Here is a 227350-nt window from a genome sequence, read left to right as displayed (position 1 = left end):
GCGGTCTCCAGCGCCAAACGCTCATCGTTCAGTGCAGCGGGGAAGGCGCAACGCTGGTTAATATCCTCTTCGGTCAGTTTCGCCGTCAACTTCCGGAGGACCGTTGCAGCGCTGCTCTGCGCGTGCTCTTCCGGGATGATGGGCAGTTTGCTGGTGAGCTTGGCGGCGCGGGCCTTCAATCGGGTGGCGAGATCGTCTGAGATGTGGATGAGCATCCCGACGAACCGCATCGCCCGGGGAAGATGGGTGGCGGTGGTGGCGCTGTCTCCGAACTCCAGCGCTGTGGCTGAGTCGAAGACCGGGACCGCTTTCAACGTCGAATGGGCACCGTCGGATGCTTGCCAAGTGAGATCAGCAGACGATGTCGTGCCGTCGGATCGGGTCGCCGTGACTTTGATCAAGGCAGAGGCAGCATCGGGATTCTGCTTGAACACGTTGCCGTGGATAGATCCCTTGGCCCGCGCGCCACAAACGTGCTTCATCAAACGGGCGTAGCCCGATTTCCCGGCCCCGTTGGGTCCGTAGACCACGGTCATCTGGCCTTGGCTGAGGTCCAATGCCGCGTCCTCGCCAAGGGCATTGACGCCGCAGATGGAGGAGACCGAGTCGATGCGAAGCTCAGCGGCGGTGGGTGTCCCCAAGATGGTTCCCGGTGCCAACGCCGGGTGGGGAGCATCCAGCTTCTTGGCTGCCTCGGCCAGGCAGTGATCCGCCAGCGCCTCCATCTCCTCTTCGTTCGGCATGCGGCGGTGCTGGATCACCGTGGAAGCGGCCATGCGCAGCCAGCTTGGGCGGCCATTCAACCACTCTTCCAGAGTCGTAGGCGCAGCGGCCCCATTCTTGTTCGCCATCGGTCACTTCCCCTGTGAATGGCCAGAGCCAGGAAGGCTCCGTTCCCCTTCCGCAATAGTGACGCGGGTCACATTTGGAGGCAAGTCGGTGATGGTCGTAGGGGATGGGGAAATGGTTTTCCCGAACGGTAGGGATCAGGCCTCTGAGGGGGCATCGATCTGGGCGGCAGCCAGGGCGGCTGCCAGATCACGGTTCAGTGCTCGCGCTTCAGCCCGCAGTTCGCTCCAGTTCGGCGTCCCGACCGGGCCTTGCCCACGCATCGACGCGAGCCAAGCATGGGATCGCAGCCTGGCCGCTTCCGCGGCTGGCGTCGAGGACTTGAGGGCGTCCAACGCGGCCAACTGGATTTCCAGAAGGTTGATGTCCATCAGCGCCTGCAACTGCTCCGGTGCCATCGGGCTTGGCGCATCCCGCTGCAGCCACCAGCGTCGAAGTCGTTTCAGCATGTCTTCTCTTCCCTGAGATCGTTGTCGCTACTCGGGAGGATGGCCACGCCACGGCTCTGGGCGTAATCCCTCACCTTCGTCAGCAGCTCTCGCTGCTGTTCGGGTTCAAGCCGCGACATCACCAGCAACGTCTCTGCCACTAGATCATTTGTGGCATGGAAATAGGCGACCGGCATGCCAAGTGCTTGGGCCAGCTTTTCCATCGTTGCAGGATCCGGCACGCGATCTCCTCTCTCGTAACGAGAAACCCTGGGAGCGGCGGAGTTTTCCTCGTCCAACCCAAGCACGGCCCCCAACTGTGCTTGCGTCAGGCCCTTGGCCAGCCGGGCCTCGCGCAAGCGGCGGCCAAACGTGTGAGCTGGGGCGAGAGGGGCAGGCATGGGCGATCACGAACCGGGAACAATCCCCAAGTCTGCCGCTTCCCATGCTGCACCGCATTTGCCAAAATGGCAAATAAGGCCATGGTGGCCGGGATCAGGGGGATGCATGAAGCAAGCGATTGCAGCCGTGGCCGTGTGCCTGGCGTTGGCCAGCGGGACGGCCACCGCCCAGGACGGCATTTTGGGAAGGATTGGCAAGGGGTTGATGCAGGCGGGCAAGGACGCCGCCTCGGCCCCGGCGACCAAGCGTTACCTGGAGCCGGCAGGCACTTACTGGGACGACGGCGACCCTCCAGTGCTCGACGGCTACACCCGGATCCGGTGGGGCTTGGCGGCCACCGCGTCGGCCGGTTTCGGCATGTGCGAAGACAACCTCTTTGCCCAGGCCAAGGCCGGCGCTGCCCTGGCACCGGCGATGCGAACCCACTGCATTGGCTCATGGGGGCACCAGTTCAAACGCGTAGGCCTGCAAGGCGATCCGGCCTCTGCGTTTGAGGCCAAGGCGCGGCAGATCGCCTCTACCGATGCGTTCTACCTGCGGCCCTACATCGACGTGGAGATCGACCCCAAGACCAACATTCTCCACGCCTACGTGCTGGTCATGAACCACGACTGGTATCCCCGCTCGCCTGACTTTCTTCCGACGGCCGTTATCGGCCCTTCGCCGTTGGGCAAGGGCAGTGCGGTGGTCGGGGTCGAGCATGGCGGGCGCTACCACGCCGCGCTGCGATTGAAGCCGGAAGACGCGGCCGAGCTGCGACGGGTGGGGCGCGACGCCGCGGGAGACCGAATCTTTTTCAAGGTCGTGGAGGGCAGGTTGAAGCCCAACGGCCTGCCCGACATCGTTCTCCAAATCGACCGGCTGGAGATCGGCTACAAGACCCAGAACATCGGCATCACCCCCTCCAAAGACAAGGACGCATGACATGAAGCACGCACTGATCGTGGCCGCAGCAGCGGCACTTTTGACCCTGACCGCCTGCTCTGGTGACAAGGGCCCCTCAAAGGAGGACGGGGTGAAGGTCGTGGAAGGCTTTTTCACCGAGCAGGGGAGGCAGGCAACCCTCCAGCGCTCTTGGCGGTTTGAAGTCACCGACGCGGGCGGCTTGGATCTCGACTGCGAGAAGAAGCCCAATGGGGATCAAGAATGCATGGTGGGCGGGTCGGTAAAAGCGCAGGGGTCCATCGGTGGCCAGCCCACCAAGCCCGAGCCAAGCACCCTCAAGCCGAAGCTGCGTGCACTGTTCCGCCCGCAGGGCGAGGGCTGGCAAGTGGTCGAAGTGACCGACGAAGGGACGTCTGCGGGCTAAACGGGCCGCAGTCCGCCGCTTGACTGCACGCCGGTCCCGATCAAGCGTGCAGCCATCCAACAGGGGAGGACCATATGAACCGCTATCCGCCGCAGCAAGTTGTGTATGCGCCGCCGGGCCCATCCGCGCTGATCCTCCCTAGCGTCATCTTGGGCCCGTTGGGCCTGGTTGGGCTGGCGGCCGGCCTGGAGGTGATGAAGCGCGACTTCTTCATTGGCCTGGTCTGTTGTGTGCCCGGTGCGCTCGTCTTCGCGTTCTTGGCGTTTTGCCTGGCGCTCCACATCCGGGCTCAGCAGCTCTGGGACTGGCACGTCCGCACGGGGCGGATGCCGTATTTTCGGAAGCACGGCTTCCTGAAAGGGGCGCTGCTCGGGGGCGGATTGGGCGTGGTGACGGTGGTGGCGGCCGCCGTTCTGGGGTTCAAGTATGCGGAGCATCCCCAGTTTGGGGAGATCGCTACCGCAGCGTTTTACTTGGTTTGGCTCTGGGGCGTGCTGTTGATCGGCGTGCTGGCCGTAGTGTTCGGGTGGGTCAAGCGGGCGTGGGATAGAACGGCCCTCCCCAGATGATGCTCTCTGCAACTGGCCGCCTAGTCTGAATGATATATTCGCCTACCTAAGCAGCACCACGCCGGACTTACGACCGCGCCGTTCATTGGGTCAGGAAGACCAGCTGGTGCCGCCTAATGTCATTTGCAACGCGCTTAGGTAAGCGTGCGGAAACTCAATCAGGGGGAGTCATGAAGGTTATCCGAATCGTAGTCTCAGCATTGGCTCTAGTGCCTATTGCATGTTTTGCCAAGGGGCCTATAGGTATTGGAAAGCTTGAGGTTGGAGTGTCGCGCAGCGCCGTTGAGGGCCTTTCGCCCACTGACGGGGTTTACCTTGCCGCTCCTCTGGAGCCTTACGAATACAAACATTCAAGTCCAGTGTCGGGCGAGGATAAGTTTAATACGAAGATCGTCAGTCCTTTGAGTGACCAGCCTCAAGAGGCGGTTCTTACGTTCGTCGCAGGGCAGTTGCAATCGATAAATATTGATCTGGGTGATTCCAATCGGATCGTGGATAGCGTCAAGTCGTTGATCACCAGCAAGTATGGTGAGCCCAAGGTGGACAACTCCATGAAAGAAGAGCAGTGCGTCTACAAGGGCGGGCAGAACTTCAAGGTTTCTTCGGGAGCGATTCGCTACGAGTGGAAGCAGGATCGCCCAAATGCAGAAGCGGTCACAGCTTCGCTGTCGGATGTGGTGATGGACATGTGTCCTTCCAACCTGCGCTATGCGATTGGTGCGATCAAGGTTAAGAGTTTGACGATTGGTATTGCCAAGCCCGAGAAACCAGTGGTGAATCCCTTCTAAGGGCAAATCACCTGTTCTCGGGCTCTAGCTCGATGTCAGGTTGGCCCCCGGCACGTCAACGTAATCTCTTGATAGTCCACCCGCACCGGGTTGTAGAACTGGCGATACCAGTTGAACGCCAAGGTCTGGCCCACGTTGTGCTCGTTGCACGCCGGCAGGCCTTGCTGGGTGCCAAACCCACCGTTGGGCGTGCATCCGGGCTGGCCCGTGCAGGTCGTGTAGGGCGTCGAAGCCACCACGGACGACTCGGGCCACTCCCAGCGATAGGGATTGTTGCTCTTGCCCACTAGGTCGGACGCGCACGCTTGCCGGCACACGGCCAAAGAGGTGCCGCCGCTGGTCCAGTTGTAGTCGCAGTAATGCATGCCCATGTTGGAGACGCATTCGAAGTCGTAGGAATAGGCGTAGCGGATGTTCCCGGCGTCCGAAAGCGCGTTGCATTGCTCTTCGTAGAACGCCGACTCGCTCACGTTGGCGGGCCAGTTGCCGGGCATCGGTGCGGGCGTCTCCACCCGGTGGATGGGCACGTTGGCGATGGCCCAGTCCAGCTTTGCTTTCTCCGCTGGCGTCAGGCGCACCACCGCATCCGGATACCAGTAAGAAATGCCACTCGAACCCGAGGTGGGCGGAACGTCCTGCCCATCGGCGGAGTGCCACGCCACAACCTGCAAGCTGCCATCGCTGCAGCGAGCAGCCGTGGGCTTGCATGTGTTGACCTCGTTGCGACGCGCACCTGTATCCACCCAGTTGGACCAGCCCCCGTAAGTCGGGCTGGGCAGGGCGGTGGTGCCAAACGGGCAATGGGTGAACACGTCTCGAGACCGCACCTGCTGGCGCTCCCAGGTGTGCGTCCCAGCTTGGCCCGACGGGCAGGGTTGAGAAGTGGGCAGCCATTGATCGCGTTCCTCCTGGGAGCTTCCAGGGCAGGCCTGGCAATGCCTCGCCGTCACGGCCGCCACCGTCTGGGCTTGAACCCACGCCTCGGGATGCTCCCACGCGGCGTCTGAGTTTGGATCCACGTCGCCGGGAGCGCAGACCTGGCGCGTGCGCACCGTCTCCGTGCCCCAAGTGCCCGCCGGGCAGCTGGCCCGAGCCACCGAGCTTTCCGATTGCCGGCACGGCACCAAGGCCGGCGGAGCCGGGGTGGGGACCGGCGTTGGGAGCGGCTGAGGCACCGGAACGCTGGGCGCAACAGGAAGCGGTGGAAGAGCCGGGGAAGGAGCAACCCCAGGGCTTGGCGACACGCTCCCAGGAACGCCCGGCACTGCATCGGGCACGCTGGGAGCGGTGGATACGGGGCCAGCCGGGGTTGGCGTTGAAGGGGCCGGGAACGCGGGCGTGGAGGGAGTGGGAAGCGTGGGCACCACGGCCACCGACGACCCGGCGACCAGGCCTGAGTAATAGACGACGTCGACCACGGCCCCATCGGCCCCGCACGCCAATCCCAGCCCGGGGACGTCCAGGGTTCCGCCGTTGCCCAACAAAACACTGGTGTTGCCCACGATCACGTCCCGCACGTTCGCGTCGCCCGCAAGGGCGGAGACGAACGGCACGCAGGCCCGCGCAGGAAGCCCGGACAGCCCCACGGAAAAGGCATCCCCCGCCAAGCGCACCGTGGCCGGGGACACAGTCACTGCACCACCCCACGCGTTGCTCATGGTCGCTGCGCTGGCTTGGCGGAAGTCGGCGGGGGCCAGCCCATCTTCAAGCACGTTCAACGTGCTGACGCCGCGGAACGAGCCAACGACGCCATGGGACCGATCAACGCGGTTGGCCAGGTCCCGAACGTTCTCGACGTCCGATGCCACGTTCACCCGGGTGGTGACGCGGGGGTAGACCAAAAACGCGGCGGCCCCCATTGCCGTGGCAACCCCCAATGCGAGCAGCAACTCGACCAGGCCAAAGCCAGGGGCGGGCAAACAACGGGGAGGGCGAGCATGCAGTGTCATGCATTTGAGCATGCGACACAAATGCATTTTGACAAGCCCTGAGAGCAGTTCCTTATTTTAGTCAAAAATGTTTTGAATCAATGGGTTGACATCGGTTGGCGATGTGGTTGGATCGTGGTGTAGGAGCGGTTTAATGGGTAAGCCGACCTACCCATAAAAGAGAGTGAAGACATGAAGATTCATCCCGTCGAGCCCGCCAGCACCGACCTGGCGCATTTCCAACTCCACACCGCCGCGCGGTTCCTGGACCGCACCAATGGCCTCAATCAGCTGGCCGACAAGCACCGCAGGATCCAGCGCTTGGCCACCCGCGCCCGCCATGAGCGGCGTTGGAAGAAGGAAGAGGAGCGCTTCGTATGAGCCTCTTGAACATGGCCCTGCTGTTTGTCGGTCTCCTGGGCACCGCGGTGTTCTACCGGGACCTGGTCGCCAACCCCATCTCCGCCGGGCGCGCCCTGGTGCGCTTCTATCAACTGCCGGCGGAGCATCGCCAAGGAAGCGTTCTGCAAGAGGTTTCGAAGGCGTGGTGGAGCATCGTGCTGGTGCCGTTCTACGTGCTGGTGGCCTTGGTGCTCATCGGGGTTCTGGGAGGTGGGCAATGAGTGCCGGGACCGAAAGCCTCATCCGAGCCATCCAAACCAACGACCCGCTGGCGTTCTATGGGTGGCTACACACACTCAAGGGAACGTCCGACCTCGACGCTGGCGTGGCCGGCGATCCTGGCATCACTGCGTTGGCCGTCGCCTCCCTCATGTATTCCAAGGCCATCCAGTCGGACCCGGTCCTGGCGACGCGTTATGCGGCAATGATTGAGGCGCTTATGGACGCCGGGGCCAATCCGCTGGTTCAGATCGGGGAGCGGTTCGTGGTGCGACGGGGGCACACCGGGAAGCTGGAGCGGCGCCGGGTGGACGAAGGCCGAACGCTGGCGGAGGTCTGCGGGGGCGTTCTTTGCCCGGCCATGCAGGCATGGTTCGCACGCCATACCGCGGATTTGATGAACACCCACCTTCACCGCTACCACCCAGCGTTCATCAAGACTCAGCAACCGGTCGCTGAAAAGGTTTGAAGCACGTGCCGGCGGCTACTCGCCGCCGAAAGGCGTCGTGGGAGAAGGGGCGGGGAGGGCCACGGCTCCCGCCGCGGCCTGGGTCGCTGAATCCCGGACGTCTGCACGGCGAAAACCCTCTGGATGCAGAGGCCCTTGCGGGATTAGGTTTGCAGCCTAGTGTGTTGCATGACCTACCCATAAAAGGATCTCTATCATGCGTCTCGTCGTCTGTTGTTTCAAAGGGGGCGTTGGCAAAACGACGCTTTCGCTCAATCTTGCTGCGCTCTTCGCCTCCCAACACCGAGTTTTGGTGAACGACCGAGATCCGCACTGCTGTTCTGTTGCCTGGGCCGCGCTTTCCGACGAAACCCCATTCACCGTGGGCCGTTCGGCCTCCCCCGGGTTCGACTTGGAAATCCAAGACCTGCCGCCCAGCGCCCCAGTGAAAGATCAGCTTCCGGATGGCGACCTCTACATCGTTCCCACTCTGCTCGACGGCGGGAGTTACGTCGTCTACCTGCATACCATCGAGACCCTCCGGAAGCAGGGCAAGGCCTTCCTACCGGTGGCCAACCGGGTCAACATCAAGCGGGCTGAACACCGCCGGCGGCTGGAAGACCCGGAGCTGGCCGGGGCCATCGTCATCCCCGAGCGCGCTGCGCTGGGAAGCTTCTATGAGCTGGGGGAGACCGTCTTTTCCATGCGCGGCGCGGGCGTGGCTAACGCCCGAGAAGATATATTGCGGGTAGGTCAGGCTATCCAAAAAAGATTGGCCAACCCGGGCCGGGGGAATGCATGATGGACATCCCAATGCTGCCCCTGCCGGACCTCATGGCTGCCAAGAAGACCCCCGCCAAGAACGCCGTTGCCAAAGCCCGCAAAGACCTGTCCACCGCCGCGAAAGTGGTCCACGCCAAGCCGGAACGCACGTATGCGCCGCTCATTGATCTGGACCAGTTTTCCGAACAGCAGCTGGCAGAGCTGATGGTGGCTGCAGGGGATGCGCCAGGACGAAAGACCTACTTCGATTTCCAAGAAGAGCGGCCCTACTTGCGGGACGGCCAGAGGGTTCATCTGGAGGTGGGACGCGACTCCACCATGTTTGACTACCGCGACGAGAACGGGGCGCGTGTGGAGCGAACGATGGTCACCGTGCCGCCCAAGCTGCGTGAGCAGATTCAGGACGTCACCGGGGAAGAGCAGCCGATTCTCACCACTGCGCTCATCGCGCTGGCGTCCTGGGCCTGCCAAGAGCTCAAGAAGTCGAAGAGGCGCTTGGTGGTCACCACGGCAACCGACGACCTGGATCCGGTGCGGAAACAGGTCCGGAAGGCGATTGTGGGGCGGGCTCGGAAGAAGAGGTAGGGCCGATGCGGCCTGACGAGAGAGAGGCGGCCATGGGCCGCCTTTTTTATGGCTGGCGGCGGGTCGAAAGAGCAACGGCAAAAGCGTGTTGGGGAAAGGCGGGTGGGGCCTCGGCTTCCGCCGGGCCCGGCGCTTGGCTGGAAGTGTGAGGCGTTTCAGGGTTTTTGTGTTTTCTGCGGTTGCCGTCAGTTCTGCACTTTAGTCAAATAAATGTGTTGTTTTCGGGTTTACATTTTTAAGCCCTGTCGTAACCTGGATTCATAGGGAAGCAATGCCGCTGACCTGAAAGCCAAAAAGGTAACCGCCATGCAAAACAACACTTTCACCATTCAAGCCAACTACTCAACCAACAGCTGGAGCACCAACTGGGTGCCCATCGACAACGCGGAATACTCGACGCTCGCCGAAGCCGAAGCCGGCATGGAAGATCTGGAGCAGAACCTGGGCTGGCGCAACATGCGCATCGTAGATGAAACCCGTTTTGTCTGGGCCTACGGACAGGAGCGCGAGTATGAGGACGAGGACGAGGAAGTTGCTTAACCCCTACGCCATCCAACCCAAGCAGCCGGCCCCGCGCCGGTTGCCCACGGTTCGCATTGCCCCGGACAAGGTCGCTCAGTTCCGGGCTCTAGCTCGCCAGAAGGGGCTTACTCCCACCGCCGCCCTTGCTGCCCTGGTGGCCACCCATGCCGACATCCGGCAGCCGTTCGGGCCCCGAGTCCGTGCCAAGCATGGGCCGGATGGGAAGCGTTACGGCGCGATTTTGCCGGACCCGAAGGTGTCTGAAGAGGTGGCCAAGGGCCTGATCCAGGACGCACGAACGGCGGGGATCTCGCTGGGCGAGGCGATGCGGCAACTGGTGGACCGGTGCCTGGAGCAGAGCCGGTGAAGAAATGGAAAGGAAAAACGGCGGCTCAAGGGTCGCCTTTTTTATGCCTAGGGTTTGGCAATGCTGCTGAAAAAGGGGCGCCTGCCCCTTTGCTGAGTTGTTGGGCTACTGGGGCGTGGGAGAGTTGGGCGGTGGCTGGGGCGGAAGCCCCGGCCTATGTCCTAATCTCCCCGGAGGGGGCTTTTCAGACGCGGCCCGGGGCCGCGTTGTTTCAAGAGCAAAAGCGGCCAAAGCCGACGGCGCTGCCGCCGAGTTTTGGAAGAAAAGGCGGGGATGGGCCGTGGCTTCCGCCAGGCCTTGGATCCGCTGAAGCGTAGAAGTGTGAGCCGTTGCAAAGGTTGTTCAAATCTGCTTTTTGCCCGTCATATTTTATCTTTAGTCAAATTAATGTGTTGTTTTCTGGTTTACATTTTTCGGCCCTGTTGTAACCTGGATTTGTAGGGGGGCATAACGCCGACCTGAAAAAAAGAAAAGATAACCGCCATGCTCATGCGTCATTTTTACCACTGCTCCCGTGATGCCAACCTGGCCGACCAGCCCCTAAATCCCTTTGACGGGCAAACCTCTGAAATCCGTGGCCTCTGCTTTTCGGATGGCGAAGAGCAGCATTTCGGGCCCCACAGTTACCAGATCAGCCTCCCAGACGACTGCGATTTTCTCACCGCCAACTTGGTGTGGAACATGAAGCTGGCCGTGGAAGAAGGAACCCGGGCGGTGGGCAGGAATGGCGAACAGCTCCAGTTGACCCTCACCATGGCCGAGCAAGCCTGCAAGGAAGCCATGGCAGAGATGGGCTATGACCTGGACGATGAAACCGTTGAGTTTGTTTTTTGCCGCGCCATTGAGTTCGACGATTGCGATGAGAGCATCGGCGGTGACGATAACGACTGTTGCGACCCCTGGGATGAGCAGATCGACGGCTGGGGCCTGCAAAGCGTTCGGGCCCTGGTGGCGCACAAGTTGGGCTTGGTGGGGGCCGCCATCGATGATGAAAACGGCCAGTGCTACATCAGCGCCAACCCGGACCTGGTGCTGAAAAAGGTGGAAGAGGAAGAGGTGTCTTGAAAGTAAGGGCGGATCAATGGCCGTCCTTCTCTTGTCTGCTCCCCCGTCACCGCCCACCCCATACGCTCCTCCCCATGGAACCCCTCACCACCCCAGACGGCCGCTACCTCATCGTCCGAGGGCGCCTCTGGCGCACCACCAACCCAGGCCTCAGTGAGCAGGAGAGGCAACGCCTGGTCCACGAGCTGATGGACGCCCGGCGTGCCGTCAAAGCAGCGAAGGCCAACAGGGACGAGGACGCACTCGCCGCCGCCCGGTGCGCCGTGGACAGCGCGAAGAGGGGCCTGGGCGAACGAGGCCCGGTGTGGTGGACAGATGGGGAGAGGGATTGGAACCGGTGCTTGGTGAAGAACACCCCCTATGCGGCCTGGCATGCCTCCCAGGTCAACGTCCAGCGTTAGCCCCGGCTCTCGTTCACCAACCGAGCCCAAGCCACCCCCAGCTGCCGCACCTCATCGGCCCACGCCCGGTAATCGTCCAGCGGCATAGGCTCTTCCAATCCGCGTTTCACACGTCCTAGGTGTTTCGACTTCCTCGCCATCGCTTCTCGATACAAAAGTTCCGCTGACTCCAACTTGTCAGCCCGCTTGGCGGCCTGCAGTTGGGCCAGCCGCCGAACCGAATCCGGGTTGCTGGACAGCACGCGGGGGGCATGAGGCAGGGCAGGACCGCCGGTCATCGGAATCCGCTTGTGGTTGCTCACCGGGTCCATCACACGGTGGCGCCAGCACTCCCGCCAGTCGTCATCGTCCACCTGGCCACCGCCCGGCACCTCAAGCGGCACGACGATCCCATGGGCCTCAATGAGCGCCCACACGGCCCCCAGGAACCCGTTTGCCGGAAGCCGCAGAAGGGTCACCTGGCCCTCTGCCACCACCTCGCCCCCGTCCCTCATTCGTAACGCCAGCAGGGCCTCGCTCAGTGCCAAGGCATCGCCTGACCGGGTGCTCCAGCCCACCAAGCACACGCGCTCCCCATCTACCTCACCCGACCAGGCATAGACCCTGAAGCGGGGCTTGTCGAAACGGGCGGACAGGTGTGCTAGCAGCCGCTCACGCTTCGAGTGACGGCTCAACGGGGTGAAATGGTTCTCCGCGTAGAGCAACGCAGAGCGCCGACGCTCCAGCAGCAAAGCCACCCGGTCAGGGTCCGCCGACGCTTGCCAGTCCGACCAGCTCACCACATCGCGCAGGCCTTTCCTCGACGCGCAGGAACGGCAGGCAGGCACCCAGTTCTCCACCACGCCAGCGGGGCCACCCAGTTGCGCGGGGACCAGTGACGTAGCCGTCCAGGACTTGGGAGAGGACAGGTCCAGTGGAGCGGAGCAGAAGGCGCAGGCGTTGCCGAACTCTGCCAGCCCTGCTTTGCGTTGCCACCCGTTGGCCTTGCCTTCCAGCGGGGCATCGGCTCGGGCGATGGCGTCCAAGAAGGGGGTCAGCTCAAGCACGGAACACCCCCCAGCCGTTCAACGCGGGCCCAGCAACCGGATCGCGGAACGGGGGCAGTGGGGCGTTGCAGAAGCCTGAAAAAGATTTGACTAAAGCGCCTTGCCGAGCCTGTCGAACCACCCCAGCAACCGCCGATCCAAAACCCTGGACCTGCTTGCCCGATCCATTCCCAGCCCAGCACTGGACCGCCAATCGCTGATCGAAGGCCCGGGGACAGCGAACGAGAGCAAGGTCAGCCCGCTTGACTAAAACGGATGGGGTCAGTGTTTCCAGGGCATGCGAACCGAGCGCGAGAACCCCCGCACTCGACCATCCAAACCCCCAAGCAGAGTTGACTAAAACGGATGGAGACAGGGCTTTCCGAACACCCGAGCAGCGTGACTGAAACCAACCACTCACGCGATCCCATGCTCGCCTCCGCTTGACTAAAACGAACTGGGGCGGGGGGCGGGAGTGAGGAAAACGGCGGTCCCCGATTTCTGATACAGGGGGTGCGGAGTCGGTGGGGAGGTGGGGAGCTGGCTGGGTGGGGAGGGAGGCTGCGGGGGTTGGCGAAAACTTTTTTGAGCGGCGGGGCGTGGCGGGGGCGAGGGGCATAGGGGTCTCCGGTTGGGTTGAGGATTGGGGCTTTCCTTAACTTCTACCGGGGAAAAGCGGAAGGGCAAGAGCAGGGGAGCGAAAACTGGGGAGGGACTGCGGGGGAAGATGTTGGCTGCCCATTCACCGTTCAGGGTTGTCCGAAGGGTGAAGTGAGTAGGCCATACACAAGTCGCACCTCCGATGGGTTCCGGCTTGGCTAGAAACGCTGCGCGTTTCCACCCGCCCAAGCCTTGCTGCGCCTTGTTTTCAGTCTTGGCTAACAACTTGGCCAACCGTTCGGCTGAAAAAGTGCGGGAGGCGCAGAAAAACAAAGGAATACCGGCTTAGCCCCCTTGCGCTTCAAAAAACTCCTGCTAATCCATTGGGTATGGATTTTCATTGCAGGGGGTTAAGTGGGTCGTCCGTCGCTTCTAACCAAATCTTTCAGCATCGCTCCCGATGAGTTGGAGAGCGCGCGGTATTGCGCGAAAGAGCAAGGCGTTTCCTTGAACAAGTATTTGCGCCTGGCGGTCTTGGAAAAGAACCGGGGCGTGGTTCAGGGGCTGGAGGCGTCCGATGCGTTGGGCGACATCCGAGCCACGGTCCGCGAATCCGAAACGCGGAATGCCCTTGCCCTAGAAAGCGCGCTGGCGGACTTGCGAGCGGAGCAGAGCGCGGCGCTTCAGGCCAACGAGGACCTGGTGGTGAAAACCCTTCAAGCGTTTTCCCAGTTCCTGGCGCAGCAAGAACCCGACGCCGAAACCCTCTCCAAGCAACCGGCCACCAAAGCAGCAAGCCGTGGGCCGGTAGCCAATCCGGCGTTCCTGCCTCCCAAGCCCTACTAACCCCTTTCCCAACTACCTCATAAGGAGGCATACCCATGAAGCGTTTCATCCTCACTCTCACCATCGCCGCGTTGCTGGCTCCGGGGCTTTCGTTTGCCCAGGACACCCCCCAGCCCGAACCCCAGAAGAAGACCGACAAGCTGCGCCTGTTCAAGGCGGGCGGGATTGGCTGCGCTGCCGGTGCAGGCATCGCTCTGCTGACCGGCAAGAAAGACAAGGCCCTGACGGCGTGCGCTGCAGGCGCGGTCGTTGGCGGTTTTGCGTCGTATCGCGCGCAGGTCCAGGAAGCCCAGGAAGTGGCAGACGCCGCCCGCGCTGCGGGGCTGGACGCCCAGGTGCATACCAAGATCGTCCAGGCCAACGACAACGATGGCCCGGTTGAGGCCCTGGACAAGCTGGTCATCCGTTACCCGGCCGCTGACATGCAGCAGGTGAGTGCCAAGACCGCTGCCACGCTGGACAAGCTGGCCGCGTTGCTCAAGGCGAGCAAAGAAAAGCTGACGGTTGGCTTCAGTGGTGCCGATGCCGCCGTGTGCCAGGTGCCGGTCGTTGAGCTGGCAAAGCGCGGCGCGCTTCAGAACGCCACGGTCGATGACCAGTGCGGCCGGGGCGATTACGCCATCACGGTTTCGCCGATCCCCGACGTTCGCTAAGCCAACCGAGAGCTGGGGGGCGAGAGCCCCCTGGCTCAAATCTTTTTCAAGCGCCTGGGAGGAACCATGACACCCGAAGAACTCATCAAACAACGCAAGCAGCGCGAGCTGCTCGCCAAAGCAGCACAAGCCAAGACCACCGCGACCACGGACGCGGAGAAGCTCGTCAGCGATGCGACAAAAGAAAACTTGAAAACCGCAGGCCGGCTAGCTGCAAGTTTTGGCAAAGCCTTGGCAGACAAAACCAAGCAAGCGGCCTCGGTCGCCGCTGAGAAGGGGCGAGAGGCGCAAGAAGCGTTGGCCCGGCGTGCGGAAGAGGCCAAGGCGCGCAAGGAAGCCGAAGCCGCAGAGAACGCGCGCCTGGAAGTCGAGCGCGCCCAGGCGTTGGCCGAGCAAGAAGCGACTGCCCAGCCCGAGCCGCGGGTGGTTGAGCCCGAGCCCGTTCAAACCGATTCCGCTCCCGAAGCGCCCGAGCCGGTTGTTGAGGAGGTGGTTCCCGAGCCGACACCAGAACCAGAAGCAGGCCCCGCGCCTGTCATCAAAGAGCCGGTCAGCGCTCCTGCGCCTGCCGTCAGTGAAGCCGTGGACGCAACGCCTGCCGCTCCAGTGCCGGCCGAGCTGGTGGCCCCGTCTGTTCCGAACCCCGAACCGAGCAAGTCAGCTCAAGCCCCGGCACCGGCCCCCAAGGCGACGTCGACCCGGGCCCCGGTGAAACCGGAAGCCCTCAAGGCCAATCCGGCCGGTGAGGCGTCGGCGAAGGCCAGCAACAAGAAGGGCTGGCAACTTCTGGCTGGGTCGGGCGTGGCCGTCCTTGTGCTGGGTGGGGCGTTGGCGTGGTGGACCACTCACCGCTCCAGCGAAACCGTTCCGCTCCAAGACAAACCGGCTGCAGCAGTGACTGCCCCGGCCCCCGTCGCCGTGCCAGTTGCTCCGGTTGTATCCGCGCCGCCCCAGGTCGAGGAGCCCAAGCCCGTGACTGCCCCGGTGGAAGAGAAGGCCGCGGTCGCTGCCCCGGTTGTGGAAGCCCCGGTGCTGGCAGAGCCACCTAAGGCCCAGACCCCGGCAACTGCCCCGGCGTCAAAGCCGGTGCCGGTTTCGAAACCAGCTGCAAAGCCCAAGCCGGCCCCCAAGCCTGTTGCTAAACCCGAGCCGAAAAACGATTGGCAGGACCAAGCCAACAGCGATATCGACGCGTGGGCAGAAAAGATCAGGTGAGGTGCTTGCGCTTATCGAAAGCCTTGCTAGAAAGAATGTGTATCCATGAAAGATGGGAGGAAAAATGTTTGGGTGGTTGTTTACGCAGTATCGAAAGCCCGGAAAGCTCCACTTCGGATCGAAGTGGCTCAACCTGCATGGGCGATTTTTCATTGGTAACCCAGAAAGATTTGGGCTCTCCGATTGCCGAGAGAACGTCCTGACCTCGTATTACTACCTGCGGGCGGACCGGAAGATGCCGGTGGCAAACGATGGGGACTTTGATGCCTGGAGGATGGACGCCCTGCGCGCCAGCCAGGTTCGGCACGCCAGCGAAAAACATGTGTCCAAAGCCGGCTTTCTTGTCACCTCGGCCGCGTGCGTGGCCCTTTGCTTTGGGGCATTGGTCGTCAACAAAGTGAAAGGAACACGCCCTTCGCCGGCGGCGATCCAACTCGCGCCCTCGTTGTCGTTGAACGAGTGCAAAAAGAAATGGACGAGCGGCACCATCACGCCTCAGGAAATCGTGGCGTGTCAGGCGCTATCTCAAACCAACAACAACAACAACGGGAGGCACTGAGCATGTTGCTATCGCTGATGGATTGGACGGTCGGTATTGGCCGCAAGCTGTTCAAGAAGGACGATCAAGCGTCGAGCACGCTGGAGCAAATCATTCTGGACGGCAATGACCGCTACGAAAACTTGGTCGGGCGCTTTGACGTGAGCGACCGCGTGAAGAGCCGCGTGCTGGACGTTCCCCCAGAGGATGTAGATATGGCGGTCCAAGCGGGCGCGGTTTTCGACGAGAAAGAGATGGCACTGGTTGTGCCCGAAGAACTGGATCTGGACCAGTTCCATCCGTGGTGGCCGAAGGTTCCGGAGGATCTGCGCAACACCCAGGCCCGCATGATCATCACCAAGGAAGGACGTCGTGCCGAAGGCTTCGTGCTGGGGGACGACATGGCGCTGGGCGGCGACAGCACTGCAACCTCGCTGATGTATCTGGCCTTCCCGCTGATTGGTGCGGTTCAATACTTCTTGGGCTCGCTCATTGGCGTTTTTAGTTACGTGGTGCTGCTGGCTGCCATTCCTTACTTTGTTGCGTTGAAGCAAGCGGAAGGGATGAAGGAAGCCTTCAAGGGCCTGGCCCTGATGGTGCTGCCCGTGCTGATTGCAACCGCTTCGGCGGCGTTGTCGTCCGCGCTCCACGTGGACGCGGCCAGCATGGGGCAAGCAGCGGTTGACCCGATGAACACGGGAGCGGGGATGATGGCGGTCGCTGCGGGCTTTGCCAAAATGGCGGGCATCGTTCTTCTGATCTTGACCATTCCTGGCCTGCTGTTGTTTGCGGCCTTCCTGAGTGCGGCCTCGCATCCCCACCGGGGCGTGCTGGGGGGGACCGCCGAGCGCTTCATTCAGATGATGAAGTGGATGGTGGTGATCTTGGCCCTTGTTGGGGTTGGCTCCCTTCTCCCGGACGGAATAGGCGTGGCCGTGGCGTTTGTGATCGCGGCCATGTATGCCCTGCAGTTCACGGAAGGCAACTTCGTTCAAACGGCCGCTCGCCTCTATCTGCAGAACTTGGACAACAACCTGGCGACCCAGGGGGCCCTGTCCAAGTCCCACGTGAAGGCCCGCGAGCAGCAGGCTGCCGAAGCGTTGCGCGACAAGACCCCGCTTTTGAAGGTGGGTCGAGCGTCTGGTCACCTGAACGACCGCGGCCATGGCTTTGCGCCGGACAAGGGCACGGTGATGATGCTGTCCTGGCGCGACCTGACCCAAGGCCTGATCGTCTACGGGCGTATCGGTTCGGGCAAGTCCTTCAGCGTGCTGCGGCCGTTGGCCCGTCGCTATCGCGAGTCCGCATTGGCCGTAGGACTGCGGAATGAACTGAAGGGGAGCGCCGCGGGCGAGACCGTTCTTGATGCGAAGCGCAGCGGGGGTGGAGCACTCATCCTCGACGCGAAGGACGGCGCGATCATCTCCGATTTGGGCAAGGACGCGTTTGATATCGTCGTGCGCGCAGGCATGTCGGTGGCCCCCTACGAGGGCCTGGAGCCGGATCAAATCACCAAGGCCCTTCGCGGCGCGACCGGTGGCAAGGTCGATGAGAAGTCCAAGCTCTGGAGCGATGGCGGCGACGCTTTCCTCTTCCACACCGGCATCGTCCTGAAGGCCGCATGCGAGCACGAGCAGGCCTACCGAGACTTCTGCATCGCCAAGCTGGAAGGGTTGGAGCACGCCCGGTTGATGATGCTGCTGGAGCGGGAGGAGCTGGAGAAGCGTGGCTTGGGGTTGGAAGACCTGGAAGCGGCGCTGGCTCGCGTGGAAGAGCAAATGGGCACTTACGCGATTGTGGCGGAGGCTTCCCGGAACTGGTTCTACACCCCATTCCACCATGCCAAGCTGTTGGCGATGGTTGAGCAGGTGGTGCCGACGCCGCGTGGCGGGGAGATTGCCAGCGCTCGCGTGCTGGAGTTGGTGAACTGGTTGGGGTTGGAGCGCCCGGATACGTCTAGCACGGACGAAGAGCGTGAGGCCTATGCCGCCTACTCCCGGGACTACCACAACCGCTTGGCCACCCGGTCCGAGACCGTCCATCCCGACTTGCTGCGTCCCATGTCCCAGCTGCAAAGCTCGCTGGAATGGGCATTGCTGGGCGTTCCCGCAATGCATAAGGAGCAGCGCCAGTCCTTCACGTTGAACTCGCGGGGGCTCATCGAAAAACTGCTTCGGGGTGAAAAGCTCCGGACGGCGGATGACATCCCGTGGCATTCCGTCGAACGTGGGGAAGTGGACGTCTCTCAGGCGCTTTACGGGAAGTTCGTGGGCTTGTTCCTGCCCCCCACCCAGTTCGGCGAAGCGGGCGACATGATGCAGCGGTTGCTCAAGCAGCGTGTCATGAACGGCATTCGGGCACGTGGGGCGCACGGGGACAAGTGGCGCGAAATGCTGCCGGGCCAAACCGACGTGCTGCTGATGATGGACGAGGCGCATTTGCTGCTGACTTCGGACGATGTGCTGCTCTTCAGCACCTCCCGAAGCCTGGGGTTGATGCCGGTGATCGCGGTGCAGGGCCACGACAGCCTTATCAACACCTACGGGTCGGAGAACGAAGCCGATTTGCTGGCCAACACCATGCAATCGGTCGTCGCGCTCAACCACTCGTTTGTCACACGCAACTACTTGATGAAGCGGCTGGGCAAGGCTCAGTTGACCACCTTCAAGGAGCCGACGCGTGGCATCGATTTCTCGGGTGGCTTGACCAACTTCCGCCACAGCGTTCTCAACGATCCGAACCACCCCTACGCAGCGGCCTACGAGCAAATGCTGATGCAGGGCGCAGGCCGCTTGAGCGCGCTTCGCGTGGATCCGGCGACGGGGCGCAAATGGCGCGTCGGGGCTGAAGACACGGTGGGCCAAGAGGAGCTGGCACGGGACATCGACATGCCCACAGGGGGCAAGCGGGAGGTCCTGCCGCTCTTCCTGGAAGAGGAATACCCGGCCCTGACCGCTGCACGTGGCAATGCGATTGTCTCGCTCTGCCGAGCAGGCGTGAGCCGCACGGACTTGGCCGAGATGATGCCCAACGACTGAGCCCCAAAAGGGCAAGGCAACCCTTGCCCTTTTCCAAAATCGATCAATGCTGACCTAACCATCCATTTCCTTGAAGGAGGACTTTATGAGCAATGCCCACTTCGACGTCTTCAACGACCTGCTGGGCGCTCGCGATAAACGGCGAGCCAAGCTGGCCGGAGAGCGTCCAAACGACCACCAACCGCAGAAGAAAGCCGTCTTCGACCAGTCGCTGGCGAAGGACCAGGCCGATATCCAGGAGAAGCAACAAGCCGTGTTGGACTGGGCCAAGCAAGCCAAGCCCGACGAGATCACCGACGCGCGAGAGCGGTTGCACGCACAGGTGCAGCAGCGCGCTGAAGACGCGCCCAAAGACAAGCACGCCCAAGTGGTGTTCAGCACCGTGGACGAATGGCGACAGAAGCGCCAGCAGAAGGACGGGGGGCAATCCTTGGGGGAAAACATCCCCATGCTGACTGCGGCCCAGCGGCAGCAAACCATGGGGCCTGGTAAGTTGGGCTACGCGCACTACGCCGCCAGCGCGAAGAAGGAAGCGGACTTCATGAAGCGCTATGAGGCAAACTTCGACTGGGATAAGCACGAGGCCCAAGTCCAGAAGAACATCTACCGTCAATGACGGTCCATTCCCCGTGTCGCATCCAGGGCCCTTCGGGGCCCTTTTTGTTGGGCACGTTCCCTTGTTTGTGAGTGGATCGATCTACCCATAAAAGCAAACGTCAAACGCGGCTCAAAGCAAGAGGCGGGATGGGGGTTGGAAAAGAGAAGAAAGGTTTTGACTAAACATCAAAAGTGTCGATCAATCGAGATTTTTAGGGTTGCCAGTTTTGTGAGATGTGGTTGACTGTAATCATTCAAACACAACCGGGGGAGGCCCCTATGTATATTTTTGCCGATGCTTACGAGTTCGCCGTGGACAACGTGGGGAACCTGCTGTTGACGTTGGGTGCGTTTTCGGTGGTGAGCTACGTGGCCGCCAACGTGGCAGGGTTGCTGGCATGATGGCCTGGTTGAGGGAGGATTTAGAGCAGATGGATCTGCACACCGTCTCACTTTTCCTACAAACCGGGGTTTTGGTCGGCGCGGCTTTCATCCTCAAGATCGCTTGCTGATTGCCAAAACCGAAAAAGACGGTATGCAAAGGGGATGGAACCCCAACACGACAACCCAGCAGGCAACCCAGGTGGGGGCGATTTCTTGAATCGTCCCCACGAGCCGTTGCTTCATCCCATCCTCCACCCCCTGACGCTGGCCCAGTTCTACGGGAAGCATCACGAGGCCGCCGCGGCCGCCGATGCGCGGGAAGTGTTGGACCTGGCCACGCGGTTTTGCCGAGAGGCCCAGGTTTGCGGGTTGGACACCCACACCGACGCGGGCTTTGACTGGGTGATGACCCCCAGCCGTTTCTCCAACCGCATTTCCCTGGAGCTGGGGCAGGGTGGCCACACCGCGTTGCTTCAGGTCGATCCGGACCTGTCCGCTCACCCGCTCGACGCAGCCATCCATGCCGGCGTGCTGGGCCACAAGCCCCTAGCCTCCGCCTACGCCTTGCTCCCGGCCGAGCAGCGGGATGGGCTGTTAAGAGAACTGAGGGAATCCATCGGCCAGGTTCAGTCGAACCGCTCCGCAGCGAAGCAGCTTCAGGCCCTCCGAGCCCTGCCTGAACTGCCGGTGCCGTCTCAGCCGCCTCTGGACATCGCCCAACTGCTCCGGCGGTTTGAGGTCCCCGATGCCCAAGCCCGCTTGGCGGCTGACCACATCAAGGCGACCTATGGAGAAGCGCTAACCACAATGCATGGTAGCCAGGTGCTGGCAGCAGCCCATGCGCATGCCCCGCACTTGGGGCTATACGGAGCCCCTTGGCAGACGTGGCTTTGCGAGAGCGCAACGACCGGCAACCTGGATGGGGTGGAGGCCTGTTTGCGCATGCAGGCCGAGCCCAATGTGCCCGACGCCAACGGCGAGACGCCGCTACACCTCGCCGCGCGCCACGGCCACCCCGGCATCGTTCGTCGGTTGATTGAGGCCGGCGCGGATCCAGCGTTGGGGAACCCCCGCGGGGAGACTCCCCTGCATGTGGCGGCCCAACACAAACGCGCGCAGTGCTGCCTGGAGCTCATGGCCGCAGGCGCGGACCCTGGGCAGTTGGATCGTGAGGGGCGCAAGCCGGGCGACGCTCACCGGGAGAAGGCACGTGAGCAAGTCCACGGTTTATGACTGCTGGAGCTGGACGGTCCCGTCGAGCATCGAGCCAAGCCGGGCCGTCCGCTATTGGCCCCAGGCCCTGCTGTCTGGGGCATGCGTCGCGGCGCTGACCTATCCCGCGGCTCTCTGGCTGGGCTGGCAAATCCCATCATCACATTCACTGATGAACTTCGGTCAGGCACTGACTGGCAGCCTGGCGGCGCTGGGGAACCTTGCCACCGGCACGATCTCATTCCGAGAGCCTGCCGCCGCATTCTGGGAGGTGGCCAAGGAGCAGGCAACGTTTGGCACGTTGGCACGGGTCGGCGTTGCGGCGGGCTTGGCAGGGTGGGCGTCGATTTGGGCGACGCGGCGTGGGCTCATCCCGCGCTCAAATACCTGGCATGTGTCCGGCGCTCAACTGTTGCAGGGGAAAGAGGCCCTGACTGAAGCCCGGCGTCGTTCGCTTACAAAGAAGGAGCAGAGGGGCGAGCGGCATGCGTTGTCACTACATCCGGCTTGGGTGGTCAGCAAGAAGCTGCTGGCCCGTCACATGTTCATCTATGGAGCCGTGGGAATGGGCAAGTCAGTCATCCTGAAGCACCTGCTGGAACAGGTTGTTCGGCTCGACAAGAAGGCTTTCATCTACGACATCAAAGGAGACTTTACGTCGATCTTCGAGCGCCCGGTGATCGTCTGCCCCTTCGACAAGCGAAGCTGGATCTGGGACGTGGGCCGGGACGTAGCGACGCAAGCCCAAGCCGCCGCGTTCTCCCAAAGCATCATCCCCCCGGAGGAGGGCAGCGGCGCATTCTGGGCGTCTGCGGCGCAAGCCTTGCTGGAAGGGTGCGTGCGCGAACTCCAGGCCACGAAGGGCAAGAACTGGGGGTGGGCAGAGTTGGCCGCGTTGGTTGCCCGTCCCGCTGAACCGATGGCTAAAGCACTGTCGCTCTACTACCCCCGAGCCGCCGCTCTCATTTCCAATCCCGATTCGAACACCACCAGCAGCTGTATCGCCGTGCTCGCCAACGGCACCGCGGTTATCGAGCGCCTAGCCTTGGCATGGCCCGAGCGCACGCCTGGGCAGATGTTCTCCATGCTGGACTGGATCAAGGACGACTACACGGGATGCAAGCAGGTCATTGTTCAATCAGGTCCTGATGAGGTGCTAACCAAGGCCTACATCTCCGCCATGATCAACGTCGCGGTGCCGGAAATCATCGGCCCCTCGCTGCCAGATGACGAAACCGGGCGATTCCTGGGGTTCTTCTTCGATGAGCTTACCTCCGCCGGCAAGCTCAACATCGAGCTGTTGCTGGCCTTGGGACGCTCAAAAGGCGTGGTGGCCTGCATGGCCGTGCAGGATTGGTCACAGGTCGAGAGGGTCTATGGGGACAAGACCGCGCAAGCCTTTTCAGGGTTGGTCGGCACACACATTATTTGCCATCTCCAAATCGGCGAGACCCGGGAAAAAGTCTCCCGGAACCTGGGCAAGCGCACCGTGGCGTGGCGCACGCATGATGACAAGGCGACCGTCCACGAGGAGTCGAAAGCCGTTGTTCCGCCGGGGCGGCTCACTGACGACTTGGGCCCACGCAATGGCAGCGCCTATGGCTCCGAGAGTTGGGGCATCCGGGCCATTGTGCAGACAAGCCGGGACCCACTCTTGCTGGACTGGCCGGGCGTCAGCTACCCGCACGCGCGCGACGGCCAGGAACGCGCCGCGTGGACCCAACAGGGGGCGCGCCCGGTGGAGCAAAAGCCCATGCCACCGAGCGACGCGCAGAGCGCTGCAGAGGTCCAGCGGGTCTTGAAGATGACCGCCGACCAGGCCGCCGCGGAGCTGCGAAAACGTGGTGCCACGCCGCCGAAGCTCCGCGCCGTTTCAGACGACGAACTGGAAGCCATCTTCCGCAAGTAGTGGGGTTGTGGAGTCGCTGGGTTTTGGTAGATCTGAAGGGATACCCATTCCTGGAGAACTCCATGTTCAACGTCACCGCATTGACCGCTCAAGGCACGGACAGCAAGTCCGGCGCGGCGGTGGTCGAGTATCTGATGCTCACCGAGTATTACCTCGACAAAGACGGGAACGCGCAGGGCACCATGGCCTGGGGCGGCAAGATGGCCGCGCACCTCAATCTCTTGTCCACGGCGGTAACACGGGAGAGCATGAGCAAGCTGGCCGAAGGATTCGACCCCCAGACAGGGAGGGCGCTTTGCCAGAACGCAGGCCAGAAAGGCAAGGTGCGGCCAAAGGTGGACAAGAACGGGGATCCCGTCCTGGACGCCCAAGGCAAGCCCGAGGTCGTGGTGGTCGGCGGCCACCGGGTCGGCTACGACGTCACGGTGTCGGCGCCCAAGGACGTTGGGATTCTCTTTGCAATGGAGTCGCCAGAACGGCGCGATGCCGTGCTCAAGGCGCACCAAGCCGCCTCTACAGAAGCGATGAACCGGCTGGAACAGATGGTTGAGACTCGACGGGGAAAGGGCGGCAAGGACGTGATCGGCGTGAAGGGCCTGGTGTGGTCAAGCCACCAGCACTTCGCCGGGCGTGACCTCGACATGGATCTGCACACCCACCATCTCGTTTATGGGGTGGCGCTGGGAGCCGATGGCAAGGAATCGACCTTCGATGCCGTCGAAATCTATCGCCATGCCCGGGCCATGGATGAAATCTACAAGCTGGAGCTCTACAAGAACCTTCAAGGGTTGGGCTATCAGGTCGAGCACGTCCGAGAACTGGACGACGACGGCAAGGAGACCAACCGATCCTACGCACGCCTTGCGGGCATCGACCAGGACGTCATCGACCACTTCAGCAAGCGCCGGAAGGCCCTGCTCGAATACGCGGAGCAGCATGGGGTCAGCACCCAACAGGCGAACAAGGCCACGCGGAAGCACAAGAACGAGCCCACTTACACGGAGTTGGTCGAGCACTGGCAGGAGGCTTTGAAGGACTTCGAGCTGACGCCGGAGACGTTGAAAGCAGCGCGGGGGAACCTGAACAAGGTGGAACACAAGAGCGACGCCGAGCTGCTGGAACTGCTCCACGAGAACGAAGCCGTGTTCAACGACATTGATTTGGTGCGGGTGCTGGGAATGGAATACGCCGGCAAGTTGGACGCGGCCGGACTCCATGCCCGCATTGAGCAGTTCAAGCAAGACAATGGGCTGGTGCTGGTCAACGCCGAGCGCTTGGCAGACGAAGACCGGGGGCAGACACTGGCCCGCAAGCACACGGAAGACCGGTTCTGCGCGCCATGGATGTTGCAAGCGGAGCAAGCGGTGGTGGACATCGCCAACCGCCGGGCCAACGAGACCCAGCACCATGCTTCGCAGGCCACGGTGGATCGCGTCATTGAGGACTACCAGAAAGCCAAGGGCTTCCAGCTCTCGCAAGAGCAGTTGGTGGCCGTGAACCACATCTGTCGCGGCAGTGGCGGGGTGGCAAACTTGAGCGGCTTAGCAGGCACCGGCAAGACCACGATTTCCGAGCTCTACAAGGAAGCGCTGGAATCTGAGGGGATGGTGCTGCTGGGGGTGTGCGTGTCGAACAAAGCCGCCCAGAAGTTGGAAGTGGAATCAGGGATGCCCTCAACCTCCATGGCACAGATGCTTCACGACTTGGCCGAAGGCAAGCGCGAACTCCAGCCCAACGACGTGCTGGTCATTGACGAAGCCGGCATGGTGGACACGCGGGACACCCGAGCCTTGTTGGCCTACGCAGAGAAGGCGAAATCCAAGGTCATCCTTCAAGGCGACGCCGAGCAACTGCAGCCCATCGGGGCCGGGTCCGGTTTTCAGCTCACCAAGCAAGCGGTGGGCGATGTGAAGTTGACCGAGATTCGCCGACAGGCGCGGCAGGAGGACCGCGAGACGGCGATGGGGTTCTACGCCAAAAACGAGAACGGTGAAGTGGTCGATCTGAAAAAGGGCACCCGCAGCCGGCGCGAAACCTTGGAGCTGGGCGATGAGCAGAAGGAGCGCCTGATGGACTCCATCGTGGAAGCCCACTCGCAGGAGAAATGCATCGAGCGCCTGGTGAACGACTACTTCAAGAATCCAGCGGCGCTGGACGACAAGCTGGTGCTGGCCCACAGCCGGGCCGAGGTCGGCGCTCTCAACGCAGGGATTCGAAAAGGCCTCAAAGAACGCGGCGAGATCGGCACGGATGAGGTGGTGGTGGAGGGGCGCGTCAATGGACGAAAGTTCGATCTGGCCTTGGTAGAGGGAGATCGGGTGATGTTCACAGCCAAACGCAAGGACTTGGGTGTGGTCAATGGCACCCAGGCCACCATCCAATCCATCAAAGCGTCGCGCTCTGGCGGCTACGATATCGTCGGCACCTTGCGTTCGGAGAACCCAAAGGAGAATGGGCGCAAGGTGGTGTGGAACACGCACGAGCACAAGGCGGTGGTCCACGACTACGCGGTGACCGTCCACAAGAGCCAAGGGCAGGGCAAGCGCGAAGTGTTCCACCTTATGAACCTTGGGATGATGGACAACGCCAGTTCGCTGGTGGCCTTTACCCGTTTGACTAAAGGGAGCTACAAGCTGTATGGCACCTACGATGACGTGGAGCAACTCAACACCCGCTTGGGGTTGGAGCGATTGAAGGCGACCGTTCTGGACGCGGGGCTAAAAGACGATCCGCAACGGCCGGTTGTCCAGCGCCTTGGGGCAGCTGCACGCCCCACCGCTCAACGCCCAGCCGCTCAGCGAACGCGCATCCAAGGCAAGCTCGACGCGCTGCTGAAGGAGCACGCGGAACGCCCAAAACCGCAGAGGAGCGAGGGCGAGCGCAAGGCCCGTTGGCTGCTGGAAGTGCTGGAGCCGTTGCGGCGGGCGCGCAAGGCGTCTCCCAAGCTGCCGGCGCAGTCCCCGAAACACACGCAGGGCTTCTCGTTGTGAGCAGCAGGCTGGGCGGCCATGCCGCCCATGTGCTTTTCTCTCCAAACCGCTTTTGCTTGGAGGGGCGGCCCGCGGCTTCCGCCGGGGCCCTTGCTTTACAGGGTGGCCATGACCACGGCCTGCAGCACTATCACCGCCACGCCGAAAAGGAAGGGGTAGAGGAACAGCCATTTGAAGAACCCCCAAGCCAGGGACGACGGAGCCCCCGCCGAGCGGCGCGGAACCGCCTCGGGCCACGCATACCCCGCCGCCAAGGACTTCATGTAACCAGTGGTGCGCCTGCGGGGATCGCGGATAAGAATGCCCGGTGGCTTGCTATAGATTCGCCAGCCATGCTGAAAGGCTTTGTAACGCCAAGCGTATTCGTGAGCCTCCGCATCGGCCTGGGTGCCCGTCATGCTCGACAGCGGCACGAACGAGAATCGGCGCCCCTGCCAGCCCCCACGAGCGCTGCGGTGCTGCTGCTCGCGTTGGTTTAAGTCGACGGTCTGCCCCACGTAGCAGCACCCGTTGTCAAAGAACAAGCCGTAGAGATGGCGTGGGCGGGACAGGTATTTCTGATTGCGTTTCCAGTTCAAAGGTCCTCCCAAGATGGGTATACCTACATACCCATAAAAGAAAGATCCGATTCGTCAAGGCTCGCCACGAACAAAGGCCCCGAAGGGCCCTTGCCGAGATACGATCACCTCCTTTTCCACCACGCAATCGTTTAGCGCCCCAAGTTGATGCTCAACCCGAAGCCGGCCACCGGCTTGTTGCCAGAGCCAAAGGACAGGCCAGCAGAAATACTGGTGCGCTCAGACACCCGAGCACCCCAGCCCACGGCCATTGCAGCACTGCCCCCCGAGAATCCCACGCCCACGTTCAGGTTCACCTGGCCAACGGCCGTGCCCCCGTTCTGGGCCGCAGCGGTGGCCATCTGGCTCATCGCGCCGAGTTGTGCGCCCAAGCCGTTGACGCGGCGATCCTGGTGCCGCAAACGGCGGTCCGTATCGACCCAGCGGTCATCCCACACCTGCTGCATTTCGTAGACCTGCCCACCGTTCACAGCATCCGTGGACCCGCGTTCGATGCGCCCCGGAGCCACGCCGGTCACGCGCTGATTGCCCGCGTTGACGCCCGCAGTCGTCACCGAAGGGCCGCCTTGAATCGTCACGCCTTGGCCGTTGAGCGTGGTGGTGCCGACCTGGACGGAGCCCGCGTCAGACAGTTGCACGTTGTCGCTGACCGCCACGGTTTGGGTGCCGTCCGTGTTGTCGGTCACCTCGACGTTCTTGCCCGCCCTTACAGTCGAGCCCGCGCCGGTCCCGGCGGTTCCATCCACCCCATCGGTGCCGGCAGGTCCTTGGACCCCTGGCTCCCCTTTCAGGCTTGCCAGCCAATCTTGTTCATTGCCTTGGAAGCCGTTGGCCAACGCCACCTCGTAGGCGCTTAACCCATCTGCGCCGCGCGGGCCGGGCGTGCCCGAACCGCTGCCTGGGTTTTGTTCAAGGAAAGTCACCCGTCCATCTAGGTCGTCCAAAGCGGCTCCCACAGTTTGATGCGTGGCACCGCTGCGGAACTGATAAATGGGCGCGACAAAGTTGCCGTTGACGAACGTGGCGCCGCCGCCCAACGCTTGGGCCGCCTGACGGACCTGACCGAGGTTTGCGACGTCGGTGTCTGAGGTGCCGGCCCGAACGTTCGTGATTCGGCGGGTGCTCTGGCCTCCGTCCTCAAAAGTGGATCCCACGCTGACTTCGTCGCTGGCCCAGCAACGGCTATGAGAACCCAAAGCGACGCAATCCTGCGCTCGGGCCTCAGCCCCAACGCCTAGTGCAAGTGACTGAAATGCATCGGCAACGGCAGAACTGCCTATGGCGACTGCATGGTCAGCGTTTGCCTCTGCCAAGATGCCTTGAGCAATCGATGCATTGCCCCGCGAACGGCTGAAGTAGCCAAAGGACATGGAAAGATCCCCACTGGCTTGTGACTGGACACCAACCGCCAAGGAATGGGCTCCGGTAGCCGCGGATTGCGCGCCCAGGGCTATGGACGCTTCGCCCCCCGCGTAGCTCAGCGTGCCTACCGCGACGGCGCTCACCGCCGCGGCATTTGCGGCTTGGCCCGTCGCAATGGAGTTCGCGCCGGACGCTTGGGCATTCGTCCCCGACGCCACCGCGTTGTCTGCGGAGGCATTGGCTTGAACACCCGTGGCGACGGCCCCGTTCCCGGAGGCATTGGCATAGGCGCCCGTTGCAGTGGCATTCGGGGCTGAGGCTTGGGCGTATTCCCCGGTCGCCGTCGAGTTGTCTGCGGAGGCGTTGGCTTGAACGCCCGTGGCGATGGCCCCGTTCCCGGAGGCATTGGCATAGGCCCCCGTTGCAGTGGCATTCGGGGCTGAGGCTTGGGCGTATTCCCCGGTCGCCGTCGAGTTGGGTTCCGAAGCCGTGGCCCCGGTTCCCGTGGCGGTTTGAGCAAACGATGGGGAGGCAAACAACGAGGCCCCCATCAAAGCCGTTAAGATCGAAATGCGAAGCGAAGACATGAAAACCCTCCCGAGTATGGATTGATACTTCATCCATAGCAGGCGATTGCATTTCCGCAAGGCGATCAGGCGATCTTTTTCAAGGTGTTAGGGAAGGTGCCGACACAAACCCGAGCCGGGAGCGTCCAGTTCCAGGTCATCCGGTTTTCATTGCCCCACGCCAGACACGACGTTTCCATCCCCGCAGGGCACCAAGCCGGCGCCAGCGCACGGGCCAGCACTTCCGAAGAGGGCTCTCCGGTCACCGAAGGAAACGCGCCCGGCTTGCGCCCCTGCCGGTAGGCCCACTTGGCTTGGCCGCACTCGGCTTTCATCTCGACGTGCGGATAGTCTTTCGGGCTGGTCCATCGGCCGCCCCAGTTCAGCCCCACGATCTCCGCCAGCTCCCCAAAGCGTTGATAGCCGGCCATCACATGGGCATCGTCCAAGTTCCAGCTGGGCTCCCCATTGACGAACACGGCGGCATCCAAGGCCAGTCCGAAGTTGTGGCAGCTGGAGAATGCCCCAACGCTGGTCACGCCAGACCCGGAGGCAAGCAGGGCCGCCTGGCGCTCGGGGCTTCGATACCCTTCCACGGGCCGCACATCAAACCCTTCCGCGGCCAGTTGGGCTTGGACGGCTTCGACCTTTTCCCGCAGCGCTGGGGAAACCCCTTTCCACGTCCTTTCGCTTTTCGGGTGGAAGAATCGGTAAATGGCGCCGTGCGGCTTCGGGGTTTGGAAAACCCAGGGGCTGCTGGGCTTGGGTTTGGATTTGGGTTGAACGGTCGAACACCCGGCCAAGGCCAGGCAAGCCAGAACGGCGGCGATGGTGAAGCGGGGCTGCATGCTTTCCTCCCAGAAAGAACAATGGATGCTTTCAGGGGTAGTGGATTTTCGGAAAAGCGCAAGCGGGCGAAAACAAAAAAAGCCCCCGAACAACCGGGGGAGGAGGCCTGCAGCTCGGGGGCTTAGTGGGGCAGGGAAAAAGGAGTAAGAAACCCCGTCCCGTTGAAAGCCATAGCACACACCAAGGCGAAGTCAACTGCCTTTTTTCTTCCTCGTCTTTTTCAAGTAGTCCCGCTGGGCTTTTTCAGCCGCTGCTTTCGTGACCTCAAAAAGCTCGCCCAAATCTTGCATGTCAGGGTTGTAGTAACGGGTCAGCATCTGGGTGGTCTTGTGCCCCGAGAGTTGCATGACCTGGTGCATGGGCAGCAAGTTGGCCAGCTCGGTGATGCGGGTGTGGCGCAGGTCGTGCAGGGTGGCGTCGGTCACCCCCGCTTGTTCGCGGGCGCGTCCCCAGGCCTGGGTGAGCGTGTCCGAGGCAATCGAGGTCTTGCCCTCGTCCAAGCTGAAGACAAAACCGGAGCTGGGGCGCACGGCGGGCGGGTTCTGGGGAGAGGGCGGGATGCGATCCTTGCGCAGCTTGGCGGCGTGGAGCTCCTTGGTCAGGGTGTCCAGCACCGCAACCGCTTCAGGAGTGAGGAAGATGGTCCGATGGATGGGCTTGCCACCCTTGGGGTTCTTGGTGTCCCGGAACGTGGCCTCGGGGCGCTGCTTGCTGTAGTCCAAATCTTCCCAGCGCAGCTTGATGGCTTCGCTGCGGCGGGCCGCGGTCCAGCGCAGGAAGGCAATGGCGCCCCGGGTGGCCGCGGACATGGGGGCAAGGGCGGTCAGGATGTCCGCCCACTCCTTATCAGTGACCACCCGCTCGCGCTCGTTCCTCACCTTGGGCTTGAGCGTGGCGTGGATGGGGTTGTCCATCTTGAAGCCCCAGCGCTTGATCGCTGCCGTGAAGACGCTGGAGAGAACGGCGAGTTGGCGAGTGATGGTGGCCGGGGCGAGGTAGTAGTCATCTTCCAAAGACCGGGCCATGCCGCCGTTGGCGAGGCCGAAGTCCTGGGGCGTGAGCTTGTCCACCGGCTTGCTGAAGGTGGCGGGGAAGCGCTTGGCGAGCAGGCGCAAGAGGCGCGCATCGTTGTCGCTCCCCTTCTTCTTGCCATCCTTGGCCTTGAGTGAGAGCACCTCGGCGATGTAGCGCTCGATCCAGACCCCCAGGCTCTGGCTGCTCATCAGGTTGGAGGCGGGTTGCTTCTCTTCGTGGAGCGCGGCGCGCTCTGCAGAAGCGAACGCCTCGGCCTGGGCGAGGGCCTTGGCTCGGGTCGCTTCGCTGTAAGGGAAAGTGCGGTTGATGGCGTGCAGGTTGCCCGCTGCATCCTTGCGCTTGATCTTCACTTGGAACGCCGAACCGCGGTCGTAGACGCCCTTTGTGCGGGCGGTTTTTTTGGGACGGGCCATTCGTTCAGTCCTTGATTAGAAGAATGGATTTTCCCAAGGTTTTCCCTTGAGTTCAATAAGTCATTGTTTTTAAATGACTAAAATGAGAATCGTTCGCATTCGTAATGCGTAGGTCGCAGGTTCGACTCCTGTTTCCGGCACCAGTTGTAGAAAAGCCCCGGCCTTTGGTCGGGGCTTTTTGTTTGGGCTGTGCTGGCGCCGGCCCAGGGCCCGCGCCAGCGTCCGATGGAACCGCGGGCATGTACCTGCTTGGTCGGGGTTAACATTGCCAAGGTGTATTGCTTGCGGCGCTGGACCGGGCAACACAGTTTCAATAAACGGCGGATCTCATGAAGAAGATCGTGCTGAGTCTGATTGCGTGCGTCGTTCTTGCCGGCTGTGCAACCCGCCAGATCAGCTCCGAACAGGCGCAACCGGTGCCCGCCGAGCGGGTTTTCGCCTTCAATGGGATCGGTGACACTGCTTCCGGACAGGTAATTGTTACGCGCGACGTTGGCGCGGTTGGTGGGGCGTGCCCGATTGCACTGTATATCGACGGCACCTTGGCAGCCCATCTGCAGCGGGGAGAGTCTGTCTCGCTGCCTGTTCCCGCCGGGAATCGCATTGTCAGCGCAAGTTTCGCAGGCAAAGGTCTCTGTTCGTGGGGGGATGAATCGGCGCATAGGCGAGAGATTTCCCAAATGGTCACGGCGGGTGGCAGAACCAAGATCCGTCTCGCGTTGGCCCATGATGGCGTGATTCAGATCGGTCCGACCGCGTTCTAGGCGCGCTCCACGTAAGGCGAGCAGGTCCATCAACAGAACGCCCCGGCCCTCGCGGGGGCTTTCTGTTTCTGCCCAAGGAACAGGGTTGGTCGGCAACGTCACCGATCGAAACGCGCCTTCATTTGCGTCCAGCGACCACCGCATCCTGTGCCAGCCACCACGCCAGCTGCCGGAGATAGCCACCCGCTGCTCCCGCCGATGCACCGATCAGCAGGCGTGCGAGCACTCTGATTCCGCGCCCGGCCCGCTCCCGCACCCAAGGCAGGACCGCCACCACCTGCGCACCCAGCAGCAGCATCAGCACGTCCAGCCCCAGCGCATCCACCACCGGCAACAACGGCAGCAGATCCGGATTGCAGGCGAGCACGATCACCAGCGCGGCACCCAGCACGGCCATCAGGCGGCGCCCGGCGGGCAGGGTGGTCCAGTGCAGCAGTCGGTTGATCAGGTGCATGGCATTCCTTGTGTCATGTGCCGGAATCCTCATCAGGCTTGATCGGCCGCACCGGCTGCCGCAGCACGGTTTTCAACCGCGCCGCGTTGGTCCTGCGCGGGTCGCTCAGGTAGATCTCATGATGGGGGCCGGCGAAGGTGTAACCCAGTGCGGGCATCACTTCGTCATGCAGATGCGCCAGGACGGGGCCTTCGTCGTCGTAGGCGCCCACGTGCAAGGTCTGCAGGCTGGGGCCCTCGGCAAGGATTTCATGGCGGAGGCTGGGCGGCGCATCCCCAGCTTCGTGCGCGCCTTGCTGATCGCGGCCTGCCACTGCGTAGGGCCGATGCCCTCGGGCGTGCGGATCATTACGGTCCAGGCCCACTCATCCTTGCGTCGCGCGATGAAGCTGGCCGGGTCCTCGGCGCTCCACAGCGCCTCCAGCGGTGGCACCACGTAGTCGCGCCCTTCGGCCTTCAGCGCGAACTTCAATGCATAGCTCACCGAATACAGCCACTGCACGGCCTGCAGGTAGGCGGGGGCCGTGTTCGGGTCGCCGCGACCATCGACCATCACGTAGGGCAGGGGCGGCACATCGACCGGTACGAACCTGCCGGCGGGCGGTTGATAGAGCGCCCGGTCGCGCTTCTTGAAGTCGATCTTGTCCATCGGGGGCTTCCTCCTGTGCAGAGCATCCCACGCCAGGCACCCGCCAGTACGCTGAACCGGTTCAGGTGACTTTGCCGAACGAGGGCGAATGGCCCCACGAGCGCGCGGGGCCGGCACGCAGTCCTGGGTCATGGGCCCGTCACACCCGTGCGGTGCGACAACGTGTCGCAGCCAGAATCGGGCCTTTCCTGCGCTCGATCAATGTCAATGCCTTTCTTAAATGGTGGGTGACGGCCTAAAATTGAAAGGCTGACTCGACCCCACCTCCCTGCCTGTCTTCCGGACCGGTGGGACCGGCTTTTGGCCGGAACAGGCAGGGACGGGGAACGGCATTCCCTCGCAATTGGATCGACCGATGATTCCGTTGAAAACCCTTGGGCGCTGGTTGCGCCCGGGCCTGCTGCTGTCGTTGCTGGTGATGCTCACCGGTTGCGATGCGGTGGCCATCCTCAGTCCGAAGGGCCAGATCGGCCAGGATGAGAAGACCCTGCTGATCACGGCCACCGTGCTCATGCTGCTGGTCGTCATCCCGGTCATCATCATGACCCTGACGTTCGCGTGGAAGTATCGCGCCTCCAACACCAAGGCCCGTTACGAGCCGAAGTGGTCCCACTCGACGGCGATCGAGGTGGTGGTGTGGTCCATTCCCTGCATGATCGTGCTGGTGCTGGCGGTCCTGACCTGGCGTTCGTCGCACGCACTGGACCCGTATCGTCCGCTGGATTCGGACGTCAAGCCGGTCACCATCGAGGCGATCTCGCTGGACTGGAAGTGGCTGTTCATCTATCCGGAAGAGAAGGTGGCGGTCGTCAACGAAATCAAGTTCCCGGTCAACACGCCGCTGAACTTCAAGATCACGTCCGATTCGGTGATGAATGCGTTCTTCATCCCGCACCTGGGCAGCATGATCTACTCGATGGCTGCGATGGAGACCAAGCTCCACCTGATCGCCAACGAGACCGGCGAATTCCCGGGCATGTCCTCGCACTACAGCGGCGCGGGCTTCGCCAAGATGCACTTCACCGCCTACTCGGTCACCGATGCCGAATACCGCCAGTGGCTGGACCAGGTCCGCGCCGGTGAGCAGACCCTGGACAAGGCCTCGTTCAAGGCGCTGGGTGAAGCACGCAACGCCGAGTGGTATCCGGTCACCTACTTCGGCAAGACCGAAGAAGGCCTGTTCGACTGGGTTATCGCCAAGCACATGGGCGACAACAAGCATTACGGCATGAAGCACTCGCATGCTGGTGCCGCCGCTGCCGATGCCGCCACCCATGAAGCGCACGAGGGCCATGCCCCCAGTGACGCGCATGATTCCAAGGAATCGGGTGAAAACCTGGATGCCAACGAACACGAACACGCAGGCCATGCCGGCCACGCGGGTTCGGGAGAATGAACATGTTGGGAAAACTCTCTCTTGAGTCGATCCCCCACGATCCGATCGTCCTGACGACGTTGATCGGCGCGGTTCTTGGTGGCCTGGGCGTCGTCGCCCTGATCACCAAGTTCAAGCTGTGGGGCTATCTGTGGAAGGAGTGGTTCACCTCGGTGGATCACAAGAAGATCGGCGTGATGTACCTCATCGTCGCCTTCGTCATGCTGCTGCGCGGTTTCTCCGACGCCATCATGATGCGTACCCAGCAGGCCATCGCCGTCGGTGGCTCCGAGGGCTACCTGCCGCCGCACCACTACGACCAGATCTTCACCGCCCACGGCGTGATCATGATCTTCTTCGTGGCGATGCCGCTGATCACCGGCCTGATGAACCTGGCCGTGCCGCTGCAGATCGGTGCGCGCGACGTCGCGTTCCCGTTCGTCAACTCGCTCAGCTTCTGGCTGTTCGTGTCCGGTGCGGTGCTGATCATGCTGTCGCTGTGGATCGGTGAGTTCGCTGCCACCGGCTGGCTGGCATTCCCGCCACTGTCGGGCATCGAATACAGTCCAAGCGTCGGCATGGACTACTACATCTGGGGTCTACAGGTCGCAGGCCTGGGTACCACGCTGAGCGGTATCAACTTCTTCATCACCATCCTGAAGATGCGTACCCCCAGCATGAAGCTGATGCAGATGCCGGTGTTCACCTGGACCGCCCTGGTGACCAACGTGCTGATCGTCGCTGCCTTCCCGGTGCTGACCATCACCCTGGTGCTGCTGACCCTGGACCGTTACCTGGGTACGCACTTCTTCACCAATGACGGTGGCGGCAACGCCATGCTGTACATCAACCTGATCTGGATCTGGGGTCACCCGGAGGTGTACATCCTGGTCCTGCCGGCGTTCGGTGTGTTCTCCGAAGTCATCGCGACCTTCTCGCGCAAGGCGCTGTTCGGCTACAAGGGCATGGTCTACGCCACCGCCTGCATCGGCGTGCTGTCGTTCATCGTGTGGCTGCACCACTTCTTCACCATGGGCTCCGGTGCCAACGTCAATGCCTTCTTCGGCATCACGACGATGATCATCTCGATCCCGACCGGCGTGAAGATCTTCAACTGGCTGTTCACCATGTTCCGCGGCCGCGTGCACTTCACCACCCCGGTGCTGTGGACCATCGGCTTCATGGTCACCTTCGTCATCGGCGGCATGACCGGCGTGATGCTGGCGATCCCGGCCATCGACTTCGTGCTGCACAACAGCCTGTTCCTGATCGCCCACTTCCACAACGTCATCATCGGCGGCGTGGTGTTCGGCATGTTCGCCGGCATCACCTACTGGTGGCCGAAGATGTTCGGCTTCCGCCTCAATGAGTTCTGGGGCAAGTGCGCGTTCTGGTGCTGGTTCATCGGCTTCTACGTGACCTTCATGCCGATGTACGTGCTGGGCTTCATGGGCATGACCCGTCGCCTGCAGAGCACGGTCAACCCGGCCTATGAGCCGCTGCTGCTGATCGCCGCCGCAGGTGCCTTCATCGTTGGCGCCGGCATCCTGTGCCAGATCATCCAGGTGGCCGTCTCGATCCGCGACCGCAAGAAGACCGTCGACCTGACCGGCGACCCGTGGGATGCCCGTACGCTGGAGTGGGAAACCTCTTCGCCGCCGGCCTTCTACAACTTCGGCACGCTGCCGGAAGTCACCGAGCTGGACGATTTCTGGGAGCGCAAGCAGCGCGGTGAAGCCTGGCCGAAGCCGGCCAAGTACACCGACATCCACATGCCGCGCAACACCGGCACGGGCGTTGTCATCGGTGCCTTCAGCCTGGTGTTCGGCTTCGCGATGATCTGGCACATCTGGTGGCTGGCCATCGTCGGCTTCGTCGGCATGATCGCCACGTTCATCTACCGCACCTTCGACCAGGACGTGGACTACTGGGTCCCGGCCGCCGAGGTGGAACGCATCGAGAACGAACACCGCAAGCACCTGGAAGCCCAGGGCCTGGTGAAGTCGGAGCTGAAGGCATGAGCACCAATACCTCGACCCTGAGCCACGGGCACGCCGCGCACGCGGCGGCCCATGGCCATGACGACCACGAGCACCACGACACCGGCGGCAACACCGTCTTCGGTTTCTGGGTGTACCTGATGAGCGACTGCCTCATCTTCGCCTCGCTGTTCGCCACCTACGTGGTGCTGGCAGGCGGTACCGATGGTGGCCCGACCGCGAAGGAGCTGTTCGAACTGCCGTTCGTGGCGTGGGAAACCGCGCTGCTGCTGACCTCGTCGCTGACCTTCGGCCTGGGCATGATCGCCATGCACCGCAAGCAGGTTGGCCAGATGTTCCTGTGGCTGGCGGTTACCTGGCTGCTGGGCTTCGGCTTCATGTGCATGGAAGTCTATGAGTTCCAGCACCTGATCCATCAGGGCTACGGTCCGGACCGCAGTGCCTTCCTGTCGGCGTTCTTCGCCCTGGTCGGCACCCACGGCCTGCACGTCAGCGCCGGCCTGCTGTGGCTGCTGGTGATGTTCGTGCAGCTGAAGAAGTACGGCCTGACCCCGACCAACAAGACCCGCATGGCGTGCCTGAGCCTGTTCTGGCACTTCCTGGACCTGATCTGGATCGGCGTGTTCTCCGTCGTCTACCTCAATGGAGCGCTGTAATGGCACATGACAACCACGCACACGACCACGGCACCGGCGGCGAAAGCCACGGCAGCGTGAAGTCGTACCTGATCGGCTTCGTGCTGGCGGTGGTGCTGACCGTCATCCCGTTCTGGATGGTGATGTCGGGTGATTTCTCGCGCACCGTCAACGGTGTGGTGATCGCGGTCACCGCGGTGCTGCAGATGCTGGTCCACCTGGTGTTCTTCCTGCATCTGGACCGCTCTTCGGAAAGCCGCTGGAACGTCAACGCTGCGGCCTTCACCGTTGTGGTGATCGGCATCATCGTGATCGGCACCCTGTGGGTCATGCACAACATGAACGTGCACATGATGCACTGACGTCCTCGCGACGTTGCCACGCAGAAAGGCCGCCCTCGGGCGGCCTTTCTGTTTGCTGTGGTTGCGCGTTTCATGCACCCACCAGGCTGGTAGTGCCGGCCGCTGGCCGGCAATTACGCGAAGCCGGCCAGCGGCCGGCTCTACCAGGAGATCCACGCCATGCGTGGATGGGGTCAGAGCCCTTGCCTGTGCAAGAGATCCCACCCGGCATGGCCGGCACAGGGTGGTAGTGCCGGCCGCTGGCCGGCAATTACGCGAAGCCGGCCAGCGGCCGGCTCTACCAGGAGATCCACGCCATGCGTGGATGGGGTCAGAGCCCTTGCCTGCGGCAAGGGATCCGACCCCGGACCTGGCGCCTCACCCCACCCGGCGCAGGAATTCCTCGGCGTCCATCGGTCGGCCCAGGTGGTAACCCTGCAACTGGTCACACCCCAGTTCGCTCAGGTACTCGCGCTGCGCCTGCGTCTCCACGCCCTCGGCCACCACCTGCAGCTGCAGGGTGCGGCCCAGCGCGATGATCGACGAGACGATGGCGGCGTCCTCGTCATTGCGCTCCAGGTCGTGCACGAACGCACGGTCGATCTTCAGTTCGGTGGCCGGCATGCGCTTGAGGTACAGCAGGCTGGAATAGCCGGTGCCGAAATCATCGATGGCGATGTGCACGCCCATCGCGGTCAGGTCGTTGAGAATCGCGAGGCTGGCATCGACGTCCTTCATCGCCGTGGTCTCGGTGATCTCCAGGGTCAGCCGCGCCGGTTCGATCCGATGCCGGTGCAGCACCTCGCGCACGCTGTCCAGCAGTGCCGGCGAGGCGAACTGCAGCGGCGAGAGGTTCACCGCCATCGACCATTCCGTATGCCCGGCCTGGTGCCATGCCCGCAGCTGCGCACAGGCGCGGTCCAATACCCAGTCACCGATCGGCAGGATCAGGCCGCTGCGCTCGGCAATGGGGATGAACACGTCCGGCGCCAGCAGTCCCAGCTCCGGGTGCTGCCAGCGCAGCAGCGCTTCGGCCCCGGTGGCCGGTGCGCCGGCGGCAGGGAACTTGGGCTGGTAATGCAGGATCAGTTCGTCGCGGGCGATGGCCTTGCGCAGGTCCTGCAGCAGGCGCAGCTGGCGGTTGGCACTGAGCTGCATCGAGGGGGTGAAGAAGGTGTAGCCGTTCCGCCCGGTTTCCTTGGTGTGGTACATCGCCGCATCGGCGTGGGCCATCAGCTCGCGCTCGTTGCCGGCGTCATCCGGGTACAGGGCAATGCCCAGGCTGGCGCTGACCTGCAGTTCGGCCGCATCCAGCAGGAACGGTTCGCCGGCCGCGGCGATGATGCGCTCGGCCACCACCACCGCATCGTCGGGAATGTCGATGGCCAGCACGATCACGAACTCATCGCCGCCGAGGCGGGCCAACGTATCCTGCGGTCGCAGCTGGCCGCCGATGCGCTGTGCCACCGCCACCAGCAGGCGGTCGCCGAGCTGGTGGCCGTACGCATCATTGACCGCCTTGAAGCCGTCCAGGTCGCAGAACATCACCGCCACTGCATGGTTGCGGCGCCGCGCCTTCTCGATGGCCTGCTCGATGCGGTCCTGCAGCAGCATGCGGTTGGGCAGCTGGGTCAACGGGTCGTGCAGCGCGGCCTGGATCAGCTTGTCGTTGGCGTGCGCCAGCGAATCGGCCAGCAGACCGGTGCGCACGCGCATCTGCCGGTCGAACAGCGAGGCGACCAGGGCGATGCCCAGCGTGGCCACGGTGGTGACGATCACCAGCACCGCCAGCCAGCGCGTGTCGATGCCGCCACTGCCGACGGCGCCACAGATGCTGCCTTCGGGGAAGCGCGCCGCCGCCATGCCGGTGTAATGCATGCCGACGATGGCCAAGCCCATCACCAGCGAAGCAAGCGCGCGCAGCAGCAGGGTGTTGCGCCGCTCGGCGCGCAGGCGGAAGGCGATCCACAGTGCGGCGCCGGCGGCACCGATGGCCACCGCGATGGAGGCGGCAAACCAGCCCGGGTGGTAGTCGATGCCCGGCTGCATGCGCATCGCCGCCATGCCCAGGTAGTGCATGGTGGCGATGCCCAGGCCCATCAGCACGGCCCCGGCCAGCAGCCGGCGCCAGGGCAGGCTGGGCCGCGACACCAGCCACAGCGCATAGGCCGAGGCGCCGATCGAGACCGCCAGCGAGTACAGGGTGATGCCAAGGTCGTAACCCACCGGAATCGGCAGGTCGAAGGCGAGCATGCCGATGAAGTGCATCGACCAGATGCCCAGGCCCATGGCCGCCGCGCCGCCGGCCAGCCACCAGCGGGCCACGCGACCCTCGGCCGTGGCCAGGCGCCCGGCCATGTCCAGCGCCGTGTACGAAGCAAGAATGGCCACCAGCAGGGAGATGATGACCAGGCTCTGACTGTAGCTGCCAGTCATGATGAATCCAGTGGGGGAGGGAGGGGCGCCCGCAAGGCGCACGCCCGCGACCCCTATCGGCGCAGGTGGGCAGGACTTGAGTGGTCGCAGCACCTGCGACCCGGCTCGGCTATCCTGCCACGCCTGTTCCCGTTGCTGGAAATCATCCGATGGCAAAAGCCCGCACCGCCTACGTCTGCAATGAATGCGGCGCCGAATTCAGCAAGTGGCAGGGCCAGTGCACCGAGTGCAACGCCTGGAACTCGCTGTCGGAGATCGTGCTGGAAAGCGCGGCGGCGGCCAAGGCGCCGGCTTCGCGCCGGGCCGGCTGGGCCGGCAAGATCGACCCGCCGAAGATCACCGCCCTGAAGGACGTGGAGCAGACCGAGCATCGCCGGGTCTCCACCGGCATCGGCGAGTTCGACCGGGTGCTGGGCGGTGGCCTGGTCGAGGGCGCGGTGGTGCTGGTCGGTGGCGATCCGGGCATCGGCAAGTCGACCCTGCTGCTGCAGGCGGTGGCGAAGATGGCGGCCGAACTGCCGGTGCTGTACGTCACCGGCGAGGAATCGCTGGCGCAGGTCGCCGGCCGCGCGCACCGCCTGGAGCTGCCGCTGGACGGGGTCAACGCACTGGCCGAGACCGGGGTCGAATCGATCCTGCAGCATGCGTCCAAGGCCGGCCCGCGGCTGATCGTGGCCGACTCCGTGCAGACCCTGTGGACCGAGAGCCTGACCGCTGCGCCGGGATCGGTCAGCCAGGTGCGCGAGAGCGCGGCGCGGCTGGTACGGTTCGCCAAGGAGACCGGCACCGCCGTGTTCCTGGTCGGCCACGTGACCAAGGAGGGCGGCATCGCCGGCCCGCGCGTGCTCGAGCACATGGTCGACGCGGTGCTGTATTTCGAGGGCGAGAGCGGCAGCCGCTTCCGCCTGCTGCGCGCGTTCAAGAACCGCTTCGGTGCGGTCAACGAACTGGGCGTGTTCGCGATGGGCGACAAGGGCCTGAAGGAGGTCTCCAACCCATCGGCGATCTTCCTGTCCGGCGGCAGCACCCATCAGCCGGGCAGCTGCGTGATGGTCACCCGCGAGGGCACCCGGCCGCTGCTGGTGGAGGTGCAGGCGCTGGTCGATGCGTCGCCGCTGTCGAATCCGCGCCGTGTCGCGGTCGGCCTGGAGCAGAACCGCCTGGCCATGCTGCTGGCGGTACTGCATCGCCACGGTGGCGTGCTGGTCGGCGACCAGGACGTGTTCGTCAACGTGGTCGGTGGCATCCGCGTGCAGGAAACCGCCGCCGACCTGCCGGTGCTGCTGGCCGTATTGTCCTCGCTGCAGGACCGGCCGCTGGCGGAAAAGACGATTGCGTTCGGCGAGGTGGGCCTGTCCGGTGAGATCCGACCGGTGCCCAATGGCGAAGACCGCCTGCGCGAGGCCGCCACCCATGGCTTCAAGCGCGCCATCGTGCCCAAGGCCAATGCGCCCAAGGGCGGATCGGTGAAAGGCATGGAAGTGATCGCGGTGGAGCGCCTGTCCGAGGCCATCGACGCGGCGTGAGGCATGGGGGGCTGCTGCGGGGCCTGCCTCTACATACGTCATATACGGCAACGGTCAGGCTGGCTGTGCTAGTTTTTCCCGCTCGACGAAGGCGCCCTCTGGCGCCTTTCCGTGCCCAGGAGTAAACGATTACATGCAGGACACCGCGCTCACCGCCCCCAACGCCGAGATCCGTCGTGCCGGGGTCGATCTCAATGGACTGATGACGGTGCTGGGCAAGCACCTGTATTCCACCCCGGTGGTGGCGCTGCGTGAGCTGGTGCAGAACGCGCACGACTCGATCATCCGCCGCCGCATCGAGCAGCCCGGCGTCGAGGTGCCTTCGCGCATTTCGGTGCAGGTCGATGCCGGTGCCGGCGTGCTGCGCATCACCGATACCGGTGCCGGCCTGACCCGCCAGGAGATCCACGACTACCTGGCCACCGTCGGCGTCGGCTATACCCGTGGCCTGCGCCAGGGCGGCGAGGATGATGAAGGCCTGATCGGCATGTTCGGCCTCGGCTTCCTGTCGGCCTTCGTGCTGGCGCGCCGGGTCAGCGTGCGTACCACCTCGTACCAGACGCCGGAGCTGGGCCATCTGTACGTGTCCAGCAATGCCGAGCAGTACACCGTCAGCGAAGTGCCGGCACGTGCGGTCGGCACCGAGGTGGAACTGGAGCTGCATCCGGACTTCCTGCCGCTGGCCAACGAGGCGCGCCTGCACGAGGTGCTGGGCCGCTACTGCGCGCTGCTGTCCGAACCGATCTTCATCGGTGCTGCGACCGAAGCGCTCAACCCCGAGCCGCCGCCGTGGCGGGGGCAGGGTGACGTGGCCGTGCACCCGGTGCAGGCACGCCGCCAGGCACTGCAGTTCGCCGCGCGCTTCGAGCACGATTTCGAGCCGATCGTCACCGTGCCGCTGCGTGCCGACGGCAACAGCGATGCCACCGGCCTGCTGTGGGTGCAGGATGGGGCCACCTATGGCACCAGCGACAACCGCAACCTGTCGGTGTTCGTGCGCGGCATGCTGCTGGATGACGATGCCCGTGACCTGCTGCCGCCGTGGGCCGGCTTCATCGGCGGGGTGATCGAATCCTCGCGGCTGACTCCCACCGCCAGCCGCGAAGACCTGCAGCGCGATGACCAGTACCGCGCTGTGCAACATGCCTTGCTGGAGGCGCTGATCGATGGTCTGGCCGACGTTGCGCGGCAGCAGCCGGAGGCGTGGCGACGCGTATTGAGCCGCCACAACGAGGCGCTGCTGGGCGCGGCGCTGTGCGATGACCGCCTGTTCGACCTGCTGATGGAGCATGTGCGCGTGCCGACCTCGCAGGGCGACCTGCCGGCCAGTGCCCTGCCGGCGCGCGGTGCCGTGCATGTCATCCTCGACAATGGCGGTGGCTTCGAAGAGATGCTGTTCCGCGCGATGGGGGTGCCGGTCGCGCATGGCCATCGTTACGCCGTGGTGCCGTTCCTGCGGCGCTGGGCCCAGGCCAAGGGCCTGCGCCTGGTTGAACTCGGCACCGAGCAGGGCAATCGCGCACTGTTCCGCAGCGATGACAGCCTCGACGACGCGCAGCTGGCCTGGCTGCGCGAACAGCTGGGTGATGGCGAGCAGCTGCTGCCGGCGCGTTTCAGCCCGGAAGCACTGCCGGTGGTGGTGGTGCCCGACCGCGAGGCCGAACTGAAGCAGCGCCTGGAAGACGACGAGAACGACAAGCGCGTTTCGATGGCGGCGCTGCGCCTGGCGCGCCAGTTCACCGCACGCATCGAATCGCGTGCACCCTCGCGGCTGTACCTCAACCTCGACAACCCGGCGGTGCAGGCGCTGCTGCGCGCCCAGCGCGAGGGCCACCCGCAGGCCGAAGCGGCGGCACGCCTGCTGCGCTCGCTGAAGATCATCGTCGCTGCGCAGGGCCGTCCCTTGGCCCGGGCAACGACCGCCACGCAGGGCCCGGATCTCAACGGCGCCTTTACCGATATCGCCGGTGCCCTGCAGCAGATGCTGCGCTGAGCACCGCGCCCTCTCATCCAGCCTTCGCTAGACAGGAGTACTTACCCCATGGACATCTGGAACTGGGTCGAAAAACTGCAGGGCGACCTGCGCCAGGCCGGCCAGGCGCAGAACGCGCACCTGCTGAACCGCCTCGCCGACGAGGTCAGTGAACTGCAGATCGACCGCGTCGATGCACTGCTGCCCGAAGCACGCGCACTGGGCAAGGCGCTCGACAACCCCTGGGTCGACGTCTACGTCGGCCACTGGGCGCTGCGCAACCGCGTCGGCAACCGTGTTGAAGGCGAGAGCGCACTTGGCGAAGCCGTTTCGCTGTTCGAGCGGGCACACCGCGAAGACACCCTGGAATGCCCGCAGTCGATCTGCGTGACCCAGGACCTGGCCGCCTGCTACGGCAACATTGATGGCCCGGGCTGGGTGCCCGAGCGCATCGAGGTGTGCGACGAGACCCTCGGCCGCATCGATCCCAGCTGGGCCTGCTTCCAGTGCCTGAGCTGCGAGAAAGCCGATGCGCTGCTCGACGATGGCCGTGGCCAGGAGGCGCTGGATTACCTGCAGGCGCAGGCCGACGCCGTGGAGGCCTGTGGCAAGGAAGTGTTCGACAGCTTCCCGGAGATGCAGATCAAGATCCTGCTCGCTGTCGGCCGCGCCGACGAGGCACTGGCGCTGATCGAGAAGCGCGAAGCCGAAGTGGCCGCCTCCGGGGAGTACGAGCCGGCCAACTGCACGGTGCCGCGCCGCTTGTCCAAGGCATGGGCGTTGGCCCAGCTGGGCCGCGACGAAGAAGCGCTGCAGCAGCTGGTGCCGTGGAGCGAGCTGACCCCGAATTACTGGCGGCTGTGGGCGAACACCGCCGCAGCGCTGTGCCAGCGTGACCCTGCGCGCAATACGTGGGACCTGGGCACGCGCTTCAACACGATCATCGAGCACTTCGCCCGGGTCGGTTCGCATCGCCTGCTGATCGAAGTGGCGGCGCTGAGCCTGGAGCTTGCGCTGCAGCGTGGTGCGCGCTGGGTGGCGCTGCGCCAGCTGGAACTGGCCCGCACCCATCTGGCGCAGCTGCGCCAGGACCGGGGGGCGGCAGCGCTGGTGGCCGGCCTGGCGGCACGCATCGATGCATTGCCGGATGTCGCACCGCTGCCGGTGCCGGCCGGCGAGCTGCTGGCATGGCTGGACGCGCAGGGCGAACAGAACCAGGCGCGCGACCCCGAGCGCGAGGCGCAGTGGTTGCTGCAGGCGCAGGCGCAGCTGCCCGATGACGAGGCCTTGGCCGAGATGGCCGCCTCGGCGCTGAGCGCCTGCGGCGCGCAGGCCGAGGCGCGAGCGCTGTTGTGGCGGTTCGTACGCAGCCATGCGCAGAACGATGGTCCCGCAGCCTACACGCTGATGCGCTGGCTGGCCGAGCAGGGGGACGACGACGGCCTGCGCCAGCTGGCCGAGGTCTACCGCAGCAGCGTGCCGGTGTTCGCGCACTGGTGCGACGTGCAGCGCGCACGCCGGGTGTCCGACTGGCCGGCGCTGGAGCAGGCGGCCCGATCGCTTCTGGAGCTGTCTCCGGGCTCGCACGGCGCGCGCGGCACGCTGGCGCGCATGTACATGGAAACCGGCCGCTTCAGTGAGGCCCAGGCCTGCTATGCGCAGTTGGTGGAGCTGCTGGACGAGCCGAACGCCGCGCATTGGGACCACATGAGTGCGGCCAGCGCGGCGCGCGACTGGGACGCGGTGCGCCGCTCGGCCGCGGCGATCGGCATGGAGCTGTCCAGCCAGGAAGGTGTGGTCGAGGAGCCATGGGGCTGGGTGATCATCCGCAGCGAAGAGAACGGCGAGCCGATGGAGTACTACGCCCGCCGCAGCGGCCCGGTGACCGCGCGCATCGTCGAGAATGCGCCGTCCAACCGCGCCCAGCAGGTGGGCGACTGGGTGGTGTTCGATGCCGCACTGGTGCATCCGGCACCCGAGGAGGAGGAAGCGCGCGAGCATTTCATCCCGACCTATGCGCAGGTGCATGTGCTGGAGCGCGGCGGCTTCGCCCGCAGCTGGATGATCGATGGCGCGCACCCGGGCGAAGAGGCGTGGAATGCCTTCGTCGAGGCGGCCGAAGCACAGGGTTGGAAGGTGTGGTCGCACAGCCGCCCGGACTACACTGTCACCGACCCCGACAGGGAGGAGGGCACGCTGCCCGGCCTGCTGTTCACCGTCGCCCAGCCGCAGGACCATGCGCCGCTGGCGCTGCACCGCTTCCTCCAGCAGCACACCGCGACGTGGCCGCATCCGCATTGCTGGCTGCGCCTGGCTGAAGCCTGTGACCAGGATCGCCAGCCGCATCTGGACGTGATCGAGCGTTACGGGCTGTAAGCTGCACGCTCCTGTAGAGCCGAGCCTGCGCTCGGCCCACGCGGAAAGCAGCCGAGCATGGGCTCGGCTCTACAACGGATCATCATCACCACCAGGGAATGGAATACATGCGAAAGACAGGGATGTTCGTGATCGCCGGGCTGCTGCTGGCCCCCACCGTGCAGGCCGCACCGGCCTGCCAGGAACCCATGGCCGTTGCCCGTGCCTTCTTCGAAGCCACGACCGGCAATGGTGACCTGCTGGAGCCACCGCCCGCGCTGGTCAGCCCGGCGTTCGGCAAGGCACTGCGTGGCGAGCGTGCCTGCCAGCAGCGCGAAGAGGGCATCTGCACGATCGATTCCGACCCGTGGCTGGATGCGCAGGACGGCGACATTGAAACCCCGGTGCGTTACCGCTGGAAAGAGGCCTCGGCCACTGCCGGCCAGGTCGAGATGCGCTATGCGGTATGGAAGAAGGCCTACGTGACCCGTCTGCCGATGGTGCGCCAGGGCCAGGGCTGCTGGCAGGTCGATGACATCCTCACCAACAGCGGTCGCTCGGTGCGGAAGATCCTGGCGCAGTCGATTCCCTGATCGGCGGCAGCATCCGCGCAGGGTGCGGTTCAGTTGCCGGCCAGCGGCCGGCACTACCCGGTGATGTTGGGGTGGGTGCCGACCGTTGGTCGGCATGCCTTTATCGCGAATGCCCGAACACCAGTTCGATCACGAACTGGCTGCCGAAGAACGCCAGCAGCAGCAACAGCATTGCCGCCAGCGTCCAGTGCACCGCCTTCATGCCGCGCCAGCCGTAGCGGCGACGGCCGATCATCAGCACGCCGAACACAATCCACGACAGCACGCTCAGCACGGTCTTGTGCACCAGCTTCTGCGCCAGCAGGTCGTCGACGAACAGCACGCCGGTGACCAGGGTCAGGGTCAGCAGCGCGAAGCCGACCGTGATCACCCGGAACAACAGCGATTCCAGGTCGGCCAGCGGTGGCAGCGCGCGCAGCCACGGGCGGAACTCGCGGCGGCGCAGGGCGCGTTCCTGCAGCCACAGCATGATCGCCAGCAGCGCGGCGATGCTCAGCGTGGCGTAGGCCAGCAGCGCCAGCCAGGCATGGCTGGCCAGGCGCCAGCCCAGCACCTTGCTCGGCTCGTGGCCGTAGCCGTGATAGGCCAGAAGCAGTACCGCGGCCAGTGGGAACACCACCACGCCCAGCGCCGACATGCGGCCGCGCGCGCCCACCAGCGAGGTCAGCCAGGCCATGCCTAGGCCGACCAGCGACAGCGCGGCGAAGAAGTGCATGTCCGGCCCGCCGTTGGTGCGCATCGCCACCATCACGTGGTAACCGCCATGCAGCAGCATCGCTGGCAGGGCCGGCCACAGCCAGGTGGGGGAGCCGGTGCTTTCATCGCGGCCGAGCGCACGCACCAGCAGGGCACTGGCAGCCAGGTAGAGCAGGACGGCGATGAGAACGATTGTCATCGTTGCAGTTTCGCATACCCCTGTGATGCTGGCGACGGCCCGGTGGTCGCAGTCCGGGCGGACAGCCGGACCCGTTATACTGTCTGCCTTATTGTCCCCCGCTTTCAGACAGGTTGCGCCGCATGTTCGAGTCCCTGACCCAGCGCCTTTCCGGCACCATCGAGCGCCTGCGTGGCCGCGGCCGCCTGACCGAGGAGAACATCCGCGAGGCGACCCGCGAAGTACGCATCGCGCTGCTCGAAGCCGACGTCGCGCTGCCGGTGGTGCAGGCCCTGATCGAGCGCATCAAGGTGCGCGCGGTCGGCCAGGAAGTGCTGAAGTCGCTGACCCCGGGCCAGGCCCTGATCAAGGTCGTGCGCGACGAGCTGACCGCGGTGATGGGTGCCGAGGCCAGCGACCTGAACCTCAATGTGCCCGCTCCGGCCATCATCCTGATGGCGGGCCTGCAGGGCGCCGGCAAGACCACCACGGTGGGCAAGCTGGCCAAGCACCTGAAGGAAAAGCGCAAGAAGAAGGTGATGGTGGTTTCGGCCGACGTCTACCGCCCGGCCGCGATCGAGCAGCTGAAGACCCTGGCCGAGCAGGTCGGCGTGCTGTTCTTCCCGTCCAGCGCCGACCAGAAGCCGGAGGCCATCGTCCGCGCCGCCATCGACGACGCGCGCAAGTCGTTCGTCGACGTGCTGCTGGTCGATACCGCCGGCCGCCTGGCCATCGACGAAGCGATGATGGCCGAGATCAAGGCCCTGCACGCTGCCGTGAACCCGGCCGAAACCCTGTTCGTGGTCGACGCCATGACCGGCCAGGACGCGGCCAACACCGCCAAGGCCTTCGGTGATGCGCTGCCGCTGACCGGCGTGGTGCTGACCAAGACCGACGGTGACGCCCGCGGCGGTGCCGCGCTGAGCGTGCGCTACATCACCGGCAAGCCGATCAAGTTCGTCGGTGTCAGCGAAAAGCCGGAAGGCCTGGACGTGTTCCATCCGGACCGCATCGCCAGCCGCATCCTCGACATGGGCGACGTGCTGTCGCTGGTCGAGCAGGTGGAGCAGCAGGTCGACAAGGACAAGGCCGCCAAGCTGGCCGAGAAGGTCGCGAAGGGAAAGAAGTTCGACCTGAACGACATGCGCGACCAGCTCGAGCAGATGCAGAACATGGGCGGCATCGGCGGCCTGATGGACAAGCTGCCGGGCCTGGGCAACATCCCCGACCACCTGAAGCAGCAGGTCAGCCAGGGCAAGGAAGTGCCGCGCATGATCGCCATCATCGGCTCGATGACCAAGAAGGAACGGCGCAACCCGAACCTGCTCAACGGCTCGCGCCGCGCGCGCATCGCCAAGGGTTCGGGCGTGACCCCGGCCGACGTCAACAAGCTGATGAAGCAGTACATGCAGATGGAAAAGATGATGAGCAAGATGGCCGGCGGCGGCATGAAGGGCATGCTGCGCAGCATGAAGGGCATGATGGGTGCCATGGGCGGCCGTGGCATGCCGTTCCGTTGATGACGGCCCCGGTCGCAGTGTGATGTAGCGCCCGAGCCCACGCTCGGGCGGCGGCGCGCAGCAGCAGGCTCGACGCCACCCCTGTCCCGCGCGCACCATGGTGGCCTGTCCGAAACGATGGGCCGTCATGCAGAGTTCCGCTGTAACTTCCCGCGTCGAGGCGTTCTGCCAGCGCTTTGGCGTATCCGTTCCGATCCTGCTGGCACCGATGGCCGGTGCCTGCCCCGTACCGTTGTCCGCCGCGCTGGCCAATGCCGGCAGCATGGGGGCGATGGGCGCGGTGCTGTCGTCGTCGGCCGATATCGGTCGCTGGATGGAGGACTTCCGCGCGACCTCCACCGGCCCGGCGCAGGTGAACCTGTGGCTGCCGGACCCCGCACCGAGCCGTGATGTCGCTGCCGAGGCCGCCAGCCGCGCTTTCCTCGCGCAGTGGGGCCCGGACGTGCCGGCCAGCGCCGCCGACGCCACGCCTGCCGATTTCGAAGAACAGTTCGCTGCGTTGCTTGCGGCACGCCCGGCGGTGGCGTCGACCATCATGGGCGTGCTGCTGCCGCGCCACGTGCAGCAGCTGAAGGACGCCGGCATTGCCTGGATCGCCTGCGCGACCACCTTGTCCGAAGCGCGTGCCGCACAGGACGCCGGTGCCGACGCCGTGGTGGCGCAGGGCATGGAGGCCGGTGGCCATCGCGGTGCGTTTGATCCGGCAATGGCCGAACGCCAGCTGGTCGGGCTGTTCGCGCTGTTGCCGCGCCTGGCCGATCACCTGCAGATTCCGGTGATCGCTGCCGGTGGCATCGCCGATGGCCGTGGCATTGCTGCCGCACTCACCCTGGGGGCCAGCGCCGTCCAGATCGGCACCGCCTTCCTGCGCACGCCCGAGGCGGCGATCGCGTCGGCGTGGGCCGATGGGCTGGCCGCCAGCGAACCGGAAGATACCTGGCCGACCCGCGCCTTCAGTGGTCGCCTGGGCCGTGGCCTGGCGACCGCGTATGTGCGCGCCGCTGCTGCGGAAGGCGCCCCTGCGCCGCGCCCGTACCCGGTGCAGCGCGGCCTGACAGCCCCGATGCGCAGGCAGGCGGCGCAGGAAAATCGCCTGGCGGCGATGCAGGCCTGGGCCGGGCAGTCGGCGTGGATGGCGCCTGCACAGCCGGCCGCCGACGTGCTGCGCGGCATGTGGGAACAGGCGCAGGCGCTGCTGCGATGAGGGTCACCTGCAATGGCCAGCCGGCGCAGGTGGCGGACCTGCTGCCGGCGCTGGTGAACTACGGCCACTTCACCTCGCTGCAGGTGCGTGGTGGTGCAGTGCAGGGGCTGGACCTGCATCTGGCGCGGCTGTCGCAGGCCACGCGCGAACTGTTCGGCAGCGAACTGGACACGGTGCAGGTGCAGGCGTGGATGGCGCAGGCGCTGCGGCAGGCCGGCCTGGCCGATGCCTCGCTGCGGGTGACGGTGTACTCGCGCCGCTTCGATTTCCGCAATCCGCTGGCGGCCGTGCCGGTGGACGTGCTGGTGGCAGTTTCAGCGCCGGTGGCCCTGGCCGCGCCCAAGCGCGTGCGCAGCGTGGCCTGGCAGCGCGAAATGCCGCAGATCAAGCATGTGGGCACGTTTGGCCTGTTTGCCGAGCGGCGCGCGGCGATGGCGCAAGGATTCGACGATGTGCTGTTCGTGACCGCCGATGGCGACGTGAGTGAAGGGAGCACCTGGAACCTGGCCGTGCACGATGGTGAACGGCTGCTCTGGCCGCAGGCGCCGGCCCTGCGCGGGACCGCCGAGGCGCTGTTGAAGCAGCATTGGCCGGGGGCACAGGCGACGCAGCCGTTGCGGCTGGCGGACCTGGCCGGTGTGAAGAGCGCGTTTGCCTGCAACGCCAGCGGTCTTTGGGCGCTGGACGCCATTGACGGGCATGTCCTGCCCGGCTCGCAGGCCTTGGCTGAACGGGGCAGGGCAGTGCTGGCGGCGGTGCCTTGGGACAGATTGGGGTCAGATCCCTTTTGCGGCGCAAAAGGGTTCTGACCCCGGGCGGGTTCCCCGGGGTTGGCTCGGCCGGGCTCTGCCGCTATAATCGCCCGCTTACCTCGCCATCCTGGCGACTGGGCAATAGGAAAAACACCATGGTCAAGATTCGACTGACCCGCGGCGGCGCCAAGAAGCGTCCGTTCTACCACATCATCGTCACCGACGTGCGCAGCGCGCGCGACGGCCGCAACATCGAGCGCGTTGGCTTCTACAACCCGGTTGCCCAGGGCGCCGAGAAGCGCATCGAGCTGGACCTGGCCCGCGTTGACCATTGGGTCAAGAACGGCGCCCAGCCGACCGACAAGGTCCGCAACCTGATCAAGGAAGCGACCAAGTCCCAGGCCGCTGCGGCCTGATCCTGACGGGCCACGCTTCGGCGTGGCCCTCTTGGTTGAAGCAGATGAAAGATATCGAGCGCCGCATCCTGCTGGGCAGGGTTGTCGGCGCTTTTGGTGTGCGCGGCGAAATCAAGCTCGAGTCCTGGACCGAGCCACGTTCCGCCATTTTCCGTTACCAGCCGTGGATCGTGCGCAGCCCGTCCGGCGTGGAAACCACGATTGAAGGCGTGCGTGGCCGCGACAGCGGCAAGCACCTGGTCGCCCGTTTCCCCGGCGTCGAGGACCGCGATACCGTCGAAGCGATGCACGGCACCGAGATCTACGTGGCCCGCAGTGCATTGCCGCCACCGAAGCCCGATGAGTACTACTGGGTGGACCTGGAAGGCCTGGACGTGAAGACCACCGAGGGCGTTGCCCTGGGCCAGGTCTCGCACCTGTTCAGCACCGGCGCCAACGACGTGGTGGTGGTCCGCGGTGACCGCGAGCGGATGATTCCGTTCGTGCAGCCGGACTTCGTCAAGTCGGTCGACTTCGAGGCCAACCTGGTCGTGGTCGACTGGGATCCCGAGTTCTGAGCGTGAGCATGCGTTTCGATGTCATCACCCTGTTCCCCGAGTTCCTCGCCCAGTCCGCCGGACTGGGCGTGGTCGGGCGCGCGCAGGAGAAGGGGCTGTTCAGCCTGCACAGCTGGAACCCCCGTGATTACGCCGAAGGCAACTACCGCCGCGTGGACGACCGTCCGTTCGGAGGTGGCCCGGGCATGGTGATGCTGATCGAGCCGCTGCAGGCCTGCCTGCAGGCGATCCGTGAGGCCGATCCGACCCCGGCGCGGGTGATCTACCTCAGCCCGCAGGGGGCGCCGCTGACCCAGGCCAAGGTGCGGGAACTGGCGGCGCTGCCGCGCGTGGTCCTGCTCTGCGGCCGCTACGAGGGCATCGACGAGCGTTTCCTGGAGGCCAATGTCGACGAGGAGATCTCCCTCGGCGACTACGTGCTGTCCGGGGGGGAACTGGGCGCGGCGGTGATCATCGACGCCGTGGCCCGCCTGCAGGACGGTGCCCTGAACGACGCCGAATCGGCGGCGCAGGACAGCTTCGAGGGCGACCTCGGCCTGCTCGACTGCCCGCACTACAGCCAGCCGGCCCAGCACCCGCTGGGTGACGTGCCGGACGTGCTGCGCTCGGGCAACCACGCGGCCATCGCCGCCTGGCGCCGCCAGCAGTCGCTGCTCCGGACCGCCGAGCGGCGCCCGGACCTGCTGGATGAACAGGCACTGGGCAAGGCCGACCGCAAACTGCTGGAGCAGGGCCGTCAGGCCCGGAACCAGAAGGCCAGCCCCTAGCGCAGGGTCGGCTTTATCGGCTATCATGGCCAATTCCCGTCGACCCTGGTCGGCGCGCGCAGTACCCAAAACAAACGTGCAGCACAGTCCGGTGACTGCATGAGCCTACGTTGTCGATACGACACGCCCACCCGAACAAGAATCGGTGTAACCCATGAGCAAGCTGAACAAGTCCATCGTCGCGGAATTCGAATCCGCCCAGATCACCCGTGAACTGCCGAAGTTCAGCCAGGGCGACACCGTTGTCGTCAACGTGAAGGTGAAGGAAGGCAGCCGCGAGCGCGTGCAGGCCTACGAAGGCGTCGTCATCGCCACCAAGAACGCCGGCCTGAACTCCTCGTTCACCGTCCGCAAGATCTCGCACGGCTACGGCGTCGAGCGCGTTTTCCAGACCCACAGCGCCATCATCGACTCGGTCGAAGTGAAGCGTCGTGGTAAGGTCCGCGCCGGCAAGCTGTACTACCTGCGTGGCCTGGAAGGCAAGGCTGCCCGCATCAAGGAAGACCTGGCTGCCGCTGCTGCCGCCAAGGCTGCCCGTCTGGCCGACAAGGCCTGATAAACAACTTCGGTTGTTGCCGCGACGGCCACCTTCGGGTGGCCGTTTGCGTTTCCGGCATCGCATCGGCCACGATCAGGTGATGAACGACATCAACCTTCGCTATCCGGCCGTGATCCAGTCGGCGTTGCGCTTTCTCGACGGCAAGGGGCTGGCACGCGTGCAATCGGCGCCGTTGCTGCATCGCCTGTTGTGGTGCCTGGGCATCGCACTGCCGCCACCGATCCTGGCCGGCTTTGGCACCAACGCGTTGGTGCAGGGCCTGCTGTTCGGGCTGTTCTGGACCGCGCTGATGTGGCTGATGCTGTGGCAGGGCAGCGAACGTCCGCTGGTGCTGTTGCTGGTGGCCGGTCTGGTGGCCGGCGCGCTGTTCGGCCTTGTGATGGCGGCGCTGATGCGCTCGCTGCGCCGCCACCGCAAGCTGCCGGATTGGCGCCAGTTCCGGGCGCGGCAGGCGGACTGAGCCGATGGCGCACTGCGCCGTGACCGCTGGCTACGGGCCGCGCTAGGCTGCGGTTTCATCCCGATGGACGTGCCGTGCGATGCCTGCCAAGCGAACCGCACCTTCCACCGCGCCCACGCTGTTGTCCGGCGGCAACCCCCGGATCGCCAAGGGCGAGGGCGATGCTCCGGTGCAGGCATACATCGCCGCCATGCCGGACTGGAAACGCCCGGTCGGCGCACAGCTGGATGCGTTGATCGAACGGGCCGTACCCGGCGTGCACAAGGCGGTGAAGTGGAACTCGCCGATGTATGCGGTGGCGCCGGGCGAAGGCTGGTTTCTCAGCTTCCATTGCTTCACCCGCTACATCAAGGTGGCGTTCTTTCGTGGCGCGGTGCTGAAGCCGATGCCGCCCGAGCCGTCCAGGAGTGCCGATACGCGCTACCTGCATATCGCACAGGATGGCGCGCTGGATGAGGCACAGTTCCTCGACTGGGTGCGCCAGGCCGCCGCGTTGCCCGGCGAGCGCATGTAAGCCCACCGTTCTGATTCCTTTCCCGACGAGAACCGCTGATGGCCACGCACGCGCCGAACCCTGACGATGCCGGAACCCCGGCGACCGAACTGATCGATGCACGCATCGCCGAGCTGGGAGACTGGCGCGGCGAAACGCTGGCACGCGTGCGTGCATTGATCCATGAAGCGCTGCCGGACGTGCAGGAAGCCTGGAAGTGGCGCGGTACACCGGTGTGGGAGCACAACGGCATCCTGTGCACCGGCGAAACCTACAAGCAGGCAGTGAAACTGACCTTCGCCAACGGTGCGGCGCTGACCGATCCCAAAGGCCTGTTCAACGCCAGCCTGGAGGGCAACACGCGGCGTGCGATCGACATCCATGAAGGTGCGATGCCGGATGCCGCTGCGTTCAAGGCGCTGCTGCGCGCAGCGGCGGCGTTCAATGCGGCGAAGAAGAAGAAGCGCTGACCGTCTTCTGTAGAGCCGAGCCCATGCTCGGCTGACAGGCCTGTGCGGACCAACGGTCCGCACCCACCTTACCGTGGCGGTGCGGCATCCGGGTCGGCCACCGGCGACGGCGGACAGGCCGGAATCTCCGACGGCGTCGCCAGTTCTTCGGCATGCGAGGGCTTGCCCATCATCTTCGCCTTGCGCCAGCCGCCCCAGCGGTAATACGCCAGCGACAGCAGCATCGACACCAGCGAGCTGACCGGGAAGCTCCACCAGATTGCATCGGCGCCCCAGTACGGCTGCAGCAGTTCGGCGAACGGCACGCGCACGCCCCACAGCGAGCCGGCCAGGATCAGCAGTGGCGGAATCACCGCGCCGGTGGAGCGCACCACGCCGGAGATCACGAAGCTGACGCCGAAGAACAGGAACGAGCCGATCACCACATGGTTGAGGTGGCGGGCGATGTCCAGCGCCTGGCTGGCCGGCGGCAGGAACAGCGCCAGCAGCTGGCGATCGAACACAACCAACGGCAGGATCAGCGCGCCGGTCAGCAGGAAGTTGAACAGCACGCCCTGGCGTGCGGTACCGCGCACGCGGTCCCAGCGCTGCGCACCGACGTTCTGTGCGGCCATCGAAGAACACGCCGCACCGATCGCCATCGCCGGCATCTGCAGGTAGTTCCACAGCTGCAGGGACGCGCCGTAGCCCGCGGCGGTGTCGGTGCCGTACTGGTTGACCATGGTCATCAGCAGGATCACCGACAGCGAAATCAGCACCATCTGCAGGCCCATCGGCACGCCCTTGACCACCAGCGCCTTGAGGATGGTCATGTCGAGCTTGAACAAGCGCAGGTCGGCGCGGCCCAGCCACAGGGTGTGGCGCTTGTGCCGCATGTACAGCAGCAGGCCGGCCAGCGACAACGTCTGCGCGACCAGCGTGGCCCAGGCCGAGCCGGCGATGCCCAGCGCGGGGAAGGGCCCCATCCCGAAGATCAGTACCGGGTTCAGCACGATGTCCAGTGCCACCGATACCATCAGGAAGCGGAACGGCGTGCGCGAATCACCGGCACCGCGCAGGGCGGCGGTGAGGAAGGCGAACGCGTACAGCGTCGGCATCGCCAGGAAGATGATCTGCAGGTAGGCCTCGGCCAATGGCAGCGAGGCGGCCGGCGTGCCCATCGCTGCCAGCAGCGGATGGGCCATGAACCAGCCGGCGATGGCGATGATCACCGACAGGCCGATGAAGAAGGTGGCACTGGTGCCGACCACGCGCCGCGCCTGCGCGATGTCGCGCGCGCCGATCGCCTGTCCGATCAGGATGGTCGAAGCCATGCCGAAGCCGAACACCGAGCCGATAAGGAAGAACATGATGTTGTTGGCGTTCGCGGTGGCGGTCAGTGCCGCCTCACCGAGGAAGCGCCCGACCCAGACCGCATTCACCGAACCGTTCAGCGACTGCGCGATGTTGCCTGCCAGGATCGGCAGGGAAAACAGCAGGAGATTGCGGCCGATCGGGCCGGAGGTCAGGTCAAGCGGCGCTTTGGCCATGGAGTGGTGATCGAATCCCGGGAGGCGCACACTAGCACCAAGCCGGTTTGCGGGATGTGGCAATGCATCAACGACTGCAGGTGAAGTGGAGCCTGGCGCTGGCCTTGATCAGCGTCGTACTGGCCGCATGTTCGACAGGTGACCGGCTGGGCGATACCCAGGTGCGGCCCACCGACCGGCCCGAGTGCCTGGTCGGCAGCCAGCGCCAGGATCTTTCTGCCGGCGTACCCACCCTGATCGGGGGCAGCGGCTGCCGCACCGACCCCGACAACCCGCGTCCCCTGAACAAGCGAACGGAGTAGTCCCTACCGATGACCGAGCTTTCCCCGCTGCCGCCCAGTGTCCGCCTGGACATCTGGCTGTGGGCGGCCCGTTTCTTCAAGACCCGCAGCCTGGCCAAGCAGGCCATCGAGACCGGCAAGATCAGCGTGGCTGGGCAGCGCCCGAAATCCTCACGCGCGGTGCGCGTCGGCGAGCAGCTGCAGGTGGAACGCGGCGAGGAGCATTTCGAGATCCAGGTGCTGGGGCTGAGCGATCAGCGCGGGCCGGCGCCGGCGGCGCAGCAGCTGTATGCCGAGAGTGAGGCCTCCAGGGCCCGCCGCGCCGAGCAACGGGCGCTGCGCATCGCCGCACGCGATGGTTTCCAGCCGCCGGAGCACAAGCCGGACAAACGCGCACGGCGGTTGATCCGCGCGCTCGGCGATATCGACGCGTTGTAAGTTGCAGGGCGCCAGACCGGGTCCGGCGCCGCCTTGGCTCAGCGCTTGCCGCCCAGCAGGCTGCCGCCGATCTTCAGCAGATCGCCCACGCCGAGCTGGCCGTCACCGTCCTGGTCCAGCACGCTGCCAAGCAGGCCGCCGGCAAGGCCGCCCTGTTGCTGCACCTGCTGCTTCTCCTGGCCGAGGGCCTGGCTGAGCGAGCCGGCATCGGCCTGGCCACCACCGAGGCGCTGGGCGAGGAAGGCCATCACGATCGGTGCGAGGATCTGCAGCAGCTGGCTGGTACGGCCGCTGTCGAGCTGGGTGGCCTGGGCCAGGCCGGTTTCCACCTTCTGCTGGCTGCCGCCGAAGATGTGGCCGAGGATGCCGGCACCGTCGCTGGCGGCGCCACCGCCACCGCCGCCCAGTACCGAGCCGAGCACGCTGCTCAGGTCCAGGCCGCTGTGGTTGTTCTGCAGTGCACCGAGCAGCGCCTGTGCGCCCTGCGGCTGCGAGGCGTTGTTGCCCAGCGCGCCCATCAGCACCGGCAGCGCGGCACTGATCGCACCGGAGGCCTGGGTATCGCTGATGCCGAGCTGCTGCGATACCTGCTGCAGCGGGGCGCCCTGCAATTTGGCGAGAAGTTCGTCGGTCAGGCTCATCTGCGGAATCCTTGATTGGGGTTGGGCGTGCAGAAGGTACGACGCAGACCGTTAAAACGGCGACGCCGCCTCACGGGGAGGCGGCGTGGCGTTCACGGGGCAGGGCGATCAGAGCTCGATGTCTTCGGCACCCGGGGTCGCGGTGGGGAAGTCCGCTTCCGGCTGGGCCGGCTTGAACGGATCCGTTGGCTGGCTGGCCAGCGCCTTCAGCGCCGCGGCAACACCAGCGCCATAGGCCGGGTCGGCCTTGCTGCAGTTGTCGATGTGGCGCTGCTTGATGAAGTCCGGCGCATCGCCCAGGGCACGGGCGGTGTTGGCGAACAGTCGCTCCTTCTGTGCCTGGTTGTAGCTGCGGAACAGCGCACCGGGCTGGCTGAAGTAGTCGGCGTCGTCCTCACGGAAGTTCCAGAAGTCGGCGTCGCCCCGGATCTTCATCGGCGGTTCGCGGTACTGCGGCTGTTCCTGCCACTGGCCGTAGCTGTTGGGCTCGTAGTGCGGCAGGCCGCCGTAGTTGCCGTCCACGCGCATCGCACCGTCGCGGTGGTTGCTGTGCACCGGGCAGCGCGCCGCGTTCACCGGAATCTGGTGGTGGTTCACGCCCAGGCGGTAGCGCTGCGCATCGGAGTAGGCGAACAGGCGCGCCTGCAGCATCTTGTCCGGCGACGGGCCGATACCCGGCACCAGGTTGCTCGGCGCGAACGCTGACTGCTCCACGTCCTGGTACCAGTTGACCGGATTGCGGTTCAGTTCGAACTGGCCCACTTCGATCAGCGGGTAGTCGCTCTTCGGCCACACCTTGGTCAGGTCGAACGGATGGATGCGGTAGGTTTCCGCCTCCAGTTCCGGCATGACCTGGATGAACAGTTTCCACTTCGGGAAGTCGCCCTTCTCGATCGCGGCGAACAGGTCGCGGCCGTGGCTTTCGCGGTCATGGCCGACCAGGATCTGCGCCTGCGCGTCGGTCAGCGATTCGATGCCCTGCTGGCTGACGAAGTGGAACTTCACCCAGAAGCGCTCGCTGTCGGCGTTGGTGAAGCTGTAGGTGTGCGAGCCGAAACCGTGCATGTGGCGGAAGCTGCGCGGAATGCCGCGGTCGCTCATCACCACGGTCACCTGCAGCAGGGCTTCGGGCAGCAGCGTCCAGAAATCCCAGTTGTTGCGTGCGCTGCGCAGGTTGGTATGCGGGTCGCGCTTGACGGCCTTGTTGAGGTCGGCGAACTTGCGCGGGTCGCGCAGGAAGAACACCGGCGTGTTGTTGCCGACCAGGTCCCAATTGCCTTCTTCGGTGTAGAACTTCAGGGCGAAGCCGCGGATGTCACGCTCGGCGTCGGCGGCGCCACGCTCGCCGGCCACCGTGGTGAAGCGGGCGAACATCTCGGTCTGCTTGCCGACCTTCTCGAACAGCTTGGCGCGGGTGTACTTGCTGATGTCGTGAGTGACGGTGAAGGTGCCGAATGCGCCCGAGCCCTTGGCGTGCATGCGGCGCTCGGGAATGATCTCGCGGTTGAGGTTGGCCAGCTTTTCCAGCAGCCACACGTCTTCCATCAGCAGCGGGCCACGCGGGCCGGCGGTCTTGCTGTTCTGGTTGTCCACCACCGGCGCGCCGAAGGCCGTGGTCATCGGCGTGACCGGTTCATCGCCGTGCTTCTGCTTCGGGGTAGTGCTCAGCTCGCGCTGCTGCTGGGCGCCTTCCGCAGGCGACGGCGCGGTGTGATACGGACATTTCGGGCTGTTGTTATCGGACTGGCTCATGGCTGGCTCCTGCGGGTGAAGACGGGATGGAACATCTTCACTCGACTTTAGCTAGGGCCAGATGAAATGAATAATCGAATGATCCGTTCAGTTTGATAGTTTCTGTCAATTGAAACGAAGAATCAGATTTGCCGGATCTTTCGATAGGCCTCCCGCGTGGCGGCGGGAAGCCAGGGGTGCGTGCTGCGGTTACAGCAGTGCTTTCAGTCGGTACAGCGCTTCCAGTGCCTGCTTCGGCGTCAGTTCGTCCGGATCGATGGCGGCCAGTGCTTCCTGTGCCTTGTTCGACGGCGCCGCGAACAGGCCGAACTGCTGCGGTGCATCCAATGCCTGCGGCGCCAGCTCGGCGGCATGGCTCTCACCGCCGCGCTGTTCCAGCTCGGCCAGTCGACGGCGCGCCTGCGCCACGGTGGCGCGCGGCAGGCCGGCCAGTGCGGCCACCTGCAGGCCGAAGCTGCGGTTGGCCGGGCCGTCCTTAACGGCGTGCATGAACACCAGCGCTTCACCGTGCTCGACGGCATCCAGGTGCACGTTGGCGATGCCGCTGCGGCCGCCCTCGTGCTGCTCGTCGGCCAGCGCGGTCAGCTCGAAGTAGTGGGTGGCGAACAGCGTGTAGCAGCGGTTCTGGTAGGCCAGGTGGCGGGCCACCGCGTCGGCCAGCGCCAGGCCGTCGTAGGTGGACGTGCCACGGCCGATCTCGTCCATCAGCACCAGCGAATGCGCGGTGGCGTGGTGCAGGATGTAGCTGGTCTCGGCCATCTCGACCATGAAGGTCGACTGCCCGCGGGCGAGGTCGTCACCGGCGCCGATGCGGGTCAGGATGCGGTCGATCGGGCCGATCAGCGCCCGGCTGGCCGGCACGAAGCTGCCGATGTGGGCCAGCAGCACGATCAGCGCGTTCTGCCGCATGTAGGTCGATTTACCACCCATGTTCGGACCGGTGATGATCAGCATGCGGCGGTCCGGATGCAGATCCAGATCGTTGGGTTCGAACGGCTGCTCGCGCACCGCCTCGACCACCGGATGGCGGCCACGCTCGATCTTCAGGCACGGTGCCGTTTCAAGTTCCGGCCGCGACCAGTCCAGCGCCTGCGCGCGTTCGGCGAAGGCGGCCAGCACGTCCAGTTCGCTCAGCGCGGCGGCGCACTGCTTCAACGGTTCCAGCTGTTCGCCGAGGGTGTCCAGCAGCTGCTCGTACAGGTACTTCTCGCGCGACAGCGAACGGTCGCGCGCGGACAGCACCTTGTCCTCGAATGCCTTCAGTTCTTCGGTGATGTAACGCTCGGCATTGGTCAGCGTCTGGCGGCGGGTGTAGTGCACCGGCGCGCGATCGGACTGGCCCTTGCTGATTTCGATGTAGTAGCCGTGCACGCGGTTGTAGCCCACCTTCAGGGTGGGAATGCCGCTGCTCTCGCGCTCGCGCAGTTCCAGGTCAACCAGGAACTGGTCGGCATGGGTGGACAGGCGGCGCAGCTCGTCCAGCTCTTCATCGAAGCCATCGGCCAGCACGCCGCCGTCGCTCAGCTTCAGTGGCGGCATTTCGGCGATGGCGCTGGCCAGCAGTTGTGCGCACGCGTCGTGCTCGCCCAAGGCGGCATGCAGTGCCTGCAGGCGCGGTGAATCCAGCGGCGCCAGCACTTCGCGCACCGCCGGCAGCAGGCCCAGGCCATCGCGCAGGGTGGAGAAATCACGCGGGCGCGCCGAACGCAGTGCGACGCGGGTCAGGATGCGTTCCAGGTCGCCGAGGCGGCGGAACTGTTCGCGGATGTCGGCATCGCTGCCGCGATCGATCAGGGTTTCCACCGCATGGTGGCGCTGTACCAGCACCTCGCGCAGGCGCAGCGGGCGGTGCAGCCACCGGCGCAGCAGGCGCCCGCCCATCGGCGTCACCGTGCTGTCGAGCACGCCCAGCAGGGTATTGCGGGTATCGCCGTCGACGCGCGTATCCAGTTCCAGGTGGCGGCGGGTGGCGGCGTTCATCGCGATCGCCTCGCCGGCGGTTTCCATCGCGATCGAGGTCAGGTGCGGCAGGCGCTGCTTCTGGGTTTCCTCGACATAACCGAGCAGGGCGCCGGCGGCGGCGGTGGCACGTGGCTTGTCATCGATACCGAAGCCGCTCAGATCGTGCAGCTTGAAGAAGTTCAGCAGCTGGCGGCGGCCGCTGTCCGCGTCGAACAGCCACGGCGCACGGCGGCGCACGCCGGTGCGCTGGCGCAGGAAGTCGGGCCAGTTCTCCTCGTCGGGCACCAGCAGCTCGGCCGGTTCCAGTCGGGCCAGTTCGGCTTCCAGCGCGTCGTCGGTCTCGACTTCATTGACCAGGAAGCGGCCACCGGCCAGGTCGGCCCAGGCCAGGCCGTAGCCCTGCTTCGTGCGCGACAGCGCCATCAGCAGGGTGTCACGGCGCTCGTCCAGCAGCGCTTCGTCGGTGACGGTGCCGGGGGTGACGATGCGCACCACCTTGCGTTCGACCAGGCCCTTGGCCAGCGCCGGGTCGCCGATCTGCTCGCAGATCGCCACCGACTCGCCCAGCGCCACCAACCGCGCCAGGTAGCCTTCATAGGCATGTACCGGCACGCCGGCCATCGGAATCGGCGCGCCGCCGGAGCTGCCACGCTGGGTCAGGGTGATGTCGAGCAGGCGCGCGGCCTTGCGCGCATCGTCGTAGAACAGCTCGTAGAAGTCGCCCATGCGGAAGAACAGCAGCAGGTCCGGATACTCGGACTTGGCTGCGAAGAACTGCTTCATCAGCGGGGTGTGTTCGGCGGACTTTTCTTTGGACATGGGGCTCGTGAATCCGGGGCGTCCGTTCGCGCCGGAGGGCAGCGGCAACGGAGCGGGTACAGGGCCGTCCATGGTAACTGCTGGGGCACAGGGCTGCCGCCACCGGTGGCAGGCGGGTACCGCACAGCCACGGGGTCAGGCCGGGACCAGGGTGATCTGCCGGTGGCTGGCGAAGATATCCATCACGATCTCGAAGTAGGTTGGGCCCTCGCCCCGTTGCAGGGCGTCCAGCTGGCGCGCAATGGTCCGCGTGTTGAAGGTGCCCGGGGCTTCCAGCTTGGACTGCAGCCACTGGCGGGTGGTAGTTCGTCCCAGTGCGGCGCGGCTGTGCTCGATATCACTCCAGATCACCGTGGCCCGCTCATGGCCGGCCAACACGCCATGGACGCCATGCAGCAGATCATCCAGGGCGTCCAGGCTTGGCCCGAGCTGCCAGTCCTCGCCGGCCATGAACACGCGGTTGATCTCCGCGTACAGGCTGGGGATGTCGTGAATGGCACAGCCTTCGATCTGCAGGATGAGCGTCATATGTCGACTGTAGCGTTGTTCCCTGTGCGTTGGACATGGCTGAGCGCCGGATGCTTTGGGGACCCATGCTGGGGTTTGGCAAACTTCTTTGCTGAGTCAAGTGCTCGGCACTCCCGTCGTGGCGCGCGCCGGTTTGCAGGGAAGAAAACGACGTGACCCATCGCCAATAGCAGGGCCATCAGCTGGTAGAGAGTTCGCCCGAAGTCTTCTTCTTCATTGATTGGTGCCATCGGCAGCAGGACCCCCTCGGGCGCGTTCAACTTCCACTGTCAGTGATGACTGGCTGGGTGATGGAAATAGATTCTCCTCCTGTATCATCGGCAATAAAGGTCTGGAAAATTGTTTCTGGGATGGTCAGTAACGTTGTATCTGCGTCTCCGGTGAGGTGGGGGGGAGTTTGATCTGTCCCCGTTGTGAGCAGGGTGAGGTGTTGAAAGCTCAAGTAAAGGAGCGCGGCGTTCAGATATTTGTCTGCGACGAGTGCGATGCCGTGTGGTTCTCCTTCGCTGCTATAGGGGTCTCTCCGTTCAGAGACCTTGAGCGGTATCTTGAGGAAATTTCCGTCGCCCCGTCCTGGGAGTCAATTTCCGTGGACAGGCATGAGTAGAAAGTACGCAGTTTCCATGCACTCCTCGATCGTATTGCCTCAGCGCAGCGCGTGGGTCCGTGCAGCATGGGGTGACCTTCCCGTCTCCTACTTCCAGAGCGACGAGAATCTCAATGACTGCGGTTTTATTGACTTGAAGGTCAATAAGTGGGAGATCAGTGGCAGTCGATTGTAATGGGGTCTGGACCCCTTCATCAGGGTTGAAATACTCAAGGGTCGGGGCCCTGCGATGGCAGATGCCAGATTGCAGCCCTGACGGTAGTCGCGAAGCGGCGCGTTGTTCCTCTGGACAGAAGGGTGCCGGGATCGATGGGCTTCATCCTCCCCCTCCGTGCATCAAGTGACGGTTTCCGCGGTCACGACTCGCGAGCGATGCGTGATGACTGCGATTGATGTGCTCGTACATTGATATGCCCGGCAGGAATAACCACCTCCATTAAGTGTGTCCTTCACACCTGTCTGCATAGTTCCAGAGATTTGGATCGATACAATAATATCGACCCATAAAGTTTCCGTGCGCTGCGCCGCCATCGATCGTACGGCCATGATCAAGGGAATTGAGATGCTCGCCTTACGCAACCTCCGAGTGGGATCCCGGCTGGGTGCCGGGTTTGGATTGCTGCTGCTGTTCATCGTGGCCATCGTTGGCCTGGCGCTGTACGGAAATCACCTGAAGTCCGCCCAGTTCGAGAAAGTGGTGGACGTCAACATGGTGAAGATGCGGCTGTTGAACGACATGCTGGATACCAACAACGCGGTGTTGATGCACCGACGGCTGATGGTGATCAAGCGCGGCGAGGATTTCGACAAGGATTATCAGAAGGCGCAGGAGCTGTCGCAGACCTACGACGGTATCTGGGCCAGGTACATCAGGATTCCACGCGACGCGACCGGCGATACCCTGGTGGCGAAAATCGACGCGGCACGCGAGGCCACCGACGCCTCCACCCGGCATCTTCACGAGCGCATGAAGGCCGGGGATTTCGACGGCGCGGCCAAGGAACTGCTTGCCGAGCAGGGGCTGGCAACCGCGTGGAACGAAGCGATCTCGACCCTGCTGCGGCATCAGGAGACACTGACCGAGCGCAGCCGCGAGGAATACCGTTCAACCGAATCCTGGACCGGCACGCTGTCGATCGTGTTCGGCGTGTTGAGCCTGGTACTGGGCTCGCTGGCCGCGTGGGCCATCACCCGCAGCCTGACCCGCCCGCTGGAAGGCGCGGTGAAGCTGGCCGACGGCATCGCCAATGGGCGGCTGGACAACAGCATTGACGCCTCCGGCAACGATGAGGTCACGCAGCTGCTCAGGTCGATGCAGCGCATGCAGGCGCAGTTGCAGTCGGTGATGGCGGCGCAGGGCGAGTTGGCCCGCCAGCACGATGCGGGCAGCCTCAGCTATCGCATGGACGAGAGTGCCTTCCCTGGTGACTACGGGCGCATGGTGCACGAGACCAACGCGCTGGTCGGCTCACACGTGCAGGTACAGAACCGGCTGATCGAAGTGATGAAGCATTACGCCCGTGGCGACCTGTCGGTGGACATGGATCCGCTGCCGGGCGAGAAGGCGGCGATCACCCAGGCAATGGACGAGACCAAGACCAGCCTGTCGGCGATCAACAGCGAGATCCGCCGGCTGGCGACGGCCGCGGCGGCGGGCGACTTCAGCCTGCGCGGCGATGAAGATCGCTTCGCCTACGATTTCCGCGACATGGTGGCCGGGCTCAATCGCCTGATGCAGACCACCGACCAGAACCTGGTGCAGGTGTCGAGCCTGCTGCAGGCGATCTCGCGCGGTGACCTCACCGTACGCATGCAGGGCGACTTCCACGGCGTGTTCGCCCGCATGCGCGATGACTGCAATGCCACCGTCGATCAGCTCAAGCAGATCGTCGGGCGCATCCAGGCCAGCGCGTCCAGCATCAATCTGGCGGCAGGCGAAATCGCCTCGGGCAACACCGATCTGTCGCGGCGCACCGAGCAGCAGGCGGCGAACCTGGAAGAGACGGCGGCGTCGATGGAGGAACTGACCTCCACCGTGAAGCAGAACGCCGAGCACGCCCGCCAGGCCAACCAGCTCGCCATCGGTGCGCACGGTGTCGCCTCGCAGGGCGGCGAGGTGGTCGGCCAGGTGGTCACCACGATGTCGGCCATCGAGGCCTCGTCGAAGAAGATCGCCGAGATCATCTCGGTCATCGATGGCATTGCCTTCCAGACCAACATCCTGGCGTTGAACGCGGCGGTGGAAGCCGCGCGTGCCGGCGAGCAGGGCAGGGGCTTTGCGGTGGTGGCAAGTGAGGTGCGCACGCTGGCACAGCGCTCGGCCGGTGCGGCCAAGGAGATCAAGGGCCTGATCGAGGATTCGGTTGGCAAGGTCGCCGATGGATCGGCCCTGGTCCGACAGGCAGGCACCACGATGGGCGAGATCGTTGCTTCCGTGCAGCGCGTGACCGACATCATGGCCGATATCTCTGCTGCCTCGCAGGAGCAGAGCTCGGGCATCGAACAGGTGAACCAGGCGGTGGTGCAGATGGACGAGACCACGCAGCAGAATGCGGCACTGGTGGAAGAGGCCAGTGCTGCGGCGCGTTCCATGGAGGAGCAGGCGAACCTGCTGGCCGAGGCGGTTTCGGTGTTCCGCACCGGCGCGGTAACGGCGGCTGCAGCCGTGCGTCCGGCCCTGGCTGCGGTGGCCGCGAAGGTCACCCCGGTGCGCAGGGCGGCAACGCTGTCGCCGCGCATCGAGCCGACACTGGCGGCCAATGCCGGGGGGTGGGAAGAGTTCTAGCAGAGGGCAATGCCGGCAGGGAGACGGCGCCCATCACGCTGGCTGATCGTGATGGGCGCGGATTTTCTTCCTGAACGCGCGATGGCCGATGAGGCCGCGGACACGCGCATTTCACTTCCGGTTGCCAGCCGCGGGAGGACACTTGCGCCATACCGGAACCTAGGAGATGGCCATGAAGACCTCGACCCGATTGCTTGTGCTGGGCACCCTGCTGGCGGCTTCGTCGGTGGCCGGCGCGCAGACCTATGGTCCGCGTGATGAAGGACGCCGATTCAACGATGGCAGCCGCGTGGTCTGCAAGAACGTGGAAGTGCAGCGCAACTCGCGCGATCCGAACCGCATCGCCGGTACGGCCACTGGCGCGGTGATCGGCGGCCTGCTGGGCAACCAGGTGGGCGGCGGCAATGGCAAGAAGCTCGCTACCGTGGCCGGTGCTGTTGCCGGTGGTGCGGCGGGCCGCCAGATCCAGGGCAACAGCCAGCAGAAGAACGGCGACCGCGTGGTCGAGCGCCGCTGCGAACGCGTCTATCGCTGATCGATCGCCGACGGCCCCCGTTTTTCCCCTTCCACATCGCAGTACTCGAACGCCGGCCTCGCGCCGGCGTTCTTCATTGCGGGAAAAGGGAACGGAGGGGATTAAGTCGCAATCCCCCCAACCGGCCGCTTACGACTTAATCCCCTCCGTCCCCTTTTTTGCGAGGAGGCGCCAGGTGGCGAGGCTGCCGTAGAGCAGCAGCAGGACGGTGAGGGTGATCAGTTCGTGGCTGACTTCGGCCAGGCTGGCGTCCATCTGGTTCAGGCGCACCATCAGGTTGATGCCGGAGGTGGTCGGCAGCAGCTGCGCCAGCCAGACCAGCGGTTGTGGCGTCATCACCGAGGGCCACGACAGGTTGGCGAGGAAGAACAGCGGGATCGAGGTGGCGATGATGTACTGGAAGGCGCGTTCGCGGGTGCGGAAGAAGCTGCCGACGAACAGGCCGAAGGCCACCGTCGCCGCGATGAACAGCGTGCCACCCAGCAGCTGGCCCAGCGGGTTGCCTCCGCGTGGATAGTCCTGCACCCAGGCAGTGAACCCGGCATACCAGAACAGACCGAACAGGCCGATCAGGCCGAAGCCCAGTGCCATGCCGGCCAGGGTCGGCAGGTCGAAGCGCAGGCGCCGGCCGAGCGCGAGGCGGCGGCCGCCGAGCAGGACGCCGATGCCCATCAGCAGCGTCTGGTGCACGATCAGCTCGGCCACGCCGGGAACGATGGCGCTGCCATAGCCTTCCTGCGTGTTGTACAGGGGGCGCTGCACAAGCGTGACCGGTGGTGCCTGCGGTGCGCCCATGAAGGCGGCCTGGCCGACCACGGCATCACGCCCGAACGCACCCAGCGCGTCAGCCACGCTGCCCAGCACCCAGCTGGCGCGTCCCAGGTAGGCACCGTTGCCAAGCAGTACCAGCTTGGCCGGGTGGCCGCGCAGGATGTCGCGCTCCAGATTGGCCGGGATCACGACGATCCCCTCGGCATGGCCGGCTTCCAGCTGCCGGCGTGCGCTGTCGACGTCCGCGGGTTGACCGACCACGCGCGCAACGCGCAGTGCGTCGAGCCTGCGCAGCAGCTCGCGGCTGGTCGCGCTGTGGTCTTCGTCCACCACCAGCACCGGCAGGTTGCCGGCCACCTGGTGCCGGTAGGCGGCTGGATAGAAGAACGAGTACAGGATCACCGCCCCGACCATCACCACGATCGCGTAGCGGTCGCAGAGCACTGCCATCAGGGTCTGCCGCAGGCTGCGCCAGAGTGCGCTCATGCGTCGGCCCCTGCGGGCTGTGCGGCGGCAGGTGTGCGCGCAAAGGCGATCAGGCGCAGGCCGCCGACGCCTCCTGCCACCACCGCCATCAACAACAGCGTGGCCAGCGGCCACACCGAAACCTGCAGCGGCGAACCGATGAACTGCTGCTGGGTCTGCAGCTTGATGTAGGCGCTGAGTGGCAGCAGCTGATGCCAGACGCGGGTGAACAAGGGACCGTCGAGGACCGGGAAGGTGGCGCTGGAGAAGGCCAACGCGGTGCCGATGCTGAGGCCGACTGCGGACAGCGCGGTACCCATGTCGCGGGTGACGCCGACGAAGAACAACGCGTAGGCGGCCGTGGCAAGGTAGAACAGTGGCTGTGCGAGCAGCAGCAGGAGCACGCTGCCGGCCACGCCGTCACCGCGCAGCCAGGCCAGGTAACCGATGCCGAGCGCGCCATACAGCGAGAACAGCAGGATGTATGGCCCGACCTTGCCGGCAATCGCCGGCCATGGCGTGCGGCCCAACGAGGCGGGCAGGGTGCCGTCGCGGATCTCGCGGCCAAGGCTGCCGGCCACTGCAAGTGCCAGTACCAGCGACAATACCGCCGGGAAGATCAACGGCAGCAGGAACAGCTCGTAGCTGCGTGCCGGGTTGTAGAGGATGTCCGACTGCACCGCGATGGGTGCCGCGCGCAGCTTGCCCGGGCCGACCTGCAGGCCGATGCGCTCGCGCAGCAGGCGCGCGTTCCAGGCCGAGACCGCGTCGCCGATATCGCGCGACGCGGACTGGCCGGTGGTCATGTAGGTGGCGTTGTAATAGGCGAACACCGTGCCCTGGCGTCCACGCAACGCCTGCCGGGTGACATCGCGCGGCACCAGTACGATGGCGAACACATCCAGCCGACGCAGGTGCGAACGTGCGTCTTCCAGGTCCACCGGCTGGCTGGCGACGCGCACGCCGGGACTGGCGTCGAGCATGCGCAGCAGCAGGCGGCTGTCACTGCTGTGGTCGAGGTCGACCACCGCGATCGGGATATCGCGCATCACCGAGGGCGTGAACATCCATGCCATCACCGCCAGCATCAGCAGCGGCAGCAGGGTGACCAGCATCAGGTCGGCGCGGTTGCTGCGCAGCGACTGCAGCTCGCGCCGCCAGCTGGCGGCGAAGCCGCCGCGGCCGGGGCTCAGTGCTGGGGCCATGCGAACAGCACGCTCATGCCGGGGCGGAAGCCCTCGATGCGGCGTACCGGGCGCACCCGCACCTCGAAGCTGCGGACGTCGTAGCCGGACGACTGGCGGGTGGTACGCCAGGTTGCATAGTCACCGGCCGGATTGATGAAGTAGACCTCGAATTCGCCGTCCAGGCCGAGCGCCGGCACGTTGCCCTGCAGCTTGCTGCCGACCTTCAGGCCCTGCATCTGCGATTCGCGCAGGTTCATGGCGACCCACATGCGGTCGATGTCGACCAGGGTGAACACCGGGTAGCCGGCCGGCACCAGCTCGCCCGGGTCGGCCATGCGCTTGTTGATTTCGCCGGCCACCGGCGCGCGCCCTTCCACTTCGACACGCGCGGCGTTGACTTCGGCCACCGCGCCCTGTGCCTGTTGCACCTGGCCCTGCGCGGCACGCTTGTCCTGCTCGCGCGCGCCGGCCAGGGCCATGTCGTACTGCGCGCGCGCGGCACGGGCCAGCTCACGCGAACTGGTGGCCTGGGCATGCGCTTCATCACGCTTCTGCCGGGTCATCACCCCTTCGTTGAACAGGTTCTGCACGCGCTGGTAAGTGGCTTCAGCCAGCGTCGCACCGGCTTCGGCCCGCTTCCAGTTCGCTTCGGCGGCGCGGATGTCTTCGCTGCGCGCGCCTTCGTCGGCCTTGTCGGCCACTGCCTGTGCGGCGGCCAAAGCGCCGTGCGCCTGCTGTTCCTTGGCGGCCACTTCGGGGCTGTCGAGCAGGAACAGCACCTGCCCGGCCTGCACGCGGTCGCCCTCGCGCACCTTCAGTTCGGCCACGCGCGCGGTGATCTTGGCGGCCACGTTGATCGTGTCCGCATCGGCCATGCCCTGGATCTGGTCGGCCGGGCTGCGCCAGGCCAGCCACAGGCCGAGCACCACCACGACCAGCAGCACCACTGCCAGGATCGGTCCCAACCGGCGCTTGCTCGGGGGCGTCGTCGCATCGTCGTGCAGCACATCACTCATGGTCGATCACCTCGTCCGCCCGCCGCCGGAACTCTTCGAAACGGTCCATCTGTCCACTGATCTCCAGCAACTGTGCCAGCGCAATATCGTATTGGTAGGCGGCCTGTGCGCGCTCGACGCGGGCGCCACCCAGGCCGAGCCGCGCGTCGATCACATCCAGCGAAGTCGCTTGGCCTTCGCGGAACGCCAGCTCCTGCAGGCGCAGGTTTTCCTGTGCCTGGGCGATACTGCTGTCGAGCAGCACGTACTGTTGGCGTGCGGTTTCCAGCTCGTTCCAGGCCTTGCGCACGCCCAGCGCGACCTGGTTCTCGGCCTCGCGCAGGCCCGCTACGGCCTGGTCCTGCTGCGCACGCGCGGCGCTGATCTGCGCCGGCCGCGAGTTCGGCGACAGGAAGGTGTACTTCAGGCCGATGCCGAACGCCCAGTCCGGATCGGTCAGCATCTCGTCGCGGCGACGGAAGTCGTACTGGCCGAAGGCGAAGATCTGTGGTTTCAGCTTGGCCTGCTGCACGCGCACGCCCTGTTCGGCCTGCGCCACCATCGCCCGCAGGCGCGCGATCTGCGGCTGCCGCGCCTGCGCGGTGCGTTCGAAGCTGGCCACCGGTTCCAGTGGCACGCGCTGCACGAACAGCGGCGACACCGGCTGCACCTCGCCGCCACTGCGCAGCAGCGTGGCCAGTGCGGCCTTCAGCGTGGCCAGGTCGTTCACCGTCTTCTGGTATTCGCGCTCGGCCTTGTCGCGGGCCACGGTGGCCTGCAGGCGCTGCGCGCGGGTGGCGAAGCCCTCGCGTTCCAGCTTCTCTGCGTCGGACAGGTGGCGGTTGAGGCCATCGCGCACATCGCGGCGCACGTCCACCGCCTGCTCGGCCAGGCGCTGGCCGAAATAGGCCTGGGCCAGCTGCACGGTCAGCGATTGGCGTTGTGCTTCGCGCTCGGCGCTGGCCTGTTCGTGGGCGGCACTGGCCGCACGTTGCGCGGCCGGAATCACGCCGCCGGTGTACAGCGGCAGCACTGCAGTCACCACCGGGCGGGTACGCCAGTCGCGTTCGGTGAACGACAGCGGCGAGTCGATGCCAAAGGCCTCGGCCACCGGAGCCAGCGAACCCAGGGGCAGGGTGAGCGTCTTCTGGAACTGCAGCCGGCGCACTTCGCCGGTGATCTCCGGCAGGCGCAGCAGGCGGGTCGCGTCCTGCAGGTCCTGCTTGTTGCGCACGGCGGCGTCGGCAGCGGCCAACGCATCGGAGACCTGCTCCAGGCGTTGCCGTGCCTGTTCCCAGTCCAATGCCGGTGCGTTGCTGGTGGGCTGCGCGGCGGCAGCGAATGGCAGGCAGGCTGCCAGCGCCAGCGCGGCCTTCGCGCGGTGCATCCTTGTACGTCGGCCGATCACGCCCATGCCGTCCCAGAAGTGAAGAAGTGCGCAAACGGTAGTGCGTGCAGCGTGAAGCCCGGGTCTGCGATCATCGGTTTGTCCTCAACGAAGGGTGCCTCTGGCCGCAGTGCGCAGCGCCTGGGTGATGTGCTGCAGCGTGCTTGAGCGCACGGCGGCATGCTGCCAGTACAGCGGCACATCGAGCCAGCGGCGGGGTTCCAGTACCACCACGCGGCCGGCGCGCACGGCGGGCGCGACCAGGGTTTCCGGAGCCATGCCCCAGCCGAGTCCGCAGGCGGCGGCTTCGACGAAACCGGTGGAGGAGGGCAGGTAGTGTAGCGGCGGCTGCAGCCGCGCGCGGGTCAGGCGCCGCACGAAGCGCCACTGCAGTTCATCTTTGCGGTTGAACACCAGCATCGGTGCGTGCGCCAGGGTTGCGGCCTGCATGCCATCGTGGAAGTACTGGCGGGCGAAGCCGGGCGAGGCGATGGCGTGGTAGCGCATCGCGCCGAGCGGGTGCACGTTGCATCCCTTCACCGGTTGGCTTTCGGCGGTGACCGCGCCGAGCACGCTGCCATCGCGCAGCAGCTGCAGGGTGTGGTCCTGGTCGTCCATGCGCAGGTCGAACAGATAGCCGTGGCGCTGGTGCAGGTCGGCGATGGCCGGTACGAACCAGGTATCAAGCGAGTCATCGTTGACCGCCAGGGGGATCGGCGTGCGCGCAGCGTCGCTGCCACGCTCGGGTAGCAGCTCGGCCAATGCCTCGGCCTCCAGCGCCTGCATCGGTCGCACCCGGCGCAGCAGCGCTTCACCCGCGGCAGTCGGCCGGCAGGGTGCCTGGCGCACCACCAGTACCTGCCCGAGCCTGTCCTCCAGGGCCTTGATCCGCTGCGACAGTGCTGACGGGCTGATCGACAGGCGGCGTGCCGCAGCCTCGAAGCTGCCTTCCTCCAGCACCGCGGCAAACGCGGCCAGTTGCGGGTGTACCAGGTCCATGCCGGTGCCTCTTCAGTTTTCCTGCACAGGATAAAGAAAAATCAGTTTGTCTAATCAAGGCGGTTGGCCGCACCCTGCGCGTCCCCTCGCTGCCTGGCCTGTCCCGATGTGGATTGCCGCTACCGCCGCCGGCCTGTTCGCAGGTGCCGGCCTGATCATCGCCATCGGCGCGCAGAATGCATTCGTGCTGCGCCAGGGCCTGCAGCAGCGCAATGTGGGGACGGTAGTGCTGGCCTGCGCCGGCGCGGATATCGCGCTGATCCTTGCTGGCGTTGGCGGCATGGGCGCGCTGGTGCTGCAGTGGCCGCTGCTGCTGCAGGTGCTGCGCTTCGGTGGTGCGGCCTTCCTGTTCTGGTATGGCCTGCGGGCGGGGCTGCGCGCGTGGCGCGGTGGCAGTGCCCTGGCCGCCGCCGAGGCGCAGGGCGGCAGCGGACGGCAGGTACTGCTGACCTGCCTGGCGTTCACGCTGCTCAACCCGCACGTCTATCTGGATACGGTGGTGCTGCTGGGCAGTCTGTCCACGCGCTACCCCGGTGACCTGCGCTGGGCGTTCGCCGCCGGTGCCTGCGCCGCCAGCGTGGCCTGGTTCTGCACGCTGGGCTATGGCGCGCGCCTGTTGCAGCCGGTGTTCCGCAGGCCGGGCGCCTGGCGGGTGCTGGATGCCGCCGTGGCGGTCTTCATGTCCTGCCTCGCCACGCTGCTGCTGTTGCGCCCGCTCTAGGCCGCGTCCACCGCGCACTGCGGGGTTTCGCCGGGGCGCAGGGTCAGCACGCGCACGCCGCTGCGGGTGACCGCCACGGTGTGCTCGAACTGCGCCGACAGCTTGCCGTCGCGGGTGTAGACCGGCCATTGGTCCGGCTGCTGACGGATGGCCGGCTTGCCCTGATTGAGCATCGGCTCGATGGTGAACACCATGCCTTCCTCCAGCACCATGCCGGTGTTGGGATGGCCGTAATGCAGGATCTGCGGTTCCTCGTGCATCTGCTGGCCGATGCCATGGCCGCAGTATTCCTTCACCACGCTGTAGCCGTGGCTGCGCGCGTGGCGGGCGATGGCGTGGCCGATATCGCCCAGGCGCGCTCCCGGGCGCACCGCAGCGATGCCTTTCCACATCGCCTGGTAGGTGGCCTGCACCAGCCTGCGCGCGGCGTAGTCGACCTCACCGACCAGGTAGGTGGTGCTGGAGTCGGCGATGTAGCCGTTCTTCTCCAGGGTGATGTCGAGGTTGACGATCTGGCCGTTGCGCAGCACGTCGGTGGTGCTGGGAACGCCGTGGCAGACCACGTTGTCGATCGAGGTGTTGAGCACATACGGGAAGCCGTACTGGCCCTTGCTGGCCGGCCGCGCCTGCAGCTCATCGACGATCATGCGCTCGACGAAGTCGTTGATCTCCATCGTGCTGCGTCCCTGCAGCGGCAGCTGGTCGAGCGCGGCGAATACCTGCGCCAGCAGGCGCCCGGATTCGGCCAGCAACGCGATTTCGTGCGGCTGCTTGATCATCGTCATGTCAGGCCCGCCCGGGCGCCAGCGCCTGCGGCTGCACCCCGGCTGCCCGCAGTTCGCTGGCGACGATGTCCTGGAAGCTCAGCGTGGGGTTCATCTCGCACAGCATGCCGACCCGGATCCAGAAGGTGGCCTGGGCGTTGATCGAACGGCTGGAGACGGTGCAGGCACGGCGCAGCTGGTCGTGCAGGGTGTCATCGATGTTGACGATGCCCATGGGCGGTCCTGGCGGAATGGATATATGAAGCATATATGTTCCGTATATCCGCCTCAAGCCCGCATCGTTCAGTCCACGTGGGTGGCAAAGCGCAGTCGGTTGCCGTCCGGGTCACGCAGGAGCATCTCGCGGCTGCCCCATCCGGTGTCGTGCGGTGGCTGCTCGATCGGTACGTTGGCGGCACTGAAGGCGCGGTGCAGGGCGTCGACGTCTTCAACGATGAAGTACACCGCGCCGCCGACCTCGCAGTCGCCGCTGTGTTCGGTGAGGAAGATCGTCTGGCCGTCGCGGGTGAGCTGGGCGAACAGCGGGAAGCCGGGTTCGAAGCGGTGTTCCCAGTCGACCACGAAACCCAGCCCCTGCACGTAGAATGGCAGGGTGGTGTCGGCATGGCGCATGCGCAGTTGCGGGATGACGGTCTGGGGCATCGCGAGGCTCCGGGGCGGGAGTCCAGTGTAGTGCCGGCCGCTGGCCGGCATCCCGGCGAGCCTGGGAACGATGAGGTTGCCGGCCAGCGGCCGGCACTACCGAAGCCACGCCGGCCAGCGGCCGGCACGACCGACGCGGTCAGCAGGCGGTCGGCACGGCGGCCATCGCCGCCAGCAGTTCGCGATTCACCTGCTGGTGCCGTGCCTGCCACACCGGCAGATCCTCGGCGCTGACGTCAGGTTGGCCGTCCAGCGACGACAGCCAGCGCTTGAAGCGGCTCTGGTAGTTGGCCAGCGACACTTCGCCGGTGATGTCGCTGCCGACCAGGCCGCCGGCGCGCAGCGCTTCGATCACCACCAGTGCGTGTTCCAGCTGGAAGCGGCCCTGGTCCCAGTTGCTGCGGGCGACGTCCTCGGCGAACACATCCTTGTCGATCGACAGGTAGGTCGGTTGCGGCGACTTGGCCTGCTCGGCGGCGAACGCGGCAACCAGTGCCTCCGGGTGCTCGAACCGTCGGAATGCACGGCCGCTGCCGAGGCGGTGGCCCCAGCCCACGTCCACATCCATGCACCAGTAAGTCAGGCGCCCGCCCATCAGCGGGCGCCAATGGTTCTCCCAGGCGTGGCCCAGGCCGATGTCACTGGAGGTGATGCCGAGCACATGGATGTGCGAGATCTGCGGCAGCTTGCTGGCCGCGTTCACCCACGACCCGCAGTGCATGCCGAACGGGAAACGCATGTTGTCCGGATGGTTGTCCAGCACCACCAGCTGGAACGGCTGGTGCGCGCGCATGCGACGCAGCAGCGGCAGGCTGAGGTGGTGGAAGTCGCCACTGCCGAGCATCACCGTGCCGAGCTGGGCCGGCAGCGGTGCCAGCACTTCAGCGGCGAAACGGTCCAGGGTTGAAGTGCTGCAGGCGAAGCGCAGCGGATCGTGCCACTGCGGCAGCGCCAGGGTCTGCGCCTGTGGAAGCGGCAGTACGCCACCGTCCAGGTCCAGGATCAGCGGAAAACGCGACGACATCGTTCAACCGCCTCCATCAGGTTCGCCCTGCAGGTACGGGGCCAGCTTGCGCAGGGCAGCGCGCAGCAGCGGGGAGCGAGCGTGGATCGCGTGCCGGGTGGAGGTGAAGCGGGCGCCCAGCTCGGCCTTGATCCGCGAGTCGGTCCAGCCGGCCACGTAGTGGCTCAGGCTGTGCTGCAGCGCGTACTCGAGGTTGTGCATCCAGCTGACCGCGTACAGGTTGTGCTCGCGTGATTGCGGGTAGGCCAGGCCGATGTACTTGTCCACCAGCTTTCCGGCGTGGATGTAGCACAGGTTCCAGCCGATCAGCAGACCCTGGTGGCGGTACAGGAACATCCGTCCCTGGCCCTGGCTGTCGGCCAGCAGGTGTTGGAAGTAGGGCAGGTCGAGCTGGTCGAAATGCACCGCGCTCTGCGCGAACACGCCCAGGTACAGCGCGTACAGTTCGGCCTGCAGTTGCGGGTCGGCGAGGGCCGGATCGCCGGTGGCGATGCAGTCGATCTGCAGGCCATCGCGCGAGCGCAGCTTGCGCCGGATGTTCTTGCGGCGCGAGGACGACAGGCGTCCGAGATAGCCATCGATCGAATCGAAATCGATCGCCACCCAGGCCAGCGGCATGCCTTCCAGCTCGACGAAGCCGCGTGCCAGCAGCGCCTGCAGGAAGGCGCTGCTGTGTGCATTGGCCGCGTCGTCCAGCAGCGGCGAATCGATTGCCAGGTCCTTGACCACCAGCAGCCGGGTATCGCCGATCGCGTGACGCGTCACGTCCTCGGCCAATGCCTCTGGTGCGACGTGCGCGGGCAACGGGGTGTACTCGGTGCTGGTGGCACCGACGAAGCGGGTCTTCCAGGTAATCCAGGGCCGCCACAGGCGCGACAGCGGCAAGCCAAGCAGCTTGCCGCGCAGGTCGTCGTCCATCGTGGTGGTCAGGTCGAGCGGCGCACGGAAGGTCGGCAGGCCGCTGGGAAGCAGGCCTGCCTCGAATCCAAGCGGCGGGTGGGCCAGGAAGCCCTCCAGCAGCGCGGCCGGTTCCAGCGCGGTGCTGGATGCGCGTGACGTCATCTCCATCGGCACGGGAACCGGCAGCGCATCGACCTCAGCCCTTGGCCTTGGTCAGCGCCTGGTCGAGCAGGGTGATCGCCAGGTCGATCTCTTCGTAGCTGATGTCCAGCGACGGCGCGAAGGTGATCACGTTCTTGTACCAGCCACCCACGTCGAGCACGAGGCCCATGCGCTTGCCGTCGTGCAGGAGGTCACCGGCCAGGCCGATGTCGACCATGCGGTCCAGCAGTTCCTTGTTGGGGGTGTAGCCGTCGGTCTGGCAGATCTCGGCGCGCAGGGCCAGGCCCAGGCCGTCGACGTCGCCGATCTCCGGGTGACGCTTCTGCAGGCCACGCAGGCCGTCCAGGAAGTACGCGCCCTTCTCCGGCACGGTGCGCTCGTAATCCATTTCCTTGCCCAGCTTCAGCACTTCCAGGCCGAGGCGGGTGCCCAGCGGATTGGAGTTGAAGGTGGAGTGGGTGGAGCCCGGCGGGAACACGGTCGGGTTGATCAGTTCTTCGCGCGCCCACAGGCCCGACAGCGGGTTCAGGCCGTTGGTCAGCGCCTTGCCGAACACCAGCACGTCCGGGGTAACGCCGAAGTGCTCGATCGACCACAGCTTGCCGGTGCGCCAGAAACCCATCTGGATTTCATCGACGACCATCAGGATGCCGTACCTGTCCAGCACGCGCTTGAGGCCAGTGAAGAAGTTGCGCGGCGGGATGACGTAGCCACCGGTGCCCTGGATCGGCTCGACGTAGAACGCGGCGTACTCGGCCTGGCCGACCTTGGGATCCCACACGCCGTTGTACTCGCTTTCGAACAGGCGCTCGAACTGCCACACGCAGTGGTCGGAATACTCGTCCGGGGTCATGCCCTTCGGGCGACGGAACGGGTACGGGAACGGGATGAACATCGCGCGCTCGCCGAAGTGGCCGTAGCGGCGGCGGTAGCGGTAGCTGGAGGTGATCGACGAGGCACCCAGGGTGCGGCCGTGGTAGCCGCCCTCGAAGGCGAACATCAGGCTCTTGCCGCCGCGCGCGTTGCGCACGATCTTCAGCGAATCTTCAATGGCCTGCGCGCCGCCGACGTTGAAGTGCACGCGGCCGTCGAGGCCGAACTTCTGGTGCATGTCCACGGCAATGGTCTTGGCCAGCTGCACGCGGGTCGGGTGCAGGTACTGGCTGGCGACCTGCGGCAGGGTGTCGATCTGGTCCTTCAGCGCGTCGTTCAGGCGCTTGTTGCTGTAGCCGAAGTTGCAGGCCGAGTACCACATCTGCAGGTCGAGGTAGGGCACGCCCGCACCATCGAACATGTAGCTTCCTTCGCCGCGCTGGAAGATCTTCGGCGGGTCGACGTAGTGGACGGTGTCGCCGAAGGAGCTGTAGCGGGCTTCGTCGGCCAGCAGCTGCGCGTCGGAGGCAGCCGCGTCGGCGTTCTTGTCAAAAATGTTCATGCAGTTCGGTTCCGTGAAGGACGTTCGAAAGGGGTGACGGGGGAGCGCGCCTGGAAGGGAGTGCTCAGGCGGTGGCCAGCAGCAGGGGCAGTGCGGCGGGCTGCGGGCTGGCGTCGAGGCGACGTGGCTGCAGCAGGCTGCCATCGAGCAAGCGCGGCAACAGTGCGATTGCATCGTGGAAGGTATCGATGGCGGCATGCTCGATGCCGGCCTTCGTGCAATGGGTGATCAGGCGGCGCTTGGCGAACACGAAGTCGGCATCTTCGGAGACGCAGAAATCCGAGCTGCCATCGCCGATCATCAGCACGCGTGGTGCTTCGTCGGCACGCGCCTGCGCGGCGCAGGTGCACTTGCAGGTACCACTGCGGCATCCTTCGGCCTGGTAGGGCGACTCCAGTTCCCAATGGTCTTCGCACCAGCGCAGGTGGTTGGCCACCACCGGCAGTCGCGACAGGCCGTGGTTGGCGAGGATGCGGTGGATCGCATAGTCCAGCCCGTCGCTGACGATGCGCAGCGGCACGCCCAGCTGTTCGGCGCGGCTGACAAAGGCGGCGAAGCCCGGATCGATCTGCACCTGGTCCAGGTGCGCGTCGAGCGTGGCCGGGTCCAGCTTCAACAGCCGCACCTGGCCCTGCATGCATTCACGCGAGCCGATCTTTCCCGCCTTCCACTGGTCTTCCAGTTGCTGCCAGCCCGGCTGGCCGTACTTCTCCAGCAGCGAGTCGATGACATCTTCGAGGCTGATGGTGCCATCGAAGTCACACAGGATGCTCCAGTGCATGGGCAGGTCCGTCGATGAAAGAAACGTCCGGCACGATGCCGGGGCAGGCTCAATGTAGGCAGGCAGCCTTTCTCGTTCCTTTCCTGTTGAAAGCCTGCACCGCCGGGTGGGGAAAGTGTTCAGGAATCGAGCGTGCTGAATGGGCGTGATGCCGTGAAAACCGCGCTTTCAGGGCTGCGCAGCGGCCAGCGCCCGCAGGATCTGCGCGGTCTCTTCCCGGGTCTGCCAGGCGCTGTTGCCGAGGGTCAGCATGCGTGCGGCGAAGTCGCGCGCGTTCGGCATGTCGTCCTGCGGCACGATGCCACGCAGGTAGGCGTAGTCGGGCAGGGCATGGATGAACATGCGGCTGGCACCGAGACCGCGCGGCCACAGTTCGTCCAGTGCGGCATCGCGCGCGCGCTGGCTGGGCAGCAGCAGCATCAGCATCGGCCAGGTGCCGCCGGTGCCGGCCAGGCCATCGACCACCTCCACCGCCGGCAGCTGTGCCAGCTGCACACGCAGCTGCAGTGCGCGCAGGCGCCCGGCCTGCAGGAACGCAGGCAGCCGCCGTGCAGCGTGGGCGCCCACGTTCTGCCGCCACTGGCTGACCCGGTGCTGGGGGATGTCCAGCGGGAAAATGTCTCCGACCGCGTCTTCCAGATCGCCGCGTTGCAGGGCGCTGCGCAGCGGATTGCCGTACACCAGCGACAGCAGCGAGGGGCGGTAACAGGCGGCAAGACCCAGCAGCTGCACGCTGCGAAGCAGCTCCCAGCGCAGGCTGAAACGTACCTGTTCGGCGGCATGTTCGGCCAGCGCGGCGCGCAGCTCGTCATCGCGGCTGACCAGCAGGCCGCCTTCATGCAGGCTCAGCCCCTTGCCGGCGGCCAGGCTGAAGAATCCGATGTCGCCACGCAGGCCCACGCTGCTGTTGCCGACCCGTGCGCCCAGCGCCTGTGCGGCATCTTCGATCACCCAGGCGCCGGCGCCGCGTGCGACCTCGCAGGCCCGTTCGACATCGGCGATGCGCCCGCCGAGGTGGGTGGGCAGGATCGCCAGCGTCCGTGCGTCGGCCAGGCGCGAGAGCTGTGCCGGATCAAAGTCGAAATGGCCACGCCGGGTATCGCACAGCTGCACGCGCAGGCCGAGGCTGTGCACCGCGATCGGCACCAGCGGACAGGTATAGGCGGGCAGGATCACGGTATCGCGCTTGGGCGCGCGCTTGCGCAGGGTGCGCAGTGCGATCAGCAGCGCGTGGGTGCCGGAACAGGTCAGCTGCAGCGGCGGTGTGCCGAGCTGGGTGGCCAGGATGTCGCGCAGGTCGCCGCCGCCGGGAAGGAAGTCGCTGGCCTGCATCGGCAGGCCAGCGGTCGGCGGCAGTTCGCGCGCGAACAGGCTCATCGCAGCCCGCTCACGAAGTGCTGTCGGCGGGGCTGTGCGGATCATCCGCTTCGGCGCGGCCGAGGCAGACGATGCCAGCCACGATCAGTACCGCACCGACAAGGTGATGCAGGGTCAGCGGCTCTTTCAGCAGCCAGGCCGACAGCAGCAGCACACTGATCACCTCCAGGTGCGAGGCCGCGAACGCCGGGCCGATCGGCGCATGGCGCAGCAGGCTCATCCAGGTGAAGAACGCGCCGACGTAGCCGAGGACCGCGCCGTATACCCACGGCTGCGACAGCACGCGCAGCAGCCACGCGGTGTTGGCCTCGACCGGCAGCGCGGCGTCACCGGCGTACTTGAAGCACAGCTGGGCCAGCGTGTCGAAGGCCATCAGCAGGGGAAAGCCGATCACATACAGGCGCCTCATGAGCCGGCCCCCACCACCGCCACGCCCGCCGTGACCAGCAGCATGCCGGTCACCCGCAATGGCGTGAGCTTTTCGCGGAACAGGATGCGGCCGGCGATCATCAGCGCGACGATGTTGATCGAGCCCAGCAGCACGCCCTTGGACAACGGCACCAGCGACAGGAACGCGATCCAGGCAACGAACTCAAGCACGTAGCAGGCGATGCCGATCCACAGCCAGGGGCGGCTGAGCATGTGTTTCCAGCGTTGCAGTCCTTCGCCATCCTGCGGGTCGCTGGCGGCGGCCTTGAAGGCGAGCTGGCCACCGGTATCGAGCACCACATTGGCCAGCCACAGCAGCGTGGCGAGTGCCCCCATCTCAGGCCACCGCCTTGAGCACGCCGCTGCGTTCACCGATTTCGGTGAAGAAACGCGCGCTGCGGCGGATCACCTCGCGGCGTTCGCGGTCGATCGTGATCATGTGGTAGCTGTCTTCCAGCACCACCAGTTCCTTCGGACCGCTGACCCTCGATATCACCAGTTCAGCGTTGCCCATGCTGGCCACGTCGTCTTCGCGGGCGTGCATCACCAGGCACGGTGCGGTGACCTGGTGCAGGTGGCGGCGGGTCCAGTTGCTCAGGGCGCGCATCTCGGCCAGCGCGTGCCAGGGGTTGCCCGGCAGGCCGGCCGCGGCGCTGTCGCCGGACAGCATGGCGGCACTGACCTGCGCACGCAGGCGCTCGTCACGCAGGCCATAGGGCGGTTCTTCCATGAACATGCGGTCGCGGCCGATGTTGAAGCGCTTGAACCACGGCAGCAGGAACGACAGGCGGGCCACGGCGGGAATGTTCCAGCCGTCGTAGCGGAAGGTGGCGCCATACACGCCGACGCCGGACACCCATTCGGGGCGGCGTGCAGCCAGCGCCAGCGCCAGTACCGCGCCCATCGACAGGCCGCCGACGAACAACTGGTCGACCTTGCCACGCAGGCTCGCCGCTGCATCTTCCACGCCCTGGTACCACTGTTCCCAGGTGGTCGCCAGCAGGTCATCCACGGTGCCGCAATGGCCGGGCAACTGCACGCCGTGTACGGTGAAGCCGGCGTTGTTCAGGCCCTTGCCCAGCATGCGCATTTCCGCCGGGGTGCCGGTCAGGCCGTGGACCAGCAGCACGCCCTGCGGGCCACCGGGGAGGAAGAAGTCGTGCGATTCGGTCACCTGGCGGCTCCGGGACGGCAGTGGGGATGGTCAGGATCGCAAGCGCGATTTTCGCCAGCCTTTCAGCGCCCCGGTACGGGTCAGGGGGCCTTCAGCAGCGGCAGTGTGATGGCGACCTTCAGGCCCCCACCGGCGCGGTTGAGGAAGGTCAGGCGGCCGCCGGAATGCTCCACCGCTTCGTGCGCGATGGCCAGGCCCAGGCCGGTGCCGCTGGCTGCGGTGCCAGGCGCTCGGAAGAAGCGCTCGCCCAGCCGTGGCATCACGTCCTCGGGCACGCCGGGGCCGTTGTCCTCCACGTACAGTTCGACGTCATTGTCATCCAGCGCATGCACGCCGACCGTGACGGTCGCATCGCGGCCGGCATAGCGCAGCGCGTTGTCGATCAGGTTGTCCAGTGCTTCCTGCAGCTGGGCACCATTGCCGAGCACGCGCAGCGGGTGGGGGCTGCCGCGGTAGCCCAGATCGATGCCATCGCGGATCGCTTCGGGCACGCGCATGCCGACCCACTGCGGCACCAGCTCGCACAGGTCCAGTGCCTCCACGGTATCGGGCACGGTCTGCGCCCGGCTCAGTGCGAGCAGCTGGGTGCTGACCCGGGCGGTGCGCTGGTTGAGCCGGCGGATGTGCTGCAATGCCTCGCGCACCGTGTCCGGGTCGCCATGTGCCAGTGCCTGGTCCACGTGCAGGGCCATGCCGGCCAACGGCGAGCGCAGCTGGTGCGCGGCATCGGCGATGAAACGGTTCTGCAGCGTGATCATTTCCGCCTGGCGCGCGAACAGATCGTCGATGGTGCTGATCAGCGGCTGGATCTCTTCGGGCACGTCGGCATCGGAGATCGGTGCCAGCTCGCCGCGGCGCTGCGCCAGGCGGGTCCTCAGCGGGGTCAGGATGCGCAGGCCATGGGTCACCCCGAACCAGACCAGCGCGGCGGTGCCCAGCGCCAGCATGGTCATCAGCGGGATGATGATCATCAGGATCTCGCGCGCGCGCTGGCGTCGTTCGGCCATGCTTTCGGCCACCGTCACCGCCAGCTGGTCCTGCGGATCGTTCATCGCACGCGTGCAGACGGTGGCCATGCGCACCGGCTGGCCGTTGAGAATGCCATCGTACAGGGTGGGGTCCACGCCGGTGCATTCCTGCGAAGGCGCGTAGGCACTGAAATCCGCATTGCCGCTGAGTGTCCCCTGGCGGCTGCTGTCCACGTTGAAATAGCGATGGCCGTCGGGCTCGTATTCGATCAGGAAGCGCGCCTGCGGAGACAGGTCGCTGGTCACCGGCATGGTGCTCAGCATCTGCGCGAACGAGTGCGTGTCGTCGATCAGGTTACGGTCGTGGATGCGGTTGGAATAATCCAACGCAACGTAATAGGCCAGGATCGTATTGAAGGTAAGCAGGCCCAGCATCGGCAACGCCAGGAAGGCGAGCAGGCGCCGGCGCAGGCTGGGGGGGCCACTGATCACGGGGCGCTGTCGTCCTGCGCGTCTTCCAGCATGTAGCCCAGTCCGCGCACGGTGCGGATGCCCATGCCGCCGGGCTGCAGCTTGCGGCGCAGGCGGTGCAGGGCGATGTCCAGGCCGTTGTCGGTCAGGTCCTGGCCCCAGTCGCACAGCGCCTCCACCAGCTGTGCGCGCGAGACGATGCGCTCGGCGCGTACCGCCAGTGCCGACAGCAGGCCGAACTCGCGTGCGGTCAGTTCCAGCGACTGGTCGTCGATCCACACCCGATGCCCGGCCAGATCGATGCGCAGGCGGCCGATGCGCAGGTCCGGGTTGCCATTGCTGGTCACGCGGCGCAGCTGTGCGCGCACGCGGGCTTCGAATTCGTCCAGTGCGAATGGCTTGACCAGGTAGTCGTCGGCACCGAGGTCGAGCACGCGCACGCGTTCGGCCAGGCCGTCGCGGGCGGTCACCACCAGTACCGCCAGGCCATCGCCGCGCTGGCGCAGGCGCTGCAGCACGTCGCGGCCATCCAGCTGCGGCAGGCCCAGGTCCAGCACCAGCAGCGCGTATTGGGTCGAACCCAGCGCGGCGTCGGCGTGCGCGCCGTTGTCGACGTGGTCGACCACATGCCCCTGCCGGCGCAGCGAGGCGCACAGGCCGGAGGCGATGTCCGGGTCGTCTTCAGCAATCAGAACGCGCATGCGCGGGAGGCTCCTGTAACGGTCGGGCCCAGCGGATGGACAGGGTGGGCCTCTCGGCTGCCGAGGGTAGCCGCAAACGGGGTGAAGGTGGAGCGCGCCGGCACCTCCCGGCGCCGTCGCGCTGTCCCGCCATTCAGTCCTGCAGGCCCGGCTCACCCAGTACCAGCGGCACCCGTGAGCCGTCCAGCAGGCCGCGGCTGAGCCTGCCATCCTCGATGAACAGCAGTTCGCCGTTCTCGCCGTTCTTGATGCTGCTGTCGATGGCGATCACGCGGTCGCCATGGAAGCTGCTGACGTGCGGCATCGAGGTGTGGCCGACCACGATGCGCGTGAGCTGCAGGCGGTCGAGCACGGCCTGTACCGCCGCGGTGTCGAGGCGGCCATCGAAATAGCCGCGGTACCAGATCGGGCTGGTCTTGCCGTCATACAGCGGTGCGGTGGCCGGGTCAGCCTTCACTTCGGCCTTGGGCAGGCCCAGAGAGGCCTGGTAGGCCGCATTGGTGCGTACCGGGTCCAGCGCCAGCTGCAACGCCTCGGGCGAGATGCCGCCATGCAGGAACAGGGTATCGCCGATCTTCAGCAGCACCGGGCGGGTGCGCAGCCACTGCCCGATCACCGAGTCGGCGCCATACAGTTGCGGGTAGCTGCGGCCCAGCAGCTGGGCGCTGCGCAGGTACTTCGGGTTGACGTAGCGCAGGTCGTCGTACAGCACCATGGTTTCGTGGTTGCCTAGCACGAAGTGCACTGCGCCACCGGCGGCGGCGGCCTGCTGCTGCAGGCCGTACAGCAGCCAGAACGCCTCGGTCACCTGTGGGCCGCGGTCGAATACATCGCCAGCGATGACCAGCGTGTCCTTGCCCAGGGCCCAGCGATCCTGGGCGTCGATGACCTGGTGGGCGCGCAGCAGGCGCACCAGCAGCCCGTACTGGCCATGGATGTCCGACAGCGCGACGATGCGCGGCGCGGCCGGCAGCACGGAGACCGAGGCCGCATTCGGCGCGGCCACGTGCACGGTGTGTTCGTAGCCACAGCGCGGCGCGATATCGGTGCCCGTCGTGTTGATGGCCAGCGAGCGCGACTCGACCTTGTCGTCGCAGATCCACTTGGCCTGCAGCTGGTCGCCCTGGCGGAATACATAGGGGCCATCGGCCTGCACGTGGTCGGCGGGCGCGGCAACCTCGCGGGCCTGCGTGGTTGCTGTGGCGCAGGCCAGCAGCGGCAACAGCAGGGCGGTCAGCAGGAAAGGGCGATAGCGCGGCATCGGCGGCGTCCGGCGGCGGAAACCTCCGATGCTAACCGGCGCGGCCCGATCGTGGTGTGCGCGAATGGGCGGATCAGGCGCCGCGCCGGTCGTCCTTGAGCTTGCGCACGCGGGTGGCGGCGGCCTGCAGCGGCTGACCGTCGCGCCCGTGTGGCTGCATGTAGGGCAGTGGTCGCCGCGTGCTGGATTCGATCAACTGCGAATGGGCTTCACCGGCGCTGAAGCGATGGCGTTCTCCCCACTGGCGCAGCGCGACCAGCAGCGGGAACAGTTCCTGGCCGGCGTGGGTGAGCACGTATTCCTGGTAGGCCGAGCCATCGGAGGCCGGTTGCAGTTGCAGGATGCCGGCCTCGACCAGCCTGCGCAGGCGATCGCTGAGGATGTTGCGCGCCGCGCCGAGGCTGCGCTGGAAGTCGCCAAAGCGCGTGACGCCGTCGAAGGCATCGCGGATCACCAGCAGTGCCCAGCGATCACCGAGCAGGTCGGCGCTGCGGGCAACGGGGCAGGGACTGTTGGCGTGCATGCTGTGGCCTCCGAATGTGGTTGCAGTTTAAAACCAATGACGATAGCCTGCATCAAGTTTCAAATTGCAACTACATCATGAGCGCATCGATGTCCCGCCCATTGCTGACCCTGCTCGCGGTCGCGGCCGGCGCCAGCGTTGCCAACGTCTATTACGCGCAACCGCTGCTGGATCGGCTGGCACAGGCCTTCGCACTGGACCGTGCCGTGGCGGGCGCAGTGTTGGCGGCAACCCAGGCCGGCAGTGTGCTGGCATTGCTGGGCCTGCTGCCGCTCGCCGATCGCGGTGACCGGCGACGCCTGCTGCGGATGCAGTTGATCGCGCTGGTGCTGGCCCTGCTGTGGCTGGCAGCGGCACGCACGGCCGGTTGGCTGTTGTCGGGCATGCTGCTGGCCGGGCTGTTGGGCACCGCGCTGACCCAGGGCTTGATCGCCTATACCGCCACGCTTGCGCCGCCCGAGCAGCGCGGGCGCCTGGTGGGCGTGGTGCAGGGCGGCGTGTTCATCGGCCTGTTGCTGGCGCGCGTTGTATCGGGCGCGGTCGCGGCCACCGTCGGCTGGCGGGCGGTCTATCTGCTGTCGGCAGCGCTGATGGCGGCCCTGGCCGTGCTGCTGTGGCGGCGCCTGCCGCCGGTGCCGGCGCCGGCGGCACCACCGCGCTGGCGCGAACTGCTGGGTTCGATGCTGGGCATGCTGCGCCGGGACCGCGCGCTGCGCGAGCGTGGGCCGCTGGCATTGCTGCTGTTTGCTGGCCTCAACGTGTTCTGGGCGGCGGTGCCGCTGCCGCTGTCGGCGCCGCCGTTGCAGTGGTCCACCGCGGCCATCGGCGCACTGGGCCTGGCCGGCGTAGTGGGCGCCTTGATGGCGGCGCGGGTCGGGCACTGGATGGACCGCGGTTTCGCCGGTCGGGTCAGTCTTGGCGCGTTGCTGCTGATGCTGGCCGCGTGGTGGCCGCTGCTGGGCCTGCCGCAGTCGCTGTCGTTGCTGCTGCTGGGCGTGATCGTGCTCGACCTCGGTGGGCAGGCACTGCACGTATCGAACCAGGCGCTGCTGCTGCGTGCACCGGCAGAACAGCATGGACGCCTGGTGGCGTTGTACATGCTGTTCTATGCAGTGGGCAGTGGTGCCGGTGCGGCTGCCGGGCCCTGGATGCAGGCCCGGCATGGCTGGCCTGCCGTGTGCCTGCTGGGTGCAGGCATCGCGGCACTGGCGCTGCTGTGGTGGGCAGCATGGCGGGTGGTGGCGTCCAATGCATCGGCTGGCGGGCGAACCGGTAGAGTCGACTGTCGGTAGAGTCGACTGTCAGTCGACTGCTCTTCGCCCCGCGTGCGAAAAATCCCGCGCTGCGTGCGATAGTCGACCAGCGGTCGACTCTACCTGTCCTGTCGTCATCGCTGCAGTGCACGCCGTCCCGGTGCTTCCTCAAGGTCCGCGCTGGCCACTACCACGCGGTTGCGGCCGCTGCGCTTGGCCTCGTACATCGCCGCATCGGCCCGTGCCATCAGCCGCTCGTAGTCCGGGTGGCCGTCATGGCCGGCTACGCCGATGCTGGCGGTCAGTGCCAGTACCTGGCCGTTGGCCAATGCCACCGGTGACTGCGCGATCTGCCGCCGCAGGCTTTCGGCGATCACCGCGGCCTGTGATTCGCTGGCCGCGACCAGCACCACCACGAACTCCTCGCCGCCATAGCGGAACAGGTAGTCACTGCCGCGGGTCAGCTGGCCGAGCAGGCCGGCGACGTGCTGCAGCGCGCGGTCCCCGGCGTCGTGGCCGTGGCCGTCGTTGATCGCCTTGAAGTGATCCAGGTCGAGCAGCAGCAGCGAGAACGGCGTGCGGTTGCGCGTGGCCAGCTCGATCTCCCGGCGCAGCACGGTAGGCAGGAAGCGGCGGTTGAGCAGGTTGGTCAGCGCATCGCTGCCGGCATCCAGCTCGCCGATGCGCTCGAACAGCAGCGTCATCAGGGTGCGGATGGCGGCCAGGTCCTCGCGGATGGCCGGCAGCACCGCCAGTCGTTGTGCCGGGGCATCGTTGCTCGCCCGCTGCAGGTTGCTGTCGATGCGGGCCATCAGCTGGCCGACCTGCCGGGTCTCGCTGCTCTCGCCGAAGCTGGGGATGCCCTTGTGGGTGAACCACAGGCCGAACTCGGAAGTGGCCAGGCTGGCGCTGTCGCTGGCCTGTACGTGGCCAGCGAGCGCGTAGAGCAGGGCGTTCTCCCAGTCCAGCAGCAGTGCGCGCTGGCGTTCGCGTTCGGTGCCGACGTTCTGCACCAGCGAGAACAGCCGGTACGCAGCATCGGCGCGGGTCGAGCGCTCGCGTGCATGGGTATAGGCCAGGGTCATGCCTTCCATGGCGATGTCCATGATCGCGCTGAGGCAGTCGATGGCGGCGAACGCAGTGGCACTGTCGGGCGCGTCGTCGTGCAGGCGCACGAACAGTTCGTGCTTGAGCACGCGCGCGCCGCGGGTGACCAGGTCGACCGGAATACCGACCCGGGCATGCACATCGCCGATCACCCGCTGCGAGGCAACGGCGCCGGCAATACCGTCGGCATTGGTGGTGAGCAACTGCACCAGCCAGCGCTGCATGGCCGGCTGCAGGCGCTGCTTGACCTGATCGTGGGACAGGAAGCGGCGTGCACGCCCGTCCTGCAGCAGTACCTCGTAGAAGCGTTGGGCCAGCGCCGGCGGGGCATCGGCGGCGGCGGCGTGCAGCAGCGCGGTGGCGGCAGGGCCGGCCTGTTGCAGGCAGTGCTGCCAGGCCTCGGCCAGCGGTTGGCTGGAATCGTCCAGTTGGGGTGGTTCCACGTCGATCTCTGACTGCGTACGGCAAACCACGGGTATCGGCCGCGGTGGCGCACGGTTGATGGCGGGTTGGCCGGTCAGTTTATGCGCGATGCAGGGTTGCACGGCGCGCAAAGCACGTCGGCGCCGCGGCGGCAATGAGTGAACGCATTTGAGAATCACTCGCATTGATGGGAGAATGCGCGCACGGATCGGCCCGCAGGCGACTGCAGCGACGCTCCGCCTCCCCCTCGTCGTTGCCTCAAGCCCTTTGCCAGAGGCCCCGTTGCCCTGCCAGAAGGTCCAGATCATGTCTCCTGCCGTTGTCCTTTCGCCGCGCCCGCTGGCGCTCGCCGTTGCCGCCCTGCTGGCGGGAAGCGCCCTGACCGCCCAGGCCGAAACCGATGCCACCGATATCGACACGGTGCATGTCACCGCCTCGCAGATTGCCCGCCAGGCACTGGGTACCTCGACCATCACCGCCGAGGACATCGCCAAGCGCCCGCCGGCCAACGACATCGCCGAGCTGCTGCGCACCATGCCGGGCGTCAACCTCACCGGCAACAGCGCCTCGGGCCAGTACGGCAACAACCGCCAGATCGACCTGCGTGGCATGGGCCCGGAAAACACCCTGATCCTGGTCGACGGCAAGCGCATCGGTGCGCGTGATGCCGTGCGCATGGGCCGTAGCGGTGAGCGCAATACCCGCGGTGATACCAACTGGGTGCCGGCGGAAATGATCGAGCGCATCGAAGTGCTGCGCGGCCCTGCGGCGGCACGCTATGGCTCCGGTGCGTCCGGTGGCGTGGTCAACATCATCACCAAGCGCCCGACCGGCGACCTGACCGGAGCGGTCGACCTGTATGGCCTGGTGCCCGAGCACAGCGCCGAAGGCGGCAGCGAGCGCGTCGGCCTGCAGCTGAGCGGGCCGATGACCGACACCCTGTCGTTCCGCCTGTACGGCAACCTCAACAAGACCGACGCCGACTCACTGGACCTCAACCGCCAGTACGCCACCAACCCGAACGCGGTGCCGCCGGCTGGCCGCGAGGGTGTCAAGAACCGCGACGTCAACGCGTTGCTGCGCTGGGACATCACCGCCGACCAGGTGGTGGAGTTCGAAGCCGGCACCAGCCGCCAGGGCAACATCTACGCCGGTGACCGCGCGGTCAGCACTACCGGTACCTCGACCGGCGTTGACCTGGCGGCGCTGGCCGACGGCGAAGCGGAAACCAACCGCATGTACCGCAACACCGGCGCGATCACCCATCGCGGCCGCTGGGGCGACGTGACCTCGCGGGTGACCGCCGCGGTGGAAGCGGTCAACAACTCGCGCATCAATGAAGGCCTGGCCGGTGGCCCGGAAGGCAGCTTCAACGGCACCGACTGGTCGACCTCGCGCCTGCGCAACTACCAGCTGGATGGCGAAGTGAGCTTCCCGACCTCGCTGGGCAGCGCCGAGAACATCTGGACGCTGGGCTTTGAATACCTGGACAGCCGCCTGACCGACCCGTACTCGATGAGCCAGTCCAGCAGCAGCGGCGGCGGTATCCCGGGGCTGTCGGCCGATCGCGCGCGGGGCAAGGCCGACGCGCAGACCACCGCAGTGTTCGTCGAAGACAACATCTACCTGGGTGAGCGCTGGATCGTCACCCCGGGCCTGCGCTTCGACCACCACAGCCAGTTCGGCAACAACACCAGCCCCAGCCTCAATGCGCAGTTCCGCATCAACAGCGACTGGGTGGTGAAGGGCGGCATCGCCCGCGCGTTCAAGGCGCCGAACCTGTACCAGTCCAATCCGGACTATCTGTACTACACCCGTGGCAACGGCTGCCCGAATGCACTGCCGAGCCTGGGTGCCGGTTGCTACATGCGCGGCAACGCGGACCTGAAGGCGGAAACCAGCCTGAACAAGGAACTGGGCATCGAGTGGGCACCGCAGAGCGGCTGGCAGGCCTCGTTGACCTACTTCCACAACGACTACAAGGACAAGATCCAGGCCGGCTACACCCAGGTTGGCCTGACCGCCGACTCCAAGGGCCGCATCTTCCGCTGGGAGAACGCGCCCAAGGCGATCGTGCAGGGGCTTGAAGGCAACCTGGTGATCCCGCTGCTGGGCGAGCAGGGCAATCGCCTGAAATGGAGCAACAACTTCACCTACATGGTGGAAAACGAGAACAAGAGCACCGGCCAGCCGCTGTCGGTGATCCCGAAGTACACCGTCAACACGATGCTGGACTGGCAGGCCACCGACAAGCTGTCGGTGCTGCTGACCGGCACGTTCTACGGCAAGCAGGAACCGGCCACCGCCAACATCAACAATGATCCGCGCTGCACCGGCAGCTGCGATCCTTCGATCGCGCTGCAGGACCGCGGTGCCTACAACATCTGGGGCGTGAGCGCGCGCTACAGGGTGACCGGGACCGTCAGCTTCGGCTTCGGCGTGAACAACCTGGCCGACAAGCGCCTGTTCCGCGAGGCCAACAGCAGCGATGCCGGTGCGGCGACCTACAACGAACCGGGCCGCGCCTACTGGGCCAGCCTGCGCTTCGGGTTCTGACCGCACGCGGACGCCGGTCCGCTGCGGTCGCCAGGCCAGGCCAGGCGCTGCCGGCCACGCTCCGGTAGCGCCGGGCCTTGCCCGGCGACACCGGCGCCGCGTGCCTGCAATGTTATAAACACCGTAATAGTCTCCCCCGCCAGCACGGCGTAGCCTGCACCGCATCGCAAAGGAGCTGTTGCCATGGGCCACGACCACGATCACCTGCCATCCCAGATCCGCCACGAGAAACCCTTGTGGTGGGCGCTCGGCCTGACCTCCACCTTCCTCGTCATCGAGGTGGTGGGCGCGTTCTGGACCAACAGCCTGGCGCTGCTGTCCGACGCGGCACACATGGCCACCGATGCACTGGCACTGATGATCGCGCTGGTCGCGGTGCGGTTGAGCCGACGCCCGCCGGACGCGCGCCGCACCTACGGCTATGCACGCCTGGAAGCGCTGGGCGCGATGATCAACGGCGCCATGCTGTTCGTGGTCGCCGCCTACATCCTGTGGGAGGCGATCGGTCGTTTCCGCGAACCGCAGGAGATCGCATCTTCGGGCATGCTGGTGATCGCCGCCGCAGGCCTGGTCATCAACCTGATCTCCATGCGCCTGCTGCAGGCCGGCAGCGGCGAGAGCCTCAACGTGAAGGGCGCCTACCTGGAAGTGTGGGCGGACATGCTTGGCTCGGTGGCGGTGATCGCCGGTGCGTTGTTGATCAAGTGGACCGGCTGGAAGCCGATCGACCCGATCCTGGCGGTGCTGATCGGCCTGTGGGTACTGCCGCGCACCTACGTGCTGATGCGCGAGGCGATCAACGTGCTGCTGGAAGGCGTGCCCAAGGGCATGAACGTGGCCAAGGTGCGCGACAGCCTGTCCGGTCATGCTGCGGTGCTGGACGTGCATGACCTGCATGTGTGGGCGCTGGCCTCCAGCACGCCGGCGCTGACCGCGCACATCGTGATGCGCGACGGCACCGACGCCGATGCGCTGCGCCGTGAGCTGGGCGGGCGCCTGCACGATGACTTCGGCATCGAACACGTGACGCTGCAGATCGAAGCGGACCACTGTGGTGAAGCCTGCGCTGGACCGGCGTCGGCAAAGGGCGGCGCGCAGCAGGGCCATGAAGGCCACGACCACGGTGAGGACGCGCAGGGCCATCGCGGCCACGTGCATCATTGAATGAAAATGAAAGCCGCACCGGGGAATGCCCGGTGCGGTCATTCGTCGCGTCGCGAGGCCAGCCGATCCGCCAGCCGGGTCGGTTCCGGCAGCCGGTAACCGCGCAGCGTGCGCTGCACCCAGTCCAGCGCGGTATCGGCACTGACCCGATGGCCGCCGGCCACGAACAGCGGCTTGCAGCGCACCTTGCTGCGCAGCACCCAGCCCAGTTGTTCGTCGCCATCCTGCAGCGGCGCATGTGCACCGGCCTCGGCGCCCGGTTCGACGAACCGGCCCACCAGCTTTGACTTGGCCACGCCGATGCTGGGCAGGTCGGTGACCACGCCCAGATGCGCGGCCACGCCCAGCCGGCGCGGATGGCTGATGCCATGGCCATCGACGAACACCAGGTCCGGCGTGCGCGGCAGCAGCGCCAGCGCGGCCAGCAGTGCCGGCAGCTCGCGGAAGCTGAGCAGACCGGGGATGTAGGGCATCACCGTGGGGATGCGCGCGATCTCCTGCGCCACGGGCTTCAGCGTCTCCACGTCCAGCAGTACCGCCGCGGCGCGGGTGATGGCGCCGTCGTCTTCAAAGCCAACATCCAGCCCGGCCAGCCAACGGACGTCGCGTGGCAGGCGGTCCTGGCGCTCCACGCGGCCGGCCAGCTGGAGCTGCTGCGCGCGTGCCGCGGAGACGCTGCCTTCCCAACATCCGGGATCGATCACCGTATTCATCGGTCACAGCATCGCACGGGCGGCGCCACGGCCCGGTGAGCGGCGGCCGGGCTACAATGGCGGCCTGCCTTTCCTCGCGTTGGAGACCCTGCAGTGACCCGTAAACTCGTACTGTTGCGCCATGGCCAGAGCCAGTGGAACCTGGACAACCGCTTCACCGGCTGGGTCGATGTCGACCTGACCGAGCAGGGGCGCCGGGAAGCGGCCGCCGCCGGTCGCCTGATGCGCGAGGAAGGCCTGCAGTTCGACGTCGCCCACACCTCCGTGCTCAAGCGTGCCATCCACACCCTGCAGGGTGCGCTGGCCGAGCTGGAGCAGGACTGGCTGCCGGTGAACAAGTCCTGGCGCCTCAACGAGCGGCACTACGGCGGCCTGCAGGGGCTGGACAAGGCCGAGACCGCGGCCAAGCACGGCGAAGAGCAGGTCAAGGTCTGGCGCCGTTCGTACGACATCCCGCCGCCGCCGATGGACCTGGAAGATCCGGGCCACCCGATCCATGACCGCCGCTACGCCGGTCTGGACCGCAACGCGCTGCCGGGCACCGAGTCGCTGGCCACCACCCTGGACCGCGTTCTGCCGTACTGGCACGACGCCATCGCGCCGCAGCTGAAGGACGGCAAGACCGTGCTGGTCACCGCCCACGGCAACTCGCTGCGCGCGCTGTACAAGTACCTCAACAATGTCTCGCGCGAGGAGATCCTCGAGCTGAACATCCCGACCGGCATCCCGCTGCTGTTCGAACTGAACGACGACCTGACCGTGCAGTCGTTCCGCTACCTGGGCGACCCGGAAGCAGCGCGCAAGGCCGCCGAAGCCGTGGCCAACCAGGGCAAGGCGAAGTAAGAAGCACAAGGCCGGCGCAAGCCGGCCTTCGCTTTTGTCGAGCCGAGCCCACGCTCGGCCGGCGCTGTCGCAACCCGGTAGAGCCAACCCATGGGGGCTGCATCAGCCAGCTACGAGGGATCCATGCGGCGCACCTTCGGCGGCCGCAACGCGGCAATGTCGATGACGTGTTCCTGGCATATCACCTGATAGTGCGTGAATGGGCCCGGGTAACTGACATCGGCAAAGGTGCCATGGTCCAGATAATCGAGGAACTTCGAACGGCTGTAGCGGCGGAACAGGTTGCCGCTCCAGGTTTCGGCGTCGTCCCAGCGCTGGTAGGACTCGTTGTGCACGGCGTAGCTGATGTAGTGGTCCCAGATCAGCTCAAAACGCTGCGAGTGGGGCATCACCTCTATCGCACGCGCATCATCGATTGAACGTCCATGAGCGAGCTCCACACGGGAGGGCTTTCCGACCACCAGGCCTTCCTCGACGACCAGGCGCAGACGATTCGCTTCCGGCTCGCCGATGCCCGCCAGGAACAGACACTCACAAGCGTCGATGGCCTGCAGCAGCGCAGCTTCGTCCATGGTCATGAAGTCCAGTGATCGCGGAAGCCAGAGCATAGCGGCATGCAGACGGAGCCGCGCCATGCGGTCGTGACCTTTGGCCGGTCCCCAGCGTCGCTCCCGCGGCTACCCTGTGAAATTACCCGCAGGAGAGCCTCATGAACGTCCGCAACCTAGTCCCGCTGGGCCTGACCATCGCCATCGCTGCCTCACTGGCGGCCTGTGGCAAGAACGAAACCGCCCCGGCGGCCAGTGCCGACGCCAAGCCGGCCTTCGACCTGTCGCAGATCAAGACGCCGCTGATCTCGCTCAACAGCGCCGACCTCGATCCGGCCATTCCGGCCTGTACCGACCTCAATGGCTTCGTCAACAGCAAGTGGCTGAAGGCCAACCCGGTGCCGGGCGACCAGACCACCTGGGGCAGCTTCGAGATCCTGCGCGAGCGCTCGCTGGAAGTGCAGCACGCGCTGGTGCAGCAGGCCGCCGCCAGCCAGGCCAAGGCGGGCTCGGTGGAAGCGAAGATCGGTGACATCTGGAAGACCGGCAACGATGAAGCGAAGATCGAAGCTGCCGGCCTGGCGCCGCTGCAGCCGCAGCTGGACAAGATCACCGCGCTGAACGACACCGCCGCCATCACCCGGTACCTGCGCGACAGCCAGGCCGAGGGCAAGGGCGTGCTGTTCTCGCTGTTCGCCAATGCCGACTACAAGGATTCGGCCAACGTCATCGCCTACGTCGGCCAGGGTGGCCTGGGCCTGCCGGAGAAGGGCTACTACTTCGATGATGCGCAGGCCAAGATCCGCGACGCCTACGTGGCCTACATCGCACAGGTGCTGACCCTGTCCGGCGTGGACGCGGCGCAGGCCGCCGAGCAGGCCAAGGCCGTGATGGCCTTCGAAACCCGCCTGGCCAAGGCCTCGATGTCGCGCATCGAAATGCGTGACCCGGCAAAGCGCTACAACCCGCTCAGCGCGGCTGAGGCCGACAAGCTGACCCCGAACTTCAGCTGGACCGCGCTGTTCGAGACCCTCAAGGTGCCGGCCGCGCAGAAGTTCTCGCTGGCCCAGCCGGGCTTCTTCGCTGAAATGGACAAGATGCTGGCCGATGTGCCGGCCAGCACCTGGCAGGCCTACCTGCGCTTCCACACCATCGACGACGCCTCGCCGTACCTGAGCAGCCAGTTCGAGAAGGCCAACTTCGATTTCTATGGCACCACCCTGCGTGGCCAGAAGGAAATGCAGCCGCGCTGGAAGCGCGTGCTGGAGTCGGTCAACGGTGGCATGGGCGAAGCCCTGGGCCAGCTGTACGTCGACGCCGTGTTCCCGGCCGAGTCGAAGGTCGCCATGCAGCACCTGGTGGAAAACCTGTCGCAGGCGCTGAAGGCGCGCCTGGAGCAGCTGCCGTGGATGGGCGAAGAAACCAGGAAGAAGGCCCTGGAGAAGTGGGCCAGCTTCACCCCGAAGATCGGTTACCCCGACAAGTGGCGTGACTGGGCGGGCCTGCAGACCAACGGCGACAGCTACCTGGGCAACATGCAGGCGGCGCGTGCGTTCAACTACCGCTATATGCTGGACAAGATCGGCAAGCCGGTGGACAAGACCGAGTGGGGCATGACCCCGCAGACCGTCAACGCGTACTACAACGCCACCAAGAACGAGATCGTGTTCCCGGCGGCGATCCTGCAGGCACCGTTCTTCGACGCCAAGGCCGATCCGGCGCTGAACTACGGCGGCATCGGTGCGGTCATCGGCCACGAGATGATGCACGGCTACGACGACTCGGGCAGCCAGTTCGCCGCCAACGGCAACTTCGACAACTGGTGGACCGACGCCGACCGCAAGGCCTTCACCGAGCGTACCGACCAGCTGGTCGCGCAGTTCGACGGCTATGAATCGGTGCCGGGCGTGTTCGTGAAGGGCAAGCTGACCCTGGGCGAGAACATCGGCGACCTCGGCGGCCTGACCGTGGCCTACGACGCGTTGCAGATGGCGCTGAAGGAAGACCCGAAGGCGAATGTCGAAGTGGATGGCCACAGCCAGGACCAGCGCTTCTTCATGAACTGGGCCACCGTGTGGCGCCGCAACTTCACCGATGGTGAGCTGCGCGTCCGCCTGAACACCGATCCGCACGCCCCGGCCAACTTCCGTGCCAACGGCGCACCGTCGAACATGCCGTCCTATGCCGCTGCATTCCAGTGCAAGGCCGGCGACGCGATGGTGCGTGCCGACGACAAGCGCGTGGTGATCTGGTAATCGATCACCCGTGACTGCGTGATGCGAAAGGCCCGGCAAATGCCGGGCCTTTTGTCTTCCAGGCCGGTAGCGCAGCGCCGACTGGTAGAGTCGACTGTCAGTCGACTATCGCGCGCAGCGCGGGATTTTCGCGATCTGGACGAAGAGCAGTCGACTGACAGTCGACTCTACCGACGGGTCGTTTCACCTTCCGGAAGATCTCAGGCCAGCTCCGGCTCCCGCGCCAGCATGCGATGGAAGCGCTGCAGCACGTAGGGATCCACCAGCCCTCCAGACTGCGAATCGATGATCCGCAACGCGGTTTCGTGCTCCATCGCGTCGCGGTACGGGCGCACGCTGGTCATCGCATCGTAGGCATCGGCGATGGTGACGATGCGCGCGCCCAGCGGGATGGATTCGCCGCGCAGCCCATCGGGATAGCCGCTGCCATCGAAGGCTTCGTGATGGGCGCGGATCAGCCGCGCCACGGGCGCGGCGTCGCTGCGGCCGGTGGCCAGGAAGATGTGCTCGCCGCGCACCGGATGCTCGCGCATGATCGCGCGCTCCTCATCGGTATGCCGGCGCGGTGCCAGCAGTACGTCGTCGGGAATGCCGATCTTGCCGATGTCGTGGAAGCGCGCGGCCAGGCCGACCTGCGCACAGGCCTCGTCGTCGAGATCGCAGTGCGCGGCCAGCCGCTGCGCGAACAGGCCGACGCGGTCGCAGTGATGGCGGGTGTAGGCGTCGCGCATCTGCAGCGACATCGAGAGGGCATCGATCAGGCAGGCGTGCGCGTGCAGCAGGTCGGGGGCGGGTACGGCGTCAGGAAACATGGTCATCCGCCCGCACCGGGTGGGGACCGGTGCGGGGTGTTCGGGGGGCGATCAACCCGGGGCGAGGGTGGTCAGGAGGGCGCGGGCCGCGTTGAAGCGGTCTTCCGGCAACGGCAGCGGGTGCTTGATGCGCAGCTTGTCGGGCCCTTCCATGGCGTACAGGTTCGGTTGCTTCTGGATCAGCTGGATCACCGCCATCGGGTCGATGTTCGGCTTGGATTCGAACACGATGCGGCCACCATTTTCGCCCAGGTCCAGCTTGCGGATGCCCAGCGTGTTGGCCTTCAGCTTCAGCTCGGCGATGGCGAACAGGTGCTTGGCCGCATCCGGCAGCAGGCCGAAGCGATCGATCATCTCCACCTGCAGTTCGCGCAGCGCATCGCTGTCGCGCGCGCTGGAAATACGCTTGTACAGGGTCAGGCGGGTATGCACGTCCGGCAGGTAGTCTTCCGGGATCAGTGCCGGCACATGCAGTTCGACCTCGGCACCACGCACTTCCTCGCCGGCATCAAGGTCGGGCAGCTTGCCCTGCTTGATGCTGCGCACCGCGCGCTCCAGCAGCTCGGTGTACAGGCTGAAGCCGACCTCGGCCATCTGCCCGCTCTGGTCCTCGCCGAGCAGTTCGCCGGCACCGCGGATTTCCAGATCGTGCGTGGCCAGGGTGAAGCCGGCGCCCAGCTCGTCCATCGAGGCGATCGCTTCCAGGCGCTTCTCAGCGTCGGGGGTGATCGCGCGGCGGTCGGGCGTGATCAGGTACGCGTAGGCGCGGTGGTGCGAACGTCCGACGCGGCCACGCAGCTGGTGCAGCTGGGCCAGGCCGAAACGGTCCGCACGGTTGATGATGATGGTATTGGCGTTGGGGATGTCGATGCCCGACTCGATGATCGTGGTCGACAGCAGCACGTTGAAGCGCTGCTTCTGGAAATCCAGCATCACCTTTTCCAGCTCGCGCTCGGGCATCTGCCCATGGGCGATGCCGATGCGCGCCTCCGGCACCAGCTCGGACAGCTCGCGCTGCATGCGGCCGATGCTTTCCACGTCGTTGTGCAGGAAATACAGCTGGCCACCACGCGCCAGCTCGCGCTGGAAGGCTTCGCGCAGCAGCGCGTTGTCCCACTGGGTGATGAAGGTCTGCACCGCCAGCCGGTTCGGCGGCGGCGTGGCGATGATCGACAGGTCGCGCAGGCCGGCCATGGCCATGTTGAGCGTGCGCGGAATCGGTGTGGCGGTCAGGGTCAGCAGGTGCACGTTGGCGCGCAGCGCCTTCAGCGCTTCCTTCTGGCGTACGCCGAAACGCTGCTCCTCGTCGACGATGACCATGCCCAGGTCCTTGAACTTCACGTCCGGCTGCAGCAGGCGATGGGTACCGACGATCACGTCGATGGTGCCGGCGGCGACCTTTTCCAGCTCGGCCTTGATTTCCTTGGTGGTCTTGAAGCGCGACAGCACCTCGACCTTCAGCGGGTAATCGGCGAAGCGGTCGCGGAAGTTGCGGTAATGCTGTTCGGCCAGCAGCGTGGTCGGCACCAGCACAGCCACCTGCTTGCCGGCACTGGCGGCCGCAAAGGCCGCACGCACCGCCACCTCGGTCTTGCCGAAGCCGACGTCGCCGCAGACCACGCGGTCCATCGGCTGGCTGCTGGCCAGGTCGCGCAGGGTGGCGTCGATCGCGGCCAGCTGGTCCGGGGTCTCCTCGAACGGGAAACCGGCCGCGAACGGCTCGTACATCGCGCGGTCGACCTGCAGTGCCAGGCCGGCACGCGCCTGGCGGCGGGCCTGGATCTCCAGCAGTTCGGCGGCGACGTCGCGTACTTTCTCGGCGGCCTTGCGCTTGGCCTTGCTCCACTGCTCGCCACCGAGCGAATGCAGCGGCGCGGTTTCCGCCGACGCACCGGAATAGCGGCTGATCAGGTGCAGCTGGGCGACCGGCACATACAGGCGGTCGCCCTTGGCATATTCGATTTCGAGGAACTCGCCGGGCATGCCGCCGACGTCCATCGCGATCAGGCCACGATAACGGCCGACGCCATGATCCTCGTGCACGATCGGCGCGCCCTCGGTCAGTTCACCGAGGTCGCGGATGATCGCTTCCGGCTCGCGGCCGGCACGGCGCGTGCGCCGGGTGCTGCCGGCGCGCTCGGGGAACAGCTGGCGCTCGGTCAGCACCGCGATGCGCGGATCGTCCAGCGCGAAGCCATCCTCCAGCGGTGCCACCGCGATCGCGAAGCGCGCGTCGTCGGCGAGGAAGCTGGGCAGGTCGGCCACCACCGGCGGCTTCAGCTCGGCGGCCTGCAGCACTTCCAGCAGCGCCTCGCGGCGGCCGGGTGAATCGGCGGCGATCAGTACCCGGCCCGGATAATGGCCGAGGAAGGATTTCAGCGCATCGCCAGCGGGGGCTTCGCGCGCGGCCACCGGCAGCGGTGGCAGCGGCTGGTCCCCCAGCGCGTGCGCGTCGGCGATGCGCGCATGGTCAGCCGCCCACACCTCGATGCGCGGGGCATCGTTCAGGCGCTCGCGCAGCAGCTCCGGCGACAGGTACAACGCCGACGGCGGCAGCAGCGGGCGCTCCACATCATGGCGGCGCTGCTCATAGCGGTCCGCAGTCTGCGCCCAGAACGCGACGGACGCTTCATACGCACCGGCACAGACCACCGGCAGGCTGCCGCTGGGCAGGTAGTCGAACAGGGTTGCGGTGCGTTCGAAGAACAGCGGCAGGTAGTACTCGACGCCGGCCGGCGCCAGTCCGGACTTCAGGTCCTGGTACAGCGAACTGCGCCGGGTATCGACATCGAACCGCTCGCGCAGCGTGGCCAGCACGCGGGCGATGCTGGCTTCATCCATCGGCACTTCGCGGCCGGGCAGCATGTGCACCGCCTCGACCTTGTCCAGCGAACGCTGGCTTTCCGGGTCAAAGGCACGGATCGAGTCGATGTCCTCGTCCAGCAGTTCCACCCGCAGCGGCTCGTCGGCACCCATCGGGTACACGTCGAGCAGGCCGCCGCGCACAGCGAAGTCGCCCGGGTCCATCACCTGCGGCACGTTGCGGTAGCCGGCGCTTTCCAGGCGGCGCTTCTCGGCTTCCAGGTCCAGGCGCTGGCCGACCTTCAGGTCGAAGCTGCCACCGATCACGTAGCTGCGCGGGGCCAGCTGCTGCAGCAGGGTCTGCACCGGCACGATCACCAGGCCACGCTTCAGCGCGGGCAGGCGGTGCAGGGCGGCCAGGCGCTGCGAAATGATGTCCGGATGCGGACTGAAGCGGTCGTAGGGCAGGGTTTCCCAGTCCGGGAAGGCGACCACCGGCAGGGCCGGATCGCCGCCGAGCAGGGTGTGCAGGTCGGCTTCGAGCTGGTTGGCACCGTGGTTGTCACGGGCGATCACCAGCAGCGGGGCGTCGTGCGCACGCGCGGCCTGGGCAAGGTACCAGGCCAGGGCGGTCGGCGAGGCGGGGGCGCGCCACCAGGCGCGGAGCTGGCCGGCGCGCGGCAGCGGCGGGGCGGGGTATGAGGTACGCGACATGGACCCCGGATTTTAGCAGAAGCCCGATCGAAGCCCGGTGGGTCGTGCCGGCCGATTGCCGGCAGCCTCATGTGCCGTTGGGGTAACGCAGTTCAGGCCAGCGGCCGGCACTACCGGCAGGCGTCGCCGGGCGGGGCCCGGCGCATCTGTCAGTTGTCCAGCTCCAGCACCATCCGCACCAGGCCTTCGGCACCGGCCGGGTGCGGGACCGGCTTGAAGCCCAGCGAGGCGGCCAGCTGTTTCATCGGCTCGTTCTCGGCGGCGACGTCGCCGTACAGGCGGTCCAGGTACTTGCCGCGGCCCCACTTCACCAGCTTGCGCATCAGCTGCCGGCCCAGGCCCTGGCCAATGAGGAAGCGGCTGATCAGGATCGCGTACTCGGCTTCACGGGTGCCGGGGATGATCGAGGCCCGGGCGACCGCGCCGACCACCGCTTCGCCAGCAGGCAGGGATTCGGCTGCGACCAGGGTGATCTCGGTCTTGGGATTCGGGTGGGTCAGGCGCTGGGTGGTTTCCGGCGAAAGCTCGGTCACCGCCTGCAGGAAACGATCACGGATTTCTTCCGGCCCGAACAGGCTGAACGCCGCTTGCAGCGGTGCGCCATCTTCCGGGCGGATGGGGCGGATCAGCAGCTCGTGGCCGCTGGGAGCCTTGAAGATCTCATGCCAGGGCGGCATGCGGTTGCGAGTGGCCATACCGGGTGATTCCTTGGTGGTCCATCGATTGTGGCATCACCGGGGCTGCATTCCGTGAACGAAAGGCTCACGGCGGTACAGCCTCGTGAAGGCCGTCATTCGGGGGCTTTGAGCCAATCCAGGCGGGTGCTGGCCCCCGGTTCGCCCAGGTGCTGGCGCAGCGCCGGCAGGGCCGGGCCGACCACCCGGTCGAACTGCCACGGCGGGTTGAGCAGCAGCATGCCGCTGCCGTTGAGGCGCAGCGGCGAGTCGTCCGGGCGCACCAGGAACTCGATCGTCATCGCCGATTTCACCGGCAGGGCGGTGGCCTTGCGCAGGAAGTGCAGGATGGTGCGGCGCTGCTTGATCGGGAACCACACCGCGCAGGTCGCCTGCGGCCAGCGCGCCAGGGTCTCGGCCAGGGCGGCCAGAACGGCCTGGTACTCGGCGTCCTGGGCCTCGTACGGCGGGTCGATCAGCACCAGGCCACGGCCGATCTTGCTGCCGTTGAACTTCGGCGGCAGCAGCGAGCGCAGCAGGGCATAGCCATCGCCAGCGCGCACATCGACGCGGCTGTCATGGGCGAACAGGGCCTTCAGCGTGGCCGTTTCGGCTTCCTGCAGCTCGCAGACCGCCATGCGGTCCTGCGCGCGCATCGCCTGTGCGCTCAGCAGCGGCGAGCCCGGGTAGTTGGTCAGCGCGCCCACCGGGTTGTCGGCCTGCACCGCCTTCAGGTAGCGCTCGACCACCTCCGGCAGCCTGGGCTGGGCCATCAGCCGCATGATCCCGGATTCGGCCTCCAGGGTCTTGCGGCTCTCTTCGCTGGCCAGCAGGTAGCGGCCGGCACCGCCGTGGGTGTCGAGCACGAAGAACGGGCTGTCCTTGCGCTTGAAGCTGTCGATCAGGGCCAGCTGCACGATGTGCTTGAGCACATCGGCGTGGTTGCCGGCGTGGAAGGCGTGGCGATAGTTCATGGGCGGCAGTGTACGGGGCGGCGGCCGCAGCGGCTATGCTGCGCGCCATGACAGCTCCCGTTGCCCATGTCCTGGTGGTCGAGGACGAAGCCGCCATCGCCGAAACCGTGCTCTATGCGCTGCGCAGCGAAGGCTATGCCGCCAGCCACTGCCTGCTGGGCGGCGAGGCCCTGCAACGGCTGCAGGCCGGCGATATCGACGTGGTGGTGCTGGACGTGGGCCTGCCGGACCTGGGCGGTTTCGAGGTCTGCCGGCGGCTGCGTGCGCAGCCCGGACCGGCGGCGCAGCTGCCGGTGATCTTCCTGACCGCCCGCAACGATGAAGTGGACCGCGTGCTCGGCCTGGAACTGGGCGCCGACGATTACATGACCAAGCCGTTCTCGCCGCGCGAGCTGGTGGCGCGGGTGCGTGCGCGCCTGCGTCGTGCGGCAGCGGTCGTCGCAGCGCCCCGCGCGGACGCCGGCTGGCAGGAACACGGGGCGTTCGCGATCGACCGCGAAGGCCGGCGTATCCGCTTCCGCGGCCATGCGCTGGACCTGACCCGATACGAGTACGCGTTGCTGGAAGCGCTGCTGCAGCGCCCCGGTGCCATCCTCAGCCGCGCGCAGCTGATGGACCGGGGCTGGGACAGCAGCGCCGACAGTGCCGACCGCACCGTCGACACCCATGTAAAGACGTTGCGCGCCAAGCTGCGTGCGGCTGGTGCCAGCGACGACCCGATCCGCACCCACCGTGGCCTTGGCTACGCGCTGGAGGTCTAGCCGATGCGCCTGGTACTGAAGCTGTTCCTCGGCTTCTTCCTGATCACCGGCATCGCCGCGTTCTTCGTGATGCGCGTATTCGTCAACGAGGTGAAGCCCGGTGTGCGCCAGGCGATGGAATCGACCCTGGTCGATGCGGCCAACGTGCTGGCCGAGATGGCCGCCGCCGACGTCAAGGACGGCACCATCCGCAGCGGCAGCTTCACCCGCAACCTGGCCAAGGCGCGGCAGCGCGACCTGAAGGCGATGGTCTGGCGTTTTCCCAAGCGATCGCTGGATTACCGGGTGACCATCACCGATGCCAGGGGCATCGTCATCTACGACTCGCTGGGCCGCGACCTCGGGCGTGACAATTCGCGCTGGAACGATGTCTACCGCACCCTGCGTGGCGAGTACGGCGCCCGCTCCAGCCCGGAAATACCAGGCGAAGAAGGCGATACGGTGATGCACGTGGCGGCGCCGGTATACGACCCGGCCGATGGGCGCACCCTGATCGGCGTGCTCAGCCTGGCCCAGCCCAACCGCAGCATCGATCCGTTCATCGCCGCCAGCCAGCGCGCCATCATCGAGCGCGGCGCCTGGTTGATCGGGCTGTCGGCGCTGGTCGGCGTGCTGGTGACGATGTGGCTCACCACCGGCCTCGGCCAGCTCAGCCGCTATGCACGCGCGGTCAGCGCCGGCGAACCGGTGCCACCGCCACGGCGCCGCCGCGACGAGATCGGCGACCTGGGCCAGGCGCTGGAAACCATGCGCCGCAAGCTTGAGGGCAAGGCCTATGTCGAACAGTACGTGCAGTCACTGACGCATGAAATGAAGAGCCCGCTGGCGGCGATCCGCGGTGCCGCCGAGCTGCTGCAGGAGCCGCTGCCCGAGGCCGACCGCGTGCATTTCGCGCGCAGCATCGTCGACCAGCAGGAGCGGCTGACCGAGACCATCGACAAGCTGCTGGCGCTGGCCGAAGTGGAACAGCACGGCTGGCTGCAGACCCGCGATCCGATCGCGCTGCCAACGTTGCTGGCCGATGCGGCAGCGGCGGCGCAGGTGCGTGCGCAGGCGGCCGGCGTGCAGGTCAGCATCGGCAGCGCGCCCGACCTGCGCGTGCAGGGCGATGCCTATCTGCTGCGGCAGGCGTTGCACAACCTGATCGACAACGCCATTGCCTTCTCACCGCCCGGCGCGGACATCGCACTGCAGGCCGAGGTGGACGGGCAGGGCGTGCGCCTGCAGGTGGCGGATCGCGGTACCGGCATTCCCGACTACGCGCGCGAACGGGTGTTCGAACGCTTCTATTCGCTTGCCCGCCCCGGCAGCGGCCGGCGCAGTTCCGGCCTGGGCCTGCCGTTCGTGCAGGAGGTCGCGCGCCTGCACGATGGTCGCGCCAGCCTCGACGCGCGCGACGGCGGTGGCACCGTGGCCAGCCTGTGGCTGCCGTTGTCAGTGCCGGGCCAGCGTCCGCGCCGCTGACTTCACACTCGCTTCAACTTCGCCACAAACCCTGCTCACCGCAGCGGTCCATCCTGCAGCCCTCTCCAACGAGGATGGACCATGAAATCCCTGAAGATGCTGCTGAGGTTCGCCATTGTCGGCGGGCTGATCCTGTTGCTGCTGGTGCCGCTGATGATGATCCGCGGGGTCATCACCGAGCGCAGCCAGTACCGCGACGAGGCCTTTGCCCGGGTGGCCGACAGCCGTGCCGGCACGCAGCAGCTGGTGGGCCCGGTACGGGTGGTGCCGTGGGTGGAACGCAAGCAGGTTGAACTGGTTGACCCGCTGGGCGTCAAGAAGACCGAGATCCAGGTGACCGAGGGCCACTGGCTGCAGATGCCGGCGTCGCTGGAGGTGGGCGGCGAGATGCTGCCGAGCCAGCGCGAGGTCGGCCTGTTCAAGGTGCCGGTGTACAGCTGGAATGGCCAGTTGAAGGCGACTTTCGCCGAAGACGACTATCCGGTGAAGAACGGCCGCACCTATGGCCAGCCCTATGTGGCGCTGGGGGTTTCCGATGTGCGCGGCCTGGTGGGCACGCCGAACCTGCGGGTGGACGGCAAGCAGCTGCGGTTGCTGCCCGGTGTAGGCGTGGCCAGCGAAATCGGACGTGGCCTGCATGCGCCGGTGAGCGGTTTCGCCGCGGATCAGGGCGGCGCGCTGGCCGCCAGCACCGTTGAACTGGAGCTGCGCCTGGATGGCAGCCGCATGCTGTCGGTGGTGCCGGTGGGCGATGACACCCGGATCGCGCTGCGGTCGAGCTGGCCGCATCCGTCGTTCAGCGGCGCCTTCCTGCCCAACGAACGGCGTGTCGATGCACAGGGCTTCGAAGCACGCTGGGCGGTGTCCTCGCTGGCCTCCGATGCACAGCGCCAGCTGCGCAGCGAGGGGACGATCGATTCGCAGGCCGTGACGGTGTCGCTGGTCGATCCGGTCGATACCTACACCCAGGCCGACCGTGCCTCGAAGTACGGCGTGCTGTTCGTGGTGCTGACCTTCGTCGGCTTCATCCTGTTCGAACTGATCAAGTCGCTGCGCATCCATCCGCTGCAGTACCTGATGGTCGGCCTGGCGCTGGCGATCTTCTTCCTGCTGCTGATCAGCCTGTCCGAGCACATCGCGTTCTGGAAGGCCTACCTGGTCTCGGCCGTGGCCTGCATCGGCCTGCAGGCGGTGTACCTGGCCAACGTGCTGGGCCACTGGAAGCGCGGCCTTGGCTTCGCTGCGCTGCTGACCGTGCTGTACGGCGCGCTGTATGGCCTGCTGGTGTCGGAGAACAACGCACTGCTGATGGGATCGCTGCTGCTGTTCGTGATCCTGGCGCTGGCGATGTGGGTGACCCGCCGGGTCGACTGGTACGCGCTTGGCGCAGACCTGAAGTAAGGAGCACGCCATGAGCTGGCGCCAGGGATTGCGGCAACGGGCGCGGCAGGGCATTCCGGCCCTGCTGGAAGTGGATGCACTGCTGCAGGCACATGGCGTGCTGGCGGCCCTGCCGGGGGCATGGATCGCCCCCGGTCTGGTCCGCTTCCAGCTGGCCGCGGTGACCTGCGAGGGATTGCAGGGCAAGGGCCTGGCCTGGTTGCAGGGCGCGCGGCAGGGACGCGGTGCGCTGGCGGGGAGGGTGCCGCGCTACCGGCCATGGAAGGCCGGGGCGGAAGCACTTGCGGAAATCGGCATCGGTGGCCTGCCCGATGACTGGCCCGCGCATGCGGCGGTGTATGGCTGCAGCAGCATCGACCGGCGGCACTGGTTGCTGCTGCTGCCGGAGCGGGCGCAGCTGTGGCTGGGGTGGAGTGGGTGAGGTGGTTTGGCAGATGCGACCCAACCACTCTTCTGTGGGGGCGAACCCTGGTTCGCACGCTTCCGCGCCGCCCATGACCGATGGGAGGGTATCGCGGCGCCGCTGCTGGCTAGACTCGATGGGTTGATGAGAAGGCCGGAAGGCAGGGGTGCGATGTGTTGAAGTGGGGTGTGCTGGCCGTAGCGCTGGCGATGGGTGGCAATGCAGCGGCGCAGCAGCGCGAGACGGTGGACCTGGACATGGTCAGCCGCATCCGCCAGGAGGCCTTCCACCGTTCGCAGGTGATGGACACCTTCAGCTATCTCACCGAACGCATCGGCCCGCGGCTGACCAACTCGCTGGCGATGGGCCGCGCCAACGCGTGGACCCGCGGCAAGTTCAACGAATGGAAGCTGGACAACGTCCACGACGAAGCGTTCGATGACTTTGGCCGTGGCTGGGAGTTCACCTCGGCCAGCGTGGAAATGCTGGGTGACCGTGTGCAGCCGCTGCATGCACTGCCCAAGGCCTGGACGCCGGGCACCAAGGGGCCGGTTGAAGGCGAGCTGGTGCAGGTCGAGATCAAGAAGCCCGAAGACATCGAAAAGTACCGCGGCAAGCTGCGCGGCAAGATCCTGCTGCTGGGCGAGGCGCGCGAGTACAAGCGCGGCACCGAGCCGGATTCCCATCGGCATGACGCGACCTCGCTGGAAGGCCTGCAGGCGTTCACCCTGCCGAAGGACCAGGACGCCACCGCCGAGCGCGCCAAGCGGGTCAAGGAGTACCAGGAACGCCAGCAGCTGGCGACCAGGGTCAATGCGTTCTTCGTCGAAGAAGGGGCGCTGGCCTCGATCAGCATCAGCAGCTGGGACAACGGCATCATCCGCGTTGCCGGTGGTGGTTCGCGCAAGGCCGGCGAGCCGGTCGGCATCCCCGAGCTGGCGATGATCAGCGAGCACTTCAACCCGCTGGTGCGCGCGCTGAAGGCCGGGCAGACCGTGCGCCTGCGCGTGGATGTGGCCGCGCGCTTCACCGATGACGCCGACCAGCCCGGCTACAACACGCTGGCCGAGATCCGCGGCAGCAGCAGGCCTGATGAAGTGGTGATGATCGGCGCGCACCTGGATTCCTGGCACAGCGGCACCGGCGCGGCCGACAACGCCGCAGGCGTGGCGGTGATGATGGAGGCCATGCGCATCCTCAAGGCCACCGGCGCCAGGCCCAAGCGCACCATCCGCGTGGCGCTGTGGAGCGGCGAGGAGCAGGGCCTGATCGGCTCGCAGGCCTATGTGGCCAAGCATTTCGGCCGGTTCCCGGAGCCCACCGACCCGGCGCAGAAGGCGCTGCCGGCGTCGCTGCGCGAGCCGACCGGTGCACTGCAGAAGACCCGCGATTACAGCAAGTTCCAGGTCTACTTCAACATGGACAACGGCTCCGGCCGCTTCCGGGGCATCTACGCCCAGGAAAACCTGGCGGCGATGCCGATCTTCGAAGCCTGGCTGGCGCCGTTCCATGACGTCGGCGCCACCACCGTGGCGACCCGCAACACCGGCAGCACCGACCACATCAGCTTCGACCGCATCGGCCTGCCGGGCTTCCAGTTCATCCAGGACCGGCTGGACTACTTCACCAATGTCCACCACAGCCACCTGGACACCTGGGACCACGCCGAACCGGAAGACCTGAAGCAGGCCGCAGCCATCGTCGCCTCGTTCGCCTACAACGCCGCGATGCGCGAGCAGCCGTTCCCGCGCAAGGTGGAACCGTAAAAGGGGACGGAGGGGATTAAGTCGCATCTCCCCTCCGTTTCCCGGTTGCAGTACCCACGGGCTGGGCAATCGCGACTTAATCCCCTCCGTCCCCTTTTTCCGTCGGGGGCGGCGGGCTGGTAAAATCGGGGGATTCCCGTTCCTCGAGCCGTCCATGACCTGCCGCACCCGCTTCGCCCCCAGTCCCACCGGCTACCTGCACATCGGTGGTGCCCGCACCGCGCTGTACTGCTGGCTGGAGGCCCGCCACCGCGGCGGCGAGTTCGTGCTGCGCATCGAGGACACCGACCGTGAACGCAGCACCCAGGGCGCGATCGACGCCATCCTGGAGGCGATGGAGTGGCTGGGCCTGGACTACGACGAAGGCCCGATCTATCAGACCGACCGCGTCGCCCGCTACCGGGAAGTGGCAGAGCAGCTGATCGCCGACGGCAAGGCCTACTACGCCTACGAAACCCGCGAAGAGCTGGACGCGATGCGCGAGGCCGCCATGGCCAGGCAGGAAAAGCCGCGTTACAACGGCGCTGCACGCGAACTGGGCCTGCCGTACAAGGACGACCCGAACCGCGTCATCCGCTTCAAGAACCCGCTGGAAGGTACGGTGGTGTTCGACGACCTGATCAAGGGCCGCATCGAGATCGCCAACAGCGAGCTGGATGACATGGTCATCTTCCGCCCGGACGGCTACCCCACCTACAACTTCGCGGTGGTGGTGGACGACTGGGACATGGGCATCACCGAGGTCATCCGCGGCGACGACCACATCAACAACACCCCGCGCCAGATCAACCTGTACGAGGGCATTGGTGCGCCGGTGCCGAAGTTCGGCCACATGCCGATGATCCTGGACGAGCAGGGCGCCAAGCTGTCCAAGCGCACCGGCGCGGCCGACGTGATGCAGTACAAGGACGCCGGCTACCTGCCCGACGCGCTGCTGAGCTACCTGGCCCGCCTGGGCTGGTCGCACGGTGACCAGGAGCTGTTCAGCCGCCAGGAGCTGATCGACCTGTTCGACGTGAAGGACTGCAATTCCAAGGCCTCGCGTCTGGACATGGCCAAGCTGGGTTGGGTCAACCAGCACTTCCTGAAGACCGAGGACGTGGCCGCCATCGTGCCGCACCTGGTCTACCAGCTGGAGAAGCTGGGCCTGGACGTGGCCGCCGGCCCGGCCCCGGAGGATGTGGTGATCGCCCTGCGTGAACGCGTGCAGACCCTGAAGGAAATGGCCGAGAAGGCCGTGGTCTGGTACCAGCCGCTGACCGGGTACGACGAAGCGGCGGTGGCCAAGCACCTCAAGGCCGGTGCCGAGGTGGCGCTGGGCAAGGCCCGCGAGCTGCTGGCAGCGTTGCCGGAGTGGACCGCCGAGTCGGTGGGCGTCGCCCTGCACGACGCGGCCGCAGCGCTGGAAATCGGCATGGGCAAGGTCGCCCAGCCGCTGCGCGTGGCGATCACCGGCACCCAGGTCAGTCCTGACATTTCCCATACCGTGTACCTGGCCGGCCGCGAGCAGGCCTTGAAACGCATTGATGTGGCCATCACCAAGGTAGCAACGGCCTGAGGCATCCTTGCCAGGCCCGAACCGGAGAACACGCATGCCCGCCAAGACCGCCACTGCCTGTACCGCCCCGCACCACCATGTCCACGACGCATCGGATTTCGTGGCGGTGGTCGAGCGTGTCTCGCGCGAACGCGGGCTGCGCCTGACCCCGATCCGCGCCAACGTGCTGAAGCTGATCGCCGAGGCCGGCAAGCCGGTCAAGGCCTACGAGCTGCTGGAATGGGTGCGCAACGGCAAGGGCGTGGGCGCCGATGCCCCGCCCACCGTGTACCGCGCGCTGGACTTCCTGATGGCCAATGGCTTCGTGCACAAGCTGGAATCGGTCAATGCCTTCGTGGCCTGCCATCACCCCAGCAGTGCCGCGCATTCGGTGCCGTTCCTGATCTGCAACAGCTGCCACAGCGCGGTGGAGCTGGAAGACCGCGAGATCGTCACCCAGCTGGAGAAGCGCGCCAAGGAGCTGGGCTTCCAGCCGCAGGCACAGACGCTGGAAGTGCATGGCCTCTGCGCGCGCTGCGCCGGCTAACGCAACGGTAGGGCCGGCCGCTGGCCGGCATTTTTGGAAACGGGGTCAGATCCCTTTGCCACTGGCAAAGGGATCTGACCCCGTTTCATACCGGTGCGGCAGGGCCTGCGTCCTAGTCCATCGGCTTGGACCGGGTATCCACCCGCACGATCACCGACATGCCGGGCCGCAGCTGCTTTGCCAGCTTCTGATCCCTGTTGATCGATATCCGCACCGGCAGCCGCTGCACCACCTTGGTGAAGTTGCCGCTGGCATTGTCCGGGCGCAGCACGCTGAATTCCGACCCGGTGGCTGGGGCGATCTCCTGCACGCGGCCCCGCAGCACCTGGCCCTGGAACGCGTCCACCGAGAACGTCGCCGGTTGGCCGATCGCCATGCCCCAGGTCTGTCCTTCCTTGTAGTTGGCCACCACCCACAGCGTGTCAGGTACCAGGAACAGCAGCTGCGAACCGGCAGCGACGTACTGGCCCACGCGTACGCTGGCTTCGCTGATCTGGCCGTCGCGTGGTGCGTGGATCACCGTGTTGGCCAGGTCGATGCGGGCCAGTTCCAGCTGCGCCTGCGCGCTTTCCACCTGCGCTTCCAGGCTCTTGCGCGCGACCTGGGTCGACACCAGCGTTTCCTCGGCGATGCGGATCTGCGCCTGCGACTGTTGCACGCTGGCCTGTGCCGACGCCTGGGTGGTGCGGAACTTGTCGCGGTCGTTGATGGACACCAGCTGCTGCGCCGCCAGTTCCTCGTAGCGTTTCAATTCATTGCGCGAACGCTGCAGTTCGGCCTGGCCAGCCGACAGCGTGGCGCGGGCGGAGGCAATCTGTGCGCGGTTCTGCGCCTGTGACTGGTCCGAGTTGGCCAGCGCCGCGCGCGCGCTGTCCAGCGTCGCCTGCGCCTGGGCCACGCGCTGCGCATAGATGCGGTCATCGATGCGCAGCAGCGGCTCGCCCTGCTTCACATGCTGGAAATCCTTCACCAGCACTTCGGTCACATAGCCGTTCACCTGCGGCGCCATCACCGTGATCTGGCCGCGTACATAGGCGTTGTCGGTCACCATCACGCTGCTGGTGAACGGCCACAGGTGCCAGGCGCGCAGGATCAGCGCAATGCCCAGCAAGGCCACTACCACCATCACCACCACGCTGCGGGCGCTGGGCTTGAGGTACTTCGGCGCGACCGCAGGTTCTACCGGCGTGGCCGCGGGCGCCGCGTCGGTCGGCGGCGGTGGGGTGACGTTGTCGGTGTCGTCGGGGCGGGGCGGGACGGGAGGCATGGGAGGACTCAACGGGACGCGGCCGGCGTGGACGCGGTGGAAAGGGCGGGGTGGCGCTTGCGCCATTGCTTGAGCACGGCGGTGCGCAGCGACAGCAGCAGCAACCAGCACAGGAAGCCGATCGCCAGCCAGCCGCTCAGCGTGAACACGTCATTGAAGCCACGCACGTTGGCTTCGCGGCGCGTGGTCTGCGCCAGCTGCGCGCTGCCCTGCGCACTGCGCAGCACCGGGTCGGTGATCTGCGCAGCGTACAGCTGCTGCTGGATGCGCAGCCGTTGCGCGACCACCGGATCGGCCGGATCGAGCTGGCTGGTCAGCGCGCTGGAATACAGCTGCTCGCGATGCAGCTGGAAGGTCCCCAGCACCGCCGAACCTGCCAGGCCACCCAGGGTCTGCGTGATCGACAGCGTCACCAGGAAGGTGATCATGTGGTCGACGCCCTGTTTCAACGCGGCGGAGATGCCGAGCATGATCAGCGGGCCCATGAACATGCCGGCACCGACCGAGGCCAGGAACTGGCTGGCGTAGAAGTCGTGCGGCCGGTCCAGGCTGGTGCGGTGCTGGTCGAAGAACGCGGCGGCGCCCAGCAGCAGGATCGCCATCAGCAGCTGCGCGATCAGCCGCTTCGGTCCGAAGGTGAGCGAGGCACCGGCGATGCCGACGATCACCCCGGCCAGGATCACTACGAACAACGGCCGCATCTGGTCAGGCCCCATGCCCAGCGTGCGCATCAGGTTGACCACGCCGTAGGACTGCTCGGTGGTCAGGAAGCGGATCAGGAACGCGCCGACGATGAAGTGCAGCACCGGCAGCTTCGACAGCCAGCGGATCTGCAGCAGCGGATTGCGCCGGTAGTGTTCGATGATGAAGGCGGTGGTGGACAGCACGATCGAGGCGACCAGCGCCCAGCCCAGCCATGGGGTGTTGAGCCACCAGCGCGTGTAGCCCTGCGCCAGTACGATCACCAGCAGCGCGACCGCCGGCGCGAGCAGGGCGAAAGTGAGGAAGTCCAATGGCTCGAACGCCTTTACCTGGATGCCCGGCGGCAGCTTCAGCACCACCACTGCCGCGAACGCGCACAGGGCCAGGCCGGCTTCGAAGGAGTACAGCTGGTGCCATTGGCCGGTATCGACCAGGCCTGGTGAAACGATCCAGGCGATCGGCACCGCCAGCTGCGACAGGCCGACACCGACCACCAGGAGATTGCCGGTGAATCGGCGCGGCAGCGCCTGCAGCATGTACAGCGTGCCCAGTGTGGAACAGGCCGCACCCGCGAAGCCGCTGGCGGCTCGGGTCAGCATCGTGGTCTCGAAGCTGCCGACGAACAGGTGCAGCACCGCCAGCGCCGCATACAGGCCCAGGCCGATCTCGGCGAACAGGCGGATGCCGTACTGCTGGCGGAACTTGAAGGCCAGCAGATTGGCGGTGACATTCACCATCGCATACGCGGCCACCAGCCAGCTGCCCTGGGTCGGAGTGAGCGCCAGCTGGCCCTGCAGGAACGGCAGGTTGGCGGTGACCAGCGCATTGCCGAGGCCGCCGGTGATCGCCACCAGCAACGATACCAGCGCATAGGCCGCGCGCCGGTACGGCGGGTGCCAGGGCATCGACGCCGAGCCGGGCATGGTCGGCTTCTCATGCTCCTCCCAATCCGGAACCGGCTTCAGATACGGCTGGACCATCAACGGGCCTCGCTGGCAGCTCCCTGGAGACCCCCACGCAGCAGCTGCAGGGCACGCCCGGCCAACTGGGCGCGCTCGTCGCGGGTCTTGCCGCGCAGGGCCGCACCCAGCATGCCCGAGATCAGTGAAATATCCGTCTTTTCCAGGTCGTCACGGCACAGCCCGGCGGCCTTGGCGCGCGCGATCGGTTCCTCCAGCAGGTCGCGCACGGTCTCGCGCGCGGCGCGCATGGACGGCACGTCCGAATCAACCGCACGCCAGTAATCGGCCAGTGCCGGCGAATCGATGATGCGCTGGGCCATGCCCTCGAACACCTCGAACAGGGCGTCATCGCGGTCACCGAGCTGTTCGACCTGGCGCCGGATGCGGTCGACCGTGCGCTGCAGCAGCGCCTGGATCAGCGCGGTGCGGTCGGGGAAGTTGCGGTACAGGGTGGCGCGGCCCACCTGGGCGCGTTCGACCACCAGATCCAGCGGGGCGGTGACGCCATGTTGGCCGAAGACATGATCGGCGGCGTCGAGGATGAGGGCACGGCGGGCAGCAGCATCGGCACGTTGAGCGGTCATGGAATCATTTTCGGACAAAAGTGTCCGATTGACGAGACTTTGAGTGACGGGATTGTCCGGTTGTTGTCGTACGCACACCTTTGTGACGGATGCGTGATGGCGTGGGACGGAATGAAAACGGGGGCCCGAAGGCCCCCGTTCAATGCGGTGGTGCCAGAGCCCTTTCCTTCGGAAAGGGATCCGACCCCGCCGTGCGCGATCAGAAGAACGCGCGGATCCCGAATGCGACTCCACGGCCTGGCAGCGGCGAGTAGTCGCGCAGCAGCGAGGTATGCGGGCGCACTTCGCGGTTGGCCAGGTTGCTGCCATCCAGGAACACCTCGTAGCTGTTGCCCGCGTTGCGATCCCAGCGGTAGGCCAGGTGCGCGTCGACCAGCGTGTAGCCGTCGCTCGGGGCTTCGTTCTGGGCAACGTCCTTCTGGCGGCTGTAACGCACCGCACCGACCGAGGCGCGCCAGCCGTCCTTCGACCAGCGCAGGTCGGCACCCACGCGGGCCGGGGCGATACGCGGCAGGTAGCCGGTGTTGGCCAGCTCCACGTTGTAATTGTGGTTGTGGTCGCCGTGCGGCACGGCGATGTCGAGGTTGCGGCTGCCGCTGCCATCCAGCTTGGCCTTCACATAGTCACCGAACAGGCGCAGATCCCAGTCACCGGCGCCACCCTCGAACAGGTGCACCAGCGCTTCGGCCTCGGCGCCGCGGAACACCGCGTCCTGCTGGGTCCAGGCGCGGACCGGCAGGCCTTCGGTAACACCGGTGTCGGCGAGGTAGATGAAGTCCTTGAACTTCGTCTGGTAGACCGACGCGGAGAAGTCCAGGCGATCGCTGTGGGTATGGATGCCCAGTTCGACGCGCTGGCCGCGCTCGGTTTTCAGGTTGGCGTCGCCGATCTCCAGCGAGCGGGTGGCGATGTGCGCGCCGGCGGCGTACAGCTCTTCGTTGGTGGGTGCACGCTCTGAGCTGTCCACGCCGATGCGCAGGTCAACGGCATCGTTGAGCTTCCAGATACCGGCGGCAGACAGGTTGGTGGCACCGAACGTGCGGCGACGGTAGTCACCGGTCGGGTCCAGCTTGACCTGGTCGTGGCGGCCACCCAGTTCCAGCTTGAACGGGCCGAACTGCTTTTCCTGCAGCACGAACAGGCCGATGTTCCTGGTGCCGGTATCCGGTACGAACGCCTCTTCGCCCTTGGCGCCGAAATCGCTGTTGCCGAACTGCAGGCCGAACGCGCCGTCCCAGCCGCCGATCTGCTGCTGCACGGCTTCCAGGCGCGCTTCGATACCACGGTTGGTGAAGCGCGTCGACGGCGTGCCGGCCTCCAGCTCCACGTGCTCGTAGTCGGTGTAAGCCACGCGTGCGTTGATGTTCTTCAGGAACGAGACCGGGTTGTAGATGCCGGCCTTGGTCTCGAAGCGGTTCTGCACCATGTCGATGCGCACGTCATGCTCGTCGCCGCCTTCCTCTTCATCGCCGTGGTCGTGACCGTGGTCATGGCCGTGGTCATCACCATCGGCATGCACGTGCGCGCCATTGGGAATGCCGTAGTTGGTGCGATAGGTGCTGGCCGACACACCGAAGTAACCACCGTCGCCCAGCCACGTTGCGCCGACGCCGCCGGCGCGGGTGCGGATCGAACTGTTGTCCAGGCGGCCGCGGCGCGGTTCTTCGCCCTCGGCTGCATCGTGATCATGGTCGTGATCGTGATCGTGGTCATGGTGGTCTTCAAGGCTGTCGATCACCGCGTAGCCGGGAATGCGGTAGTCGTCGCCATTGCGCACCAGGCCATCCACGTGCAGCACGACGTTGCCGCTGACACCATCGAGGCGGAACATGCCGCTGCGCTCATTGTTCACCGAGTTGCCGCGCAGCTCGGCGCGACCGCTGAGCGGGCGCTCCGGCAGTTCGCGCGCGATGCGGCCATCCACCACATTGACCGCACCACCGATGGCGCCGCTGCCGAACAGCAGCGTGGCCGGACCCTTCAGCACTTCGATCTGGTCGGCCAGGAACGGCTCGATGCTGGTGGCATGGTCGGCGCTGACCGTGGAGGCGTCCATGTTGCCCATGCCGTTGGACAGCACGGCAACGCGCGGGCCTTCCTGGCCGCGGATGATCGGGCGGCCGACGCCGGGGCCGAAGAAGGTGCTCTGTACGCCCGGCAGCTTGGCCACGGTATCGCCCAGGGTGCCGGCCTTCTGCTCGTCCAGGCGCTCACCGGCCAGCACGTCCACCGGGCGCGCCAGGGATTCGGCATCGCCCTGCAGCGGCGACGCGGTGACCTGTACCGAGGAGAGTTCGGTCAGGTGGCGGTCACGGTGGGAGGTGTCCTGGCCGGCTGCAAAGGCGACGGACGGCAACAGGGCGGCGAGGGCCAGGGCCAGGGAATGCGGCTTGAGCCGAGGGGTGTGGGCGGGCATGGGCAGGTCCTTTGTTACAATGTATCAATCGCAGGGCGCACGAATCCCGTCGAGGGGACAGGGGGAGGGAAAACCGTGCGGTTCGGAGAGGGATGTTATATTATTCCATAACGATTCGCCGACCCTGCTGGAAGTCATGTCCCTGTCCTCACGCCTGCGCCACCTGCTCGACCGTTTCGGTGCCACTGGTTCGATGCTGTGCGCATTGCATTGCGCGGTGATTCCCGTGCTGCTGGCGGCGGCGCCGTCGCTGGGCCTGTCGTTCTGGCTGAGCGATGGCGTGGAACAGGCGCTGGTGGTGTTCGTGACCCTGCTCGGGCTGTTCAGCCTGGTCTGGGGCTATCGCCGCCACGGTGCGCTGCGTGCGCTCGGCTTCCTGATCCCCGGCCTGGTCGCGCTGTGGGCCGGCGTGCTGTACGACCCGCTGCACCACAATGCGGTGCCGCATGCGGTGGTGATGACCATCGGCGGCCTGCTGGTCGGCGTTGCCCACCTGGTCAACCTGCGCCTCAACCACGGCCACGTGCACGACGCAAGCTGCGCGCACTAGGCACGCCGTGATAGGATTTCCGATCGTGCGCGGGGGCGCCCAGCAAGGCGGCCCCGCCGAACCCGTGTCAGTACGGGGTAACCAGATTTCACACTTGAGGAGTTGAAGACATGGGTAAGGGTGACCGCAAGACCGCCAAGGGCAAGCGCTACAACGCCAGCTACGGCAACGCCCGTTCGCACACCGCGAGCAAGGTCGCCGTAGGCGCCGCCGCCCCGGTTGCCAAGAAGACCGTGGCCAAGGCTCCGGCGAAGAAGGCCGTGGCGAAGAAGGCCGTCGCCAAGGCCTGATCAGGCCGACCGACCGGTCCAAGGAAAACGCGGCGCCTGGCGCCGCGTTTTTTTATGCGCGTTCCTGCAGGGCCGAGCCCATGTTCGGCTGGCGTAATGCAGCCGAGCATGGGCTCGCTCTACAGGGAATTCAGCGCAAGGTCTGCTTCAGCGTTTCCGGATTGCCATCGTTCGGCGCGGCCGGCACCTGCAGCAGGTGGGCCAGCAGCGGGTAGACGTCGACATTGTCGAAGCCGTCGATCACCAGGCCCTGGCGGAACGACGGGCCGCTGGCCACGAACACCGCACGCATCGACGGCAGGGCATTGTCGTAGCCGTGCGAGCCACGGTCCTGCTTCGCGCGCTTGGCGATCTTCTCGCGGTGCAGCGCATCCCAGCCTTCATCCATCGCACAGACGATGGCCGGAACCCGCGGATGCGTGCCGTAGTGCCAGCGCGCCGGCAGGTTCTCCTTCTTCCAGCACTCGTAGTGCGCATGGCGGCCGAGCAGGGCGCGTTCGGCCTCAGCCTCACGACCGGCCACTGGCGCGAAGCCCACCGACTGGCCCTGGCTGACGTTGCGCGCGATGGACGGGTCGGCCATCGATTCGGTGGCGATCACGTGGCCGTCGGCGACGCTGGCCATGCCGTGGTCGGACACCACGATCACATTGGTGGTGGCGGCCAGGCCGCGCTGCTGCAGGCCGTCGAGCACCTGGCCGACGATCAGGTCGGCGCGTGCGATGGCGTCGGCGTACTGCTTCGACCCGGGGCCGTAGTTGTGCCCGGCCTTGTCCACGTGCTCCATGTACAGCGTGGTCAGTCGCGGGGCATCGGCGTCGGTCTGTGCCAGCCAGTCGAGCACGATACCGGCACGCTGCTCCAGCGGTTCCTTGCCGTCGTAGATGCGCCACTGGCTGGGGCGCACACCACGGATTTCCGATTCACTGCCCGGCCACGACGTCGTGGCGGTGCGCACGCCGGCGTTCTCGGCGCCGACCCAGATCGGTTCACCGCCCCACCAGGCACTGGTGGTGACGGCCTCGCGGTTGCTCAGCTCGAAACGGCCCAGCGCTTCATCGTCCATGCTGTTGTTGACGATGCCATGGTGGTCCGGTCGCAGGCCGGTGACGATGGTGTAGTGGTTGGGAAACGTCAGGGAAGGATAGGACGGTGTCATCCAGCGGGCGCGCACGCCGCCGTCGATCATCCGCTGCAGGTTCGGGGTCAGCCCGCGGTCCAGCGCATCGGCGCGCAGGCCGTCGATGGAGATCAGCAGCAGCTTCGGCGGTGCGGCCGATGCGACGGACGTGGGAACGGAGGCGGTAGGGGCAGGCGCAGTGGTGCAGGCAGCCAATGGCAGCAGCAGCGCCAGCGAACAGGTCAGGCGTACGGAAGTCATCCGTGCATGATAAGCCGGTGCAATTACCGGCCCAAGACACGGCGCGCCAGGATCGCCCGGGGTCAGATCCCTTTTCCACGGGAAAAGGGATCTGACCCCGATGTTCAGGCGAACAGCGGGGCCTGGCGTTGTTCCAGCCGCAGCAGCGCGGCCTTGGTTTCCAGGCCACCGCCGAAACCGGTCAGTGCACCGTTGCTGCCGATCACGCGGTGGCAGGGCAGGATGATCGGCAACGGGTTGCGCCCGTTGGCCGCGCCCACCGCGCGGGTCGCGCTGGGCTGTCCCAGGTGTTGCGCCAGTTGCAGGTAGCTCCAGGTCTGGCCGAACGGAATCAGCGCCAGCGCCTGCCACACGCGCAGCTGGAACGGCGTACCACGCGGCGCCAGCACAAGGTCGAAGCTGTTGCGCTCGCCGTGCAGGAACTGCAGCAGCTGCTCGCGTGCTTCCGGCAAGGCATCCGGTGCGTAATGCCAGTCATCACGCCCGCGCGCGGGGTGGCGGTTCTCCGGGAACAGCACGTGTGACAGGCCACGCTCGTCGCCGGCGATGGTCAACACGCCGATCGGGCTGTCGAAACGATCGAACAACAGTGTCATGTCGGTTCTCCAACGAATGTGCCGGACAGGTGCCACAGGTGCAGCACGGCGTAGGCGCGCCAGGGACGCCACGGTTGCGAGCGCGCTTCGGTTGCGCGTTCGCTCAGGCGCTGGCCCTGCGCGTGGCCGAGGACCTGCTGCAGTACAAGATCGCCGGCCGGGAAGGCATCGGGCTGGCCGAGGCCACGCAAAGCGATGTACTGCGCGGTCCATGGGCCGATGCCGGGCAGTGCCACGCAGCGGGCAACAAACTCTTCCAGCGCCTGGCCGGGCCCGAAGTCGAGCTGGCCGCTGGCGCAGGCGGTGGCCAGTGCACGCACGGTCGCGGCGCGGCTGCGCGGCAGGCCGATTGATTCCAGAGGCGCCTCGGCCAATACCTCGGGTGCCGGGAACTGGCGATCAAAGTCGGACGACATGCCCGGCAGGTGCGCGCCATAGGCATCGACCAGCCGCCGCGCGAAGGTGGTGGCGGCGGCAACAGTAACCTGCTGGCCGAGCACGGCGCGCACGCCCACTTCGAAGCCATCCCAGCCGCCGGGCACGCGCAGCCCCGGGCGCTCGGCGATGCCGCGCGCCAGCAAGGGTTCCTCACCCAATGCGGCGTGCACCTGCTGCAGGTCGGCATCCAGATCAAACACGCGACGCACGCGGCGCACGATGTACGGGATCAGGCGCGGATCCACCGCACCCAGCTGCAGGCGCAGCTCCGGGCGCTTCGGGTCGGCAGTGACGCGCAGCAGGGTGGGGCGCTCCGGCGTGCCCAGCACGCGCTGGTAGCTGTCCTCGCCAATCAGTTCGATGCCGGGCAGGCTGCGCTTGCGCAGGAACGCCAGCATGCGCGGGAAGTCCAGCGGTGGACGGTAGCCCAGGCGCAGCACCAGGCCGCCATCGTCGGCGGCCAGCGGTTGATGCTGGCGGCGCAGTGCGGTGGGGGCCATGCCGCAGCCCTGCAGGAATGCGGTATTGAAGCGGCGCAGGCTGTTGTATCCGGCGGCCAGTGCGACGTCGGTCACCGCCAGCGTGGTCTCGGTCAGCAGTTGCTTGGCCAGCAGCAGGCGATGGGTGGCGTGGATCTGCCCGGGCGTCGCGCCCAGGCGTTCGACGAACAGGCGCTGCAGCTGGCGCGCGCTGAGGCCGAGCTTCGTAGCAAGATCGGCCACCGGCTGCTCCTGCAGGAAGCCGCCGTGGATCAGGGCCAGGGCGCGCTGTACGGTCTGCCCGGCCAGTGCCTGCTGGGCCTGTGGTGCCAGCTCCGGGCGGCAGCGCAGGCACGGGCGATAGCCGGCGGCCGCGGCGGCCGCGGCGGTCGGGTAGTAGGTGATGTTGCGCGGCTTCGGGGGCGGTGCGGGGCAGACCGGGCGGCAATAGATGCCGGTGCTGCGCACGGCGGTGAAGAACACGCCGTCGAAACGTGCGTCGCGGGCCAGGCGGGCGCGGTCGCAGGCGGCGGTGTCGAGGGCGAGGGCGGTGTCCATGGCGGCAGTCTAGGCGGGTGCGGGCGGGGATACTCGCCACATTCGGACATGGATGCTGAAGGGGGTCACGCCGGGCTGCGCCCGGACCCGCGGTAGTGCCGGCCGCTGGCCGGCAACAGCAACAGCAGAAGCGGGATTCCTGTGGGATGGCGCGGTGGGTCCGGTGGCAGGGGACGCCGTGAACCCCCAGACCGGCCCAGCCGCTGGCGGCTGTGCGTTCGGGCGCTTGCGAAGCAGTGCTTCGCAAGCAAAGCGCCCTCACCCCTGGGGACTTGGTCGCGGCATCCATGCCGCTCGCACCCCTGCCACCGGACCCACCACGCCTTCGACAGGTTCCTGAGGCTGTTGGTAGGTGCCGACCTTGGTCGACACGCTTTCCCAAGGGTCAGAAGGGGTTCAGTGCCACGCGCTGAATGCGCGGCCTGGACGGGTAGACTGTGGCTCTTGGTCCCATGAATCCCGGTTGCCCGATGTCCGCCAAATTCCGCTGGTTGCCCCTGTTGTGCCTGGCCCTGGCGGGCTGCAGTCAGCTGGAGAATCCGGGCAACGTGACCGCTGCCGACAAGGCAGCGCGGGCGCCGGCCAGTGATGGCGAGAACATGGTTTCGATCAATGCCGCCGACGCGCCACCGGCACCGGCACCACCGCGCAGCCAGGCGGGTCGGCCGTGGCCGCAGGCGCAGCTGGAAAATGGGCGTGCGTGGGTCAGTTGCAGCACGGAATATGCGGGCGATGCCGGCGACGGTGCCGAACTGGAAGGGCTGCAGCGCGAGCAGATCACCCAGGCCCTGGCGCCGTGTGCCGAGCGTGGGCTGATGCGCGTGCGTTACGCCGGCAAGATCAATCCGGGCTTCGCCGAAATGATGTGGCGGTTGGCGGTGGTCGCTGACGAACTGAAGATCCACAAGCGCATCCTCGACCTGGACTCCAGTGGTGGCCAGGTGGAGTCGGCGATCGTGGCCGGTGACAGCATCGGTGAATCGGGCTGGACCATCTGGGTGCGCGAAGGCTCCATCTGCCACAGCGCCTGCGTGTTCGTGCTGGCTGCCGGTGACAACCGCCTGCTGTCGGGCAAGGTCGGCATCCACCGCATGATGCGGATCAGCTCCAAGGCCACCTCGCGCGCCGAGCTCAACCGCGAGCTGCACGAAGTCTACGACAACGTGAAGGATTACCTGCAGCGCAATGGCGTGGCGGTGGGCGTGGCCGATCTGATGATGACCGTGCCCAATCGCAGCCTGCGCCTGCTGACGCCGGATGAGCTGCGCCAGTACGGCCTGGATGGCACCAACGCGGTGCAGGACGATCTGGAACGGATCAAGCAGATGCGCGCCTGCGGCGATGACTTCGTGCAGCGCAAGGACGCGTTCCTGATCGCCTTCGACCAGCAGTGCAAGCGCGACGGCGCCGACATGGAATCGATCAACAGCTGCGGCCAGGCCCTGAAGCAGCGCTTCGGTTTCCCGGATGCGGTATGCCCGGACGAAAGCCCGCTGTCGGAGATCGATGTGGCGACGCTGCCACCGGCACCGTCGGAGCCGCCGCCGGTGGCCGAGCAGCCGCCAGCGAACACCGCCGCGCCCGCCGCGCAAGCTGATGCGGCAGCGGTGGAGGGCAACGCTCCGGCACGCTGACGGCGTAGTCACCGCGCTGGCGTAGACTGCGGTTCTCTCCAGAAAACCGGCGGTGTCCATGAAGCGCGCGTTCCTGCTGCTGTCCCTGCTGCCCCTGACCGTGTTGGCGCAGGCCCCTGCGCCGGCCACGCCTGCACCGGCCCCGGCACGCCCGGCACCAGCCTCGCCGGCAGCTGCGAAGCCCGCTACCGCCGGTTCCCCTGCGTTGACCGCTGCTCAACAGGCGCAGGTGCAGAAACAGGACGCGGAAATGGGCGCCGCCGCAGTGAAGGCAGCGCAGCTGGTCGACGCCAACCGCGCCGGCGAATTGTGGGATGGCGCTTCGGCCGTCGCGCGTCGTGCGGTGCCGAAGGCCGCTTTCGTCAGCCAGTTGGCCGCCGAGCGCACGCGCCTGGGTACGCTGGCCGGGCGTGGCCAGCCGACCATCACCCGGGTCAAGTACAGCGCCGGTGCAGCAGTGCCGGAAGGGCTGTACATCAACGTCAGCTTCCCGACCCGTTTCGCCAACAGCGCACAGCCGGTGCGCGAGCTGGTCTCGTTCCGTTTCGACGAGGACCAGGTGTGGCGCCTGGCCGGTTACAGCCTGCGCGCGTCGGCACCCTGAGGAGGTGAATGATGGCAACTGAACTGACGATGCTGGCCTGGTCGGTACTGCTGGGCTTCGTGTACATCTTCGCCACCTCCACGGTGGTCACCCGCGAGCGCGGGATGAAGTGGAATGCTTCGGCACGCGATGGCGATGCAAAGCCGCTCAGCCCGCTGGCCGGTCGCCTGCAGCGTGCGCAGGCCAACTTCCTGGAGACCTTCCCGTTCTTCGCCGCCGCCGCCATCGCAGTGGTCGTGGCCGGGCGCGGCAACGACACCACGGCGCTGGCCGCGCAGGCCTACTTCTGGGCGCGCGTGGTCTATCTGCCGCTGTATGCCGCGGGCGTGCCCTACGTGCGCAGCCTGGTGTGGCTGGTGTCGCTGTTGTCGATCCTGGCGCTGGTGTTCGCACTTCTGTAAGTCGGCCTGATCCAGATCAAGGCCGCTCAGGCGCGCGGCGCTATGCTGGCGCGGACTGGATCAACGGCAGGAGGCGCGCATGCGCAGGTTGGACGTGGTGGTGGTCGGCGCCGGACCGGCGGGCCTGTGTTTCGCGCGTGCGCTGGCGGGCAATGGCCTGCAGGTCGGGCTGGTCGAAGTGCAGCCGCGCCAGGCGCTGGCCGAGGCCGCCTTTGATGGCCGTGAGATCGCGTTGACCCATGCCTCGCGGCAGAGCATGGAGCAGCTGGGGCTGTGGCAGCGCCTGCCGCACGCTGAAATTGCTGATCTGCGCGATGCCAGGGTGATGAACGGCGGCTCGCCGTTCGCGCTGACCTTCGCCAGCAGCCAGGTCGACGGCCAGCCGCTGGGCTGGCTGGTACCCAACCATCTGATCCGTCGCGCCGCGTGGGATGCCGTGCAGGGCCAGGACGGCCTGGAGCTGTTCGACGGGCGCAAGGTGCTGGGCGTGCAGGCCGATGCGCAGGGCCACGTGGTCAAACTCGATGACGGCAGCCAACTGCATGCGCGGCTGCTGGTGGCCGCTGACAGCCGCTTCTCCGCCACCCGCCGCATGCTCGGCATCGGTGCGCAGATGCGCGACTTCGGCAAGTCGATGCTGGTGTGCCGCATGCAGGTCGAGCGCGACCATCACCACACCGCCTGGGAGTGGTTCGGCTACGGCCGCACGATGGCGCTGCTGCCGCTCAACGAGGGCCAGGCATCGGCGGTGATCACGCTGCCGCCGCGGCAGATCGAGGCGCTGCTGGCGATGGACGAGGTAGCCTTCGGTGAGGCCATCAGTGCCTGCTTCGAACACCGCCTGGGCCGGATGCAGCCGGTGGCCACGCCGCAGGCGTATCCGCTGGTGGGTGTGTACGCGGATCGCTTCGTCGGCGAGCGTTCTGCGCTGATCGGTGATGCCGCGGTGGGCATGCATCCGGTCACCGCGCATGGCTTCAACCTGGGCCTGGCCAGCGCACAGCGGTTGGCGCAGGGCATCGTCGCGCAGCAGCGCCGTGGTGCCGACATTGCCGCCGCCGGCATGCTGGCCAGTTACCAGCGTGGTCATCGGCTGGCGTCGCGGCCGCTGTACGAGGCCACCAATGCGATCGCCAGCCTGTACACCGACGACCGTCGCCCGGCGCGCCTGCTGCGTGCGGCCGGCCTGCGCCTGGCGCAGGGCGTGGCACCGTTCAGGCAGCTGATTGCCTCGCACCTGACCCAGCGCGTGGCCTGAACAGCTTCAGATCAGCCTGCAGCCAGCACCCGGATCTGGCTGTCGGCGAATTCGACCACCTGGCCTGCGCGGATCTTGCAGGCCTTGCGCAGTTCCACTTCGCCGTCGACCCGTACCTGGCCCTCGCTGATGACCATCTTGGCCTCGCCGCCACTGGTGACCAGATCGGCCAGCTTGAGCAGCTGCTTGAGTTCGACGTAGTCACCGTCGAGGTCGAATTCGAGAATCTGCATGGAGCGGGGTTCCTGGGAAGAGGGCGCAGGCCAGCGGCCGGGCCGGGAAGAGGGCGCGTATTGTGCGCCAGCACGGGCCCGACGGCATCTGTGAGGAAAGCTGTATGCCTCGTTCAGCATCAATGCGGTATCATTCCGCTCTGAGCGAGTGAAATCTCCTCCGACCGAGCAGCGCCAGGGCACGCGATAAGAAGGGCGCCCAAAGCGCGGACCATCACCTTTTTTATCGCACTGCCAGGAAGACGGCAGTGCCTTCGGAGTTCCCCATGTCCCAAGATTCCCAAGCGCCGCTGCAGTTTGCGCAGCTCGGCCTGTCCGAGCCCGTGATGCAGGCCGTCACCGCCATCGGCTACGAAACCCCTTCGCCGATCCAGGCCGCCACCATCCCGGCGATGCTGGAAGGCCGCGACGTGCTGGGCCAGGCCCAGACCGGTACCGGCAAGACCGCTGCCTTTGCACTGCCGGTACTGTCCAACATCGACCTGCAGCAGATCAAGCCCCAGGCCCTGATCCTGGCGCCGACCCGCGAGCTGGCCATCCAGGTTGCCGAGGCGTTCCAGTCCTATTCGTCGAAGATCCCCGGCTTCCGCGTGCTGCCGGTGTACGGCGGCCAGCCCTACGGCCAGCAGCTGTCGGCCCTGCGCCGCGGCGTGCATATCGTGGTCGGTACCCCCGGCCGCGTGATCGATCACCTGGACCGCAGCACCCTGGACCTGTCCGAGCTGAAGACGCTGGTGCTGGACGAAGCCGATGAAATGCTGCGCATGGGCTTCATCGACGACGTCGAAGCGGTGCTGAAGAAGCTGCCGGAGCAGCGCCAGGTGGCCCTGTTCTCGGCCACCATGCCGCCGCAGATCCGCCGCATCGCGCAGACCTACCTGCAGGACCCGGTGGAAGTGACCATCGCGGCCAAGACCACTACGTCGGCCAACATCCGCCAGCGTTACTGGTGGGTGAGCGGCATGCACAAGCTGGACGCGCTGACCCGCATCCTGGAAGTCGAGCCGTTCGACGCGATGATCATCTTCGCGCGGACCAAGGCCGGCACCGAAGAACTGGCCAGCAAGCTGCAGGCGCGTGGCCTGGCCGCTGCCGCCATCAACGGTGACATGCAGCAGGCCCAGCGTGAGCGGACCATCGCCATGCTGAAGGAAGGCAAGCTGGACATCCTGGTCGCCACCGACGTGGCCGCGCGCGGCCTGGACGTGGAGCGCATCAGCCACGTGCTGAACTACGACATCCCGTACGACACCGAAAGCTACGTGCACCGCATCGGCCGTACCGGTCGTGCCGGCCGCAGCGGCGAGGCGATCCTGTTCGCCACCCCGCGCGAGAAGGGCATGCTGCGCCAGATCGAGCGCGCCACCCGCCAGCCGATCGAAGAGATGCAGCTGCCGAGCGTGGAAGCGGTCAACGACACCCGCATCAACAAGTTCACCTCGCGCATCAGCGAAACCCTCGGCGCCGGTGGCCTGGACTTCTACCGCCAGCTGCTGGAGCGCTTCGAGAACGAGCAGAACGTGCCGGCCATCGAGATCGCTGCCGCGCTGGCCAAGCTGCTGCAGGGCGATACCCCGTTCCTGCTGCAGCCGCCGGTGCGTGCCCCGCGCGAAGAGCGCGCACCGCGCGAGCGCTTCGACCGTGGTGACCGCCCGGAACGTGGTGATCGCTTCGACCGCAACGAACGGGGTCCGCGCTTCGAGCGTGGCCCGCGCCGTGACGACGCCGAAGGTGGTTTTGAACAGCGTCCGCGCCGTGAGGTTCCGCCGCGTGGTGCACCGGAGCAGGGCATGGAGACCTACCGTATTTCGGTCGGTCACCAGCATGGCGTGAAGCCGGCCAACATCGTCGGCGCCATTGCCAACGAAGCCGGCCTGGAAAGCCGCTTCATCGGCCGCATCGACATCCACGACGACTTCTCGCTGCTGGACCTGCCGGCACAGATGCCGCCGGACGTGCTGTCGCACCTGCAGAAGGTCTGGGTGTCCGGCCAGCAGCTGCAGATGCGTGCGCTGGCTCCGGGTGAAGACACCAACCCGGCCCCGCGCCCGTTCAAGCCGCGCTTCGACAAGCGTGGCCCGGGCGGTCCGGGTGGCCCGCGTCGTGGCGGCCCGGGCGGCCATGGCGGCGACCGCGGCGGTGACCGCGACAGTCGCCCGCCGCGTCGTGACGGCTTCAAGCCGCGCGGCCCGCGCAGCCTCTAAGCCGCACCCGCAGCCGTCCACACCACCGCCAGCCCCCGGGCTGGCGGACAGAAAAAGGGGACGGAGGGGATTAAGTCGTATCTGGCTGGTCATGCGCCTGTGCCAAGAACGACTTAATCCCCTCCGTCCCCTTTTTCGCATGGCCCACACATTGCCGGTCCTAGGCTGAGCCGGTTCCTAAGGAGGTTGTCACCGCAGCACATTCAGGGGGATCCGGGATGGGTAGGAGTGGCACGGACCAACACAGCCGGCGGGTGCCGATGACCCGGGGGCTGGGACTGCGATTTGCGCTGTTGACCGGCATGGCGATCGGACTGGTCGCACTGTCCGCCCTGATCCAGGAACTGCAGGCGGCCTCTACTGCCTGGATCGCCGGCCAGGGCTACTGGTCGCGTGGCCAGCAGGATGCCACCGCCGCACTCAGTCGCTACCTGGCGCGTGGCGATGCCGAGGACCTGGACGACGCACGCCAGGCCCTGCAGGTGCCGTTGGGCGATCTGCAGGCGCGACTGGCGCTGGAACAGGCCGAACCGGACGAGGAGAAGGCCAGGCAGGGCTTCCTGCAGGGCGGCAATGCGCGTGCCGACATCCCTCGCCTGGTGTTCTCGTTCCGCTACGCGCGCGACATCGGTGCATTCCGCGAAGCGAGCGCGTTGTGGCGGCAGACCGATGGCGACCTGATGGCGCTGCAGCGACTGATCGATGAACTGCAGCTGCGGCACGACGGCAACCTGGTGCCCGTTGCCACACGCGACCGCTACCTGCAGCAGCTGCGTGACCTGGACCAGCGGATGAAGGTGCAGAGCCAGGCGTTCTCGCAGGCACTGCTGCGGATGGCGACGCTGGTGAGGCTGGCCACGTTGATGGTGGCGGGCCTGTCGGTGCTGGCGATCAGCCTGATGGCGGTCGCCCTGGCGCGCCGCGTCGGCAAGGACCTGACCGAACACGAGAGCCGTTTCCGCGCGGCGTTCTACCAGGCCAACGTCGGCATGCTCAAGCTCGATGCCGAAGGCAAGGTGATCGAGGCCAACCAGGCGATGGCCGATATCCTCGACCATCGTCGTGACATGCTGCTGCAGCTGTCGCTGGGCGACCTGCTGATGGACGGCGAGCTGGTCATCGATGGGGTGGGCCGCATCGATTGGGACCGCCAGCTGCGCCCGAGCGAACTGCGCTTCCGCCGTCGCGATGGCAGCCTTGTCTGGGGCCGCTGGAGCGGCACCGGCGTGCGCAGCACCGGCGGTGGCCTGTCGGTGTTCGCCATCATCGAAGACGTCAGCCAGAACCATGCACTGGCGCGCGAGATCGAGCACCACGCCAGCCACGACCCGCTGACCGGCCTGATCAATCGCCGCGAGATCGAACGGCTGCTGGAACGCGCGCTGCTGCAGGTGCGCAGCGAAGGTGGCACGCACGCGCTGTGCTACATCAACCTGGACCATTTCAAGCTGGTCAACGACAGCTTCGGTCACGCCGCCGGCGACCAGATGCTGCGCAGCTTCGCCGACTACCTGGTGGCGGCGGTGCGCGATGGCGACTGGGTGGGCCGGCTGGGCGCGGACGAGTTCGCCGTGTTCCTGGCCCATGCCGGGCAGGACGAGGCCAAGCGCGTGCTGCAGCGGGTAATCCGCAACCTGGGGCAGGCGACGTTCCCGGTCAGCGAAGGCAGCCCGCAGCTGAGCTGCAGCATCGGCGTGGTCGAGGTCAGCGCCGATGCGCCGGATGTGAACTGGCTGATGAGCGCCGCCGACAGCGCGTGCTATGCGGCCAAGCAGGCCGGCCGCAACCGCGTGCACTGCTTCAACGAGAACCGCATGGCGCTGGAGGAACGGCGCCAGGAAGCCGAGCGGCTGCAGGGCGTCAGCCTGGCCATGGCCGAAAACCGCATGGTGTTGTATGCGCAGCGCATCGCCCGCGTCGGCGATCCCTCCTACCTGCACTACGAGGTACTGGTGCGCATGCGTGGCAGCGATGGCAGCCTGCACCTGCCGGGCCAGTTCATGCCGGCGGTGGAGCGCTATGGCATGGCCGTGGCGCTGGACCGGCACGTGCTTGGCCTGCTGTTCCGGCACCTGCAGGTGTGCCCGGCACACGTGCGGCAGCTGGGCCTGTGCAACGTCAACGTTTCGGCGCAGTCGATCGCCGAGCCCGGCTTCCTCGCCTTCGTCTGCGACCTGCTGGAGCGCAACCGCGCGCTGGCCTCCAAGCTGTGCTTCGAGATCACCGAGACCGCTGCGATCAGCAACCTCAGCCAGGCGCGTGCCTTCATCGATGCAGTGAAGGCGCGTGGCTGCCGGATGGCGTTGGACGATTTCGGTTCCGGGCTGTCCTCGTTCGGCTACCTGCGCCAGCTGCCGGCCGACATCCTGAAAATCGACGGGGCCTTCGTGCGCGACATGGATACCGATCCGGTCAGCCATGCCACCGTGCGCGCGATCAGTGAACTGGGGCGCGAGCTGCAGATGGAGGTGGTGGCCGAATGGGTGGAGACTGCCGACGTCGCCGCCGCGCTGACCCGGCTTGGGGTGCAGGGCCTGCAGGGTTATGCGGTCGAGCGGCCGCAACCGCTGGAGCGGATGACCCTGGCCGACCTGCGGCCGGTGCGCCTGGTGGCGGTGAAAGGTCCGCCCGCCGCTGGCTGAACGCCCGTCGGCGACTTTGGTCTACACGTGGGCTGCAGCCGCGGCTGCGATAATGCCCGGCAGGGGCGACGCGCAGTGGGCGCGGGCGTAAGCAGGAACAGGACGTGGCGTGGGCGGCAGGCAGGGGCAGTACGGAACGGGAGCGGTGCTGGTCGTGCTGCTGGTGTGGTTGGCAATGCCGTGGCCGCTGTCGGCGGCCGTAGCCGAAGCCGGGCGTGACTACCTGCTGGTCGGTGCGGCGACCGATGAACCCACCCCGCATCGCGCATGCACGCCGGAGATGCTGGCGGGGCCACGGCAACAGGTGCAGGTGTCCGCGCCAGCGGGCGGCTGGTCGGGCCAGCCGCAGGCACTGGACGTGTTCAATGTGTTCGCGGGCGAAGTCCGCGTGCAGCATGGGGATCGCGAAATCTGCGGCAACATGCACGATGCCCGTACCCGTGATTCCCGGTTCCGCGCAGGCATCGGCCTGGTCGCGGTGCCGCCGGCGGGCAGCCATGAACCGTTCCTGGTGTCATGGCAGACGCCGCTGAAGGCGCGCTGGGTACCGACCCTGCGGCTGGGCGCGCCCAGTCCCGTGCAGCAGAACGATACCGCCCGCCTGCTGGTGCGCGCGGCCTGCATCGCCGTGGCAATCGCACTGGCGTTGTCGGCCCTGATGGCCTTCCTTACCACCCGCGACCGCAGTTTCCTGGTCTACATCGCCGGTACCGCCGTGCTGGTGCTGTGGCAGGCCATTCTCGGCGGGCTGAGCGGCTACCCCGAGCCATGGCTGCCGGTGGGTGAGCGCAGCGCGTGGTGGCTGCTGTCGTTGACCGCTGCATCCCAGGCGCTGGTGCTGCCCGCGTTGTGGCGACTGAACGGCGGCGACCGCCTGCTGCCGCGATCGCGCCCGGTGCAGCTGCTGGCGCTGTGGGGATTGCTGGCGCTGGCCGCGTGGGTGCCCTGGCTGCAGCGGGACAGCCTGGCCTGGGTGGCGCAGGGCCTGCAGGTGTCCTACCTGCTGGGCTGCGGCCTGGCATTGATGGCCGGGGTGTGGGCATGGCTGCGCGGCGACCGCTGGGCGCAGGCGGGGTTGGCGGCGCTGGCACCGATGCTGGTGTTGATCCTGGCCGACGCCTGCCGCGCTGCGTGGTTGCTGGAGTACCGCGTGGAGGCACTGCAACTGTCGGTGACCTGGCTGCTGATGATGGCTGCCTATGCGCTGAACCAGCGGCTGGGCCGCCTGCGCCAGCAGCGCGATGAACTTCGCCAGCTGGCCGAGACCGATGGCCTGACCGGTCTGCCCAACCGCCGTGCCGGGCTGCAGCAGCTGGCACGGCATCTGGAACGGGTTGATCGCGAGCGCGGCCCGCTGGTGATCGGTTTCCTCGATATCGACCTGTTCAAGGACATCAATGACCGCCATGGCCACGCCGTGGGTGACCAGGTACTGGTGGCGGTGGCACGTGCATTGCGTGCCGCGGTCCGCAGCCAGGACCAGGTGGTGCGGATGGGCGGCGAAGAGTTCCTGCTGCTGATGCCGGGCATGCCGCGCGAGGCGGCATCGGCGCGCCTGGATCGCCTGCGCCAGCACCTCACCGAGGCGGCCCGGGCGCTGCAGGTGCCCGGCCTGGAGGTCACCGCCAGCATCGGCCTGGCGCAGTGGCGGCCGGGCGAGGACGATCTCGCCGCGCTGCTGCGCCGGGCCGACCATGCCATGTACGTGGCCAAGCGTGCCGGCCGCAACCGGGTATTCGACGGCGAAGAACTCGATCCGCCGGCCCCGGCATGAAGCGCAGCGGGCGGGGATGCCCGATAATAGGGCGATGACCACCCGACTCAACAAACATATCGCCGACACCGGCTTCTGCTCCCGCCGCGAGGCCGATCGCCTGATCGCCGCCCGCCGGGTCACCGTCAACGGCCATCCGGCCGGCACCGGCGCGGTGGTGGGCGAGGAAGACCAGGTGCTGGTCGACGGCCAGCCGCTGCGCGCGCGCGTGGCCCGCAAGCCCGGTGCCCGCCGCCATGTCTACATCGCGCTGAACAAGCCGGTCGGCGTCACCTGCACGACCGAGACCTCGGTCAAGGGCAACATCGTCGACTTCGTCGGCCATGAACAGCGCATCTTCCCGATCGGCCGCCTGGACAAGGAGTCCGAAGGCCTGATCCTGATGACCAGCAACGGCGACATCGTCAACCAGATCCTGCGCGCCGAGAACGGCCACCAGAAGGAGTACCTGGTGGCGGTGAACAAGCCGGTCACCGACGAGTTCCTGCGTGGCATGGCCCGTGGCGTCCGCATCCACGACCAGATGACGCTGCCGTGCAAGACCTCGCGCATCGCCAAGTTCGGTTTCCGCATCACCCTGCAGCAGGGCCTGAACCGACAGATCCGCCTGATGGCGGCCGAGTTCGGCTATCGGGTGACCCAGTTGCGTCGCGTGCGCATCGACAACATCAAGATCGGTGCGCTGAAGCCGGGCCAGTGGCGCAACCTGACCGATCAGGAGCTGCAGGGCCTGCTGCCGAGGCAGCTGGACTGGTAAACGGCTTCTGTAGAGCCGAGCCCATGCTCGGCTGCTCTTTTGTCCGGGTGCAGCCGAGCATGGGCTCGGCTCTACATCAGCTAGACTTCGCGGTGACCTGCCGGAACGTGACGCTGCATGATCAAGCCCGACAAGCCTGCCAATGAAGCCCTTCGGCTTGAGGCGCTGTACCGCTACCGTATCCTCGATTCGGAGCGTGAAAAATCCTTCGACGACCTGGTGGTGATCGCCAAGGCGGTCTGCGGCACCTCGATGGCGGCGGTGACCCTGATCGACGTCGAGCGGCAATGGTTCAAGTCGATCCAGGGCATCGATGCGGCAGAAAACCTGCGCAGCGAATCGATGTGCGGCCACGCGATCCTGCAACCGCAGCAGGTCATGGTAATCGAGGACGCGCTGCAGGACATCCGCTTCCACGACAATCCGGTGGTGGTGGGCGATCCGCACATCCGCTTCTATGCGGGCGCGCCGCTGATCAGCTCCGATGGCCTGCCGCTGGGCACGCTGTGCGTATTCGATGCGCAGCCACAGCACCTGGCCAGCGACAAGGCCGAAGCGCTGGCGGCGCTGTCGCGGCAGGTGATGCTGGTGATGGAACTGCGCCGCTTCGCGCTCGACATCCAGAAACACATGCTGGAGCGCGATGACTACGAGCGACTGCTGTCTGAGTACCAGGACGTGCTGCTCGCGCAGAATGCCGACCTGGCCGAACAGAGCCGCACCGACGCGTTGACCGGCCTGCCGAACCGCCGTGCGATGGCGGCAGCGCTGGAAGAGGCGGTGGCGGTGAACGGAGACCAGCCCGGGGCGGCCTGCGTCGCGCTGCTGGACATCGACCATTTCAAGCACATCAATGATTTCCAGGGTCACGCCACCGGCGACCGCGTGCTGGCCGAGCTGGGCGTGCTGCTGCGCTCGCATTTCGCCGGTCGCGGCATGGCCGCACGCTATGGCGGCGAGGAGTTCGTGGCGGTGATGCCAGCTACCGACCTGCGCACCGCCGAACTGCAGTGCGAGTTCCTGCGCCTGGCCGTGGCTGATCTGCCGCTGGGATTCCCGGTCACGATCAGTATTGGAGTGGCCCAGCACCAGCCCGGTGAAAGCGTGGATGACACGCTGGCACGTGCCGACAAGGCGCTGTACCGGGCCAAGGGCAATGGCCGCAACCGGGTGGAAGTGGCCGGCTGAAGCATCTGCCACCCGCGCGGTAAACGGATGCCGCTCCAGTAGATCAACGCGACGCGTGGATGCTGTCACCGATTCACATCGCGTCGCAGCTCCTGCGATCAGAACCGGGCAGCATGACCCCCTGGTTCCCCGGACGCCGACCATGCTGCAGACCCTGGCCATCGCCCACTATCGTTCGCTGCACGGACTCGTACTGCCGCTGCAGCAGTTGAATGTGGTGACCGGCGACAACGGCAGTGGCAAGTCCAGCCTGTACCGTGCCCTGCGCCTGCTGGCCGAGACCGCGCAGGGCGGCGTCGCGGCGGTGCTGGCCCGCGAAGGCGGGCTGGGCTCGGCGCTGTGGGCGGGTCCGGAAAAGATGGACCGTCGGGTTGCTGCCGGCGAAATCCCCCTGCAGGGCGGCCCACGCCAGGAATCGGTGGGATTGAAGCTGGGCTTCGCCACTGACGAATTCGGCTACGCCATCGATCTGGGCTACCCGCCGCCCAGTCGATCGGCCTTCGCACTGGACCCGCAGATCAAGGCCGAGGCGATCTGGGCCGGCCCGTTCCTGCGCAGCGCCAACCTGCTGGTCGACCGTCGTGGAGCGATGGTGCGGCAACGCCATGCGCGCGGCTGGGATCTGGTGGATGACCGGTTGTCGCTGTTCGACAGCCTGTTCACCCAGGTCGGCGATCCGCAGCGCCTGCCGGAAACCATCGCCCTGCGCGAGTACATCCGGCGTTGGCGCTTCTACGATCATTTCCGCAGTGATGCCGATGCCCCGGCGCGGCAACCGGCGATGGCCACGCGCACGCCGGTGCTGCATCACGACGGCCGGGATCTGGCGGCGGCCTGGGTCACCATCCTCGAGATCGGTGACCCGGTGGCGTTGGCACGCAGCGTCGACGATGCGTTCCCGGGCGCCACGGTCGGCTTCGAGGAGCTGGATGGACGCTTGGCGCTGCGTTTCCACCAGCCTGGGCTGCTGCGGCCCTTGTCGATGGCCGAACTGTCCGACGGCACGCTGCGCTTCCTGCTGCTGGCCGCTGCGCTGCACACGCCGCGTCCACCGCCGCTGCTGGTGCTCAACGAGCCGGAGACCAGCCTGCATCCGGACCTGCTGCCGGCGCTGGCGCGGCTGATCATCGCAGCCAGTGCGCGCAGCCAGGTATGGGTGGTGTCGCACGCCAGCCGGCTGATCGCGGCGCTGGAACAGGCGCCAGGGTGCCATTCGCTGCATCTGTACAAGGAACAGGGCCGCACGCTGTTGAGCGGGCAGGGCCTGCTGGATGCACCTGCATGGCACTGGCCGCAGCGTTGATACGGGCATCCACGTCATGCGTGGATGCACTCAATCGGCGATGTTGCGCGCCTCGGCCGTGCCAAGAATCTCCGGATGCTGCACCGGCTTGCGGCGGTTCAGCAGCGGATGCAGGAACACGGCGCCTACGATGATCGCCACGCCGAGGTAGAACCACGGGGTGACTTCGTGCTGCTCGCGCAGCAGCACCACCGCCAGCACCACCGCATAGACCGGCTCCAGGTTGGTCACCAGCTGCACCGTGTAGGCGCTCAGGTGGCGCAGTGCGACCAGGGCCAGGGCAAACGGCAGCAGCGTGCAGAACCCGGCCAGCACCAGCAGCAGGATGCCGTCGTGCAGGTCCGGGACCACCCACAACGGGCTGGCCAGCGCAGGCAGCAGGTAGGGCATCAGCGGCGCCAGCAGGGTCAGGGTGAGGGTGCCCGCACCCAGCTCCAGCGCGGTGACCGTGAGCGGATCGGCGTGGCTGACCATGCGCTTGTTGAGCGAGCCGAACACTGCCACCAGCAGCGCCGAGATCGCGCCGATCAGCACACCCAGGCGCATGCCGTCGGGCACGCCACCGACCACCAGCGCGACACCCGGCAGCACCGCCAGGCCGAACGCCAGTTCACGCAGCTGGAATGGCCGCTTGGCCACCCACGGTTCGATGATCGAGGTGAACACCGGCGCCAGCGCGATGCAGGTGGCGGCCACCGACGCATTGGCCAGCTTTACCGCGCCGTAGAACGTCAGCCAGTGCAGGGCGACCAGGGCGCCGATGCCGGCATAACCGGCCACCAGCCGCACTGGCAGCGTACGCAGTCCACGCCAGACCCGCGGCAGCAGCGCCAGCATCGCCGTCACCAGCAGCATGCGCCACCACACCAGCGGCAGTGCGGGCAGGGTGATCAGCTTGCCGAGGATGGCGGTGACGCCCCACAGCAGGACACAGAAGTGAATCTGCCACAACGCTTTGCGGGTGTCGGGTGTGCTCATCCGCCTATTGTGCGGCAATCGCACGGCCGCCGGCGATGCCTGTGGCATGCTCGCGGAAACTCCCCAGGGGAACCCCGCAATGGCTGCCAACCGTTCCGCCCAGCGTGCATGGGCAGCGCTGACTGCACTGATGGCGGCCACCTCGTTGCTGCTGCAATACCTGTTGCTGCTGCATGGCCCCGGGGCGGCTGCCGGGGTCGGCATGGCGACGCTGCGCTTCGTTGGTTACTTCACGATTCTCAGCAACCTGGCGGTGTGCCTGGGATGCGTCTGGCTGATCCGTGCGGGTGTGCTGAACGCGACTGTCGCCGCGGTGATCGCGTTGTGCATCGGGGTGACCGCGTGCATCTACGTGCTGGCGTTGCAGGGGCTGTGGCAACCCACCGGGCTGCAATGGTGGGTCGATGCCGGCCTGCACTACGCTGTGCCGGCGCTGTACCTGCTGGGGTGGTGGTGGCTGCTGCCGCATGGCGCGCTGCGCTGGCGCGCACTGGGCGGGGTGCTGCTGGTACCGCTGGTGTACCTGGGCTGGGCGATGCTGGTGGCCGAAGTGACAGGACAGGCGCCGTATCCGTTCCTCGAACTGCAACGCCTGGGGCTGGCGGCGTTCCTGCTCAACGTGCTGCGCGTTGCGAGCGTGTTCGTGGTGGGGTGGACCCTGCTGTGGGGGCTGGACCGCTGGCGCTGTCGATGAGGCGCTGCAGGGCCATCGCTGCCGCCGGGTTGCGCGCTTTGCCTGCGCCGATGCACAGCAGGTAGACCTCGCGCGGGGCCTCCGCAGCGGGCCCGGCCAGGCAGGGCAGGTCATCCACTGGTTCACCGCGTGACCAGCGGCGTGCGCGTTCGGCCCAGCGTTGCTGCACGGGCGCCGGCAGGCCCTCGTTCAAGCGGGCCTGGCTGCGCTTGATCCGCGCATAGACGAAGCCGGCACTGACATCACCGTGCAATGGCGCCTCGTCGCTGTCCTCGATCACCAGCGCCACGCCATGGCGGCGGGCGGCGTCGACCAGTGCCGGGCCATGTGCCTCGGCGTTGCGGACCTCCAGCGCATGCTGCAGCGGCACCCCGTCCAGCTGCTTAGGCAGCTGTGCCATCAGCGCCTCCAGTGCATCGGCGTCGGCCGGGTGGCGCGGATCGAACTGCCACAGCAATGGGCCGAGCCGGTCACCGAGCGCCAGTGCCGCCTGCAGGAACGGTGTGGCCGCTTCCACGGTGCTGGACAGGTCGCGTCGCTGCACCAGGTAGCGCGGCGCCTTCATCGAGAAGCGGAAACCGTCGGGTGTCTGCGCAGCCCATTGCGCGCACTGGGCCGCAGTTGGCGTGCGGTAGAACGTGCCGTTGATCTCGATGCAGCGCAGGGTGCGGCTGGCGTGGGCCAGTTCCTCCCGCTGCGGCAGGCCTGCTGGATAGAACACACCGCCGCGCCATCCGGGAAACACCCAGCCGCCGATGCCGCAGCGGATCTCTGCCTGCCGGCCGGCCGTGGTCACTGGCCGTGGTCCGTGCGCCACGGGTCGTAGCTGCCGAACCACCACAGGTAGCCTTCCGGGTCGGCGCAGGCGTAGCCGCGTCCGCCATAGTCCTGGTCGGCGATGTCGATGACGATGCGGGCACCGGCGGCCTTGGCCCGCGCGTAGTGCGCATCGGCATCGGTGACGATCACGCAGGCGCTCTGGGTCTGGCGTCCGCCGACCTCGTCAGGCAGGGCAGCGTGTTTGCTCCACGCACTCTGGTTGCTGGCCGAGCCCAGCATGATCATGCCGCTGCCGAAGGTGAGCTGCGCATGGAAGACCGTATCGCCATCGGCGTAGACGGCCTGGGCATGGAAGCCGAAGGCGCGCTGCAGCCAGTCGATGGCGGCCTGCGCGTCGCGATAGCGCAGGCACGGAATGATCGTGGAGCCGCTGCTGGGTTGGCCGTTCTCGCCCATGACACCCCTCCTATGGCACAGGGCAGGATGCGCCGCCGGACGTTACCATCCCGCGAAACCCCGGTGACGGCCTGCACATGGCCGCCACCCCTGTTCGGAGATCGTGCTGGATGAAACCCTGGATCGGAGGAGCCGTGCTGCTGGCGTGCACGACCATGGCGAGCGCGGCGACCCCGCCGCCGCTGCAGGACCTGGATGCGACCGTCGAGCGCGTGCGCGCGCAGTTCGACGTGCCCGGCATTGCCGTAGCGGTGGTCAAGGATGGCGAGGTGGTGCTGGAGCGCGGCTGGGGCGTGCGCGAGCAGGGCAAGCCGGAACCGGTGCAGGCCGATACGCTGTTTGCCATTGCGTCCAACACCAAGGCGTTCACGGCCACCTCGCTGAACCTGCTGGCGGAAGAGGGCAAGTTGAAGATGGACGACAAGGTGATCGACCACCTGCCGTCGTTCCGCATGTCCGACCCGTTCGTGACCGGGCAGATGACGATCCGCGACCTGCTGTCGCATCGTAGCGGCCTGAGCCTGGGCGCCGGTGACCTGCTGTTCTGGCCAACCACGTCCTACAGCAACGCCGAAGTAGTGCAGCGGCTGGGCAAGGTGCCGCTGAAGGGCGGCTTCCGCGAAAGCTATGCCTACGACAACATCCTGTACGCGGTCGCCCAGCAGGTGATCGAGCACGTCTCGGGCGTGAGCTACCAGCAGTTCCTGCAGACCCGCATCTTCGACAAGGTGGGCATGGCCGGCACGCGCTACAACGCCGACCACCTGAAGCCGGGTGACACGGCGGCGGTCGGCCACGCCAAGTACGATTTCAAGGACCTGCGCACCGTCGCACCGCTGACCTGGTCGAACAATGCCGGCGCCGGTGGCATTTATTCCAGTGCGCACGACATGGCGCGCTGGATGCAGGTGCAGCTGGCCGAAGGCAAGCTGGCCGACGGCACTGCGCTGTTCAGCGAAAAGAGCCAGCAGCAGATGTGGCGGATGATCACCCCGCAGTCGATCCCGGCGCCGAGCGTGCCGGAGCTGGCACCGGCACGGGCCAACTTTGCCGGCTATGGCGAAGGCTGGAGCCTGAGTGACTATCGCGGCCGGAAACTGGTCTGGCACACCGGTGGCTGGCCGGGCATGGTCTCGCGCTTGACCCTGGTGCCGGGCGAGAAGCTGGGCGTGGTGGTGCTGACCAACCAGGAAGTGGGCGCGGCGTTCAACGCGATCACCCTGAGCGTGCTTGATGCCTATCTGGGCGGCGACAAGCACGACTGGGTGGACGCCTATGCCAAGGCCGTGGCCAAGGGCCAGGACAAGGCCGACGAGGCCTGGGCCAAGCATCAGAGCGCGCGCGACAAGGGCAGCAGGCCGTCGCTGCCGCTGGCCGGCTACACCGGCACGTTCCGCGACCGCTGGTATGGCGACATGCAGGTCAGTGCCGCAGGCAAGGGCCTGCGCCTGCGCTTCATGAAGACCGCGCAGCTGAGCGGCCGCCTGGAGCACTGGCAGCACGACACCTTCATCGTGCGCTGGGATGACCGCTCGCTCAACGCCGATGCGTTCGTGAACTTCAGCCTGGACCCGGACGGCAAGGTGCGCGAGGTTCGCATGCAGTCGATCTCCGACCTGACCGATTTCAGCTTCGATTTCCAGGACCTGCTGTTCACCCCGGTCAACGAATGAAGGTAGTGCCGGCCGCTGGCCGGCAACCTCATGATCTTCCGAAATGCCGCAAGGGTGCCGGCCAGCGGCCGGCACTACCGGAGCGGCGGCGATCATCGGCTGGCGTACACATCCGGCGTGGGATACTTCGCCGCTTGCAAGAGGCGAGGGAGTGCGATGTTCCGTTGGTTTGAATCCCTGATCCCGGTGTTCCCGCCCGTGGATGGGCGCATGCCACCGCGCAAGGTGCTGCCGTTCTACCTGCACTACCTGCGCCCGGTGTGGCCGGTGCTGCTGGCGACCCTGATCGCCGGCCTGCTGCTGGCGCTGGTGGAAGTGGCGATGTTCGATTACCTGGGCCGCATCGTCGACATGGTCGCCGAGCAACCGGGGGCCGATTTCTTCAAGCGCCATGCCAATGAACTGGGCTGGATGCTGTTCATCACGGTCATCGCGCGGCCGATCCTGGTCGGCCTGCACAACCTGCTGGTCAACCAGGCGATCGTGCCCGGCCTGAGCAACCGCTCGCGCTGGCTGATGCACAACTACGTGGTGCGGCAGAGCCTGAGCTTCTTCCAGAATGACTTCGCCGGCAGCGTCGCCAACCGGGTGATGCAGACCGGTACCTCGCTGCGCGAGTCGGCGGTGCAGATGGTCGACTCGCTCTGGTACATCGTGGTCTACACCGGCACCGCGCTGTACCTGTTCGCGCAGGCGGACTGGCGGCTGATGGTGCCGCTGATCCTGTGGCTGCTGGCCTATGCGGTGATCATGGTCTACTTCGTGCCGCGCGCGAAGGAACGGGCCTGGATTGCGTCCGAAGCGCGTTCCAAGGCGATGGGCCGCATCGTCGATGGCTACACCAACATTCCCACGTTGAAGCTGTTCGCCCATGGCGGGCGCGAGCAGGCCTATGTGGCCGAATCGATCCAGGAACTGGCGGTCAAGCACCGCGCGCAGACCCGGGTGACCACCGGCATGGACCTGACCATCGCCATCGTCAACGGTTTCCTGATTGCCGGTACCTGCGGGCTCGCGCTGTGGTTGTGGAATGGCGGCCACATCACCGTCGGTGCGATCACGCTGGCGACCGGCCTGGTGATCCGCATCCACAACATGTCCGGCTGGATCATGTGGACCATCAATGGCATCTTCGAGGACATCGGTACGGTGCAGGACGGCATCACCACCATCGCCCAGCCGCTGACCGTGCAGGACCGCGAGGACGCGGTGCCGTTGCAGGTGACCCGCGGTGGCGTGCACTTCCAGGACATCCACTTCCACTATGGCAAGAAGGGTGGCGTGATCGCAGGCCTGGACCTGGTGGTGAAGCCGGGCGAGAAGATCGGCCTGGTGGGTCCTTCCGGTGCCGGCAAGTCGACCCTGGTCAACGTGCTGCTGCGCCTGTACGACCTGGAAAGCGGCCGCATCCTGATCGACGACCAGGACATTGCCTACGTCACTCAGGAAAGTCTGCGCCAGCAGATCGGCGTGGTCACCCAGGACACCTCGCTGCTGCATCGCTCGATCCGCGACAACCTGCTGTACGGCCGTCCGGACGCGACCGATGAGCAGTTGCGCGCTGCGGTGGCCAAGGCGCGTGCCGAAGCCTTCATCGACACGCTGGTGGATGGGCAGGGGCGTCGTGGTTACGACGCACATGTCGGCGAGCGTGGCGTGAAGCTGTCAGGTGGCCAGCGCCAGCGCATCGCCATTGCCCGCGTGCTGCTGAAGGACGCCCCGATCCTGGTGCTGGACGAAGCGACCTCGGCGCTGGACTCGGAAGTGGAAGCGGCGATCCAGGACAGCCTGGATGAGCTGATGGGCGGCAAGACGGTGATCGCGATCGCGCACCGGCTGTCGACCATCGCACGCATGGACCGGCTGGTGGTGATGGACCAGGGCCGCATCGTCGAGACCGGCAGCCACGCCGAACTGATCGCCGCCGGTGGTCTGTACGCGCGCTTGTGGGCGCGACAGACCGGTGGTTTTGTGGCCGCCGATCAATGATTGCTTTCGGGGTCGGAGCCTTCTCTGCGAGCAGGATCCGACCCTGGCCACGTATGCCTTGGGGTCGGATCCCTTTCCGCAGGAAAGGGCTCTGACCCCAACGTGTTTCCGGAGACCTGCATGATCCGACCCGTACGCTCCTTGTTGCTGGCACTCATTCTGGCCACCACGGCCGCAGCCGCGGCGACGACACCGGTGCAAGGCGACCAGCTCGAGCAGGTCGTCCTGCTCAGCCGCCACAACCTGCGCGCGCCGGTGGTGGCGTCGGGCGCCCTTGCCCATGCCACGCCGGAGCGCTGGCCACGCTGGGACGTAGGCCCCGGCGAGCTGACCACCAAGGGCGGCGTGCTGGAAGTCTACATGGGGCGCTACATCGGCCAGTGGCTGCGCCAGGCGCAATTGTTGCCGGCGTCGGGTTGCCCGCAGCCGGCTGACTTCCACGCCCATGCCAACAGCCTGCAGCGTACCCAGGCCACCGCGCAGTTCTTCATTGCCGGTGCGTTTCCGGGCTGCCATGTTGCGGTCGAACAGCGCATGGCGCTGGGGACGATGGATCCGCTGTTCGACCCGGTGATCCACAACGATGACGCGGCATTCCGCAAGCGCGCGCTGGCGGCAATGCAGCAGGCGCTGACAGCATCGGATCTGGCACCCGCACTGTCCGTGGTGGAGGAAATCACCCGTTACCCGCAGTCGGCGGCCTGTACGGGGCGCAGCGACTGTCATCTGGTGCTGGGCGACACGACCTTCAATGCGGAGCCGGGCAAGGAGCCACGCGCTTCGGGTTCACTGGCACTGGCCAGCGGTCTGGTCGATGCCCTGCTGATGGAGCATTACCAGGGAAGTGGCGTTCCGCGCGAAGGTTGGGGCCGCTTGAACACGGAAGGCCAATGGATGGCGTTGGCGCAGATCCGCAACCGCTACCAGGACATCCTGTTCGGAACACCCGCGGTGGCGCGTGACGTGGCCGCTCCGCTGCTGGCGCGCGTGGATGCGTCGTTCGGTGATCCGGCGTCGCCGAAGGTGATCCTGCTGGTCGGCCATGATTCCAATATCGGTTCGGTGCTGGCGGCGTTGGGAATCAGCGACTACAGCCTGCCAGGCCAGTACGAGAAGACGCCGATCGGCGGCCTGCTGCAGTTCGAGCGTTGGCGTGACCGCCAGAGCGGTGGCGAGCGGTTCCGCCTGGCCTACGTCTATCCGACCACCGCGCAGCTGCGCGATGCCGTGCCGCTGACCGAGGCGCAGCCGCCGGGACGCGTCGCACTGCCCTTGCCGGGCTGTGACCGGCAGGGCTGCAGCCGTGCGCAGTTCCAGCAGCTGCTACAGCGGGCCCGTCGCTGAAACAAGGGGCTATCGCAGCGGCGTGCGCACGATGCCCTGCGCAGCCATCAACGTAAGGTCGCCGCCCAGCCGTGGGGAACGGAACGGTCCGCGTGCATGCGCGGCGTCGAACAGGCCGCCATCGGGTGAGCGCAAGCGGTAGAACTCGACCCAGCCGCTGGCCTGCAGGGGCAGCTGTGCAACGCCGGTGTGTTCGTTGAACCATGCAGGGTCCTTGCTGCCTTCGATGACGCGGCGGGCAAGACGGTCAATGGCGTGATCCCTGCTGGCGTACCAGTCCTGGCCGCGCAGCCGTGCCAGCTCGGCCATCATCACCAGCGGCGCCAATGCGTAGTCGTGGTAGTGCAGGGCGCGTTGCCCGCGCGCCATCTCCAGCGGCAGGCTGCCATCGTCCTGGATGTCATCGACGCCCTTCTGGAAGGCGGCGTGGCCGGCTTGCCACAGGGCATCGTCGTCGGTGGCCAGCCCGGTGGCCAGCACGCCCAGACCGCCCCAGTAGTAGTGGTTGTTGCGGCGCCGTTTCGGATTGTTCCAGTACGCCAGGTTGGCCCGGGCCAGCCTCTGCAACCACGGATCGATGCGCGCGCGCTGCCGGGCATCTGCCTGGTCGTGCACCTTCAGGTAGGCCATCGCTACCGCATCGAGCATCCACTGCCGCATGTAGAACGACTGGTTGTTGTTGACCCGGATCATCTGCCCGAGCATGGCGCCGTCGTCGGCCCACGCACCCAGCCAGTTCAGCGTGCACTGTGCGGCTGCCGGGTCACCGTCGCGCAGGTAGTCGTCGCTCATGCGCGCCACGTCGGCGGCATAGCGGTCCAGCGGCGCAGTGGCGTCCTTGTTCTGCTGGCGAAGTGCCGGGTCGATCACCGAACCAGCCTTGTCGGTGTAGTAGCCCAGGGCACGGATGTCGGGCTGTCCCGCCGGTGGCGGCGGGCAGGCAGCGTAGGCAGGAGTGCTGGCCAACAGCGCGGGCAGCAGCGCAAGACGCAAGAGGGGGAGAGACATGGACGCCGGCGGAAGGGGGAACCTGGCGAAAGATGCGCCCGGAGTTGTTCGCCAGGTGTGAGGTCACGCACGCCCGATGTGCAACGGTTCAGGACCGGAGCGGCTCCAACGTGGCGGGAAGGATGCGTTGCCCTGTAGGCGACGCGTGCCCTTCTGGGCTGCGGGGTTGCGATGTAGTCTGCGGGTGATTCACCTACTCTGGAGATCGACCATGAAAATCACGGACTTTCTGGTAATGGATCACTATGGCGACCAGATCGACGCCGATCCCCATGGCAACAACATTGCATTCTGCTGTTTCGACTGCGGGCATCCCATACTGGCCGTCGCGCTGGAGAACCAACGTGGGTTTGATGAAGTGCATCCGGCGGCATGCCGGGGCTGCAAGGTGAAGTACTTTCTTGATATCCGCAGCAATGCCGGGAAGCTGTACATACACCGGATGTGAGGCCGTCGGGCGCTTCAAACGAGAACGGCCCGGGAAGCCCGGGCCGTGAGGTGCTGCCAGAGCCGCGGGGCATTCAGCCCCGCAGCCGATCACTCGATCGGCTGGTCCAGCATCAGCTGGCGTGCGAAACGCACCGGCGGTGCGCCGTAGGACAGTACCTGGTCGTGGTACGCCTTCAGGTTGAACTTGTCGCCCAGCTTTTCCTGCACCGCCTTGCGGGTGTCGAAGTGTTCCTGCGCACCCACGAAGTAGGTCGGCAGCTGCGCCGAGGTCAGCTGCGCGCGCACCCACTTGCCGGCCGCTTCGCTTTCCTGCTGGAACGCGTCGTGGGTCATCAGGTGCATCGCCTTCTCGCGATCCCAGTTGTCCACGTGCACGCCCTGGTCGAGGATCGCGTTGGAGATCGTGCGCAGGTAGAACTTCAGCTGCACCAGGTGGAACAGCGGGTCGTTGTCGAGGTAGCCCTGCTCCTGCATCATGCGCTCGGTATAGACCGCCCAGCCTTCGGCGAACAGGCCCGAACGCAGCACCGCACGCAGGGTGGAGGGGAACTTGGCCGAGTGCCAGCCTTCCAGGTAATGGCCCGGGGTGCCTTCGTGGATGCTCAGCAGGTGGATCATGCGCGAGTTGTATTCACGCAGGAACGAGTCGACCTGCTTCTCGTTCCAGTCGTCCGGAATCGGCGACACGGCGTAGAAGGTCTTCAGGTTCTTGTCCAGCGGGCCCGGAGAGTCGCAGTAGGCCACGGCCACGCCACGCTGGAATTCCGGCATCAGGATGATGTCCACCGGCGCGTCGGGCAGGGTCACCAGGTCGTGCTCGCGCACGAACGCGGTGGACTGCTCCAGCGCGGCCTTGGCATCATCGACCACCTTGTCGCGCGCCGGCTTGTCGGCGTAGGCCAGTTCCAGTGCGGCCTCGATCGCCTTCTGCTGCTGCTCGTCGGTCGGCTGGGCCGGCATCTCCGGCGCACCCGGCTTGTCCTTCAGTACGGTCTGCGCGATGCCGTACATGTCCTCGCGCACGCGCTTGAGTTCGGCGCGTGCACGCTCACCGATCTCCTGGCGCGACAGCGAGGAGCTCAGCGCGAACTTCAGCTTCTGGTCGTACTTTTCCGCACCAATGCGGAAGTCGCCCTTGGCGTTCGGCACCAGGGTCTTGTCCAGCCAGGTCTGCTGCTCGTCCACGGCCTTCTTCAGGCCGTCGATGGCGGCCTGCAGGCGCTGCTGGTCGGCCTGCGGCAGTTCGCCGATGTGCGGGGTGATGAAGGTATCGACGATGCTGAGGATGCCCTTGTTCTGCTTGGCCACCGTCTCGGCATGGATCTTCGGAACGCGGGCCGGATCCAGGTTCTCGCGTGCCTGGGCGAAGATCGCCGGCAGCTTTTCCATGCGCGCGGTCGCCGACTTCAGGCGTTCCGGCAGCGGTGCGAACTCCCGGGCCATCAGGCCATAGATCGCGCTGCCGGCGATGCCGTTGTACAGCTGCGGGTCCCACTTGCCGGACTGGAGCACTTCGGCGTTCCAGATTTCCGACTGCAGCTGGTTGCGCAGGATCGCCGCGTCCACCTGGTTCTCGCGGCCCAGCTTGGCCACCTCGATCTTGTCCAGCTCGCCCAGCAGCGCCTTGTAGGCGGCCACGGTCTTCTGCTGGCCGGCGGCGCTCAGGTCGTCCAGTTCGCTGTCGTAGCGGTGGTCACCGATCTGGGTGGCGCTGACCGGCGACAGCTGCATCCAGGTGTCCAGGGCGCGCTTGGACAGATCGGCGAAGGCGGCATCGACCGCCGCGTCACCGGCCTGCTGGCTGGTGGCCGGGGTGGAAGCGTTGGTCGGGGCGTCGGCAGGCTGGCAACCGGCCAGCGCAGCGACCAGGGCGAGGGCAAGAAGATGCGGGCGCATCGGCATTCCTGTACGGGGTCAAACCCTGAGCATAGGGGCCCGTCGCTGCTTTGTCCCCGTGCCATAGGATTACCATGGGCGGTTTCAAGGACCCTCCAAAGGAGCGCAGGACATGGAATACCAAGGAAGCTGCCATTGCGGCATGATCGCATTCACCGTACAGGCCGAGGCGCCGATCAGCGACGTCATCGACTGCAACTGCTCGATGTGCCGCCGTCGCGGCAGCCTGCTGTGGTTCGCCCCGCGCGAGGCGTTCCAGCTGGCCACCGATCCGGCTGACGTGGCCACCTACCACTTCAACAAGGCGCATATCGACCACCACCACTGCCGCCAATGCGGTATCGCCCCCTACAGCGAAGCGATCGATCCGCGTACCGGCACACCGATGGTGGCGGTGAACGTTCGCTGCGTGCCGCAGGTCGATCTGGCCGGTCTTTCGGTGACCTCCTACAACGGAGCCGCGCTGTGAGGCCGCTGTGCGCGTGGACGCGCACGCTGGCAGTGCCGGTGCTGCTGTTGGCACTGGCAGCCTGCGCCAAGAACGGTGAGCGCGCTGCAGAGGCGGGCGCGACCGCGGCCGATGCCGCTGTTGCTTCGCCGGAAGGCGCATTCCTGGCCTACGAACATGACGTGCAGGTGCAGCTGGAGGCGGCGCAGATCGCACCGCGCATCCAGCAGATCGCCCAGGCCTGCCAGAGCGCGAAGTTCGGCGACTGTGCAGTGTTGCAGGTCGACCAGCGCGGCGGCGAGCAGCCCAGCGGTGAAGTGAAGGTGCGCATCGCGCCGAAGGGCACCGAGCCGCTGATCGCGATGGCCGGTGAGGGCGGCACGCTGCAGTCGCGCAACACGCGCGCGGAGGACCTCGCGCAGGAAGTAGCGGACACCGCGCTGACCAAGTCCCGGCTGGAGAAGGAACACGCGCGGCTGTTGTCCTACCAGGACCGCAAGGACCTGAAGATCGAGGACCTGATGGCGATCACCACGCGGCTGTCGGAGATCGAAGCAGGCGTCGAGCAGGCCAACAAGGATGCCGCACAGCAGCGTCGGCGCATCGATACCCAGCTGGTGACGATCCACTTCGACACCACCTCGGGCCAGCGCAGCCGCAGCGAGATCGGCGAGGCGCTGAGCGAGTCGGGCAGCATCCTCAGCGGCGGCATTGCGTTCCTGATCCGCGCCGTCGCCGCGTTGCTGCCGGTGGGTGTGCTGGCCCTGGTCGTGGCCTGGGGTGTGCGGGCGTGGTGGCGTCGCCGCCGTCGCACGCTGCCGCCCACCCGCTGAGGTGACGGCTGATGCCGGCAGGGAGCCGGCGTCAGCCCTCGTCGGTCTCGTACTCGACGAACACATCCAGCTCCAGCGCCAGTTCCTGCACCGCGTCGCGCACCTTCTGCGCGGTGCTTTCATTGCCGACTTCCACTTCCAGCTCGTGGATGCCCGGGCCGATGTCATCGGACAGCCCGGCCGAACTGGAATCGTCGTCGTCCATGTGCGGCATCAGGTCGTCGGTTTCCTCGACATGTTCGATGCCCTCCAGGCCGAGCAGCAGGTCGCTGATGGCGCGGGCGTCGTCTTCGGTTCCGGTGATGCGCAGTCGCAGCATGGCCATGGCGTAGGTACGTTGTGGAGTTGCCTGCAGCCTAGCCAGCGCCGGGCAAAGAACGGGTGAGGGCGCAGTCAGGCGCGTGTGGCCGGGCGTCCGAGCAGGCTGTCCGGCAATGCGGGAATCGGCGTGCGTTCGTCCTGCGCCTGCTCCAGCAACCAGTCGATGAACAGGCGTGCGGCCGGGCTCGGCGGTTGTCCTTCGGCCTGCACCACGTGATACGCATAGCGCGCCTTCAGCGCCGGGCCGGGCAGGCGTACCACCTCGTAGCGCTGCAGGTAGGGCTGCGCGATGTGGGTACGTGCCAGCACCGCGCCCATGCCGTACACCGCTGCACGCATCGCATCGGTGCTGTCGGCGAAGGTGTGCATCGGCGGCAGCGGCGAGGGCGGGCGCACGCCGGCATGACGGAACCAGTCGCGCCAGCCCTGCGGCGACAGGTCGGTCAGCAGCGGCAGGTCGGCGATGCGCGCCGGATCGACCAGTGCTTCGACCCCGGCCAGCGCCGGCGAGGCCACCGGGAACAGGTAGTCGTCCATCAGGTGCTGCGCACGCAGGCCCGGCCACTGGCCCAGACCGTAGCGGATGCCGACTTCCGGCCCATTGTCGTCGTAGCGATCCAGGCCGCTGCCGGTGTGCAGCTCGATGCGGATGTGCGGATGGGCCTGGGTGAAGCGCGGCAGCCGTGGCAGCAGCCAGCAGTAGGAGAGCGAGCGCAGCGTGGTGATCCGCAACGGCACGCTGTCGGCATCCGGCTGCAGGTGATGGGCGACGGCCGCGACATCGGTGAAGGCGGCGCTGGCGGCGTCGGCCAGTTGCCGGCCCTCGGCGGTCAGGCGCACGCCGCGGGCGTGGCGCAGGAACAGGCGTACTTCCAGCACTTCTTCCAGCCGGCGCACATGGTGGCTGACCGCGCTGGCGGTCAGGTGCAGCTCCTGCGCGGCCTGGGCGAAGTTCTGGTGGCGCGCGGCGACCGCGAACACGGCCAGTGCGGGGAGCAGGGAAGGGCGTAGCTGCATGTCGAGCCTCAAACCATATTTGTGGCTGGCAGCGATACTACGCGCTTGTGCGGCAGGCGTCTGCGCCCGATCCTGTCTGCCTTGACGAGGAATTGACGATGGACGGAGGCGAGGCATGAATGCGGTCCCACAGGCAGCCGAGCGCGACTGGCGCACACCGCTGGAGTTGACCCTGCTGGGCGCCATCTGGGGCTGCTCGTTCCTGTTCATGCGGGTGGCGGTGCCGTCGTTCGGTCCGTTCGCGCTGGTCGAGGTGCGGCTGGTGCTGGGCGCGCTGGTGCTGCTGCCGTTCCTGTGGCGTGCCCGCGCGCAGTTCCCACCGCGGCGCTGGCTGTGGCTGGCACCGATCGGGCTGATCAACTCGGCGCTGCCGTTCGTGCTGTTCGCCTACGCGGCCGAGCGAGCCCCTGCGGCGATCGGCGCCATCTGCAATGCGATGACCGTGCTGTTCGCCGCGCTGATCGCCTTCCTGTTCTTCGGCGAGAAGATCGGCATGCGCCGTGCGGGCCCGCTGCTGGTCGGCTTCGCCGGCGTGGTGGTACTCGCCACGGCCAAGGTCTCGGGCCTGAGCATCGGCACTGCAGTGCTGGCTGGTGCCGCGGCTTCGTTGCTGTACGGCCTGGGCGTGAACCTGGTGAAGCGGCACATGACCGGCCTGCCCTCGGCGGCGGCCGCTGCTGCAACGCTGTCGTGTGCCTCGCTGTGGATGCTGCCGATGGCGGTGACCCACTGGCCGCAGGCGGCGATTCCGCTGAAGGCGTGGGGCGCGGCGATTGCCTTGGGCGTGGCCTGCACCGGGCTGGCGTTCCTGATGTTCTACCGCCTGATCGGTCGTATCGGCCCGTCGCGGGCGTCGACGGTGACCTACCTGATTCCGCTGTTCGGCGCGGCGTTTGCGTGGTTGTTCCTGGGTGAGCCGGTGACGTTGCAGATGTTGATTGCCGGTGTGTTGATTCTGGGCAGCGTGGCGGTGAGTCAGAAGGGCTGAGCGCGCCGACGCACTGGTAGTGCCGGGCGCTGCCCGGCAGCTCTTTTCCACGCCTGCGGAGAGGTGTCACTTTCTTTGCTCGTGCAAAGAAAGTAACCAAAGAAACACGCCGCCAGGCCGCGAGCCGGTGCTGCGCACCGGTGCCCTGCGCTCCTCGGCCCGTCGAGGGACGGCGCGGGAACTCGCTGCGCTCAGACACCCGCGCCTCTTCGCCCTCGCCAGACCTGCGGTGCTCGGCTCGCTCAAGGCGGACTGGAAGGTCAAGATCAACAGCAAAAGCATCCACGCATTGCGTGGATCTTCTGGATGCAGCTGTGGCCTTTGAACTGGGTCCGCCTTGAGCGACCCGAGCATCGCAGGGGAATCAGGGGCGAAGAGGTGCCGATGTCCTGTAGAGCCGACTGCTAGTCGGCTGCCTTGTGCACACCGTCCCCTGATTCACCGAGAAGCGCAGGGGACCGACGTGCGAAACACGGCGGCTCGCGACCTGGCGGCGCGTTTCTTTTGGTTACTTTTCTTTGCGTACAAAGAAAAGTAACGCCCATGAACAGTGAAGCACCTTCAGCACGCGTCACGCGCAGGAAACCATCAGCGCACCGGCACCGGAATATTGCACAGATCGATATGCCCGGCCGGACGCTTGTAGAAATCATCCACGCGGTTGCGCCGCGCCTCCACCGTATCGGCGAAGGTCTTCGAGTCGGTACGCAGTACCTGGATCGGCGTGCGCTCGGCTGCCGGCACGTCGCTGGCGCGGCGGATCGACACGATCGGCGTGCGCAGTGTCGGGTCGGTGTAGAAGCCCATCGGCGCCGGCCCGCGCGGCGTCGCGCTGAGCAGCTCCATGCCCTTCAGCACGCGACCGACCAGGGTGATGTTGCGGTCCAGTTGGCGCGGCGACTGTCCGGTCACCACGTACAGTTCGGCACCGATGCTGCTGTCTTCCTCGTTGCTGCGGCCCGCGCCCAGCATGCCGTAGCAATGTGCCAGCCAGGCCTTGCCGGCCTGCGGGTCCTGGCCGACCGGGAAGCCGTCGACAAAACCGGTCTGCGCGGCCCAGCCATCGCGGTCCGGCAGCACGGTGACCTTCAGGCCGGCGCTGGTGCGCTCGAACTCGGCCGGCAACTTGCGCGCGGCGCTGCCGAACGGCTTGGCCTTGGCTGCGTCATCGGCGTCGGCATCGCCGAACTGCACCACGAAGTTGTCCTGCGAGCGGTAGATGCTGGTGCCGTCCCAGAAGTGCTCGTGGGCGAAGGTCTGGATGTTGGCGACATGGCGCGGGGCGAACTGCGGGGCCAGCTCGATGATGACCCGACCGGCCGGCAGGTCCATGTACAGCAGGTTGGCCGGGTCCGGGGTGCGCCAGTCGCTGGCCGCCGAGGCGTCGAGGATCTGCTGAGGGCTGCGGTAGGGCGTGGCCGCGCTGGCCAGGGCGGGCAGCAGGCAGGCCAGGGCGAGGGCGGTCAGGGCAAGGCAACGGCGGTGCGGCATGGGAACCCCGGAACATGAACGAGGCTTCGATTCTGCGCGAGCCGCGCAGCGGCGCCAACCGGGAGAGTGACTAACGACACATTCGCTATACCGAACTTCGCACTACTGTGGACTTCAACGTAGTGGAGGGCCGGTCATGTCCGAGGACGATGTCCACCTGAAGAAGTTCCAGAAGGAACTCAGCGCCGGAACGGTGTCGCTGGCCCTGCTGGCGGTGCTGGCCCGGGCCGGGGAGCCGCTGTACGGCTACCTCATTGCCAAGGAGCTGGAGCGGGTGGGCGAGGGCGTGCTGAGCGGCAAGCAGAGCGCGCTGTACCCGGTACTGCGCAACCTGGAGGGCGCCGGCCTGCTGGAAAGCCATGTGGAACCTTCCAGCAGCGGGCCGCCGCGGCGCTACTACCGCATCAACGAACGTGGCCGCGAGGTGCTGGCGCAGTGGCGCCAGGCCTGGCAGGCCACCCGCGATTCCGTCGATTCCGTGTTGGAGGGGGTACCGCAATGAACGACCCGAGCCTGGCAGGCCGCGCCCTGCCCACGACCATCCCGCAGTACCTGGCGCAGCTGCGCGCGGCGCTGGAAGGTGCCGATCCGGCGATGGTGCAGGACGCGCTGTACGACGCCGAGGAATACCTGCGCTCGGAGCTGGCGGCGCAGCCCGGCCGCAGCGAGGCCGAGGTGATCGCCGACGTTGCCGGCAGCTATGGCGCGCCGGATGAAGTGGCCGACATCTACCGCGAGACCGAAGTGACGGTGAACCGCGCGCTGCGTACGCCGCGTGCGGATACCGCGCCGGTGCTGCGTGCAGCGGCGGAAGCCAGTGGCGTCGAGCCGGCCTCACCGCCGCAGGCGCCGGTGCAGCGTTCGCTGCTGGCGCGCTTCTTCGGCGTGGTGACCGATCCGCACACCTACGGTGCGCTGTTCTACATGCTGCTGTCGCTGGCCACCGGCATCTTCTTCTTCACCTGGGTGGTGACCGGCCTGTCATTGTCGCTGGGCCTGCTGATCCTGATCATCGGCATTCCGCTGACCGTGCTGTTCTTCGGCTCGGTGCGCGGGCTGGCGCTGCTGGAAGGACGGCTGGTGGAAGCGCTGCTGGGCGAGCGCATGCCGCGCCGCCCGCGTTACACCGACCGCAGCCGCACCTGGCTGCAGCGCATCGGCGACATGTTCACCGATGGCCGTACCTGGCTGACGCTGCTGTACTTCGTGCTGATGCTGCCGCTGGGCGTGATCTACTTCACCATCGCGGTGACGCTGCTGTCGCTGTCGCTGAGCCTGATCTGGGCGCCGGTCGCGGCGATCTTCAGTGGTGACATCCCCGGCGTGTACATCAACGACGTGAATGTGCTGCCGATGGCGGCCTCGCCGCTGGTGGCGATCGCGGTTGCTGCGGCGGGCGCACTGCTGCTGGTGCTGACGATGCACCTGGCACGCGGCATCGGCAAGCTGCATGGGCTGATTGCCAAGAACCTGCTGGTGCGGTTGTAACAGGCCAGGGGTCGGATCCCTGTTCGCAGAACAGGGCTCTGACCCCGGATCCCATCATGCTGGGGTCAGAGCCCTTTCCGTTGGAAAGGGATCCGACCCCGGGCGGGGCATTACCCCGCCTTGCGCCGCAACGGGGTGACGTTGCTCTTCTTCTTCGCGGCCTTCGCCGCCGGGGCTTCGGCATGCGCGGCGAAGAAGTCGCGCACCTTCGGGTACACCACCTCGCGCCAGCGACGGCCGCTGAAGATGCCGTAGTGGCCGGCACCTTCGACGATGAAATGCTCACGGCGGTCCGCAGTGATGCCGGTGCACAGCGCCTGCGCGGCTTCGGTTTGACCAAGGCCGGCGATGTCGTCCAGCTCGCCTTCGATGCTCAGCAGCGCGGTATCGCGGATCGCCGACGGATCGACCTTCTCGCCGTTGACCACCCACTCGCCACGCGGCAGCAGGAAGTCCTGGAACACCACGCGGATGGTATCGAGGTAGTACCTGGCCGGCATGTCCAGCACCGCGTTGTACTCGTCGTAGAAACGACGGTGCGCGTCGGCGTCTTCCAGGTCGCCCTTGACCAGGTCGGTGTAGAAATCCCAGTGCGAGCTGAAGTGGCGGCTCGGGTTCATCGACAGGAAGCCGGCGTGCTGCAGGAAGCCCGGGTACACGCGGCGGCCGGCACCCGGATAGCTGGCCGGCACGGTGTGGATGACGTTGTTCTCGAACCACGACAGCGGGTTCTGCGTGGCCAGGTTGTTCACTGCGGTCGGGCTGCAGCGCGCATCGATCGGGCCACCCATCATCACCAGCGTGCGCGGCGTCGGTTCACCACGGCTGGCCATCAGTGAAACCGCGGCCAGCACCGGTACGGTCGGCTGGCACACGCTCACCACGTGCAGGCGTTCGACGCCGAGGTGGCGGATGAACTCCTGGATGTAGGCGATGTAGTCATCCAGCCCGAACTCGCCTTCGCTGGCCGGCACCATGCGCGCGTCGACCCAGTCGGTGACGTACACGCGGTGGTCGCGCAGCAGCGTGCGCACGGTGTCGCGCAGCAGCGTGGCGTGGTGGCCGGACAGCGGCGCCACCACCAGCACGAACGGCTGGTTGAGCATGGTGTGCAGCTGGTCGGCTTCATTGCTGTGGCGCTTGAAGCGCAGCAGCTTGCAGAACGGCTTGCTCACTTCCTCGTGCACGACGATCGGCACGCGCTCGCCATCGACGTCGATTTCGTTGATGCCCCACTCGGGCTTCTCGTAATCCTTGCCGATGCGGTGGAAGAGTTCATTGACCGCCGCCAGGCGATCAGCGCCGGGCATCTGCGACCACCAGTGGCCCTGGTTGGCGAAGAACCTGGCGTTGGCCTGGGCCTGGTGCACCCAGGGGGCGAGCAGGTTGCGGGTCAGTTCGTGCAGTTGATAGAGCATGACGACCGAATATGTATGGTCATATGTTGCCGCGCAGCATATCCCATCCGGGTGTCCCGCAGGTTAAGTCGGCTGAAAATAATGAATCCGGATTCACATCCGTTCCAGCGCGGCCGCATCGCCCGCCAGGGCGGGACCGAGCCAGCAGTGCGACCCTACCGGCTGCAGGCCCTGGCGGGCCAGCGTGCGGCGGTACCAGCGCGCCGGTCGGGCCTGGAAGCCGTCGTGGTCGCGTTCGAACGCGTCCTCGGCGGCGAAGGTCTCCAGGAAGGCCACGCCGCCGGTCAGCTCGGCCACGCCGGCCAGTCCTGCACGCAGCTCGCGGTCGGGCACGTAGTGCATCACGTCCGAACACACCAGCAGGTCAACCGGGGCGCAGGGCCGCAGCCAGGCGAAGTCGCCGAAGCGGGCCAGGTGCAGGTTGCGGGTCCTGCCGTAGCGGCGCACAGCGTACTCGCTGCTGTCGAAGCCGAGATATTCGACCTTCGGACGCAGCTTCAGCAGCGGCGCGCGCCAGGCGCCTTCACCGCAGCCGATATCCAGCACGCTGCGGATCGGCCGCTCCAGGTAGTACTCGGCGCTGGCCACGGCCAACGCCACCTTGCGCGCCAGGCGGGCGCTGCCGCCGATGTCGGCACGGCGGTACCAGCGTTGGAAGTAGGCGGCGTCGTAGGTCTTGTCCATGGGGCGGTGCGCGATCGGGGAAAACGGCGCCTATCGTACGGTGTTGCGGCGCGCCATGCGTCGATGTGTCGCGGCGGGCGTGCCTGCGGCGGCTTCGCCACGGCATGCGAGAATGGCCGCCAACCTACGCCAGCCGCCGGAGCGAGCGCATGCAGAGCTACTACTGGGTCAAGACCTTCCACATCGTGTTCGTGGTGGCGTGGATGGCCACGGTGTTCTACCTGCCGCGCATCCTGGTGAACCTGGCCGAGACCGCGGGCCAGCCGGCGGTGACCGAGCGCCTGCAGCTGATGGGCCTGCGCCTGTACCGCTTCGGCCACTCGATGTTCGGCCTGGCGTTCCTGCTCGGCCTGGTGCTGTGGCTGGGCTACAAGGTCATCCCCGATTTCCCGACCATGGTGGCTCCGGGAGCTGCCGGCTGGCTGCACGCCAAGCTGGGGCTGGTGGTGGTGCTGCTGGTGTACTTCGGCTGGACCGGCCGCTTGCTCAAGGGCGTGGCCAAGGGCCGGGCACTGCCGTCGTCGCGCGCGCTGCGCTGGATCAACGAGATCCCGCTGCTGGCGTTCATTCCGATCGTGTGGCTGGTGCTGGCCAAGCCGTTCTGAGGCGGGGTCACCTGCGTCCGGTAGATCCACGCCATGCGTGGATGCTGTCAGGGCGCAAACGAAGGAGCCGGGCAAATGCCCGGCTCTTTCATTTCTGCAATCACCTCGTGTTGCCGGCCAGCGGCCGGCACTACCGGGCTTAGGCCGCTTCGTACGTGCCGTAACTGCGCAGGCGCGTGTAGCGCTGTTCCAGCAGCTGTTCGGTGGACAGCTTGTCCAGCGCGTCCAGTTCGTTCAGCAGCACGGCCTTCAGGCGCTTGGCCATCTGCGTCGGGTTGCGGTGGGCGCCACCGGTCGGCTCGCGCACGACCTTGTCGACCAGGCCCAGGCTCTTCAGGCGAGGCGCGGTCAGGCCCAGCTGTTCGGCCGCTTCCTTGGCCTTGCCCGCGTCCTTCCACAGGATCGAGGCGCAGCCTTCCGGGGTGATGGTCGAGTACACCGCGTATTCCAGCATCACGGTGCGGTCGCCCACACCCAGTGCCAACGCACCGCCGGAGCCGCCTTCACCGATCACGGTGCAGATGATCGGCACCTTCAGCTCGGCCATCTCGATCAGGTTGCGCGCGATCGCTTCGGACTGGCCGCGCGACTCGGCGTCGATGCCCGGCCAGGCGCCGGCGGTGTCGATCAGGGTCAGCACCGGCAGGCCGAAGCGCTCGGCCATCTTCATCAGGCGCAGTGCCTTGCGGTAACCCTCCGGCTTGGGCATGCCGAAGTTGCGCTTGATCTTTTCCTTGGTGTCGCGGCCCTTCTGGTGGCCGATCACCATTACCGCGCGGCCATTGATGCGGGCCAGGCCGCCCATGATCGCCTTGTCGTCGGCGAAGGCGCGGTCACCGGCCAGCTCCTGGAACTCATCGAACATGACGCGGAGGTAGTCGGCGGTGTACGGGCGCGACGGGTGGCGGGCCAGCTGCAGCACCTGCCACGAGGTCAGGTTGCGGAAGATCTGCGCGGTGCGCATGCGCAGCTTGTCCTGCAGCGCGTGCACTTCCGCCTCGACATTGACCGCCGGCCCGGCACTGGCGTTGCGCAGCTCCTGGATCTTGGCTTCCAGGTCGGCGATGGGTTGCTCGAAGTCGAGGTAGTTCGGATTCATCGGAAGCCGTCGTGTAAAGAAGGGGGGAATTCTAGCCGAATGCGTGCAAACCACCCGTACGCCTTCGTCTGGAAGGCGACGGTAGCGCAGCCGGGCAGGGGGCGCCAGTCAGCTCAGGGCACCACCAGGGCGCTGCGGCCCATCAACTGGCTGCGCTGGGAGACGAAGTCGTTGTAGGCCTCGTTGGCTTCCCGGCCAAGGCCGCTGCCCAGGGTGGCAGTGGCCGAGGTGAAGGCCATCTGTGCGGCGAAATCCTGCTTGCGCAGGGCCTTCTGTTCATCGGCGGTAGTGGCCTTCAGCCAGCGCGCATAGACCTCGCGCAGGGGCGCGGCGTGGGCCTCGAAGGCCGGCACCAGCGCCGGCAGGCTGGCCGGGGCCGGTTCCAGGCTGTAGGCCGGGGCCACGTAGCCACCTGGCTGTTCGCGCTTGAACGCGCCGGGCTCGCCCATGCCTTCTTCCACGTAAGCGATGAAGTCGGGAGCGGTGAACACCTTGGCCACGATCTGGCCGCCGCTGGAATCAACGTGGGCCACCACCTTTTCCTTGGGGAAGGGTTCGCGCACGCCGTAGGTCCAGGTCTTGTCGATGAACAGGTCGTGGCGCTTCTCGAACGGGCCTTCGAAGTCGACGCCGCCGAGCTGGATACCGCTGTTGCCGACGCCGAAGTTCTTCACCTTGCTCTCGTCGGTGACGTAGATCTCGCGGGCGATCACGTACTCGCTGAGGGTCGGATTGATCAGCCCGCCACGACCGTCGACGTAGACGATGAAGCGCACATCACCGAGCTTGTCGGTATGCAGGCGATGCTCGCCGACAGCGAGCGAGACCGGGCGCGAGCCCTGTGCGGCCACCGGCAGGTCCTGGCCGTCGATGCTCAACGCCAGCGGCGTGTCGGTCGGGTTGTCGATCTGGAACTCGATCTTCGACGGGGAGCAGGCGGCCAGGGCCAGTGCGGCAGCGAACGGGAACAGCAGGGTCTTCATCGGCAATCGTCCTTGATACTTGGAACGGGGAAACAGGGGAGACAGGACCGTGAGGGAGCCAGCCTCAGCTGGCCCATGGCGGGCTGTAGCGCACCTTCAGCGTGCGCACGGCCGGGTCGGCGCGCAGCGCCTCCATCAGCTTGGAATCGATGCGTACCGCGCTCTGCCCGGACACATCGAGCATGCCGGCGACGCCGCCGTGCGGCCCCTTCAGCAGCAGGTCCAGGCGCAGTGGCGTCCGTCCCGGGCGATGGCGGTCGAGCAGCGCATCGATGCGCTCCCAGACCGGGCGCTGCTGGCGCAGGTCCAGGCGCAGCGACAGCCGCGTGGCGTAGTTGGCGCAGACCTCATCGAAGTCCCAGCACTGGCGGATGCGCAGCGCGAAGCCGCCGTTGAACTCGTCCTCGCGCAGGCCGCCCTTGACCACCAGGATGCGGTCCTTGGTCATCAGGTGGCCGAACTCGGCCATCGCGTCGGAGAACGCGCTGCACTCGACGCGGCCACGTCCGTCCTCAAGCTGGATGAAGATCTGGCTCTCGCCCTTGCGGCGCACGCCGACCACCTGGCCGGCCAGCACCGTCTGCACTTCCGGGCGCCAGCGCTTTTCGCCGCCGCCGCCACCACCGCTGTTGGCGCTCCAGATCTTCTCCACCGAACCCAGGTCGTTGCCGACCAGGTCGCGCACATCGTCGCGCCAGGGATCGAACGGGTGGCCACTGAGATAGAAGCCCAGCGTGTCGCGCTCGCCGTTCAGGCGCTGCAGCAGCGGCCACTCCTCGGCTTCGGGCAGGTCCAGCTGGATCGTGGTCGCGCTCGGGTCCGGGCCACCGAACAGCGAGTTCTGTCCCGAAGCCCGCTCGCGGGCCATCTGGTCGGTAGCCTTGATCACCTCCGGCAGCTGCAGCATCAGCGAGGCACGGTTGCGGCCGAGCTCGTCCAACGCACCACAGTTGATCATCGCTTCCAGCGTGCGCCTGTTGAGCTTGGCCGAACCAACGCGCGTGCAGAAGTCGAGCAGGTCCTTGAACGGGCCGCCCTTCAGCCGCTCCTCGACCACCGCCTCGCAGGCACCCTGGCCGACGCCCTTGATCGCCCCGAGGCCGTACTGGATGGTGTCCGGCGTCACCGCTTCGAACATGAAGGCCGACTGGTTCACCTTGGGCGGCAGCACGGTCAGGCCGAGGTTGCGCACCTCGTCGAGGAAGCCGACCACTTTGTCGGTGTTGTCCAGATCGGACGACAGCGTGGCCGCCATGAACTCAGCCGGGTAATGGCGTTTCAGCCAGGCGGTCTGGTAACTGACCAGCGCGTAGGCAGCGGCGTGCGACTTGTTGAAGCCGTAGCCGGCGAACTTCTCCATCAGGTCGAAGATTTCGTCGGCCTTGGGGCCATCGACGCCGCCCTTGGCTGCACCTTCGCGGAAGATCTCGCGGTGCTTGGCCATTTCGGCCGGCACCTTCTTGCCCATCGCGCGGCGCAGCAGGTCGGCGCCGCCCAGCGAGTAGCCGCCGACGATCTGCGCCATCTGCATGACCTGCTCCTGGTACACCATGATGCCGTAGGTGTCCTTCAGGATGGCTTCGGTGCGCGGATCGGGATAGATGATCTCTTCCTGGCCGTGCTTGCGCGCATTGAAGGAGGGAATCAGGTCCATCGGGCCGGGGCGGTACAGCGACACCAGCGCGATCAGGTCTTCGAAACGGTCGGGGCGCGCGTCCTTCAGCAGGCGGCGCATGCCGGAGGATTCGAACTGGAACACCGCGCCGGTATTGCCGTTGGCGAAGATGTCCCTGTAGGTGGGCGTGTCGTCCAGCGGAATCGCGGCGATGTCCACCGGCGGGATGCCGGCGCGCTCATGGCGCTTGTTGATCGCCTTCACCGCCCAGTCGATGATGGTCAGTGTGCGCAGGCCCAGGAAGTCGAACTTCACCAGGCCCACTTCTTCCACGTCGTTCTTGTCGAACTGGGTGACCGGGTTCTTGCCGAGGCCGTTCTCGTCGTGTTCGGCGTACAGCGGGCAGAACTCGCTCAGAGGCTCGGGCCCGATCACCACGCCACCGGCGTGCTTGCCGGCGTTGCGGGTCAGGTCTTCCAGCTGCAGCGCCAGGTCGATCAGGTCGCGGACATCGTCCTCGGTCTCGTAGCGCTGGATCAGTTCGGCCGACGCCATCTCAGAGCTCGGGCCTTCCTTGCCCTTGCCCAGCGCATCTTTCAGGTGGATGCCCAGAATGTTCGGGATCAGCTTGGAGACGCCGTCGACCAGGCCGTACGGGAAGCCGAGCACGCGGCCGGAGTCGCGCACCACCGCCTTGGCGGCCATGGTGCCGTAGGTGATGATCTGGCTGACGCGCTCGCGCCCGTACTTGCGGGCGACGTAGTCGATCACCTCGTCGCGGCGGTCCATGCAGAAGTCGATGTCGAAGTCGGGCATCGACACGCGTTCCGGGTTCAGGAAGCGCTCGAACAGCAGGTTGTACGGCAGCGGGTCCAGATCGGTGATCTTCAGCGCCCACGCCACCAGCGAACCGGCACCCGAACCACGGCCGGGGCCGATCGGAATACCCTGGTTCTTGCCCCACTGGATGAAGTCGGCCACGATCAGGAAGTAGCCCGGGAAGCCCATCTTGATGATGGTGTTGAGCTCGAATTCCAGGCGCTCGAAATACTCTTCGCGGGTCTTGCCCGGCGCCAGCGGATTCTTCTCCAGGCGCTCTTCCAGGCCATCGCGCGACATCTTCTGGATCCAGGTGTCCAGCGTCTCGTCGTCCGGCACCGGGTAGTTGGGCAGGAAGTAGGTGCCCAGCCGCATCTCGATGTTGCAGCGCTCGGCCAGCGCCAGCGTGTTGTCGATCGCATCGGGGATGTCGGCGAACAGCGCGCACATCTCCTCGGCCGACTTCAGGTACTGCTGGTCGCTGTATTCGCGCGGGCGCTTGGGGTCGTCCAGCACGCGGCCGGTGGAAATGCACACGCGCGCTTCGTGCGCGCTGAAGTCCGACGGCGACAGGAAGCGCACGTCGTTGCTGGCCACCACCGGCAGGCCACGCTGGCCGGCGGCCATCAGCGCGAACTGGTTGAAGGTTTCCTCGCCCTCGCGGCCGGTGCGGGTCAGCTCCAGGTGCAGGCCATCGCCGAACACGCGCTGCCAGTCGGCCAGCTGCTGCTCGGCCAGTTCATGCTTGCCGTCCAGCGCCAGGCGCCCGGCCAGGCTCTGCCGCCCGGCCAATGCGAACAGGTTGGCGTTGCCGGCCTTCAGCCAGTCCGGGTGCACGGCCACGCCGCCCTCGGGGCGATGGCCTTCCATCCAGGCGCGGGTCAGCAGCCGCGACAGGCTCAGGTAACCCTCGCGGTCGCGGCACAGCAGGGTCATCCGCCACGGGTCCTGGCCTTCCTCGGCGATCAGCACGTCGGCACCGGCGATCGGCTTGATGCCCACGCCTTCGGCGGCCTTGTAGAACTTGACCAGGGCGAACAGGTTGTTGAGGTCGGTCACCGCCAGCGCGGGCAGGCCGAGTTCGACCGAGCGCGACAGCAGGTTGGCCTGCTTGGCCTTCTTCGGGTCCGCCTGGTCCGGTTTGGCCGGCACACGGATGGTGGAGTCCGCCAGCGAGAACTCGGTGTGGACGTGGAGATGTACGAAGCGGGAGTTGGACATGCCGGACCAGGTTGGAGCGCGCGGGCCCCGGGTGCTGACGGACGATCGTCGCCGGGGTCGGGAAGCGCTGGAATGCCCGGTCAGGGTAGCGAGGGCAGGGGGTTGCCACAAGGCTTGACAGGGGCACGGCGTGGCGCCGGATTCAGGCGTGCGGGAGGCCGCCTTCTGTAGAGCCGAGCCCATGCTCGGCTGTCCACAGCAGCCGAGCATGGGCTCGGCTCTACAACTCCAGCAGGCTCAGGCGATGGCCGCCGCCTGCGTCAGGCCCAGGCACTCACGCACCGGGGCGAAGCTGCGCCGGTGTTCCATGCAGGGGCCGTGCTCGCGCAGGGCGGCCAGGTGGGCCGGGGTGCCATAGCCCTTGTGCTGTTCGAAGCCGTACTGCGGGTGGCGGGTATGCACGACCTGCATGTAACGGTCGCGCGAGACCTTGGCCAGGATCGAGGCGGCCATGATCGCGCGGTCGATGCCATCGCCGCCGACCAGCGCCTGCGCCGGCAGCACCAGGCCCTTGGGCACCACGTTGCCATCGATGCGGGCGAAGCCGGCCACATGGGCAACCGCTGCAACAACGTCACGCATGCCCTGCAGGGTGGCCTGGTAGATGTTCAGGCGGTCGATGGTGTCCACGTCCACCAGCACCACGTGCCAGGCCAGGGCACGCTCGATGATGCGGTCATGCAGCTGTTCGCGGCGGGCCGCCGTCAACTGCTTGGAATCGTCCAGGCCGTTGATGCGTGGCCGTGACGGATCGAATACCACCGCCGCCACCGCCACCGGCCCGGCCAGCGGGCCACGTCCGGCCTCGTCGACGCCAGCGACCAGGCGTTCCGGCTCGACCACCGTCGCGCCGTCGAACAGGGCCAGGCTGGCCGCTGCGGCGTGACGGCGGCTCATGCCTGCGCCTGGTCGCGCATCAGCAGTTCGCCGACGGCATCGGCGGCACGCGCCGAAGCATTGCGGCGCAGGCGCTCGTGCAGTCGCACGTACGTGTCCTGCAGGTCGATCACCCGCTGCGGGTGGTCGAACCATTGCTGGATGGCCGCGGCCAGCCTGTCCGGCGTGCAGTCGTGCTGCATCAGCTCCGGCGCCAGGTCCTGGCCGGCCAGGATGTTGGGCAGGGCGAAGCGGTCGACCTTGATCAGGCCCAGCGCCTTGACCAGGCGATAGGTCAGTTCGTTGACGCGGTAACCGACGACCATCGGCCGCTTCACCAGCATGGCTTCCAGGGTCGCGGTGCCGGAGGCCAGCACCACCACGTCGGCGGCGATCATCGCGTTGCGCGCCTGGCCATCCAGCACGTGCGAGTAGGCCACCGGCAATGCCGAGCGCGACAGCTGTTCTTCGATCAGCTGCCGGCAGGCCGGGTTGGCGGCAGGCACCACCACATGCAGGCCCGGAATGCGTTCAGAGACCTGCCAGGCGGCTTCGAAGAAGGGTTCGCCCAGGCGCGAGATCTCGCCCAGGCGGCTGCCCGGCAACACCGCCAGCACCTTGGCCGAGGTCGGCAGCCCGAGCGCGGCACGGGCTTCCTCGCGGTTGCCCTGCAGCGGAATGTCATCGGCCATCGGGTGGCCGACGAAGCGTGCGTCGATGCCGTGCCTGGCATAGATCGGCGGTTCCATCGGGAACAGGCACAGCACCAGGTCCGCGCTGCTGCCGATCTTCTCGGCGCGCTTCTCGCGCCAGGCCCAGACCGAGGGACTGACGTAATGCACGGTGCGCACGCCGCGTTGCTTCAGCCAGCGCTCGATGCCCAGGTTGAAGTCGGGTGCGTCGATGCCGATGAACACGTCCGGCTGCCATTCCAGGGCGCGCTGGCGGAACGCCGAGCGCAGCTTGAGCAGCCGCGGCAGGTGGCGCAGCACTTCGGTCAGGCCCATCACCGCCAGCTCGCTGGCATCGTGCCAGGTCTGGCAGCCGGCGCTGCGCATGGCATCGCCGCCAATGCCGGCGAACTCGGCATTCGGGAAGCGCGCCTTCAGTTCACGCACCAGGCCCGCACCGAGCAGGTCGCCGGACGCTTCGCCGGCAACCAGCGCGATCCGCAACGGGCGCTCGCTGAGCACCCGCTGTGCGGGAACGCTGCCGGCCATCGAGGCCAACGGAATCACCGCGGCGCCGGCCGCCGCCTGGCCGGTCGTGCTGCTCATCGCAGCAAGGGCCTCTCGGCGTGCTCGATGAAGTCCAGCATGGCCTTCACGTCATTGCTGTCACGCGCCTGTTCGGTCAGCTGCTGCTTGGCTTCGGCCAACGGCAGGCCGGCCACGTACAGCGTGCGGTAGGCCCGCTTGATGGCCGAGATGCGGTCGGCGTCGAAGCCGCGGCGCTTCAGGCCTTCGCTGTTGATGCCGCGCGGGCGGCCCAGCGAATCGGTACCGACCATGGTGAACGGCGGTACATCGCCATTGGTCAGCGCGCCCATGCCGAGGAAGGCATGCGCACCGATGCGGCAGAACTGGTGGGCACCGGCGAAGCCGCTGATGATCACGTAGTCGCCCACGGTCACGTGGCCGGCCAGGGTGGTGTTGTTGGAGAACACGCAGAAATTGCCGACATGGCAGTCGTGCGCCACGTGCGTGTAGGCCAGCATCCAGTTGTCGTTGCCGATGGTGGTGATGCCGCCGCCGCCGCCGGTGCCACGGTTGAGCGTGACGAACTCGCGGAACACGTTGCGGTCGCCGATCACCAGTTCGGTGCGCTCACCGGCGAACTTCTTGTCCTGCGGCTCGCCACCGATCGCGGCGTGGCCGACGAAGCGGTTGTCGCGGCCGATCCGGGTCGGGCCGTGGATGCTGCAATGGGGGCCCACCACCGTGCCGGCGCCGATTTCAACATCGGGGCCGATCAGGGTGAAGGCGCCCACCTGCACATCGTCGGCCAGGCGCGCGGCCGGATCGATGACGGCGGTGGGGTGGATCCGCGGTGCGTTGTCAGTCATTGCTGCCTCCAGTGGATCAGCCCTTGGCGCCGGCGCACATGACCTCGGCCGACGCGACGACTTCGCCGTTGACCTTGGCTTCGCCGTAGTACCAGCCCATGTTGCGGATCAGGCGCTTCATCTGCACGTCCAGCATCAGCACGTCGCCGGGCACGACCTGCTTGTTGAAGCGGGCGTTTTCCACCTTGACCATGTAGAACAGCTTGGACTGCGCATCGCGGCCGAGCGTGAGCTGGGTCATGACGCCGCCGGCCTGCGCCAGCGCTTCGATGATCAGCACGCCGGGCATGATCGGGCGGCCCGGGAAGTGGCCCTGGAAGAACGGCTCGTTGATGCTGACGTTCTTCTGCGCCAGGATGCGCTTGGCCTCGACGTCGAGTTCAAGCACCCGGTCCACCAGCAGGAACGGGTAGCGGTGCGGAAGCAGTTCCTGGATCTGGCAGACATCGATCGGAAGCTGCAGCGAATCGTTCATTCTTTCTCCTTGCCAGCAGCCAGGACGCGGCGAGCCAATGCGTCCAGCTGCTTGAAGCGCGCGGCGTTCTTGCGCCACGTGCGGTTGTCGGTCAACGGGGTGCCGGACGAGTACTCGCCTGGCTCATGGATGGAGTTGCGGACCACCGACTTGCCGGTGATCACGACCTTGTCACAGATTTCGAGGTGGCCGACCACGCCAACGTGGCCGCCAAGCAGGCAGTAGCGGCCGATCTTGGCGCTGCCGGCGATGCCGGTGCAGCCGGCGATGGCCGAATGCGCGCCGATCTGCACGTTGTGGGCGATCTGCACCAGGTTGTCCAGGCGCACATCCTCGTCCAGCACGGTGTCTTCCAGCGCGCCGCGGTCGACGCAGGTATTGGCGCCGATCTCGCAATCGTCGCCGATGCGGACGCCGCCGAGCTGCGGCACCTTGATCCACTTGCCAGCGTCCATCGCCAGGCCGAAACCGTCGGCGCCGAGCACGGCACCGGGATGCACGCGCACGCGCTTGCCCAGCGTGACCCGGGTGACCAGGGTCACGCGGGCGATCAGTTCACAGCCGGCATCCAGGCTGCAGTCCTCGCCGATCACGCTGCCGGTGCCGATGATGCAGTTCTCGCCGACCACGCTGCGCGCACCGACCGAAACGAACGGGCCGATATGGGCGCTGGCGGCCACCTGGGCGCTGGGGTCGATGACGGCGCTGGGGTGGATGCCCGGCGGGCGGGTCGGCGCGATGTCGAACAGCGCGGCGATCTTGGCGAACGCGGTGTACGGGTCCTTGGCGACGAGCGCAGTGCCCGGGGCGGCCTCGGCGTCGTCGGCACGCAGGACCACCAGCGAGGCCTGGCTGTCGGCCAGCTGGGCGCGGTAGCGCGGGTTGGCAAGGAAGGTCAGCTGGCCAGGGCCGGCATGGGCGAGGGTGGCCACGCCATGGATGGCGGTGGCGGGGTCGCCATGGACCTGCAGGCCGAACTGCTCGGCGAGTTGCTGGGCGGTGTAGGTGGGAGTATTCACGGCGGGAGTTTAACGTGTGACGCCATTTCGGTCATGCGGGGGCAGGGCTTGGCGCCTGCCTGGTACGGGCGGGAGGCGGCGGGTGGCCCTGGCCAGGACACGCAAAACCCCCTCCATGGTGCTCGATGGCGCCATCCATGGCGCCAACGGTCCTGTCCAGGGCCACCCGCCGCCTCTGGACAATTTCCCGCGAGCGCGGCCAAAAGCCCGTGCCGTGCAGTGTCATCTGCAAAACGAAAACGCCGGGCAATGCCCGGCGCTTCGCGCCCCGTCTGGTGGAGAGCCCCCCTTCTGTTAAGGGGGGCGCGCCAATGGCGCGGGGGATAGGAGGTAGGTCGGGACCCGCTGCTTGCGCAGCAAGCCGCGGCGCACCTTCGGTGGTCAGTTCTTAGAACTGACCGCCGAAGGTGAACTGCAGACGCTCGATCTTGTCATCGTCTTCCTTCTTCAGCGGGAAGGCGTAGCTGATCGAGATCGGGCCGACCGGGGCGCGCCACAGCAGGGCCACGCCGGTGGACACGCGCAGCTCGTTGGCCTTGAAGTTCTGGGTGCCATTGTAGACGTTGCCGAAGTCGACGAAGGCCGACACGCGTGCCGACGGGCTGTCGAACAGGCGCGGGAAGTAGGCTTCGACCGAACCGACGGTCTTCAGCGAACCACCCAGCGGCTGGCCTTCCGGATAACCGGTGGTGACTTCGCGCGGGCCGAGGGTGTTGTCCTCGAAGCCGCGCACCGAGTTGGTGCCACCGGCGTAGAAGTTCTCGAAGAACGGCAGGCCGCTGGCGGTGACGGTGCGGGTGGTGCCATCCGGATTGGTCAGCGTACGGGTGTAGTCGTTGCCGTAGGCATCGCCGTAGCCGATTTCCGCGCGGGTGTTGATCACCAGCGACGGCATGATCGGCCAGTACTTGCTGATCTGGTAGTTCAGCTTGTAGTACTCGATGGTCGAACCCGGCAGCGTGGTTTCCAGGCCGATGCGCTGGTAGGTGCCGCGCGTTGGCATGAAGTAGTCGTTGCGCGAGTCGCGCGCCCAGCCCAGCTCGGTGCGCCAGGCGTGGAAGGTGCGCTGACCGACCGCGTTGATGTAGTCGATGATCGACTGCGGGGTCGAGCCCTGGTAGGTGGTGATCTGGTTGCTGTCGATGCCGAACATCAGCGAGACGGTATCGGTCTCGGTCAGCGGCACGCCGAACACCACCTGCGCCGAACCATTGGTGCTGTTGTACTGCGCGGTATTGAAGTCGGAGTAGTCCAGTTCGCGCCAGGACAGGTTATAGCCCAGCGACACGCCGTCATCGGTGAAGTACGGGTTGGTGTAGCTGAAGCCGTAGCGCTGCAGGTAGCTGCTGCGCGAGGCTTCGACCGACACGCGGTTGCCGCCGCCAAGGAAGTTGTTCTGCGAGAGCTGCACCGAGGTGGTCATGCCGTAGGACTGCGAGTAGCCCAGGCCGAACACGAAGCTGCCCGAGGTGGTTTCCTTGACGTTGTAGACGACGTCGACCTGGTCGTTGCTGCCGCTGACGGCCGGGGTCTCCACTTCCACCGATTCGAAGTAGCCCAGGCGCTGCAGGCGGATCTTGGAGCGGTCGATCGCGGCCTGCGAGTACCAGCTGTTCTCGAACTGGCGCATTTCGCGGCGCATCACCTCATCGGAGGTGCGGGTATTGCCACGGAACAGGATGCGGCGCACCGACACGCGCGGGCCGGGCACGACCTGCATGTTGATGGCGACGGTCTGCTCGGCGCGGTTGGTGGTCGGGATCGGGTTCACCTTGGCGAACGCGTAGCCGATGTTGGACAGCGAATTGGTGATGGTGTCCGAGCTGAATTCCAGCAGGGCACGCGAGAACGTGTCGCCGGACTTCTGGATCACCATGCGCTCGACGTCCTCCTGCGGGAGGATGGTGTCGCCGCTGACCTTGATCTCGGAGATCTTGTACTGCGCACCCTCGGTCACGCCCGCGGTCAGGAACATGTCGCGCTTGTCGGGGCTGATCGAGACCTGGGTGGAATCGATGCTGAAATCGACGTAGCCGCGGTCCAGGTACCAGGAGTTGAGCTTTTCCAGGTCACCGGACAGCTTTTCCTTGGAGTACTGGTCGTCACGGCGGTACCACGACGCCCAGTTGTGCTCCTTGGACTCCCAGGTCTCCAGGATGTCCTTGCTCTCGAACTTTTCGGTGCCGACCAGGTTGACGTGGCGGATCTTGGCCGCCTTGCCTTCCTTGATGGCGATGGCGATGTCCACGCGGTTGCGGTCCAGCGGGCTCACCGTCGGGGTGATGTCGACGTTGTATTTGCCACGGTCGTTGTACTGGCGGCGCAGTTCCTGGGTCACGCGGTCCAGGCTCAGGCGATCGAAGGTGCCGCCCTCGGTCAGGCCGATGTCGGACAGGCCCTTGAGCAGCTGGTCGGACTTGATGTCCTTGTTGCCGGTCACGGTCAGCTTGTTGATCGCCGGACGTTCCTTGACGGTCACCACCAGGATCGTGCCCTGGCGGTCCAGCTGCACGTCTTCGAAGAAGCCGGTCTTGTACAGGGCGCGGATCGTCTCGCCGACCTTGTTGTCGGTGACCGTCTCGCCACGTTCCACCGGCAGGTAGGTGAATACCGTGCCCGAGCTGATGCGCTGCAGGCCATCGACGCGGATGTCGCTGACAGTGAAGGGCTCGGCTGCCTGGGCCAGGGCGGGAGCGCCGGTGACGGCGGCGAGGGCGAGGGCCAGCAGGCGGCGATTGGGGAGTCGCGTCATGTCACGTCCGGTAGGAAGGTCGATTTCATTGGTGCGGGATGCCGACGCTGTAGACGGCAACAACATGGAAAAGTTCATCGCGGGACCAGGCCGAGGATGTCGTTGTAGAACGCCAACCCCATCAGCCCGGCCAGCAACGCCAGGCCGATGTATTGGCCGGCGGCGATGGCACGCTCGCTCAGCGGGCTGCCCTTGACCAACTCGATAAGGTAATACAGCAGGTGGCCGCCGTCCAAGATCGGGATCGGCAGCAGGTTGATGATGCACAGGCTGAGGGACAGCAGGGCAAGGAACTGCAGGAACCAGTCGAGGCCGCGCTTGGCCGAGACATTGGCCACGCGGGCGATGGTGACCGGCCCGGAAACGTTCTGAAGCGAGGCCTTGCCGGTGACGATGCGGCCCATCATGCCCAGCGAGTCGGCCGCCAGGCGGCCGGTTTCGCGTACCGCGACGGTGACCGAGTCCAGGGGGCCGTAGCGCAGGAGGGTGTCATAGGGGGGGCTGAACTTGGTCGGGAACTGAACGCCGATCTGCCACGTGGGGCCGCCCTTGGCGTCCTGGCCCTTGCGTGGCGTCACTTCCAGCGCCAGGCGCTCGCCGCCACGCAGGACCTCGATCATGCCCGGGCCACCGGCACGGCCCAGCGCCTGGATCTCGCCGATCACCTGGTCGGCGCCGTCGATGCGCTGGCCGTCAATGGCCACGATCAGGTCGCCCGGCTGCAGTTGCCCGGCCACCACGGAGTCCGTGGTGAGCGACTCGACCAGCGCGGGCTGCAGCCACGACTGCCAGTACATGCCAGCCAGGATCGGCACCCGCCGCTCATCGAAACCCGGCGGCAGCTGCGACAGCGGCAGCGTGCGCGTGCGCACCTGGTCGGCCGTATCCAGCACTTCCAGCTTCACGTCGCGGCGGTCCATCGCGGCCGCGGTCAGTGCCATGCTGGCCTCGCCGAGGGTGACTACCTGGCGGTCGTCCACGCGCAGCACGCGGTCGCCGCTGGCCAGGCCGGCACTGGCGGCGATGCCGCTGACGCGGCCGACGGTGGGCGAGTAGTCCTGCTTGCCGATCACGAACATCGCCCACAGCAGGAGGATGCACAGCAGCAGGTTGGCGATCGGGCCGGCGGCAACGATCGCGATGCGCTGCCAGACGGTCTTGTGGTTGAAGGCCTGGCCGCGCTCGTGCGGGTGGACTTCGACCTCGCGTTCGTCGAGGAACTTCACGTAGCCACCCAGCGGAATGGCGGCGATGGCGAACTCGGTACCATGCCGGTCGCGGCGCGACCACAGCGGCCGGCCGAAGCCGACCGAGAAACGCAGGATCTTGACCCCGCACAGGCGCCCGACCCAGTAATGCCCGAACTCGTGGAACGTGACCAGCAGCCCGAGGCTGACAATCATCCACCAGACCGATCCGATGAAGTCAGTCATGCAGGCTCACAGTGGCGGGCAGGGGCGGCGGCGTCATGCTGGGCGAGGCGGTCGTTCAGGCGGCGTCGATGGCGTTCAGGGTGAGCTGGCGTGCCCGCTGGTCGGCGGACAACAGGACCTCCAGTGTATCGGCTGCTTGCGTCGGCAGTGTTGAAAGAGCGTTAGCAACCAGCGCCGGGATCGTCAGGAAACCGATCCGGCCCTGAAGAAACGCTGAAACCGCCTCCTCGTTGGCAGCATTCAGCACCGCCGGTGCGGCGCCGCCGGCCTGCATGGCCTGCCAGGCCAGGGCCAGGCAGGGGAAGGCGTCGGTGTCCGGGGCCTCGAAATCCAGCCGGCCCTGGGCCAGCAGGTCCAGCCCGGCCACGCCCGATTCGATGCGCTGTGGCCAGCCCAGGCCAACGGCGAGGGTGGTGCGCATGTCCGGCAGGCCCATCTGCGCCAGGGTCGAGCCGTCGACGAACTCGACCAGCGAATGGACCAGGCTCTGCGGGTGCACCAGCACTTCGATGCGTTCACCGGGCACGCCGAACAGGTGGTGGGCCTCGATGACTTCCAGGCCCTTGTTCATCAACGTCGCCGAATCGACCGAGATCTTCGGTCCCATCGACCACTTCGGGTGGGCAACGGCCTGGGCCGGGGTGACCTGGGCCAGTTCGGCGCGGCTGCGGCCACGGAACGGGCCGCCGGAGGCGGTCAGCAGGATCCGGCGCACGCCGGCGCCGTCGACGCTGGCGTCGCGCGAGCGCAGGCACTGGAAGATGGCGCTGTGTTCGCTGTCGATCGGGATGATTTCGGCACCGGCACGTTCGGCGGTACGGGTCAGCAGTTCGCCGGCCAGCACCAGCGATTCCTTGTTGGCCAGCAGGATGCGCTTGCCGGCGGCGGCCGCGGCCAGGGTCGAGGACAGGCCGGCAGCGCCGACGATGGCCGCGACCACGGTATCGCAGGCGTCGCTGGCGGCCAGCTGGTCCAACGCGGCATGGCCGGCATGGGCTTCGGTGGCCAGTCCGGCGTCGCGCAGGCCGTCACGCAGTTCGGCAAACAGCGATTCGTCGGCGATCACCGCGTGCGCGGGTTTGTGCTGGCGGCACAACGCCAGCAGCCCCTGCACCTGGCGTCCGGCGGCGAGCACGGTCGCCTGGTAGCGCTGCGGGTGGCGGGCGATCACGTCCAGCGTGGAGGCACCGATCGAGCCGGTGGCGCCGAATACGGCGACCCGGCGCAGGTCTGCAGCAGCATTCATGGTCAGAACCCGAAGATTTCCTTGCCCAGCGCGAACACCGGGACGGCGGCGAGGACGCCGTCGACCCGGTCGAGCACGCCGCCATGGCCCGGGATCAGGTGGCCCGAATCCTTGGCGCCCGCGTGGCGCTTGATGAGGCTCTCGAACAGGTCACCCAGCACCGAGGCGAACACGGCCACGACCGCGGTGATCAGCAGGCCCGGCAGGTGTGCGGTATCGATCCCGGCCAGCCAGCCCAGGCCGACGGCCACGGCGACACCGGCCAACAGGCCGCCGAACAGGCCTTCCCAGGTCTTGTTGGGGCTGATCCGCGGGGCCAGCTTGTGCTTGCCGAAATGGCGGCCGGCGAAGTAGGCGCCCGAGTCGGCCGCCCACACCAGTGCCAGTGCAGCCAGCAGCCACAGGTGGCCCTGCTTGCCCGGCGGATCGCCACCGGCATGGATCAGCACCAGCGCGGCCCAGGCGGGCACGATGGCAAGCGTGCCGGCCAGCATCTTCAGGATGCGCGAGGGCGCCGACGGCTGTGCACCGAAATTGAAGAAGCGCAGCCAGACCAGCGCGGCCAGCCACCAGGCAACGCCGGCCAGCGTGGTTATCTGGAACAGCACCAGCGTACTGCCATCGGCCCAGACCAGCAGCACCATCAGCAGCAGGTTCAGCACCAGAAGTACGGTGCGTGCCAGGGTGTCTTCGATACCGGCCAGCTTCAGCCATTCCCACAGGCCGATCAGCAGCACCGCAGCGGCGGCGGCGGCCAGCCATTGCGTGGGCAGCAGCAGGATCGCCGCAATGGCAACCGGCGCCATGATCAGCGCGGCGAGGACTCGGGTCTTGGTCATGGGCTGGAAGTCTCGGTGGCCAGTGCGGCAATCTGGGCGCTGGTCAGGCCGAAACGACGCTCGCGGCCGGCATAGGCGTCCAGCGCCTGCTGCAGCTGCCCGGCATCGAAGTCCGGCCACAGGGCCTCGGTGAACCACAGCTCGGTGTAGGCCAGCTGCCACAGCAGGAAGTTGCTGATGCGGGTGTCGCCGCCGGTGCGGATGAACAGGTCCGGCGGCGGCAGGTCGGCAAGGGCGACCTGGCTGCCCAGCAGCGATTCGTCGATCTGCTCGGGCAACAGGCGACCGGCCGCCACTTCGACGGCCAGGGCGCGCGCGGCGCGGGCGATGTCCTGGCGGCCGCCATAGCTGGCCGCGATCGACAGGGTCAGGGTGGTGTTGTCGGCGGTGCGCTGTTCGGCCAGCTGCATGCGGCTGACCAGCCCGGCACCGAAGCGCTCGCGTTCGCCGATGAAGCGTACGCGCACGCCGCGCCGGTGCAGCTCGTCCACCTCGCGGTCGAGCGCACCGAGGAACAGCTTCATCAATGCATCCACTTCCTCCTGCGGCCGGCCCCAGTTCTCGCTGGAGAAGGCGAACAGGGTCAGCGCCGGAATGCCCAGTTCAAGGCAGCGCTCGATGGTGCGGTTGACCGCGCGCGCGCCGGCACGGTGGCCGATCACGCGGGGGCGACGGCGCTGCTGTGCCCAGCGCCCATTGCCATCCATGATGATGGCAATGTGGCGGGGCAGGGCGGCCGGTAACGGAGGCGGGGCTGAAGGCATCGACTTCAGACCGACAGCAGTTCTTTTTCCTTGTCGGCGACGACCTTGTCGACGTCCTTGATGTTGGCGTCGGTCAGCTTCTGGATGTCGTCTTCGCCGCGCTTCTTCTCGTCTTCGCTGATCGCCTTGTCCTTGACCAGCTTGGCGATTTCCTTGTTCGCGTCCTGACGGATGTTGCGGATCGCGATCTTGGCGCCTTCACCTTCCTTCTGCACCTGCTTGGCCAGCTCCTTGCGGCGCTCTTCGGTCGGCGGCGGCATGTTGATGCGGATCGCGGTGCCGAGGGTGTTCGGGGTGAACTCGGCGTTGTAGAGACCCTTTTCGATCTCCTTGATCATGCCCTTGTCGAACGGCGTGACCAGCAGCGAGTGCGCGTCGGCGTTGGAGATCGAGGCAACCTGGTTCAGCGGGGTGCTGGCGTTGCCATAGGCACTGACCGTCACGCGGTCCAGCAGGGCAGGCGTGGCACGCCCGGTCCGGATGGAGGTGAGGGTGTGCTTCAGAGCGTCGATGCTCTTGGCCATGCGCGTCTGCGCGTTGTTCTTGATGTCGTTGAGCATCGCCCGGTCCTGGATGTATCTGGAATCGGGCGATTATAGGCGAATACGGGACGCTGCCGGGCCTGAATCGGCCCGATCGCCGCTTTGCGCTCAGGCTCAGGCCGGGTCGCGGCCCTGGACCAGGGTGCCGATGTTCGCGCCGTTGAGGATCTTCAGCAGCTCGCCCGGCTGGCCCATGTCGAACACGCGCATCGGCAGGTCGCTGTCGCGGGCCAATGCGAAGGCCGCCGTGTCCATCACTTCCAGGCCGCGGCGGATCACTTCGTCGTAGCTCAGGCTGTCGAAGCGGACCGCATCGCTGTGCTTGTTCGGGTCCTTGTCGTACACGCCATCGACCTTGGTGGCCTTCAGCAGCAGATCGGCGCCGATCTCGATCGCGCGCAGGGCGGCGCCGGAATCGGTGGTGAAGAACGGGCTGCCGACGCCGGCGGCGAAGATCACCAGGCGGCCCTTTTCCAGGTGGCGGATGGCGCGGCGGCGGATGTAGTCCTCGCACACGTCGTTGATCTTGATCGCGCTCATCACGCGGGCCTTGGCGCCCAGCTTCTCGAGGGCATCCTGCATGGCCAGGGCGTTGATGACCGTGGCCAGCATGCCCATCTGGTCGCCGGTGACCCGGTCCATGCCGCCGGCGGCCAGGCCGGCGCCGCGGAAGATGTTGCCGCCCCCGATCACCAGCGCCACTTCGGCACCGGCCTGCTGGGCTTCGATGACCTCGCGGGCCAGGCGATTGATGACCTTCGGGTCGATGCCGTAGTCCTCGTCTCCCATCAGCGCCTCCCCGGACAGTTTCAGAAGGATGCGGCGATAGGCGAGCTTGGACATGAGGACCTCGGGTGCGTGGAAATCGCGGGCGATTCTACGCGCATGCGGCGTCGTGCCAAAGTGTTTTGTGCACTGCGGCGCAGAATCCGGTCGTTCGCCCCGGTCAAACGGGGCTTCCCGTTCAGCCCAGCTCGGCGCCAGCGGTGGCCGACAGCTCGTCGTGGCCGAGGGCACCTGGCGAGCGGGCGATCACCCGGTTGCGGCCCAGGTTCTTGGAGCGGTACAGCACGTCGTCGGCTGCGCGCAGCAGGTCCTGCACGTCGGCGAAGCGCTCGTACCCACCCTGGGTGGCCACGCCGGCGGAGAAGGTGACGAACAGCGGCCCGCCCTCCAGCTCGGCCATCGGCGTGGCGACGATGTTGGCCAGCACCCGGCGGATCACGTCCAGGGCCACGCTTTCGCTGGTGTTTGGCAGCAGCGCGACGAATTCCTCGCCGCCGAAGCGGGCGACGGTGTCACTGTTGCGCAGCTGGCCCTGCAGCTTGCCGGCGAAGGCGCGCAGTACCTCGTCGCCGGTCAGGTGGCCGTGGGCGTCGTTGATCTTCTTGAAGTCGTCCAGGTCGATGAAGGCCACCGACAATGGCCAGCCCTGGCGGCCGGCGCGCAGGAATTCCTGCTCCAGCACCGCTTCCAGCTGGCGGCGGTTGAGCACGCCGGTCAACGCGTCACGATGGGCCTGGTCGGCGAGGCGCTTGGCGCGCGCCTCGAACTCGTCGGCGCGGCGTCGTGCCTGGTCGGCGTCCTGCAGTTCGCGCAGGTTGCGCAGCGTGGCCAGCTCCTGCGCGTGATCGATCAGCTCGCGCACCCGCGCCGGGGAATTGAGGCCGGCATCAAACAGGCTGGCGATGTCGGGCAGGGCTTCACTGATGCGGGCGAGGACCTGGTCGAAGCGCGCGCTGTCCAGCTCCAGGCGGTCGTGCACCTGCTGCAGGGCGCGCTCACGCGCGGCGTCGGCGTCGCTGTCCAGCCAGATGTCGGCCACCGCGCCGGACAGCTGCACGCAGGCCTGGAACGGCGATTCGGCGGCGTCCTCGTCCTCGCTGTGGCTGATGCTCTCCACCAGGTAGCGGGGCAGGCCCCATTGCTCGGCCACCCACGCGCCGACTTCGGCATGGCTGCAGCCCAGTTCCTCGCGTTCGCGGGCGACCAGGTCGATGTTGTCGCGTGCCTCGCGCAGCAGCGGCAGGTAGCGCTCCGACTCGGCCTGGGCCAGGCACAGTACGCCCAGGTCCTGCAGCAGGCCGGCCAGCATCAGTTCTTCCAGCCGGCGCAGGCCGCGCGCCTGGCCCAGCTGGCTGGCAGCCAGGGCGCTGAGGATGCTGCGCTTCCACGCGCGCTGGCGCAGGTCGTGGTCGGCGCCGGTGCCGCCGGTCAGGCCCTGGGTGACGGTGAAGCCGAGGGCGAGGCTGATCGTGGCGTTCAGGCCCAGCATGGTCAGCGCCTGGCCGAGGTTCTCGATCCGGCGGCGGCTGGCGTAAAGCGGCGAATTGGCGATGCGCAGCATGCGAGCGCTCAGCGCCATGTCGATGGCGATGATGTCGGCAGCGGTGGCGATGTCCGCTTCCGGGTCCTGGGCCAGTTCGATGATGCGCAGGGCAATACCGGGTGGCGAAGGCAGGTTGCGGCAGAGCGCCAGGGCAGCTGTCAGCTCGGGAGGCATGTCGGGTCGTTCAATTCCATTAGGACAAGAATACCTAGGAATGCATCACAGTCCGCGATTTTCGTTCCTGCTAAATGACTGTGGATTCCCTGCGCCGAGTATCGGCTTGATTCGCGCGCAACGCAAAGGTGCCGGTTGTGCGCACCAACGGTGCGCACCCACCGGTGGGCCATGGGTTGATCCCTGGGTCCATGCATAAAAAAAGAGCCGCGGTTTCCCGCGGCTCCTTCTGGTCGCTTCACAGTCGGAAGGCTGGAATCAGACCTGCATCGCCTTGGCAACTTCGGCGGCGTAGTCTTCCACCACCTTCTCGATGCCTTCGCCGACGATCAGCAGCTTGAAGCCTGCCACGTCGGCGCCGGCGGCCTTGACCACCTGCTCGACGGTGGTGTCGCCCAGCACGTAGGTCTGGCCGTACAGGGTCACGTCGCTGACGATCTTGTTGATCTTGCCGCTGATGATCTTTTCCAGGATGTCGGCCGGCTTGGCCTTGTCCTTATCGGTCATCTTGGCCAGCTCGATTTCCTTTTCCTTCTCGACGAACTCGGCCGGGACGTCCGCAGCCTTGTTGTGCGGCGGCTTCAGCGCGGCCACGTGCATGGCCAGGCCACGGGCCAGCTCGACGTCGCCGCCGATCAGGTCGACCAGCACGCCGACCTTGCCGTTGGTGTGGACGTAGGCGCCGATGTTGCCGGTGGTGTCGACCTTGACCATGCGGCGGATCTGGATGTTCTCACCCAGGGTCTGCACGGCGGTGGCGCGGGCTTCCTCGACGGTGCGGCCGTCGGCCAGCGTGGCGGCCTTCACGGCTTCGACGTCGTTGGCGCCCGATGCCAGGGCAGCAGCGGCGACGGCGTTGACGAAGGACTTGAAGTTGTCATCGTTGGCGACGAAGTCGGTTTCCGAGTTGACTTCGACCAGCACGGCCTTGCCGCCGTCCTGGGCCAGGCCCAGGCGGCCTTCGGCGGCCACGCGGTCAGCCTTCTTGTCGGCCTTGGCGGCGCCGGACTTGCGCATGGCTTCAGCAGCGGCGTTGATGTCGCCGTTGGCTTCGGTAAGCGCCTTCTTGCATTCCATCATGCCGGCGCCGGTGCGCTCGCGCAGTTCCTTGACCAGGGAAGCAGTGATTTCCACGGGATTACCTCACGAAAGAAAGGGGTTGGGCCGGCATGGTGGCCGGCCCGTGTGACACGGTCCTGTCACGCGCCGATGGCTGCGTGCAGGGAGGGTGGACGCCGGGCGTCCACCCGGGGCCTGGATCAGGCCTGGGCGTCGTCGCCCTTCTTGGCAGCCTTCTTGGCTGGAGCGCGGCGGGCCGGCTTCTCTTCGCCTTCAGCAGCGGCTTCAGCGAATTCTTCCTCGCGCACCGAAGCGGCGTGCGGGGCAGCCGCCTTGCCTTCCAGCACGGCGTCGGCAGCGGCGCGGGCGTACAGCTGCACAGCGCGGATGGCGTCGTCGTTGCCCGGGATGGCGTAATCAACCAGTTCCGGGTTGTAGTTGGTGTCGACCACGGCGATGACCGGGATGCCCAGCTTCTTGGCTTCCTTGATCGCGATGTCTTCGTGGCCGATGTCGATCACGAAGATGGCGTCCGGCAGGCGGTTCATGTCCTTGATGCCGCCCAGCGAGGCTTCCAGCTTGTCGCGCTCGCGACGCAGGCCCAGCACTTCGTGCTTGACCAGCTTCTCGAAGGTGCCGTCGGTTTCACCGGCTTCCAGTTCCTTCAGGCGGGCAACCGACTGCTTGACGGTACGGAAGTTGGTCAGGGTGCCGCCCAGCCAACGCTGGTTCATGAACGGCATGCCGCAACGCTCGGCTTCTTCCTTGATGGTTTCGCGGGCGCTGCGCTTGGTGCCCAGGAACAGGACGGTGCCGCGCTTCTGGGCAACCGACGAGATGAAGTTCATCGCGTCGTTGAACAGCGGGACGGTCTTTTCCAGGTTGATGATGTGGATCTTGCCGCGGGCGCCGAAGATGTACGGAGCCATCTTCGGGTTCCAGTAGCGGGTCTGGTGGCCGAAGTGGACGCCGGCTTCCAGCATCTGACGCATGGTGACCTGGGGCATTGCAATACTCCTGATATGGAACCAGCGATTCCGCCCGCGGGGATAGGTATGCGGGACGCGTGGAAGCGCGATCGGTTCCGGGGTTGGGCTTCCCTGTTGCCTCCGTGGCCGAACTCCTTGCGGAGCACCCCGGCACGGATGGGGGCAGCAGGTGTGGATTCACCGGTGACGTCCGGTGTGGACGGGTTCGCGCGCACGCTGGCGGCAGGAATCCGGTCGATTATAGCCCGCTGGGGGCGCTTGCTGCAATTGCAGGGTCAGTTGCGGCCAGATCGACCTCGCGACCGTCCTGCAGGCGTGCCTGGAAGCGGCCGCCTGCATAGCCATCGGCGCGGGCAGGCAGGGGCCAGCGGCGTTCATGGCCCGCAAGAATGTAGCCGGCCAGGCCAGCCGTCAGCAGCGTTGCCTGGCCGTCCGCCGTGATGAAGCGCAGATCGTGCAGGCGGCCGTGCAGGGTACCGGCATTGCTGAGTCGCAGTACGGCCAGAGACCCGTGGGCCTCGACGCGGCCCAGCAGCCGGGCCTGCAGTGCTGGCCCCGCTGGGCCGCGGAACAGCGGCAGCGAATAGCGCGGCAACCCCGGCAACGTCGGTGCCAGTACGACCCGATAGGCCTGTTCAGCGGCCGCCGCTGCCGGATCGCCCGGCAACAGCCAGACGCGCTGGGTGCTGCCGGGGGCCAGGTCCAGCCGCGCCGGGCTGACCCGGATCTGGTCGCTGGGGTGCAGTCGTTCGGCGTCCAGCTGCTGATCCCACGCCAGCACCTGCACCTGGCCCTGCCAGCGGCCGGGCCCGGGGTTGTGCAACCACAGTTCGGCGCTGCCGCCCTGGGCCGGCAGCTGCAGGGTGGTCGGCAACAGCTCCAACGCTGCGGCAGGCAGTGCCAGCAGCAGTGCCAGCAGGATCAGCAACGCGCGCATCAGTAGATGAGGGTCACGGAGGGTGTTGCGTTCCCGTCCGTCGCCGGTGGTGCGAGCTCGCGGACCTGGCGCGGCGCCTGGGGTGCGTCACTGCGCTGGTGCGGTGCGGGGCAGCGGATGCCGCCGCCATCGTCGCTGCAGGATTCAACCACGGTCAGCCGGATCTGCAGGGGGCTGCTGGGTTCGGCCCATGCCGGCAGGCTGGCGACCAGCATCGCCCCGATCAGGAATGTGCGAACCACCTGCCATCCACCATGCTGAAAGACTTGCTGCGCGGTATCGGCGGGATGTGCCGGAACTGTAGCGCCGAGCCGGCGCTCGGCACGGCCTTCGTCCGGTGGGTGCCGACCGTTGGTCGGCACGCCGGTCAGTAGGTGATCGTCACCGTCACCAGGTCGTTGTAGGTGCCGGCCGGCGGCTGGCCACTGACCGGCGGCACCCGGCCATGGATGGTCAGCTGCTGCGCGCTGCCGGTACCGGTGCCGCTGGCCGTGTCGACGGTCAGGGTATTGCCCCAGCGCAGGCTCCGCGCCGAGTCCCGGTAGAGCTCGTAGGCGAGGTAATAGGTGCTTCCGCCGAGGGTGGTGGCCATGCGCCGGGTGGTGGTGGCGGTGGGATTGTTCTGGCCGTTGTCGAGGCCGACCTGGAAGGCAGTGTTCTTCAGGCAGGTCAGGGTGAGGGTGGCGGTCCGGTCGATGTTGGCCGGAATGCCGCCGGCGACGTTGCCGAAGTCCATGGTGGTGGTGACGTAGCTGCCACATTGCGGCAGCACGTTGGCGGTGGCGGTGAAGCTGAAGGCTGCACTGGCGCTGTTGGTGCCGGTGGCGCCGCCATTGCAGGTGGCGGGCACGGTGGCGGTACCGAGCAGGACTTCGTTCCAGGCCCAGGTCAGGACCACGTTGGCCCCGCTGAAGGTGCTGCTGTACGCGCCGGAGGCCAGGATCTGGTTGGCCGGGATCTGCCCGAACAGCTGTATGGACTGCGCACCGCTGCCGCCCGTCACCAGCGGCACGTTGTAGGTCATGGTCAGTTCCTGCGCAGGTGGCGTGCCGCGCGGCACCAGTCCGGTGGCCTGGCCGAAGCTGGCGTTGTTGTACAGCTGGAAATTCAGGGTGTCACTGCTGGAGGTGGCCATCGTGCGGAAGGTGGAACTGCTGCCGCCGCCACTGCCTGCGCCGATGCCCACGCAGACGCGCACGCCGGTGGTGGCCAGCAGGCTCAGCGCGGCGGTGGTGCAGGTCACCGTGATGTTGAGGTTGGCCGTACTCGGGCCGGGTGCATTGCTGTTGATGTTGCCGAACGGCAGGGTCGGATTGGCGACCGCCGTGCAGACCGCGGTGGCACCGGCGGGCGCCGCTGCCAGCAGGCCGGCCCAGAGCAGCAGGACGAGCAGCAGCACCCTCATGGCGCCACCTCCGGGATGCACTGCTGCGGCGCCGGCTTCGGCCGTGCGCCGGACGCCACCACCTTGGGCAGGTCCGGCACTTTCACGCGGCAGGGGCCGCGGCTGGTGGTGACGTACAGCACGCTGCCGGCGGCAACGTCTTCCAGATAGAGCAGGCCGTCGTAGCCGACCGTGGCCTGGCGGCCATCGGGCAACCGCACCTCGCTGCCGACCTCCAGAGGCTGGCCGTCCATTGCCAGCAGGGTCAGGCTCAGTGACGGCCGCGAGCGCAGCTGGAAGGTCACGCGGGTGCCGGCGCGCTGGCGCGGGGTCACCCAGTCCTCGATGCGGTCGGCGCGCATGTCTTCGGGCAGGTCCAGGGTGTCGATCGAGACCCGGTTGCGCTGCCAGGACAGCAACGGACTGACCAGCAGCAGGCCGCGATCATCGGTGACGCCGATCAGGCGGTTCTCCAGCCGCACCGGGACGCCGCCCACCCCATTGGTGCTGATCACCGCGAACGCATCGGACACCTCGCGCGTGGCGAAGGTGTGCCCGCCCATCCACACCAGGCTGCCGCTGGCGCTGGCGTAGGCATAGTTGAGTCCACCCTGGCGCGAGGCGCCGAACGAGTAGCGACCGACATCGTTGAGGATGCCGACCTCGGCCAGGCCGCCGTTGCCGTCCTCGCCGTGGCGCAGCTGCGCGCGCCAGCCGACGCCGCCGGCGCTGCCATCGCCCGGCACTGGCTGGGTCACGTCCGCCACCCAGCTCTGGCTGTCGCCGTTGCGCTGGCTCGAAAGGCTGGCCTGGCGGTTGTTGCCCAGGCTGGCAGTCACCGACAGGTAGATGCTGCGGTCGTCGCTGCGGTCCAGGTTCTGGTTTACCGAAAGATAGGCCGACCAGCGCTGGCTCCAGGTACGTGACCAGAACAGGCTGGCATAGCGGTTGTCGTCTCCATCCGGGTAGCGCAGGCGCAGATAGCTGGCGCTGAGCGTGCCCAGCCGCAGCAGGTCCAGGCCGAGCGTGGCCTGCTCGCTGATGCTCGGCGGCAGGTTGCCCTGCAGCGCGCCGAGGTCGCGGTAGTCGCCGTGGCTGCGTACGCTGCGCAGATTGACGTTGAAGCGACGGTTGTTCCAGCTGTAGCCCAGCGCCCATTGCCCACCCTGCAGGCCGTGGTAGCCGCTGTGCGCATAGGCGGCATTGAACACGCCAGCGGCGCCGAGCAGCCACCAGCCACCGACACCGGCCTGGGCCAGGCCGCCGCCGCCTTCGGCATGCGCCTCGCCGGTGAACGTGTCGGTGACACCGCCGCGCCAGCTGGCACTGGCCACCGTGCGATCGTCATAGGCGAAGGAGCGCTGGCCAAAGTCCTCGCGCAGGTGGCCGACGCCGGCCGACCAGTCCGAAAGGCCCCTCGCCAGCAGCTGCTGGGTGCCATAGAAACTGAAATCCAGCGTCTGCATGCGGCCGAACGCATCGGTCACCACCACCTGCGCGTTACCGGTGCCGCTGATGCCGGGCTGCGCCGCCAGCTGGAAGGGCCCGACCGGCACCTGGCCGCTGTACTGGCGCAGGCCATCGACATACAGCTCGACCGTGGAGGGCACCACCGCCTGGCCGAGGAAGCTCGGCGTGGGCGTGAGCACGCGGTAGGGCTGCAGGCCGTAGTTGCGGCCGATCTGCAGGCCGCCCAGGCGAACCGGGCGGGTCCAGTCGACGAAGCCGCTGTAGAAGTCACCGACCTCCAGCGTGGTTGCACTGTCCGGGAAATCCAGGCTCCAGCGTGTGTCCAGGCGCACGCTCTCGCCGCGCCAATGGCGGTCGCCGGGTTGCTGGTAGCGGCGGCTGATGGCGGTGTTTTCGAAGGTGCCGTTGCCGATACCGAACACGCGCAGCTCCGCGCTCAGGCTGAGGTTGCTGAGCGTGTCCACCCGGCTGCCGTAGACGTCGTAGTTGAGCAGCGCGCCGGGCGAGGCGTTGCCGGTGGGCGCGCGCGTCTGCGGGCGGCTGAGCACGGTGGTGGGCAGGATGAGCTGGTCCAGCGGCACGTCCAGTGCCAGGGTCTGCATGTGCGCGTCATAGCGCACCACCGCACCGCTGATCTGGTCCAGGTAGACCGGCGCATCGCCGCTGGCGTTGAAGCCAAGCTGGCGCAGCACTTCAGGGCTGGCCTGCAGCCGGCCGCGGTTCTCGGTGAATGGCAGCAGGCCGCGCGGGGTGCTGTTGAGCGACACATCCAGGTACAGCGCCTGGCTGGCGGTCAGCGGGGTCGGGGGAGGCAGGATGGCATCGGCCGACACGCCGGATACATCAACGGCCGCCACGCCGGACACATCGGCGGCCTCGGTCGCCGCGGGAGCCAGGGCCGCCAACAGCGCGCCCATCAACGCCTCAGCGAGCCGGTGGGGGCGACAGTGGCGTCTGTTCCGACTCGCCATTGAGCTTGGCCGTGATCTGGTCGTTGTCGCGGTCGATCGCCGTGCGTTCGATCGGCCAGCGCATCACCTGGCCCGGCAGCACGTAGCCCAGCAGCCCGGGATGGACAATGCGCGGGCGCGCGGCGCTGCCCAGCGCAAGATCGGCGATCTGTGCGTAGCTGTCGCCCGTATTGGCGACTTCCACGCCATTGCGGCCGTCCGCCAGTTTCACCAGGCGCGCCTGCAGCCGTGGGGCCAGGCGGCCGGCCGAAGGCTGCACGAACACCGGGATCGAATAGCGCAGCACGAACTGCATGCCCTCGGCACGGGTGGCCAGGTCGGGTACCTCGTCCACGATCAGCCGGTAGTGCCGCTGTGCAGGCGGTGGCTCGCTGTCCGGACGCATCACCCGCACCAGCTGCTGCTGGCCGGCGGCCAGTTCCTGCATCGGCGGCGTGGCCATCACTTCATCGGTGGGCAGCAGCTGTTCCTGGCCGTCCTGCTGCACCCAGCGGAACACGCGCACCTGCAGCGTCACCGGTGAGGTGCCGCTGTTGGTCAGCCACAGCTCTCCGGCACGCTGGCGGACTTCCAGCTGCAGGCTGGTCGGGGCAACCTGCAGGCTGGTGGCGCCGGCGCCGGCGGGGGCCAGCAGGTACAGGGCGAGCAGCGCCACGCCGGTGGCGCGCCACGGGCGGGGTCCGGCCATGCGGGCGTGCTCCATCAATAGGTGATCGTGGCGGTAACCGTATCCAGGTAGTTACCGGTGGCCGGGTTGTTGGTGCTCAGGTTCAGGATCTGGCCATAGACGATGTAGGGCACGGCCAGGCCAGTGCCGATGCCGGCCTGGGTATTGGTGCCGGTTGTGGCGCCCCAGACCAGGGTATGTGCGGCATCCTGGTAGAGCTGGTAGCCGACATAGTTGTTGGCGGTCACCGCGGCATTGGTGTTCTTCATGCGCCGGGTGGTGACGTCGTTGGCGGTGCCGGCGTTGGCGCCCGCGTTCAGCGCAATCGTGTAGGGCGTCAGTGCCGAGCACTGCGCGGTCACCGTACCCTGGCCCAGGGTGGGCGTGGCGGTGGTCGAGGCCGCCGTGCCGAAGTCGACGTTGGTGGCGGCCGCCGCCGTGATGGTGCAGGCCTTGGTGACCACCAGGGTGACGTTGAAGGTGGTGGTGTCGGCGGCCAACGCCGGGCTGGAAAGCAGCAGCCCGGCCATGACCCATGTCAGCGGGGATCGAACTGGGGATCGCATGGACAACCTCCCTGACCCGAAGGTCCGTTGAACAAGGCGAAGACGGCACGTTCGGCGCCGCTTTGACGACAGTGGGTCCAGCTTAGGAGGCGTAAGTGTCTGTAATCCGTGATAAATAGGCAGGCGCAAGAGTGGAGGCCATCACGCTTTCACTTTCCTTGCCGGAATCGTGCATGGCCCGGATCGCCAGTTGGGCGGCGTTCGTTCAGATTGCGGCCGGATCGGCGATAATGGGTGCCATGAGCGTGAATCTGAAAACCCCGCAGGAAATCGAGATGATGCGCATCGCCGGCCGCCTGGCCAGCGAAGTGCTCGACATCGTCACCCCCCACGTCAAGCCCGGTGTCACCACCGAGGAACTGGACCGCATCTGCCACGACCACATCGTGAACGTGCAGGGTGCCATTCCGGCCAACGTCGGCTACCGCGGCTTCCCGAAGACCGTGTGCACCTCGGTCAACAATGTCATCTGCCACGGCATCCCCAGTGAAGGGAAGGTGCTCAAGGATGGCGACATCATCAATATCGACGTCACCGTCATCAAGGACGGCTGGCACGGCGACACCAGCCGCATGTACTTCGTCGGCACCCCGTCGGTGATGGCCCGCCGCCTGGTGGAAACCACTTACGAAGCGATGTGGCGCGGCATCCGTGCGGTGCGTCCGGGCGCCACCCTGGGCGACATCGGCCATGCCATCCAGAGCTACGCCGAAGGCGAGCGTTTCAGCGTGGTGCGCGAGTACTGCGGCCACGGCATCGGCAAGGTCTACCACGACGAGCCGCAGGTGGTGCATTACGGCCGCCCGGGCCAGGGCCTGGTGCTGCAGCCCGGCATGACCTTCACCATCGAGCCGATGATCAACGAGGGCACCCGCTACAACAAGGTGCTGCCGGATGGCTGGACCGTGGTGACCAAGGACCGCAAGCTGTCGGCGCAGTGGGAGCACATGATCGCGGTCACCGAGACCGGCGTGGACGTGCTGACCCTGTCGCCAGGCGAGTCGCAGGTTTCCTGAAGATGCTGCCGGCGAGTTCGCTGCTGGACACGCCGGCCGCGTCGCTCAACGACCCGGATTGGGCTGCTGCCGCGCGCCAGGCGCTGCAGCAGGCCGACGCGCGCCTGTACCGCCGCTTCGACCAGGGCGACAACATCGAGCGCCTGCTGGCGTTGCGCGCGCGCGCTGCCGACCATCTGATCCGCCTGGCCTGGCAGCGCTGCCTGCCGGCCGACAGCGGCCTGTCGCTGTTCGCGGTCGGCGGCTATGGCCGCGGTGAACTGTTCCCGCGTTCGGACATCGACCTGCTGGTGTTCGGCGATCCGCCGGCACAACTGGCGCACGAGGCGGCATTGGCGCGCCTGTTCGCGCTGCTGTGGGACTGCGGATTGGCTGTCAGCCATGCGGTGCGTTCTGCATTGCAGTGCCGGGAGGCGGCGGCTGACCAGACCGTGCTGACCGCGCTGATCGAGGCGCGCCCGATCCTGGCCGATGATGCTGCGCGCCGCGCGCTGCGCGAGGCGATCGACGACCGCGAACTGTGGCCGGCACGCGCCTTCTTCCTGGCCAAGCTGGAAGAGCTGCGCAACCGCCACCAGCGCTTCGGCGATACCGCCGACAACCTGGAGCCGGACCTGAAGGATGGCCCCGGCGGCCTGCGTGATCTCAATACGCTGGGCTGGATGGCGTTGCGTGCCTTCGGCGTGCGCGACCTGGAGGCCCTGGTCGGGCTTGGCCACCTGGGCGCCGACGAAGCCGCGGCGTTGAAGCGCGAACGTGCAGTGCTGGCGCGGTTGCGCTTCGGTCTGCACCTGGTCGCGCGCCGTCCGGAAGAGCGCCTGCGTTTCGATTACCAGAAGACCCTGGCCGCGCGGCTGGGCTTCGAAGACGATGCCGAGAACCTCGGCGTCGAGAAGATGATGCAGGGCTTCTACCGCGCCGCGCTGGTGGTGCGCCGGATCAGCGACCGGCTGCTGCAGCGCTTCGAGGAACAGTTCGACGGCGAGGCCCAGCCGGAGCCGCTGACCGTGGGTTTTTCCCTGCGCCGTGGTTACCTGGCCGCCAACGAGGCCGACTGGCCGCGCGGCGACATCGGCCAGGTGTTCGCCCTGTTTTCCAGCTGGGCCAACAACCCGCAGGTACGCGGCCTGCATTCGCTCACTGCGCGTGCACTGGCCGAGTCGCTGCCGCTGCTGCCGGCCTATGACCAGGCCGATGCCGATGCACGCGAGCAGTTCCTGGCCCTGCTGCGCGGCCAGCGTCCGGTCGATACGCTTTCGCGCATGGCGCGGCTGGGCGTGCTTGGCCAGTGGATTCCCGCGTTTGCCCAGGTCAGCGGGCGCATGCAGTTCGACCTGTTCCATGTCTATACGGTCGACCAGCACACGCTGATGGTCCTGCGCAACATCGGCCAGTTCGCCAGCAGCCGCGCCGACGAGCGCTTCTCGATCGCGCACGAAGTGTGGCCGCGCCTGCGCAAGCCGGAACTGCTGCTGCTGGCCGGCCTGTTCCATGACATCGCCAAGGGGCGCGGCGGCGACCACTCGGAGCTGGGTGCGGTGGACGCGCGCGCGTTCTGCCAGGCGCATGCGCTCAGTGGCACCGATACCGAGCTGGTGGCATGGCTGGTCGAACAGCACCTGCGCATGTCGGTGACCGCGCAGAAGCAGGACATCGCCGATCCGGTGGTGATCCATCGCTTCGCCACCCTGGTCGGCAGCCGCGACCGCCTGGATTACCTGTACCTGCTGACCTGTGCCGACATCGCCGGCACCAGCCCGAAACTGTGGAATGCCTGGAAGGACCGCCTGCTGGCCGATCTGTACTTTGCCACCCGGCGCGCGCTGCGCGAGGGGCTGGAGCACCCGGTACCGGCCGCCGAGCGCGTGGCCGAGGCACGTGACAGCGTGCGCGCACTGGTGCGCGAGCAGGGTTACGACGATGCCACCATCGACCGCCAGTTCGCGGTGATGCCGGATGAGGGCTTCATCCGCCTGCGCCCCGAGCAGCTGGCCTGGCAGGCCGCCGCACTGGTGCCGGTGAAGCAGGGCCAGGCGCTGGTGAAGGTGCGCCGGATCAGCGTCGACGACCCGGCGCTGGAAGTGTTCGTGCACTCGCCCGACCGTGATGGCCTGTTTGCCGCGATCGTGATGACCCTGGACCGCAAGGGCTACGGCATCCATCGCGCGCGCGTGCTGGACGGTCCGGCCGACACCATCTTCGATACCTTCGAAGTGAACCCGGCCGACACCTTTGCCGATGGCAGCAGTGCCAACCTGGAAGCGGCACTGCGCGAGGCACTCAGCGGTGACCTGTCGCGCCTGCGGCCGTCGCGCCGGGTGGTACCGCGGCAGCTGCGGCACTTCCGCTTCGCCCCGCGCATCGAGTTCCGCGATGAACCGGGCGCAACCCGATTTGCCCTGGTCGCACCCGACCGTCCCGGCCTGCTGGCCGATGTGGCGTTCGTGCTGCGCAACCAGGGCCTGCGCGTGCATGATGCGCGCATTGCCACGTTCGGCGAACGCGCCGAAGACACCTTCGTGATCAGTGACGAACACGACCTCCCCCTGACTGAACCTGCCCGGCAGCAGCTGCATGACGCGATGCTGGCCTGCCTGGACCCTGATCGAAACGCCGGAGACCCCGCCTGATGGCCACCAAGCCCGCCAAGAAGACCGCCGCGACCCCCAAGAGCGCAGCGGCCCGGAAACCCGCTGCTGCCGCACCGGCCGCGAAGAAGACTCCTGCGCCGAAGAAGGCCGCTGCGGTGAAGGCCCCGGCGAAGAAAACGGCTGCAGTGAAGCGTGCTGTGAAGAAGCCGGCCCCGGCCAGGAGCGCCGAAGCCGTCCGCGCCGAAACCATCGCCCGCAAGTCGCTGCGCAAGCCGTCGGCACCAGGCGTGGAAGAACTCAAGTTCGGCATCGAGAGCGCCTTCGAGCGCCGCGCCACCTTGACCCTGCACGAGCTGGAAGGGTCGACCAAGCCGCTGGTCAACCGCGTGATCGACGGCCTGGAGAGCGGTGAGTTCCGCGTCGCCGAGCCGGACGGCCAGGGCGGCTGGAAGGTCAATGAGTGGCTGAAGAAAGCCGTGCTGCTGTATTTCCGCGTCAACGACATGGCGGTGGTCGATGCACGCCCGGCGCCGTTCTGGGACAAGGTCGAATCGCGCTTCGCCGGCTATGACGAAGCGAAGTTCCGCCGTGGTGGCGTGCGCGTGGTGCCGGGCGCGATCGCCCGCCGCGGTACCTACTTCGGCAAGGACGTGGTGCTGATGCCGAGCTTCACCAACATCGGCGCCCATGTCGGCGAAGGCACCATGGTCGACACCTGGGCCACCGTCGGTTCCTGCGCGCAGATCGGCCAGCACTGCCATCTGTCCGGCGGCGCCGGCATCGGTGGCGTGCTGGAGCCGCTGCAGGCCAGCCCGACCATCATCGAGGACCACTGCTTCATCGGTGCGCGTTCGGAAGTGGTGGAAGGCGTGGTGGTCGGCCACCACAGCGTGATCGGCATGGGCGTGTTCCTCAGCCAGAGCACCCGCATCTACAACCGTGCCACCGGCGAGGTCACCTACGGCTACATTCCGCCGTACAGCGTGGTGGTGTCCGGCTCGCTGCCGAGCAAGGACGGTACCCATTCGCTGTATTGCGCGGTGATCGTCAAGCAGGTTGATGCCAAGACCCGCAGCAAGACCAGCGTCAACGACCTGCTGCGCGGCCTGGCTGACTGAAGATGACGGCGCCGGAGGATCTGGCGCAGTCCGCGATCTACCAGCATCCGTCCGACACCCTGTTCGGGCGGATGCTGCCGCGCCTGCTGCACGCTCCACGCTGGACCCGGCTGCGCCGCGCGCTGTCGCGGCGCTGGCCGATGCCGGCGCTGGTAAGCGATGTGCGCGACGTGGTCTACGTGAGCTGGTGGGTCGACGTACGCCAAGCGCCGATGCCACCACCAGGCCATCACTACGTGGTCCATGCCGGACGCACGCCCTACACCATCCTCAGCTACCGGCACGGCCACTTCGGGCCCGCGCTGGCCGGGCCGCTGCGCTCGCTGATGCCGTCTCCCAGGCAGAGCAACTGGCGCTGGTACCTGCGTCGTGACGACGATCGGGACGGGACGCCGGTGGTGCTGTTTGATCGCAACGTGATGGACCAGCTGGCCTTCGTCGCCGGCGCGCGCGCTTTCAGCGATGCCATGCAGCCGCATCTGTCGGTGCGCTTCGCGCACGTGGTGCGCGCCGATGGCGGTGGGTACACCCTGATCGAGGGCGGGCAGGGCAGTGCGCCGGCGCTGCACCTGCAGTGGCAGGGCGCTGCGGGCTGGGACGATGCCGGGTGGGCGGCGGCCTTCGGCGGCCACCAGGCCCTGCTGCGCTTGCTGACCTGCCAGGACGAGGCCATCGCCCGCACCTGCGACCAGCGCTGGGCCAGCACCCGCATTGCCCTGCCGGTGGACATCGCGCAGCTGCAACCGCTGCAGCTGGAAGGCGAACAGCAGTGCCCGCGCCTGCAGGCGATGGGCGTGGCGCTGCACGAGGGGCTGGCCTTCCAGCTGCCAAGGGTACCTTTCCGGGTCGTGTCCGAGCGCCTGTTGTGAGATTCTGGCCGTCTGTTTTCCAGCATCACAGATGGCCATGAGCACCACTGTCTACGGTTTGAAGAACTGCGATACCTGCAAGAAGGCGACCAGGTGGCTGGACCGCTTCGGCGTGCCGTACACCTTCGTCGACTACCGCGACAACAAACCCAGCCCGGAAATGCTGTTGGCGTGGGCCGCGCAGCTGGGGGGCCTGGCCGCGATGGTCAACAGGTCCTCCACCACCTGGCGGCAGCTGCCGGACAACCGCAAGGCCGCCGATTCCGAGGCCGAATGGAAGCTGCTGCTGCGCGAGTACCCGCAGCTGATCAAGCGCCCGCTGGTGGTCACGGCCGATGGCACGGTCAGCCAGGGCTTCAGCGACAACGGCTTCAAGGCCCGCTTCGGCGTGGGTGACGCATGAGCGCGGTGCTCGACCTGACCTGCGAGCTGATCGCGCGGCCCTCGGTGACGCCCGATGATGCCGGTTGCCAGGCGCTGCTGGCGGCACGCCTGAAGCAGGCCGGGTTCCAGTGCGATCACCTGCGGCTGGGTGAGGTCGACAACCTGTGGGCGACCCACGGCCAGGGCGCGCCGGTACTGGTGCTGCTGGGCCATACCGACGTGGTGCCGACGGGCCCGCGTGAGGCCTGGGCCAGCGACCCGTTCATGCCGCAGATCCGTGACGGCGTGCTGTACGGCCGTGGCACCGCCGACATGAAGGGCAGCGTGGCGGCGTTCGTGGTGGCCGCCGAGCAGTTCGTTGCCGCGCATCCTGATCATCCCGGCACGCTGGCGGTGCTGCTGACCAGCGACGAGGAAGGCGACGCCATCGATGGCGTGCGCCACGTCGCACGCCTGTTCGCCGAACGCGGCCAGCGCATCGACTGGTGCATCACCGGCGAGCCGTCTTCGACTGCGACGCTGGGTGACCTGCTGCGCGTGGGGCGTCGCGGCAGCCTGTCGGCCAAGCTGCGCGTGCAGGGCGTGCAGGGCCACGTGGCGTATCCGGAGAAGGCACGCAACCCGATCCACCAGGCGGCGCCGGCCCTGGCCGAGCTGAGTGCGCGGCGCTGGGATGACGGCTACGAAAGTTTCCCGCCGACCAGCCTGCAGGTCTCCAACATCCATGCCGGTACCGGTGCCAACAACGTGATTCCCGGCGAGCTCGAGGTGGATTTCAACATCCGCTACAACCCGCACTGGGATGCACCGAAGCTGGAAGCGGAGATCACCGCGCTGCTGGAACGGCATGGCCTGCAGTACACGCTGAAGTGGCACCGCAGCGGCGAGCCGTTCTACACCCCGGAGGGCACGCTGCGCGCCACCGCGCGTGCGGTGCTGGCCGAGCACATCGGCCGTGCACCGGAAGAAAGCACCGGCGGCGGCACCTCCGATGCCCGCTTCATCGCGCCCTTGGGCGCGCAGTGCATCGAAGTGGGGCCGGTCAACGCCAGCATCCACCAAGTGGACGAGAACGTGCGCGTGGCCGATCTGGAGGCATTGCCGGGGCTGTACCAGCGGCTGGTGGAGCGGCTGCTGGCGTGAACCTGCGACGCTGGGTGCCGACCGTTGGTCGGCACGCCTTTCGCCGGCATTGCTTTCCTGTAGAGCCGAGCCATGCTCGGCTGCTTCTGCAGGGAATGCCCAGCCGAGCGTGGCTCGGCTCTACTCAGAAAAAATGAAGAACGGCGGCTCGACCGCTTTTTCCCAGTAGCTCGGCGCCGCCATGTAGAAGTGCTGCGCCTCGGCCCGGGCGAACCAGCGTGCGGCTGCGTCGGTGTCCTTCTCCACGCCCGGTGCACCGCGGCCCAGCAGCAGTCCGGCGAAGTACTGGCCGAACACATTGCCCTTCTCGCCGGCACGCTGGTACAGCTGCAGCGCACGTGCGGGATCGCGCGGCAGTCCCATGCCCTTTTCCAGCAGCGCGCCCAGGTCTACCTGCGCTTCGGCATCGCCACGCTCGGCGCGGCGCTGGATCTGCGCAACCAGTGGATGCACGGTGCCATCCTGTGCGGCCACCGCATCCGGTAGCCGTGACGATGAACTCGGGTAGCGCTCGTAGATCATTCCGCGCAGGTCCGAGCGCAGCGCCTGTTGCGCGTCGCCTCGCTGACGATAGGCCTTGGCGAGTTCGTAGAACGCATAGGGATTGCCGTGGTAGGCCGCCGCCAGGTAGGCGCGTTCTCCGCGTCGCCAGGACGCACGCAGCACCGGCGCCGGATTGATGTGGGGGCTGTCGGCATGCCGCAGCGTGCCGGAGATCCAGATCCTGCCCAGTGCTTCTTCCGCCTTGGTGTTGTGGAAGGTCCAGGGTGTGACCGCGGCGGCACGCTCGTAGTAGGCGATGGCGCGCGGATCGTTGAAGCGTTCGAAGGTTTCCGCGGTATCGAAGGCACCCTCGAAGCTGCCGTCGGTGCCGTGTTGCTCCAGGCCCTGCAGCTGGGCCGGCGGCAGGGGCGAGGGTGGGGCCAGGGTCTGGCAGGCGGCCAGGCCCAGGCAGAACAGGGCGGCCAGCGCCGCGTTGCGTCCAGTGCGGTGTTGCATTTCCATTACACGTTTCACGGCCGGCCATTATGCGCGCCGGGGAGTGGTTGCCAACGCAACGGTTGCACCATGCCGGAAAGCGGGGTAGGGTCAATGCCATGTCGATCCGCCTGGCCACCGCCGTCAATAACAACAACCGCAATAATCTGCGCGCGAATAATCGTGCGCGGCCGATGCGGGACTGCGCCCTGGGTAGATAGACAGCAACACACGCCCGGACACCAGAAAACCCGCATCGGTCGATGCGGGTTTTTTTGTGCCCGGGCGTAGTCCCACCCGGGCCTGGATGGCCGGTCGAACACCCTCCCACCCGTGAAATCCCCAACAGGAGCTCCCCCATGTGTTCGATCTTCGGAATCTTCGGCCTGCAGGCCGGTGACGATCTTCCCGCCCTGCGCCGGCACGCGCTGGAACTGTCGCAACGCCAGCGCCACCGTGGCCCGGACTGGAGCGGCGTGTACCTCGACGAAGGTGCGCTGCTGGTCCATGAACGGCTGGCCATCGTCGATCCGGTCGGTGGTTCGCAGCCGCTGCTGTCGGCCGATGGCCAGCTGGCGCTGGCGGTGAACGGCGAGATCTACAACCACCAGGCGTTGAAGGCGGCGCTGACCACCACCTACGACTTCCAGACCGGCTCGGACTGCGAGGTGATCAACGCGCTCTACCGCCAGGGCGGCGCGCCGGCGCAGTGGCTGGAACAGCTCAACGGCATCTTCGCCTTCGCGCTGTGGGACCGTGACAGTGGACGCGTGCTGGTGGCGCGCGACCCGGTGGGCGTGGTGCCGCTGTACTGGGGCCACGATGCCCAGGGGCGCTTGCGCGTGGCCTCGGAAATGAAGGCGCTGGTCGATACCTGTGCCGATGTCGCGCAGTTCCCGCCGGGCCACTATTTCGACAGTGCCAGCGGTGAGCTGGTGCGCTACTACCAGCAACCGTGGCGCGACTACGCCGACGTGCAGGGCCGCCAGGCCGATCTGGCTGAACTGCGCCAGGCGTTCGAGCATGCGGTGGAGCGCCAGCTGATGAGCGATGTGCCTTATGGCGTGCTGCTGTCCGGTGGCCTGGACTCGTCGCTGGTGGCGGCGGTGGCCGCGCGCTATGCACGTCGTCGCATCGAGGATGGGGGACAGACCGAAGCCTGGTGGCCGCGCCTGCACTCGTTCGCGATCGGCTTGAAGGGCTCGCCCGATCTGGCCGCCGCAGCGATCGCCGCCGAAGCGCTGGGCACCGTGCATCACGGTTTCGAGTACACGTTCGAGGAAGGCCTCGATGCGCTGCCGGAGGTGATCCGCCACATCGAGACCTACGACGTCACCACCATCCGCGCATCGACGCCGATGTTCCTGCTGGCGCGGCGGATCAAGGCGATGGGCGTGAAAATGGTGCTCTCCGGCGAGGGCAGCGACGAGATCTTCGGTGGCTACCTGTACTTCCACAAGGCACCGGATGCGCGTGAATTCCACGACGAGCTGGTACGCAAGCTCGACGCCCTGCACAACTACGACTGCCTGCGCGCCAACAAGTCGATGATGGCCTGGGGCGTGGAGCCGCGCGTGCCGTTCCTCGACCGTGAGTTCCTCGATGTGGCGATGCGCTTCGATGCCGCGCACAAGATGGTCGGTGCCGGCTTTGGTGGCCGCCGCATCGAGAAGGCGGTGCTGCGCGAGGCGTTCGATGGCTACTTGCCGGACAGCATCCTGTGGCGGCAGAAGGAACAGTTCAGCGATGGCGTGGGCTATGGCTGGATCGATGGGCTGAAGGCACATGCCGAGGCGCAGGTGAGCGACCGTGTACTGGCGGCCGCCGACAAGCGCTTCCCGCACAACCCGCCGCAGACCAAGGAGGCGTACTACTACCGCCACCTGTTCGAGCAGTTCTTCCCGAGCCGGGCAGCGGCCGAGACCGTGCCGGGAGGCAAGTCGATCGCCTGTTCGTCGCCCGCGGCCATCGCCTGGGACGCCAGCTTCGCCGCGGCGGCAGATCCCTCCGGTCGCGCGATCGCCGGCGTGCACGAGCAGGCACTGGCCTGAGCACCCCCAAAAGGGGACGGAGGGGATTAAGTCGTTTGTGCCATTAACGCCTTAATCCCCTCCGTCCCCTTTTTGTATGATCGCCCCCTGCGCATTGGGGAATGTTCATGGACGTACAGGCAGGCGGCAACGCGCCGCCCACGAAATGGGGATGGCGCTACCTGGCGTGGGCCGGGGTTCCGTTGCTGGCTGGCGTGCTGCTGGCGCGGTATGCCGGGCCGGCGGCGCCCGAGGCGGTTGCCCGTGCCTCCGTCGCCGCCGAAGGCGGCTGGGTGCAGCATCTGGCGTCTCCGCTGGGCCTGTTCCTGCTGCAGCTGCTGGTACTGCTGCTGGTGGCCAAGGGCGCGGGGGCGCTGCTCAAGCGCATGGGACAGCCGGCGGTGATCGGCGAAATGGCCGCTGGCCTGATGATGGGGCCGCTGGTGCTTGGCAGCCTGCTGCCGCAGCTGCATGGTGCGCTGTTCCCGGCCAGTTCGCTGGGCCCGCTGGGCATGCTCAGCCAGCTGGGCGTGCTGATGTTCCTGCTGGTGGCCGGTGCCGAACTGGACCTGGCGGCGCTGCGTGGCCGTCGGCGTTTCGCCTTTACCGTCAGCCATGCCGGCATTGCAGTGCCGTTCGTGCTCGGCGTCGCCTTGGCGATCTGGCTGTATCCGCAGCATGGCCCACAGGGTGTGGGCTTCACCGCATTCGCACTTTTCGTAGGCATCTCGATGAGCATCACGGCCTTCCCCGTGCTGCTGCGCATCCTGGCCGACCGCGGGATCACACAGACGCCGCTGGGGCAGACCGCGATCGCCTGCGCTGCCTTGGGCGATGCCACCGCGTGGTGCCTGCTGGCGCTGATCGTGGCTGCCGCCCAGGCCAGCGGCTGGTTGCCGGCCAGCATCAACCTGGTGTGCGTGGTCGCGTTCGTGGCGCTGATGCTGGGGCTGGTGAAGCCGTGGTTCGCGCGCCGGCAGATTGCGCCGGGCCGTGAGGGGCGCTGGCTGCTCGGCATCCTGCTGCTGTCGCTGGGCAGTGCGCTGGTCACCGAGATGCTGGGCATCCACGCGCTGTTCGGCGCGTTCGCTGCGGGTGTCGCGGTATCGTCCAACGCGCAGCTGCGTGACCTGCTGATGGCCCGTGTCGAGCCGTTCGCGGTCACGCTGCTGCTGCCGTTGTTCTTCGCCATGACCGGGCTGCGCATGCGCGCCGATGCGCTGCAGGCCAGCGACATCGTGCTGTGCGTGGTGGTGATCGCGTTGGCCACGACGGGCAAGCTGCTGGGCACCTTCAGTGCCGCGCGCAGTGCCGGCATGCCCACGCGCGAAGCGTGGCGGCTGGGCGCGCTGATGAACACCCGCGGCCTGATGGAGCTGATCGTGCTCAACCTGGGGTATGAGCTGGGCCTGCTCGGTGACCGCCTGTTCGCGGTGCTGGTGATCATGGCGCTGGTGACCACGGCGATGACCGGGCCGCTGCTGAACCTGATCGAACGGCGCAGGGCCTGAACGTTGAACGGTAGTGCCGGCCGCTGGCCGGCAACCTGATGATGCTGGACACACCTGCATGGATGCCGGCCAGCGGCCGGCACTACCGCGCTGGCACCAGTGTCATCACGTGCTGCGTCTTGCCCGGCAGGAACGGTGTCGGGCGCCCATGCACCCAGTCCTCGTGGCCGGCACCCCAGTACGGTGACAGCGGATGGCCGCTCTGGCCGCCGGGCATGTGCACGATGCCGTCGGCCTCGTGGCCGGGCGAGACCACCATGCGCTCGGAGGCGCCGAAGTTCGGCGTCTGCACGCGCGGCATGTCCCGGTCGCCGGGCAGGCGGTCGGCGGGCATGCACAGCCAGCGCTTGGCGATGTCCGGCAGCGCCCGTGCGATGGGGTGGCAGATCGCCGCGGTATTGCGTTCACCCCAGCTGCGCTTGGCCAGCGGCCCCTGCTTGGCCAGCTCACCCTCGGTACGGCGGGCGGCGTCGATCAGCAGCGCATCCCAGCTGTCGAAGGCCGGTGGCAGCAGGTTGGCCGGGCGCTGTTCCAGCATCGGCCAGGCCACGCCTTCCAGCTGTGCCAGGCGTGGGTCCAGGTAGGCATCGCCCAGCTGCGCGTTGGCCGGGGCCAGCAGTGCATCGGACAGCGTGGCCATGACCTGCGTGCGGAATTCACGCACCACCCGGTAGCTGACCGAACTGGCCGAGGCGCGCCCGCCCCATTGATGGCTGGCCTCCTTCAAACGCTTCAGCGCAGGGTCGTCACTGCGTTCGATGACGTCGTGCAGCAGAGCCCACCAGCGCTGCAGGAACACCGCGCGGTCGTCGAGCTGGATCGCCAGCAGGTCGTGCTCGTCGAAGCGCTCCTGGATTGCCAGCAGGTCGCGGATCTGCCGCGCCCGCGCACCCAGGTCATAGCCGCCGTTGCCGACGCTGGCGAGTGCCTCGCCGTCGAGGACGCGTCCATTGGCGGTCCACAGGCGATGGTTGGGGGGATCGATCAATGCCGGCGAGGCATCGCTGCGGATCGGCCACGGCGCGCAGCCCTGGTTGCTGGCGGCATTGAAGCCGGCCGGTGCACAGCCGGGGCCGCGGTCCGGGCGAGCGCCGATCAGGCGCCAGGCAATGCGCCCGCTGCGATCACCGACCACCAGGTTCTGTGCGGGGATGCCGACACGGTCGGCGAAGTGCAGTGCACCGTCGAGGTCACCGGCGCGGGCTAGGTCAGCGAAATCCAGGCGTACGGCACCGGGCAGGTGTGCGACCCAGCGCAGGGCGTCGCCACTGCCATCGGCATGGGTATGCAGGATCGGCCCCCAGTCGGTTTCGCGCACCGCGAACAGCACGTCGGCCTGGCCGGCCACGGCGATGCGCTCTTCGTGCACGGTCACGGCGGCGCTGGCCGGTTCCGTGCGATAGTCCGCCGTGTCGATGTAGCTGTTGGTGAAGCCCCAGGCGACGTGCCCGTTGCTGCCGACGATCACCGCCGGCAGGCCCGGCAGGGAGAAGCCGGTGACATCGACCTGGCCGCCGGCGGCCTGCGGGTCGGGGTAGCGCAGGCGCACGCGGAACCACAGGCCGGGTGCACGCAGGCCCAGGTGCATGTCGTCGGCAACGATGGCGCGGCCGTCGGCGGTAAGCGCGCCGGCCACCGCGAAGTTGTTGCTGCCGATGACGTCGCCCTCTTCCTGCTCAGTGCCCGTTTTTCCCTTCAATGTGCGCAGGTCCAGCTGGCTGGCATCGGGCAGGGCGGCGTTGCCGGTGGGTTCGCCAAACAGCGGCGCATCCCATTCGGTGCCGTCATGGGCGATCAGCGCGTACAGCGCCGGCGGCACCACTGCGCGGATGCGGCTGAGCGCAAGCTCGGTCTGGTTGCCGGGGTCCTGCAGGTCGGCATACATGGCCAGCCCGGTCAGCACGCTGTCGCTGGCCTGCCACGGTTGTGGTGATTGCCGCAGCAGCAGGTAGGCCCACGGGCGCACGGAGAGATCGGCCAGGCCTTCGTTGACGCCATCCACGTAGGCGCGCACGGCCGTGCCGTTGTCGCCCAGTGCGGCCTGCAGATTCGCCTCGGTGCGTGCACGCAGCCGGTGCACGCGCATGCGCTTGTCGGCGTCGATGGCCTTCGGCCCGAACAGCGCCGACAGCTCGCCAGCGGCACTGCGGCGCATCAGGTCCATCTCGAAATAACGTTCCTGCGCGTGTACGCGGCCGAGCGCACGCATCGCGTCGGCCTGGCTGCCGGCAGTGATGGTGACCACGCCCAGCCCATCGCGCTCGATGGTGACCGGCTTGGCCAGCCCCGGCAGCGCATGCTCGCCGTCCAGGTCGGCCAGGCTGCCGCGCAGCAGCAGCCACAGCACCAGTGCGGTGACCAGCACGATGGCGATCAACGCGCCCAGCACCCAACGCCATGTACGTCGCATCGCACGTCCTTTCCGAACTCGTGGGCCGATTGTAGCCGCAGGCGCAACTGCGACTGATTCCGATTAGATCACCGTATTTTGAAATGCGGCACCCTATGCCGCATCGATTCACAGGAGCCCCCCATGAAAGGCAACCCGGACGTCATCGCCTGCCTGAAGGAACTGCTGCGCGGCGAGCTTGCTGCGCGCGACCAGTACTTCATCCATTCCCGCCGCTACGAGGACCAGGGCCTGTTCGCGCTGTACGAGCGCCTGAACCACGAGATGGAAGAGGAAACCCAGCATGCCGATGCGCTGCTGCGCCGGATCCTGTTCCTGGGTGGCGACCCGGACATGCGCCCGCATGCCACCGAGCCGGGCAAGACCGTGGAGGAGATGCTGCAGAAGGATCTCGATACTGAATACGCCGTTCGGAACAATCTCGCCGCCGGCATGAAGCTGTGCGAGGAGAAGGGCGATTACGTGAGCCGCGACATCCTGCTGGCGCAGCTGAAGGACACCGAGGAAGACCACGCCTGGTGGCTGGAGCAGCAGCTGGGCCTGATCAAGCGCATCGGCCTGGAGCTGTACCAGCTGAGCAAGATCGACGGCAACGGCGCCCCGGCGCACTGAGCGGGCATCGTTTTTGTAGAGCCGAGCCAATGCTCGGCTGCCTTCCGGTAGAGCCGACCGCTGGTCGGCTGCTCTGCAGAAAGCAGCCGACCAGCGGTCGGCTCTACCAGGAGCCAAAAGCAGCCGACCAGCGGTCGGCTCCACCAGCAGCACAGCGTTCTGTCGCCCGCCAGCACCGGAGCACCGCCAGCCAGCCTTCGCCAGCCAGCTGCTCCACCGCCCGCCAGCCGACAACGAAAAAGCCGGGGAATGCCCCGGCTTTTTCGTGCCTGGGGTCAGAGCCCTTTCCCATGAAAAGGGATCCGACCCCGTACCTCTTATTCCACCGACAGCCCTTCCACCTTCTGCCAGCCGCGCGGCAGCAGGTGGCCGCGGGTGGCACGGGCGCCGAGGTAGGCGTCGAGCTCGTTGAACTTCAGGCCCATGGTGCGCTGGCCGCTGCGCACCTGCAGGGTCTGCCCCGGACTGATCGCCACGATGGCGACCACGCGTTCGGTGGCGAGCTTGGCCTTCGGGATCTCGATGATCTTGTTGCCCTTGCCCTTGTCCAGTTCCGGCAGGTCGTTGGCGGCGATCGCCAGCAGGTTGCCGGAGCTGGTCACCGCCACGATGCGGTCGGTGGCCACGTTGGCGACCATCGACGGGGTGAGCACCGACGAGCCGGACGACAGGTTCAGCATCGCCTTGCCGGCCTTGTTGCGGCCGATCAGGTTCTCGAAGCGGGTGACGAAGCCATAGCCATGACTGGAGGCCAGCACGAAGCGGGCATCCGGCTCGGCACTGGCCAAGGTCACGAAGCTGGTACCGGGAGCCGGCGAGAAGCGGCCGGTCAGCGGTTCGCCATTGCCACGCGCGGAGGGCAGGGTATGCACCGGCGTCGAGTAGGCGCGGCCTTCGCTGTCGAGGAACGCGACCTGCTGGGTGCTGCGCGCACGCACTGCGCCCTGCAGGGCGTCGCCGTCGCGGTAGGACAGGGCGGACGCATCGACGTCGTGGCCCTTGGCCGCTCGGATCCAGCCCTTCTCCGACAGCACCACGGTCATCGGCTCGCTCGGCACCAGCTCGGTCTCGTCGATGGCCTGCGCGGCCTGGCGCTGCACCAGCGGCGAGCGGCGTGCGTCGCCGAACTTCCTGGCGTCGGCGGTCAGTTCGTCGCGGATCAGCTTCTTCAGCTTGGCCTTGCTGTCGAGGATGCCGAGGATCTTCTCGCGCTCCTTGGCCAGCTCGTCCTGCTCGCCACGGATCTTCATCTCTTCCAGGCGGGCCAGCTGCTTCAGCTTGGTTTCCAGGATGTACTCGGCCTGTTCCTCGGACAGGCCGAAGCGCGCGATCAGCGCGGCCTTCGGTTCGTCCTCGGTACGGATGATGTGGATCACCTCGTCCAAGTTGAGGAAGGCGACCAGCAGGCCTTCCAGCAGGTGCAGGCGGCGCTCGACCTTCTGCAGGCGGTGCTGCAGGCGGCGGGTGACGGTGTTGCTGCGGAAGGTCAGCCATTCGCTGAGCAGCATCTTCAGGTTCTTCACCTGCGGACGGCCGTCCAGCCCGATCACGTTGAGGTTGACGCGGTAGCTGCGCTCCAGGTCCGTGGTCGCGAACAGGTGGCCCATCAGCTGGTCGGCGTCGACGCGGTTGGAACGTGGCACCAGCACCACGCGCACCGGGTTGGCGTGGTCGGATTCATCGCGGATGTCTTCCAGCCACGGCAGCTTCTTGGCGCGCATCTGCGCGGCGATCTGCTCGATCACCTTCGACGGCGACACCTGGAACGGCAGCGCCGTCACCACGATGTTGCTGGCCTCCTTGGTGAAGGTCGCACGTGCACGCACGCTGCCGTTGCCGGTCTCGTAGATGTTCCGCAGGTCGTTGGCCGAGGTGATGATCTCGGCGCTGGACGGATAGTCCGGGCCCTGCACGTGCTCGCACAGGTCGCGCACGCTGGCATCGGGGTTGTCCAGCAGGTGCAGCAGTGCGCTGACGATCTCGTTGAGATTGTGCGGCGGCACGTCGGTGGCCATGCCCACGGCGATGCCGGTGGTGCCGTTGAGCAGCAGGTGCGGCAGCCGTGCCGGCATCCAGGTCGGCTCCTGCAGGGTGCCGTCGAAGTTCGGTGCCCAGTCGGTGGTGCCCTGGCCCAGTTCGCCCAGCAGCACTTCGGCGATCGGGGTCAGCTTGGATTCGGTGTAACGCATCGCCGCGAACGACTTCGGGTCGTCGCTGGAGCCGAAGTTGCCCTGGCCCTCGATCAGCGGATAGCGGTACGAGAACGGCTGTGCCATCAGCACCAGGGCCTCGTAGCACGCGCTGTCGCCGTGCGGGTGGTACTTACCGATGACGTCACCGACGGTGCGCGCGGACTTCTTCGGTTTGGACGCGGCATTCAGGCCCAGCTCGCTCATCGAATAGATGATGCGGCGCTGCACCGGCTTCAGGCCGTCGCCGATGAACGGCAGGGCGCGGTCCAGGACCACATACATCGAGTAGTCGAGGTAGGCGCGTTCGGCGTACTCGCGCAGCGGCAGTTGTTCGAATCCGTGGAACACGGGGCGGGCAAGTTCGGTCATGCGGCGTTGTTACCTGTTGTCGGGAGGCGGCGACGGCGGTCGCCGCTCGCAATCCTGTGATTATCCGGATGCGGCGGGGGATGCCAAGCCGCGCGCAGGGTCCAGCCCGGTTTCCAGGCCGTGCCCGGCCCGTGCCAGGTAGCGACCGGGCGGCAGCCCGAAGTGGCGGCGGAACACGGTAACGAACGCGCTGGCGCTGCTGAAGCCCAGCGCGTGGGCGATGTCGGCCACGCTGCGGCCGTCGGTCAGCTGGCGCAGGGCCTCTGACAGGCGCGCCTGCTGCCGCCACTGGGCGAAGCTGAGCGTGGTCTCGTCGCGGAAGTGACGGGTCAGGCTGCGCGGTGACAGACCGGCCCAATGCGCCCATTCGGCCAGGCTGCGTTCGTCGGAGGGGTCGGCCAGCAACTGCGAGGCGATCTTCAGCAGGCGCCGGTCGTGCGGCATCGGCAGGTGCATGCGCTGGCGCGGCGCGGTGCGGATCTCGTCCAGCAGCACGTCGATGATGTGCTGGCGCTCGGGCGTGGTGTCATGGCCGAGCGGCCATTCGCAGATGCGGTCGGCCAGCGCCTGCGCCAGCTTGGACAGGCCCAGCACGCAGGGATCGGCGGGCAGGGTGGCGCAGGCCGGTGCAGCCAGTGCCATGCCCCAGCCGCGCAACGGGCCGTCGAGGGTGACGGTGTGCGGTTCCAGCGGCGGCATCCAGCCGGCCGAGCCCGGCGCCAGCGACCACGTGCCATGCGAGGTGCGGGTGGTCAGCAGGCCGCGTTCGACGCAGATCAACTGGGCACGCTGGTGGTGGTGCCAGTCGACCTCGCGGGCCAGGCCCTGCTGGCTGTCGAAGCGGAAGGCGATGACCGGCGGGCCGTCGTTGCGCTCGAACCAGTCCAGTGCCTCATCTCTGAGTAGGCGTTTGGGAACCTGAATTTCTGCCTTGTTCATCATGTCCGCTGGCTGAAATGTGACATCCATTGGCTGGATTGTACTACCGGGCCACCTGACCAGATCATTAAGGTAGGCGCCTTCACTGATCGAGCCCGCTGCTGCAACACAGCATTCGATGCCAGATCGAATATTTCCATTGAGAAATATTTTTTTTGGAAGAGAATGCTCCCCCATGATCTGTCCTGCAACCACTCCCCCCAGCTTCGGCCTGCTGCTGCGCCAGGTGCGCGACGGCCTGGTGCGCCAACTCGACGCGTCCATGGCGGAAGAAGATCTGGGAATCGGCTTCACCCATTACATCGGGTTGAAGGTGCTTTCCCACATGGCGCCCTGCACCGCCAACGAACTGGCCCAGGCCATCGACCAGGTGCCCAGCGCGGTCACCCGCCTGCTGGACAAGCTGGAGGCGCTGGGCTGCGTCCGCCGCGAGGCGCATGCGCAGGACCGGCGGGCACTGCAGATCGTGCTGACCGACGAAGGCCGTGCGTTGTGGGCGCGGCTGAAGCTGCGCGGCGACGCGGTGATGGATTACGCGCTGCGTGATCTTTCCGCCGACGAGCGCACGCTGCTGCTGTCCCTCCTTACCCGAATCCGCGATTCACTGACGACCCCATGAACCCGATCCCGCATTCCACTCTCCGCCGGTCCGGGCGCGCGCTGCTGGTGTCAGCGCTGGCGCTGGCCCTGGCCGCCTGCGCCAGCAGTCGTGGCCTCAACCCGCAGGGCCACGTGCTTGACGTGGACAGCCTGCACAGCGAACGCACCCTGGCTGACACCGACCTGAGCGCCGCCGGCTTCCCGGCGCAGGACTGGTGGAAGGCACTGGGCGATGCGCAGCTGGACGCACTGGTCGCCGAAGGCCTGGCCGGTCATCCGAGCCTGGACGCCGCCGACGCGCGCCTGCGCCAGGCCCAGGCCCAGGTCGGTACCGCGCGCGCCGACGAGCTGCCCAGCCTGTCGGTGTCCGGCGGCTACACCGGCCTGCGCCTGCCCGAGTCGATGGTCGGCAGCGAGATGGGCGGCCGCTATGGCGGCAGCAGCCAGGTCGCCTTCGATTTCAGCTACGGCGTGGACCTGTGGGGCGGCAAGCGCGCTGCCTGGGAAGCCGCCGTGGATGGCGCGCATGCCGCCACCGTTGAAGCCCAGGCCGCACGCCTGAACCTGTCCACCGGCATTGCCCAGGCCTATGCCGACCTGGCCTACGCGTGGCAGCTCAACGACGTGGCCGAGGAAGAACTGACCCGCTCGCAGAAATCGCTGCAGCTGACCCGCCAGCGCCGCAGCGCCGGCATCGACAGCGATCTGCAGGTGCGCCAGGCCGAGGCCCGCGTGCCGGCCGCGCAGCAGCAGGTGCTGGCCGCGCAGCAGCGCATCGACGCCGCCCGCACCGCGCTGGCTGCACTGGTCGGCAAGGGGCCGGACCGTGGCCTGTCGATCCAGCGCCCGCAGCCGTTGAACCCGATGGCACTGCAGCTGCCGGGCGTACTGCCCAGCGAACTGCTCGGCCGTCGCCCCGACATCGTGGCTGCGCGCTGGCGCGTGGAAGCGGCCGACAAGCAGATCAAGGTCGCCAAGACCAAGTTCTACCCGAGCTTCAACCTGACCGCGCTGGCCGGCGTGGCCGCCCCGAACGTGGGTGACCTGCTGAAGAGCAGCTCGACCTTCGCCTACATCGGCCCGGCGTTGAGCCTGCCGATCTTCGAAGGCGGCAAGCTGCGCGCCAACCTGGCCAACACCGACGCGCAGTACGACCTGGCGGTGGCCAACTACAACCAGGCCGTGCTCGATGCACTGCGCGACGTCGCCGACCAGGTCAACGCGGTGCGCTCGCTGGCGCAGCAGGCGCACGCGCAGCAGCAGGCAGTGGACACCGCACGCTCGGCCTTCGACCTGGCCCAGCAGCGCTACCGCGCCGGCATCGGCAGCTACCTGGACGTGCTGACCGCGCAGTCCACCCTGCTGCAGTCGCAGCAGCAGCTGGCCGGCCTGCAGTCGCAGCAGGTGCAGACCTCGGTGCGCCTGAGCAAGGCGCTGGGCGGTGGTTTCCAGCCCGCCGACACCGACCGCGCACCGATCGCCTCCCATTCCGATTCCTCGCATTCCTGAAGACGCCCGCCATGAGCCAGACCCAAGACACCGCGGCCCCGGCCGCCCCCAACCGCCGCGGCAACCTGCTGCGCGGCCTGTTCGTGATCGTCGTGCTGCTGCTTGCCGCCCTGGCGCTGTGGTACTTCATGTTCGGCCGTTGGTTCGAAGAGACCGACGATGCCTACGTGCAGGGCAACCAGGTGCAGATCACCCCGCTGGTGGCCGGTACCGTGGTCGCCATCAATGCCGATGACGGCATGCGCGTGGAGCGCGGCCAGCTGCTGGTGCAGCTGGACCCGTCCGACACTTCGGTGGCGCTGCAGCAGGCCGAAGCCAACCTGGCCAAGACCGTGCGCCAGACCCGTGGCCTGTACCGCAGCGTGGAAGGCGCGCAGGCGGACCTGAACGCCCGCCAGGTGACCCTGAAGCGCGTGCGCGAGGACTTCGCCCGCCGCAAGGATCTGGCCGCCACTGGCGCCATTTCCAACGAAGAACTGGCCCACGCCCGCGACGAGCTGGCTGCGGCCGAAGCGGCCGTTGCCGGTTCGCGCGAGACCGTCGAGCGCAACCGCGCGCTGGTCGACGACACCGTGATCGCCACCCAGCCGGACGTGCAGGCCGCCGCCGCGCAGCTGCGCCAGGCCTTCCTCAACAACGCCCGCGCCGGCATCGTCGCGCCGGTCACCGGCTACGTTGCCCGTCGTTCGGTGCAGGTGGGCCAGCGCGTGCAGCCGGGCAATGCACTGATGGCCGTGGTGCCGACCGAGCAGATGTGGGTCGAGGCCAACTTCAAGGAAACCCAGCTGCGCCATATGCGCCTGGGCCAGGAAGTGGAGCTGAAGTCGGACCTGTATGCCGGTGACGTGAAGTACAAGGGCCGCATCCAGAGCCTGGGCCTGGGTACCGGCTCGGCGTTCTCGCTGTTGCCGGCGCAGAACGCCAGCGGCAACTGGATCAAGATCGTGCAGCGCGTGCCGGTGCGCATCGCCATCGATGCCAAGCAGCTGGCCGAACACCCGCTGCGCATCGGCCTGTCGATGAAGGCCGAAGTGAGCCTGCGCGACCAGAAGGGTGAAGTACTGCCGAGCACCCCGGCCAAGGGCACCGTGTTCGACACCGACGTATATGCCAAGCAGCTGCATGATGCCGATGAGGTGATCCACACGATCATCCAGGGCAACCTGCCGCAGCAACAGGCAAAGGTGGGCTGAGGTCGCCATGTCCGCACAAGCTCCAGCCGCACCCGGCGCTCCGGGTGCACCGGCGGCGCCGGGTGCGGCCTCCGGGTTCCTGCCACCCAGCGTCGCCCTGTGCACCGTGGGCCTGGCGATGGCGTCGTTCATGCAGGTGCTCGACACCACCATCGCCAACGTTTCACTGCCGACCATCGCCGGTAATCTCGGCGCCAGCTCGCAGCAGGCGACCTGGGTCATCACTTCGTTCGCGGTCAGCACGGCCATCGCGCTGCCGCTGACCGGCTGGCTCAGCCGTCGCTTCGGCGAGCGCAAGCTGTTCGTCTGGGCCACGCTGGCCTTCGTCATCACCTCGCTGCTGTGCGGCCTGGCGCAGAGCATGGGCATGCTGGTGCTGTCGCGTGCGCTGCAGGGTTTCGTGGCCGGCCCGATGTACCCGATCACGCAGTCGCTGCTGGTCTCGATCTATCCGCGCGAGAAACGCGGACAGGCATTGGCGCTGCTGGCGATGATCACGGTGGTGGCGCCCATCTGCGGTCCGATCCTCGGTGGTTGGATCACCGACAACTACAGCTGGGAATGGATCTTCCTGATCAACGTGCCACTGGGCATCTTCGCCGCGCTGGTGGTGGGCAACCAGCTGAAGGGACGCCCGGAGCAGATCGAGAAGCCGAAGATGGACTACGTCGGCCTGGTCACCCTGGTGATCGGTGTCGGTGCCCTGCAGCTGGTGCTCGACCTGGGCAACGACGAGGACTGGTTCTCGTCGATGAAGATCGTGGTGCTGGCCTGCGTGGCGGTGGTGACGCTGACGGTGTTCCTGATCTGGGAGCTGACCGACAAGGATCCGATCGTCGACCTGAAGCTGTTCCGGCACCGCAACTTCCGCGCCGGCACGCTGGCGATGGTGGTGGCCTACGCGGCGTTCTTCAGCGTGGCGCTGCTGATCCCGCAGTGGCTGCAGCGTGACATGGGCTACACCGCGATCTGGGCAGGCCTGGCGACCGCGCCGATCGGCATCCTGCCGGTGATCATGACGCCATTCGTCGGCAAGTACGCATCGCGCTTCGACATGCGCATGCTGGCCACGGTGGCCTTCATCGTGCTGTCGATGACCAGCTTCCTGCGTTCGAACTTCAACCTGCAGGTGGACTACATGCACGTGGCCGGCGTGCAGCTGATCATGGGCATCGGCGTCGCGCTGTTCTTCATGCCGGTGCTGCAGATCCTGCTGTCGGACCTGGATGGGCGCGAGATCGCGGCGGGCTCCGGCCTGGCCACGTTCCTGCGTACGCTGGGTGGCAGCTTCGCGGCGTCACTGACGACGTGGCTGTGGGCGCGGCGTACCCAGGTGCACCATGCCGACCTGACCGAGCACATCTCGGCCTATCAGCCCGGCATGCAGGACCAGGTGACGGCGATGGGGCAGGGCGACCTGCAACACGGTGCAGCGGTACTGAACAACATGATCAACCACCAGGCATCGCAGATGGGCTTCAACGACATCTTCTTCCTGCTGGGCTGGATCTTCCTGGCGATCATCACGTTCCTGTGGCTGGCCAAGCCGCCGTTCGGCGCGGGTGCAGGTGCTGCCGCCGGTGGCGGGCACTGATCGTTCATTGCTGTTGAAACGCAGAAACCCCGCCGCAAGGCGGGGTTTTTCTTTTGGTGGATCCACGCCACGCATGGGTGGATCTCGGGGCGTGAATTCCCAGACCCCGGAAACGAAAAAACCCGCTTTCGCGGGTTTGATCATCTTGAGTCGTGGTGCCCAGGAGAGGACTCGAACCTCCACGGTTTTACCCGCTAGTACCTGAAACTAGTGCGTCTACCAATTCCGCCACCTGGGCGACTCAGGAGATGAATTATGGGGAGCGACAGAAGATGTGTCAACAACATTTCACACTTTTTTCTGGGGCTGCACGCCCAGGTGATGCAGCAGGCTGCGCATCGCCGGTGACAGTCGTGTCCACTCGGCAAAGCATGCGCACAGGCGTCGTTGCGCCCACGCATCGGCGAGCGGTACGGCGACGGTGTGCGTGCTGCGCCGATGCTGGCGCGCGATGGTCCGCGGCGCGATGCCGACGCCGATGCCGTGGCCGACCATGATGCACACGCCTTCGAAGGTCTTCATGCGGATGCGTACATCCAGGCGGCGCCCGATGTCGCGCGCCTGGGCCTCGATGTAGGTCTGCAGTGCATTGCCGTCGGCCAGGGCAACGAAGGTCTCTCCGGCAGCCTCGGCAAAAGCCAGGCTGCGCCGAGTCGCGAAGCGGTGGTCGGCCGGCAGCAGCATCACCAGGGGATCTTCGGCGACCACATGCTGCTGCAGGCCGGCAGCGTCGACCGCATCGCTGATGATGCCGGCTTCGGCCTGGCCGGCACTGATCGCGCGTACGACTTCGGGGCTGGTGCGCTCCAGCAGTTCGACATGCAGGCGTGGGCGTTCGGCCAGCCACGGCGCGAGCCGCGAGGGCAGGTAGTTGGTCAGCGCGGCGGTGTTGGCATACAGGTGCAGGGTGCCGCGCGCACCCTGCGCGAACGCCTGTAGTTCGCCACGCAGCTGTGCCTGCTGCTGCAGGATCAGGCGTGCGTGGTGGGCGAGGGCGGCGCCGGCCTCGGTCAGGCTGACGCCGCGTGGGTGCCGGTGCAACAGCGCGGTGCCGGCATCGGCTTCGATCGTGCGCAGGCGCTCGCTGGCTGAACCCAATGCCAGGTTTGCCTGTGCCGCGCCGGCGGTGATGCTGCCGGCTTCGGCGATTGCCAGGAACAGGCGCAGGTCGGCGATGTCCATCCGCATGTCGTGCCTCATTGCTGATCCGGCGCCTTCGGGTCAGCCGAAGGCTGGGCCGGGAAGACCGCATTGTGCGCCTGGCGAGGGCCCGGTCCAATGAAGCCATGCATGAATCGACATACTTCTATTTGCTGCTGGTGGCGGTGTTCGTGCTGGCCGGCGTGGTCAAGGGCGTGACAGGGATGGGGTTGCCGACGGTGGCGATGGGCCTGCTGGGCAGCACCCTGTCACCGGTGGCGGCGGCGTCGATGCTGTTCATTCCAACCTTCGTCACCAATGCGTGGCAACTGCTGTCCGGGCCGTCGCTGGGCCACATCGTGCGGCGTTTGTGGCCGATGATGCTTGCCGTGGTGGTGGTGACGCTGGGTTCGGCCGCACTGCTGGTGCGGGTCGATCGCACCTGGTCGCGCGTTGCGCTGGGCGTGGCATTGGTGGTCTATGCCGCCTATGCGTTGCTCGCGCCGGTGTTCCGCGTGCCGCAGCGGCGCGAGCGCTGGCTGGGGCCGCTGGTGGGTGCGCTGTCCGGCGTGGTGACGGGGGCGACGGGTGTGTTCGTGATGCCGGCGGTGCCGTACCTGCAGTCGCTGGGATTGCAGCGCGAGGAGCTGGTGCAGGCGCTCGGGCTGGCGTTCACCGTGTCGACGATTTCGCTGACCACCGGTCTGGTGCTGCACGGTGCGTTCGGCATCCAGCAGCTGGGGCTGAGTGCGCTGGCGGTGCTGCCGGCGCTGCTGGGCATGTGGCTGGGCCAGGTGATCCGGCAGCGCATCAGTGCCCGCGTGTTCCGCGCCTGCTTCCTGGGGTTCCTGCTGCTGCTCGGGCTGGAACTGGTGCTGCGGCCGTTGTTCTGATGCCGGATCCGGGGCATGAAAAAACCCGCTTTCGCGGGTTTTTCTCATTCTCGACGTGGTGCCCAGGAGAGGACTCGAACCTCCACGGTTTTACCCGCTAGTACCTGAAACTAGTGCGTCTACCAATTCCGCCACCTGGGCGTCGAGGAGCGAGATTATGGGGTGCCGTGACGGGGGTGTCAACACTTTTTGCTGATCCCGGGTCGGTTGCCGTTGCGCATGCGAAACGGGCTCTGCCCCCCCATCTCACTCGCTTGGGGCCAGAGCCCTTTCCTCTGGAAAGGAATCCGACCCCGGCTGCCGGATCACAGGCAAAAAAAATCCCCGCCGAAGCGAGGAGTTTTTTCGTTGGTGCCCAGGAGAGGACTCGAACCTCCACGGTTTTACCCGCTAGTACCTGAAACTAGTGCGTCTACCAATTCCGCCACCTGGGCGTTCCAGAGGCGCAATTGTGAAGATGAATCCGCAGGCTGTCAACGACTTCCTGAATATTTTTGACGCGATCGCTTGAAGGCGACCGCTGACCCGTTCTGCACGCCGCCAGCGGCTACCATGTAGGGCGATGACTACCAAAAAACCAAGCAAGGGCGGGAGCAAGTCCCGCAGCCAGGCCCCGAACAAGGGCGCCAAGGCGGGTGCAGCCCGCACCACCAAGCCGGGCAAGCCGCTGCCGGGCTGGTTCCCCGAATTGAATGAAGGCGGTGCACCGCCACGCGGCCGCAAGGTCCGCAGTACCGATGCACCGGGCCCGGCCCCGGGCCGCAAGCTGCCGCCGGCCGGCAAGGTGATCGACGATCCCTATGCCGCCCGCGAAGCGGAGAAGTACGAACAGCCCATCGCCAGCCGCGAGGCCATCCTGGCCCTGCTGGAGCGCTGCGAAGGGCCGCAGACCGCCGAGGAACTGGGCGCGCGCCTGGGCCTGACCGCTCCGGACCGGGCCGAAGCGCTGTCGCGCCGGCTCGGTGCGATGGTCCGCGACGGCCAGCTGGTGCAGAACCGTCGCGGCGGTTTCGCCCCGATCCAGACCCTGAACCTGGTCACCGGTGTGGTGATCGCCAACCCGGAAGGGTTCGGCTTCCTGCGCCCGGTCGAGGGCGGCGACGACCTGTTCCTGCCGCCTTATGAAATGCGCAAGGTCATGCACGGCGACAAGGTGCTGGCCCGCGTGACCGGCATCGATCACCGTGGCCGTCGCGAAGGCAGCATCGCCCGCGTGCTGGAGCGCGGCATGACCCGCCTGATCGGCCGCTTCAGCATCGAGATGGGCATCAACTACGTGGTGCCCGACGACAAGCGCGTGCAGCGCAACGTGCAGGTGCCGCCGGACCAGACCGGTGGTGCGCGCGACGGCCAGCTGGTGGTCTGTGAACTGACCCAGGCGCCGGACAGCCGCCGCCCGCCGATCGGCCGCATCATCGCGGTGCTCGGCGACAAGCTGACCGCGTCGCTGGTGGTGGAGACCGCCATCCATGGCCACGAGCTGCCGTTCGAGTTCCCGCAGGAGGTGCTGGACGAAGCGGCCTCGGTGCCGCTGGTGGTCGAGCCGGCGATGATTGGCGACCGTGTCGACCTGCGCAGCACGCCGCTGGTCACCATCGATGGCGAGGATGCCAAGGACTTCGACGACGCGGTGTACTGCGAGCCGAATGCCGAGGGTTTCCGCCTGGTGGTGGCGATTGCCGACGTCTCGAATTACGTTCGCCCTGGTACGCCGCTGGATGAAGAGGCGCAGAAGCGTGCGACGTCGGTGTACTTCCCGGGCTTCGTGGTGCCGATGCTGCCGGAGACACTGTCCAACGGCATCTGCTCGCTGATGCCGAAGGTCGACCGCATGTGCTTTGTCTGCGACATGCAGATCGACCGCGATGGCCTGGTCACGCATTCGCGCTTCTACGAGGCGGTGATGAACTCGCATGCGCGCCTGACCTACACCCAGGTGTGGAAGGCGGTGGGCGAGGACGATGCCGATACCAAGGCCTGGATGGGCGACCTGCTGCCGCAGGTGCAGCGCCTGCACCAGCTGTACAAGGTGCTGTCCAAGGCACGCGCCAAGCGCGGTGCCATCGAATTCGAAAGCAGTGAAGTGCGCTTCGTGCTGGACAACCGTGGTGAAGTGACCCAGGCCGGCATGCTGGTGCGCAACGACGCGCACAAGCTGATCGAGGAGTGCATGATCGCGGCCAACGTCGAGGCCGCCAGGTACCTGCTGTCGCGCCATGTGCCGGCGCCGTACCGCATCCACGAGAAGCCGCCGGAAACCAAGTACGCCGACCTGCTGGAATTCCTCAAGGAGTTCAAGCTGAGCCTGCCGCCGTGGTCGAAGGTGCGCCCGGGCGATTACACCAAGCTGCTGAAGAAGATCCGCGACCGCCCCGATGCCACGCTGCTGGAATCGGTGTTGCTGCGCAGCCAGAGCCTGGCGATCTACAGCCCGGAGAATCACGGCCACTTCGGCCTGGCGCTGGAGGCGTACGCGCACTTCACCTCGCCGATCCGCCGTTACCCCGACCTGCTGGTGCACCGTGCGATCAAGCATGCGTTGTCCGGCAAGCCGCTGGACAAGTTCACCTACAACGCGCGCGAAATGGCGGCCCTGGCGCTGCAGTGTTCCGAGCGCGAGCGCCGTGCCGACGAAGCCGAGCGCGAGGTCGACGAGCGTTACCGCGCGGCGTGGATGGAAAAGCACGTGGGCGGCCAGTTCGACGGCGTGATCAGCGGCGTGACCAGCTTCGGCCTGTTCGTGGAACTGGACGAGTCCAAGGTGCAGGGCCTGGTGCATGTGACCCAGCTGCCGCAGGACTATTACAAGTTCGACGCCACCCGCAAAACGCTGACCGGCGAACGCCGCGGCAGCAGCTACCGGCTGGGTGACCGCGTGCGGATCCTGGTGCTGAAGGCCAGCATGGAAGAGCGCAAGATCGACTTCCGCCTGGTCGAGCACAAGGGCGAGGACGAGGGCGATGGCCTGCCGCCGCCGCCCGAGCGGGGCAAGCCGGCCAAGCGCACCAAGAAGAAGTATTGAAAGGTGTGCCGACCAACGGTCGGCACCTACCGCAACTGGTAGGTGCCAACCTTGGTTGGCACGACGTTCCGGAGGAACCCCAGCATGCAAGGCCAACCCGAATACAGTGGCGGCTGCCAGTGCGGCGCGGTCCGCTTCCAGGCGCGTGGCGAGCTCACCGACAGCTCGATCTGCCATTGCCGGATGTGCCAGAAGGCGTTCGGTGCCTATTACGCGCCGCTGGTATCCGTGCGCGGCGTGCAGTTCAGCTGGACCCGCGGCCAGCCGCGCTATTTCCAGTCGTCCAACGTGGTGCGGCGTGGTTTCTGCGCCGACTGCGGTACACCCCTGACCTATGAAGCCCCGGATGGCGTGGCCGTGGCTGCCGGCGCCTTCGATGAGCCGGAACGCCTGCCACCGACGATCCAGTACGGGGTGGAGCGCAAGCTGCCGTTCGTCGACAGCCTGTCCGGCCTGCCGGCGCGGCGCACCGAGGACGACGTCGCCGCGCTGGAGTTCCTGGCCACCATCGTCTCCCACCAGCACCCCGACCACGACACCCCGCACTGGCCGCCGCGCAGTCGGTAACGCCTCTCTAGCGCCGAGCCCACGCTCGGCTGCTCCGGGTTCAGGCTTCATCGGCCCCCCGCCAGCCAGCCGAGCATGGGCTCGGCGCTACAGAGGGGCGGCCGGTCGCAGCGCCCGGCCTGCCGATGCTCTACCATAGCCACCCCCTTTCCGGTCCCCGCCCGCATGAGCAAGAACAGCCAGTGGATTGTCGGCGTCAACGCCGTCGCCTCCTCCATCGAGAACGACGCCGAGAACGTCCGCGAAGTGCTGGTCGAGGCCGGTGCGAAGAACCCGCGCCTGACCGAGATCGAAGAGAACGCCCGCCGCAAGGGCATCGATGTGCGCAAGGTGAACAGCCAGGCGCTGGACGGTGTTGGCGGTTCGGTGCGCCACCAGGGCGTGGCCGCGCGCTACGCCGCCGCCCGTACCTACAGCGAGAACGAGCTGGAAGGGCTGGTCACCGCGGCCGAGGGCAAGGCCCTGCTGCTGGTGCTCGACGAGGTGCAGGACCCGCACAACCTCGGCGCCTGCCTGCGCTCGGCCGCTGCCGCCGGGGCGACCGCGGTGATCATCCCGAAGGACAAGTCGGCCACGGTCAATGCCACTGTGCGCAAGACTTCGGCCGGTGCCGCCGACCTGATCCCGGTGGTGGCGGTGACCAACCTCTCGCGCTGCCTGAAGGACCTGCAGAAGCAGGGCGTGTGGATCTACGGCCTGGCCGGTGAAGCCACGGCCTCGCTGTACCAGCTGGACCTGAAGGGCAACATCGCGCTGGTGCTGGGCGGCGAAGCCGATGGCCTGCGCCGCCTGACCCGCGAGAACTGCGATGGCCTGGTCAAGATCCCGATGCCGGGCGAGATCGAGAGCCTGAACGTGTCCGTCGCCGCCGGCGTCAGCCTGTTCGAGGCCGTGCGCCAGCGCGGTTGATCGGCCAGCGCGATGTGATCGGGGTCAGATCCCTTTTCCAATGGGAAAAGGGATCTGACCCCGTTTCATGGGAAAAGGGATCTGACCCCGTTTCATGTCCCGCCTCACCCCGCGCTGCCGCCCAACGCCTTGAACAGCGTCACGTCGTTATTGAGCTGGCCCTGGCGCGCGCGTGCCAGCGACAGTTCGGCATCACGCCGGGTCTGCTGCGCTTCCAGCCAGGTGCGCAGATCGGTGGCACCCACGCGGTAACGCACTTCCTGCGCGCGTTCCACTTCCACCGCTTCGTCGTATGAAGCCTGCGAGGCCGCCACCTGGCGCGCCAGCTGCTCGCGCGCCGACAGTGCGTTGTCCACTTCCGAGAGCGCGGTATACAGCGTCTTGCGGAAGTTGCTGGCGGCGATCTGGTAGGCGGTGCCGGCGATATCGGTATCCAGCTGCGCACGCTGCAGGTTGAGGAACGGCAGCGACAGGCCGGCGCCCAGCGTGGCCACCGGGTTGCGCAGTACGTCGCCCAGCGAGGTCGCGCTGGAACCGAGGCTGCCGGTCAGGCTCAGCGCAGGGTAGTACTGGGTGGCGGTGACCTTGATGGTCTTCAGGCTGTTGCGCAGGCGAAGTTCGGCCGCGCGCAGATCGGGGCGGCGGCCGAGCAGATCGGTCGGCAGGCCTTCGCTGATGGCTGGGCTGCGTGCGCCCAGCAGGTCCTGTGGCTCGTCCTGCTGGGGCCAGGGCGTGCCGTCCAGCAGCACGGTCAGCGCGTTGCGCACCTCCACCCGCTGCTGTTCCAGCGCGCTCTGCGAGGACCGCTGCGACTGCAGGTTCTGCAGTGCCTGGCGCACTTCCAGGCGCGATACCGCACCGGCGTCGAAGCGGGCCTGCACCAGTTCGCGGGTGCGTTCCAGGCGCTCCAGGTTGGCCTGGCCGGTGGCGATCGACTGGTTGAGGTAGGCCAGGTTCCAGTACTGGGTGATGGTGTCGCTGATCACCAGCAGCGCGGTGTTCTGCCGGTCTTCCTCGCTGGCCTCGGCTTCCCAGCGGGCGATGTCGCGCTGGGTGCGCAGGCGGCCCCACAGGTCCACTTCCCAACCCAGCGAGACGCCGGTGGAATAGCTGCGGCGCCAATCATCAGACTGGTCGGTGGCGCGGCTGGCGCTGCCGCTCACGCCGGATGATGAGGGCTGCGGCCACAGTGCGTTGCTGGCCAGGCCGGCCTGCAGGCGCGAACGCTGCACGGCCAGGCCGGCGGCGGCCAGATCGCTGTTGGCGGCCAGCGCCTGCGCCACCAGACGGTCCAGGCGTTCATCGCCGAAGCCGGTCCACCAGGTGTCCTGGCGGATGTCGCGGCCCGGTGTATCCAGGCTGCTGCGCGGGTCATCGGCTGGCGCGTTGAGGGTGGCATCGCCACGTCCATACTGCGCCGCCACGGCCGGGTCGTGCACCGGGTAGCGGCCGACCGACGCGCAGCCGGACAGGGCGAGTAGAACGGCACCGGCCAGCAGCAGGTGCCGGGGAGCGGGGAAGGGCAGTCGGGTCATCATCTTCATTCGCGGGCCAGGGCCTCCACCGGGTCGAGCTGCGCGGCGTTGCGCGCTGGCAGGAAGCCGAACGCAACGCCGATCAGGGTCGAGCAGGCAAACGCGGCGACGATCGAGGCGGTGGAGAACAGCACCTGGAAGTCGCTGGCGAAGCGGCCGATCATCGAGCCCAGCAGCAGGGCCAGGCCGATACCGAGCACGCCGCCGAGCAGGCAGACCAGCACCGCTTCGATCAGGAACTGCTGGCGGATATCACTCTGCCGTGCACCGACGGCCATGCGCACCCCGATCTCGCGGGTGCGCTCGGTCACCGATACCAGCATGATGTTCATCACGCCGATGCCACCGACCAGCAACGCGATGGCGGCGATGGCACCGATCAGCAGGGTCATCGTGCGCGTGGTCTGCTCGATGGTCTCGCGGATCTCGGCGCTGTTGCTGAGGAAGAAATCCTCGGTGCCATGACGCAGGGTCAGCAGGCGGGTGATCGCTTCCTGCGCGGCGTCCATCGGCGTGTCATCGTCCACGCGCACGGTGATGCTGGACACGTGGCTCTGGCCGAGCATGCGCGACATCACCGTGGTGTACGGCACCCACACGCTGAGGCTGGTGCTGCCGCCGAAGCCGAAACTCTGCCGCTTGGCCACGCCGACCACGCGCGCCGGCACGTTGCCGAGCAGGATCACCTGGCCGACCGGGTCGACATCGGGAAAGAACTGGGCCTGGGTGTTCTCGTCGATCACCGCCACCTGGCCCAGGCCCTTGACCGCATCGGCATCGAAGAAGCTGCCGCTGAGCAGGGTCACGCCCTTGACCCGGAAGAACTGCTCGCCAACGCCGCTGACCTGGGCGGTGGACGACTGGTTGCGGTAACGCGCGGTGACCGAAGTCGATACGCTGGGGGTGGCGCTGTCCACGTAGCTCTGCCTTGCCAGTGCATCGGCATCGCTGGCCTTGAGCGTCTGTACGCGCGCCGAGCGCATGTCGCCGAAACCGCGGCCGGGATAGACGTCGATAGTATTGGTGCCGAGCGCGCTGATGTTCTGCAGGATCTGCTGCTGGGAGCCATTGCCCAGCGCCACCACCGAGACCACCGAGGCGATGCCGATGATGATGCCGAGCATGGTCAGGAAGGTTCGCAGCCGATGTGCGTTCATCGCCAGCAGCGCCATGCGGAACGCTTCGGTGAAGCGGTCGCGCGCGGCCCGCCAGCTGTTGCCGCGGGCGACGCCGGTACTGGCCTCGCGCTGCGCACGGTAGGTCGGCGCATTCGGGTTGGCGCGGTCGGCGATGATCTCGCCATCGCGGATTTCGATGATGCGCTGCGCGTGCTCGGCCACGCTCATGTCGTGGGTGACGATGATGATGGTGTGGCCTTCGGCATGCAGTTCGCCGAGGATCGCCATCACTTCCTCGCCGGATTTCGTGTCCAGCGCGCCGGTCGGTTCGTCGGCCAGGATCACCTCGCCGCCGTTCATCAGGGCGCGTGCGATCGACACGCGCTGCTGCTGGCCACCGGACAGCTGGCCCGGCTTGTGATGCATGCGGTCGCTCAGGCCCAGCCGCTGCAGCAGTTGCTCGGCACGCGCGTTGCGCACCGGGCCGGGGCTGCCGGCGTACACCGCCGGCACTTCCACGTTGCCGCGCGCATCCAGGTCGCCGAGCAGGTGGTAGCGCTGGAAGATGAAACCGAAATGCTCGCGGCGCAGTTCGGCCAGTTCGTCCGGTTGCATCTTCCCGGTTTCGCGGCCGGCCACCTGGTAGCTGCCACGGGTGGGACGATCGAGGCAGCCGAGGATGTTCATCAGCGTCGACTTGCCCGAGCCGGACTGGCCGACGATGGCCACCATCTCACCGGCGTGGATGTCGAGATTGACGTCGCGCAGCACGGCGATCACATCATCGCCGGCCGGGAATTCACGTCGCAGGTCGCGCAGGCGCAGCAGCGGCGCCGTCGTGCTCATCGGCGCCCCATGCCCGGGCCGCCAACCCGCATCTGCATGCCGCCGCGGTTGCCGCCGCCGGCGCTGGCACCGGCCGCACCCGCTTCGCCGACCACCACGCGCTCGCCTTCCCTCAGCCCGGACAGGATCTCGGCCGAGGCGCCATTGTTGATGCCCACCGTGACCTTGCGCGGCTGCGGCTGGCCCTTGTCGTCCAGCACCCGCACCATGCGCTCATCGCCACCGCGCTTCGGTCCCAGTGCCACCGCCGGCACCATCAGCACGCCCTTGGCCTGCTTGAGCAGTACCGAGACCTGCGCGGTCATGTCGATGCGCAGCGTGCCATCCGGGTTCTCCACGTCGAACAGCGCGTTGTAGTAGACCGCGCTGCTGGAACTGGAACTGGAGGAGCTGCTGGAGCTGGATGAATTCTCGTTGGCGATCGAGGCTGGCGCCGGATTGATCTGGCGCAGCGTGGCGTGGTACTTGCGGTCCGGGTCGCCGAGCGTGGTGAAGTACACCGGCATGCCGGCCTTGATCTTGACCACGTCGGCCTCGGAGATCTCCGCATTGACGGTGACCACGTCCAGCCGCGCCAGCATGACGATGGTCGGCGCGGTCTGGTTGGCGTTCACCGTGCGGCCTTCCTCGGCCACCACCGCCACCACGGTGCCGTCCATCGGCGCGGTGATGCGGGTGTAGGCCAGGTTGGCGCGGGCGGTGCCCAGCTCGGTTTCGCGACCCTTGATCTGCGCCTCGTAGGACTGCAGCTGGGCACGGGCGGTCTTCAGCTGCGCCTCGGCGGCATCGTATTCCTGGCGCGAGGTGGCCTCGGCGGCCAGCATCTGCTGCTGGCGCGCGAATTCCAGTTCGGCCTGGCGCAGGGTGGCCTGCTGGACGGCGCGCTGGGCGGTGACCTGGTCCAGCGAGGCCTGCGCGTTGAGCACCTGGTTCTGCTGGGTGGTGGCGTCGATCTCGGCAATCAGGTCGCCTTCCTTCACGGTGTCGCCCAGCTGCACCTTCAGCGACTTGATCTGGCCCGAGGCCTGCGCACCGACGCTGACCAGCTTGTAGGCATCGATCACGCCGGTGGCGTCCACCGTCTGCTCGATGTCACCGCGGCTGACCGGCGAGGTGGCCACCGCCGGCGCGGCGGGCTTGCGCAGCAGCCACCAGGCGGTCGCGGCGACGATCAGGGCAAGCAGGGCGATCAGTATCAGGCGACTCCGGCGGGTCGCGGGCAGCAGGCGGAACGTCACGTCGTGGCTTCACTCTCGGGGCCGCGCGTGCGGCGTTGGCGGGCATTGTGAAGACCGGGCGATGGACGGCTCAATCCTCGGGGTATGTCTGTATGTAACACTGTCGGTGAATACGCGTAACCACAGGTATCCCGCCCGTGGGTAGATACACTGGTACGCATTGCCCCGGATGCGGTTCAGCTGCCGACACGGGATGATCGCGACATGGAGACTGAAAACCCGATGCATCGACTGCTGATCGTCGACGACGACAACGACATCCGCACGCTGCTGGCCGAGCAGCTCGGCCGCGCCGGTTACCTGGTGAGCACGGCGGCCGATGGCACCGCCATGCGCCAGCTGCTGGACCGCGAGCACGTGGACCTGATCGTGCTCGACCTCAACCTGCCGCGCGAGGATGGCCTGACCCTGTGCCGCGACCTGCGTGCGCGTTCCAACACGCCGGTGATCATGCTGACCGCGCGCGCCGAGCCGATCGACCGCGTGCTGGGCCTGGAAATGGGCGCCGACGACTACCTGGCCAAGCCGTTCGAGCCCCGCGAGCTGCTGGCGCGCATCCGCAACGTGCTGCGCCGGACCGAGGCGCTGCCGGCCAACCTGGAGCCGCTGGCGGTGCGCCGTGCGCGCTTCTCGCGCTGGGTGTTCGACCTGGAGCATCGCCACCTGGTCGATCCGGATGACCGCGTGGTGGTGCTGTCCGGCGCCGAGTTCCGCCTGCTGCGGGTGTTCATCGCGCACGCCAACAAGGTGCTGTCGCGCGAGCAGCTGGTCGCGCTCAGCAGTGGCCGCAACTACGAGGCACAGGACCGCGCGATCGACCTGCAGGTCAGCCGCCTGCGCAACAAGCTGGGCGACGACGGTGGCCCGGACGGACTGATCAAGACCGTGCGCAACGAGGGCTACGTGCTGGCCTCCGCGGTCAACCTGGAATAAGCCGCGATGAAGCGCCTGCGCCATTTCCTGTCCTCGATGGTCGGGCGGTTGTTCGTGATCCTGCTGCTGGGCATGGCGGTGGCTGCGATCGGCGCGACCATGCTGGCCACTTCCAAGCGCCAGCAGGAGTTCGAGCGGCAGAACCTGAACCGCATCGCCGACCGCCTGCAGGGCTACGTCAACCTGCTGGACGGCAATCCGGAGCTGCGCGAGCGCCTGCTGGCGATCGGCGGGCCGAGCGTGCGCGCGCTGCAGCCCGGAGCCCGCCTCGGGCGTGCCGACACGGCGCTGATGGAAGTGCTGGAAGACCGCCCCGGACCGGTGTCGCGCGCGCATGTGCACTTCGCTTCGTTCCGCTCCTGCATTCCCAAGCTGCAGGACCTGCTGCCGCCGCCACCGCCGGGTCACCGGCGGCCGCCGCGCGAACGCGACCCGGCGTTCATCCCGCCCAAGTGCCGCGCGGTGGACGTGACCCTCAACGACGGCACGCTGCTGAAACTGGCGCTGGACTCGCCGGCGGTGGCGCACAACGGCATCCTCGCCGTGGACCCGTGGTTCCTGACCCTGCTGGTGCTGGCGATTGCCGTGCTGGCCTATATCGTTGCGCGCATGGCCAGTGCGCCACTGCAGGAACTGGCCGCCGCTGCCGAGGATCTCGGCGACGATCTGCAGCGCGACCCGTTGCCATTGCGCGGGCCGCGTGAAGTGCAGCGCGCCGCCGAAGCCTTCAACGCCATGCAGCACCGCCTGCAGCGGCACCTGGCCGAACGCACGCAGATGCTGGCGGCGATCACCCATGACCTGCAGACGCCGCTGACCCGGTTGCGCCTGCGCCTGGAGAATGTCAGCGACGAAGCCCTGCGCGAGCGCCTGATCGGTGACCTGGCGGCGATGCAGGCGCTGGTGCGCGAGGGCCTGGAACTGGCCCGCAGTGCCGAGAGTGCCGAGCAGCGCGCCGCACTCGACCTGGATTCACTGCTGGAGAGCATCGTCGAGGACACCGCCGAAGGCGGCGCCGACGTGGTCTTCGAGGGGGGCAGTGGTTCGGTGCTGATGCTGCGTCCGCTGGCCATGCACCGCCTGTTCTCCAACCTGGTGGACAACGCGGTGATGTACGCGCAACGGGCGCGGGTACGGGTCGAGCGCAGCGGCGGTGCGATCACCGTAGTGGTGGCCGATGACGGCCCCGGCCTGGCCGAAGAGCAGCTGGAGGCGGTGTTCGATCCGTTCGTGCGGGTGGAAACCTCGCGTTCGCGCCAGACCGGCGGGGCCGGCCTGGGCCTGACCATCGCCCGCGCCCTGGCCGAGAAGGACGGCGCGCGGCTGTGGCTGCGCAACCGGGCCGAAGGTGGCCTGGAGGCGGTGGTGCAGTGGCCGGCCAGTGCCCAGGTGGTGGCGCCCGGCCGCGCCGGCTGAGCCGGCGGGCCGCGGACGGTGACGCCGGGGCCGGGGTTTGGCCTATCATCTGCCCATCTCCCCAGTCTCCCCTCGATGAGCCAGCCCGTTCCCGCCGGCATGCCAGTGCGCGCTGCCCGGCTGTTCCCGCACGCTGCCGCGCCCTGCAGCCGCACCTGGCCGCCGCTGCTGCGGTGATGGGCGGGCAGGGGGACGAGGGGCGCTGGGTGGAGCGCCGCGCATCAGGATTCAGGCGGGCACTGCGGCAGGGCCTGCTGTGGTTGCTGCTGGCCCTCGCGCTGCCGCTGGCGGCACAGGAGGGCGCGCCCCCGCTGCGCGACTACGCCATCGATGTATGGACCTCGCGCAACGGCCTGCCGCACAACTCGCTGCGCGACATCGCACAGACGCCGGAGGGCCATCTGTGGTTCGCCACCTGGGAAGGGCTGGTGCGCTACAACGGACTGGACTTCACCGTGTTCGACCGCAGTACGCGCCCGGGCCTGCGCGACAACGGCATCGGCGCACTGTTCGTCGACCGCCAGGGCGGGCTGTGGATCAGCGATTCGCGCGGCAACGTCAGCCACCGCGGCAGCGACGGCCAATGGCGGGTCTGGGAGCACCAGGCCGGTACACCGCAGGTGCTGATCCAGTCCATGCAGATGGACAGCCAGGGCCGGCTGTGGCTGCTGTACGAAGGCAAGGGCATCGGCTACCTGACGCCGGATGCCGGCATCGTCTACCAGGCACCGGCGGCGGACCTGCCGATGGCGATGAGCTTCACCAAGCTGGTGGTCGATGCACAGGACCGGGTATGGGTCGGCACGCTCGACGGGCTGGTGCTGCGCGACAACGACGGCGTGCTCAAGCGCGCGCCCGCCGCGTGGGGGCTGGGCGCCGGCAGCGGCCTGTCGTGGCCGTACCGGGCACCGGATGGCGCGCTGTGGATCGTCGCCGGCGAGCGCCTGTACCGGGTGGAGGACGACCAGCTGGTGCTGGTGCACCGCCTGCCGGGCCAGCTGCACATGACCTCGATGCTGCAGGACCGGCATGGCGATCTGTGGCTGGGTACCGAGAACCAGGGCCTGCTGCGCATTTCCGCCCATGGCCTGGAGCGGCTGCCGGCCGGCCTGAACCTGCCGGGCGGACGCGTGGTCAGCCTGCGCGAGGATGCCGAAGGCAGCATCTGGGTGGGAGCCAATGGGGGCCTGTACCGCCTGCGCGAAACACTGTTCAGCAGCTTCACCGAGCGCGATGGGCTCAGTGGCGACTACGTGCGCACGGTGTTCGAGGATCGCGACCGCCAGCTGTGGGTCGGCAGCGCCAGCGGCCTTGACCTCCAGACCCGCGACGGTCGTTTCCGCGCGGTGCCGCTGCACAACCGCGGCGGCAAGGCGCCCTCGGTACTGAGCCTGGCACAGGGGCCGGACGGTGACCTGTGGGTGGGAACCTTCGGCGACGGCGTTTACCGGCTGGGTCGCGATGGGGGCCTGCGCCACAACTATGCGGCGGCTGACGGCATGCCGGGCGGCAACATCCGTGCGATCACCGTTGACCCGCAGGGCGTGGTCTGGGCCGGCACGCAGAAGGGCGTGGTGCGCATCGACGGCGACCGGGTGCAGGTCTCGAACGTGCCGGGTATGCCCGGCGGCCTGATCACCGCGCTCGAGCATGACCACCAAGGCAACCTGTGGATCGGCACCATCGAAGGCATCCGCGTGCTGCGTGGCGACCACGTGCAGTCGATCGACCTGGCCCCGCTGGGGGGCGGCCGCAGCGTGTTCGGTTTCCACCAGCTGGGCGATGCGATGTGGATCAGCAGTGATCGTGGCCTGTACCGCTGGCGCAACGGTGCGCTGGCGCGGGTCGGCCTGGAGCAGGGCATGCCGGTGGACGCGGTGTTCCAGCTGGTGCCGGACCGCCTCGGCAATGTCTGGATCAGCAGCAACCGTGGTGTGCTGCGCACCGACATGGCCACCCTCAATGCGGTGGCCGATGGCCGCACGCCGCGGGTGGTGCTGGAGCGCTACAACGAGATCGACGGCATGGCCAATGCACAGGCCAATGGCAGCTCCAGTCCATCGGCGATCCTGCGCCAGGATGGCACGTTCTGGGTGGTCACCGCCGGTGGCCTGAGCACGGTCGACCCGCAACGCCTGCAGCGTTTCCGCGAGCGGCCATCGCCGCCGGCGGCGATCGAGAGCGTGCAGGTGGATGGTGCGCCGGTGCACTGGGAGGGACCGGATCGCAATTACATTCCCGGTGGCCGCCGGTTGGCGGTGAGCTATGTCGGCCTGAGCTACCTGATGTCCGACCGGATCCGCTACCGCACGCGGCTGGACGGCCTCGATGCCGGCTGGGTCGAGCGTGGCCCGCAGCGCAGCGTCGAGTTCGTTGGCCTGCCGCCGGGCGACTACACCCTGCATGTGGCTGCGGCGCATCCGGGCGGCAGCTGGGGCCAACAGGAGGCGGTGTGGAGCTTCAGCGTCGAGCCGTTCTGGTGGCAGCGGCGCAGCGTGCAGGCGCTGGGCGGGCTGTTGCTGCTGGCCGGCCTGGTGGCACTGTACCGCCTGCTGCTGCAGCAGCTGAAGGCCAGCAACCTGCGCCTGGCGCGGCGGGTGGACGACGCGACCTTCGACCTGCAGGCCAAGACCGTGCACCTGCAGGCGCTGAACCAGGAAAAGACCGAGCTGGCCGAGCGCCTGGCGCGCCAGGCCGAAGCCTTCGAGCGCCAGGCCCGCGAGGATGCGCTGACCGGGCTGGCCAACCGCCGCGGCTTCGACGAGACGCTGGCGCGTGACTTCGCCCGTTCGCAGCGCAGTGGTCATCCACTGTGCCTGGTGGTGCTGGACATCGACCATTTCAAGGACGTCAACGACCGCCACAGCCACAGCATCGGCGATGCCGTGCTGGTGCAGGTGGCGACGCTGATCGCAGCCGCCAGCCGCGACTCCGACCTGCCGGCGCGAACCGGCGGCGAAGAGTTCGCGCTGCTGCTCAACGACACCCGCCTGGAGGAAGCCGCGCAGCTGTGCGCGCGCCTGCGCGGCCTGTTCCATGACCACCCCGACTGGGCCGGTGTGGAAGGCCTGCGCGTGACCTTCAGTGCGGGGCTGGTGGAGCTGGATGCCGACGACCGCACCCCGGCGCTGCTGTACCAGCGCGCCGACCGCGCGCTGTACCGCGCCAAGAGCGACGGCCGCGATCGCACGAGCATTGGTTGATCGCATCCACGCATGGCGTGGATCTACTGTGCGGCGATTGATTCGCCACCATGCATCGATGGAACGACGTCGGCCTGTAGAGTCGAGCCGTGCTCGACCACCGCGCGGCAGCGCGGAAAAAGGTGCAGCCGAGCATGGCTCGGCTCTACAGAAAGCGCTTTCTTACCGCGGCCAGGCGTTGGCGATGGTGCAGAACAGCCGCGCGGTCTGCTCGGTGTCATATACCGCGCTGTGCGCTTCATTCGCATCCCAACCCAGCCCGGCGGCAGTGGCCGCACGCGCCAGCACGGTCTGGCCGTAGGCGATACCGGCCAGGGTGACCGTGTCGAACACGCTGAACGGATGGAACGGGTTGCGCTTGTGGCCGGTCCGCGCCACGGCCGCGTTGACGAAGCCGAGGTCGAAATGGGCATTGTGGCCAACCAGGATCGCGCGCTGGCAGCCGTACTTCTTCATCGCCGCACGCACCGGAGTGAAGATGTGGTCCAACGCCGCTTTTTCTTCCTTGGCCAGCCGGAACGGATGGTCGAGGATGATGCCGGTCACTTCCAGCGACTTCGGGTCGATCTCCAGGCCCTCGGCCGGGACCACGTGGGCACTGGCGGTCTGGCCGGGGTAGAGCAGGCCGTTCTCGTCCATCTCGATCGGCACCGCAGCGATTTCCAGCAGCGCGTTGCGCTGGCTGTCGAAGCCGCCGGTTTCGACATCCACCACCACCGGCAGGAAGCCGCGGAAGCGTTGTGACATCGCGCGCTGCGCCTGGGGAAGTGCGGAATCGGGAACGGCGGCAGGTGCGGGGATGGGGTCAGTCATGCGTGAATTCTATCAGAGCGGCCCTGAGCGCCCGGCCACGCAGCCCATGCCAGCCACCGTGGTGGCACGAACGCAGAACCCGGTAGGTGCCAACCTTGGTTGGCACATGACGCGCCGACCAAGGTCGGCATCTACCGAACCGCTGGCCGCGCAGGTGTGGCCGAGGGAGACCACCGCGCCAACCAGGCGTCCACGCTCAGCTTGCCGGCGCCGGTGAAGATCAGCGGCAGCAGCATGGCCATGAACAGCACCGGCAGCTTGAAGTTGCCGAAGCCCTGGTCGCTGATCGCATAGCCCATGGCCAGGTCGGCCAGCGAGTTCCACTCCATCGGCCAATGCACCGCATAGGTGGCCACCACGGTCAGCACCAGCAGGCTCGCGGCGGCGAAACGGGTGCCGAAACCGAACAGCAGGCAGGCCGCCCCGAGCAGTTCGAACCAGGTCGCCAGTTGCCAGTTCAGGGTGGCCGGCAACTGGTCGAACGGGAATGGAAAGGCGTCCTGCAGGTCGGCGAACCAGTTCTGGCCGCGCAGCTTCTCGCGGCCGGATTCGAAGAATTCCCAGGCCAGCAGCAGGCGCAGGCCGAGCGGGGCCAACCAGGGGGCGAGACGGTCCAGCTGGTCACGCGCGGCGGCCAGGGTCGGAAGGTTCATCAGGGGATCTCCGCAAATGGGGTGTCAGGGCGGGGCGGTGAGCGGGCCGATCACGCCGGCCTGCAGGAACTGCCGCAGCAGCGCGGCACCGGGGCCGGCCAGCGCGTCTTCGGCCAGCCCATGCGTGGTGGCGAGGCGTTGCAGGTACGTACGGCCTTCCAGCCCAGGCTGTTCACCGATGCTGGACAGCAGGTGCACCGCCAAGGGGCTGAGCGCGGCGAATCGCACTTCACCGTCGGCTTCGCGGCGGACCAGCAGGCCGGTGGGTTCTGGGAGGGGCTGGGTCGGCGCATCCTCTGCACCGAGACGGTGCACCGGCCACTGGTACAGCAGCGGCCACGCCAGCGGCGAACGCTGCAGCGGCACCCGCAGCGGATCGACATCGCCAGGCGCAGGAAGTGGCTCGGCCTGCAACTGGTACAGCGCGGTTTCCACCCACTCGTAGTGGGCCAGTTCGGCCAGCGCCGGGTGCGGCAGCTGCGGCTGTGCCTGCAGCCACTGCACGAACTCGGCGGCCAGCTCGGTGAACAGGGGGGTCTGGCAGCGATGGGTGGCGAAGTAGTGGCGCACCAGCGCGCTCCATGCCGGTTCGCCGAGCAGGCGGACGCAGACCGGGAAACCGTTGCTCAGGAGCCCGAGCAGGTTGTTGAACAGCAGGTGCTGGTACACCGCCAACCGGCGTGCATCCAGGCCGGCCGGTGCCGGCACCGCCTGTGGATCGCGCAGGTGCGCGGTGAACGCGTGCTGCTGCGCGCGCAGGGTGTCGATAGCGTCAGCCATGTGCAGCCCCGGCGTGTGCGGCCTGCAGGCGGCGGATGGTCTGCAGTTCGCCCTGCAGTTCCGCATAGGGCGGGAAATTGAAATCGCGTTCGAGCAGGGTGGGGCGTGGGCCGATGCGAGCATAGGTACGCGCCAGCAACTCCCAGACCGGATCAATCACCGCGCTGCCATGGGTATCGATCTTCAGGTCGGGTGCCTCGTCCAGGTGCCCGGCCACGTGCAGGCAGACGATACGCTGCGCGGGCAGGCCGGCGATGAAGCCATCGGCATCGTAGCCGTGGTTGCAGGCGTTGACGTAGACGTTGTTGACGTCCAGCAGCAGGTCGCAGTCGGCTTCGGCGAGCACCGCATTGGTGAACGCCAGCTCGTCCATCGCCGGTTCCGGCGCCAGGTAGTAGGACACGTTCTCCACCGCGATGCGGCGGCCGAGCAGGTCCTGCACGCGGCGGATGCGCTGCGCGGTATGGCGCACGGCTTCGTCGGTGAAGGGGATCGGCAGCAGGTCGTACAGGTGGCCGTCGTCGCTGCAGTAGCTCAGGTGCTCGCTGTACAGCGGCACGCGGTGCTTTTCGAGGAACCGGCCGACCTGCTCCAGCAGCGGGGTGTCCAGGGCGGCACTGCCGCCCAGCGACAGCGACAGGCCGTGGCAGCTCAGCGGATGGCGGTGTGCCAGTTCGGCCAGGGCATCACCGGCCGGGCCGCCGACATGGATCCAGTTCTCCGGCGCGCATTCCAGGAAGTCGAAGTCGCCTGCCGGAGCGTCACGCAGATCCTGCAGCAGCGCCCGGCGCAGGCCCAACCCTGCAGCCGCCGCGCGAAGCGGCGACTGCGGGTGGACGAGGCTGGCGCGGACGTCAGTGCTTGCCACCGCACTTGCCTTCGCCGCACTTGCCTTCAGCCGACTTCGTGTCGCCGGTCTTGGCCTTGGCGCCCGCTGCGCCGGCAGCCTTGCCCTTGTCGGCACCGCACTTGCCTTCGCCGGTCTTGCCGTCGGCACCACACTTGCCTTCGGCGTGCTTGGTCGCGTCGGCTGCCATCTTGGTATCGGCGGCCTTGGCATCGGTGCTGGCCTTGGCTGCCTGGCCGGCCACCAGGTAGCCCTGGGCGAGGTCGCTCATGCTCAGCGCCGAGGCGCTGGCGGTCATGCCCAGGCCGGCGGCCAGGGCGGTAGCGGTCAGCAGGGACAGGGTCTTGTTGGAACTGCTCATCGGTCTTACTCCTGGGTGGTGGGCAGGTGCCCGGGGTGAATCGATGGTGCAGCGATCCTACTCAACGAATCCTCGCCAAGAACTCAAATTTTCGTGAGATCTGTTACAGAAGCATCCGGCAGGTCCGCACCGGGCACGCGTGGCGCCCACAATGCGGATGAAACACCCCAAAAAAGAAGGCCGCTGTCACCAGGACAGCGGCCACCTTGGAGTCGACTCCGGTGTTGCAGTGCAGCGTCAGGGCTGGCCGGTGCTGGAGGTCTCGTCGCGCTTTTCACGCGGTGGCAGCGGCTGCTCGCCATGCACCAGGAACCATACGTTCTCGGCGATGTTGGTGGCGTGGTCGCCCACGCGCTCCAGGTTCTTGGCCATGAACAGCAGGTGCGTGCACGGGGTGATGTTGCGCGGGTCTTCCATCATGTAGGTCAGCAGCTCGCGGAACAGCGCGGTGTACTGCGCGTCCAGGCGGGCGTCGTCCTCACGCAGTTCCAGCGCGGCATCAGCATCGTTGTCGCGGTAGGCGGCAATGGCACGCCGGACCTGCTGCGCGGCCAGGCGGCCCAGTGCACGCAGGCCCTGGATCTGCGGCAGCGGCGGCACCTTGCCCAGCGCGATCGAGCGCTTGGCGACGTTGGCAGCGTAGTCACCGATGCGCTCGATGTCGGCCGGAATGCGCAGGCCGGCAAGGATCTCGCGCAGGTCGCGCGCCATCGGGCCACGCAGCGCCAGGCGCATCACGTCGTGGCTGATCTGCTGTTCCAGCGCATCGATCGCCTCGTCGTTGGCGATGATGCGATGGGCAGCGTTCTCGTCGCGCTTCTCGATCACGTCCATCGACGCTTCGAGCTGGGCGACGGCCATCTCGCCCATGCGCACGATCTCGGCCACCAGGCGCTGCTGCTCTTCGTCGTAGCTCTTGACGATGTGGTCGTTGGGAAGGTTCATGGTTGTTCCACTCTGTAGAGTCGAGCCACGCTCGACTGATGGTGTCTGCAGGGTCGAGCCGTGCTCGACTGACGTTTCAGCCGAAGCGGCCGGTGATGTAGTCCTCGGTCTGCCGCTGCGACGGCTGCGAGAAGATCACTTCGGTGCGGTCGTGCTCGATCAGGTCGCCCAGGTACATGAAGGCGGTGTAGTCGGACAC

Annotated in this window: 203 protein-coding genes, 3 tRNA genes and 1 pseudogene (2 of these 207 cut by a window edge); 102 read left to right on the top strand and 105 right to left on the bottom strand. The window is 66.8% G+C overall.

Features of this window, described 5'->3' with window-relative positions:
* The 3 genes from E5790_RS03530 to E5790_RS03520 all read right to left on the bottom strand — a co-directional run.
* Positions 1 to 851 carry the 5' portion of an AAA family ATPase gene (locus tag E5790_RS03530; protein ID WP_230548558.1) on the bottom strand. It extends 1756 nt beyond the left edge of the window, so 851 of the gene's 2607 nt are visible here — the first part of the coding sequence; the start codon lies at positions 849 to 851; the stop codon falls past the left edge of the window.
* A gap of 135 nt (positions 852 to 986) precedes the next feature.
* The gene (locus tag E5790_RS03525) at positions 987 to 1298 is read right to left on the bottom strand and encodes a hypothetical protein (protein WP_136191685.1); all 312 of its coding nucleotides are present in this window, start codon (positions 1296 to 1298) and stop codon (positions 987 to 989) included.
* Entirely contained in the window at positions 1292 to 1678 is a 387-nt protein-coding gene (locus E5790_RS03520; protein WP_024958708.1) for a helix-turn-helix transcriptional regulator, read from the bottom strand. The genes E5790_RS03525 and E5790_RS03520 overlap by 7 nt, the downstream gene beginning before the upstream one ends.
* Positions 1679 to 1784: 106 nt before the next feature.
* On the opposite strand from E5790_RS03520, the gene E5790_RS03515 reads away from it, so the two are divergent.
* The 4 genes from E5790_RS03515 to E5790_RS03500 all read left to right on the top strand — a co-directional run bounded on the left by E5790_RS03515 (position 1785) and on the right by E5790_RS03500 (position 4345).
* The gene (locus E5790_RS03515) at positions 1785 to 2603 is read left to right on the top strand and encodes a hypothetical protein (protein WP_057502458.1); all 819 of its coding nucleotides are present in this window, start codon (positions 1785 to 1787) and stop codon (positions 2601 to 2603) included.
* A 1-nt stretch (position 2604) separates the two neighbouring features.
* The gene (locus E5790_RS03510) at positions 2605 to 2988 is read left to right on the top strand and encodes a hypothetical protein (protein WP_046433505.1); all 384 of its coding nucleotides are present in this window, start codon (positions 2605 to 2607) and stop codon (positions 2986 to 2988) included.
* Between the two features lie 74 nt (positions 2989 to 3062).
* Positions 3063 to 3557, top strand: a complete 495-nt coding sequence (locus E5790_RS03505; RefSeq protein ID WP_224119381.1) for a hypothetical protein — start codon at positions 3063 to 3065, stop codon at positions 3555 to 3557.
* A gap of 116 nt (positions 3558 to 3673) precedes the next feature.
* Positions 3674 to 4345, top strand: a complete 672-nt coding sequence (locus E5790_RS03500) for a hypothetical protein (RefSeq protein WP_136191684.1) — start codon at positions 3674 to 3676, stop codon at positions 4343 to 4345.
* 35 nt (positions 4346 to 4380) lie between these two features.
* On the opposite strand, the gene E5790_RS03495 is transcribed toward E5790_RS03500, so the two are convergent.
* A complete protein-coding gene (locus tag E5790_RS03495; protein ID WP_157804559.1) occupies positions 4381 to 6294 on the bottom strand; it encodes a type 4 pilus major pilin in 1914 nt (637 codons plus the stop codon).
* A 171-nt stretch (positions 6295 to 6465) separates the two neighbouring features.
* On the opposite strand from E5790_RS03495, the gene E5790_RS03490 reads away from it, so the two are divergent.
* From E5790_RS03490 to E5790_RS03450, 9 genes are all read left to right on the top strand, one after another.
* Positions 6466 to 6654: a hypothetical protein gene (locus E5790_RS03490; protein ID WP_031421735.1), complete on the top strand. Its 189-nt coding sequence runs from the start codon at positions 6466 to 6468 to the stop codon at positions 6652 to 6654.
* Complete coding sequence (locus E5790_RS03485) at positions 6651 to 6896, top strand: hypothetical protein (protein ID WP_100442713.1); 246 nt, start codon at positions 6651 to 6653, stop codon at positions 6894 to 6896. The genes E5790_RS03490 and E5790_RS03485 overlap by 4 nt, the downstream gene beginning before the upstream one ends.
* On the top strand, positions 6893 to 7363 hold the full coding sequence (locus E5790_RS03480; protein WP_100442714.1) for a hypothetical protein: 471 nt from the start codon (positions 6893 to 6895) through the stop codon (positions 7361 to 7363). The genes E5790_RS03485 and E5790_RS03480 overlap by 4 nt, the downstream gene beginning before the upstream one ends.
* 196 nt (positions 7364 to 7559) lie before the next feature.
* Entirely contained in the window at positions 7560 to 8144 is a 585-nt protein-coding gene (locus E5790_RS03475; protein ID WP_031421740.1) for a ParA family protein, read from the top strand.
* An 11-nt stretch (positions 8145 to 8155) separates the two neighbouring features.
* Entirely contained in the window at positions 8156 to 8710 is a 555-nt protein-coding gene (locus tag E5790_RS03470) for a hypothetical protein (RefSeq protein WP_136191683.1), read from the top strand.
* A gap of 306 nt (positions 8711 to 9016) precedes the next feature.
* Positions 9017 to 9250, top strand: coding sequence for a hypothetical protein (locus tag E5790_RS03465; RefSeq protein ID WP_100442716.1), 234 nt, complete (start codon positions 9017 to 9019; stop codon positions 9248 to 9250).
* Positions 9243 to 9599, top strand: coding sequence for a hypothetical protein (locus tag E5790_RS03460; RefSeq protein ID WP_136191682.1), 357 nt, complete (start codon positions 9243 to 9245; stop codon positions 9597 to 9599). Before E5790_RS03465 ends, E5790_RS03460 begins: the two co-directional genes overlap by 8 nt.
* A 483-nt stretch (positions 9600 to 10082) precedes the next feature.
* Positions 10083 to 10664, top strand: a complete 582-nt coding sequence (locus E5790_RS03455) for a hypothetical protein (protein ID WP_049441880.1) — start codon at positions 10083 to 10085, stop codon at positions 10662 to 10664.
* A gap of 74 nt (positions 10665 to 10738) precedes the next feature.
* Complete coding sequence (locus E5790_RS03450; protein ID WP_049441882.1) at positions 10739 to 11065, top strand: hypothetical protein; 327 nt, start codon at positions 10739 to 10741, stop codon at positions 11063 to 11065.
* Here E5790_RS03450 and E5790_RS03445 read toward each other — a convergent pair.
* A complete protein-coding gene (locus tag E5790_RS03445; RefSeq protein WP_111105561.1) occupies positions 11062 to 12111 on the bottom strand; it encodes a hypothetical protein in 1050 nt (349 codons plus the stop codon). The genes E5790_RS03450 and E5790_RS03445 overlap by 4 nt on opposite strands.
* Positions 12112 to 13197: 1086 nt before the next feature.
* Here E5790_RS03445 and E5790_RS03440 point away from each other — a divergent pair.
* From E5790_RS03440 to mobF, 10 genes are all read left to right on the top strand, one after another.
* Positions 13198 to 13536, top strand: coding sequence for a hypothetical protein (locus E5790_RS03440; protein ID WP_136191681.1), 339 nt, complete (start codon positions 13198 to 13200; stop codon positions 13534 to 13536).
* 35 nt (positions 13537 to 13571) lie between these two features.
* Positions 13572 to 14189: a hypothetical protein gene (locus tag E5790_RS03435; RefSeq protein ID WP_024957448.1), complete on the top strand. Its 618-nt coding sequence runs from the start codon at positions 13572 to 13574 to the stop codon at positions 14187 to 14189.
* 66 nt (positions 14190 to 14255) lie between these two features.
* Positions 14256 to 15404 carry a hypothetical protein gene (locus E5790_RS03430; RefSeq protein WP_024957449.1) on the top strand — a complete coding sequence of 383 codons (1149 nt, stop codon included), beginning with the start codon at positions 14256 to 14258 and terminating at the stop codon, positions 15402 to 15404.
* A 64-nt stretch (positions 15405 to 15468) separates the two neighbouring features.
* The gene (locus E5790_RS03425; protein ID WP_024957450.1) at positions 15469 to 15963 is read left to right on the top strand and encodes a hypothetical protein; all 495 of its coding nucleotides are present in this window, start codon (positions 15469 to 15471) and stop codon (positions 15961 to 15963) included.
* 2 nt (positions 15964 to 15965) lie between these two features.
* Positions 15966 to 18980, top strand: a complete 3015-nt coding sequence (locus tag E5790_RS03420; RefSeq protein ID WP_024957451.1) for a TraM recognition domain-containing protein — start codon at positions 15966 to 15968, stop codon at positions 18978 to 18980.
* Positions 18981 to 19065: 85 nt separating this feature from the next.
* Entirely contained in the window at positions 19066 to 19596 is a 531-nt protein-coding gene (locus E5790_RS03415; RefSeq protein ID WP_024957452.1) for a hypothetical protein, read from the top strand.
* A 260-nt stretch (positions 19597 to 19856) separates the two neighbouring features.
* Positions 19857 to 19979 carry a hypothetical protein gene (locus tag E5790_RS22175; protein WP_255211731.1) on the top strand — a complete coding sequence of 41 codons (123 nt, stop codon included), beginning with the start codon at positions 19857 to 19859 and terminating at the stop codon, positions 19977 to 19979.
* A 195-nt stretch (positions 19980 to 20174) separates the two neighbouring features.
* Positions 20175 to 21194 carry an ankyrin repeat domain-containing protein gene (locus tag E5790_RS03410; protein WP_136191680.1) on the top strand — a complete coding sequence of 340 codons (1020 nt, stop codon included), beginning with the start codon at positions 20175 to 20177 and terminating at the stop codon, positions 21192 to 21194.
* Positions 21172 to 23082, top strand: coding sequence for a type IV secretion system DNA-binding domain-containing protein (locus E5790_RS03405; protein WP_024957454.1), 1911 nt, complete (start codon positions 21172 to 21174; stop codon positions 23080 to 23082). Before E5790_RS03410 ends, E5790_RS03405 begins: the two co-directional genes overlap by 23 nt.
* A 62-nt stretch (positions 23083 to 23144) precedes the next feature.
* Positions 23145 to 26072 (top strand): MobF family relaxase, encoded by a 2928-nt coding sequence (gene mobF, locus E5790_RS03400; RefSeq protein ID WP_136191679.1) that lies wholly within the window; start codon positions 23145 to 23147, stop codon positions 26070 to 26072.
* Positions 26073 to 26167: 95 nt separating this feature from the next.
* On the opposite strand, the gene E5790_RS03395 is transcribed toward mobF, so the two are convergent.
* From E5790_RS03395 to E5790_RS03380, 4 genes are all read right to left on the bottom strand, one after another.
* Positions 26168 to 26650 carry a GIY-YIG nuclease family protein gene (locus E5790_RS03395; protein WP_024957456.1) on the bottom strand — a complete coding sequence of 161 codons (483 nt, stop codon included), beginning with the start codon at positions 26648 to 26650 and terminating at the stop codon, positions 26168 to 26170.
* 131 nt (positions 26651 to 26781) lie between these two features.
* Positions 26782 to 28599, bottom strand: coding sequence for a YadA-like family protein (locus E5790_RS03390; protein ID WP_130519067.1), 1818 nt, complete (start codon positions 28597 to 28599; stop codon positions 26782 to 26784).
* Positions 28600 to 28664: 65 nt separating this feature from the next.
* On the bottom strand, positions 28665 to 29426 hold the full coding sequence (locus E5790_RS03385) for a M15 family metallopeptidase (RefSeq protein ID WP_024957458.1): 762 nt from the start codon (positions 29424 to 29426) through the stop codon (positions 28665 to 28667).
* 192 nt (positions 29427 to 29618) lie between these two features.
* Positions 29619 to 30875: a site-specific integrase gene (locus E5790_RS03380; RefSeq protein WP_024957459.1), complete on the bottom strand. Its 1257-nt coding sequence runs from the start codon at positions 30873 to 30875 to the stop codon at positions 29619 to 29621.
* Positions 30876 to 31204: 329 nt separating this feature from the next.
* Here E5790_RS03380 and E5790_RS03375 point away from each other — a divergent pair, with 329 nt between their 5' ends.
* Entirely contained in the window at positions 31205 to 31639 is a 435-nt protein-coding gene (locus tag E5790_RS03375) for a hypothetical protein (RefSeq protein ID WP_111205799.1), read from the top strand.
* A 118-nt stretch (positions 31640 to 31757) separates the two neighbouring features.
* On the opposite strand, the gene E5790_RS21970 is transcribed toward E5790_RS03375, so the two are convergent.
* Both E5790_RS21970 and E5790_RS03365 read right to left on the bottom strand, forming a co-directional pair.
* Positions 31758 to 32093 (bottom strand): hypothetical protein, encoded by a 336-nt coding sequence (locus E5790_RS21970; RefSeq protein WP_111205798.1) that lies wholly within the window; start codon positions 32091 to 32093, stop codon positions 31758 to 31760.
* 13 nt (positions 32094 to 32106) lie between these two features.
* Positions 32107 to 32741: pseudogene (locus E5790_RS03365) on the bottom strand (GyrI-like domain-containing protein).
* A gap of 355 nt (positions 32742 to 33096) precedes the next feature.
* Between E5790_RS03365 and cyoA the strand changes: the two are divergent.
* From cyoA to cyoD, 4 genes are read left to right on the top strand one after another with little or no spacing between them, the layout of a single operon-like run.
* The gene (gene cyoA, locus E5790_RS03360) at positions 33097 to 34137 is read left to right on the top strand and encodes a ubiquinol oxidase subunit II (protein ID WP_014646391.1); all 1041 of its coding nucleotides are present in this window, start codon (positions 33097 to 33099) and stop codon (positions 34135 to 34137) included.
* Between the two features lie 2 nt (positions 34138 to 34139).
* Positions 34140 to 36137 (top strand): cytochrome o ubiquinol oxidase subunit I, encoded by a 1998-nt coding sequence (cyoB, locus tag E5790_RS03355; protein WP_032956371.1) that lies wholly within the window; start codon positions 34140 to 34142, stop codon positions 36135 to 36137.
* On the top strand, positions 36134 to 36772 hold the full coding sequence (gene cyoC / locus E5790_RS03350) for a cytochrome o ubiquinol oxidase subunit III (protein ID WP_111205797.1): 639 nt from the start codon (positions 36134 to 36136) through the stop codon (positions 36770 to 36772). Before cyoB ends, cyoC begins: the two co-directional genes overlap by 4 nt.
* Complete coding sequence (gene cyoD / locus E5790_RS03345; protein WP_005415725.1) at positions 36772 to 37113, top strand: cytochrome o ubiquinol oxidase subunit IV; 342 nt, start codon at positions 36772 to 36774, stop codon at positions 37111 to 37113. Before cyoC ends, cyoD begins: the two co-directional genes overlap by 1 nt.
* Positions 37114 to 37470: 357 nt before the next feature.
* Here cyoD and E5790_RS03340 read toward each other — a convergent pair whose 3' ends face one another.
* On the bottom strand, positions 37471 to 39528 hold the full coding sequence (locus E5790_RS03340; protein ID WP_111205796.1) for a bifunctional diguanylate cyclase/phosphodiesterase: 2058 nt from the start codon (positions 39526 to 39528) through the stop codon (positions 37471 to 37473).
* Between the two features lie 149 nt (positions 39529 to 39677).
* Between E5790_RS03340 and radA the strand changes: the two genes are divergently transcribed.
* From radA to E5790_RS03320, 4 genes are all read left to right on the top strand, one after another.
* Entirely contained in the window at positions 39678 to 41054 is a 1377-nt protein-coding gene (gene radA / locus E5790_RS03335; RefSeq protein WP_014646395.1) for a DNA repair protein RadA, read from the top strand.
* Positions 41055 to 41187: 133 nt separating this feature from the next.
* Positions 41188 to 43047 carry an ATP-binding protein gene (locus tag E5790_RS03330; RefSeq protein ID WP_049441477.1) on the top strand — a complete coding sequence of 620 codons (1860 nt, stop codon included), beginning with the start codon at positions 41188 to 41190 and terminating at the stop codon, positions 43045 to 43047.
* A 48-nt stretch (positions 43048 to 43095) separates the two neighbouring features.
* Positions 43096 to 45402 carry a tetratricopeptide repeat protein gene (locus E5790_RS03325; protein WP_046429547.1) on the top strand — a complete coding sequence of 769 codons (2307 nt, stop codon included), beginning with the start codon at positions 43096 to 43098 and terminating at the stop codon, positions 45400 to 45402.
* Positions 45403 to 45509: 107 nt separating this feature from the next.
* Entirely contained in the window at positions 45510 to 45974 is a 465-nt protein-coding gene (locus E5790_RS03320) for a hypothetical protein (RefSeq protein ID WP_134966754.1), read from the top strand.
* A 100-nt stretch (positions 45975 to 46074) separates the two neighbouring features.
* Here the strand turns inward: E5790_RS03320 and ccsA are convergent, their stop codons facing one another.
* Entirely contained in the window at positions 46075 to 46869 is a 795-nt protein-coding gene (gene ccsA / locus E5790_RS03315) for a cytochrome c biogenesis protein CcsA (RefSeq protein WP_014646399.1), read from the bottom strand.
* 122 nt (positions 46870 to 46991) lie between these two features.
* Here ccsA and ffh point away from each other — a divergent pair, with 122 nt between their 5' ends.
* The 10 genes from ffh to E5790_RS03265 all read left to right on the top strand — a co-directional run bounded on the left by ffh (position 46992) and on the right by E5790_RS03265 (position 54046).
* Positions 46992 to 48368 (top strand): signal recognition particle protein, encoded by a 1377-nt coding sequence (gene ffh, locus E5790_RS03310; RefSeq protein WP_014036403.1) that lies wholly within the window; start codon positions 46992 to 46994, stop codon positions 48366 to 48368.
* Positions 48369 to 48495: 127 nt separating this feature from the next.
* Positions 48496 to 49572 (top strand): nitronate monooxygenase, encoded by a 1077-nt coding sequence (locus E5790_RS03305; protein ID WP_111205795.1) that lies wholly within the window; start codon positions 48496 to 48498, stop codon positions 49570 to 49572.
* On the top strand, positions 49569 to 50381 hold the full coding sequence (locus E5790_RS03300) for an aminotransferase class IV family protein (RefSeq protein ID WP_111205794.1): 813 nt from the start codon (positions 49569 to 49571) through the stop codon (positions 50379 to 50381). The genes E5790_RS03305 and E5790_RS03300 overlap by 4 nt, the downstream gene beginning before the upstream one ends.
* 98 nt (positions 50382 to 50479) lie before the next feature.
* Entirely contained in the window at positions 50480 to 50740 is a 261-nt protein-coding gene (gene rpsP / locus E5790_RS03295) for a 30S ribosomal protein S16 (RefSeq protein ID WP_005415733.1), read from the top strand.
* 44 nt (positions 50741 to 50784) lie between these two features.
* A complete protein-coding gene (gene rimM / locus E5790_RS03290) occupies positions 50785 to 51297 on the top strand; it encodes a ribosome maturation factor RimM (protein ID WP_010483256.1) in 513 nt (170 codons plus the stop codon).
* Between the two features lie 8 nt (positions 51298 to 51305).
* Positions 51306 to 52064 (top strand): tRNA (guanosine(37)-N1)-methyltransferase TrmD, encoded by a 759-nt coding sequence (gene trmD / locus E5790_RS03285; RefSeq protein WP_111205793.1) that lies wholly within the window; start codon positions 51306 to 51308, stop codon positions 52062 to 52064.
* Between the two features lie 154 nt (positions 52065 to 52218).
* Positions 52219 to 52620: a 50S ribosomal protein L19 gene (gene rplS / locus E5790_RS03280; protein ID WP_005415736.1), complete on the top strand. Its 402-nt coding sequence runs from the start codon at positions 52219 to 52221 to the stop codon at positions 52618 to 52620.
* Between the two features lie 82 nt (positions 52621 to 52702).
* On the top strand, positions 52703 to 53083 hold the full coding sequence (locus tag E5790_RS03275) for a DUF6404 family protein (RefSeq protein ID WP_111205792.1): 381 nt from the start codon (positions 52703 to 52705) through the stop codon (positions 53081 to 53083).
* 79 nt (positions 53084 to 53162) lie between these two features.
* The gene (locus E5790_RS03270; RefSeq protein WP_032956352.1) at positions 53163 to 53597 is read left to right on the top strand and encodes a DUF1801 domain-containing protein; all 435 of its coding nucleotides are present in this window, start codon (positions 53163 to 53165) and stop codon (positions 53595 to 53597) included.
* A gap of 38 nt (positions 53598 to 53635) precedes the next feature.
* Positions 53636 to 54046: a DUF1801 domain-containing protein gene (locus tag E5790_RS03265; protein WP_111205791.1), complete on the top strand. Its 411-nt coding sequence runs from the start codon at positions 53636 to 53638 to the stop codon at positions 54044 to 54046.
* Between the two features lie 68 nt (positions 54047 to 54114).
* Here the strand turns inward: E5790_RS03265 and E5790_RS03260 are convergent, their stop codons facing one another.
* Positions 54115 to 55575, bottom strand: a complete 1461-nt coding sequence (locus E5790_RS03260) for an MATE family efflux transporter (RefSeq protein ID WP_014646406.1) — start codon at positions 55573 to 55575, stop codon at positions 54115 to 54117.
* 62 nt (positions 55576 to 55637) lie between these two features.
* On the opposite strand from E5790_RS03260, the gene E5790_RS03255 reads away from it, so the two are divergent.
* Positions 55638 to 55877, top strand: a complete 240-nt coding sequence (locus tag E5790_RS03255; RefSeq protein ID WP_014646407.1) for a hypothetical protein — start codon at positions 55638 to 55640, stop codon at positions 55875 to 55877.
* Positions 55878 to 55886: 9 nt separating this feature from the next.
* Positions 55887 to 56294, top strand: coding sequence for an RNA-binding S4 domain-containing protein (locus E5790_RS03250; protein WP_111205790.1), 408 nt, complete (start codon positions 55887 to 55889; stop codon positions 56292 to 56294).
* 38 nt (positions 56295 to 56332) lie between these two features.
* On the opposite strand, the gene E5790_RS03245 is transcribed toward E5790_RS03250, so the two are convergent.
* The 4 genes from E5790_RS03245 to E5790_RS03230 all read right to left on the bottom strand — a co-directional run bounded on the left by E5790_RS03245 (position 56333) and on the right by E5790_RS03230 (position 61996).
* Complete coding sequence (locus E5790_RS03245) at positions 56333 to 56935, bottom strand: DUF937 domain-containing protein (protein WP_111205789.1); 603 nt, start codon at positions 56933 to 56935, stop codon at positions 56333 to 56335.
* A gap of 108 nt (positions 56936 to 57043) precedes the next feature.
* The gene (locus E5790_RS03240) at positions 57044 to 58555 is read right to left on the bottom strand and encodes a catalase (RefSeq protein ID WP_185741883.1); all 1512 of its coding nucleotides are present in this window, start codon (positions 58553 to 58555) and stop codon (positions 57044 to 57046) included.
* A gap of 321 nt (positions 58556 to 58876) precedes the next feature.
* A complete protein-coding gene (mutS, locus tag E5790_RS03235) occupies positions 58877 to 61468 on the bottom strand; it encodes a DNA mismatch repair protein MutS (protein ID WP_111205788.1) in 2592 nt (863 codons plus the stop codon).
* Positions 61469 to 61603: 135 nt separating this feature from the next.
* A complete protein-coding gene (locus E5790_RS03230; RefSeq protein ID WP_111205787.1) occupies positions 61604 to 61996 on the bottom strand; it encodes a barstar family protein in 393 nt (130 codons plus the stop codon).
* Between the two features lie 1169 nt (positions 61997 to 63165).
* Between E5790_RS03230 and E5790_RS03220 the strand changes: the two genes are divergently transcribed.
* Together E5790_RS03220 and E5790_RS03215 are read left to right on the top strand one after the other, a co-directional pair.
* A complete protein-coding gene (locus E5790_RS03220) occupies positions 63166 to 65388 on the top strand; it encodes a methyl-accepting chemotaxis protein (RefSeq protein ID WP_111205812.1) in 2223 nt (740 codons plus the stop codon).
* Positions 65389 to 65554: 166 nt separating this feature from the next.
* Positions 65555 to 65923 (top strand): glycine zipper 2TM domain-containing protein, encoded by a 369-nt coding sequence (locus tag E5790_RS03215; protein ID WP_014646414.1) that lies wholly within the window; start codon positions 65555 to 65557, stop codon positions 65921 to 65923.
* Positions 65924 to 66052: 129 nt separating this feature from the next.
* Here E5790_RS03215 and E5790_RS03210 read toward each other — a convergent pair whose 3' ends face one another.
* From E5790_RS03210 to E5790_RS03190, 5 genes are all read right to left on the bottom strand, one after another.
* Entirely contained in the window at positions 66053 to 67180 is a 1128-nt protein-coding gene (locus E5790_RS03210) for an ABC transporter permease (RefSeq protein ID WP_111205786.1), read from the bottom strand.
* Complete coding sequence (locus E5790_RS03205; protein WP_111205785.1) at positions 67177 to 68364, bottom strand: ABC transporter permease; 1188 nt, start codon at positions 68362 to 68364, stop codon at positions 67177 to 67179. Before E5790_RS03205 ends, E5790_RS03210 begins: the two co-directional genes overlap by 4 nt.
* The gene (locus tag E5790_RS03200; RefSeq protein ID WP_111205784.1) at positions 68349 to 69362 is read right to left on the bottom strand and encodes an efflux RND transporter periplasmic adaptor subunit; all 1014 of its coding nucleotides are present in this window, start codon (positions 69360 to 69362) and stop codon (positions 68349 to 68351) included. Before E5790_RS03200 ends, E5790_RS03205 begins: the two co-directional genes overlap by 16 nt.
* Entirely contained in the window at positions 69355 to 70755 is a 1401-nt protein-coding gene (locus tag E5790_RS03195) for a TolC family protein (RefSeq protein WP_111205783.1), read from the bottom strand. The genes E5790_RS03200 and E5790_RS03195 overlap by 8 nt, the downstream gene beginning before the upstream one ends.
* A 78-nt stretch (positions 70756 to 70833) precedes the next feature.
* On the bottom strand, positions 70834 to 71727 hold the full coding sequence (locus E5790_RS03190) for a LysR family transcriptional regulator ArgP (protein ID WP_111205782.1): 894 nt from the start codon (positions 71725 to 71727) through the stop codon (positions 70834 to 70836).
* Positions 71728 to 71833: 106 nt separating this feature from the next.
* Between E5790_RS03190 and E5790_RS03185 the strand changes: the two genes are divergently transcribed.
* Positions 71834 to 72448, top strand: coding sequence for a LysE/ArgO family amino acid transporter (locus tag E5790_RS03185; RefSeq protein WP_014646420.1), 615 nt, complete (start codon positions 71834 to 71836; stop codon positions 72446 to 72448).
* On the opposite strand, the gene map (E5790_RS03180) is transcribed toward E5790_RS03185, so the two are convergent.
* From map (E5790_RS03180) to E5790_RS03110, 15 genes are all read right to left on the bottom strand, one after another.
* Positions 72445 to 73227, bottom strand: coding sequence for a type I methionyl aminopeptidase (map, locus tag E5790_RS03180; protein ID WP_014646421.1), 783 nt, complete (start codon positions 73225 to 73227; stop codon positions 72445 to 72447). The two genes, E5790_RS03185 and map (E5790_RS03180), sit on opposite strands and share 4 nt — an antisense overlap.
* Positions 73228 to 73234: 7 nt before the next feature.
* A complete protein-coding gene (locus tag E5790_RS03175) occupies positions 73235 to 73447 on the bottom strand; it encodes a ParD-like family protein (RefSeq protein ID WP_014646422.1) in 213 nt (70 codons plus the stop codon).
* Positions 73448 to 73515: 68 nt separating this feature from the next.
* The gene (locus E5790_RS03170) at positions 73516 to 73875 is read right to left on the bottom strand and encodes a VOC family protein (RefSeq protein ID WP_014646423.1); all 360 of its coding nucleotides are present in this window, start codon (positions 73873 to 73875) and stop codon (positions 73516 to 73518) included.
* Positions 73876 to 74014: 139 nt separating this feature from the next.
* Positions 74015 to 74899 carry an arginase family protein gene (locus E5790_RS03165; RefSeq protein WP_032958040.1) on the bottom strand — a complete coding sequence of 295 codons (885 nt, stop codon included), beginning with the start codon at positions 74897 to 74899 and terminating at the stop codon, positions 74015 to 74017.
* 3 nt (positions 74900 to 74902) lie between these two features.
* On the bottom strand, positions 74903 to 75967 hold the full coding sequence (locus E5790_RS03160; protein ID WP_111205781.1) for a GNAT family N-acetyltransferase: 1065 nt from the start codon (positions 75965 to 75967) through the stop codon (positions 74903 to 74905).
* A gap of 28 nt (positions 75968 to 75995) precedes the next feature.
* Positions 75996 to 77396 (bottom strand): aminotransferase class III-fold pyridoxal phosphate-dependent enzyme, encoded by a 1401-nt coding sequence (locus E5790_RS03155; protein WP_111205780.1) that lies wholly within the window; start codon positions 77394 to 77396, stop codon positions 75996 to 75998.
* A 64-nt stretch (positions 77397 to 77460) separates the two neighbouring features.
* Positions 77461 to 78177, bottom strand: a complete 717-nt coding sequence (locus tag E5790_RS03150; RefSeq protein WP_014646427.1) for an MtnX-like HAD-IB family phosphatase — start codon at positions 78175 to 78177, stop codon at positions 77461 to 77463.
* Positions 78178 to 78345: 168 nt separating this feature from the next.
* Complete coding sequence (locus E5790_RS03145; RefSeq protein WP_014646428.1) at positions 78346 to 79554, bottom strand: DegT/DnrJ/EryC1/StrS family aminotransferase; 1209 nt, start codon at positions 79552 to 79554, stop codon at positions 78346 to 78348.
* Positions 79555 to 79564: 10 nt separating this feature from the next.
* Positions 79565 to 79963 (bottom strand): DMT family transporter, encoded by a 399-nt coding sequence (locus E5790_RS03140; RefSeq protein ID WP_049441504.1) that lies wholly within the window; start codon positions 79961 to 79963, stop codon positions 79565 to 79567.
* The gene (locus tag E5790_RS03135; protein WP_014646430.1) at positions 79960 to 80319 is read right to left on the bottom strand and encodes an EamA family transporter; all 360 of its coding nucleotides are present in this window, start codon (positions 80317 to 80319) and stop codon (positions 79960 to 79962) included. Before E5790_RS03135 ends, E5790_RS03140 begins: the two co-directional genes overlap by 4 nt.
* A 1-nt stretch (position 80320) precedes the next feature.
* Positions 80321 to 81157 carry an alpha/beta fold hydrolase gene (locus E5790_RS03130; RefSeq protein ID WP_032958029.1) on the bottom strand — a complete coding sequence of 279 codons (837 nt, stop codon included), beginning with the start codon at positions 81155 to 81157 and terminating at the stop codon, positions 80321 to 80323.
* Between the two features lie 80 nt (positions 81158 to 81237).
* Entirely contained in the window at positions 81238 to 82617 is a 1380-nt protein-coding gene (locus E5790_RS03125) for a sensor histidine kinase (protein WP_049441505.1), read from the bottom strand.
* A complete protein-coding gene (locus E5790_RS03120; protein WP_014646433.1) occupies positions 82614 to 83297 on the bottom strand; it encodes a response regulator in 684 nt (227 codons plus the stop codon). The genes E5790_RS03125 and E5790_RS03120 overlap by 4 nt, the downstream gene beginning before the upstream one ends.
* Positions 83298 to 83430: 133 nt before the next feature.
* Positions 83431 to 84558, bottom strand: a complete 1128-nt coding sequence (locus E5790_RS03115; protein WP_111205779.1) for a metallophosphoesterase — start codon at positions 84556 to 84558, stop codon at positions 83431 to 83433.
* A 73-nt stretch (positions 84559 to 84631) separates the two neighbouring features.
* Positions 84632 to 85081 (bottom strand): helix-turn-helix domain-containing protein, encoded by a 450-nt coding sequence (locus E5790_RS03110; protein ID WP_014646435.1) that lies wholly within the window; start codon positions 85079 to 85081, stop codon positions 84632 to 84634.
* 14 nt (positions 85082 to 85095) lie between these two features.
* Here E5790_RS03110 and E5790_RS03105 point away from each other — a divergent pair, with 14 nt between their 5' ends.
* Positions 85096 to 86373, top strand: coding sequence for an MFS transporter (locus tag E5790_RS03105; protein WP_111205778.1), 1278 nt, complete (start codon positions 85096 to 85098; stop codon positions 86371 to 86373).
* 95 nt (positions 86374 to 86468) lie between these two features.
* Here the strand turns inward: E5790_RS03105 and E5790_RS03100 are convergent, their stop codons facing one another.
* Positions 86469 to 87884 carry a GGDEF domain-containing protein gene (locus tag E5790_RS03100; protein ID WP_111205777.1) on the bottom strand — a complete coding sequence of 472 codons (1416 nt, stop codon included), beginning with the start codon at positions 87882 to 87884 and terminating at the stop codon, positions 86469 to 86471.
* A gap of 286 nt (positions 87885 to 88170) precedes the next feature.
* Between E5790_RS03100 and E5790_RS03095 the strand changes: the two genes are divergently transcribed.
* Both E5790_RS03095 and E5790_RS03090 read left to right on the top strand, forming a co-directional pair.
* Complete coding sequence (locus E5790_RS03095; protein WP_111205811.1) at positions 88171 to 90420, top strand: TonB-dependent siderophore receptor; 2250 nt, start codon at positions 88171 to 88173, stop codon at positions 90418 to 90420.
* Positions 90421 to 90603: 183 nt separating this feature from the next.
* Positions 90604 to 91584 carry a cation diffusion facilitator family transporter gene (locus tag E5790_RS03090; RefSeq protein ID WP_014646439.1) on the top strand — a complete coding sequence of 327 codons (981 nt, stop codon included), beginning with the start codon at positions 90604 to 90606 and terminating at the stop codon, positions 91582 to 91584.
* A gap of 38 nt (positions 91585 to 91622) precedes the next feature.
* Here E5790_RS03090 and nfi read toward each other — a convergent pair whose 3' ends face one another.
* Entirely contained in the window at positions 91623 to 92297 is a 675-nt protein-coding gene (gene nfi / locus E5790_RS03085; RefSeq protein ID WP_014646440.1) for a deoxyribonuclease V, read from the bottom strand.
* A gap of 93 nt (positions 92298 to 92390) precedes the next feature.
* Here nfi and gpmA point away from each other — a divergent pair, with 93 nt between their 5' ends.
* The gene (gene gpmA / locus E5790_RS03080) at positions 92391 to 93140 is read left to right on the top strand and encodes a 2,3-diphosphoglycerate-dependent phosphoglycerate mutase (protein WP_014036448.1); all 750 of its coding nucleotides are present in this window, start codon (positions 92391 to 92393) and stop codon (positions 93138 to 93140) included.
* A 110-nt stretch (positions 93141 to 93250) separates the two neighbouring features.
* Here gpmA and E5790_RS03075 read toward each other — a convergent pair whose 3' ends face one another.
* Positions 93251 to 93712 (bottom strand): hypothetical protein, encoded by a 462-nt coding sequence (locus tag E5790_RS03075; protein WP_229653742.1) that lies wholly within the window; start codon positions 93710 to 93712, stop codon positions 93251 to 93253.
* Positions 93713 to 93849: 137 nt separating this feature from the next.
* Between E5790_RS03075 and E5790_RS03070 the strand changes: the two genes are divergently transcribed.
* Positions 93850 to 95943 (top strand): M13 family metallopeptidase, encoded by a 2094-nt coding sequence (locus tag E5790_RS03070; RefSeq protein ID WP_046429631.1) that lies wholly within the window; start codon positions 93850 to 93852, stop codon positions 95941 to 95943.
* 200 nt (positions 95944 to 96143) lie between these two features.
* Here E5790_RS03070 and E5790_RS03065 read toward each other — a convergent pair whose 3' ends face one another.
* The 4 genes from E5790_RS03065 to rlmJ form a co-directional block, all read right to left on the bottom strand.
* Positions 96144 to 96761, bottom strand: coding sequence for an HD domain-containing phosphohydrolase (locus tag E5790_RS03065; protein WP_136191678.1), 618 nt, complete (start codon positions 96759 to 96761; stop codon positions 96144 to 96146).
* A gap of 45 nt (positions 96762 to 96806) precedes the next feature.
* Positions 96807 to 100271: a transcription-repair coupling factor gene (gene mfd / locus E5790_RS03060; protein ID WP_049441517.1), complete on the bottom strand. Its 3465-nt coding sequence runs from the start codon at positions 100269 to 100271 to the stop codon at positions 96807 to 96809.
* A gap of 149 nt (positions 100272 to 100420) precedes the next feature.
* On the bottom strand, positions 100421 to 100966 hold the full coding sequence (locus E5790_RS03055; protein WP_014646444.1) for a GNAT family N-acetyltransferase: 546 nt from the start codon (positions 100964 to 100966) through the stop codon (positions 100421 to 100423).
* A gap of 95 nt (positions 100967 to 101061) precedes the next feature.
* Positions 101062 to 101919 carry a 23S rRNA (adenine(2030)-N(6))-methyltransferase RlmJ gene (gene rlmJ / locus E5790_RS03050; protein ID WP_014646445.1) on the bottom strand — a complete coding sequence of 286 codons (858 nt, stop codon included), beginning with the start codon at positions 101917 to 101919 and terminating at the stop codon, positions 101062 to 101064.
* Positions 101920 to 101954: 35 nt separating this feature from the next.
* Between rlmJ and creB the strand changes: the two genes are divergently transcribed.
* The 7 genes from creB (at position 101955) to E5790_RS03015 (ending at position 109798) form a co-directional block, all read left to right on the top strand.
* Positions 101955 to 102680, top strand: a complete 726-nt coding sequence (gene creB / locus E5790_RS03045; protein WP_075076204.1) for a two-component system response regulator CreB — start codon at positions 101955 to 101957, stop codon at positions 102678 to 102680.
* A 3-nt stretch (positions 102681 to 102683) separates the two neighbouring features.
* Complete coding sequence (gene creC, locus E5790_RS03040; protein ID WP_032961976.1) at positions 102684 to 104144, top strand: two-component system sensor histidine kinase CreC; 1461 nt, start codon at positions 102684 to 102686, stop codon at positions 104142 to 104144.
* An 81-nt stretch (positions 104145 to 104225) separates the two neighbouring features.
* Positions 104226 to 105545 carry a cell envelope integrity protein CreD gene (gene creD, locus E5790_RS03035; protein ID WP_049441519.1) on the top strand — a complete coding sequence of 440 codons (1320 nt, stop codon included), beginning with the start codon at positions 104226 to 104228 and terminating at the stop codon, positions 105543 to 105545.
* A 10-nt stretch (positions 105546 to 105555) separates the two neighbouring features.
* On the top strand, positions 105556 to 105966 hold the full coding sequence (locus tag E5790_RS03030) for a hypothetical protein (protein ID WP_111206663.1): 411 nt from the start codon (positions 105556 to 105558) through the stop codon (positions 105964 to 105966).
* A gap of 155 nt (positions 105967 to 106121) precedes the next feature.
* Positions 106122 to 107714 (top strand): M20/M25/M40 family metallo-hydrolase, encoded by a 1593-nt coding sequence (locus tag E5790_RS03025; RefSeq protein WP_111206665.1) that lies wholly within the window; start codon positions 106122 to 106124, stop codon positions 107712 to 107714.
* A gap of 154 nt (positions 107715 to 107868) precedes the next feature.
* Positions 107869 to 109272, top strand: coding sequence for a glutamate--tRNA ligase (gltX, locus tag E5790_RS03020; protein ID WP_111206667.1), 1404 nt, complete (start codon positions 107869 to 107871; stop codon positions 109270 to 109272).
* A 34-nt stretch (positions 109273 to 109306) separates the two neighbouring features.
* On the top strand, positions 109307 to 109798 hold the full coding sequence (locus tag E5790_RS03015) for a Fur family transcriptional regulator (protein ID WP_004150412.1): 492 nt from the start codon (positions 109307 to 109309) through the stop codon (positions 109796 to 109798).
* Positions 109799 to 109910: 112 nt separating this feature from the next.
* On the opposite strand, the gene E5790_RS03010 is transcribed toward E5790_RS03015, so the two are convergent.
* From E5790_RS03010 to E5790_RS02995, 4 genes are all read right to left on the bottom strand, one after another.
* A complete protein-coding gene (locus E5790_RS03010; protein ID WP_049420618.1) occupies positions 109911 to 111065 on the bottom strand; it encodes an HlyD family secretion protein in 1155 nt (384 codons plus the stop codon).
* A gap of 8 nt (positions 111066 to 111073) precedes the next feature.
* Complete coding sequence (locus E5790_RS03005) at positions 111074 to 112747, bottom strand: MFS transporter (protein ID WP_032956775.1); 1674 nt, start codon at positions 112745 to 112747, stop codon at positions 111074 to 111076.
* A complete protein-coding gene (locus tag E5790_RS03000; RefSeq protein WP_014646454.1) occupies positions 112747 to 113313 on the bottom strand; it encodes a TetR/AcrR family transcriptional regulator in 567 nt (188 codons plus the stop codon). The genes E5790_RS03005 and E5790_RS03000 overlap by 1 nt, the downstream gene beginning before the upstream one ends.
* Before the next feature lie 199 nt (positions 113314 to 113512).
* Positions 113513 to 115729: a TonB-dependent receptor gene (locus tag E5790_RS02995; protein WP_111206624.1), complete on the bottom strand. Its 2217-nt coding sequence runs from the start codon at positions 115727 to 115729 to the stop codon at positions 113513 to 113515.
* A gap of 136 nt (positions 115730 to 115865) precedes the next feature.
* Between E5790_RS02995 and E5790_RS02990 the strand changes: the two genes are divergently transcribed.
* On the top strand, positions 115866 to 116279 hold the full coding sequence (locus tag E5790_RS02990) for a MerC domain-containing protein (protein ID WP_049441523.1): 414 nt from the start codon (positions 115866 to 115868) through the stop codon (positions 116277 to 116279).
* 110 nt (positions 116280 to 116389) lie between these two features.
* A complete protein-coding gene (locus E5790_RS02985) occupies positions 116390 to 116569 on the top strand; it encodes a 30S ribosomal protein THX (RefSeq protein ID WP_004150462.1) in 180 nt (59 codons plus the stop codon).
* Positions 116570 to 116699: 130 nt separating this feature from the next.
* On the opposite strand, the gene E5790_RS02980 is transcribed toward E5790_RS02985, so the two are convergent.
* The 3 genes from E5790_RS02980 to E5790_RS02970 all read right to left on the bottom strand — a co-directional run bounded on the left by E5790_RS02980 (position 116700) and on the right by E5790_RS02970 (position 120021).
* A complete protein-coding gene (locus E5790_RS02980) occupies positions 116700 to 117950 on the bottom strand; it encodes an ectonucleotide pyrophosphatase/phosphodiesterase (protein WP_046429675.1) in 1251 nt (416 codons plus the stop codon).
* 104 nt (positions 117951 to 118054) lie between these two features.
* Positions 118055 to 118546 (bottom strand): methylated-DNA--[protein]-cysteine S-methyltransferase, encoded by a 492-nt coding sequence (locus E5790_RS02975; protein WP_005408696.1) that lies wholly within the window; start codon positions 118544 to 118546, stop codon positions 118055 to 118057.
* Positions 118543 to 120021, bottom strand: a complete 1479-nt coding sequence (locus E5790_RS02970) for a DNA-3-methyladenine glycosylase 2 (RefSeq protein ID WP_049441525.1) — start codon at positions 120019 to 120021, stop codon at positions 118543 to 118545. The genes E5790_RS02975 and E5790_RS02970 overlap by 4 nt, the downstream gene beginning before the upstream one ends.
* Before the next feature lie 470 nt (positions 120022 to 120491).
* On the opposite strand from E5790_RS02970, the gene E5790_RS02965 reads away from it, so the two are divergent.
* The 4 genes from E5790_RS02965 (at position 120492) to ubiM (ending at position 123918) form a co-directional block, all read left to right on the top strand.
* Complete coding sequence (locus E5790_RS02965; protein WP_041863185.1) at positions 120492 to 121655, top strand: hypothetical protein; 1164 nt, start codon at positions 120492 to 120494, stop codon at positions 121653 to 121655.
* Between the two features lie 58 nt (positions 121656 to 121713).
* On the top strand, positions 121714 to 122259 hold the full coding sequence (locus E5790_RS02960) for a DUF4019 domain-containing protein (protein WP_014646460.1): 546 nt from the start codon (positions 121714 to 121716) through the stop codon (positions 122257 to 122259).
* Positions 122260 to 122270: 11 nt separating this feature from the next.
* Positions 122271 to 122660: an MAPEG family protein gene (locus E5790_RS02955; protein ID WP_046429692.1), complete on the top strand. Its 390-nt coding sequence runs from the start codon at positions 122271 to 122273 to the stop codon at positions 122658 to 122660.
* A 79-nt stretch (positions 122661 to 122739) separates the two neighbouring features.
* On the top strand, positions 122740 to 123918 hold the full coding sequence (gene ubiM, locus E5790_RS02950; protein ID WP_014646462.1) for a 5-demethoxyubiquinol-8 5-hydroxylase UbiM: 1179 nt from the start codon (positions 122740 to 122742) through the stop codon (positions 123916 to 123918).
* An 11-nt stretch (positions 123919 to 123929) separates the two neighbouring features.
* On the opposite strand, the gene E5790_RS02945 is transcribed toward ubiM, so the two are convergent.
* Positions 123930 to 124151, bottom strand: a complete 222-nt coding sequence (locus E5790_RS02945) for an RNA-binding S4 domain-containing protein (RefSeq protein ID WP_014036469.1) — start codon at positions 124149 to 124151, stop codon at positions 123930 to 123932.
* 266 nt (positions 124152 to 124417) lie between these two features.
* On the opposite strand from E5790_RS02945, the gene E5790_RS02940 reads away from it, so the two are divergent.
* The 6 genes from E5790_RS02940 to E5790_RS02915 all read left to right on the top strand — a co-directional run bounded on the left by E5790_RS02940 (position 124418) and on the right by E5790_RS02915 (position 134019).
* Entirely contained in the window at positions 124418 to 126355 is a 1938-nt protein-coding gene (locus E5790_RS02940) for a DEAD/DEAH box helicase (protein WP_049441528.1), read from the top strand.
* 218 nt (positions 126356 to 126573) lie between these two features.
* Positions 126574 to 128997 (top strand): EAL domain-containing protein, encoded by a 2424-nt coding sequence (locus tag E5790_RS02935; protein ID WP_049441529.1) that lies wholly within the window; start codon positions 126574 to 126576, stop codon positions 128995 to 128997.
* Positions 128998 to 129106: 109 nt separating this feature from the next.
* Complete coding sequence (locus E5790_RS02930; protein ID WP_049441532.1) at positions 129107 to 130771, top strand: diguanylate cyclase; 1665 nt, start codon at positions 129107 to 129109, stop codon at positions 130769 to 130771.
* A 34-nt stretch (positions 130772 to 130805) separates the two neighbouring features.
* Complete coding sequence (locus E5790_RS02925) at positions 130806 to 131528, top strand: pseudouridine synthase (RefSeq protein ID WP_049441533.1); 723 nt, start codon at positions 130806 to 130808, stop codon at positions 131526 to 131528.
* A 117-nt stretch (positions 131529 to 131645) separates the two neighbouring features.
* Positions 131646 to 132716, top strand: a complete 1071-nt coding sequence (locus E5790_RS02920) for a sensor domain-containing diguanylate cyclase (RefSeq protein ID WP_049441534.1) — start codon at positions 131646 to 131648, stop codon at positions 132714 to 132716.
* A 142-nt stretch (positions 132717 to 132858) separates the two neighbouring features.
* On the top strand, positions 132859 to 134019 hold the full coding sequence (locus tag E5790_RS02915; RefSeq protein ID WP_014646469.1) for an AAA family ATPase: 1161 nt from the start codon (positions 132859 to 132861) through the stop codon (positions 134017 to 134019).
* A 30-nt stretch (positions 134020 to 134049) separates the two neighbouring features.
* Here E5790_RS02915 and E5790_RS02910 read toward each other — a convergent pair whose 3' ends face one another.
* Positions 134050 to 134997 (bottom strand): DMT family transporter, encoded by a 948-nt coding sequence (locus E5790_RS02910; RefSeq protein ID WP_014646470.1) that lies wholly within the window; start codon positions 134995 to 134997, stop codon positions 134050 to 134052.
* A 79-nt stretch (positions 134998 to 135076) separates the two neighbouring features.
* On the opposite strand from E5790_RS02910, the gene E5790_RS02905 reads away from it, so the two are divergent.
* A complete protein-coding gene (locus tag E5790_RS02905; protein WP_049441536.1) occupies positions 135077 to 135691 on the top strand; it encodes a Pr6Pr family membrane protein in 615 nt (204 codons plus the stop codon).
* Here E5790_RS02905 and E5790_RS02900 read toward each other — a convergent pair.
* Positions 135612 to 136487 (bottom strand): DUF72 domain-containing protein, encoded by an 876-nt coding sequence (locus tag E5790_RS02900; protein ID WP_111206628.1) that lies wholly within the window; start codon positions 136485 to 136487, stop codon positions 135612 to 135614. The genes E5790_RS02905 and E5790_RS02900 overlap by 80 nt on opposite strands.
* Positions 136484 to 136927: a VOC family protein gene (locus E5790_RS02895; protein WP_014646472.1), complete on the bottom strand. Its 444-nt coding sequence runs from the start codon at positions 136925 to 136927 to the stop codon at positions 136484 to 136486. The genes E5790_RS02900 and E5790_RS02895 overlap by 4 nt, the downstream gene beginning before the upstream one ends.
* 110 nt (positions 136928 to 137037) lie before the next feature.
* Here E5790_RS02895 and E5790_RS02890 point away from each other — a divergent pair, with 110 nt between their 5' ends.
* The 3 genes from E5790_RS02890 to agp all read left to right on the top strand — a co-directional run bounded on the left by E5790_RS02890 (position 137038) and on the right by agp (position 141933).
* A complete protein-coding gene (locus E5790_RS02890; RefSeq protein ID WP_041863194.1) occupies positions 137038 to 138600 on the top strand; it encodes a serine hydrolase in 1563 nt (520 codons plus the stop codon).
* Positions 138601 to 138756: 156 nt separating this feature from the next.
* A complete protein-coding gene (gene smrA, locus E5790_RS02885; RefSeq protein ID WP_032956816.1) occupies positions 138757 to 140589 on the top strand; it encodes a multidrug efflux ABC transporter SmrA in 1833 nt (610 codons plus the stop codon).
* A gap of 120 nt (positions 140590 to 140709) precedes the next feature.
* The gene (agp, locus tag E5790_RS02880) at positions 140710 to 141933 is read left to right on the top strand and encodes a bifunctional glucose-1-phosphatase/inositol phosphatase (protein WP_126411868.1); all 1224 of its coding nucleotides are present in this window, start codon (positions 140710 to 140712) and stop codon (positions 141931 to 141933) included.
* 9 nt (positions 141934 to 141942) lie between these two features.
* Here agp and E5790_RS02875 read toward each other — a convergent pair whose 3' ends face one another.
* A complete protein-coding gene (locus E5790_RS02875) occupies positions 141943 to 142941 on the bottom strand; it encodes a polysaccharide lyase (RefSeq protein ID WP_046429697.1) in 999 nt (332 codons plus the stop codon).
* 211 nt (positions 142942 to 143152) lie between these two features.
* On the opposite strand from E5790_RS02875, the gene E5790_RS02870 reads away from it, so the two are divergent.
* Entirely contained in the window at positions 143153 to 143389 is a 237-nt protein-coding gene (locus E5790_RS02870) for a hypothetical protein (RefSeq protein WP_046429698.1), read from the top strand.
* An 89-nt stretch (positions 143390 to 143478) separates the two neighbouring features.
* On the opposite strand, the gene E5790_RS02865 is transcribed toward E5790_RS02870, so the two are convergent.
* The gene (locus E5790_RS02865; protein WP_032956825.1) at positions 143479 to 145287 is read right to left on the bottom strand and encodes a DUF885 domain-containing protein; all 1809 of its coding nucleotides are present in this window, start codon (positions 145285 to 145287) and stop codon (positions 143479 to 143481) included.
* Positions 145288 to 145399: 112 nt separating this feature from the next.
* Between E5790_RS02865 and E5790_RS02860 the strand changes: the two genes are divergently transcribed.
* Positions 145400 to 145756, top strand: coding sequence for a GFA family protein (locus E5790_RS02860; protein WP_046429700.1), 357 nt, complete (start codon positions 145400 to 145402; stop codon positions 145754 to 145756).
* A complete protein-coding gene (locus E5790_RS02855) occupies positions 145753 to 146568 on the top strand; it encodes a DUF4349 domain-containing protein (protein WP_111206635.1) in 816 nt (271 codons plus the stop codon). Before E5790_RS02860 ends, E5790_RS02855 begins: the two co-directional genes overlap by 4 nt.
* A 31-nt stretch (positions 146569 to 146599) precedes the next feature.
* On the opposite strand, the gene E5790_RS02850 is transcribed toward E5790_RS02855, so the two are convergent.
* Both E5790_RS02850 and E5790_RS02845 read right to left on the bottom strand, forming a co-directional pair.
* Entirely contained in the window at positions 146600 to 146893 is a 294-nt protein-coding gene (locus E5790_RS02850) for a hypothetical protein (protein WP_005408721.1), read from the bottom strand.
* A 68-nt stretch (positions 146894 to 146961) separates the two neighbouring features.
* Entirely contained in the window at positions 146962 to 147906 is a 945-nt protein-coding gene (locus E5790_RS02845; protein WP_111206637.1) for a LysR substrate-binding domain-containing protein, read from the bottom strand.
* Between the two features lie 115 nt (positions 147907 to 148021).
* On the opposite strand from E5790_RS02845, the gene E5790_RS02840 reads away from it, so the two are divergent.
* The gene (locus E5790_RS02840) at positions 148022 to 148894 is read left to right on the top strand and encodes a DMT family transporter (RefSeq protein ID WP_136191677.1); all 873 of its coding nucleotides are present in this window, start codon (positions 148022 to 148024) and stop codon (positions 148892 to 148894) included.
* Positions 148895 to 149482: 588 nt separating this feature from the next.
* Here E5790_RS02840 and E5790_RS02835 read toward each other — a convergent pair.
* Positions 149483 to 150385, bottom strand: a complete 903-nt coding sequence (locus tag E5790_RS02835; protein WP_111206639.1) for a peptidylprolyl isomerase — start codon at positions 150383 to 150385, stop codon at positions 149483 to 149485.
* A gap of 136 nt (positions 150386 to 150521) precedes the next feature.
* Between E5790_RS02835 and E5790_RS02830 the strand changes: the two genes are divergently transcribed.
* Positions 150522 to 150887, top strand: coding sequence for a PadR family transcriptional regulator (locus E5790_RS02830; protein ID WP_004150914.1), 366 nt, complete (start codon positions 150522 to 150524; stop codon positions 150885 to 150887).
* On the top strand, positions 150884 to 151873 hold the full coding sequence (locus E5790_RS02825; RefSeq protein ID WP_014646483.1) for a sensor domain-containing protein: 990 nt from the start codon (positions 150884 to 150886) through the stop codon (positions 151871 to 151873). Before E5790_RS02830 ends, E5790_RS02825 begins: the two co-directional genes overlap by 4 nt.
* 110 nt (positions 151874 to 151983) lie before the next feature.
* On the opposite strand, the gene phaZ is transcribed toward E5790_RS02825, so the two are convergent.
* A complete protein-coding gene (gene phaZ / locus E5790_RS02820) occupies positions 151984 to 153291 on the bottom strand; it encodes a polyhydroxyalkanoate depolymerase (RefSeq protein WP_014646484.1) in 1308 nt (435 codons plus the stop codon).
* Positions 153292 to 153384: 93 nt separating this feature from the next.
* Positions 153385 to 153975 (bottom strand): class I SAM-dependent methyltransferase, encoded by a 591-nt coding sequence (locus E5790_RS02815; RefSeq protein WP_136191676.1) that lies wholly within the window; start codon positions 153973 to 153975, stop codon positions 153385 to 153387.
* A 149-nt stretch (positions 153976 to 154124) separates the two neighbouring features.
* On the opposite strand from E5790_RS02815, the gene E5790_RS02810 reads away from it, so the two are divergent.
* The gene (locus E5790_RS02810) at positions 154125 to 154580 is read left to right on the top strand and encodes a CopD family protein (protein WP_014646486.1); all 456 of its coding nucleotides are present in this window, start codon (positions 154125 to 154127) and stop codon (positions 154578 to 154580) included.
* 139 nt (positions 154581 to 154719) lie between these two features.
* On the opposite strand, the gene E5790_RS02805 is transcribed toward E5790_RS02810, so the two are convergent.
* The 24 genes from E5790_RS02805 to E5790_RS02690 all read right to left on the bottom strand — a co-directional run bounded on the left by E5790_RS02805 (position 154720) and on the right by E5790_RS02690 (position 182874).
* The gene (locus E5790_RS02805; protein ID WP_014646487.1) at positions 154720 to 155679 is read right to left on the bottom strand and encodes an acetyl-CoA carboxylase carboxyltransferase subunit alpha; all 960 of its coding nucleotides are present in this window, start codon (positions 155677 to 155679) and stop codon (positions 154720 to 154722) included.
* A gap of 113 nt (positions 155680 to 155792) precedes the next feature.
* Positions 155793 to 156662, bottom strand: a complete 870-nt coding sequence (locus E5790_RS02800; protein ID WP_014646488.1) for a hypothetical protein — start codon at positions 156660 to 156662, stop codon at positions 155793 to 155795.
* A gap of 64 nt (positions 156663 to 156726) precedes the next feature.
* Positions 156727 to 160317: a DNA polymerase III subunit alpha gene (gene dnaE / locus E5790_RS02795; protein WP_014646489.1), complete on the bottom strand. Its 3591-nt coding sequence runs from the start codon at positions 160315 to 160317 to the stop codon at positions 156727 to 156729.
* 237 nt (positions 160318 to 160554) lie between these two features.
* The gene (locus E5790_RS02790) at positions 160555 to 161214 is read right to left on the bottom strand and encodes a ribonuclease HII (RefSeq protein WP_111206641.1); all 660 of its coding nucleotides are present in this window, start codon (positions 161212 to 161214) and stop codon (positions 160555 to 160557) included.
* A complete protein-coding gene (lpxB, locus tag E5790_RS02785) occupies positions 161211 to 162413 on the bottom strand; it encodes a lipid-A-disaccharide synthase (RefSeq protein WP_134967132.1) in 1203 nt (400 codons plus the stop codon). The genes E5790_RS02790 and lpxB overlap by 4 nt, the downstream gene beginning before the upstream one ends.
* Before the next feature lie 53 nt (positions 162414 to 162466).
* A complete protein-coding gene (gene lpxA, locus E5790_RS02780) occupies positions 162467 to 163258 on the bottom strand; it encodes an acyl-ACP--UDP-N-acetylglucosamine O-acyltransferase (protein ID WP_014646492.1) in 792 nt (263 codons plus the stop codon).
* Between the two features lie 16 nt (positions 163259 to 163274).
* Positions 163275 to 163733 (bottom strand): 3-hydroxyacyl-ACP dehydratase FabZ, encoded by a 459-nt coding sequence (fabZ, locus tag E5790_RS02775; RefSeq protein ID WP_005415845.1) that lies wholly within the window; start codon positions 163731 to 163733, stop codon positions 163275 to 163277.
* A complete protein-coding gene (gene lpxD / locus E5790_RS02770) occupies positions 163730 to 164752 on the bottom strand; it encodes a UDP-3-O-(3-hydroxymyristoyl)glucosamine N-acyltransferase (RefSeq protein WP_014646493.1) in 1023 nt (340 codons plus the stop codon). Before lpxD ends, fabZ begins: the two co-directional genes overlap by 4 nt.
* A 388-nt stretch (positions 164753 to 165140) precedes the next feature.
* Positions 165141 to 167504, bottom strand: a complete 2364-nt coding sequence (gene bamA / locus E5790_RS02765) for an outer membrane protein assembly factor BamA (RefSeq protein ID WP_049441550.1) — start codon at positions 167502 to 167504, stop codon at positions 165141 to 165143.
* A 74-nt stretch (positions 167505 to 167578) separates the two neighbouring features.
* The gene (rseP, locus tag E5790_RS02760) at positions 167579 to 168937 is read right to left on the bottom strand and encodes an RIP metalloprotease RseP (protein ID WP_049441551.1); all 1359 of its coding nucleotides are present in this window, start codon (positions 168935 to 168937) and stop codon (positions 167579 to 167581) included.
* A gap of 55 nt (positions 168938 to 168992) precedes the next feature.
* On the bottom strand, positions 168993 to 170183 hold the full coding sequence (locus E5790_RS02755; protein ID WP_111206643.1) for a 1-deoxy-D-xylulose-5-phosphate reductoisomerase: 1191 nt from the start codon (positions 170181 to 170183) through the stop codon (positions 168993 to 168995).
* A gap of 2 nt (positions 170184 to 170185) precedes the next feature.
* Entirely contained in the window at positions 170186 to 171022 is an 837-nt protein-coding gene (locus E5790_RS02750) for a phosphatidate cytidylyltransferase (protein ID WP_014646497.1), read from the bottom strand.
* Entirely contained in the window at positions 171019 to 171786 is a 768-nt protein-coding gene (gene uppS / locus E5790_RS02745; protein ID WP_032956844.1) for a polyprenyl diphosphate synthase, read from the bottom strand. The genes E5790_RS02750 and uppS overlap by 4 nt, the downstream gene beginning before the upstream one ends.
* Positions 171787 to 171791: 5 nt before the next feature.
* Positions 171792 to 172346 (bottom strand): ribosome recycling factor, encoded by a 555-nt coding sequence (frr, locus tag E5790_RS02740; RefSeq protein WP_014646499.1) that lies wholly within the window; start codon positions 172344 to 172346, stop codon positions 171792 to 171794.
* 96 nt (positions 172347 to 172442) lie between these two features.
* On the bottom strand, positions 172443 to 173171 hold the full coding sequence (gene pyrH, locus E5790_RS02735; protein WP_014646500.1) for a UMP kinase: 729 nt from the start codon (positions 173169 to 173171) through the stop codon (positions 172443 to 172445).
* 121 nt (positions 173172 to 173292) lie between these two features.
* Complete coding sequence (locus tag E5790_RS02730) at positions 173293 to 174831, bottom strand: GGDEF domain-containing protein (RefSeq protein ID WP_046429719.1); 1539 nt, start codon at positions 174829 to 174831, stop codon at positions 173293 to 173295.
* A 258-nt stretch (positions 174832 to 175089) separates the two neighbouring features.
* Positions 175090 to 175965, bottom strand: a complete 876-nt coding sequence (gene tsf / locus E5790_RS02725; RefSeq protein WP_032956847.1) for a translation elongation factor Ts — start codon at positions 175963 to 175965, stop codon at positions 175090 to 175092.
* 125 nt (positions 175966 to 176090) lie between these two features.
* Entirely contained in the window at positions 176091 to 176897 is an 807-nt protein-coding gene (rpsB, locus tag E5790_RS02720) for a 30S ribosomal protein S2 (protein WP_005408748.1), read from the bottom strand.
* A 220-nt stretch (positions 176898 to 177117) separates the two neighbouring features.
* Positions 177118 to 177816: a pilus assembly protein gene (locus E5790_RS02715; RefSeq protein ID WP_014646503.1), complete on the bottom strand. Its 699-nt coding sequence runs from the start codon at positions 177814 to 177816 to the stop codon at positions 177118 to 177120.
* Positions 177816 to 178031, bottom strand: a complete 216-nt coding sequence (locus E5790_RS02710) for a hypothetical protein (RefSeq protein WP_032956850.1) — start codon at positions 178029 to 178031, stop codon at positions 177816 to 177818. Before E5790_RS02710 ends, E5790_RS02715 begins: the two co-directional genes overlap by 1 nt.
* A 152-nt stretch (positions 178032 to 178183) precedes the next feature.
* Positions 178184 to 179221 (bottom strand): spore coat U domain-containing protein, encoded by a 1038-nt coding sequence (locus tag E5790_RS02705; protein WP_111206645.1) that lies wholly within the window; start codon positions 179219 to 179221, stop codon positions 178184 to 178186.
* On the bottom strand, positions 179218 to 181587 hold the full coding sequence (locus E5790_RS02700; protein WP_111206647.1) for a fimbria/pilus outer membrane usher protein: 2370 nt from the start codon (positions 181585 to 181587) through the stop codon (positions 179218 to 179220). Before E5790_RS02700 ends, E5790_RS02705 begins: the two co-directional genes overlap by 4 nt.
* 7 nt (positions 181588 to 181594) lie before the next feature.
* Complete coding sequence (locus E5790_RS02695; RefSeq protein WP_111206649.1) at positions 181595 to 182344, bottom strand: molecular chaperone; 750 nt, start codon at positions 182342 to 182344, stop codon at positions 181595 to 181597.
* Positions 182344 to 182874, bottom strand: coding sequence for a spore coat U domain-containing protein (locus E5790_RS02690; RefSeq protein WP_032956855.1), 531 nt, complete (start codon positions 182872 to 182874; stop codon positions 182344 to 182346). The genes E5790_RS02695 and E5790_RS02690 overlap by 1 nt, the downstream gene beginning before the upstream one ends.
* A 173-nt stretch (positions 182875 to 183047) precedes the next feature.
* Here E5790_RS02690 and map (E5790_RS02685) point away from each other — a divergent pair, with 173 nt between their 5' ends.
* From map (E5790_RS02685) to dapE, 6 genes are read left to right on the top strand one after another with little or no spacing between them, the layout of a single operon-like run.
* Complete coding sequence (gene map, locus E5790_RS02685) at positions 183048 to 183890, top strand: type I methionyl aminopeptidase (protein WP_014646509.1); 843 nt, start codon at positions 183048 to 183050, stop codon at positions 183888 to 183890.
* Positions 183891 to 183892: 2 nt separating this feature from the next.
* The gene (locus E5790_RS02680) at positions 183893 to 186520 is read left to right on the top strand and encodes a [protein-PII] uridylyltransferase (RefSeq protein WP_014646510.1); all 2628 of its coding nucleotides are present in this window, start codon (positions 183893 to 183895) and stop codon (positions 186518 to 186520) included.
* Positions 186520 to 187599, top strand: coding sequence for a 2,3,4,5-tetrahydropyridine-2,6-dicarboxylate N-succinyltransferase (gene dapD, locus E5790_RS02675; protein ID WP_014646511.1), 1080 nt, complete (start codon positions 186520 to 186522; stop codon positions 187597 to 187599). The genes E5790_RS02680 and dapD overlap by 1 nt, the downstream gene beginning before the upstream one ends.
* Positions 187600 to 187601: 2 nt before the next feature.
* The gene (locus E5790_RS02670) at positions 187602 to 188468 is read left to right on the top strand and encodes a hypothetical protein (RefSeq protein ID WP_014646512.1); all 867 of its coding nucleotides are present in this window, start codon (positions 187602 to 187604) and stop codon (positions 188466 to 188468) included.
* Positions 188469 to 188499: 31 nt separating this feature from the next.
* Entirely contained in the window at positions 188500 to 188871 is a 372-nt protein-coding gene (locus tag E5790_RS02665; protein WP_014646513.1) for an arsenate reductase, read from the top strand.
* Positions 188868 to 189995 (top strand): succinyl-diaminopimelate desuccinylase, encoded by a 1128-nt coding sequence (dapE, locus tag E5790_RS02660; protein WP_069117346.1) that lies wholly within the window; start codon positions 188868 to 188870, stop codon positions 189993 to 189995. The genes E5790_RS02665 and dapE overlap by 4 nt, the downstream gene beginning before the upstream one ends.
* A 120-nt stretch (positions 189996 to 190115) precedes the next feature.
* Here the strand turns inward: dapE and E5790_RS02655 are convergent, their stop codons facing one another.
* Entirely contained in the window at positions 190116 to 190994 is an 879-nt protein-coding gene (locus tag E5790_RS02655) for an SEL1-like repeat protein (RefSeq protein WP_111206659.1), read from the bottom strand.
* A 338-nt stretch (positions 190995 to 191332) separates the two neighbouring features.
* On the opposite strand from E5790_RS02655, the gene asnB reads away from it, so the two are divergent.
* Together asnB and E5790_RS02645 are read left to right on the top strand one after the other, a co-directional pair.
* Positions 191333 to 193024 carry an asparagine synthase B gene (asnB, locus tag E5790_RS02650; protein ID WP_111206651.1) on the top strand — a complete coding sequence of 564 codons (1692 nt, stop codon included), beginning with the start codon at positions 191333 to 191335 and terminating at the stop codon, positions 193022 to 193024.
* Positions 193025 to 193125: 101 nt separating this feature from the next.
* Complete coding sequence (locus E5790_RS02645) at positions 193126 to 194514, top strand: cation:proton antiporter (RefSeq protein WP_111206653.1); 1389 nt, start codon at positions 193126 to 193128, stop codon at positions 194512 to 194514.
* An 82-nt stretch (positions 194515 to 194596) separates the two neighbouring features.
* On the opposite strand, the gene E5790_RS02640 is transcribed toward E5790_RS02645, so the two are convergent.
* Positions 194597 to 196924: a penicillin acylase family protein gene (locus tag E5790_RS02640; RefSeq protein ID WP_111206655.1), complete on the bottom strand. Its 2328-nt coding sequence runs from the start codon at positions 196922 to 196924 to the stop codon at positions 194597 to 194599.
* 123 nt (positions 196925 to 197047) lie between these two features.
* Between E5790_RS02640 and bfr the strand changes: the two genes are divergently transcribed.
* Positions 197048 to 197536 carry a bacterioferritin gene (bfr, locus tag E5790_RS02635; RefSeq protein WP_005408763.1) on the top strand — a complete coding sequence of 163 codons (489 nt, stop codon included), beginning with the start codon at positions 197048 to 197050 and terminating at the stop codon, positions 197534 to 197536.
* 317 nt (positions 197537 to 197853) lie between these two features.
* On the opposite strand, the gene parC is transcribed toward bfr, so the two are convergent.
* Positions 197854 to 200097, bottom strand: a complete 2244-nt coding sequence (gene parC / locus E5790_RS02630) for a DNA topoisomerase IV subunit A (RefSeq protein WP_049403834.1) — start codon at positions 200095 to 200097, stop codon at positions 197854 to 197856.
* A 60-nt stretch (positions 200098 to 200157) separates the two neighbouring features.
* A complete protein-coding gene (locus E5790_RS02625) occupies positions 200158 to 201039 on the bottom strand; it encodes a helix-turn-helix transcriptional regulator (protein WP_046429737.1) in 882 nt (293 codons plus the stop codon).
* Positions 201040 to 201211: 172 nt separating this feature from the next.
* Between E5790_RS02625 and emrR the strand changes: the two genes are divergently transcribed.
* The 4 genes from emrR to emrB are packed head-to-tail and all read left to right on the top strand — an operon-like array spanning position 201212 to position 205932.
* Positions 201212 to 201655: a multidrug efflux system transcriptional regulator EmrR gene (emrR, locus tag E5790_RS02620; protein WP_014646521.1), complete on the top strand. Its 444-nt coding sequence runs from the start codon at positions 201212 to 201214 to the stop codon at positions 201653 to 201655.
* Positions 201652 to 203145, top strand: a complete 1494-nt coding sequence (emrC, locus tag E5790_RS02615; protein WP_111206657.1) for a multidrug efflux transporter outer membrane subunit EmrC — start codon at positions 201652 to 201654, stop codon at positions 203143 to 203145. The genes emrR and emrC overlap by 4 nt, the downstream gene beginning before the upstream one ends.
* A gap of 11 nt (positions 203146 to 203156) precedes the next feature.
* Positions 203157 to 204338, top strand: a complete 1182-nt coding sequence (emrA, locus tag E5790_RS02610; RefSeq protein WP_032956867.1) for a multidrug efflux MFS transporter periplasmic adaptor subunit EmrA — start codon at positions 203157 to 203159, stop codon at positions 204336 to 204338.
* A 7-nt stretch (positions 204339 to 204345) separates the two neighbouring features.
* Positions 204346 to 205932 carry a multidrug efflux MFS transporter permease subunit EmrB gene (gene emrB, locus E5790_RS02605; RefSeq protein ID WP_005408769.1) on the top strand — a complete coding sequence of 529 codons (1587 nt, stop codon included), beginning with the start codon at positions 204346 to 204348 and terminating at the stop codon, positions 205930 to 205932.
* A gap of 153 nt (positions 205933 to 206085) precedes the next feature.
* Here the strand turns inward: emrB and E5790_RS02600 are convergent.
* Positions 206086 to 206170, bottom strand: a tRNA-Leu gene (locus tag E5790_RS02600).
* 50 nt (positions 206171 to 206220) lie between these two features.
* Positions 206221 to 207120 (bottom strand): LysR family transcriptional regulator, encoded by a 900-nt coding sequence (locus E5790_RS02595; RefSeq protein ID WP_111205930.1) that lies wholly within the window; start codon positions 207118 to 207120, stop codon positions 206221 to 206223.
* 98 nt (positions 207121 to 207218) lie between these two features.
* Between E5790_RS02595 and E5790_RS02590 the strand changes: the two genes are divergently transcribed.
* A complete protein-coding gene (locus tag E5790_RS02590) occupies positions 207219 to 207965 on the top strand; it encodes a sulfite exporter TauE/SafE family protein (RefSeq protein WP_111205931.1) in 747 nt (248 codons plus the stop codon).
* A gap of 56 nt (positions 207966 to 208021) precedes the next feature.
* On the opposite strand, the gene E5790_RS02585 is transcribed toward E5790_RS02590, so the two are convergent.
* Both E5790_RS02585 and E5790_RS02580 read right to left on the bottom strand, forming a co-directional pair.
* Positions 208022 to 208106 (bottom strand) — tRNA-Leu (locus tag E5790_RS02585).
* Positions 208107 to 208314: 208 nt separating this feature from the next.
* Positions 208315 to 208399: transfer RNA gene (locus E5790_RS02580), tRNA-Leu, on the bottom strand.
* Positions 208400 to 208527: 128 nt separating this feature from the next.
* Between E5790_RS02580 and rnr the strand changes: the two genes are divergently transcribed.
* From rnr to rlmB, 3 genes are all read left to right on the top strand, one after another.
* On the top strand, positions 208528 to 210987 hold the full coding sequence (gene rnr, locus E5790_RS02575) for a ribonuclease R (RefSeq protein WP_049442198.1): 2460 nt from the start codon (positions 208528 to 208530) through the stop codon (positions 210985 to 210987).
* An 84-nt stretch (positions 210988 to 211071) separates the two neighbouring features.
* Positions 211072 to 211554, top strand: a complete 483-nt coding sequence (locus E5790_RS02570; protein ID WP_014646528.1) for a GFA family protein — start codon at positions 211072 to 211074, stop codon at positions 211552 to 211554.
* A 165-nt stretch (positions 211555 to 211719) separates the two neighbouring features.
* Positions 211720 to 212463: a 23S rRNA (guanosine(2251)-2'-O)-methyltransferase RlmB gene (gene rlmB, locus E5790_RS02565; RefSeq protein ID WP_005408775.1), complete on the top strand. Its 744-nt coding sequence runs from the start codon at positions 211720 to 211722 to the stop codon at positions 212461 to 212463.
* A gap of 104 nt (positions 212464 to 212567) precedes the next feature.
* Here rlmB and E5790_RS02560 read toward each other — a convergent pair whose 3' ends face one another.
* The 3 genes from E5790_RS02560 to E5790_RS02550 are packed head-to-tail and all read right to left on the bottom strand — an operon-like array spanning position 212568 to position 217200.
* The gene (locus E5790_RS02560; protein ID WP_046429746.1) at positions 212568 to 214007 is read right to left on the bottom strand and encodes a TolC family protein; all 1440 of its coding nucleotides are present in this window, start codon (positions 214005 to 214007) and stop codon (positions 212568 to 212570) included.
* The gene (locus tag E5790_RS02555; protein WP_111205932.1) at positions 214004 to 215962 is read right to left on the bottom strand and encodes a MacB family efflux pump subunit; all 1959 of its coding nucleotides are present in this window, start codon (positions 215960 to 215962) and stop codon (positions 214004 to 214006) included. The genes E5790_RS02560 and E5790_RS02555 overlap by 4 nt, the downstream gene beginning before the upstream one ends.
* Positions 215959 to 217200, bottom strand: a complete 1242-nt coding sequence (locus tag E5790_RS02550; protein WP_111205933.1) for an efflux RND transporter periplasmic adaptor subunit — start codon at positions 217198 to 217200, stop codon at positions 215959 to 215961. Before E5790_RS02550 ends, E5790_RS02555 begins: the two co-directional genes overlap by 4 nt.
* Before the next feature lie 204 nt (positions 217201 to 217404).
* On the opposite strand from E5790_RS02550, the gene E5790_RS02545 reads away from it, so the two are divergent.
* The 3 genes from E5790_RS02545 to E5790_RS02535 all read left to right on the top strand — a co-directional run bounded on the left by E5790_RS02545 (position 217405) and on the right by E5790_RS02535 (position 222752).
* Positions 217405 to 218133, top strand: coding sequence for a response regulator (locus tag E5790_RS02545; protein WP_041863210.1), 729 nt, complete (start codon positions 217405 to 217407; stop codon positions 218131 to 218133).
* A gap of 6 nt (positions 218134 to 218139) precedes the next feature.
* Positions 218140 to 219549, top strand: a complete 1410-nt coding sequence (locus E5790_RS02540; protein ID WP_032956880.1) for an ATP-binding protein — start codon at positions 218140 to 218142, stop codon at positions 219547 to 219549.
* A 176-nt stretch (positions 219550 to 219725) separates the two neighbouring features.
* Complete coding sequence (locus E5790_RS02535; RefSeq protein ID WP_041864114.1) at positions 219726 to 222752, top strand: ligand-binding sensor domain-containing diguanylate cyclase; 3027 nt, start codon at positions 219726 to 219728, stop codon at positions 222750 to 222752.
* Positions 222753 to 222914: 162 nt separating this feature from the next.
* Here the strand turns inward: E5790_RS02535 and rnt are convergent, their stop codons facing one another.
* From rnt to pstB, 7 genes are all read right to left on the bottom strand, one after another.
* Entirely contained in the window at positions 222915 to 223565 is a 651-nt protein-coding gene (gene rnt / locus E5790_RS02530; protein WP_032956522.1) for a ribonuclease T, read from the bottom strand.
* 131 nt (positions 223566 to 223696) lie between these two features.
* The gene (locus E5790_RS02525; RefSeq protein WP_032956524.1) at positions 223697 to 224218 is read right to left on the bottom strand and encodes a DoxX family protein; all 522 of its coding nucleotides are present in this window, start codon (positions 224216 to 224218) and stop codon (positions 223697 to 223699) included.
* Positions 224219 to 224242: 24 nt separating this feature from the next.
* Positions 224243 to 224998: a putative DNA-binding domain-containing protein gene (locus tag E5790_RS02520; protein ID WP_014646535.1), complete on the bottom strand. Its 756-nt coding sequence runs from the start codon at positions 224996 to 224998 to the stop codon at positions 224243 to 224245.
* A complete protein-coding gene (locus E5790_RS02515) occupies positions 224991 to 225866 on the bottom strand; it encodes a DUF692 domain-containing protein (protein ID WP_111205934.1) in 876 nt (291 codons plus the stop codon). Before E5790_RS02515 ends, E5790_RS02520 begins: the two co-directional genes overlap by 8 nt.
* Complete coding sequence (locus E5790_RS02510) at positions 225853 to 226206, bottom strand: hypothetical protein (RefSeq protein WP_014646537.1); 354 nt, start codon at positions 226204 to 226206, stop codon at positions 225853 to 225855. The genes E5790_RS02515 and E5790_RS02510 overlap by 14 nt, the downstream gene beginning before the upstream one ends.
* A gap of 237 nt (positions 226207 to 226443) precedes the next feature.
* Positions 226444 to 227151, bottom strand: a complete 708-nt coding sequence (gene phoU / locus E5790_RS02505) for a phosphate signaling complex protein PhoU (protein WP_005408787.1) — start codon at positions 227149 to 227151, stop codon at positions 226444 to 226446.
* 76 nt (positions 227152 to 227227) lie between these two features.
* Positions 227228 to 227350, bottom strand: partial view of a phosphate ABC transporter ATP-binding protein PstB gene (pstB, locus tag E5790_RS02500; RefSeq protein WP_005408788.1) — the 3' portion only. The gene runs 708 nt beyond the window's last position; only the last 123 of its 831 coding nucleotides appear in the window; its start codon lies beyond the right edge, outside the window; its stop codon occupies positions 227228 to 227230.

Origin of the sequence: Stenotrophomonas sp. PAMC25021, assembly GCF_004795795.1 — a bacterium.
In the GTDB taxonomy this organism is placed as follows: Bacteria; Pseudomonadota; Gammaproteobacteria; order Xanthomonadales; family Xanthomonadaceae; genus Stenotrophomonas; species Stenotrophomonas muris.
The sequence above is the reverse complement of the archived record's forward strand: the minus strand, read 5'-3'. Positions and strand labels throughout refer to the sequence as shown.

Coding starts and splice junctions, on each gene's coding strand:
- E5790_RS03465 (WP_100442716.1), top strand. CDS start 9,017: ATGCAAAACAACACTTTCACCATTCAAGCCAACTACTCAACCAACAGC.
- E5790_RS03170 (WP_014646423.1), bottom strand. CDS start 73,875: ATGCCCCAGACCGTCATCCCGCAACTGCGCATGCGCCATGCCGACACC.
- E5790_RS02730 (WP_046429719.1), bottom strand. CDS start 174,831: ATGCCTCCCGAGCTGACAGCTGCCCTGGCGCTCTGCCGCAACCTGCCT.
- E5790_RS02970 (WP_049441525.1), bottom strand. CDS start 120,021: ATGGACACCGCCCTCGCCCTCGACACCGCCGCCTGCGACCGCGCCCGC.
- E5790_RS02665 (WP_014646513.1), top strand. CDS start 188,500: ATGGCCATGAGCACCACTGTCTACGGTTTGAAGAACTGCGATACCTGC.
- gltX (WP_111206667.1), top strand. CDS start 107,869: ATGACCTGCCGCACCCGCTTCGCCCCCAGTCCCACCGGCTACCTGCAC.
- E5790_RS02700 (WP_111206647.1), bottom strand. CDS start 181,587: ATGGGCGCGCTGTTGGCGGCCCTGGCTCCCGCGGCGACCGAGGCCGCC.
- E5790_RS02815 (WP_136191676.1), bottom strand. CDS start 153,975: ATGGACAAGACCTACGACGCCGCCTACTTCCAACGCTGGTACCGCCGT.
- E5790_RS03490 (WP_031421735.1), top strand. CDS start 6,466: ATGAAGATTCATCCCGTCGAGCCCGCCAGCACCGACCTGGCGCATTTC.
- trmD (WP_111205793.1), top strand. CDS start 51,306: ATGCGTTTCGATGTCATCACCCTGTTCCCCGAGTTCCTCGCCCAGTCC.
- E5790_RS03480 (WP_100442714.1), top strand. CDS start 6,893: ATGAGTGCCGGGACCGAAAGCCTCATCCGAGCCATCCAAACCAACGAC.
- E5790_RS03165 (WP_032958040.1), bottom strand. CDS start 74,899: ATGTCGTCGCGTTTTCCGCTGATCCTGGACCTGGACGGTGGCGTACTG.
- E5790_RS02935 (WP_049441529.1), top strand. CDS start 126,574: ATGGGTAGGAGTGGCACGGACCAACACAGCCGGCGGGTGCCGATGACC.
- E5790_RS03065 (WP_136191678.1), bottom strand. CDS start 96,761: ATGACCATGTTTCCTGACGCCGTACCCGCCCCCGACCTGCTGCACGCG.
- cyoD (WP_005415725.1), top strand. CDS start 36,772: ATGGCACATGACAACCACGCACACGACCACGGCACCGGCGGCGAAAGC.
- E5790_RS03475 (WP_031421740.1), top strand. CDS start 7,560: ATGCGTCTCGTCGTCTGTTGTTTCAAAGGGGGCGTTGGCAAAACGACG.
- E5790_RS03210 (WP_111205786.1), bottom strand. CDS start 67,180: ATGAGCGCACTCTGGCGCAGCCTGCGGCAGACCCTGATGGCAGTGCTC.
- E5790_RS03390 (WP_130519067.1), bottom strand. CDS start 28,599: ATGTCTTCGCTTCGCATTTCGATCTTAACGGCTTTGATGGGGGCCTCG.
- E5790_RS03005 (WP_032956775.1), bottom strand. CDS start 112,747: ATGGTCCAGCCGTATCTGAAGCCGGTTCCGGATTGGGAGGAGCATGAG.
- E5790_RS03240 (WP_185741883.1), bottom strand. CDS start 58,555: ATGACCACGGCCTTCGGCGCGCCGGTGGTGGACAACCAGAACAGCAAG.
- E5790_RS03455 (WP_049441880.1), top strand. CDS start 10,083: ATGCTCATGCGTCATTTTTACCACTGCTCCCGTGATGCCAACCTGGCC.
- E5790_RS03425 (WP_024957450.1), top strand. CDS start 15,469: ATGTTTGGGTGGTTGTTTACGCAGTATCGAAAGCCCGGAAAGCTCCAC.
- E5790_RS02655 (WP_111206659.1), bottom strand. CDS start 190,994: ATGCAACACCGCACTGGACGCAACGCGGCGCTGGCCGCCCTGTTCTGC.
- uppS (WP_032956844.1), bottom strand. CDS start 171,786: ATGCCTTCAGCCCCGCCTCCGTTACCGGCCGCCCTGCCCCGCCACATT.
- E5790_RS02510 (WP_014646537.1), bottom strand. CDS start 226,206: ATGAGCAGTTCCAACAAGACCCTGTCCCTGCTGACCGCTACCGCCCTG.
- bamA (WP_049441550.1), bottom strand. CDS start 167,504: ATGACGCGACTCCCCAATCGCCGCCTGCTGGCCCTCGCCCTCGCCGCC.
- ccsA (WP_014646399.1), bottom strand. CDS start 46,869: ATGACAATCGTTCTCATCGCCGTCCTGCTCTACCTGGCTGCCAGTGCC.
- E5790_RS03220 (WP_111205812.1), top strand. CDS start 63,166: ATGCTCGCCTTACGCAACCTCCGAGTGGGATCCCGGCTGGGTGCCGGG.
- E5790_RS03175 (WP_014646422.1), bottom strand. CDS start 73,447: ATGGGCATCGTCAACATCGATGACACCCTGCACGACCAGCTGCGCCGT.
- E5790_RS03485 (WP_100442713.1), top strand. CDS start 6,651: ATGAGCCTCTTGAACATGGCCCTGCTGTTTGTCGGTCTCCTGGGCACC.
- E5790_RS03230 (WP_111205787.1), bottom strand. CDS start 61,996: ATGACGCTCATCCTGCAGATCGAAGGCTGTGCCATTCACGACATCCCC.
- E5790_RS03120 (WP_014646433.1), bottom strand. CDS start 83,297: ATGCGCGTTCTGATTGCTGAAGACGACCCGGACATCGCCTCCGGCCTG.
- E5790_RS03340 (WP_111205796.1), bottom strand. CDS start 39,528: ATGACTGGCAGCTACAGTCAGAGCCTGGTCATCATCTCCCTGCTGGTG.
- E5790_RS03250 (WP_111205790.1), top strand. CDS start 55,887: ATGACCGAGCTTTCCCCGCTGCCGCCCAGTGTCCGCCTGGACATCTGG.
- mutS (WP_111205788.1), bottom strand. CDS start 61,468: ATGTCCAAAGAAAAGTCCGCCGAACACACCCCGCTGATGAAGCAGTTC.
- E5790_RS02990 (WP_049441523.1), top strand. CDS start 115,866: ATGTCCCTGTCCTCACGCCTGCGCCACCTGCTCGACCGTTTCGGTGCC.
- emrA (WP_032956867.1), top strand. CDS start 203,157: ATGAGCCAGACCCAAGACACCGCGGCCCCGGCCGCCCCCAACCGCCGC.
- E5790_RS03205 (WP_111205785.1), bottom strand. CDS start 68,364: ATGGCCCCAGCACTGAGCCCCGGCCGCGGCGGCTTCGCCGCCAGCTGG.
- E5790_RS03420 (WP_024957451.1), top strand. CDS start 15,966: ATGTTGCTATCGCTGATGGATTGGACGGTCGGTATTGGCCGCAAGCTG.
- agp (WP_126411868.1), top strand. CDS start 140,710: ATGATCCGACCCGTACGCTCCTTGTTGCTGGCACTCATTCTGGCCACC.
- E5790_RS02845 (WP_111206637.1), bottom strand. CDS start 147,906: ATGCAGCTACGCCCTTCCCTGCTCCCCGCACTGGCCGTGTTCGCGGTC.
- E5790_RS03270 (WP_032956352.1), top strand. CDS start 53,163: ATGCCTGCCAAGCGAACCGCACCTTCCACCGCGCCCACGCTGTTGTCC.
- dnaE (WP_014646489.1), bottom strand. CDS start 160,317: ATGTCCAACTCCCGCTTCGTACATCTCCACGTCCACACCGAGTTCTCG.
- E5790_RS02865 (WP_032956825.1), bottom strand. CDS start 145,287: ATGCGCCCGCATCTTCTTGCCCTCGCCCTGGTCGCTGCGCTGGCCGGT.
- E5790_RS03000 (WP_014646454.1), bottom strand. CDS start 113,313: ATGACCGCTCAACGTGCCGATGCTGCTGCCCGCCGTGCCCTCATCCTC.
- E5790_RS03380 (WP_024957459.1), bottom strand. CDS start 30,875: ATGGCCCGTCCCAAAAAAACCGCCCGCACAAAGGGCGTCTACGACCGC.
- E5790_RS02670 (WP_014646512.1), top strand. CDS start 187,602: ATGACGGCGCCGGAGGATCTGGCGCAGTCCGCGATCTACCAGCATCCG.
- E5790_RS03215 (WP_014646414.1), top strand. CDS start 65,555: ATGGCCATGAAGACCTCGACCCGATTGCTTGTGCTGGGCACCCTGCTG.
- E5790_RS03135 (WP_014646430.1), bottom strand. CDS start 80,319: ATGGGGGCACTCGCCACGCTGCTGTGGCTGGCCAATGTGGTGCTCGAT.
- parC (WP_049403834.1), bottom strand. CDS start 200,097: ATGACCGAACTTGCCCGCCCCGTGTTCCACGGATTCGAACAACTGCCG.
- rpsB (WP_005408748.1), bottom strand. CDS start 176,897: ATGCCCCAGGTCACCATGCGTCAGATGCTGGAAGCCGGCGTCCACTTC.
- E5790_RS02790 (WP_111206641.1), bottom strand. CDS start 161,214: ATGAGCCGCCGTCACGCCGCAGCGGCCAGCCTGGCCCTGTTCGACGGC.
- emrB (WP_005408769.1), top strand. CDS start 204,346: ATGTCCGCACAAGCTCCAGCCGCACCCGGCGCTCCGGGTGCACCGGCG.
- E5790_RS02965 (WP_041863185.1), top strand. CDS start 120,492: ATGTCCGCCAAATTCCGCTGGTTGCCCCTGTTGTGCCTGGCCCTGGCG.
- rnt (WP_032956522.1), bottom strand. CDS start 223,565: ATGACTGACCCCATCCCCGCACCTGCCGCCGTTCCCGATTCCGCACTT.
- E5790_RS02840 (WP_136191677.1), top strand. CDS start 148,022: ATGAATGCGGTCCCACAGGCAGCCGAGCGCGACTGGCGCACACCGCTG.
- E5790_RS03470 (WP_136191683.1), top strand. CDS start 8,156: ATGCTGCCCCTGCCGGACCTCATGGCTGCCAAGAAGACCCCCGCCAAG.
- E5790_RS03320 (WP_134966754.1), top strand. CDS start 45,510: ATGCGAAAGACAGGGATGTTCGTGATCGCCGGGCTGCTGCTGGCCCCC.
- E5790_RS03385 (WP_024957458.1), bottom strand. CDS start 29,426: ATGCAGCCCCGCTTCACCATCGCCGCCGTTCTGGCTTGCCTGGCCTTG.
- E5790_RS03265 (WP_111205791.1), top strand. CDS start 53,636: ATGGCCACGCACGCGCCGAACCCTGACGATGCCGGAACCCCGGCGACC.
- E5790_RS02875 (WP_046429697.1), bottom strand. CDS start 142,941: ATGTCTCTCCCCCTCTTGCGTCTTGCGCTGCTGCCCGCGCTGTTGGCC.
- E5790_RS03070 (WP_046429631.1), top strand. CDS start 93,850: ATGAACGTCCGCAACCTAGTCCCGCTGGGCCTGACCATCGCCATCGCT.
- fabZ (WP_005415845.1), bottom strand. CDS start 163,733: ATGAACGATTCGCTGCAGCTTCCGATCGATGTCTGCCAGATCCAGGAA.
- E5790_RS02945 (WP_014036469.1), bottom strand. CDS start 124,151: ATGCAGATTCTCGAATTCGACCTCGACGGTGACTACGTCGAACTCAAG.
- E5790_RS02940 (WP_049441528.1), top strand. CDS start 124,418: ATGTCCCAAGATTCCCAAGCGCCGCTGCAGTTTGCGCAGCTCGGCCTG.
- rimM (WP_010483256.1), top strand. CDS start 50,785: ATGAAAGATATCGAGCGCCGCATCCTGCTGGGCAGGGTTGTCGGCGCT.
- E5790_RS22175 (WP_255211731.1), top strand. CDS start 19,857: ATGTATATTTTTGCCGATGCTTACGAGTTCGCCGTGGACAACGTGGGG.
- E5790_RS02570 (WP_014646528.1), top strand. CDS start 211,072: ATGCAAGGCCAACCCGAATACAGTGGCGGCTGCCAGTGCGGCGCGGTC.
- dapE (WP_069117346.1), top strand. CDS start 188,868: ATGAGCGCGGTGCTCGACCTGACCTGCGAGCTGATCGCGCGGCCCTCG.
- E5790_RS03185 (WP_014646420.1), top strand. CDS start 71,834: ATGTGGATTGCCGCTACCGCCGCCGGCCTGTTCGCAGGTGCCGGCCTG.
- E5790_RS03505 (WP_224119381.1), top strand. CDS start 3,063: ATGAACCGCTATCCGCCGCAGCAAGTTGTGTATGCGCCGCCGGGCCCA.
- E5790_RS02680 (WP_014646510.1), top strand. CDS start 183,893: ATGCTGCCGGCGAGTTCGCTGCTGGACACGCCGGCCGCGTCGCTCAAC.
- mfd (WP_049441517.1), bottom strand. CDS start 100,271: ATGTCGCGTACCTCATACCCCGCCCCGCCGCTGCCGCGCGCCGGCCAG.
- cyoC (WP_111205797.1), top strand. CDS start 36,134: ATGAGCACCAATACCTCGACCCTGAGCCACGGGCACGCCGCGCACGCG.
- nfi (WP_014646440.1), bottom strand. CDS start 92,297: ATGAATACGGTGATCGATCCCGGATGTTGGGAAGGCAGCGTCTCCGCG.
- rplS (WP_005415736.1), top strand. CDS start 52,219: ATGAGCAAGCTGAACAAGTCCATCGTCGCGGAATTCGAATCCGCCCAG.
- E5790_RS02895 (WP_014646472.1), bottom strand. CDS start 136,927: ATGGGCGAGAACGGCCAACCCAGCAGCGGCTCCACGATCATTCCGTGC.
- radA (WP_014646395.1), top strand. CDS start 39,678: ATGGCAAAAGCCCGCACCGCCTACGTCTGCAATGAATGCGGCGCCGAA.
- E5790_RS03305 (WP_111205795.1), top strand. CDS start 48,496: ATGCAGAGTTCCGCTGTAACTTCCCGCGTCGAGGCGTTCTGCCAGCGC.
- E5790_RS03275 (WP_111205792.1), top strand. CDS start 52,703: ATGAACGACATCAACCTTCGCTATCCGGCCGTGATCCAGTCGGCGTTG.
- E5790_RS03195 (WP_111205783.1), bottom strand. CDS start 70,755: ATGGGCGTGATCGGCCGACGTACAAGGATGCACCGCGCGAAGGCCGCG.
- E5790_RS03515 (WP_057502458.1), top strand. CDS start 1,785: ATGAAGCAAGCGATTGCAGCCGTGGCCGTGTGCCTGGCGTTGGCCAGC.
- emrR (WP_014646521.1), top strand. CDS start 201,212: ATGATCTGTCCTGCAACCACTCCCCCCAGCTTCGGCCTGCTGCTGCGC.
- E5790_RS02830 (WP_004150914.1), top strand. CDS start 150,522: ATGTCCGAGGACGATGTCCACCTGAAGAAGTTCCAGAAGGAACTCAGC.
- E5790_RS02905 (WP_049441536.1), top strand. CDS start 135,077: ATGGCTGCCAACCGTTCCGCCCAGCGTGCATGGGCAGCGCTGACTGCA.
- cyoB (WP_032956371.1), top strand. CDS start 34,140: ATGTTGGGAAAACTCTCTCTTGAGTCGATCCCCCACGATCCGATCGTC.
- E5790_RS03510 (WP_046433505.1), top strand. CDS start 2,605: ATGAAGCACGCACTGATCGTGGCCGCAGCAGCGGCACTTTTGACCCTG.
- phoU (WP_005408787.1), bottom strand. CDS start 227,151: ATGAACCTTCCCAACGACCACATCGTCAAGAGCTACGACGAAGAGCAG.
- E5790_RS03200 (WP_111205784.1), bottom strand. CDS start 69,362: ATGAGTGATGTGCTGCACGACGATGCGACGACGCCCCCGAGCAAGCGC.
- E5790_RS03325 (WP_046429547.1), top strand. CDS start 43,096: ATGGACATCTGGAACTGGGTCGAAAAACTGCAGGGCGACCTGCGCCAG.
- E5790_RS02625 (WP_046429737.1), bottom strand. CDS start 201,039: ATGATGAACAAGGCAGAAATTCAGGTTCCCAAACGCCTACTCAGAGAT.
- E5790_RS02560 (WP_046429746.1), bottom strand. CDS start 214,007: ATGAAGATGATGACCCGACTGCCCTTCCCCGCTCCCCGGCACCTGCTG.
- ffh (WP_014036403.1), top strand. CDS start 46,992: ATGTTCGAGTCCCTGACCCAGCGCCTTTCCGGCACCATCGAGCGCCTG.
- E5790_RS03115 (WP_111205779.1), bottom strand. CDS start 84,558: ATGCCGCGCTATCGCCCTTTCCTGCTGACCGCCCTGCTGTTGCCGCTG.
- E5790_RS03330 (WP_049441477.1), top strand. CDS start 41,188: ATGCAGGACACCGCGCTCACCGCCCCCAACGCCGAGATCCGTCGTGCC.
- E5790_RS03435 (WP_024957448.1), top strand. CDS start 13,572: ATGAAGCGTTTCATCCTCACTCTCACCATCGCCGCGTTGCTGGCTCCG.
- E5790_RS02710 (WP_032956850.1), bottom strand. CDS start 178,031: ATGCTGGTCGCCAGCCTGCCGGCATGGGCCGAACCCAGCAGCCCCCTG.
- E5790_RS02890 (WP_041863194.1), top strand. CDS start 137,038: ATGAAACCCTGGATCGGAGGAGCCGTGCTGCTGGCGTGCACGACCATG.
- E5790_RS02860 (WP_046429700.1), top strand. CDS start 145,400: ATGGAATACCAAGGAAGCTGCCATTGCGGCATGATCGCATTCACCGTA.
- E5790_RS02850 (WP_005408721.1), bottom strand. CDS start 146,893: ATGGCCATGCTGCGACTGCGCATCACCGGAACCGAAGACGACGCCCGC.
- rseP (WP_049441551.1), bottom strand. CDS start 168,937: ATGACTGACTTCATCGGATCGGTCTGGTGGATGATTGTCAGCCTCGGG.
- E5790_RS02520 (WP_014646535.1), bottom strand. CDS start 224,998: ATGGCTGACGCTATCGACACCCTGCGCGCGCAGCAGCACGCGTTCACC.
- E5790_RS03500 (WP_136191684.1), top strand. CDS start 3,674: ATGTCATTTGCAACGCGCTTAGGTAAGCGTGCGGAAACTCAATCAGGG.
- E5790_RS03430 (WP_024957449.1), top strand. CDS start 14,256: ATGACACCCGAAGAACTCATCAAACAACGCAAGCAGCGCGAGCTGCTC.
- phaZ (WP_014646484.1), bottom strand. CDS start 153,291: ATGCTCTATCAACTGCACGAACTGACCCGCAACCTGCTCGCCCCCTGG.
- E5790_RS21970 (WP_111205798.1), bottom strand. CDS start 32,093: ATGCACCTGATCAACCGACTGCTGCACTGGACCACCCTGCCCGCCGGG.
- E5790_RS02695 (WP_111206649.1), bottom strand. CDS start 182,344: ATGGAGCACGCCCGCATGGCCGGACCCCGCCCGTGGCGCGCCACCGGC.
- E5790_RS03415 (WP_024957452.1), top strand. CDS start 19,066: ATGAGCAATGCCCACTTCGACGTCTTCAACGACCTGCTGGGCGCTCGC.
- E5790_RS03255 (WP_014646407.1), top strand. CDS start 55,638: ATGCATCAACGACTGCAGGTGAAGTGGAGCCTGGCGCTGGCCTTGATC.
- E5790_RS03090 (WP_014646439.1), top strand. CDS start 90,604: ATGGGCCACGACCACGATCACCTGCCATCCCAGATCCGCCACGAGAAA.
- E5790_RS03300 (WP_111205794.1), top strand. CDS start 49,569: ATGAGGGTCACCTGCAATGGCCAGCCGGCGCAGGTGGCGGACCTGCTG.
- E5790_RS02985 (WP_004150462.1), top strand. CDS start 116,390: ATGGGTAAGGGTGACCGCAAGACCGCCAAGGGCAAGCGCTACAACGCC.
- bfr (WP_005408763.1), top strand. CDS start 197,048: ATGAAAGGCAACCCGGACGTCATCGCCTGCCTGAAGGAACTGCTGCGC.
- E5790_RS02755 (WP_111206643.1), bottom strand. CDS start 170,183: ATGAATGCTGCTGCAGACCTGCGCCGGGTCGCCGTATTCGGCGCCACC.
- creB (WP_075076204.1), top strand. CDS start 101,955: ATGCTGCGCGCCATGACAGCTCCCGTTGCCCATGTCCTGGTGGTCGAG.
- E5790_RS02805 (WP_014646487.1), bottom strand. CDS start 155,679: ATGAATCCGAACTACCTCGACTTCGAGCAACCCATCGCCGACCTGGAA.
- lpxB (WP_134967132.1), bottom strand. CDS start 162,413: ATGGCCGGCAGCGTTCCCGCACAGCGGGTGCTCAGCGAGCGCCCGTTG.
- frr (WP_014646499.1), bottom strand. CDS start 172,346: ATGCTCAACGACATCAAGAACAACGCGCAGACGCGCATGGCCAAGAGC.
- E5790_RS03190 (WP_111205782.1), bottom strand. CDS start 71,727: ATGGACCTGGTACACCCGCAACTGGCCGCGTTTGCCGCGGTGCTGGAG.
- E5790_RS03260 (WP_014646406.1), bottom strand. CDS start 55,575: ATGGCCAAAGCGCCGCTTGACCTGACCTCCGGCCCGATCGGCCGCAAT.
- E5790_RS02750 (WP_014646497.1), bottom strand. CDS start 171,022: ATGACCAAGACCCGAGTCCTCGCCGCGCTGATCATGGCGCCGGTTGCC.
- E5790_RS03140 (WP_049441504.1), bottom strand. CDS start 79,963: ATGAGGCGCCTGTATGTGATCGGCTTTCCCCTGCTGATGGCCTTCGAC.
- E5790_RS02955 (WP_046429692.1), top strand. CDS start 122,271: ATGGCAACTGAACTGACGATGCTGGCCTGGTCGGTACTGCTGGGCTTC.
- pyrH (WP_014646500.1), bottom strand. CDS start 173,171: ATGTCCAAGCTCGCCTATCGCCGCATCCTTCTGAAACTGTCCGGGGAG.
- E5790_RS02545 (WP_041863210.1), top strand. CDS start 217,405: ATGGAGACTGAAAACCCGATGCATCGACTGCTGATCGTCGACGACGAC.
- E5790_RS03105 (WP_111205778.1), top strand. CDS start 85,096: ATGTGGTTGCAGTTTAAAACCAATGACGATAGCCTGCATCAAGTTTCA.
- E5790_RS02640 (WP_111206655.1), bottom strand. CDS start 196,924: ATGCGACGTACATGGCGTTGGGTGCTGGGCGCGTTGATCGCCATCGTG.
- E5790_RS03160 (WP_111205781.1), bottom strand. CDS start 75,967: ATGGAGATGACGTCACGCGCATCCAGCACCGCGCTGGAACCGGCCGCG.
- E5790_RS03150 (WP_014646427.1), bottom strand. CDS start 78,177: ATGCACTGGAGCATCCTGTGTGACTTCGATGGCACCATCAGCCTCGAA.
- E5790_RS03075 (WP_229653742.1), bottom strand. CDS start 93,712: ATGGACGAAGCTGCGCTGCTGCAGGCCATCGACGCTTGTGAGTGTCTG.
- lpxA (WP_014646492.1), bottom strand. CDS start 163,258: ATGACTGACAACGCACCGCGGATCCACCCCACCGCCGTCATCGATCCG.
- E5790_RS03095 (WP_111205811.1), top strand. CDS start 88,171: ATGTCTCCTGCCGTTGTCCTTTCGCCGCGCCCGCTGGCGCTCGCCGTT.
- asnB (WP_111206651.1), top strand. CDS start 191,333: ATGTGTTCGATCTTCGGAATCTTCGGCCTGCAGGCCGGTGACGATCTT.
- E5790_RS02960 (WP_014646460.1), top strand. CDS start 121,714: ATGAAGCGCGCGTTCCTGCTGCTGTCCCTGCTGCCCCTGACCGTGTTG.
- E5790_RS03030 (WP_111206663.1), top strand. CDS start 105,556: ATGAGCTGGCGCCAGGGATTGCGGCAACGGGCGCGGCAGGGCATTCCG.
- E5790_RS02705 (WP_111206645.1), bottom strand. CDS start 179,221: ATGAGGGTGCTGCTGCTCGTCCTGCTGCTCTGGGCCGGCCTGCTGGCA.
- E5790_RS02690 (WP_032956855.1), bottom strand. CDS start 182,874: ATGCGATCCCCAGTTCGATCCCCGCTGACATGGGTCATGGCCGGGCTG.
- E5790_RS02995 (WP_111206624.1), bottom strand. CDS start 115,729: ATGCCCGCCCACACCCCTCGGCTCAAGCCGCATTCCCTGGCCCTGGCC.
- emrC (WP_111206657.1), top strand. CDS start 201,652: ATGAACCCGATCCCGCATTCCACTCTCCGCCGGTCCGGGCGCGCGCTG.
- E5790_RS03155 (WP_111205780.1), bottom strand. CDS start 77,396: ATGAACATTTTTGACAAGAACGCCGACGCGGCTGCCTCCGACGCGCAG.
- E5790_RS02975 (WP_005408696.1), bottom strand. CDS start 118,546: ATGACACTGTTGTTCGATCGTTTCGACAGCCCGATCGGCGTGTTGACC.
- E5790_RS02980 (WP_046429675.1), bottom strand. CDS start 117,950: ATGACTTCCGTACGCCTGACCTGTTCGCTGGCGCTGCTGCTGCCATTG.
- rpsP (WP_005415733.1), top strand. CDS start 50,480: ATGGTCAAGATTCGACTGACCCGCGGCGGCGCCAAGAAGCGTCCGTTC.
- E5790_RS03245 (WP_111205789.1), bottom strand. CDS start 56,935: ATGAGCCTGACCGACGAACTTCTCGCCAAATTGCAGGGCGCCCCGCTG.
- E5790_RS03520 (WP_024958708.1), bottom strand. CDS start 1,678: ATGCCTGCCCCTCTCGCCCCAGCTCACACGTTTGGCCGCCGCTTGCGC.
- E5790_RS02525 (WP_032956524.1), bottom strand. CDS start 224,218: ATGAACCTTCCGACCCTGGCCGCCGCGCGTGACCAGCTGGACCGTCTC.
- E5790_RS02835 (WP_111206639.1), bottom strand. CDS start 150,385: ATGCCGCACCGCCGTTGCCTTGCCCTGACCGCCCTCGCCCTGGCCTGC.
- rlmJ (WP_014646445.1), bottom strand. CDS start 101,919: ATGAACTATCGCCACGCCTTCCACGCCGGCAACCACGCCGATGTGCTC.
- E5790_RS02810 (WP_014646486.1), top strand. CDS start 154,125: ATGCAGAGCTACTACTGGGTCAAGACCTTCCACATCGTGTTCGTGGTG.
- mobF (WP_136191679.1), top strand. CDS start 23,145: ATGTTCAACGTCACCGCATTGACCGCTCAAGGCACGGACAGCAAGTCC.
- creC (WP_032961976.1), top strand. CDS start 102,684: ATGCGCCTGGTACTGAAGCTGTTCCTCGGCTTCTTCCTGATCACCGGC.
- E5790_RS02825 (WP_014646483.1), top strand. CDS start 150,884: ATGAACGACCCGAGCCTGGCAGGCCGCGCCCTGCCCACGACCATCCCG.
- E5790_RS02715 (WP_014646503.1), bottom strand. CDS start 177,816: ATGCGCGCGTTGCTGATCCTGCTGGCACTGCTGCTGGCACTGCCTGCC.
- E5790_RS02870 (WP_046429698.1), top strand. CDS start 143,153: ATGAAAATCACGGACTTTCTGGTAATGGATCACTATGGCGACCAGATC.
- E5790_RS02925 (WP_049441533.1), top strand. CDS start 130,806: ATGACCACCCGACTCAACAAACATATCGCCGACACCGGCTTCTGCTCC.
- smrA (WP_032956816.1), top strand. CDS start 138,757: ATGTTCCGTTGGTTTGAATCCCTGATCCCGGTGTTCCCGCCCGTGGAT.
- E5790_RS02800 (WP_014646488.1), bottom strand. CDS start 156,662: ATGAAGACCCTGCTGTTCCCGTTCGCTGCCGCACTGGCCCTGGCCGCC.
- creD (WP_049441519.1), top strand. CDS start 104,226: ATGAAATCCCTGAAGATGCTGCTGAGGTTCGCCATTGTCGGCGGGCTG.
- E5790_RS03110 (WP_014646435.1), bottom strand. CDS start 85,081: ATGCACGCCAACAGTCCCTGCCCCGTTGCCCGCAGCGCCGACCTGCTC.
- E5790_RS02595 (WP_111205930.1), bottom strand. CDS start 207,120: ATGCGGATGGACATCGCCGACCTGCGCCTGTTCCTGGCAATCGCCGAA.
- map (WP_014646509.1), top strand. CDS start 183,048: ATGGCCCGGATCGCCAGTTGGGCGGCGTTCGTTCAGATTGCGGCCGGA.
- cyoA (WP_014646391.1), top strand. CDS start 33,097: ATGATTCCGTTGAAAACCCTTGGGCGCTGGTTGCGCCCGGGCCTGCTG.
- E5790_RS02920 (WP_049441534.1), top strand. CDS start 131,646: ATGATCAAGCCCGACAAGCCTGCCAATGAAGCCCTTCGGCTTGAGGCG.
- rnr (WP_049442198.1), top strand. CDS start 208,528: ATGACTACCAAAAAACCAAGCAAGGGCGGGAGCAAGTCCCGCAGCCAG.
- E5790_RS02915 (WP_014646469.1), top strand. CDS start 132,859: ATGCTGCAGACCCTGGCCATCGCCCACTATCGTTCGCTGCACGGACTC.
- E5790_RS02910 (WP_014646470.1), bottom strand. CDS start 134,997: ATGAGCACACCCGACACCCGCAAAGCGTTGTGGCAGATTCACTTCTGT.
- E5790_RS03010 (WP_049420618.1), bottom strand. CDS start 111,065: ATGCCTCCCGTCCCGCCCCGCCCCGACGACACCGACAACGTCACCCCA.
- E5790_RS03015 (WP_004150412.1), top strand. CDS start 109,307: ATGCCCGCCAAGACCGCCACTGCCTGTACCGCCCCGCACCACCATGTC.
- ubiM (WP_014646462.1), top strand. CDS start 122,740: ATGCGCAGGTTGGACGTGGTGGTGGTCGGCGCCGGACCGGCGGGCCTG.
- E5790_RS02540 (WP_032956880.1), top strand. CDS start 218,140: ATGAAGCGCCTGCGCCATTTCCTGTCCTCGATGGTCGGGCGGTTGTTC.
- E5790_RS03055 (WP_014646444.1), bottom strand. CDS start 100,966: ATGGCCACTCGCAACCGCATGCCGCCCTGGCATGAGATCTTCAAGGCT.
- E5790_RS03145 (WP_014646428.1), bottom strand. CDS start 79,554: ATGAGCCTGTTCGCGCGCGAACTGCCGCCGACCGCTGGCCTGCCGATG.
- E5790_RS02645 (WP_111206653.1), top strand. CDS start 193,126: ATGTTCATGGACGTACAGGCAGGCGGCAACGCGCCGCCCACGAAATGG.
- map (WP_014646421.1), bottom strand. CDS start 73,227: ATGATCAAGCAGCCGCACGAAATCGCGTTGCTGGCCGAATCCGGGCGC.
- dapD (WP_014646511.1), top strand. CDS start 186,520: ATGGCCACCAAGCCCGCCAAGAAGACCGCCGCGACCCCCAAGAGCGCA.
- E5790_RS03375 (WP_111205799.1), top strand. CDS start 31,205: ATGAAGAAGATCGTGCTGAGTCTGATTGCGTGCGTCGTTCTTGCCGGC.
- rlmB (WP_005408775.1), top strand. CDS start 211,720: ATGAGCAAGAACAGCCAGTGGATTGTCGGCGTCAACGCCGTCGCCTCC.
- E5790_RS02535 (WP_041864114.1), top strand. CDS start 219,726: ATGGGCGGGCAGGGGGACGAGGGGCGCTGGGTGGAGCGCCGCGCATCA.
- E5790_RS02590 (WP_111205931.1), top strand. CDS start 207,219: ATGCATGAATCGACATACTTCTATTTGCTGCTGGTGGCGGTGTTCGTG.
- E5790_RS03450 (WP_049441882.1), top strand. CDS start 10,739: ATGGAACCCCTCACCACCCCAGACGGCCGCTACCTCATCGTCCGAGGG.
- E5790_RS02555 (WP_111205932.1), bottom strand. CDS start 215,962: ATGAGCACGACGGCGCCGCTGCTGCGCCTGCGCGACCTGCGACGTGAA.
- E5790_RS03525 (WP_136191685.1), bottom strand. CDS start 1,298: ATGCTGAAACGACTTCGACGCTGGTGGCTGCAGCGGGATGCGCCAAGC.
- E5790_RS03495 (WP_157804559.1), bottom strand. CDS start 6,294: ATGACACTGCATGCTCGCCCTCCCCGTTGTTTGCCCGCCCCTGGCTTT.